The sequence below is a fragment of the Scandinavium tedordense genome (genome assembly GCF_024764965.1).
Classification (GTDB): Bacteria; Pseudomonadota; Gammaproteobacteria; order Enterobacterales; family Enterobacteriaceae; genus Scandinavium; species Scandinavium tedordense.
Genome location: NZ_JALIGG010000052.1, coordinates 1 through 230,028, shown reverse-complemented (window position 1 = coordinate 230,028; position 230,028 = coordinate 1). Strand labels below are relative to the sequence as shown.

Genomic DNA, 230,028 nt, shown 5'->3' with positions numbered 1-230,028 from the left:
TTATCAAACCGGGCAGCGGCAAAATCGTTATCAACCAACGTTCTCTGGAACAGTACTTCGGTCGTGAAACTGCCCGCATGGTAGTTCGTCAGCCGCTGGAACTGGTCGACATGGTTGAGAAACTGGATCTGTACATCACTGTTAAAGGTGGTGGTATCTCTGGTCAGGCTGGTGCGATCCGTCACGGTATCACCCGCGCTCTGATGGAGTACGACGAGTCCCTGCGTGGCGAACTGCGTAAAGCAGGCTTCGTTACTCGTGATGCTCGTAAAGTTGAACGTAAGAAAGTCGGCCTGCGTAAAGCACGTCGTCGTCCTCAGTTCTCCAAGCGTTAATTGTTTTTCTGCTTCGCGCAGAACAATTGGCGAAAAAACCCGCTTCGGCGGGTTTTTTTATGGATAAAATGGGCGTTATCCACAATCCCTGTCTCTCTTTTCAGCCTTTTTCAGCATTTCCAGAATCGCCTCACCACAAGGTCTGCAAAATCTGGTAAACTATCATCCAATTTTCTGCCCAAATGCGGGCGATTGTTCATTTTTTGTTTGTTTCGTTTGTGAACAGGAATGTCGTTCGACGCTTACGGGGCTTTACCACTGGCCGGTCACATGTCGTGGCAGGTAGCAGTAAAAAAATTCTGAATATACCTGGAGGTTTTCATGGCTGTCGCTGCCAACAAACGTTCGGTAATGACGCTGTTTTCTGGTCCTACTGACATCTATAGCCATCAGGTCCGCATTGTGCTGGCTGAAAAGGGTGTCAGTTTTGAAATTGAGCTCGTGGAAAAGGACAATCCACCTCAGGATCTGATTGACCTCAACCCGAATCAAAGCGTTCCGACACTGGTAGATCGCGAGCTGACCCTTTGGGAATCTCGCATCATTATGGAATATCTGGATGAGCGTTTCCCTCATCCGCCGCTGATGCCGGTTTACCCGGTTGCTCGCGGTGAAAGCCGTCTGTACATGCAACGCATCGAGAAAGACTGGTATACGCTTCTGCATACCGTCCAAAACGGTTCGGCAGCACAGGCTGATGCCGCGCGTAAGCAGCTGCGTGAAGAACTGCTGGCAATCGCGCCAGTATTCACTCAGAAGCCATATTTCCTGAGCGATGAGTTCAGCCTGGTCGATTGCTATCTGGCTCCGCTGCTCTGGCGTTTGCCAGTCATGGGTATCGAGCTGGTTGGTGCAGGTTCTAAAGAGATGAAAGCGTACATGACTCGCGTATTCGAACGTGATTCATTCCTCGCTTCCTTAACTGAACCCGAGCGTGAAATGCGTCTCGGTCGAGGCTAATTGAATGGAAGTGTCACAGCTGACTCCACGTCGTCCTTATCTGCTGCGGGCATTCTATGAATGGCTGCTGGATAACCAGCTGACGCCACATCTGGTGGTGGACGTGACGTTACCGGGAGTGCGTGTTCCAATGGAATACGCACGCGACGGGCAAATCGTTTTGAATATTGCCCCGCGAGCGGTGGGTAATCTGGAGCTTTCAAACGACGACGTGAGCTTTAATGCGCGCTTCGGCGGTGTGCCGCGTCAGGTTGAAGTGCCACTGGCAGCAGTGCTGGCTATCTACGCGCGTGAAAACGGCGCAGGTACCATGTTCGAACCGGAAGCGGCGTACGACGAAGACGTGACTCACGTCAACGACGACGCAGGCATCGGCGCGGAAAACGAAACGGTGATGTCGGTTATCGACGGTGACAAGCCAGACAGCGATGACGACAACGATCCAGACGATACGCCGCCTCCGCGCGGTGGCCGTCCGGCGCTTCGCGTTGTGAAGTAAATCCATAATCCAACAGGTCCTTCGGGGCCTGTTTTGTTATCTGTCCCACTTTCGCCAGCCTGAAAATCCTGTGTTACTCTATGGACTCGATGTCACATACTGTCACCTGGCCCCGATAACCGCTATGAACGCATTTGATCCTCAGGAAGAAGAGACTTCAGAAACCATTGGTCGCAGCCTGGGCCGTCGTCCGCTGGCGCGTAAAAAGCTGTCGGAAATGGTGGAAGAAGAGCTGGAACAGATGATCCGCCGTCGCGAGTTTGCTGAAGGCGAGCAGCTGCCCTCTGAGCGTGAGCTGATGACCTTCTTCAACGTTGGCCGTCCTTCGGTGCGCGAGGCATTAGCGGCGCTCAAGCGTAAAGGGCTGGTGCAAATCAACAACGGCGAACGCGCCCGAGTGTCACGCCCTTCTGCGGATACCATCATCAGCGAGCTTTCCGGCATGGCGAAAGATTTCCTCGCCCATCCTGGCGGCATCGCTCATTTCGAACAACTTCGCCTGTTTTTTGAATCAAGCCTGGTGCGCTACGCGGCTGAAAACGCCAGCGATGAGCAGGTTGAACGGTTGGCAAAAGCGCTGGAAATTAACAGCCAGTCGCTCGACGACAACACGCTGTTCATTCGCTCTGATGTGGATTTTCACCGCGTGCTGGCCGAAATTCCCGGCAACCCGATTTTCATGGCGATCCACGTTGCATTGCTGGACTGGCTGATTGCCGCCCGTCCGAAAGTGGCAGACAGCGAGCTGCATCACCACAACAATGTCAGCTACCAGGAACACATTGCGATCGTGGATGCGATTCGACGCCGCGATCCCGAAGATGCCGATCGCGCACTTCAGACCCATCTGAACAGCGTTTCCTCCACCTGGCACGCCTTAGGGCAGAGCAAAACGAAAAAATAACCCTCCGATCCTGACGATCGTTTAGTGAAGCAGATCGCAAGATAAGCTTTCCGTATTAGGTTGACGCATAAATGAGCTGGTATAACAGGTATAAAGGTATATCGTTAATGTTACATCACTTATCTGAGAGGTTTGTATGTCAGCCAATTTACGTGGAGTCATGGCCGCGTTGTTAACCCCGTTTACTCGCCAGCAGCAGTTGGATGAGCAAAGCCTGCGCCGTCTGGTGCGCTTTAACATTCAACAGGGGATCGATGGGCTCTATGTGGGCGGATCCACAGGAGAAGCGTTTGTGCAATCCGGGGCCGAACGTCAGCAGGTGCTGGAGATTGTGGCAGACGAAGCGAAAGGTCAGATCAAACTGATTGCTCACGTAGGTTGCGTCAGTACTGTAGAAAGTCAGCAGCTGGCACAGGCGGCGAAGCGCTCTGGTTATGATGCCGTCTCTGCGGTCACGCCGTTTTACTATCCGTTCAGCTTCGAAGAGCACTGCGATCATTACCGCGCCATCATTGATTCAGCGGACGGCCTGCCGATGGTGGTTTACAACATTCCTGCGTTGAGCGGCGTGAAGTTAAGCCTCGAACAGATAAATACGCTAGTGACCCTGCCGGGCGTAGGTGCGCTGAAACAAACTTCTGGCGATCTGTTTCAAATGGAGCAGATCCGCCGCGCGCACCCGAGTCTGGTGCTCTACAACGGCTACGATGAGATCTTCGCCTCCGGCCTGTTAGCCGGTGCCGATGGTGGAATTGGCAGCACGTACAATATCATGGGCTGGCGCTACCAGAATATCGTCAGCGCGCTGAAATCGGGTGACATGGCGCGGGCACAGCAGCTGCAAAGTGAATGCAACAAGGTTATCGATCTGCTTATTCAGACCGGCGTTTTCCGTGGCCTGAAGACGGTACTGCACTACATGGATGTGGTGGATGTTCCGCTGTGCCGCAAGCCGTTTGCCCCGGTGGATGAGACATTCCTGCCTGCGCTGAAGGCGCTGGCCAGCCAGCTGCAGCAGGAGATGGCTCAGCAGCGCTGACAGGTTGCCCGGCTCGCCGGGGAAAACCCCAATGAATACAGCGTGGGCGAAGCCCAACGCGGGAGAGTGACATGAGTATGACTACCCAAAACATCCCGTGGTACCGCCATCTCGACAGGGCGCAGTGGCGGGCGTTTACCGCCGCCTGGCTCGGTTATCTGCTCGATGGCTTCGATTTTGTACTGATGGCGCTAGTGCTCACTGAAGTGCAAAGCGAATTTGGCCTGACGACCGTTCAGGCTGCGAGCCTGATCTCTGCTGCGTTCATTTCGCGCTGGTTTGGCGGTCTGATGCTTGGCGCAATGGGCGATCGCTACGGGCGTCGTCTGGCGATGGTTACCAGTATCGTCCTGTTCTCGGTCGGGACGCTGGCCTGTGGTTTAGCCCCAGGTTTCACCACACTGTTTATCGCCCGCCTGGTTATCGGCATGGGCATGGCGGGAGAATACGGTTCAAGCGCCACCTACGTGATTGAGAGCTGGCCAAAGCATATGCGTAACAAGGCCAGCGGCTTTTTGATCTCCGGCTTCTCGGTGGGCGCAGTGGTTGCCGCGCAGGTCTACAGTCTGGTGGTTCCGGTGTGGGGCTGGCGTGCGCTGTTTTTGCTCGGTATTTTCCCGATTGTGTTCGCGCTATGGCTACGCAAAAACATTCCTGAAGCGGAAGACTGGAAGCAGAAACACGCCGGAAAAGCGCCGGTGCGCACCATGGTCGATATTCTGTATCGCGGCGATCACCGCTACATCAACTATTTTCTCACCGCCGTGGCGGCCACTTCGCTGTGGTTCTGTTTTTCCGGTGAATTGCGAAACGCGGGCATGATCCTGCTGCTGGGCTTAATCAGCGCCATCATTTTTATCAGCTTTATGGTTCAGAGCAGCGGTAAGCGTTGGCCTACCGGTGTGACGCTCATGGTGGTGGTGCTGTTCGCATTTCTGTATTCCTGGCCGATTCAGGCGTTGTTGCCAACTTACCTGAAAACCGAATTGGCTTACGATCATTCCACCGTGGCCCGCGTCCTGTTCTTTAGCGGATTTGGCGCGGCGGTTGGCTGCTGCGTCGGCGGTTTTCTCGGTGACTGGCTTGGGACCCGTAAAGCCTATGTTTGTAGTCTGCTGGCCTCACAAGTGCTGATAATTCCCGTGTTTGCGATCGGCGGCACCAACGTGTGGGTGCTCGGCCTGTTACTCTTTTTCCAGCAGATGCTGGGCCAGGGGATCTCGGGGATCTTGCCGAAACTGATCGGCGGCTACTTCGATACCGATCAACGTGCAGCCGGATTGGGCTTTACCTACAACGTCGGTGCGATGGGTGGGGCCATAGCCCCGGTGATCGGCGCTCTGATCGCGCAGAAGCTGGATCTTGGTACCGCGCTGGGATCGTTATCGTTTGGCCTGACCTTCGTCGTCATTTTGTTGATTGGCCTGGATATGCCGACGCGCGTACAGCGCTGGATCCGTCCGGAAGCGCTACGCACTCATGATGCCATCGATGGCAAGCCTTTTAGCGGCGCAGTGCTTTTGCGCGGCGGTAAAAGCAGTTTGATTAAACACCATGGAGATTAGGATGTCGTTACTTGCACAAATTGAGTCCACGATCGGTAACAACGGCGGGCTGATTGTCTCTTGCCAGCCGGTGCCGGGAAGCCCAATGGATAAGCCAGAGATTGTCGCTGCCATGGCGCTGGCGGCAGAACAGGCGGGTGCCGTGGCACTGCGTATCGAAGGCGTCGACAACCTGCGCGCCACGCATTCGCGAGTGACAATCCCAATCATAGGTATCATTAAACGCGACCTTTCTGATTCGCCGGTGCGGATCACGCCATTTATTGAGGATGTCGACGCGCTGGCTGAGGCTGGGGCCAGCATCATTGCTTTCGACGGAACGGATCGCGTCCGGCCCGTGGAGGTTAGCGCGATCCTGGCGAGGATCCACCATCACAATTTACTGGCAATGGCAGATTGTTCATCGCTGGAAGACGGGATGAAATGCCATCGTGAAGGTGCAGAGATTATCGGCTCGACGTTATCAGGCTACCTCGGTGGCCCGGTGCCGGATGAACCGGATCTGGCCCTGGTGAGTGCGCTCGCTAAAGCGGGCTGTCGGGTTATCGCTGAAGGACGCTATAACTCACCCGCGCTAGCCGCCCAAGCGATGCAGCACGGTGCGTGGGCCGTAACAGTAGGCTCAGCCATTACCCGGCTGGAGCACATCTGCCAGTGGTACCGTGATGCGTTAATAGAGGCGCAGTAATGATGCTGCTGGCGGTGGATATTGGCGGCACCAAACTGGCAGCGGCGCTCATCGATGACGACTTTCAGATAGTGGAACGTTACGAATGCCCCACGCCTGCCAGCAAAACGTCTCAGGCGCTTACCGCGAGCCTGGAAACGTTGCTTTCCTCATTGGCGCAGCGGGCGAAATGTGTGGCGGTCGCTTCCACGGGAATCATTCACCAGGGGATTTTAACGGCCATCAATCCGGCGAATCTCGGTGGACTGTTGCATTTTCCCTTACAGGAGACGGTTTCGCGTATCACCGGTTTACCTTGTCTGGTGCTGAATGATGCGCAGGCTGCGGCCTGGGCCGAATTTCAGGCACTGGATGAATCTATTGACGAGATGGCGTTTATCACCGTATCGACCGGCGTTGGCGGCGGGATCGTCAGCCGTGGAAAGCTATTGATGGGCAGCGGTGGTCTGGCCGGACATCTGGGTCACACGCTGGCGGATCCTAACGGACCGCGCTGTGGCTGCGGGCGTATCGGCTGCGTGGAGGCAATCGCCTCCGGGCGTGGAATTGCCGCCGCGGCGCAAGGCCATCTGGCCGGACTGGATGCAAAAGCGATATTTGCCAAAGCACGTGAAGGAGATGCACAAGCGCAGAGCCTGATGCACCGCTCCGCTCAGGTGCTGGCGAGGCTGATTGCCGATGTCAAAGCTGTGACCGATTGTCAGCGTGTCGTGATGGGCGGTAGCGTCGGCCTGGCGGACGGCTACTTAGCGCTGGTTGCTGACTACCTTTCACAAGAACCGTCGGTATATCAGGTAAAGCTGCAAGCCGCACATTACCGGCATGATGCCGGATTGCTGGGTGCAGCGATGCTAGCACAGTCATAAAAAAACCCGGAAGCTTGCGCTCTCCGGGCTTTTATTTCATCCGTCGTTACTCTGGCGGATTACACTTCCAGGTAGTTCAAGATGCCGTCAGCCGCTTTGCGACCTTCTGCAATGGCGGTAACCACCAGGTCAGAACCACGCACGATATCACCACCGGCGAAGATTTTCGGGTTGCTGGTCTGGAAGGCGTTTTCGTTGCCTTCTGGCGCGATCACGCGGCCCTGAGAATCCAGTTCGACGCTGTGTTTCGCCAACCATTCCATGCTGTGAGGACGGAAACCGAACGCCATCACCACCGCATCGGCAGGCACAACGTGCTCGGAACCGGCCACGATTTCTGCGCGACGACGGCCTTTGGCATCAGGCGCACCCATTTCGGTACGCGCCATTTTCACGCCGCTAACTTTACCGTTGGCATTCACTTCTACGCCCAACGGCTGCACGTTGAACTGGAATTCCACGCCTTCTTCACGCGCATTTTTCACTTCGCGGCGAGAGCCTGGCATGTTTTCTTCGTCACGACGGTAAGCACAGGTTACGTGCGTTGCACCCTGGCGAATGGAGGTGCGTACGCAATCCATCGCGGTATCACCGCCGCCCAGAACCACCACGCGTTTGCCTTCCATATTCACGTACGGCTCTTCTGCAGACTCACCGAAGCCCATCATCTGTTTGGTATTGGCAATCAGGAACGGCAGGGCGTCAAACACGCCATTCGCATCCTCATTCTCCAGTCCACCGCGCATTGACTGATAGGTGCCGACGCCGAGGAACACCGAATCGTAATCTTTCAGCAGATCGTCGATTTGTACATCACGGCCCACTTCGATATTGAGTTTGAACTCAATACCCATGTCGGTGAAGATTTCACGGCGACGGGTCATGACTTCTTTTTCCAGCTTGAAGGCCGGAATACCGAAAGTCAGCAGGCCGCCGATTTCTGGATGACGATCGAAGACCACGGCTTTCACCCCGTTACGGGTCAGCACGTCGGCACAGGCCAGGCCTGCCGGACCCGCGCCGATAATCGCCACGCGTTTGTCGGTTTGCTTTACGCCGGTCATGTCCGGGCGCCAGCCCATTTCGAACGCTTTATCATTGATATAGCGCTCGATGTTGCCGATGGTCACTGCGCCGAACTCGTCGTTCAGCGTACAGGAGCCTTCACACAGCCGGTCCTGCGGGCACACGCGGCCACACACTTCCGGCAGGGTGTTGGTCTGATGCGACAGTTCCGCCGCTTCAAAAATACGCCCTTCGTTGGCGAGCTTCAGCCAGTTCGGGATGTAGTTGTGGACCGGACATTTCCACTCACAGTAAGGGTTGCCGCAGGACAGGCAGCGGTCTGCCTGTGCTTTAGCCTGGCCTTCGGAGAACGTCTCGTAGATCTCAACAAATTCAATTTTACGGATCTTCAGCGGTTTCTTTGGCGGATCAACGCGCTGCAAGTCGATAAACTGATAAACATTCTGACTCATCGATTTTCCTTACTGCGCCTGCACACGCAATTCTGCGGCGCTACGACTACGGTGACCCAACAGTGCTTTGACATCGCTGGACTTCGGTTTAACCAGGGCGAATTTCGCGGAGAATGCAGGCCAGTTAGCCAGAATTTCTTCGCCGCGCTGGGAGCCGGTGAGCTGTACATGTTCGGTAATCAGCCCGCGCAGATGTTCTTCGTGAATGGCGAGAGAGTCTACGTCCAGCACTTCTACCAGTTCCGGGTTCACGCGTTTGCGGAAATCACCGTTTTCATCCAGCACGTAGGCGAAACCACCGGTCATGCCTGCGCCAAAGTTGACGCCGGTTTTGCCCAGTACGCAGACGATGCCACCGGTCATGTATTCACAACCGTTATCGCCGATGCCTTCAACCACGGTGATTGCCCCGGAGTTACGCACGGCGAAACGTTCACCCGCACGGCCCGCAGCATACAGACGACCACCGGTCGCACCGTACAGACAGGTATTGCCGATGATGCTGGCTTCGTGGCTGCGGAAGGCGGAACCGACCGGAGGACGAATGGCCAGCAGGCCGCCTGCCATGCCTTTGCCGACGTAGTCGTTGGCATCGCCGGTCAGGTACAGTTCAACGCCGCCTGCGTTCCACACGCCGAAGCTCTGGCCTGCGGTGCCGCTGAAGTGCGCTTTAATTGGATCGGAAGCCAGACCCTGGTCGCCGTGCGTCTGAGCGATATAGCCCGATAGCGTAGCGCCCACGGAACGGTCGGTGTTGCGAATATCAAACCAGAACGTTTTGCTCTGCTTGTCATCGACAAACGGCTTCGCCTGCTGCAACAACTGCGCGTTCAGCACGCCGTTATCAAACGGCGGGTTGTGCTTAGTGCAGTGCAGCGCTTTGCCCGGATGCGGCTCAGCGGTTTCCAGCAGTTTCGACAGGTCCAGCTTCTGCTGTTTGGCGGTGAAGCCTTCCAGCTCTTTGAGCAAGTCGGTGCGACCAATCAGGTCTACCAGACGCTTCACGCCCAGTTGTGCCATCAGCTCGCGGGTTTCTCGGGCGATGAATTCAAAGTAGTTAGTCACTTTGAACGGCAGGCCGTGATAGTGGTTCTTACGCAGTTTTTCGTCCTGAGTTGCCACGCCCGTTGCGCAGTTGTTCAGGTGACAAATACGCAGGTATTTACAGCCCAGCGCCACCATTGGGCCGGTGCCGAAGCCGAAGCTTTCTGCACCGAGAATAGCCGCTTTGATAATGTCGAGGCCGGTCTTCAGGCCGCCATCCACCTGCAAACGTATTTTATGACGCAGACCGTTAGCGACCAATGCCTGTTGAGTTTCCACCAGGCCCAGTTCCCACGGACAACCCGCGTATTTCACGGAGGAAAGCGGGCTGGCGCCAGTCCCACCGTCGTAACCAGCGATGGTAATCAGGTCGGCATAGGCTTTCGCCACACCGGTGGCGATGGTGCCCACGCCCGGTTCGGAAACCAGCTTCACGGAAATCATCGCTTTCGGGTTGACCTGTTTCAGGTCGAAAATCAGCTGCGCCAAATCCTCGATAGAGTAGATATCGTGGTGCGGCGGCGGGGAAATCAGGGTCACACCCGGCACGGAATAACGCAGTTTGGCGATGTACGGTGTGACTTTATCACCCGGTAACTGACCGCCTTCACCCGGTTTTGCACCCTGGGCGACTTTAATTTGAATCACATCAGCGTTCATCAGATACGCAGGTGTGACGCCGAAACGACCGGAAGCCACCTGCTTGATGCGAGATACTTTGTTGGTGCCATAGCGTGCAGGATCTTCGCCGCCTTCACCGGAGTTAGAGTTACCGCCGATGCTGTTCATGGCTTCCGCCAGTGCTTCGTGGGCCTCCGGGCTCAGGGCGCCGATGGACATTGCCGCGGTGTCGAAACGTTTGAACAGTTCGGTCGCAGGCTCAACGTCGTTGATGCTGACTGCGTCAGTCCCCGGATTGATTGCCAGAAGATCGCGCAGCGTCGCCGCCGGGCGTTCGTTAACCAGCTTAGAATACTGCTGATAATCGCTGTATTCACCGCTCTGTACTGCCTTTTGCAGGGTATTAACCACGTCCGGGTTGTAGGCGTGATATTCGCCGCCGTGGACGTATTTCAGCAAACCACCCTGTTCGAGCGGCTTACGTGCCAGCCAGGCACGTTTGGACAGGTTCAACAGATCCTGTTGGAAGTCATCAAAGCCTGCACCGCCGATACGGCTGACCACGCCCTGGAAGCAGAGGTCTGACACGTCATCGTGCAGGCCAACGGCTTCAAACAGCTTCGAGCAGCGGTAAGAGGCGATAGTCGAAATGCCCATTTTGGACATGATTTTGTACAGGCCTTTGTTGATGCCGTTACGGTAGTTAAGCATCACATGGCGGTAATCTTTTTCGATAGCTTTGCTGTCAACCAGCTTCGCCAGTGTTTCATAGGCGAGATACGGGTAAACCGCAGTCGCGCCAAAGCCTAACAGCACGGCAAAGTGGTGCGGATCGCGGGCGCTGGCGGTTTCAACGATGATGTTGGCATCGCAACGCAGGCTCTTATCAACCAGGCGAGTCTGAATCGCACCTACGGCCATCGGAGCCGGAACCGGCAGACGGTTTTTAGCGATGTTACGGTCAGACAGCACCAGCAGCACGGTACCGTTACGTACCATCTGCTCAGCTTTATCACACAGCGCGTTGACGGTTGCTTCCAGGTTCGTATCGGTCACGTCGTAGGTGATATCCAGCGTGTCGGCCCGGTAGTGATCTTCCGTCAGTGTGGTCAGCTGTTTGAAATCGGAGTACAGCAGAATCGGCGATTTGAAGCTCAGACGGTGTGCCTGGCCTTCCGCTTCGCAGAAGACGTTCATTTCACGGCCGATGCTGGTGGCGAGCGACATTACGTGCGCTTCACGCAGCGGATCGATTGGCGGGTTGGTCACCTGCGCAAACTGCTGGCGGAAGTAGTCGTAAATGATGCGCGGCTGGCTGGAGAGCACGGCAAACGGGGTATCGTCACCCATTGAGCCGACCGCTTCCTGACCGTTTTCACCCAGCACGCGAATAACCGAATCCAGCTCTTCCGCGCTGTAGTTAAACTGTTTCTGGTAGCTGGCGAGCATATCGTCGTCCAGCTCGCGGCTGCCTACGTCGGAGTCTGGCAAATCTTCAAACGGTACCAGGCGGCGGACGTTTTTCTCCATCCACTCTTTGTACGGATGACGAATTTTCAGGTCGTGATCGGTTTCCGCGGAGTGCAGAATGCGGCCCGCACGGGTGTCGATAACCATCAGCTCGCCAGGACCAACGCGACCTTTTTCCACCACTTCGTCCGGCTGGTAATCCCAGATCCCGACTTCAGAGGCGCAGGTGATGAGCTTGTCTTTGGTGATGACGTAGCGCGCCGGGCGCAGACCGTTACGGTCAAGGTTACAGGCTGCGTAACGACCATCGGACATGACGATGCCCGCCGGGCCGTCCCACGGCTCCATGTGCATGGAGTTGAAGTCGAAGAACGCTCGCAGATCCGGGTCCATGTCCGGGTTGTTCTGCCAGGCTGGCGGCACAAGCAGACGCATGGCGCGCACGATATCCATCCCACCGGCCAACAGCAGTTCGAGCATGTTGTCCATGGAGCTGGAGTCGGAGCCGGTTTCGTTCACGAACGGCGCGGCATCATGCAAATCCGGGATCAGCGGGGTCTGGAATTTGTAGGTACGGGCACGCGCCCACTGGCGGTTACCGGTAATGGTGTTGATTTCACCGTTGTGCGCCAGGTAGCGGAACGGCTGAGCCAGCGGCCAGCGCGGCACGGTGTTGGTAGAGAAGCGCTGGTGGAACAGGCAAATGGCCGATTCCAGACGCAGGTCCGCCAGGTCCAGGTAGAAGCGCGGCAAATCCGCCGGCATACACAGACCTTTATAGATATTGACCAGGTTTGACAGGCTACAGATGTAGAAGTCTTTGTCTTCCTGAATACGCTTTTCAATACGGCGACGGGCGATGAACAGACGGCGTTCCATATCACGCGGACGCCAGCCAGCCGGAGCGTTAACAAAAATTTGTTCGATACGAGGCAGCGAGGAGAGGGCGATTTCACCGAGCACCCCTTCGTTGGTTGGCACTTCGCGCCAGCCGACAATGGACAGGGTTTCACGCTGAAGTTCTTCTTCAACCACACGACGCGAAGCTGCAGCGAGCTCGGCGTCTTTATTAAGGAACAGCATGCCGACCGCGTAGTTTTTAGCTAAGCGCCAGCCACGATCTTCGGCCACGAGGCGGAAGAAACGATCAGGTTTTTGCAGCAGCAGGCCACAACCGTCACCGGTTTTACCATCGGCGAGGATCGCTCCACGGTGCTGCATACGGGCCAGTGCGTGAATGGCGGTACGCACTACCTTGTGGCTAGGTTCGCCTTCTATGTGGGCGATCAGGCCGAAACCACAGTTATCCCTCTCAAGGGATTTATCGTACAACATATCAGTGAACCTCCCCAGGCTCTACGAGACACACTCTGGACCGTTGCGCGCAGGCGTAGAAAGAGCAAGGCGGCGGGGCACAGGCCACGCATTCGCCCTCTCAAAATCCTTTCGCATCGGTAAACAAGTATTGCGGACTTGCTTCAGAGGGAATCTCAATTACTGCATAAATATGATGAGCAGGCTGCTCATCGAGAAAGCTTCCAGCGGATCCTCAAGTTATCGGGAATCCGCACACAGGTCAAATGGCAATCTTATTTATACAAAAATGTGCTACATGCATGTTAACCATATGATTACTATCAATATTAGTGATTTTTAACAATGTATTTACCCTCAGCGAACCGGCTGCTGAATGTGATCTCTCTCACTATATGAAAGCGCTATTATGGCGGATCTGTGCTGAGTGGCTTTTTTATCACAGAATAATATTCTGCCCAGGGGCGTGAATCCCCATGATGACACTGTTTTTCATCTGGCACGGTAATAGTGAAAAATCGAGGGGCAACATAAGGAAAAGTAATCACCGGAGTGGTGAATGAAATTGCAGTTATCTTGAGTTGTTATGCAATGGGTGTGACATGTCCGGAGCGTTTGATCCAGGTCAGCGCCGAAAGAGACTAAAAATGGCAGGCTTTGCACCTCTTCGAAAGGTGCGGTCTATCAGATTATGCAGTTACAGAAATTAGTCAATATGTTTGGTGGGGATCTTATGCGTCGCCATGGCGAAAAGGTGCATAAGCTGACCCTGCATGGCGGTTTTAGCTGCCCGAATCGCGATGGCACAATTGGCCGTGGCGGCTGCACCTTCTGTAATGTGGCGTCGTTTGCTGATGAGGCACAGCAGCACCGCTCCATTGCGGAACAACTGGTGCACCAGGCGCATTTGGTGAACCGCGCTAAACGTTATCTCGCGTATTTTCAGGCTTATACCAGCACCTTTGCGGAAGTGCAGGTGCTACGGTCGATGTATCAGCAAGCGGTCAGTCAGACGAATATTGTTGGGTTATGCGTGGGCACGCGCCCGGATTGCGTACCCGAGGCGGTGTTGGATTTACTCAGTGAATATAAAGATAAGGGCTACGAAGTGTGGCTCGAACTCGGTTTGCAGAGCGCACAGGATAAAACCCTACATCGCATCAATCGTGGGCATGATTTTACCTGTTACCAGGCCACCACGCGTCTGGCACGCGAACGCGGGCTGAAAGTGTGTACGCATCTGATTGTCGGGCTACCGGGTGAAGGGCAGTCGGAATGTATGCAGACACTCGAAAAAGTGGTTGAGACCGGTGTCGATGGCATTAAGCTGCATCCATTACACATCGTGACCGGCAGCATCATGGCGAAAGCCTGGCAAGCGGGCAGGCTGAAAGGCATTGAGCTGGATGAATACACCCTGACGGCGGGCGAAATGATCCGCCACACGCCGCCGGAAGTTGTCTATCACCGCATTTCCGCGAACGCACGTCGTCCGACGCTGCTTGCCCCGCTGTGGTGTGAGAACCGCTGGACTGGAATGCTGGAACTGGACCGCTATCTTAACGAGCATGGCGTGCAGGGCTCGGCGCTTGGTCAGCCTTTCATCCCTTTCACTGACGCATAACCCCTATTATCACCGCATTTTTCGCACAACCTTCAACGCGTTGCTCAGAATTGGGTATTATTGAGCGACGTTGTGGTGAAGGAAATCCCTATGAAGCAAATCCGAATGCTTGCGCAGTACTATGTCGACCTGATGATGAAGCTCGGCCTGGTACGCTTCTCGCTGCTGCTGGCGTTGGCGCTGGTGGTGTTAGCCATCGTGGTACAGATGGCGGTGACGATGGTGCTGCACGGCCAGGTCGAGAGTATTGATGTTATCCGCTCCATTTTCTTTGGGCTGTTGATCACGCCCTGGGCGGTTTATTTTCTCTCGGTGGTGGTCGAGCAACTGGAAGAATCTCGCCAGCGTCTTACGCGTTTGGTCGAAAAGCTGGAAGAGATGCGCGACCGTGACCTGAAGCTGAATGTGCAGTTGAAAGACAATATTGCGCAGCTTAATCAGGAAATCACCGATCGCGAAAAGGCGGAAGCCGAACGTCAGACCACGCTGGAACAGCTAAAAATCGAAATGAAAGAGCGCGAACAGACGCAAATACAGCTCGAGCAGCAGTCGTCTTTCCTGCGTTCGTTCCTTGATGCCTCGCCAGACCTGGTGTTTTACCGCAACGAAGACAAAGAGTTTTCCGGCTGTAACCGGGCGATGGAGCTGTTGACCGGTAAAAGCGAAAAACAACTGGTAAATCTCAAACCTCTTGACGTGTACTCTCCAGAAGCCGCAGCCAAAGTCATTGAAACCGATGAGAAAGTATTCCGCCACAATGTTTCGCTGACCTACGAACAGTGGCTGGATTATCCCGATGGGCGTAAAGCCTGCTTCGAAATTCGTAAAGTGCCGTATTACGACCGGGTCGGGAAGCGCCACGGTCTGATGGGCTTTGGGCGCGATATAACGGAACGTAAACGCTATCAGGACGCCCTTGAACGCGCCAGCCGCGATAAGACCACCTTTATTTCTACCATCAGCCACGAGCTGCGTACGCCGCTCAACGGCATCGTCGGCCTGAGCCGTATCCTGCTGGATACTGAATTGACGTCCGAGCAGGAGAAATACCTGAAAACCATCCATGTTTCGGCGGTCACGCTGGGTAATATCTTCAACGATATTATCGATATGGATAAGATGGAACGGCGTAAAGTTCAGTTGGATAACCAGCCTATTGATTTCACTGGTTTCCTGGCTGACCTGGAAAACCTCTCTGGCCTGCAGGCGCAGCAAAAAGGGCTGCGTTTCGTGATGGATCCAACGCTGCCATTGCCGCATAAAGTGATAACCGATGGCACCCGCCTGCGGCAGATCCTGTGGAATCTGATCAGCAACGCGGTCAAATTTACCCAGCAGGGTAACGTGTCGGTTCGCGTGCGGTACGATGGAGGTGACATGTTGCGCTTCGAAGTGGAAGACTCCGGGATTGGCATCCCGCAGGAAGAACAGGACAAAATTTTCGCGATGTATTACCAGGTGAAAGACAGCCAGGGTGGAAAGCCGGCGACGGGGACCGGGATTGGTCTGGCTGTTTCGCGTCGTCTGGCGAAGAGCATGGGCGGCGATATCACTGTTTCCAGCCAGCCAGGCAGTGGCTCAACCTTTACGCTAACCGTTCATGCGCCTGCCATCGCGGAAGAAGTGGAAGACACCCTTGCCGACGATGATATGCCGCTACCGGCCTTGCATGTGTTGCTGGTGGAAGACATTGAGCTGAACGTGATTGTGGCGCGTTCGGTGCTGGAAAAACTCGGTAACAGCGTAGACGTGGCGATGACCGGCAAAGAGGCGCTGGAGATGTTTTCGCCCTCTGATTACGATTTGGTACTGTTGGATATTCAGCTGCCGGACATGACCGGCCTGGATATTTCTCGTGAGCTGAAACAGCGTTATCACGCTGACGAGCTACCGCCGCTGGTGGCGCTGACGGCCAACGTGCTGAAGGACAAAAAAGAGTATCTGGATGCGGGAATGGATGACGTGTTGAGCAAGCCGCTGGCCGTTCCCGCATTGACCGCGATCATCCAAAAATTCTGGGATACCCCTGACGACGAGGAAAGCAGCGTGACCATGACCGATAGCAACAAATCAAGCAGCATTCTGGACACCGACATGCTCCAGCAGTACATCGACCTGGTGGGCCCACAGCTCATCACCGACGGTCTGGCGGTGTTCGAGAAGATGATGCCTGGATATCTGGCGGTGCTGGAATCAAATCTGACCGCGCGTGACCAGAAAGGCATTGTTGAAGAAGGGCATAAAATCAAAGGCGCCGCGGGCTCGATTGGTTTACGTCATATTCAGCAGCTTGGGCAACAGATTCAATCTCCGGATCTTCCGGCCTGGTGGGATAACGTGGGTGAATGGGTTGAAGAGATGAAAACGGAATGGCAGCAGGATGCCGCTACCCTGAAAGCGTGGGTCGCAAGCCGATAAAAAATGACCCCGGTCAAGCCGGGGTGCGCGAATACTGCGCCAACACCAGGGAAAACGTGGCTGCGCCTCGATAGTTTTAAGAGTGTTGAACAGACGCGGCCTGAGAATTTAGGCTGCACGTTCATTAAGATAGCAAAACTTAAATTATTTGTTACGTAAATCAGTTAAATGTGTGAAGCATGGCGGTTAAATCAAAATAACTGATGGGCTTCACGCGGTTGCAAAAAGGAACGCAGGATGAAAAAAATTGGCGTAGTGCTGAGCGGCTGTGGCGTATATGACGGTAGCGAAATTCATGAAGCGGTTATTACTCTGTTGGCTATTGCTCGAAACGGCGCACAGGCGGTCTGTTTTGCGCCAGATAAAAGCCAGTCTGATGTGATCAACCATTTAGCTGGTGAATCAATGGCGGGTGAACGCAACGTTCTTTTGGAAGCGGCGCGGATCACGCGCGGTGACATTCAGCCGTTGGCGAGTGCGCGTGCCGAGGAGCTTGATGCGCTGATTGTACCCGGCGGATTTGGCGCGGCTAAAAACCTGAGTAACTTTGCTTCCCAGGGCAGTGAGTGCGTGGTGGATGCGGATTTAAAAGCGCTGGCGCTAGCGCTGCATCAGGCGGGTAAGCCGCTCGGTTTTATGTGCATTGCCCCGGCGATGCTGCCGAAGATTTTTGATTTCCCTCTGCGCATTACCATCGGCACCGATATCGATACTGCCGAAGTGCTGGAAGCAATGGGTGCCGAACATGTGCTGTGCCCGGTAGACGATATCGTGGTGGATGAAGAGCACAAAGTCGTGACCACTCCGGCCTACATGCTGGCGCAGAATATTGCCGACGCGGCAACCGGCATTGAGAAGCTGGTGGCCCGCGTGATGGTGCTGTGCGAATGAGTCAGCGTCGTACACCGTTGGCCTGGATAAAGCGCATTCTGCTGCGGGTGGTAATAACACTCGCCGTTTTTTGGGGCGGGGGCATCGCAATTTTCAGCGTGCTGCTGGTGCCATTTTCAGCGGTGATGGTGGAGCGTCAGCTTGGAGAAATGTTTAGCGGTAACTTTCACTATCTGGCCCATTCTGACTGGGTCAGCATGGATGAAATGACGCCCTGGATGGGACTCGCCGTCATCGCTGCGGAAGACCAAAAATTCCCGGACCATTGGGGATTTGATGTGTCTGCCATTGAGAAAGCGCTGGCCCATAACGAGCAGAATGAAAATCGCATTCGTGGCGCATCCACGCTCTCACAGCAAACTGCGAAAAACCTGTTCCTGTGGGACGGCAGAAGCTGGCTGCGTAAAGGGCTGGAAGCGGGTTTGACGGTGGGCATCGAAACTGTCTGGAGCAAAAAACGCATCCTGACCGTTTACCTGAATATTGCCGAATTTGGTGATGGGGTATTTGGCGTCGAAGCGGCTGCGCAGCGCTATTTCCAAAAACCTGCCAGTAAATTGACGATGTCGGAAGCGGCGTTGCTTGCGGCGGTACTGCCAAACCCTATTCGTTTTCGCGCTGATGCGCCATCAGGGTATGTTCGCAGTCGTCAGGCGTGGATTTTACGCCAGATGCGTCAGCTCGGTGGGGAAGGGTTTATGCGGGAAAATAAACTGTATTAAAGGTTTTGCCCTCTCCTGCGGGAGAGGGCGTCAGACAGTCAGCGTAAACGAAGACTAATCTTCATCGAACCCGGCGTTAAACAGCGCGATCACCGCCGCCAGAGCTTCAGTTTCTTGCGGCCCGCTGGCTTCGATTTCAATCTGTCGGCCTTTGGCAGAATCCAGCATCAGTAACGCGATAACGCTGCTGGCTTCGGCTTCGGTGCCTTCGTCATTGCGCAGCCACACTTCGGCATCATAATTCTGTACCAGCTCAAACAGCTTCATCGCTGGGCGTGCGTGCATCCCCAGCTTATTAGTGATTTCAACCGTGTGCTTTACGCTCATGTTTTCCGTTTTTCCAGCGTCCGATGACGAGACTGAACGTTCTTCCCACGCGAGCGGAAGTAGTCAGCCAGCTGTTCGGCAATGTATACCGAACGATGTTTACCGCCGGTACAACCAACCGCGACCGTAAGATAGCTGCGGTTGTTGGTTTCCAGCATAGGTAACCATAGCTCAAGATAGCTGCGGGTCTGATAGATAAAATTGTGAACTTCTGTGTGGCGATCGAGGAACGCGGCAACCGGTTTATCGAGGCCAGTCATCGGACGCAGTTTCGGGTCCCAGTGCGGGTTTGGCAGGAAACGCACATCGAACACGTAATCGGCATCGATTGGGATCCCGTGCTTAAAGCCGAAAGATTCAAATACCATCGTTAGTTCGCGTTCACGCTTGCCAAGCAGGCGCGTACGCAGCATTTCAGCCAGTTCATGCACCGACATTTCGGAGGTGTCGACTATCAGGTCAGCACGGGAACGCAGCGGTTCCAGTAAATCGCTTTCCTGATCGATTGCGCTTTCCAGCGACAGATTTTTGCTGGAAAGAGGGTGCAGACGGCGGGTATCGCTGTAACGGCGGATCAGCGTGTTGCGATCGGCATCCAGGAACAACAGTTGCGGAGAGAATGTATCAGGCAAATTGTCCATTGCCTGTTCAAAAATCTCCGGAGATTCCGGCATGTTACGCACATCGATGCTGACCGCGGCAGAAATTTGTCGGTCAGCAAGGCTTTTCGCCAGTTCGGGCAACAGCACGACGGGCAGATTATCCACGCAGTAAAAGCCCATGTCTTCCAGCGCACGCAGGGCGACAGATTTACCTGAACCCGAGCGACCGCTGACAATCATCAGTACCATCAGTCGTTTCTCCTTAAGACAACCGAGTTACCGTTAGGCATTTTCATCACCGTTATCGTCGCTGGTGATAATCTCATACAGTTCCTGATCGCTCTGTGCGTTACGCAACCGGCGACAGATGGTTTTGTCTGCCAGACGCTTCGCCACCAGTGAAAGGGTGTGCAAATGCGTTTTGGTCTGATCGGCAGGCACCAGCAAGGCGAACAGCAGATCAACCGGCTGGTTATCAATGGCATCAAAGGCGATCGGTGTTTCGAGCTGCACGAAAACGCCGACGGCACGCAGAGTATCTTCTTCCAGCTTGCCGTGAGGAATGGCGATGCCGTTGCCGATACCGGTACTGCCCATCTTTTCACGGGTCAGAATAGCTTCGAATACCACCTGCGACGGTAAGCCAAGCTGTTTTGCGGCCAGTTCGCTGATGATTTCCAGCGCACGCTTTTTACTCTGGCAGTGAACTGCACTGCGGGTACATTCCTGGTTAAGGACATTGCTCAATTGCAGAGCGGAATCATTGTTCATCATAATTTCACCTGCGTGCCGCCCAACCCGAACAACCGGGTCAGGCGCACGCCCGGACAATTAGTGTTGTTTCAGTTTATCTTTATGTTTGGTCAGCTGTCTTGCCAGCTTATCGATAAGACCGTCTATTGCGGCATACATATCCTGCCCTTCCGCACTGGCATGAATTTCGCCCCCGTTAACATGCAGGGTGGCATCCGAGATATGAGTCACCTTTTCCACTTTTAACACAATATAGACTTGATTGATCCGTTCGAAAAACTGCTCGAGCTTCGCGAATTTGGTGTTCAAAAATTCACGCAGTGCGTCAGTGATTTCGACATTGTGTCCTGTGATATTGAGCTGCATAGGGTCTTCCTTATCGGTTGTGTCAGACCAGCTGTTTACGCTGGTTCGACGGCGGAATGGATAAAGACTCTCGGTACTTTGCAACGGTGCGGCGTGCCACCATGATACCCTGTTCGGACAGCATGGTAGTCAGCTTACTGTCACTCAGTGGTTTCGCGGGATTTTCCGCGGCAATTAATTTCCTCACCAGTGCGCGAATCGCCGTGGACGACGCTTCGCCGCCGCCTTCGGTATTCACATGGCTGGAGAAGAAATACTTAAGCTCAAAAATGCCCCGTGGGCTGTGCAGATACTTTTGCGTGGTGACGCGTGAAATCGTTGATTCATGCATTTCGACGGCTTGGGCAATATCAGCCAGGACCATCGGTTTCATGAACTCTTCGCCCTGATCAAAGAACGCCTGCTGCTGTTCGACGATGCAGCGGCTTACCCGCAGCAGCGTGTCATTGCGGCTTTCCAGGCTTTTAATCAGCCATTTGGCTTCCTGCAGATTACTGCGAATAAATTGGTTGTCGGCGTCGTTGCGCGTGGAGCTGCACATGCCGGCGTAATGCTGATTGATTTGCAGGCGCGGGATACTATCGGAATTGAGTTCAACTGCCCAACGGCCACTGATTTTACGCACCAGCACATCGGGGATGACGTACTCCGGTTCGCCGGTCTGAATGGACTGACCTGGGCGCGGATCCAGGGACTGAATCAGCGACACGGTTTCTTTCAGCACATCTTCTTTGAGGCGAGTGACGCGCATCAGGGAGCGGAAATCATGATTGGCCAGTAGATCGAGATGATCGCTGATAATCGTTTTGGCTTCCGTCAGCCACGGCGTCTCTTTGGTAAACTGGGAGAGCTGGATCAACAGGCAGTCGCGCAGATCTTTCGCGGCCACGCCGATCGGATCAAAACGCTGGATGCGTTTCAGCACCGCTTCGACCTCATCGAGATCGAGTTCTTCGTCGCCGATGCTTTCCAGGATCTCGTCCAGCGATGCGGTGAGGTAGCCGGTATCGTCAACCGCGTTCACGATCGACGTGGCTATCGCGCGGTCGGTATCGGAAAACGGCGTCAGCCCAACCTGCCACATCAGATAATCCTGGAGTGTCTGCGTCGTTTCGCCCTGGTAGACCGGCAGTTCGTCATCCTGATAATCGGTGCCGGTACCGGACGGCGTGCCTGCGGTATAGATTTCATCCCAGCTGGCATCGAGCGGAAGCTCATCGGGCATCTCTTTCTGCTCGAGGGCATCAACGGTATCAAATGTGTCGTTGTCGGTTTCTTCTTGTGAATCGACTTCCTCGTGAAGGTCGGTTTGCTCAAGCAGGGGATTACTCTCCAGCGCTTGCTGAAGTTCCTGTTGCAGCTCGAGCGTAGAAAGCTGCAACAGACGAATAGCCTGTTGCAGTTGCGGCGTCATGGCGAGCTGTTGGCTGAGCCTTAATTGCAAACCTTGCTTCATAATCAGGGCAAATTTCTCCGGCCAGAATGTCTGTATTCACTACCCTATCAGAGTCTGAAGTCTTCCCCAAGATACACGCGCTTAACATGCTCGTCCTGGAGGATTTGTTCCGGCGTACCGTGAGCAATCAGATGCCCCTGGCTCACGATGTAAGCGCGTTCACAGACTGCTAAGGTTTCGCGAACGTTATGGTCAGTAATCAGCACGCCGAGGCCGCTGTCGCGCAGGTGTTCGATAATACGCTTGATGTCGATAACCGAAATGGGGTCAACACCCGCAAAAGGTTCATCCAGCAGAATAAATTTAGGATTAGCTGCAAGCGCGCGGGCGATTTCTACACGACGGCGTTCACCGCCGGAGAGTGCCTGGCCGAGGTTGTCGCGTAGATGCTCAATGTGAAACTCTTCCATCAGCTCGTTTGCACGGTCAACGCGCTGCTCATTGCTCAAATCATCACGGATTTGCAGCACCGCCATCAGGTTATCAAACACACTCAGACGGCGGAAAATGGAGGCTTCCTGCGGCAGATAACCAATACCCCGACGGGCACGGGCATGCAGTGGCAGCATACTGATATCGTCATCATCAATGATGATGTTGCCCGCATCGCGGGACACAATGCCGACCACCATGTAGAACGTGGTGGTTTTACCCGCCCCGTTCGGGCCAAGCAGGCCGACGATTTCGCCGGAATTCACCGTCAGGCTAACGTCTTCAACGACCCGACGTCCCTTATAGGCTTTCGCAAGATTCTTTGCTGTTAAAGTTGCCATAACGTATTAGTTACTCTTTTTAGGCTGAGCCGGTTTGGTGTTGCTGCTCTTATCCTGCAGCTGCGATGGCACCAGAACTGTCGTCACGCGTTTACCTTTTTCGCTATACGCCTGCATTTTCTGCTCTTTCACCAGATAGGTAATCTTGTCGCCTTTAATGTTGCTGTCGACCTGCTCGAGATAGGCGTTGCCAGTCAGCACGACAAGGTCGTTAGCCACTTCGTAGTGCATTTTCGACGCATGGCCGTTAACCGGTTTACCGTTGTCCTGCATCTGGTAAAACGTAGCCGGGTTACCGTAGCCGTCCATCGTCTCTTTGCCTTTAACACCGGCCGGGCGAGTGACCACCACTTTGTCGGCATTAATTTTGATGGTGCCTTGGGTGACGATAACGTTGCCGGTGAACGTCGCTACGTTACCCTGCATGTCCAGAGACTGTTGATCGGATTCAATGTGGATCGGCTGATCGGTATCACCCGTTAAGGCCAGCGCTGGCAGGCTGGAAGCCAGCAACACGCTGGCAAGGGCAAGCTTAAAGCTGAATTTATTATTTCTGAATTTCATAGGAGGTTCTCACCTTTTCAATCAGCTCAGCGTTTTTGCTGCGTAAGTTGCCGCGCATTCTGAGGCCGCTGGAATTAAATGTTGTACCGTACAACGTCACCAAATCATCTGAATTCACATCCTGAGTAACCAGATTCACAATGGCGTTATCCGTCGTGACTTTGCGCAGTTGAGAGTCGTCCGTCAGGGCGTTTATCTCAACGTGACCGTACAGATACAGCATACGGTCATTGGTCAGTTTGGCCTTGTCAGCCTTAATAGACCAGGTCGGCACTTTATTCACATCAAAAGTGGTCAGAACCGGTCGGGTGAACCACGAAACAGCCTGATCGGAGAAATACTCGACATGTTCTGATATCAACCGGTAGGCCAACGCCCCTTCTGGGTTGTAGACCACGGAGTCAGTATGCTCACTTTTATACGTCGGGTCGTTATTGTTGACGGCCGCCGGGCCTGGATCGTCTTTGTCCACCAGATTGAAGCCGATAAGCACCAGCGCCAGCAGCGAAAGCAGAATGATAACCCAACGTCTGGTTTTACTCATATTGATTGCCCTTTGGCTTCATCCAGCTTGCCCTGAGCCAGCAGCAACACATCGCACACTTCACGGACGGCACCACGGCCTCCGGCGATACGCGTGACATAATCCGCGCGCGGTGGCAGCAGGGGGTGTGCGTCTGAAACCGCAACGCTCAGACCCACCTCGGCCATTACCGGCCAGTCGATGAGGTCATCACCGACGTAGGCGACTTCATCCGGACGCAGGGACAGGGTTTCCAGTAATTCATGATACGCAATCAGCTTATCGGACTGTCCTTGCCATAGGTGCGTAATTCCCAGCGTTTTGCAGCGGTCTTCTACTAGTTTAGCTTTTCGTCCGGTGATGATTGCAACTTCTATGCCTGACGTCAGCGCGCAGCGAATGCCGTAGCCGTCGCGCACGTTAAAGGCTTTTAGTTCTTCGCCGTTATTGCCCATGTATATCAGCCCATCAGACAGCACGCCGTCTACATCAAGGATCAGCAGACGAATTTTCTGCGCTTTCTCCATGACCGCTGAACTGACTGGTCCATAGCAGGTCGTTACCGACGCGCCAGCATTACTCATTGTTTTTTCCTTACTTACACTACGCCAGCGCGCAGGAGATCATGCATATGTATCACACCCAGCAGATGGTCGCCATCGGCAACCATGACGCAGGTGATATGACGAGACTGCATTAGATTCAGTGCATCAACGGCCAGAATCCCTGGACGGACACGAATGCCGCCGCGAGTCATCACATCCGCGATGCTCATGTCGCGAACGTCAACGCCCATATCAAACACCCGACGCAAGTCACCATCGGTGAAAATGCCCTCGATTTTCATCTGATCGTCGCAGATAACCGTCAGACCCAGATTTTTGCGTGTGATTTCCAGCAGCGCGTCACGCAGCGAGGCATCCGGGCTGACGTGCGGGATTTCATCGCCGGTGTGCATGATGTCATTCACGCGCAGCAGCAATTTACGACCCAGCGCGCCACCCGGATGTGAAAGGGCAAAATCTTCGGCAGTAAAGCCGCGCGCTTTGAGCAGCGCAACCGCCAATGCATCGCCCATTACCAACGCTGCCGTGGTGCTCGACGTTGGCGCGAGGCCCAGCGGACACGCTTCTTTCGGTACGCTAACGCACAAATGGATATCCGCAGCCTTGCCCATGCTACTTTCCGGGCGGCTGGTCATGCAGATGAGCGGCACATGCAGGCGCTTAAGCACCGGGATCAGTGCCAGAATTTCGTTGGATTCACCGGAGTTGGATAACGCGATGACCACATCTTGCGGCGAGACCATGCCGAGGTCGCCATGAGCAGCTTCACCAGGATGAACAAAGAACGACGGCGTGCCGGTGCTGGCAAACGTTGCCGCCAATTTACGACCAATATGCCCGGATTTACCCATGCCCATCACGACGACTTTACCGCCGCAGTACGCTATTTTTTCGCAGGCGAGGGCGAAATCCTGATTGATAAATTGATCGAGCTGCGCCAGACCTTCACGTTCAATCTCCAGCACGTCGAGGCCTGCCTGCTGAAAGTCAAAACCCGGCTGCAAATCTATTTGCGACATAATGTTATCCCGATTCACTCTGCGAAAAACGGCGTGCCCCACCAAAGGAACGCCAGCCAAACAAGAAAGCACCCGGTCAGTATTATCCCGGCACCTTTGCCAATTTGTGGTTTACGGCGCCAGCACAGTAGGGCAAAAATCATGCTGACCAGCACCATCACACCGTAATCACGACTAAACGCCAGCGGATTAAACGGCCCCGGCGCGACCAGCGCAGGTATACCCATCACGATGGCGACATTGAAAATGTTGGAGCCTATGATATTGCCAATGGCGATATCGTCCTCTCCTTTACGTGCCCCGGCGATGGCTGTGGCAAGCTCTGGCAGACTGGTACCAATGGCAATCACCGTCAGGCCGATGGTCAGTTCGCTCATCGCGAAGTAGTTCGCCAGCACGGTGGCGTTATCCACCACCATGCGCGTGGCCATTGGCATAATGATTAAGGCAACACCGAGCCATAAACAGGCGACGGGGAGCGTCCCTTCGCGGGGCAATTCTGCCAATTGTTCACGCGTCAGGCTGTCATTTCCCTGCCGTTCTGCCAGGCGGGCGATTTTAACAATATAAAACAGCCACAGCACAGCCAATGCGAACAGAAATAAGCCATCTATCCTTGTTAACTGCCCATCATACAGCACAAAGCCCGTTAACAGGCTTACGACTAACATTAGCGGCAATTCCCGACGCAGGATATCGGAATGGACGGTAAACGAATGCAGCAACGCGGCCAGGCCAAGGATCAGCAAAATATTAATGATGTTTGAGCCGATCGCAGTGCCAATAGCGAGATCAATTTGTCCGTGAAAAGATGCGGTTACGGATACGATTATCTCTGGAAGCGAGGTGCCCACGCTAACGACCGTCATGCCGATAATCAGCGGCGGGATGTTCATGCTGCGGCATAGAATCGAGGCGGCAAAAACGAGACGATCGGCACTGTAGACCACCAGGAGTAAACCAATTATTAACAGAGCCGTCGCTAAAAGCATCTAAAGTCCTTTCTTCAGGTATAATCGTCAGCCGCTTTGCACCACCTGCATGGCGCGGACGAATTCTTAATTTTGACTTTATGCGTTGAAAAAGTAAAACAAATGCCTGCTTTCGCTAACTCTGGCAGGTAAGATTCTGTAAAAATGATGGGTTAGGGGCGTCAAATCGCGCCATGCTTAACCCGAAGAGGTTTTTCCAGGGATAAACCTATGACCCAGACACTGGATAATTTAGTCGATGTTCGCGGCGTGAGCTTCACGCGTGGCTCCCGAAGTATCTTCGACAACATCTCGCTGTCGGTGCCTCGCGGTAAAATCACGGCCATCATGGGACCGTCAGGGATCGGTAAGACCACGTTGCTGCGTTTGATTGGCGGACAGATCCCGCCTGACAGCGGTGAGATTCTTTTCGATGGCGAAGATGTGCCAAAGATGTCTCGCTCACGACTGTATGCTGTGCGAAAACGCATGAGCATGTTGTTCCAGTCGGGTGCGCTTTTCACCGACATGAACGTTTTCGATAACGTTGCCTACCCGCTGCGTGAACACACGCGTTTGCCTACACCGCTGCTGCAAAGCACGGTGATGATGAAGCTTGAAGCCGTGGGGTTGCGCGGGGCTGCTAAACTGATGCCTTCGGAACTGTCCGGCGGGATGGCGCGGCGTGCGGCACTGGCGCGGGCAATCGCCCTCGAGCCGGATTTGATCATGTTTGATGAACCCTTCGTGGGCCAAGACCCGATCACCATGGGTGTACTGGTCAAGCTGATTTCTGAGCTCAACAGTTCGCTGGGTGTCACCTGCGTCGTTGTTTCCCACGACGTCCCGGAAGTGCTGAGTATCGCCGACTACGCCTATATCGTGGCAGACCGAAAAATTGTCGCTCACGGTAGCGCACAGTCACTACAGGAAAACAGCGATCCGCGCGTGCGCCAGTTCCTGGATGGCATTGCTGACGGCCCGGTGCCGTTCCGCTATCCGGCGGGCGATTATCATCACGATTTATTCGGAACAGGGAGTTAGTTGCTCATGCTGTTAAATGCACTGGCTGCGCTCGGACATCGGGGGATTAAGACAATCTCGACCTTCGGACGTGCCGGGTTAATGTTGTTCAATGCGGTGGTTGGCAAGCCTGAGTTCCGTAAACATGCGCCTTTATTAATACGCCAGCTTTATAGCGTGGGCGTGCTGTCGATGCTGATAATCATCGTCTCGGGTGTATTTATTGGGATGGTGCTGGGTTTACAAGGTTATCTGGTGCTGACTACCTACAGTGCAGAAACCAGTCTCGGTATGCTGGTGGCGTTATCGCTGCTGCGTGAACTGGGACCCGTTGTGGCTGCACTGCTCTTTGCCGGGCGCGCCGGTTCTGCGCTGACCGCCGAAATTGGCCTGATGCGCGCGACTGAGCAGCTTTCCAGTATGGAAATGATGGCGGTCGACCCACTGCGTCGCGTAATTGCTCCGCGCTTCTGGGCGGGCGTGATTTCGCTGCCGCTGCTGACGATTATTTTTGTTGCCGTCGGCATTTGGGGCGGATCGCTGGTCGGCGTTAGCTGGAAAGGGATTGATGCGGGCTTCTTCTGGTCGGCGATGCAAAACGCCGTTGACTGGCGTACGGACCTGGTGAACTGCGTGATGAAAAGCGTGGTATTTGCCATTACGGTGACGTGGATTGCATTGTTTAACGGTTACGATGCGATCCCCACATCCGCAGGGATCAGCCGTGCAACGACGCGTACCGTGGTGCATTCGTCGTTGGCGGTACTGGGGCTGGATTTTGTGCTGACTGCACTGATGTTTGGGAATTGAGTTCATGCAAACGAAAAAAAGTGAAATCTGGGTAGGTATTTTTATTCTGGTGGCTTTTCTGGCGGCGCTGTTCGTCTGCCTGAAAGCAGCGGATGTGACCTCTTTACGCACGGAACCGACCTATCAGGTTTATGCCACCTTCGATAATATCGGCGGCCTGAAAGCCCGCTCTCCGGTCCGTATCGGCGGGGTGGTGATTGGCCGGGTGGCTGATATTTCGCTGGACCCGAAGACCTATCTTCCACGTGTTACGCTGGATATCGAAGAACAGTACAACCAGATCCCGGATACCAGTTCGTTGGCTATCCGTACCTCTGGTCTGCTGGGGGAGCAGTATCTGGCGCTGAATGTCGGTTTTGATGACCCGGAAATGGGCACGGCGATGCTTAAAGAAGGCAGTACGATTCAGGATACGAAATCTGCGCTGGTGCTGGAGGACTTGATTGGTCAGTTCCTCTACAGCAACAAAGGCGGAGAAAATAAGAATTCAGACGAAGCGCAAAGCCCGGCGGAAGACCATACTGACGCTAAGGCGCCTGCTGTAACGACGCACTAATCTCAGGAGAATTAACCCATGTTTAAACGCTTACTTATGGTTGCCATGTTGGTCATTGCCCCACTGACGGCGGCTACGGCGGCGGATCAATCCAACCCGTATAGCCTGATGAATGAGGCGGCACAGAAAACCTTTACCCGCCTCAAAAATGAACAGTCACAGATTCGTTCCAATCCTGACTATTTGCGTCAGATTGTTGATCAGGAATTGCTGCCGTATGTGCAGGTGAAATACGCGGGTGCGCTGGTTTTAGGCCGCTACTACCGGGATGCAACCCCGGCACAGCGTGAAGCTTACTTTGCCGCGTTCCATGAATACCTGAAACAGGCTTATGGCCAGGCGCTGGCGATGTACCACGGTCAGACCTATCAGATTGCCCCTGAGAAACCGCTGGGCGATGCCACTATTCTGCCTATCCGCGTCACAATCGTTGACCCTAACGGTCGTCCACCGGTTCGCCTCGACTTCCAGTGGCGTAAAAACACCCAAACGGGTAACTGGCAGGCGTTTGACATGATTGCTGAAGGTATCAGCATGATTACCACCAAACAAAATGAGTGGAGCGATCTGCTGCGTACTAAAGGTATTGATGGTCTGACCTCGCAGCTGCAGGCGATTTCTAAACAGCCGATTACGCTGGAACAGAAAAAATAATGACCGACTCATTACGCTGGACGCGTGAAGGCGGACGACTGCTATTGCAGGGGGAATTAGATCAGGATTTTCTGGTTCCTCTCTGGGACGTGAAGAAAGAGGTGATGCAGGGCGTCGATACCATCGACCTGAGCGACATAACTCGCGTGGATACGGCCGGTGTGGCGATGCTGATGCATCTGGTCGCCCAGGCTCGCCAGCAGGGTTCGACGATCAGCATCGTTGGCAAAAGTGAAAAGATGAACACCCTTGTACAACTTTATAATCTGCCGCCCGATCTGATCCCCTAAATTATTCAATGTATTACTCTGAAAAGCCTCTACGTTTTGTGCGTCGGGGCTTTTTGCTTGTTTAAGACAGCGACACTTTCCTCTAAGATGTTGGGCTGTTTTCACTATCAGATGAAATTATCCCATGGAAAATCATGAAATTCAGACAGTGCTTATGAACGCACTCTCCCTTCAGGAAGTCCACGTCTCTGGCGATGGCAGTCACTTTCAGGTTATTGCCGTGGGCGAACTGTTTGCGGGAATGAGTCGGGTAAAAAAACAGCAGTCCGTCTATGCTCCGCTGATGGAATATATTGCTGATAACCGCATTCATGCCCTGTCGATCAAGGCGTATACCCCAGATGAGTGGGCACGCGATCGCAAACTTAACGGTTTTTAAGTAACGGGTAACCGCCCGTTACACAGGTGAATTTTAAAAGAGATTTGAACGAATGGATAAATTTCGTGTACAGGGGCCTTCACGTCTCCAGGGCGAAGTGAGCATCTCCGGCGCCAAAAATGCGGCACTGCCGATCCTTTTCGCAGCACTGCTGGCTGAAGAGCCGGTTGAGATTAAAAACGTACCGCAGCTGAAAGATATCGATACCACCATGAAGCTGCTGAGCCAGCTGGGAACCAAAGTTGAGCGTAACGGTTCCGTGTGGATTGATGCCAGCGACGTTAACGTGTTTTGCGCCCCTTACGAGCTGGTGAAAACCATGCGCGCGTCCATTTGGGCACTGGGTCCGCTGGTGGCACGTTTTGGTCAGGGTCAGGTTTCTTTGCCTGGTGGTTGTGCTATCGGTGCTCGTCCTGTTGACCTGCATATAACCGGCCTTGAGCAACTGGGTGCAGAGATCAAACTGGAAGAAGGTTATGTCAAAGCGTCTGTAAACGGTCGCCTGAAAGGCGCGCACATCGTGATGGACAAAGTGAGCGTAGGCGCCACTGTGACCATCATGAGCGCAGCAACGCTTGCTGAAGGCACCACTATCATCGAAAACGCCGCGCGTGAGCCGGAAATCGTTGATACCGCCAACTTCCTCAATGCTCTGGGTGCGAAAATCACCGGTCAGGGTAGCGATCGCATCACTATCGAAGGCGTTAAGCGTCTGGGCGGCGGCGTTTATAGCGTTCTGCCTGACCGTATCGAAACTGGCACTTTCCTCGTGGCTGCGGCTATTTCCGGCGGAAAAATTGTTTGTCGCAACGCGCAGCCGGATACGCTGGATGCGGTGCTGGCAAAACTGCGTGAAGCGGGTGCGGATATCGACGTTGGTGAAGACTGGATTAGCCTCGACATGCACGGTAAGCGTCCAAAGGCGGTGAACGTGCGTACTGCGCCGCACCCGGGCTTCCCGACTGACATGCAGGCCCAGTTCACCCTGCTGAACCTGGTCGCTGAAGGCACCGGTGTTGTAACCGAAACCATTTTCGAAAACCGCTTCATGCACCTGCCGGAATTGATCCGTATGGGCGCGCATGCTGAAATCGAAAGCAACACGGCGATTTGTCACGGTGTGGAGAAACTGTCCGGGGCGCAGGTCATGGCTACCGATCTGCGGGCGTCTGCAAGTCTGGTCCTGGCAGGTTGTATCGCGGAAGGCACCACCATCGTGGAGCGTATTTACCACATCGACCGTGGTTACGAGCACATCGAAGCCAAACTTCGTGCGCTGGGTGCGACTATCGAGCGTATCAAAGGCGAATAATTTCGCTTCCTGCTAAGGCATCCCCGCGTCAGCAAGACTCGGGGGTGCATATCGGTTTTACTTCTTCTTCGTCTGTCTTATCTGCTGCGTTCTGTCGATAAATTCATGCGTGATTCTATCGTGGTAGCGCGATGGCCATATAATCCATGGCTCGGTGCCTAACACTGCCGCAATGATTGCCTCCCCCTTTGGCCAGGGTCGGGTGAGGGCATTTGCCAGCGTCGACGAGCTAAGCCCATTTTTACGCGACTCTGCTGCCAGTGATGTTCCTTGTTTGCGCAATCCGGCAATGATATCTGCAGGATGCCAGTCGATAAATTTATCCATACTTTCTCCCTGTTGATAAACAAACCACCTTCGCCTGGTGGCGGGCGTACTATAACGCTGAAAGCGATGAAGTTCTAAAAAGTTCAAGTAAGAGGAAGCGATATTCGGATTAAATCAAGGTGGTGGGGCAGGAGAGGATTTTATTGGAACGTTCCCGCGCAGTGCGCGGGACGTGATCAGTGGTCGCGTTGAACAGCAATATGGGCGAGTGCGATGAGTGCTTCGCGCCATGGGGTATCAGGCAGGCATTGCAGAGACTGGATTGCTTTATCCGCTTCTTCTTCGGCGCGCTGACGCGTCCATTCCAGCGATCCACTGGCGGCCATCGCTTCGAGAACAGGCTCCAGTAAATGCCGACCGTTGCCATCCTCAATTGCCTGGCGAATCATCGCCGCTTGTTCCGGCGTACCGTTGCGCATGGCGTGCAGCAGAGGCAGTGTCGGCTTGCCTTCGTTCAGGTCATCGCCCACGTTTTTACCGAGCGTTTCACCGTCGGCGCTGTAGTCGAGGAGATCGTCAATCAACTGGAACGCGGTACCCAGGTAGCGTCCATAATCCTGAAGACCTTTTTCCTGCTCATCAGAACAGCCAGCCAGCAGGCCAGAGCACTGTGATGCCGCTTCGAACAGGCGCGCAGTTTTGCTGTAAATCACGCGCATATAGTTTTCTTCGGTGATGTTCGGGTCGTTGACGTTCATCAGCTGCAGGACTTCACCTTCCGCAATGACGTTCACCGCCGAAGACATCACTTCAAGGATTTTGAGCGACCCCAAACTGGTCATCATCTGGAATGCGCGAGTATAGATAAAGTCGCCTACCAGAACGCTGGCTGCGTTGCCAAATGCAGCGTTGGCCGTGGCTTTGCCTCGGCGCATGTCGGATTCATCCACCACGTCGTCGTGCAGCAACGTCGCTGTGTGAATAAACTCAATTAGCGCTGCGATGGTAACGTGAGCGTTCCCCTGATAGCCGACAGCGCGTGCTGCCAGTACCGCGATCATTGGACGAATGCGTTTTCCGCCTCCGCTGATGATGTAATACCCTAACTGATTGATCAGTTGGACGTCAGAGTCGAGCTGTTCAAGGATTGCCGCATTGACACCCGCCATATCTTGCGCGGTTAACTCATTGATTTTTTCTAAATTCATCGCAAAAGCCGGGCTTTATGTCCTATTTACCGCTTATCCATAAGGGATAACGAGGAGTCTGGGTTACAATTGTAGTCCTGATTGTACTGAAAAAACGACGCAGATAAACGTCACCGTGTGCGTTGTGTTTTTTTTCTGCATTGATTGATGATCCTACTTGTCAAAGGCTCACGTTTTGCGTAATATTCGCGCCCTATTGTGAATATTTATAGCGCACTCTGAATCACACGAAGATGTGCGCGGAAGCGGAGTTTTATATGTACGCGGTTTTCCAAAGTGGTGGTAAACAACACCGAGTAAGCGAAGGTCAGACCATTCGCCTGGAAAAGCTGGACATCGCAACCGGCGAAGCTGTTGAGTTCGCTGAAGTGCTGATGATCGCAAACGGTGAAGAAATCAAAATCGGCGTTCCTTTCGTTGATGGCGGTGTAATCAAAGCTGAAGTTGTTGCACACGGTCGTGGCGAGAAAATTAAGATTGTTAAGTTTCGTCGTCGTAAGCACTACCGTAAGCAGCAAGGCCATCGTCAGTGGTTCACTGATGTGAAAATTACTGGCATCAGCGCCTAAGACCTGAGGAGTAGATTAAATGGCACATAAAAAGGCTGGCGGCTCAACTCGAAATGGTCGCGATTCAGAAGCTAAACGTCTGGGCGTAAAACGCTTTGGCGGCGAAGCAGTTCTGGCAGGTAGCATCATCGTTCGTCAACGTGGTACTAAATTCCACGCTGGCAACAACGTTGGTTGTGGCCGTGACCACACTCTGTTTGCTAAAGCAGACGGTAAAGTGAAATTCGAAGTTAAAGGCCCGAACAACCGTAAATACATCAGCATCGTTGCTGAGTAAGTTTTTCGGTCCGGTAACGGATGAAAGCCCCGCAACGTGTTGCGGGGCTTTTTACATTAGAAGTCCGGTAAATTTCGTACAGGGATAAACGGGCATGAAACAGCAGGCGGGCATTGGTATTCTTTTGGCGCTCACCACCGCAATATGTTGGGGTGCGTTGCCAATTGCAATGAAGCAGGTGCTGGAGGTGATGGAGCCTCCGACTATCGTGTTCTACCGCTTTCTGATGGCCAGTATCGGCCTCGGCTCGATTCTCGCCATAAAAGGCAAGCTGCCACCGCTGCAGCTTTTCCGTAAGCCACGCTGGCTGGTGCTGCTCGCCATTGCCACCGGTGGGTTGTTCGGAAACTTTATTCTGTTCAGTTCGTCCCTGCAGTATTTAAGTCCTACCGCTTCACAGGTGATAGGACAGCTGTCGCCCGTAGGCATGATGGTTGCCAGCGTCGTTATCCTCAAAGAGAAGATGCGCGGGACACAGGTGGTTGGTGCGATAATGCTGCTCTGCGGTCTGGTGATGTTCTTTAACACCAGTCTGGTGGAAATATTTACGCGCATGACGGATTACACCTGGGGCGTCATCTTTGGCGTCGGGGCAGCAACGGTCTGGGTGAGTTATGGCGTCGCACAAAAGGTGTTATTGCGACGACTGGCCTCACAGCAGATCCTGTTTTTGCTGTACACTTTATGTACGATAGCATTGCTGCCGCTAGCGAGGCCGGGAGTGATTTCCCAGCTGAGCGACTGGCAGCTTGCCTGCCTGATTTTCTGTGGGCTAAACACCCTGGTGGGTTACGGTGCGCTGGCAGAAGCCATGGCGCGCTGGCAGGCGGCACAGGTGAGCGCGTTAATCACGTTGACTCCCCTGTTCACGCTGTTATTTTCAGATTTATTATCAATAGCCTGGCCCGATTTCTTCGCCAGACCGATGCTAAACCTTATAGGTTATCTCGGTGCGTTTGTCGTGGTTGCGGGCGCGATGTATTCCGCCATTGGTCATCGTCTATGGGGACGGTGGCGTAAGCGTGAAGCGGTTGTAGCGCTACCCCGCTCAGGCGAATGATTTACGGAGAGTAAAATGAAGTTTGTTGATGAAGCAACGATCCTGGTTGTGGCAGGGGATGGCGGCAACGGTTGCGTCAGCTTCCGCCGTGAAAAATATATTCCACGTGGTGGCCCAGACGGCGGCGACGGTGGAGACGGTGGTGATGTCTGGCTGGAAGCGGATGAGAACCTTAACACCCTGATCGACTATCGCTTTGAGAAAGCTTTCCGCGCCGAGCGTGGGCAGAATGGCCAGAGCCGTGACTGTACCGGTAAACGTGGTAAAGACGTCACTGTCAAAGTGCCGGTCGGTACGCGTGTTATCGATCAGGGCACAGGCGAAACAATGGGCGACATGACCACTCACGGTCAGCGTCTGATGGTCGGTAAAGGCGGCTGGCACGGCTTGGGTAATACCCGCTTTAAATCTTCCGTTAACCGTTCCCCACGTCAGAAGACAATGGGTACGCCGGGCGACAAACGCGACCTACAGCTGGAGCTGATGCTGCTGGCTGATGTCGGGATGCTGGGTATGCCGAATGCCGGTAAATCAACCTTCATCCGTGCTGTTTCTGCGGCGAAGCCGAAAGTGGCTGACTATCCGTTTACCACACTGGTACCAAGCCTCGGCGTGGTGCGTATGGATAACGAAAAAAGCTTCGTTGTTGCCGATATTCCGGGCCTGATTGAAGGTGCTGCGGAAGGTGCAGGTTTAGGGATTCGCTTCCTTAAACACCTTGAGCGCTGCCGCGTTCTGCTGCATCTCATCGACCTCGAACCGATTGATGGTTCTGACCCGGTCGAAAACGCGCGCATCATCGTGGGAGAGCTGGAAAAATACAGTGAGAAGCTGGCTGAAAAACCACGCTGGTTAGTATTCAACAAAATCGACCTGATGGATAAAGACGCTGCGGAAGAGAAAGCCAAAACGATCGCTGAAGCGCTGGGTTGGGAAGATAAGTTCTACCTGATTTCTGCTGCCAGCCAGCAGGGCGTGAAAGATCTTTGCTGGGACGTGATGACCTTCATCATTGAAAACCCGGTGGCGAAAGCCGAAGAAGAGAAGCAGCCTGAGAAAGTCGAGTTCATGTGGGATGATTATCATCGCCAGCAGCTCGAAGAGACAGAAGTCGAAGACGAAGACGATGAAGACTGGGACGACTGGGATGAAGACGATGAAGAAGGCGTAGAATTCATCTACAAGAAATAAGTCGCTACCCCGCCCGCTAAAGGCTCCCATTGGGAGCCTTTGTCGTTTTTAGTTGTTGTGATAAATGTCTTTGTAGAGTCGGCTTTCGAAGCGAACCAGCGGTATTCGACGGTTACGCTGATCGGCGGGTTCTACTGCATAACCCGACAGATACTGCACAAAGGCCATGCGTTGGCCGCTGGCGGTGGTAATGAAGCCTGCGAGGTTATACACGCCCTGCAATGAGCCCGTCTTCGCAGAGACTTTTCCGTCTACGCCGGCCTGATGCAGGCCCGCACGATACTGCAGAGAGCCGTCATAGCCCGCTAACGGTAGCATAGAGATGAAATTGAGTTCGGTATCGTGCTGCGCGATGTATTGCAGTACCTGCATCATAGTGGCTGGCGCAATCAGGTTATGACGCGACAGGCCGGATCCATCGGCAATAATGGTGTTACCTAAATCGATGCCCGCCTGCTGACGCAGGATCTGACGCACGGCATCAGAACCTGCACGCCACGTGCCCGGCACGCCGAAACGTGCATGGCCAATAGAACGGAAAACGGTGTCAGCAATCATGTTGTCGGATTTTTTCAGCATGATTTTCAGTAAATCGTGTAATGGGGCAGACTGTTTGCTGGCAATGACAGTACCCGGCTCATTGGTCAGCGTCTGGCGTAGCAACGTACCGGTATAGGTAATACCCGCCTGCTTAAGTTCGTTTTTGATAATCGCCCCTGCGTAGCTGGCGCCGTCCTGAATGGCAAAGGCCAGTGGTAGCGGATCCGCACGCTGCGGTAGACAGCCGGTAAGCGTAAAGCGGTTCAGGTCGCCCGGAACGACGTCCAGTTCACAATACTGCACTTCGCCTGAGCCACGCGGTAAGGTGCGTACCTGGCTGAACATGGTGACCGGATAGTAGGACGCGACACGAATGAATGCTAAATCGCCAGGCTTTTGCGCGCTATAAAGCGAAACCGAGAAGCAGTTGCGGTCGATAATGGCCGCAGCGGGTGGGGCGCTAAAACATTGCGTCAGATCGTTCCACGGCCAACCTGGCGCTTTGTCGTGGCTGGCGAAAATGGAGGTGTCGATTAACACATTGCCATCAATTTTCTGCACGCCTGATTTTTTCAGAACGGCGACCATATTACGAATATCCTGACGTTTTAGCGTCGGATCGCCGCCAAATCGAGCAACAAGGTCACCCTTCAAAATTCCGTTATCAACGCTACCCTTACTTTCCAGGGTAGTGTTAAAGCGAAAATCGGGGCCTAACTGTAGCAACGCTGCCAGGGCGGTGATCACTTTCTGGGTACTTGCCGGCAACGCCATCTGCTGGCTGTGATAGTCTATGTCAGGAGCCTTAGCACCGATTTTCTGAACCATAAGGGCCAGATTGGCACCTGCCGGGAGCTGGGTGACATACTCGTCCACGTTCGCGGCCTGGACGCTAAAGGCTAAACTGGTGGTCAATCCGATGATAAGTCTGGAAAATCGCATAATCTCGCGCTAACAACCTGGAATCAAAACGCCATACTACGGCGCAACGCCCTGTAAAGTAAACGATGACCCATAGTGAACTTCAGGGTAAAATACGCATCAAACTGAAAATTTGCCGCTGGCCTGGACGTTTTATTCCGGGTCAGTTTTCTTTTTGCTTAACTTCTGGCTCCCTGATGGGCTGCGGAAGGAAGTGCAGGGCTGCAGCGCTTGCTGTGCCCGAAAGAATGATGAAAGAGGTATAACTCATGCAAGCTATTCCGATGACCTTACGTGGTGCCGAAAAACTGCGCGAAGAACTGGAGTACCTGAAATCCGTTCGTCGCCCTGAAATCATTGCGGCGATTGCCGATGCTCGCGAGCATGGCGATCTGAAAGAGAACGCGGAATACCACGCCGCTCGTGAGCAGCAGGGCTTCTGTGAAGGTCGCATCAAAGATATTGAAGCGAAACTCTCGAACGCTCAGGTTATCGATATCAGCAAGATGCCGAAAACCGGCCGCGTCATTTTCGGTGCGACTGTGCAGGTGTTGAATCTGGATAGCGACGAAGAGACGAGCTGGCGGATTGTCGGTGATGACGAAGCTGATTTTAAGCAGAACCTCATCTCCGTAAACTCCCCAATCGCCCGTGGCCTGATTGGCAAAGAGCCAGACGATGTGGTGACAATCCAAACGCCTGGCGGCGAAGTGGAATACGAAATTATTAAAGTGGATTACCTGTAATCCCCTTAGTTGACACAATGTAAAGATAAGAAAAAGGCCGCATAGCGGCCTTTTATCAACGTTAAGAGCGTGGCATTTTGCTCACCTGCCCGCGGAAACCCCTCGTTTTACACATCAAATGTGTTCAATTAAGGTTACTCTTAACGTGGCAGCGAGATTTTACGCTCTGCTGTTGGGCGATACAGAACCAGCATTTTACCGATGACCTGTACATTACAGGCGCCGGTTTCGCGAACGATCGCTTCCACGATAAGGACTTTAGTCTCGCGATCTTCCGAGGCGATTTTTACCTTGATGAGTTCGTGGTGGCTCAATGCTTGTTCGATCTCGGCCAGTACCCCTTCGGTCAAACCATTATTGCCAAGCATAACTACCGGCTTGAGCGGATGTGCCAGACCTTTCAGGTGCTGTTTTTGTTTAGTACTCAGATTCATCGTATATTTTTGCTTACGTTGGGATTGAAAACGGTTCATTCTACCGCCATCTCTCAACTATCGCCAAATCGGCCGTTAAAATTTATGCAGCCGACTATGATGGTCTGCCCCGATGGGAATGTTAAATGACAGGTAAAAAGCGTTCTGCCAGCTCCAGTCGCTGGCTCCAGGAACACTTTAGCGATAAATATGTTCTTCAGGCACAGAAAAAGGGGTTACGTTCCCGTGCCTGGTTTAAACTTGATGAAATACAGCAAAGTGACAAACTTTTTAAGCCGGGAATGACAGTTGTCGATCTCGGTGCCGCGCCCGGCGGATGGTCACAGTATGCAGTGACACAGATCGGGGGTAGTGGCCGCATCATCGCTTGCGATCTTTTACCAATGGATCCAATCGTTGGTGTGGACTTCCTTCAAGGCGATTTTCGTGATGAATTAGTCATGAAAGCATTACTTGAACGTGTGGGTGACAGTAAAGTCCAGGTTGTCATGTCCGATATGGCTCCAAACATGTGCGGAACACCAGCGGTGGATATTCCCCGTGCCATGTATCTGGTAGAACTGGCGCTTGAGATGTGTCGTGATGTATTGGCACCAGGCGGTAGTTTTTTAGTGAAGGTGTTTCAGGGCGAAGGTTTCGAGGAGTACCTTAAGGAAATTCGCTCCCTGTTTACGAAAGTTAAAGTTCGTAAGCCGGACTCTTCGCGTGCACGTTCGCGTGAAGTGTACATTGTAGCGACCGGGCGAAAACCATAACCCGACCGTTTTAAACCTTTGCCGCTTCGGTGGCGGTTTGAATTGTGTCGGATGTATAGTAACCTGACGCTGTTATTAACACAGTTGTAATAAGAGGTTAATCCCTTGAGTGACATGGCGAAAAACCTAATACTCTGGCTGGTCATCGCAGTCGTGCTGATGTCAGTATTCCAGAGCTTTGGGCCCAGCGAGTCAAATGGCCGTAAGGTGGATTACTCTACCTTCCTGCAAGAGGTCAATCAGGACCAGGTTCGCGAAGCGCGTATCAACGGACGTGAGATCAACGTTACCAAGAAAGATAGTAACCGTTACACGACTTACCTTCCGGTTAACGATCCTAAACTGCTTGATAACCTGCTGACCAAGAACGTGAAAGTAGTGGGCGAACCGCCTGAAGAACCAAGCCTGCTGGCTTCAATCTTCATTTCCTGGTTCCCAATGCTTCTGTTGATTGGTGTCTGGATCTTCTTCATGCGACAGATGCAGGGCGGCGGTGGTAAAGGCGCCATGTCGTTTGGTAAAAGCAAAGCGCGCATGCTAACCGAAGATCAGATCAAGACCACTTTTGCTGACGTTGCAGGCTGTGACGAAGCTAAAGAGGAAGTGGCCGAGCTGGTTGAATACCTGCGTGAGCCAAGCCGTTTCCAGAAACTGGGCGGTAAAATTCCTAAAGGCGTTCTGATGGTGGGCCCGCCGGGTACCGGTAAAACTTTGCTGGCGAAAGCAATCGCCGGTGAAGCGAAAGTGCCTTTCTTCACAATTTCAGGTTCTGACTTCGTAGAAATGTTCGTGGGTGTCGGTGCATCTCGTGTGCGTGACATGTTCGAGCAGGCGAAAAAGGCAGCACCTTGCATCATCTTCATCGACGAAATCGACGCCGTAGGTCGCCAGCGTGGCGCAGGTCTGGGCGGTGGTCATGATGAACGTGAGCAAACGCTGAACCAGATGCTGGTTGAGATGGATGGCTTTGAAGGTAATGAAGGCATCATCGTTATCGCGGCAACTAACCGTCCAGACGTACTTGATCCAGCGCTGCTGCGTCCAGGCCGTTTCGACCGCCAGGTTGTTGTTGGTCTGCCTGACGTACGTGGTCGTGAGCAGATCCTTAAAGTGCATATGCGTCGCGTACCGCTGGCACCAGATATCGACGCGGCAATCATCGCGCGTGGTACACCTGGCTTCTCCGGTGCAGACCTTGCTAACCTCGTCAACGAAGCTGCTCTGTTTGCCGCTCGCGGTAACAAGCGCGTCGTATCGATGGTTGAGTTCGAGAAAGCGAAAGACAAGATCATGATGGGTGCGGAACGTCGCTCCATGGTGATGACTGAAGCGCAGAAAGAGTCGACGGCATACCACGAAGCCGGTCACGCTATTATCGGTCGCCTGGTACCGGAACACGATCCGGTCCATAAAGTGACGATTATTCCGCGTGGTCGTGCATTGGGCGTGACCTTCTTCCTGCCTGAAGGTGACGCAATCAGCGCCAGCCGTCAGAAGCTGGAGAGCCAAATCTCCACGCTGTATGGTGGTCGTCTGGCTGAAGAAATTATTTACGGTGCAGAACATGTGTCGACCGGTGCGTCCAACGATATTAAAGTTGCGACTTCCATCGCCCGTAACATGGTGACCCAATGGGGCTTCTCTGAAAAACTCGGTCCGCTGCTGTACGCGGAAGAAGAGGGTGAAGTGTTCCTGGGCCGCTCAGTGGCGAAAGCGAAACACATGTCCGATGAAACGGCTCGTATCATCGATCAGGAAGTGAAGCTGCTGATTGAGCGTAACTATGCTCGTGCTCGCCAGCTGCTGAATGAGAACATGGACATTTTGCACACCATGAAAGACGCGTTGATGAAGTATGAAACCATCGATGCGCCGCAGATTGATGACCTAATGTCACGCCGTGATGTTCGCCCACCTGCGGGTTGGGAAGACAGTAATGGTGGCAGCAACAATTCTGACAATAATGGCACCCCGCGTGCTCCGCGTCCGGTCGATGAACCGCGTACGCCGAACCCGGGTAACACCATGTCAGAGCAGCTGGACGACAAATAAGTTATCCGTTGTTGATGATGCTGCTTTAACTGAAAACCCTGGAGCGACTGCTCCGGGGTTTTTTTATTTTGCTAACACTCACAATACCAGGGATTCTTCATGAAACTCTTCGCCCAGGGCACCACACTCGACCTCGCTTATCCGCATGTGATGGGCATCCTGAACGTCACCCCAGACTCATTTTCTGATGGCGGGACGCATACCACCTTGGTCGAGGCGGTAAAACACGCCAACCTGATGATTAACGCCGGTGCGACGATTATCGATGTGGGCGGCGAATCAACACGCCCAGGTGCGGCAGAGGTGAGTGTCGACGAAGAGTTATCGCGGGTAATCCCAGTGATAGAAGCAATTGCTCAGCGTTTTGAGGTGTGGATTTCGGTTGATACCTCGAAGCCGGAAGTCATTCGGGAATCGGCCCGCGTCGGGGCGCATATCATCAATGATATTCGCTCGCTGACTGAGCCCGGTGCGCTCGAGGCTGCCGCCGAAGTGGGTTTGCCCGTCTGCTTGATGCACATGCAGGGTGAGCCTAAAACCATGCAGGAAGCGCCGAAGTATGACGACGTGTTTGCGGACGTGAATCGCTTCTTTATTGAGCATATCGCGCGCTGTGAAGTTGCTGGTATCACAAAAGACAAATTGTTGCTCGACCCGGGATTCGGTTTCGGTAAAAATCTCACCCACAATTACGCGCTGCTTGCTCGCTTATCAGAGCTTCATCATTATGGCCTGCCGCTGTTGGTGGGAATGTCTCGAAAAGTGATGATTGGCCAATTGCTGAATGTCGGACCGTCAGAGCGCCTGAGCGGCAGCCTGGCCTGTGCAGTGATTGCCGCGATGCAGGGGGCGCAAATTATTCGCGTTCACGATGTGAAAGAGACAGTTGAAGCGATGCGGGTGGTAGAAGCCACTCTGTCTGCAAGGGAAAAAAAATACTATGAGTAACCGTAAATATTTTGGTACCGACGGCATTCGCGGTCGTGTGGGCGATTCTCCGATCACCCCAGATTTCGTTCTGAAACTCGGTTTTGCTGCTGGTAAAGTGCTGGCTCGTCACGGTTCGCGTAAAGTCATCATTGGCAAAGATACCCGTATTTCAGGCTACATGCTGGAATCAGCGCTCGAAGCGGGTCTTGCCGCAGCGGGCCTTTCTGCGTCCTTTACCGGTCCAATGCCGACCCCTGCGGTGGCGTATCTGACCCGCACGTTCCGGGCTGAAGCAGGGATCGTTATTTCTGCGTCCCATAATCCGTACTACGACAATGGCATCAAATTTTTCACCATAGAAGGTACCAAGCTGCCGGATTCCGTAGAAGAAGCGATTGAAGCGGAACTGGAAAAAGAACTCACCTGTGTTGATTCCGCAGAGCTGGGTAAAGCCAGCCGAATCGTTGATGCTGCAGGACGTTACATTGAATTTTGTAAGGCAACCTTCCCGAATGAGTTGCGCCTTAACGAGCTGAAAATTGTTGTCGATTGTGCCAACGGTGCAACCTACCACATCGCACCGAACGTATTCCGTGAGCTCGGCGCACAGGTGATCACCATCGGCTGCGAACCGAACGGTTTGAACATCAATGAAGAAGTCGGCGCAACGGATGTCCGTGCGCTGCAGGCCCGCGTGCTGGCAGAAAAAGCCCATTTGGGTATCGCGTTTGACGGCGACGGTGACCGCGTGATTATGGTTGACCATGAAGGTAATAAAGTCGATGGCGATCAGATCCTCTACATCATCGCCCGCGAAGGGCTGCGTCAGGGCCAGCTGCGCGGTGGTGCGGTTGGGACGCTGATGAGCAATATGGGTCTGGAAGTGGCACTTAAACAGCTAGGCATTCCGTTTACCCGCGCGAAAGTGGGCGACCGCTATGTGCTGGAAAAAATGCAGGAAAAAGGCTGGCGCATCGGGGCGGAAAACTCTGGCCACGTTATCCTGCTGGACAAAACCACCACCGGAGACGGTATCGTAGCCGCGTTGCAGGTTGTGGCGGCGATTGCGCGGAATCATCTGACTCTGCAAGATTTGTGCAGTGGCATGAAGATGTTCCCGCAGGTACTGGTCAACGTCCGCTACATCGATGGCGGCGTAAACCCACTGGAGCATGACAGCGTGAAAAGCGTAACGGCAGACGTGGAAGCCGCGTTGGGCAGCCGTGGTCGTGTCCTGTTGCGTAAATCGGGCACTGAACCGTTGATTCGCGTCATGGTTGAAGGTGAAGACGAGGCGCAGGTGAATGCATTTGCCAATCGCATTGCCGATGCAGTTAAAGCTGTTTAATTCGCGTTAACTGTCTAAAAAGGCGGCTGTTGTCGCCTTTTTGTTGAACTGTAGATCGGTTTTTGCTGTTTTTTTCTGCACTTGATACAATGCATCAAAATTGCCCTTGCGAAGCCGATTCGCTTTGGTTAGTATTCACACCCGCTTCAGTGGGAAACATTAAAACGTCCCGCTTTTGGTTGAAGCAATTGGTATGCGGTAGTACCGCAAGGAACAGGTTGATTATGTACGAAGCTCTTCTGGTCATTTTCCTTATTGTTGCGATTGGCCTTGTTGGTCTGATCATGCTGCAGCAGGGTAAAGGCGCTGATATGGGAGCCTCCTTCGGAGCAGGCGCATCCGCTACACTGTTTGGCTCAAGTGGTTCTGGTAATTTCATGACCCGCATGACCGGAGTTCTGGCGACGCTGTTCTTCATCATCAGTCTGGTACTGGGTAACCTCAATACCAATAAGACCAACAAAGGAAGCGAGTGGGATAACCTGACTGCACCTAAATCGGAGCAGACTCAGCCAGCAGCACCGGCACAGCCGAGCAGCGATATCCCGCACTAAGTATTTCAGTACCGAGGTGGTGGAATTGGTAGACACGCTACCTTGAGGTGGTAGTGCCCTAACGGGCTTGTGGGTTCGAGTCCCATCCTCGGTACCAATATTCCAGAAAAGAGACGTCGAAAGACGTCTTTTTTTTTGTCTTTTTAAATTCCATAGTTTTTTTATAAACAAATCTCTCCTGTTGGGTTCTTCCAATAATAGCTAAAGTCGGCTTCGTCTATTTTTACATCAAATGCAGGAACGAAGACGTCGTGAATATATCCAGAATCGTGACCCTGACGGGAATATTAATGCTGACCGCGTGCAGCAATTCGTCCTCTTTAACGTCTGTGAAAGAAATACAGGACATGCCGGTGCCTGTCGTCCATGCACAAAATAGTACGCTAGCGGATAACGCTACGTTGATGGATTGTTATAAAGACAACGCAACACGTCTCAGTGAGCTGCAATATTCGTTGAAAACAAATATGGGTGATGATGTCAGTCCATCCGAAATTTTGGATACTCACAGTGATGCTCACCGAGTATTTGCGGCGTTATCTAAATTGGAGCAAATTTCCGCGATGAATGAAACCTATCGTAAAGAAGGGAATGTCGTGGGATTGAAAGCAATCAATGAGATGTTAAAACCGCTGAGCGCTACTGCCTGAGAAAGGCGAACGAAATGGAGATTGCCGGTCGTCGGCAATCTCTGAAATCATTTAGAAGCTGAAGTTAACACCGGCATAGGCGCCGTCAGCTAATTTGTTGTCACGGTGTCCGTTCTTACCCGCCATATCGATATAGCGATATCCGCCCTCTATACTCACCGATTTAATGACGCGCACACGCACGCCCGCGTTCGCTTCGGCATAGTCATCCACGCCGCTGGAGAGTGAATCTGGAGAGTAGTAGTAGTCGCCAAACACGGTGATGAAGTCACCCAGAGGAACCTGTGCACCGCCGCCAACTGCGACCGCATAACCTTCGTCACCGTCCTTCGGGTTCAGGTACAGTGCTTTACCGCCTACGGTAAACAACACAGGGCCTAACGGCAGGTTGAAACCCATACCCAGGCCGGCAGCATCCCCATCGTCATCGCTGTGGGCCCAGTTGCCATTGAAGGTCAGGCCAGGATCGGTCGCACCGAAACTGGCGGACAGATTAGTAAATTCAGCTCCGGCTTCACCGTGGAGATTGATAGATGCATTGGCAGCTGCAGTGGTGCCGAGTGCGGCAACCAGCAACGCCGCTTTTAGCTTAAACATACGCATGGGTGATCCTTCAGATATAAAAAAGCCCGATACGTATGATCGGGCAAATAAATCAAGTGTTTGCTATCGCGAGTAAATCTTACTGACCGGAGATCTGTACCACTACACGGCGATCTGGGGACAGGCAGTTGATCAGCGCATTGCCGGACTGGTTGTCACAAGAATTACCGGTTACAGAATCGCTGGCGCCACGGCCTTCGGTCTGGATGTTTGCAGCAGGCATGCCATCGGCTACCAGCTGGTCAGCAACGGCCTGTGCACGACGTGCAGAGAGCTGCTGGTTGTATTCAGCCTGACCCGTACGGTCGCTGTAGCCGATTACGGTGGTGTTGTTATCTTTTGCAGCTTGCATTTCTGGAGAGTTATACAGCTGGTCGATTGCAGCTTTACCTTCGTCAGTCAGCGCGGCGGAATCGTAACCGAACATCACGTCAGACTTCAGATTGAAGGTTTTAACTTCTGGAGCTGGTGCTGGAGCAACGACTGGTGCTACGTCATCGTTCTGGCCGAAGCGATATACGATGCCAGCAGTCACGGAGTGAACGTCTGAGCTCAGACCGATCTGGTTAGAGTTGCCAACGTTGCTAACCCACTGGTATTCCAGACGGCCAGCCCAGTTTTTGGTGAAGGCATATTCGGTACCAGCAGCAACCACTGGACGCACGCCAGTTTCGAATTTGTTGTGACCGGCAACGTCGGTCTCAGCACGGTAACCCATCGCACCGAAACGACCATACAGATCCCAGTCATCGGTCAGCGCGTAGCTGGTTTTCAGAGACATCTGCAGACCCTGGCTCTTCATTTTAGCGCCGTTTACGCCGTTGTTACCGTTGTACTGCATGTTGCCAAGATAGTCGTAACCACCTTCAACTGCCAGCCAGTTAGTGATCTGGTAACCACCAAATACACCGCCGCCAACGTTGTCGTGATCAACGTTGAAATCGTTAGAAGCCGCCAGGCTGTTGTTGAAATCTTTGTTGCCGCTGACGTCAGCGTAATGAGACCAACCGAATTTAGCACCGGCGTACCAGGTATTTGCGTTACCAGCTGCGAATGCGGAAGAAACTGCGCACGCGTTTAAAACAATCAGAGCGACAAGCGTCTTTTTCATTTTGAACCTTAATCCTATTTTGAAGTCAAAAACTTAAAAGTTGATGAATAGCGTAGGTCGCTAAGATATAGATGATTTTTATTTTCTGTTAATTTAAAGAAGTTTAAATTTAAATCTAGGATGGATTTTAGACGATTTATTTTCTAGAGATTTGCGGATGTTTTGAAATGTAAAAAACCCTCGGCTGTTATTTATCTGGCCGAAGGTTTCTGAGCAATTAGAATTTCTCTGGCAGAGATTCGATATGCTGCAAAAATCCACCGCGAATAAATTGAATGTATTTCCCTTTCTTCAGGGCTGATAACACGTTCAAGATACTGCTGCGCGAGAGATGTGTCCTGTCTTGTATATAATCGAGAATCGAAATCCTCATTCGCATATCTTCAGGAAGGAGAATCATTTCCATCAAATGATTGCGAATAACGGCATAGGTTCGCTGCTGTAAAACCAGAGCATCGCGGTAAGCAAGATACGCAGTGTGGTATGCCAGCAGAGATGTGACATCTTCCCACAGGTTTTGTTCCCGGAAAATGCGAAGTGCTTCTTCGGCATCAATACGCGAAAGCGAACATTCGGTCTCTGCGCGCAGAACATGACCCCGCATTGGCTGCAAAATTTCTGCCACGCCAAAAATGTGTCCTTCATAGACCGTAATCATCAGCAGCCCATCGGACATGCGGAGGATTGAGATTTCCCCGTCCTTGCAAAGCCAGAGCTGCTGTTTGCCTTTGTAATGCCAGTTCAATTTTTTTCTTGGAACCGCATTAACAGCCGTTGCGAAGGGTTCAAGTGCCTCAAGGAGTCGATTTATTGCCTCTTGGGGGCGGATAGGTGATGTAATGTGCATAGAGATCCTCATGAATAATGACGATTTCTTCCGTCAGAAATTATAGAAGACATGGTAATGCACTCGCAGGGATACCGACAGGTAAAATAAACTCAAACACGCTTTATGGATGAAAAAAGACCGGACTTGGCAATCTTTTTTCGGTACAAAAATAATTAAGGCCGGATAACCGGCCTTAATGATGGTCTTATTTCTTCGTCTGGTTATCCAGATTCTCTACCTGTGGAAGCCCATTATCGGAAGAGGCGGACAGCAGGCCGGTCTTCGCGTAACCCAGAAGCTTCTCGCGAGTATCGGTAATATCCAGATTACGCATGGTCAGCTGACCAATACGATCGTCTGGCGAGAATACGGAGTCACCTTTTTCCATCGTCAGACGTTCTGCTTTATAGGTCAGATTGTCAGAAACGGTATTCAGGATGGAATAATCGTTACCACGACGCAGTTCCAGCGTGACTTCACCGGTAATGGCGCTGGCAACCCAACGCTGGAGTGCATCGCGCAACATCAGCGCCTGGGAATCGAACCAGCGGCCCTGGTACAGCAGACGACCTAACTGACGACCATGAGCGTGATATTGTTCAATAGTATCTTCGTTATGAATACCGGTCAGCAGACGTTCATAGGCAATGTGCAGCAGAGCCATGCCCGGAGCTTCATAGATCCCACGGCTCTTGGCTTCAATGATGCGGTTTTCAATTTGATCGCTCATGCCCAGACCGTGACGGCCACCAATGCGGTTGGCTTCCAGCATCATTTCAACGTCATCGTTGAAGGTTTTGCCGTTCAGCGCCACCGGATGACCCTGCTCGAAGCGGATAGTGACTTCTTCTGCCGGGATCTTAACGTTCTCGTCCCAGAACTTAACGCCCATAATCGGGGTCACGATTTTGACGCTGGAGTTCAGGAATTCCAGGTCTTTGGCTTCGTGAGTCGCGCCCAGTATGTTGGAATCGGTGGAGTAGGCTTTTTCGACCGACATTTTGTAGTCGAAACCGCAGGCAATCATAAACTCGGACATTTCCAGACGGCCGCCGAGCTCGTCGATGAAATCGGTATCAAGCCACGGTTTGTAAATTTTCAACTCGGCATTGGTCAGCAGGCCGTAACGATAGAAACGTTCAATATCGTTGCCTTTATAGGTACTGCCATCGCCCCAGATATTGACGCCATCTTCTTTCATTGCAGAGACCAGCATGGTGCCGGTCACCGCACGTCCGAGAGGTGTGGTGTTGAAATAGGTCAATCCGCCAGTGGTGTTATGGAATGCACCACACTGGATAGCGGCAATGCCTTCGGCCACGAGCTGCTTACGGCAATCGACAAGGCGTGCGTTTTCAGCGCCGTATTCCATCGCGCGACGTGGGATAGCATCGTAGTCTTCTTCATCGGGCTGACCGAGGTTGGCGGTGTAAGCATACGGGACCGCCCCTTTTTTTCGCATCCACAGCAGTGCGGCACTGGTGTCCAGACCACCGGAGAAAGCGATACCAATACGTTGACCAGATGGAAGATGCTTGAGAATCGTCGTCATAAAGTAAAACCCTGCTTGCCAGACTGTGAGGAGGTAAGTGTTTACGCTACTGCATGTTTATGCAAAATAAGTGAGTTTTCATTTAATCATCTTTTTTCGGGAACAGGAAGTGATTCATGCGTGTTAGCGGAAAAAATCCCTGCAATCGCCGATAACATTATGCATAACAGCAGGTTTTTTATGCTTCATCAAATGTCAATATGAATGAGTTGACATAACCAATGAAAATTCAATATACTACAGGCCGGTTTTACGTCCCGTCCTCGGTACCAAATCCCAGCAGTATTTGCATTTTTTGCTCCGAATGAGTAAAATATGCCACGTTTCAGGCGCGGGGTGGAGCAGCCTGGTAGCTCGTCGGGCTCATAACCCGAAGGTCGTCGGTTCAAATCCGGCCCCCGCAACCACTTTCCCTTTGAGTTTTTTCAAATATACTCTTCGTATTCGTCGCTGGATTTGAAAGAATTCTCACGGAAAGTACTCCAGACCGCATTTGCGGTTGTAGGGTTCAGTTATCTAAAGCCCCGATTTATCGGGGTTTTTTGTTATCTGACTAAAGAATAACTGGGCTTTATGCCCTTTTTTTACGTCTTGGGGGTGGGCTTGTCCACATTAGAACAGAAATTAACAGAGATGCTTAAAGCGCCGGTTGAGGCTCTGGGCTTCGAGCTGGTCGGCATCGAATTCATTCGCGGTCGCACATCTACGCTGCGCATCTATATTGATAGTGAAGATGGCATCAATGTTGATGATTGTGCTGATGTGAGCCACCAGGTCAGTGCCGTCATGGATGTCGAAGACCCCGTTACCGTCGCTTACAACCTGGAAGTCTCCTCACCAGGGCTCGACCGTCCTATGTTCATCGCTGAACATTACACGCGTTTCCTCGGTGAAGAGGTCACGCTGGTCCTGCGCATGGCGGTTCAGAACCGTCGTAAATGGCAGGGCATTATCAAAGCGGTAGACGGTGAGATGATCACTGTTACAGTCGAAGGCAAAGATGAAGTGTTCGCGCTGAGTAACATCCAGAAGGCGAACCTGGTTCCCCACTTTTAACAGTCTGGATTGAGGTGAAAGGCCCCGATGAACAAAGAAATTTTGGCTGTTGTTGAAGCCGTTTCCAATGAAAAATCGCTGCCGCGCGAGAAGATTTTCGAAGCGCTGGAAAGCGCCCTGGCAACGGCTACAAAGAAAAAATACGAACAAGAAATTGAGGTTCGCGTTAGCATCGATCGTAAGAGCGGTGACTTTGACACTTTCCGTCGTTGGGTAGTGGTCGAAGAAGTTACGCTGCCAACCCGTGAAATCACGCTGGAAGCTGCTCGCTACGAAGATGAAAGCATGAACGTGGGCGATTACGTTGAAGACCAGATTGAATCTGTGACCTTCGACCGTATCACCACTCAAACCGCGAAGCAGGTTATCGTGCAGAAAGTCCGCGAAGCGGAACGCGCGATGGTTGTTGATCAGTTCCGTGAACACGAAGGTGAAATCATCACCGGCGTGGTGAAGAAAGTGAACCGCGATAACATCTCTCTGGATCTTGGCAGCAATGCTGAAGCAGTGATCCTGCGTGAAGATATGCTGCCGCGCGAAAACTTCCGCCCAGGCGACCGTATTCGCGGTGTACTGTACTCCGTACGTCCAGAAGCGCGTGGCGCTCAGCTGTTCGTCACCCGTTCTAAGCCGGAAATGCTGATCGAACTGTTCCGCATTGAAGTGCCAGAAATTGGTGAAGAAGTTATCGAGATCAAAGCGGCAGCGCGCGATCCGGGTTCCCGTGCGAAAATCGCGGTGAAGACCAACGATAAGCGTATCGATCCAGTGGGTGCTTGCGTAGGTATGCGTGGTGCACGTGTTCAGGCAGTTTCGACTGAACTGGCCGGCGAGCGTATCGATATCGTGCTGTGGGACGATAACCCAGCGCAGTTCGTGATTAACGCGATGGCTCCGGCCGACGTGGCGTCTATCGTTGTTGACGAAGACAAACACACCATGGATATCGCGGTAGAAGCGGGCAACCTGGCGCAGGCAATTGGTCGTAACGGCCAGAACGTGCGTTTGGCGTCTCAGCTGAGCGGTTGGGATCTCAACGTAATGACCGTTGACGATCTGAATGCGAAGCATCAGGCGGAAGCACACGCGGCTATCGATACCTTCACCAAATATCTCGAAATTGATGAAGACTTCGCTACCGTGCTGGTAGAAGAAGGTTTCTCCAGCCTGGAAGAACTGGCCTATGTGCCAATGAAAGAACTGCTGGAAATTGACGGACTGGATGAACAGACCGTTGAGGCACTTCGTGAACGTGCGAAAAACGCACTGACTACGCTGGCGCTGGCTCAGGAAGAAAGCCTCGGTGATAATAAACCGGCTGACGATCTGCTGAACCTTGAAGGTCTCGATCGTGCAATGGCATTTAAGCTGGCTGCCCGCGGTGTTTGTACGCTGGAAGATCTCGCCGATCAGGGCATTGACGACCTGGCTGATATTGAAGATTTAACCGACGAGAAAGCCGGTGAGCTCATCATGGCCGCACGTAATATTTGCTGGTTCGGCGACGAAGCGTAATAAACTGTAGCAGGAAGGAACAGCATGACAGATGTAACCGTAAAAACGCTGGCCGCAGAGATTCAGACTTCCGTGGACCGCCTGGTACAGCAATTCGCTGATGCAGGCATCCCAAAGCAAGCTGACGACTCTGTGACCGCACAAGAAAAACAGACCTTGTTGGCACACCTGAACCGTGAACACGGTTCGGCGCCTGACAAGCTGACGCTGCAGCGTAAAACTCGCAGTACCCTGAGCGTTCCGGGTACTGGTGGTAAGAGCAAATCGGTGCAGATTGAAGTCCGCAAAACGCGTACCTTTGTAAAACGTGACCCGCAGGAAGCCGACCGTCTGGCTGAAGAAGAAGCGAAGCGTGAAGCGGAAGAACAAGCCCGCCGTGAGGCTGAAGAAGCAGCCAAGCGTGAGGCACAGGCAAAAGCTGAACGTGAGGCCGCAGAACAAGCTAAACGTGAATCCGCTGATAAAGCGAAACGTGAAGTTGCGGAAAAAGACAAAGTGAGCAATCAACAGACCGACGATATGACAAAAACCGCCCAGGCTGAAAAAGCCCGCCGTGAAGCAGAATCTGCAGAGCTGAAGCGTAAATCGGAAGAAGAAGCGCGCCGTAAGCTTGAAGAAGAAGCGCGTCGCGTTGCGGATGAAGCCCGCCGCATGGCCGCTGAAAACGAGAAAAACGGTGTTAATACAGTCGCAGAGCCGACTGAAGACAGCAGCGATTATCACGTGACCACTTCTCAGCATGCGCGCCAGGCTGAAGATGAAAACGACCGTGAAAGCGAAGGTGGCCGTAGCCGTACCCGTACTGCTAAAGCGCCACGTCCTAAGAAAGCCAACAAACACGCTGAATCCAAAGCTGATCGCGAAGAAGCTCGTGCTTCTGTTCGTGGTGGTAAAGGCGGCAAGCGTAAAGGTTCCGCGCTGCAGCAGGGCTTCCAGAAGCCAGCTCAGGCCGTTAACCGTGACGTTATCATCGGCGAAACCATCACCGTTGGCGACCTGGCAAACAAAATGGCCGTTAAAGGTTCTCAGGTCATCAAAGCAATGATGAAGCTGGGCGCAATGGCGACCATCAACCAGGTCATCGACCAGGAAACCGCACAGCTGGTTGCCGAAGAGATGGGCCACAAAGTTATCCTGCGTCGTGAAAACGAGCTGGAAGAAGCAGTAATGAGCGACCGTGACACTGGCGCAGCGGCTGAACCGCGTGCACCTGTTGTGACCATCATGGGTCACGTTGACCACGGTAAAACGTCTCTGCTCGACTACATTCGTTCTACTAAAGTAGCCTCCGGCGAAGCGGGTGGTATTACCCAACATATCGGTGCTTACCACGTAGAAACTGACAACGGCATGATCACCTTCCTGGATACCCCGGGCCACGCCGCGTTTACCTCCATGCGTGCTCGTGGTGCGCAGGCGACGGATATCGTGGTTCTGGTTGTTGCCGCAGACGATGGCGTGATGCCACAGACTATCGAAGCAATCCAGCACGCGAAAGCGGCGCAGGTGCCGGTAGTTGTTGCGGTGAACAAAATCGATAAGCTGGAAGCCGATCCGGATCGCGTTAAGCAGGAACTGTCCCAGTACGGCATCATGCCGGAAGAGTGGGGCGGCGAGAGCCAGTTCATACATGTGTCTGCGAAAGCAGGTACTGGTATCGACGATCTGCTCAACGCTATCCTGCTGCAAGCTGAAGTTCTCGAACTGAAAGCGGTTCGTAACGGTATGGCAAGCGGTGCAGTCATCGAATCCTTCCTCGATAAAGGTCGTGGTCCGGTTGCTACCGTTCTGGTTCGTGAAGGTACTCTGAACAAAGGTGACATCGTTCTTTGTGGCTTCGAATACGGTCGTGTTCGTGCGATGCGTAACGAACTGGGTCAGGAAGTCGTGGAAGCAGGTCCGTCCATTCCGGTTGAGATCCTCGGCCTGTCTGGTGTACCGGCTGCCGGTGACGAAGTAACGGTTGTTCGTGACGAGAAGAAAGCGCGTGAAGTTGCGTTGTATCGTCAGGGCAAATTCCGTGAAGTTAAACTGGCTCGTCAGCAGAAATCCAAGCTGGAAAACATGTTTGCCAACATGACCGAAGGCGAAGTTCACGAAGTGAACGTCGTTCTGAAGGCCGACGTACAGGGTTCTGTAGAAGCAATCTCCGATTCTCTGCTGAAACTCTCTACCGACGAAGTGAAGGTGAGAATCATCGGTTCTGGCGTAGGTGGTATCACCGAAACCGACGCAACCCTGGCTGCTGCATCCAACGCAATTCTGGTTGGCTTCAACGTACGTGCTGACGCTTCTGCGCGCCGTGTTATTGAATCCGAAAGCCTGGATCTGCGTTACTACTCCGTCATCTATCATCTGATCGACGAAGTGAAAGCGGCAATGAGCGGTAAGCTGTCTCCAGAACTGAAACAGCAGATCCTCGGCCTGGCTGAAGTTCGCGACGTGTTCAAATCACCGAAATTTGGTGCCATCGCAGGTTGTATGGTTACCGAAGGTGTGGTCAAACGTCACAACCCAATCCGCGTCCTGCGTGACAACGTGGTTATCTATGAAGGTGAGCTGGAATCCCTGCGCCGCTTTAAAGATGATGCCAACGAAGTCCGTAACGGCATGGAATGTGGTATCGGCGTTAAGAACTACAACGACGTACGCGTCGGCGATGTAATCGAAGTGTTCGAGATCATCGAGATTCAGCGCAGCATCGACTAATCCACGTCGCCTTTTGGGTCGCGACTTTGTCGTAACCCAAAATTCTTAGTGGATTTGGAGATCTTGCAGGCCGGGTTAGCGAAGCGCCACCCGGCAATAATTCTAAAAAGGGGCTTTGGCCCCTTTTTTGTCTTTTATCTGGAGAATTTATTATGGCGAAAGAATTTGGTCGCCCGCAGCGCGTATCCCAGGAGATGCAGAAAGAAATTGCTATCATCCTGCAGCGCGAAATTAAAGATCCACGTCTGGGCCAGATGACCACCGTATCCGGTGTTGAAGTCTCCCGTGACCTGGCGTATGCCAAAGTATTCGTAACCTTCCTGAACGACAAAGATGAAGCCGCTGTGAAAGCGGGCATCCGTGCGTTACAGGACGCTTCTGGTTTCATCCGTACGCTGCTGGGTAAAGCCATGCGCCTGCGTATCGTGCCGGAACTGACCTTCTTCTACGACAACTCGCTGGTCGAAGGTATGCGTATGTCCAACCTCGTGACCAACGTGGTTAAGCACGACGAAGAACGTCGTGTGAACCCGGATGACACCAAGGAGGACTGATGAGTCGTCCTCGTCGTCGTGGTCGCGACATTCATGGCGTGCTGCTGCTGGATAAACCGGAAGGCGCATCCAGCAATGATGTTCTGCAAAAGGTGAAGCGACTTTATAACGCCAACCGCGCAGGGCACACAGGCGCTCTGGATCCGCTGGCGACCGGTATGCTGCCGGTATGTCTTGGTGAAGCCACCAAGTTTTCTCAGTACCTGCTCGACTCCGATAAACGCTACCGCGTTATCGCGAAGCTGGGGCAGCGTACTGATACGTCAGATGCCGATGGCCTGGTTGTGGAAGAGCGTCCGATGACGTTCAGCGCCACCGAACTTGCCAGCGCACTGGACAGTTTCCGTGGCGACACGATGCAGGTACCGTCGATGTACTCTGCATTAAAATACCAGGGCAAAAAGCTGTACGAATACGCTCGCCAGGGTATTGAAGTCCCGCGTGAAGCGCGCCCGATAACCGTGTATGAACTGCTGTTTATTCGCCACGAAGGGGATGAACTGGAGCTGGAAATCCACTGTTCGAAAGGCACCTATATCCGCACCATCATTGATGACCTGGGCGAAAAGCTCGGCTGCGGGGCGCACGTTACGATGCTGCGTCGCCTGGCCGTGAGCCGTTACCCGGTCGACAGAATGGTGACGCTGGAACATTTGCAGGCACTGGTTGCACAGGCTGAAGAACAGGATATTCCTGCGGCGCAGCTGCTGGATCCGTTGTTGATGCCAATGGACAGCCCGGCAGAAGATTTCCCGGTTGTGAATTTGCCCCTGACGTCCTCGGTGTACTTCAAAAATGGCAATCCGGTTCGTACTGCCGACGTGCAGGTACACGGTCTGGTGCGCGTGACGGAAGGCGAAGAAGGCAAATTCATCGGTATGGGCGAGATTGATGATGAAGGCCGTGTCGCGCCGCGTCGTCTGGTCGTCGAGTACCCGCAATAATCGCCTGTCTTGCGATAACATGTCGCTACGGGTAGAATATTGCCGCTTAACGTCTGAATTTAGGTTCGCCTGCATGACGACGTTAATCCTGGGGTCGCTGAATTAGAGATCGGCACCCTTTTTACTTTTTAAATCTGGAGTTTAAAATGTCTCTAAGCGTTGAAGCTAAAGCAAAAATCGTTTCCGAGTTTGGTCGTGGTTCTAACGACAGCGGCTGCACCGAAGTTCAGGTTGCTCTGCTGACTGCACAGATCAACCACCTGCAGGGTCACTTCTCTGAGCACAAAAAAGATCACCACAGCCGTCGTGGTCTGCTGCGTATGGTTTCTCAGCGTCGTAAACTGCTTGACTACCTGAAACGTAAAGATGTAGCACGCTACACCGCGCTGATTGAGCGTCTGGGTCTGCGTCGCTAGTTCTGGCGAGTTTCAGAAAGAGGGGCCTTTATGGCCCCTTTTTTCAACCAGATGGCAGCAATTAACATGAAACTCATGTATTGTTTGTATTGCTGAAACAAATGATCTTCGTTGCAGCGTTTCGCGCGGCTAATGAGAGACTTAACCGTTGGTTAGGATTGTCATTAGTCGCGAGGATGCAAGAGGATCGGGTCTTTAAACGGCACATCCAATGGTGTCCCGTTACTCATCTTGAAAGGATAAAATTTTGCTGAATCCGATCGTTCGTAAATTCCAGTATGGCCAGCACACGGTCACACTGGAAACTGGCATGATGGCGCGTCAGGCGACTGCTGCCGTTATGGTTAGCATGGATGACACCGCGGTATTCGTTACCGTTGTGGGTCAGAAAAAAACTAAACCAGGCCAGGACTTCTTCCCGCTGACTGTTAACTATCAGGAGCGTACTTACGCTGCGGGTAAAATTCCTGGTGGCTTCTTCCGTCGTGAAGGCCGTCCAAGCGAAGGCGAAACCCTGATTGCGCGTCTGATTGACCGCCCGGTTCGCCCGCTGTTCCCAGAAGGCTTCATCAACGAAGTCCAGGTTATCGCGACCGTTGTGTCCGTAAACCCACAGGTTAACCCAGATATCGTGGCAATGATTGGTGCTTCCGCAGCACTGTCCCTGTCCGGTCTTCCGTTCAACGGCCCAATCGGCTCTGCGCGCGTGGGTTATATCAACGACCAGTACGTGCTGAACCCAACCCAGGATGAGCTGAAAACCAGCAAACTGGACCTGGTTGTTGCCGGTACTGAAGCCGCTGTACTGATGGTTGAATCTGAAGCTGAACTGCTGAGCGAAGACCAGATGCTGGGCGCCGTGGTGTTCGGCCACGAACAGCAGCAGATCGTTATCCAGAACATCAACGACCTGGTGAAAGAAGCCGGTAAAGCACGTTGGGATTGGCAGCCAGAAGTTATCGACGAAGCGCTGCATGCGCGCGTTGCGGGTCTGGCACAGTCTCGTCTGAGCGATGCTTACCGCGTCACCGACAAACAGGAACGTTACACTCAGATTGATGCTATCAAATCTGAAGTGATTGCGACCCTGGTTGCTGAAGACGAAACGCTGGATTCTAACGAGCTGGGCGACATCCTGCACGGTATCGAGAAAACGGCTGTACGTAGCCGCGTACTGGCTGGCGAACCGCGTATCGATGGTCGTGAAAAAGACATGATCCGTGGTCTGGATGTGCGTACTGGCGTACTGCCACGTACTCACGGTTCTGCCCTGTTCACCCGTGGTGAAACTCAGGCGCTGGTTACTGCCACACTGGGTACCGCACGTGACGCACAGAACATCGACGAACTGATGGGCGATCGTACTGACAGCTTCCTGTTCCACTATAACTTCCCTCCGTACTCCGTGGGCGAAACCGGTATGGTTGGCTCACCGAAGCGTCGTGAAATTGGTCACGGCCGTCTGGCGAAGCGTGGCGTGCTGGCAGTTATGCCTACCAGTGACGAATTCCCGTACACCGTTCGTGTGGTTTCTGAAATCACCGAATCTAACGGTTCTTCTTCCATGGCTTCCGTGTGTGGTGCTTCTCTGGCCCTGATGGATGCAGGCGTACCGATTAAATCTGCAGTAGCCGGTATCGCGATGGGTCTGGTGAAAGAAGGCGAGAACTTCGTGGTTCTGTCTGACATCCTCGGCGACGAAGATCACCTGGGCGATATGGACTTCAAAGTTGCGGGTTCCCGCGAAGGTATCTCTGCTCTGCAGATGGATATCAAAATTGAAGGTATCACCAAAGAAATCATGCAGGTTGCTCTGAATCAGGCCAAAGGTGCGCGTCTGCACATCCTGGGCGTGATGGAACAGGCAATCAACGCACCGCGTGGCGACATCTCTGAATTCGCACCGCGTATTCACACCATCAAGATCAGCCCGGACAAGATCAAAGACGTTATCGGTAAAGGCGGCTCTGTTATCCGTGCGCTGACTGAAGAAACCGGTACTACCATCGAAATCGAAGATGACGGTACTGTGAAGATCGCAGCGACCGACGGTGACAAAGCACAGTACGCTATTCGCCGTATCGAAGAGATCACCGCTGAAATCGAAGTGGGCCGCATCTACAACGGTAAAGTCACCCGTATCGTAGACTTCGGTGCATTCGTTGCTATCGGTGGCGGTAAAGAAGGCCTGGTACACATTTCTCAGATCGCTGACAAGCGTGTAGAGAAAGTGACTGACTATCTGCAGATGGGTCAGGAAGTACCGGTTAAGGTTCTGGAAGTTGATCGCCAGGGCCGTGTCCGTCTGAGCATTAAAGAAGCGACCGAGCAGACTCAGCCTGCCGCCGCGCCGGAAGCTCCGGCAGCGGAACAGGGCGAGTAAGGTTGCCTATTAGCCCTCCGCCTTTGCGGAGGGCGCATTCCGGGCAGGACGCTTGTTAGCAGCCGGGGAACAGGACGTTCATCCAATTGTTGTCTTCGGGAGTGGGAAATGAAGCCTTTTTTGCGCTGGTGTTTCGTTGCGACAGCACTCACGCTAGCAGGATGCAGCAACTCCTCTACCTGGCGTAAGAGCGAAGTCCTGGCGGTGCCATTGCAAGCGACATTGCAGCAAGAAGTGATTCTGGCACGTATGGAACAAATTCTTGCCAGTCGGGCTTTATCCGATGATGAACGCGCACAGCTTTTATATGAGCGCGGAGTGTTGTATGATAGTCTTGGTTTGAGGGCATTAGCGCGTAACGATTTCTCGCAAGCGCTGGCAATCAGACCCGATATGCCTGAAGTATTCAATTACTTAGGCATTTATTTAACGCAGGCAGGCAATTTTGATGCTGCCTATGAAGCGTTTGATTCTGTACTTGAGCTTGATCCAACTTACAATTACGCATATCTGAACCGCGGCATCGCGCTTTATTACGGTGGTCGTGCTAAGTTAGCGCAAGATGATCTGCTGGCGTTTTATCAAGACGATCCCAATGATCCTTTCCGTAGTCTGTGGCTATACATCGTTGAGCGGAAGCTCGATGAGAAGCAGGCTGTCGTAGCACTTAAACAGCGCTATGAAAAATCGGACAAAGAGCAATGGGGATGGAACATTGTCGAGTTCTATCTCGGTGACATTAGCGAAGCAACGCTGATGGATCGCCTGAAGACGGACGCAACGGATAACACCTCGCTCGCTGAACATCTCAGTGAAACAAACTTCTATTTAGGTAAGTACTACCTAAGTCTGGGGGACAAGGACAGCGCCACGGCACTGTTCAAACTGGCGGTTGCTAACAACGTTCATAACTTTGTTGAGCACCGATACGCATTGTTGGAATTAGCGCTCTTGGGCCAGGAGCAAGATGACCTGGCAGAATCGGACCAGCAATAGCTGACGAACATACAAATCAGACCATATTCTTTTTTGATTGCCATCATCTTCACGGGTGAGGGCTTTATTGTTCGTTAATTACCCAAATTTGAGCCGGTTCACACTTTTCAATGAAAATTGCAGGTCAATTTCACGATGAGTTATGTAGACTGGCCGCCATCTACGAGGCACGTGTACTACATGACTGATATCATCGAGACTACTACTATCGAAACTACTTTTACCGACCTGGGTCTTAACGACTCCATCCTCAAAGCCCTGAACGATCTGGGTTACGAAAAACCATCTCCAATCCAGGCAGAGTGTATTCCACAACTGCTGGCTGGTCGTGATGTACTGGGTATGGCCCAGACAGGTAGCGGCAAAACTGCAGCGTTCTCTTTACCGCTGCTGCACAACCTTGATCCAGAGCTGAAAGCACCACAAATTCTGGTGCTGGCACCGACCCGCGAACTGGCGGTTCAGGTTGCTGAAGCCATGACGGATTTCTCTAAACATATGCACGGCGTAAACGTTGTGGCCCTTTACGGTGGCCAGCGTTATGACGTACAGCTGCGCGCCCTGCGTCAGGGACCACAAATTGTTGTCGGTACCCCGGGCCGCCTGCTCGATCACTTAAAACGTGGCACGCTGAACCTGTCCAGCCTGAAAGGTCTGGTCCTGGATGAAGCTGATGAAATGCTGCGTATGGGCTTCATCGAAGACGTTGAAACCATTATGGCTCAGATCCCAGAAGGTCATCAGACCGCTCTGTTCTCTGCAACCATGCCAGAAGCGATTCGTCGTATTACCCGTCGCTTCATGAAAGAACCGCAGGAAGTCCGCATTCAGTCTAGCGTGACTACCCGTCCTGACATCAGCCAGAGCTACTGGACTGTATGGGGCATGCGTAAAAACGAAGCGCTGGTGCGTTTCCTGGAAGCAGAAGATTTTGATGCGGCGATTATCTTCGTACGTACCAAAAATGCGACCCTGGAAGTGGCTGAAGCGCTGGAACAGAGTGGCTATAACAGCGCCGCGCTGAACGGTGATATGAACCAGTCCCTGCGTGAGCAGACTCTGGATCGTCTGAAAGATGGTCGTCTGGACATCCTGATTGCGACCGACGTTGCGGCCCGTGGCCTGGACGTTGAGCGTATCAGCCTGGTTGTTAACTACGACATCCCAATGGACTCCGAGTCTTACGTTCACCGTATCGGCCGTACCGGTCGTGCAGGTCGTGCTGGCCGTGCGCTGCTGTTCGTTGAGAACCGCGAGCGTCGTCTGCTGCGTAACATCGAACGCACCATGAAGCTGACTATTCCAGAAGTTGAACTGCCGACCCGTGAACTACTGAGCGAGCGTCGTCTGGCTAAGTTCTCCGCTAAAATTCAGCAGCAGCTGGAAAGCAGCGATCTGGATGTTTACCGCGGTCTGCTGGCAAAAATTAAGCCTTCTGCTGAAGAAGAGTTGGATATGGAAACTCTGGCCGCAGCACTGCTGAAAATGGCTCAGGGCGAACGTCCTCTGATCCTGCCACCAGATGCACCGATGCGTCCTAAGCGTGAGTTCCGCGATCGTGACGAGCGTTTCGACCGTAATGACCGTGCTCCGCGCGGTGATCGTAACGACCGTGGCCCACGTGGCGACCGTCCAGAACGTAGCGGTGAAGACCGTCCACGTCGCGAACGTCGTGACGTTGGTGATATGCAGCTGTACCGCATTGAAGTGGGTCGCGATGATGGCGTTGAAGTTCGTCACATTGTTGGCGCTATCGCTAACGAAGGTGATATCAGCAGCCGTTACATCGGTAACATCAAGCTGTTCGGTACCCACTCGACTATCGAGCTGCCGAAAGGTATGCCGGGCGAAGTACTGCAGCACTTTACTCGCACCCGCATCCTGAACAAACCGATGAACATGCAGCTGGTCGGTGATGCCGTGCCGCACACCGGTGGCGGTGAGCGTCGTGGTGGTCCTGCTGGTGGTCGTGGCGGTTTCGGCGAGCGTCGTGAAGGCGGTCGTGGTGGTGAAGGTCGTCGCTTCAGCGGTGAACGTCGTGAAGGTGGTGGTGCAGGCCGCTTCAGCGGTGAGCGTCGCGAAGGTGGCCGTGCGCCACGTCGTGATGATGCGCCAGTGCGTCGTCGTCCTACCGAAGCGTAATTGCCAGATAAAAAACTGCGTTTACTGACGTAAAGTAAACGATACAGCCCCGGTATTTATTATCGGGGCTTTTTTTATTTCAATCGTACTCGTGTACTGGTACAGTGCTGCGCATAAAACCTATTTAGATTACTTTTTTCTGGAGAGCAGGCGCTATGGCGACATTGACCACCACAGCAACCCGGCCGTCATTGATTGGCGGGGTGGTGATTATCGGCGGAACGATTATTGGCGCAGGGATGTTCTCGCTACCGGTGGTCATGTCCGGAGCGTGGTTCTTCTGGTCACTGGCGGCATTGGTGTTCACCTGGTTCTGCATGCTGCATTCCGGGCTGATGATCCTTGAGGCAAACCTCAACTATCGAATTGGCTCGAGCTTTGACACCATCACCAAAGACTTGCTTGGCAAGCGCTGGAACATCATCAACGGGCTGTCGATCGCCTTCGTGCTCTACATTCTGACCTATGCCTACATCTCGGCGAGCGGCTCGATTCTGCACCACACGTTTAGTGAAATGTCGTTGAATGTACCGCCGCGCCTGGCCGGATTGGGCTTCGCGCTTCTGGTGGCGTTTGTGGTGTGGCTCAGTACCAAAGCGGTCAGCCGAATGACGGCGATTGTCCTCGGCGCGAAAGTGATCACCTTCTTCCTGACCTTCGGCAGTCTGCTAGGACACGTAGAAGCCCCAACGCTGTTTAACGTGGCGGAACAACACGCGACCTATCTGCCGTATCTGTTGATGACGTTACCGTTCTGTCTGGCGTCGTTTGGCTATCACGGCAATGTGCCAAGCCTGATGAAGTATTACGGCAAAGATCCTAAGACCATCGTGAAGTGTCTGGTTTACGGTACGCTGCTGGCACTGGGCCTGTATGTGGTGTGGCTGCTGGGGACGATGGGGAATATCCCGCGTCCGGAATTTATCGGCATTGCGCAGAAGGGCGGTAACATTGATGTGCTGGTGCAGGCGCTGAGCGGCGTGCTGAACAGCCGAAGTCTGGATCTGCTGCTGGTCGTGTTCTCTAACTTCGCTGTGGCGAGTTCTTTCCTCGGCGTCACGCTCGGTCTGTTCGATTATCTGGCGGATTTGTTCAAGTTTGACGATGCGCCACTCGGGCGTTTCAAAACCGCGCTGCTGACCTTCGTTCCACCGGTAATTGGTGGCCTGCTGTGGCCGAACGGTTTCCTGTATGCGATTGGATATGCCGGTCTGGCGGCGACCATCTGGGCGGCGATTGTGCCCGCGCTGCTGGCGCGTAAATCCCGTAAGCGCTTTGGTAGTCCGCAGTTCCGCGTATGGGGTGGTAAGCCGATGATTGCGCTGATCTTGCTGTTCGGGGTCGGGAATGTAGTGGTACATTTCCTGTCGAGCTTCAATGTGTTGCCGGTGTATCAGTAATCGTTAGTGCCCGGCGGCGTAATTGCTTGCCGGGCCTACGTGGAAATAAACCTGTAGGCCTGGCAAACGAAGTGCCGCCGGGCAACAAACAAAAATTATCCCAACAACGCCTCTTTCACCTGCATCGCCAAATCGAACGAATGCAAACGCGCCTGGTGATCGAAAATTTGTCCGTTAACCATGATTTCGTCGGCCTGCGTTTCACGCAACACCGATTCCAGCCCATGACGCACTTTCGTTTTATCCCCCACCAAAGACATGCCAAGCGCCTGATCGACGCCGTACTTCTCGCCCGGGGTCCAGACGTTATCCATGTTCTGAATCGGCGGCGGCAGTTGCCCTGTTTCGCCCCTACGCAGTTTCACAAACGCCTGCTGCATGGTCGTGAACAGGAATTCCGCATCCCGGTTGCTGTCGGCCGCAATGATATTGATGCAGACCATCGCGTACGGTTTTTCCAGGCGCGCAGACGGTTTGAACTGTGTGCGGTAGAGCTGCAATGCCTGGAACAGCATATCGGGCGCGAAGTGCGAGGCGAAGGCGAACGGCAGCCCCAGCTGAGCGGCAAGCTGTGCGCTGTACAGGCTTGAGCCCAGCAGCCACACCGGAATTTTTTCACCGTAGCCCGGGACCGGACGCACCTGCGGATGGGGGTCACGCGCGTCAAACCAGTCAACCAGTTCGGCAACATCGCGCGGGAAGTTATCAATATCACCGCCCATATGACGGCGCAGGGCGCGCATCGTCGGCTGATCGCTACCGGGCGCACGCCCCAACCCCAAATCGATACGGCCGGGATAGAGCGTGTTAAGGGTGCCGAACTGCTCGGCAATGACTAATGGAGAGTGGTTGGGCAACATAACCCCGCCAGACCCGAGATGAAGCGTCGAGGTGTTAGCGGCCAGATAGCCAATCAGCACCGAGGTCGCGGCGCTGGCGATCCCACTCATGTTGTGGTGTTCTGCCAGCCAGTAACGGTGATAACCGCGCTTTTCCGCGAGGCGGGCGAGGTCGAGCGAATGGGAAAAGGCGTCTTTCGCAGAAGATCCCTGAGGGATCGGTGCCAGATCCAGCACCGAGAATGCACAATTTTTGTCAGTCATAACGGCTCACTTTGCTACAGCATTGTCATCAGATTGAAGGTCTTCTTCCAGCCTGGCGCAGGAAAACCGCGCCGGCCAGAAAAGCTGCATCTTTAATACTGCATTACAAACCGATAACCGTCGTTAACAAAGTGAGCTTTTTTATGCCTGCAGTTCGAGTCCAGCCAGACGTTTCCAGTAACCGTTACAGTCGCTGTGCGCTTCGAGCGCGAGCGGAGCGGCACCGTTTTCATTGGCGCGGAAGGCATCAATCATGGCGAGGGTATCGGTGTCCATCGGCGACAAGCGAACCATATCCACCAGGCCGTCCATTGATTTCAGTTCATTACCGAGGTTGTAAACATAGCCGCTCATGGTCTGAATGCCGTTCAGTACAAATACCTGCTGGTTTTCCTGTGACAGCATATCGCGCCCGTTAGGGTATTTGATGCAGCAGGTTTCGCACTCGTCCTTCGGCTTGTCTTCCGAGCGGGCGGTAAAGCAGCGGGCGGAATACGCCAGCGGAAGGTGGCCGTAGCTCAGAACTTCCACTTCAAACTTATCGCGAATGCCCAGTTCTTCACACTGTTTGAGCATGTTAACCAGCCAGTCACGGGAAAGCTCGACTGGCATACACCAGCGCATCATCCCCTGTTTTTGCAACAGGCGCAGGGTCACGGCGTTATAGCAGTTCAGGGCGTGCCCAGCGACGAACGGCAGATTACGATCGGCGCACAGGTTCACCACGCCAAGGTCGCTGGCCTCAATCAGGAAATCCCCGTTATCAACATAGCGTTTCAGCTCATTGAGTTCGGAAGAGGCCTGAACCAGTGCCAGCGTCGACAGTACGACCTGTTTGCCGCTGCCCGCCAGACTTTTCGCCATATCCAGCCAGTCACCCACTTTGGTGGCGCGACGTTTGCTGCACACTGCTTCTCCGAGATAAATGGTATCGGCACTGCTGTGGGCCGCCTGCTGGTAAAAGCCTTCCAGCGTCTCTTTTGACCAGTAATAGAGCACTGGCCCTAATGAATATTTCATCACGTTCCTTACTGCCATTTACGGTGATACGCACCAAGCGTGGTCTGGGTGCCTTCGGACATCGCACCGAGCGTTTCCATCCAGGCGGATTGCGGTACAAAGTTTTGCGGGTCGGCCATGCAGCGGTCGATGGCCTGACGCCATACTTTCGCCACCTGGCTGACATACGCCGGGCTGCGCTGGCGGCCTTCGATTTTCACCGATGCAATGTTTGCCGCGAGCAGTTCCGGCAGTAATTCAAGCGTATTGAGGCTGGTCGGTTCTTCGAGCACGTGAAAACGCTGTCCGTCGACCATGTAACGACCTTTGCACAGCGTCGGATAACCGGCATTTTCACCATCCTGATAACGGTCAATCAGCACGTCGTTGAGTCGAGACTCCAGCCCCTGCGGCGTTTGCTGCCAGCGCACGTACTTCGCCGGAGAACACGCGCCCACCGTATTCGGTGACTCCCCCGTTAACCAGGAGGAGAGAAAACAACGGCCTTCAGCCATAATACACAGGCTGCCAAAGGCAAAAACTTCCAGCGGAACTGGCGTGGTGCGCGCCAGTTGCTTAACCTGATGAATAGAAAGTACGCGTGGGAGCACTACTCGGGCGACGTCAAAGTTACGATGATAGAAGCGGATAGCCTCTTCATTGGTCGCAGAAGCCTGCACGGAAACGTGGCGCTCAATGTGTGGATAGCGCTCAGCGGCGTACTCCAGCATTGCGATATCCGCGAGGATCAGTGCATCGGCACCGAGCTGAGCGGCCATATCCACCGCGCGCTGCCAGCGAACATAACCGTCTGGATGCGCAAAAGTATTGATGGCGATATGTAGCTTCCGGCGGTGCTGATGTACAAAGCTGACCGCTTCCTGCAGTTTTTTTTCGGTGAAGTTAAGGCCGGCAAAATGACGGGCGTTGGTGTCATCTTTCAGTCCGATGTATACCGCGTCGGCACCGTTTTCGATGGCCGCCTTAAGCGCCGGGAGGTTTCCGGCAGGGCAGAGCAGCTCCATAATATTTCCTGAGGCAGCGACCCGCAGGGCCGCGATTGTTAACGAACTGGGATTTTAGTTAACCCATCGTCGACTATTTTTGATTTGAGGCAGTTAAAAGCGGATTGATGGTGCCAATAATGCGGCATAGCCTCTTACAGAATTGTTGATTTACGCCGCTATGTTGTTTCGCGGTTGTGGCAGAATAACCGGACTATTGCATTGAGGGAGTAAAGCTCGTGTTGGATAAACTGCGTTCACGCCTGGTACAGATGGGTCCGACTCTGATGAGCGTCCCGGTGAAAGTCACCCCGTTCGCCTTAAAACGTCAGGTTCTGCAACAGGTGCTAAGCTGGCAGTTCCGCCAGGCGTTAGCGGAAGGCGAACTGGAATTTCTGGAAGGCCGTTGGTTAAGCATTGATGTGCGCGACATTGGCCTGCGCTGGTTCACCTCCGTAGAAAATGACCGCCTGATTGTCAGCGATTCCGCAGATGCCGATGTGAGCTTCAGCGCAGACGCCAGCGATTTGCTGATGATTGCGGCACGCAAGCAGGATCCGGATACGCTCTTTTTCCAGCGCCGCTTAGTGATTGAGGGTGACACGGAATTAGGGCTGTACGTCAAAAACCTGATGGACGCCATTGAGCTTGAGCAGATGCCAAAGGCGCTGCGTATCATGCTGCAGCAACTGGCGGACTTTGTTGAGGCGGGGCAGCAGAACCCGCCACAAACCAGACATACATCGGTAGGTGAGCCATGCTGATTCGAGTGGAAATTGGGATAGACGCACCGGGCATTGATGCCCTGCTGCGCCGTTCGTTTGAGCGCGACGGTGAAGCTGAATTGGTGCAATCCCTGCGGGAAGATGGCCTGATTACATTGGGTCTGGTCGCCACGGATGACGAAGGACAGGTCGTCGGCTACGTTGCCTTCAGTCCGGTAAGCATCGAAGGCGAAGAGTTGCAGTGGGTCGGACTGGCGCCGCTGGCCGTTGATAAAGCGTATCAAGGGCAGGGGATTGGCCGCCAGTTGGTCTACGAAGGGCTCGATTCACTGAACGAGTTCGGCTATGCCGCCGTTGTCACGCTTGGTGACCCTGCGCTGTACGGTAAACTGGGCTTTGAACCGGCGGCCCGCTATGACTTGCGCTGCCGTTGGCCGGGCACTGAAGCTGCATTCCAGCTGCGCCCACTGGCGGATGACGCGCTGAATGGCGTGCACGGCCAGGTAGAATACTGCGACCACTTTAATCGTCTCTGAGACGCTCTAGCAACGCTTCAAACGAGGCATTTCCGGCGACGAGGCGCTCTTTGTGGCGCTTCGTCAGCTGTTTAATTTGATATTCCACGCGCAAGGCAAGTGAGTGGTCACCAACGTCTCTGGAGAAGGCCAGCGCCAGTTCTCCCTTTCCCCGTAATGCTTTCGCACCCTTACCGCTCTGATGCTGCGCCAGACGGCGTTCAACGTCGGTTGTAATGCCCGTATAGAGACGGTTATCAGGGCTTCGAATCAAATAGACAAACCAGCACACGTTCCGGCTCCTGTGTTAAGGTGAGCGCACCATAGCACGCGGGAGAGCAAAAATGGAGTCACTGGCCGCTATCAGTCGATGGCTGGAAAAACAGCATGTTGTCAGCTGGAGCGTAGCGAAGGACGGCGAGTTGTGGGCTGCTTGTGCATTTTATCTCTACGACCGTGAAAAGGTCGCGTTTTACCTTCTCAGCGAAGAAACGACCCGACATGCCCAAATGAGCGGCCATTGCGCACCCGTCGCAGGTACCGTCAATGGCCAACCGAAAACGGTAGCGTTAATTCGTGGCGTGCAGTTTCGGGGTGAGATCCGACTGCTTTCCGGAGAGGAAAGCGTAAATGCCCGTCAGCGCTACAACCGCCGTTTTCCCGTCGCCAAGATGATGCCCGCCCCGGTATGGGAAATTCGTCTTGATGAACTGAAATTCACGGACAACACCCTGGGATTTGGTAAGAAACTGAACTGGTTACGCGGTTCAGACGCCGAGCAGGCGTAACGCTTCGCGGTTAAACGCCGGAAGGTCATCCGGTGTCCGACTGGTCACCAGCTGGTCTTTATCCACAACCACTTCCTGATCGTAAAAATCACCGCCCGCGTTTTTAACGTCCACCACAATCGGTTTCACGGCGGTCAACTTGCGTCCACGAATGACATCCGCGCTGATTAAAAGCTGTGGGCCATGGCAGATGGCAAAGACCGGCTTTCCGCTATTAATAAAGTCACGGGTGAAGGTGACAAAACGCTCGTCACCGCGCAGTTGGTCAGGCGAGTAGCCGCCGGGAAGCAGCAGGGCATCGAAGTCAGCGGGACGCGCCTCATCAATGGATTTATCAATCGTGACGCTGGTTTCGCCTTTCTTACCTTTGACCGTTTTACCGGCCTGTTTTTCGATGGTGATAATCTGATGGCCCGCTTTTTTGAACTCTGCGGCAGGCGAGGCAAACTCTGAATCTTCAAACTCGTCGGTAATCAGGACTGCAATTTTCTTGCTCATGTTTCCTCCGTTGTTCTGGTTTCAGAGACGTAAATTCTCCAGTAATGGTCGATAATGACTGAGAATATTAAGTCTGGTTCATACACCGACATTCACCATACGGATAAATCTGCAAAGGAGATCCTATGAGTCACGTATTGATTACGGGGGCGACCGGTTTGGTTGGTGGGCACTTACTGCGGATGATGACGCTGGAGCCGCGCATCACACAAATTACCGCCGCCACCCGACGCCCGTTGCAACAGGTGCCCGACGGCGTGATTAACCCTCACGATCCGCAACTCACAGATGCGCTGGCAACGGTCACTTCTCCGGTAGATATTGTGTTTTGCTGCCTTGGTACCACCAGGCGTGAAGCTGGCAGCAAAGAGGCCTTTGTGCACGCTGATTATACGCTGGTGGTGGATACCGCACTCACCGGCCAGCGGCTTGGTGCGCGCCACATGCTGGTGGTCAGCGCAATCGGCGCTAACGGCCGGTCGCCGTTTTTCTACAATCGCGTGAAGGGCGAAATGGAAGAGGCGTTGATTGCGCAGAACTGGCCGCATCTCACCATTGCACGTCCATCGATGCTGCTGGGTGACAGGGAAAATCGGCGTCTGAACGAATCGCTGATGGCGCCGCTGTTTGCATTTCTGCCCGGAAACTGGAAATCCATCGACGCACGCGACGTCGCAAAGGCCATGCTGATAGATGCGCTTTCTCCCGCAAAACAGGGTGTGAATATCATCACCTCAGCAAAATTACGTGAAATGGCGGCGGGCCAGGCGTAACATCCTGCGTCACATCGTTTTTCGTTCCTGGAGCATGGTATGGCTGGTCAGTCTTCCTCACAGGCATCTTCCCCACTGGCGTGGTGGAAACCTGCACTCTTTTTCCTCGTCGTTTTCGTCGGTCTCTGGTACGTGAAATGGCAGCCGTATTACGGCAAAGCGTTCACCGCCGCGGAGACGCACAACATCGGTAAATCGATTCTGGCGCAGGCAGCGGATAGCCCGTGGCAGGCCGCGCTGGATTACGCGATGGTTTATTTTCTGGCAGTCTGGAAAGCCGCGGTGCTGGGCGTATTGCTCGGCTCGCTGATTCAGGTGCTGATCCCGCGCGACTGGCTGTTGCGTACCCTCGGACAACCGCGTTTTCGCGGTACGCTGCTCGGCACGCTCTTTTCTCTGCCCGGCATGATGTGTACGTGTTGCGCCGCACCGGTGGCGGCGGGAATGCGCCGTCAGCAGGTATCGATGGGCGGTGCGCTGGCTTTCTGGCTAGGAAACCCATTGCTGAACCCGGCGACGCTGGTATTCATGGGCTTTGTGCTCGGCTGGCAGTTCACGCTGATTCGGCTGGTGGCCGGTTTCACGACGGTGCTGGTGGTCGCAACGCTGGTGCAAAAATGGGTGAAAGAGCCGGCCAGCGCCGAGCCTGTTGCGGTTGATATGCCGACGGAGGCCGACTCCGCACCGTTCTTATCTCGCTGGGTAAAAGCGCTGTGGACGCTGTTCTGGAACACCATCCCGGTGTACATCATTGCGGTGCTTATTCTCGGTGCGGCCCGGGTCTGGCTGTTCCCTCATGCGGATGGCATCGTCGGCAACACGCTGTTTTGGGTGATTGCGATGGCGGTGGCCGGCTGTTTGTTTGTCATTCCGACGGCGGCGGAAATCCCGATTGTTCAGACCATGATGCTCGCCGGAATGGGCATAGCTCCAGGGCTGGCGTTGCTGATTACGCTGCCTGCACTCAGTCTTCCGTCACTGGTCATGCTGCGCAAAGCGTTCCCGGCGAAAGCCTTGTGGCTGTCGGGTGGGCTGGTAGTGCTGAGTGGGGTGATAACCGGCGGGATAGCGTTGATATAAAAAAACCCGGCAGGTGCCGGGCTTCGTCTTTACTGGATGAAGGTAAAGGCGGTAGTGACGTGTTTCACCCCGCTGACGCGGCTGGCGATATCCGCCGCGGCTTTGCCTTCACGGTCGGTCAATGTCCCCATCAGAAACACTTCACCGTTTTCGGTTGTGACTTTCACGGCAGAGGATTTCACCTGGTCGCTGCCCAACATCTGTGAACGGACTTTGGTGGTAATCCAGGTATCTGAAGACGCGGTGCCCAGCCCAATCGGCTGGCCCTGACGGATTTCGTTAAACACTTCCGTCGTGCCGTCAACACCCATTGCTATCTGCTTGGCCTGCGATGCCAAATCAGTAGACGGTGCCTGGCCGGTCAGCAGGACTTTACCTTGCCAGGCCATGACGTTCACACGCGCTTCTTTCTTCAGTTGTTCATCTTTGTTCAGGGCGCTATTAACGCGCAATTCCAGCGTGCTGTCATCGACCTGCGTGCCCACTGTGCGTGGATCCGTGGCGGCCTTAGTGCCGACCGCAGCCGTACCGACCACTGCCGCAGCAACACATCCCTGAAGCAGCAGTGCGGAAATAAGGACCGCGAGGGGCGAAAATGCCTTCATGAGTACTCCTTAAACGTCCTGGTGTGGGAAAAGGGTGTTATCAATCAGATCGCATAAACAGTTAACCGTCAGCATGTGCATCTCTTGAATGCGCGCGCCTCGGTGCGAGGGGATGCGGATTTCCACATCCTGCGGGCCCAGCAGGCCAGCCAGCTCTCCCCCGTCATAGCCCGTCAATGCCACGATAGTCATATCGCGTGTCACGGCGGCTTCTACCGCTTTCACGATATCGCGGCTGTTTCCCCGCGTGGATATCGCCAGCAGCACATCACCCGCATGACCCAGCGCACGTACCTGTTTTGCATACACTTCATCGTGAAGACGATCGTTTGCAATCGCCGTTAAGACCACATTATCGGTATTAAGTGCAATGGCAGGTAAACCAGGGCGTTCTGTTTCAAAACGGTTAATCATGCAGGCAGCAAAATGCTGTGCGTTGGCGGCTGATGTGCCGTTGCCACAACAGAGGATTTTGTTGCCATTAAGTAAGGACTGCACCAGCGTCATGGCGGCCCGGGAAATAGCGTCCGGAAGCGCTTCTGCTGCTGCAATTTGGGTCTGAATGCTTTCCGTAAAGCAGGCTTTAATTCTGTCGAGCACGATGTCCCTTAAATTCTTGAGTGACGCTATTCGCCAAAGGCGTTTGTTAACCATTCGATCTGACTACCGGTGAAGGCTATCACATCGAACCGACAATCCGTAGTCTCAAAACTCCCGTTGTGGCGGGCAAGCCACAAGCGCGCCGTCTGTAATAATTTTGTTTGTTTGCTGCGTGTCACACTGGCGGTTGCGCCGCCATACTGCGCGCTGCTGCGATAACGAACTTCAACAAACACCGTTACCGCACCATCTTTCATTATCAGGTCGATTTCGCCGCCGCGCGAGCGCACATTGGCGGCGATAAAGCGCAGTCCTTTGCGTTCCAGCCAGCGACGCGCTTCCTGTTCCCACGCGTCACCGGTCTGCTTCCGACTTAGTTTGCCGGCACCATCTGTCCCTGCTGGTATTTGAGCCATGACAACTTCCTGTTGATCACACAATCCTGAGTGGCGGTCAGATCGCCCGTGTTACCGTTCAGCTCGAAGCCTGGCACCTGACGCATCTGTGAGAAGTGATTCGCCAGCGTCCAGGCATCAGCGCCCATTGCGTACAGGCGAGCCAGTGAGTAATCGTTACGTACTGCGCCAAGCGCCTGCTGCATCAACGCCGGGTTGCTGCCCGCCAGCATTGGGATTTCGCTGAACTGTAAGCCATCCATTTCCAGACGGAAGTCCGGACCTGCGGTACCCTGCGCGCTGCGCGAGCTGGCGTATAATGTGGCGCCGTTCTGGCTGCCGTTACGCATGGCGATCATCGGCTTGATGTAGGCGATTTCGTCCGGCGTGGCGACAATATACGCCGCATCCACTTTACCGCCGCTGGAGATCTGCGCGTCGCTCGGTGGCGCCGGAATCGTCAGGCCGCCGATAGTCACCGCTTGCTGCTGCGGTAGGCTGGCATTGATTGGACTACCGGTCAGGGCGATACCACCGCCGCCGTTCACATTGCCGCGCAGTTCATTCACCGAACCAAATTTCTGCTCCAGCACCACACCACCGCCGATCTTTTGCCATTCCTGCGCAAAGGCGTTAGCCACGCGATCGCCGAAGGCGCTGCGTGGGATCAACACCAGCGGAGCCTGTTTACCCTGATCGTGAATATGATGCGCCGCATCACGCGCTTCATCTTCCGGGGAGAGGGCGAAGTAGCAAATGTTCGCGCGATTCTGCACGCTTTCAGGTTCATTGAGCGCCAGCACGTTCAGGCTGGTGTTGCTCTTGGTCAGCGACTCCACTTCATTTTTCAGCAGCGGGCCGACAACCAGCGTTGCGCCATCCTGCTGAGCCTGATTAAGCAGCTGATCCAGTGGAGCGGTGGTGGTGTCGTAAACCTTAATGTTCGCTGACGGATTCGCCGGAACAGAGGCAACAGCAGGTTGTGCAGTTGGCTGAGGAGCCGTTGGCTCATCTGGGCTGACAGGTGCCGTTTCTGCTGGCGCTGGAGCTGGCGTGCTGACAGGCTGCTGAGTGGCAGGAGCCTGGACGTCAGGTTGAGCCGGAGCCGCGGCAGGTGCTGCGTCCTGTCCGGTGCCTGGCGCCTGCACCGGTCTTGCCTGCGAGCCGATTGTTGGCTGAGTCTGCACGTCCGCCGTCGGTTGGCTGGCGGTTAAATCACTCACTTCCGCCTGGGAAGGGCTCACCACGGCGTTATTATCCTGAACGGATGCCGCCTGCGCCGTTTGTTCCGGCACTGCACTGCCGCTGATTGCACCAGCGCTGCCATTTTTAGCGGCTTCAAAGCCCTGCTGAATAGTACGACCATACACCGCCGCCTGACCGTTTAACGGTAAAAACAGGGCGATTTTCGCGGTAGACGCGGGTTTAAAGTTCTGCACGTTGACCAGTTGAGTCGGCAGCATTTTCGCGCCTGGGTTTTGCGGGTAACGGGTTTTCCAGTCCTGGATCCCGGCCTTCATCATGTCCGGATCGTTACGATTATCAAACCACACGCGCTGGAGATCCAGCCAACCCTGCAACACGTTTTCGTCAGCGTTAATCACCAGCGCTGCGGCCTGCTCTTTGGTCATGGACGAGAGCGCTTGCCAGGTGGCATCAATATTTTTCTGCTTATCCTGCGCTGAAGTTAGCAGCGGCTCCTGTGCAATCAGGGCTCGTAGCAGCGTCAGCGATGGCTGGCCCTGCTGGGCGACAATCACATCCTGCCAGTAACGGGCCTGCTGATTATTCTCGAGGCTGGTGGCGTCAATCTTGGCGAGCAGCGCCTGCGCACCGGCAAAATCTTTCTGCGAGAGCTTGATTTCAGGTGCCAGCAGCGACTGTTCCTGACGTTGAGAGGCGTTCAGGTCCTGCGGCAGCTGACCATACAGTTCCAGCGCCTGCTGGTTCTTGCCTTCTTTCAGCAGTGCACGAATGGCGAGTAATTGCCAGGTGGTCTTGCTATCATCTGAACTTTGCTGCATCTGCTGCAGGTAGTAACCGGAATCGGCCTGCGCGCTCCCTTCGAGGTGAGCGGTGCTCTGATCGGCGCTATGCTGGGTGCCACAGCCGGCGAAAAGTAACGCTGCCAGCACAACAGGCAGACAGCGCGCGGCTTTAGAACGAAGAAATGTTGACGGTACCATACGTATCCAGTGATATTTTTTTAGCTCAATGCTCAATATTAAATCGGCAATACGGACTAAACAATGAAACAACGCGAATCAGCGGACAATTCTCAGGGTCAGCTCTATATTGTACCCACGCCAATCGGTAATCTTGGCGACATCACCCAACGTGCGCTGGAAATACTGCAAGCTGTTGATCTCATTGCTGCGGAAGATACTCGTCATACCGGTTTACTGCTGCAACATTTTGCCATTAACGCCCGTTTATTTGCCCTTCATGACCACAATGAACAGCAAAAGGCTGAAACACTTCTGGCGAAGCTGAAAGAAGGGCAGAACATCGCGTTGGTTTCCGACGCCGGAACGCCGCTGATTAACGATCCGGGTTATCACCTGGTGCGCACCTGCCGTGAGGCGGGCATTCGTGTGGTGCCGCTGCCAGGCCCATGTGCGGCCATCGCGGCGCTGAGCGCGGCGGGCCTGCCATCCGATAAATTCTGCTACGAAGGTTTCCTGCCGGCCAAGTCAAAAGGCCGTCGCGATGCGCTGCGTGCATTGGAAAACGAACCTCGCACGCTGATTTTCTACGAATCCACTCACCGACTGCTGGAAAGCCTGGAAGATATCTGCACGGTGCTGGGCGAAAGCCGTTACGTGGTGCTGGCCCGCGAGCTGACGAAGACTTGGGAAACCATCACCGGTGCGCCGATTGGCGAATTGCTGGCGTGGGTGAAAGAAGACGAAAACCGCCGCAAAGGCGAAATGGTTCTGATTATTGAAGGTTTCAAAGTGCAGAGCGACGACGCGCTGCCTGCTGAAGCGCTGCGCACCCTGGCGCTGCTACAGGCTGAACTGCCGCTGAAGAAAGCCGCTGCCATTGCCGCTGAAATCCACGGCGTAAAGAAAAACGCGCTGTATAAGCATGCGCTGGAACAGCAGGGCGAGTGACACGATGAGCCGCTACCAGCCTCCTTTCACCATCACATCTGCGATGCTCAATAAGATTGTTGAGGTCGGTGAATTGCTGGGACACTGGGCGGCTCAGTCTGGGCGTTCCTCGCCACTGCTACGTAAAGAAAACCGCATTCGCACCATACAGGCCTCGCTGGCTATTGAGCATAACTCGCTGAGCACCGATCAGGTGACGGCTATCATGGATGGCAAGCGCGTGCTGGCGCCTGAAAAAGAGATTCAGGAAGTCCGCAATGCCATCCTGGCTTATGAAAAAATGTCGGGCTGGAAGGCATGGCATCTGAATGATTTACTGAGAGCCCACCATCTGCTGATGGCAGGCCTGGTTGATAGGCCTGGCCAGATAAGACAAGGGGATGTGGGTGTTTATCGTGGGAAAAAATTGGTGCATATGGCACCGCCAGCCTCACAACTCCCCCGACTGCTCGACGACCTTCTCCTTTGGCTTAAAACCTCTGAAATTCACCCGCTGATTGCGAGTTCAGTTTTTCATTATGAATTCGAGTTTATCCATCCGTTTGCTGATGGCAATGGGCGTATGGGGCGATTGTGGCAAACGCTGATTCTGAGTCAGTGGCGAAGTGAACTCGCCTGGCTACCGGTTGAAACGCTGATTCACTACCAGCAGTCACGTTATTACCAGATCCTCGGCCAATGTGACAAAGCCAGCGATTGCACCTTGTTCATTGAGTTCATGCTTAAAAATATGCTGGAAGCATTGCGCGAGGGGCTAGCTCATCCGTCAGCTGTGGCGGAAGAAATGGCGGAAGAAATGGCGGAAGAAATGGTGGAGGAAAATCGGGTAGCGCTGTCGAATAGAGAACGTGCGTTATGGCTACTTTTGAAGACGAATCCGACATTGACTACGGCCGAACTGGCACTGAAACTGGCTGTTTCGCCAAGAACGGTAGATCGGGATATTCAGTCCCTGCAACAGAAAGAAAGATTGCGCCGGGTAGGTCCCAAGAAAGGTGGTTGTTGGCAAGCTGAATAAAAAATGGCCCGGGGATGCCCGGGCCATATTGTTTAGTTAACCGGTGTGGCTTCAAACACCAAGGTTTCCAAAGGTTGTAGCGTCACCACAACCGCATCTTTGTAGTCTGATGGGATGGTGGTATTGCTGCCATACACCGCTTTCATCGTGAAGTGCGTGGTTTCGCCCTGCGGGATCTCAAAATCTTTCGCCAGATTCAGATAATAGGTCTGCGGTTTATCGGACGGGTTACGCAGGCCAAGAATGGCCTTATCTTTGCTCCATGATGCCCAGCCGTACGTTTCAAGTGATGTTGGATCGCCGCCGACCCAATGCGTATCAACCAGCACCTGTGCGTTATCCCGTGACCATTTGGCGGCCTGCGCCAGAGTGTCCCACTTTGGTTTGTTCAGCATGGAAGGTGTGATGTACAGCTCCTGCAGTTGGGTACCAGTGGCGAAATAGCTCCAAACCTGATCGGCAAAATCACTGTCCGTCTGCACTTTCTCCAGCCCGTAATAGGCATGTTCCGCACTGACAATTCCGTGGTACATCAGAGAATTGAGTGGGAATAGCGGGCCTTTTCGTACAATCGAGCGGAAGGTTTCCGCGTCGCGATAGGTCATCCACTGTTGTACCGGCGTGCCAGGGCCGTACAAGTTGATGTCATCGCCCTGACGCCAGATAGAATCGGCGTACAGCAGCCAGGAAGGGCTGGCATCGGTGCCGGTGGTCAGGTTGATAAACAGGTTTTTATTGGCTTCTCGCATGTTGTGCAGTAGGGCGATGGACGCGTCGAAATCAGAGGCAAATTTACTGCCTTTAATGTGCGAGTTAGCGTTACCCATCCCGTCCAGCTTGAAGGAAGTGATGTGCTCATTCTTGATAAGCTTGATGATTTGTTCGTTGAAGTTGTCGAAATAATGAGGGCCGGAGAGCGCGAGTTTTCCGTCAACGGTTTCGAAGCCATACTCTTTCGCGTGCGATACGCGGATGTCGCGTGGTTTGTTATAGCCACCCCACGGCGAAAGCCATAATCCTACCGAGCTGTGCAGGCTATCTGCATTTTCACGCACGTTGCTAAACCCGTGACTAAACGCAGGTCCAAACAGCCATCGGCCGGTACGATCATCCCAGCCGTCATCCAGCAAGAACGCATCCAGCGGCACACCGCGTCCAGTTATGAATTCTTTATTCCACTGATCCATGCGGCCTAACACATCCTGCTCGGTATAGGTGGTGAAGAAGCCAATATCCATCCAGCTGTTGTAGTGTAAATAAGGCTTATAAGGGCGCGGACGAACGGCTTCAATGAACTGATTCACGCTCCGACGAAGCTGATTCATCTCAGGAAACGTACCGAAAAAGGTGGTGTAACTGACCGGCGTATCAGCCTGAATCGGCGTTTTCAGCTCGACGTTGAGATTGGTGGTGGCTTCATAGGCGTATGTGTTGACGATAGGTTTGCCCGGCAGAATGAAAAACGAATCGGCGATAATTGGCGAACTGTTAATCGCGCCATCAACGTAAGGTGCCTGGGCCTGTTTTTTGGTCGGGAAAAAGGTGATTTTCGCCACTTCGCGCGGTTGGCCAACGGCAGCGAGGGTGTAATCAATGCTGGCGTATTTCCCTTTCACCATGTGGATGGTCACGGTGATGTTAAAATCAGGGTGCGTATAGTCGATGACAATCGCATCCTTCTGTTTCTCAACGTGTTTCACCTTAAAATCTGCGGTATGGATAACTGATTCATCCGGCAGCGTCAGGAAGAACAACTCCTGCGGCGATAGCTGGTGGCTGGAGTGGGTATCTTTAATCACCAACGCGGAATTGGCATCGTCAAACGAGACGCTGAGGTTGTCATTTTTCAGGGCGTAGTTTGCGGCACAGGCAGCGTTGGAAACCAACAATGTGAGTAACGAAACGGTAAGCACTTTTTTCATCAGGGTGAGTTCCTTATTGTGTTTAAGGTAAGGCCAATAGGTTCTTCTTTTAGTTACAGAATGCCCAGCGCTGACCCGGCTATAGCCAGGACGAAGGTCACGCCAATTAACAGCACCGGATGCGCTTTTTTCGCGCGTAGCAGGTAATACATCAACAGGGTGTAAGCCTTGGCAGAATATTGGGGAAGACCTTATCAAAGAAATCTTGTTGCAGCGCGACCTTATGGGTGGCGTCAATCGCGAAGGTTGTCACCACATTAATATGGACATACGAAGCAATCAGGCCACCAATAACCGTTATCCCGAGAATGGTTGCGGAGCGGGCAATCATCTGTGAATTTTCTCGGACTTTATCTATCGCTTTCACCCCAACGGAATAACCAATATGTGTCCAGCCAACACGTAAAAAGAATATGGCGAGATAAACCGCAAAGAATAAAATAGGGCCGAGCAAATTCCCTTGACTGGCAAATGAAGAGCAAATACCCGCCATTATCGGCAATAAGGTGAACCAGAATATAGCGTCGCCGATGCCCGCAATAGGGCCAAACAGTGCCACCTTCAGCCCTTTAATGGTGCTGCGGTCTTCGCCTTTCTCCTCCATGGAGATTAACAAGCCCATCAGGAATCCCACCAAATTTGGATGGGTATTAATAAACTCCAGATTATCTTTCATTGCGGCGCTCAGGCCGGGCTTATCATTCTTATAGATTTTCTTGAGTAACGGCAGCATCGCCCAGGTAAAACCGCCCGCCTGCATACGTTCATAGTTAAAACTGGCCTGCAGGAGCGATGAACGAAACCCCAGACGGGTGATGTCTTTTTTACTGATTTCAGATCCCATTGCTGTAATCCTCTTCATCATTTTTGTGCGTGTCGGCCTGCGGTTGCGCTGCGGCTTTTGCTTTCGCGTTGAAAAACTCGTAGACGGCAAAGCCTGCGCCAAGCACGGCGACGGGCAGGAGGTTATTGACCTGGATATAACAAACAAACAGGAACCCGGCGATCAGGTACGGAATGTACTGAGCCTTGAACATCACCCGCAGCAATAAGCCAAAACCGACCGCTGGCAGGATCCCACCCGCGACTTCAAATCCGTGTGTCAGCCAGGCCGGCATGGATTTTACCAGCGCCTGCATTGCGCCTTGCGCGAGGTAGGTACAGAGGAAAGCAATGACCGCATACGAACAGGCGACAATTAGCGTGGTCGTCCAGTTCAGGCGAGCAAAAGCGGCGGTATTCGTTTCTTTTGCGTATTTATCCGCTTTGCTCATGAACAGTGAAAATGCAGAATAGAAAAACAGAATGACGTACTGCATCAGCAAACTGAACGGTAGACCAAGGCCAATTGCCGTTTTGGCATCAACTCCCGTCGACCAGGCAATAACGGTCGTCATCACCCCCGCCATAATTGGGTTCGGCGGTTGCACACCTCCGGCGGGCGTGAGCCCGGCAAAGGCGAGTTCAGTTAATCCGCCTGTAATTAACCCAATATGAATATCCCCCAAAATTGCCCCAGTCAGGGTACAAACAATAATGGGACGAAATAAAAACAGAGCTTCCAGCCAAAAATCAATTCCCAATACAAAGACAAGGGCGGCAAGTGACAGCCCTTGAATGAGCGTGATTTCATGCATTTTATCGCCTCGTGATTTTTATGTTTATTGCTTTAATACAGAGACAGTCCGTTAGTCGTTAATATTTTCTTTGGTATCTCCCGGCACATCCTGAATAAAAATATTGATACCCTGATGTTTAATAAAGCGAAGATCGGCCAGATCCTTTTCGTCGACATAGACTTTGCTGCTGATCTGTTTTTTCCCTTCCGAGAAATGCATGTTGCCGACGTTGACGTCTTTCAGCGGTACGCCGCCTTCCAGCAGTTTTCGTACCGTGTCGGGCGTGCGGCAAATGAGGAAGATCTTCTGATGCGGGGCCGCTTTACTGATGATATCGATGGTTTTGGCTATCGAGAAAAAGCGGATCCCAAAACCGTAGGTCTCGGCGGTGATCCCCATCAGTTTCTGCTGTAACTCGTCTTTAGCGACATCATCATCAACCACGATCAGCAAATTAGCGCCGATCGTTGAAGTCCAGGTCACGCCCACCTGACCATGCACCAGGCGATTATCTATTCGGGTCAGTAAAATATTGGGTGTACTCATTTTTACTCTCTCCTTTAATTACGATATGAAGCGCACATTTTTTCGATGGCCTGCTCCAGCCAGTAACGCTGGGTACCGAAGTTAATACGCATGTAGTTCTGCCCGTCCTGGACGTAATGGCTGCCGTCTTCAATTACCACGCCTGCATGTTGCGCAAAATGGGCGGTTAATTCGGTGGCGCTGCGCGCGTCGGCGCTGACGTCAATCCACGCCAGATACGACGATTCCGGATTCATCATTTTCCAGTGCGGGAAGTGGGTGGATATCGCATCTGCCAGATAGCGCGCGTTGCCACGCAGATAACCGTTCAGTTCATCCAGCCACGGTAGCCCTTGCTGGTAGGCGAGAATGATTCCCCAAACACCGAACATATTCGGTGAAGTGATGGAGTTCTTCTCCAGCTGCTGACGGAACCGCTGGCGCAGCGTAGCGTCAGGGATAATGGAGTAAGAGGTTTTCAGGCCGCCGAGATTGAAGGCTTTGTTCGGCGAGGTCAGAAGGATCAGGTTATCCTGCGCGGCACAGCCCGGCGACAGACAGCTAACAAACGTGCCGTCCAGAATGTGCTCGGCGTGAACTTCATCGACCACCAGAATCACGCCGTAGCACTGGCATAAATCAGAGACCTGACGAATGTCCTCTGCGCGCCAGATGCGCCCGGACGGATTATGCGGTGAGCAGAAGAACCACAGCTTAGGCCGATGGGTTTTCAGCTGATGTTCAACCAGATCAAAATCAAGGTGATAGCGATTGTCCTGAACACGTAGCGGATTCGCGAGAACGCGAACGCCCTGCCGCTCAGTCGCCATGGCAAACGGATCGTAGACCGGCGTGTTCATCATCACGCTGTCACCCGGCTGGCAGAAAGCCTGCACCGTGTAATGCAGCGTGGAGACGGTGCCGTAGGTCAGTGTTATCCACGATGCATCGACCTTGACCTGGTGCCTTTCACGCTGAAAGCCAATGACCGCCTCGTAAAACTCGTCGAAGCACCAGGTGTAGCCGAACGTACCGTGCGAAACGATGCGCTGAAATCCTTCAATCACCACCGGGGGCGAGGTGAAATCCATATCAGCAATCCACAGCGGGACGAACTCCTCGGGCACGCCGGGGAAACGCGAGCAAACGAAGGCGTGATCCCACTTGCGGCATTTATCGCTTTTACGTTCAATAATTTTGTCAAAATCAAACACGCTAATCCCCTGTTAAATTAAGGCTTCAATGCCCGTTTTTACGCCCTGAACCTGCGGCCCGATAATCACCTGTACGCTGTGCGCATCCAGTACCACAACCGATAACGCTCCGGCGTTCTTCAGCGTTTGCTGGTCAACTTTGCTCATGTCTTTCACCACCAGACGCAGGCGGGTAATACAGTTATCGAGTGAGTCGATATTCTCTTTTCCGCCGAGTGCGTCGAGGATCAGCCCATGATCGTATTTGGATTTGCCACGCGCCCGGGTATTGGCTTTCACGGCAAGCGCCGCGCCTTCTGTGTCTTCTTCACGCCCAGGCGTTTTGATATCGTGCTTGAGGATGTACCAGCGGAAGACGAAGAAGTAGATGGCGAACCACGCGATCCCGACCGGGAACAACAGATACCACTTGGTGGACGTCCCTTGCATTACGCCGAAAATCAGCAAGTCAAGAATGCCGCCGTCGGTGTTGCCGATGGTGACGCCGAGCAGCGCCATGACCATCAGCGCCAGGCCAGACATCACGATATGGAACGCATACAGCACAGGGGCGATAAACAGGAACAGGAATTCGATCGGTTCAGAAATCCCGGTGACCACCGAAACCAGCACTCCGGAAAGCAGAAGTCCTTTAATCACCGGCCGGTTTTCCGGGCGCGCGGTGCGGTAAATAGCGTACGCCACCGCAGGCAAGCCGAAGATAAAGGTCGGCATAAAGCCTTGCGACAGGAACGCCGTAACGTGCGGGCTAAACGGCAGGCCCGCTTTCAGCTCGGCGTAGAAAATATTCAGCGCGCCTGCAACTTCCTGCCCGTTGACCATTTCCATTCCCCCGGCTGGGGTAAAACGCACCATCGCCAGCAGAATATGGTGCAGGCCAAACGGTTTAAGCAGCAGCACGCCCACGCCGTACAGGAACGGCCCAAAGACGCTGGTGCTCTGAATGATGTGCCCGATACCGGCAATTCCCAGCGCCACGTATTCCCATAACAACGGGATAAAAAGACCGACCAGCGACATCGTCAGCGCGGTAATGATTGGCACAAAGCGGATACCGCCAAAGAAGGCGAAAGCGTCGTGCAGGACGGTGTCCTGAAAGCGTTCATGCAGGAAATACGTAATCACGCCGACAACGATGCCGCCGAGCACACCCATCTCCAGCGTTTGAATACCTAATACGATCGACTGACCGACCTGTTTCATGGTGGCGGCGTCGGCAAGCTGGTGGGTGACCGTCAGATAATAATTGATGCTCATGTTCATCAGCATGTAGCCGACAAAACCAGCAAATGCGCCCACCGCTTTGTTACGCGTGGCGAGGCCCATCGGAATCGCCATCGCGAACATCAGCGGCAAATAGGAGAACGCAAACCCGCCGACCATGGCGATAAAACCAAAGGTTAACTGGGTCAGTTCCCCGCCCAAAAAGGGAAAGCTTTTGATCGTTGACGGACTGGTAACCGAGCTACCGATACCCAGTAACAGGCCCATAAAGGCCAGCAGTGAGACCGGGAACATGAAGGTCTTTCCCAGGCTTTGAAAGAACTCCCACGCTTTAGATTTGAACGACTTTTCCTGTGTCATGTAGGGGACTCCTCGGAATTGCTCATTTTAATGGAAGGAGCGCCCTGGATTAAGGACGCTCCTTCATAGTTGCGAGGCTTATTGTTTTTTTAGATGAGTCGAACAGCGAATAACGGTAATCAGGCTTCTACGGGAAGCAAAAGGCGGTTGGCCGAACCGCAAACGGCGATTTTATTTCTGACGATTTCTTTCATCGCATCCATGCCGACCCGCATGTAGTAACGCGGATCGTTGCCTTCTGGGTTTTCGGCGAACCACTCTTTGACGGCAGCCGCAAACGCGATTTTCAGCTCGGTTGCGACGTTCACTTTGCACACGCCAAGTTCGATGGTGCGACGGACATATTCATCAGGCACATCACTCGCGCCGTGCAGCACCAACGGGATATCCACCACTTCGCGAATTTCTGCTAATCGCTTGAAGTCGATTTTAGGGCGATGGGTATAAAGTCCGTGCGCGGTACCGATGGCGACCGCCAGGCTGTCGACGCCGGTCAGCTCCACGAAACGCTTCGCTTCCTGCGGGTCAGTCAAAAACGCGCTTTCGGCGTCGACACTCATGTCGTCTTCCATACCGCCGAGGCGACCCAGCTCGGCTTCTACGCTGCAATCATTCTGATGGCAGAAATCGACTACGGATTTCACCAGTTTGACGTTCTGCTCAAACGGGAAATGGCTGCCATCGATCATCGCGCTACGCACGCCCGCGTTCACTTTGCGACGGATGTCATCGAGTGATTCATGGTGATCGAGGTGCAACGCCAGCGGCATGTCGTAGCTGGTGGAGTAGGCGTTGCACAGCGCGAAGATCTCTTCCAGTGCGATATGTTTAAACGTGCCTGGCGTGCCGGCGAGGATCACCGGCGATCGCAGTTCACTGCATACGTCGAGGATCGCCTGAATAGTTTCGGCGTTATGAATATTGAACGCCGGAACCGCGTAGCCTTTGGCCTGTGCATCCTGCAGGAGATATTTGGTTGAGATAATGCTCATGCTGCGATCCTCTTAAGCAATCCATGGATGAATGACGACGCCCTGTACCACGCGATTGACCGTGCCGTTGGCAGACGGGGTATCCGGGGTATTGCCGACGCTGATGGACTGCGTGAGGGCAAACACCTGCGCGTACATCAGGAAGCAGAACACCAGCTCCATGTCGATGAAGTGACGAGAAGGAGGAAGAAGAATGTGTGGGCCTGCTTCGATAACCGGATCCATTTGCGCGGTAATGGCCACGACTCGGTTGGCCTGACGATCGCGGCGCAGCTCGTTGAGCAAATCGAGATCGTACTGGCGGGTATATGGGTGGCTGGAGATAAACACCACCACCAGTGTTTCGCCATCGACCAGCGATTTTGGACCGTGACGAAAACCGGTTGGCGAGTCATAAAAAGCCACCATTTTTCCGGCGGTCAGCTCCAGCACTTTCAGGGCGGATTCACGCGCGGCACCCTGCAAGCCACCGCTACCGAGATACACAATGCGTTTCCAGGTTTCCTGACCAAACACGCCGTGATTGAAATCGCCGAGCGAGCTGATAATGGCCTCGCAGCGTTGTGCCACATCGCGGAACGTCTCGCTATTGATGGTTTCCGGGGCGAACACCGCCAGACAGCTGGCCATCATGGTGGTGATGCTACTGGTCATCGCGAAGCCGCGATCGTGGGTTTCGGCAGGCATCAGTAGCGCGAAGGCGTTATCGCTGTCGAGTGCGTTCTGATACAGGCTTCCGGCTTCGTTACAGGTAATCGAAAGGTGATAGCACTCCGGCACAAACTGGTTCGCCAGTTCGACGGCGGCCACGCTTTCCGGGCTGTTGCCGGAACGGGCAAAAGAAACCAGCAGCAGCGGGTTGGCCGCGCTCAGGTAGTCCATTGGGTTAGAGACCAGGTCAGTGGTCGGAACCGCGCTGATGTTTTGCCCGGTGTGGCGTGACAGCCATGGCGCGATGATGTCGCCGATAAACGCCGAGGTGCCGGCACCGGTCAGGACTATCCGCAGATCTTTTTTACGCAGTAGCGGAGCGAGGAAGTTGTCGAGCTGAGATCGGATCTTGTCGATATGCGTGAGGGAGCGGATCCAACTGGCAGGCTGCTGACGGATCTCTGATTCTGTCCAGGTGCCTGTGGCAGTCGCGGGAGAGGTGTAGGTTTCTGGCATAACTCATTCCTTAGTCATGTGAATTCCACATCGGAAGCGGGCGATTTGCCGTTATCTTTCGTTTCGTTTCACTTGCTCACATAAGCCGTTAAATAAAATCTATAGAAAAGAAATTGAAACTTCAATGAAAGAAAGTGAAATAAAACGAAAACTGTGATCGAAAACGATATGGGATGGGTAACATATTGAAATTGAATGTATATATTTGTGGATGTCAAAAAGGGGAAAAAACGAAGGAAAGGAAAAGAAAGGCCCGGGCGAGGAGCGCACGCGGGCCAAAGGGACACACAGTGTAAGGTCTATAGGGGGAGAGCCAGACCCTGAATCCAGATTTGTTGCACATGAAGCCCGGCATTGAGCGCAATAACATTGGCCCGTTTGCCTGGCTTTAGCGAGCCAAGCTGGTGGTCAATTCCCAGCAGGCGTGCGGGATGGAGCGATGCCATATGGATTGCATCCTCCGGCGCAACACCGGCCCGTTCAACCATGTTTCGCACGGCGGCATCCAGTGAAAGTGTACTACCTGCCAGACCGCCCGACGCGGTTCGCACAATTCCGTCGTGCATTTCCACGTCTTCACCACACAGCGAATAGCGTCCGTCCGGCATCCCGGCGGCCTGCATGGCATCGGTAATCAGCACCACCCGATCGCGAGCGCAACAGCTGCACAGCCGCAGCGCCGCCGGATGTACGTGATGCCCATCGGCGATGAGCTCCAGCCACGCACGGGGATCGGTTAATCCGGCTCCCACCATGCCGGGCTCCCGATGATGCAGACCCGTCATACCGTTAAAGCAATGCACCAGCCCATCAGCACCTGCGTCAAATGCCGCACGGGTCTGGCCATACGTGGCTGCGCTATGGCCTAACATGACTTTGACGCCGTGTTGTTTCAGGTGGCGGATGGCTAACAGCGCATCCGGTTTTTCTGGAGCCAGCGCTACCACGCGAAGCGTGTGCCGTGAGACGGCAATCAGCCCATCGAGTTCCGTTAGCGTCAATTCGCGGAACAGTTCAGGCGGATGTGCGCCTTTATTCTGCGGCGTGAAATAGGGCTCCTCGAGATAGCTGCCGAGCACCTGCGCGCCCCGGCCGCCTGATTCATAACGCTGTGCTATTCGCTCAAGCGCACCGTGAATCGTCTTTACAGGCGCCGTCACGGTCGTCGGTAAAAAGCCGCCTACGCCTTCACGCGCTTTATACATCGCCAGCCGGTCGAGGGTGTCCGGCGCGTCGTCCATCACATCAACTCCTGCGCCGCCGTGAACGTGGGTATCGATATAGGCCGGGCACAGCAGTTCTGCATCACGCGCCATCACGCCTGCAGGAATAGGCTCGATGGCGGTGATGATGCCGTTTTCAAGCAGAAGCTGATGATCGTCCAGCCAGCCCCACTCGCTCAGAAGGCGTCTGGCGCGCAGTATCTGCGTCATATTCCTTCCTCAACGGGCTTTTCCTCGCGACAGCGCCCCAGCTCATCAACAAGACTGGTCAGCCCGCGGTGCCCGCACTCCAGCGCCTGCACGCGGAACGTCTCGCTGTCTAAGCCTTCTCGCTCCAGCACCATTTCCAGCAGCAGCTGCAAATTGGTGCCAGTAATCACCTCGCGGCCAGGCTTTTGCATCGCCAGCGTTGAGGCGACTCGAAACGGCGTCCCGCCCAGCAGGTCCGTCAGAAACACTATCTCCTGCTGGCTGTCCAGCGTGTTCACCGCCAGCTCAAGCTGTGACGTGAGCAGGGCGGTGGAGGACGTCTCCGGAAAATCGATGGCAATAAACTGTGACTGCTCGCCAAGGATTTGCGTCATCGCTTTTTCCATTCCGCTGGCAAAACCGCCGTGGCCCGTCAAAATAATACCCAGCATCGCAATACCTCTTTACCGTTACAGGAAGTGACAGAATTTACCGACGACGCCAAGCACGACGGTGATACCAATCAGACGCAGCGGACTCCAGCCACGACGCACCAGCCAGAACATGCACAGGGTGTAAACCAGCGGCAGAAACGCAGGCATCAGCTTATCGATAACGTCAGTTTGCAGCTTTACCACCGCATCACCGGCGGTGATTTCCAGGGTTGTATTCAGACGAACGTAGGTGGCCACTAGCGCGCCAATCACCGTCATCCCGACAATCGATGCCGCGTGCCCCACTTTTTTGGTATTGGCCTTAATCAGCGGAATCGCCGCCACGCCCATCCGGTAGGCATAATGCGCCAGACCAAAACGCAGGCCGAGATGCACCACGTTAAACAGCACCAGGAATACCACTGCGCCGAGAATCGATCCTTGCAGGGCGAGACTTGCCCCGATGCCACCGCAAATCGGCAGCAGCGTCAGCCAGAACATCGCATCACCAATGCCACCGAGCGGTGCGCCAACGGCAATTTTGGTGCTCTGAATGCTGTTTACATCCTGCTTAGAGCGTTCCATCGCCAGGATGATGCCGATAACAAACGTCACCAGGAAAGGATGGGTATTGAAGAATCCCATATGACCTTTCATGGCTCGCGCCAGGTCACGCGGGTTAGTGTGGATTTTTTTCAGAGCAGGCAGCAGACCGTACAGCCAACCGGAAGCCTGCATACGCTCGTAGTTAAACGAGGCCTGCAGCAGCATCGAACGCCAGGCTACGCGGTTGATGTCTTTTTTGGTCAGCTCCACGCCGAGTTTCTGATCTTCATAGATATTTTCATTCACGCCCGTGAGCAGCGTCTCTTCGGTTTCGACGACGCCCGGCAGTGTGGTTTGATTAGATGTCATCTTCGAATTCCTCTTTCTGTGCTGCCGGGGCAGCCGGTTCAGGAGATTTACGCAGCAGATCGATAAGCGCCATCGCCAGCGCCGCAGCGGCAATCGCCAGCACCGGTAATTTCAGCCAGGCCGCCGCCACAAAGCCGATGATGAAATATGGGATGTAGACGTTCTTCATCATGATTTTTAGCAGCACGGCGAAACCAATCGCGGGCATGATGCCGCCTGCAACGCCGAGGCCATCAATCAGGCGGGTCGGCAGCACGTCAATGGCGGTTTTGGCGTGCTCGGCCCCGAAGTAAATCGGCAGGAACGCGCAGAGAAAATAGAAGATACCGAGCGCCAGCAGCGCCAGATAGTTAATCCGCTCAATACCCTGGGTATCGGCGTTGGCCGCCATGCGATCGCACCGAGACATGACGCCGGACATTACCGAGAACAGGAACGTTATCCCCATTTGCACGGCAACCGCAAACGGCACGGCGACGCCCACGGCAACCTCAGGTTTCACGCCGGTCGAAATGGCAAACGCGGTACCGACGATGGTCCCGATAATCACGTTTGGCGGCTGAGCACCGGCCAGCGGGGCGAGGCCCATCCACACCAGTTCCAGCGTACCGCCGGTCAAAATACCGGTGTGTAAATCGCCCAGAATCAAACCGACCAGCGGCCCAAGCACCACCGGGCGGTGCATGTGCGTTAACCCGTTGAACATATCCAGGCCTGCGATAAAGGCCAGAATGCCCAACGCAAAAGCCTGTAGAAGACTGATTTCCATTGTGAATCCCTCAGAGCAGTTTAAAGAGATCCAAAGCGGGTTCAGTCGGCACGCCCTGTACAAAACACGCTACTCCAGCAGCTTTCAGGCCGCTGAAGGCGGTGATGTCGTTGGCGTCGACGGAGACCGTTTTGGCAATTTGCTGTTTGCCATTGGCGTAGTGCATGTTTCCTACGTTGATACGCGTCACCGGGACGCCGCCTTCGATCAGCTTCAGAAAATCGGCAGGTGACTTGCAGACCAGCAAAATCTTCTGACGGTCTGCGGCGCGGTGAATGTTGTCGATGACTTTTTGCAGCGACCAGAAGCGAACGGAGATACCTTCCGCCAGGACCATCTCCATCAGGTTTTGCTGAACCGGATCCTCAGCCACCTCATCGTTCGCCACCAGCACCAGATTTGCCCCCGCAAATCCGACCCACTGAACGCCGACCTGTCCGTGAATCAGGCGCTCGTCGATACGACTCAACACAATGTTTGGCATAGTGTTTTCCTCTTTTTTGTTATGCGTTCTGGGCGTTTCCGCCCTGACAGGCCGCGTGGTACTGCTGCAGTATGTCCTGGATATGGTCAATGATGAGTTCGCGTGGGGTCGCACTGAGACCGGCTTCGCGGACTTTTACATACTGCAAAGGCAGGTACTGGCTGATGAGCGGCAGCGGAATGGGCTCGTCGGCCAGATTGCGCACCAGCCGTGCAAACGCGTCATCAATCTGACTGTCCGGCCAGTAGTAGCGCACCCGGTCTGAATAACTGTAACCGCGCGCCAGCCGACGGGTGTTGCCGTCGCCGTGATAGTGGTTTTGCCAGTATTCTGGATGGTCGAGCATGACGTTTTCCAGCACGTGACGCAGGTCCGAGCAGGCTTTTGCAGGCAGCAGTTCTTCTTCAATCGCGGCCAGTGAGAATAGGGCTTCCCGCAGGGCAAAGGTCAGCGCCGGGCCGACTTTCAGGATAGCGAAGTGATCTTTCACTAACTGGCGCAGCGCGTGTGGGGTCTGGTAATCGGTGGAGTGCGCTTCAAACACCAGCGTGTCGAACGCTTCAACCATGTGGCTCAGCGCCACGGCTTTTTGTGGCTGATAATCGATGATATGCGTGTGATCGAATTCGACGCCGGGCTGCACGACGAGCGCGATAATGCGTGGCCAGATGGCATTCAAACCCTGTTTTTCAAAAGCGTGGCGATGGGCTTCGAGCGTGGCCCGTGCCGCATCGGGCGTGGTAACTGCCAGCTCGGTCAGGGCTTCGTGCGCACCACCGGGAACCGGCACTTCGGTGCCGATTACGTACACCAGATCAGATTCACCAAACTGTTCGCGGCAGGTTTCCTCGGCAATTTTTGCCAGGCGCGCAGCGCGCTCGGCCACAATATCATCGGTTAACGGCAGCGGATCGCCTTCGCAGGACATACTGCAATCGAGGTGGATCTTTTTAAAGCCCGCCGCAACGTAGCTTTTGATCAGCGCGTCGGCGTTGTGCATTGCCTCTGCGGCCGGGAGATTTTGCCAACGGTTTGGGCCCAGATGATCGCCGCCGAGGATCAGCTGCGACTGCGGGAAATCGAGCTTGTCGGCGAGTTGACACACAAAGCCGCGAAAATCCGCCGGCGTCATACCGGTGTAGCCGCCAAACTGATCAACCTGGTTTGAAGTGGCCTCAATCAACAGTGACGTCTGCTGCGTGCGGGCGTAACGGATTGCGGCTTCAAGTACCAGCGGATGTGCGGAACAGACGGCATAAATTCCGTTGCTGTTTCCTTGCTTATGCTGTTCCACCATTTCTGTCAGATGTTTCACTTTCCTCTCCATTTCGGATGGTGATGGTATTCATCTTTCGTTTTGTTTCACTTAATCCTGCATCATGCTGCTATAAAAATAAAACGAAAGATAATAGTTTTCCGATCTGTTTCACAAAAGAAACATAATGAAAGGTTTCAGCGTCAGGACGGTAACGGTCTGCACGGCTTACAGGGCTTGCATTCCGGAAAAAGAAAGGCGTTAATAGTTAAAACGAAATGAAACGAAAGTTTTTCTTAAAGGAGTTCTTATGAGCAGCAGCGATTTGTCCGCGGAAAAGCGCATTAGCGGAACCAGCGAAAGGCGTGAGCAGATTATCCAGCGGTTGCGACAGCAAGGAAGTGTGCAGGTGAACTCCCTATCCGCCGCATATGGTGTCTCGACGGTGACGATTCGTAACGATCTGGCTTTTCTCGAAAAGCAGGGCATCGCGGTGCGCGCCTACGGTGGGGCACTGATTTGCGAAGGGAATGGGGCGGCGCATGAGCCGTCGGTGGAAGATAAAAGCGCGCTCAATACCGGCGTGAAGCGCAGTATCGCCCAGGCGGCGGTTGAGCTGATAAAACCAGGCCATCGCATTATTCTCGACTCCGGTACCACCACCTATGAAATCGCGCGCATGCTGCGTCAGCACGCGGAGGTGATTGTCATGACCAACGGGATGAACGTTGCCAATGCGCTACTGGAAGCCGAAGGGGTGGAACTCTTAATGACCGGCGGGCATCTGCGTCGTCAGTCACAGTCATTTTATGGCGACCAGGCCGAGCAGTCATTACAGAATTACCATTTCGACATGCTGTTCCTCGGCGTGGATGCCATCGATACCGATCGTGGCGTCAGCACCCATAATGAAGATGAAGCCCGCCTCAACCGCAGTATGTGCGAAGTCGCTGAGCGGATAATCGTGGTGACCGACTCCACTAAGTTTAATCGCTCCAGCCTGCATAAAATCATTGATATGCCACGGATTGATATGGTTATTACCGATGAAGGCGTACCGGCTGAAAGTCTCAAAGAACTGCAGCGGGCTGGTATCGAAGTGGTGCTGGTAAAGGCGTAAACCTTACGCACTCTGATTCACCAGCCAGCGGGCGAAATCATCCATCGCCGGGGTCTGTGGTCGGGACTGCAATCGCGTGAGGGAATAACTGCCGAGATTAATCTCGCATTCAAACGGTTGCACGATACGCTCGCTGTTGAGTAAATGAGTAAACATATTCACCGGCGCGATGGCGATGCCCATTCCGGCCTGGGCGGCTTCGAGCATCGTGACCGATGAATCAAAGACCATCACCCGATGAGTGGGCGAAGGCGATTGTTCACCTGCCGCCTCGAACCAGGAATTCCATTCATCGCGTCGATATGAGCGCAGCAGCGTGAATTGCAGAATATCGCCCGGTGTGCGCAGCGCCGCAGCCAGTTCGGGGCTGCACAGCGGCGCCAGCGGGGCCGAACATAAAAACGTGGCGTCGGTGCCGTGCCAGGCGCCGTTGCCGTAGCGAATGGTGTAATCCAGCCCTTCAGCGGCCGGGTCGACCCGGTTATTGTGCGTAGATAACTGCAAATCGATATACGGATAACAGCGCCGGAAATCCTCTAGCCGGGGAAGTAGAAACCCGGTGGCAAACGTACCCACCACGCCGACCTTCAGTTTTTCTCGCTCATGGGAAACGGCGAACCTGTCCAGCATCCCCGCGATGCGATCGAACGAATCATTTAGCACCGGCAGCAGGCTTTCGCCTTCCGTCGTCAGCCGTAATCCACGCGAAACGCGAACAAACAGCGGGCAGTTCAAATGTTCTTCCAGCGCTTTGACTTGCTGGCTGATGGCCGAATGGGTGACGTTGAGCTCGATGGCAGCGTGAGTAAAGCTAAGGTGTCGCGCCGCGGCTTCGAACGCACGTAACGAATTTAGCGGGATGTAGCTACGTGTCATGGGTTTTCCGTTAGAAAATCTTAAGGCTACTGCTAAATTTAATCGTTTGTTCGTCACAGTCAAATCCCGCAGACTGAGTGCGTCTGATATGCCGGACCCTCTGTCATGTTACTTATGGAAGAATTTCAATGATGAAAAAAACACTCTGCTATGCGCTGGTTCTGAGCGCCTCCTTTTCTGCCTTTGCCACGCAAAAAACATTGAGTGACAAACAGTTAGAAGAGGTTGTGAATCAAACGCTTAAACCGATGATCAACGTGCAGGCCATTCCCGGCATGGCTGTAGCGGTGATTTATCAGGGCAAACCGCATTTCTTTACCTACGGCGTGGCCGACATCGCGAAAAAGGTGCCGGTGACGACGCAGACGATTTTTGAGCTGGGCTCCGTGAGTAAAACTTTCACCGGAGTACTGGGCGGCGATATCGTGGCGCGCGGGGAAGCGAAGCTGAGTGATCCGGCCAGCAAATACTGGCCAGAATTGACGGGTAAGCAGTGGAAAGGCATCACTTTGCTGGATCTGGCGACCTACACCGCCGGCGGCTTGCCGTTGCAGGTGCCGGATGAGGTTGATAATCAGGTCGCGCTGCTGAAGTTTTACCAGAACTGGCAGCCGGACTGGGCGCCGGGAACGCGTCGTCAGTACGCCAACTCGAGCATTGGCCTGTTTGGTGCGCTGGCGGTGAAACCCTCCGGGATGACGTTTAACGATGCGATGCGCCAGCGCGTTCTGCACCCATTGAATCTCAAACATACCTGGCTCACCGTGCCGGCCAGTGAAGAAGGCCATTACGCCTGGGGCTATCGTGACGGCAAAGCCATGCATGTCGGGCCGGGGATGTTGGATGCCGAAGCCTACGGCGTGAAATCCACCGTCGAAGACATGGCGAGCTGGGTGCAATACAACATGAATCCGCATCAGGTAAAACAGCCAACTCTGCAAAAAGGGCTGGAGCTTGCACAGTCGCGCTATTGGCGCAGCGGCAGTATGTATCAGGGTTTAGGCTGGGAAATGCTGAACTGGCCGGTTGCGGCGGCGACCGTCATTAACGGCAGCGATAACAAAGTGGCACTGGCGGCTTCACCTGTGGCGGCGATGGATCCGCCGGTTGCGCCGGTGAAAGCCTCTCTGGTGCATAAAACCGGGTCGACCAACGGCTTTGGCGCGTACGTGGCGTTCATTCCTGAAAAACAAATCGGCATCGTGATGCTGGCCAACAAAATGTACCCGAATACCGAGCGGGTGAAAGCGGCAAATGCCATCCTCAACACGCTGCAATAAGCAGATAAAAAAGCCCGGCGGTGTGTTCACTGCCGGGCTATTTTTTGGGTATCAGGTCACGGGGGCGGGGTTAAACACCGCCAGTTGATTGTGCAGTCCCCACTGGTCGGAAAACGTTTTTTTACGCCCGCTGGCGACGTCCAGAATGAAGTGGAACAGTTTCCAGCCCACATCCTCAATGCTCTCTTCGCCTGTCGCAATCGTTCCAGCATTGATATCCATTAAGTCATACCAGCGGTTCGCCAGCTCGGTGCGCGTAGCCATCTTGATAACCGGTACCGCCACCAGACCGTACGGCGTGCCGCGCCCGGTGGTAAACACCTGCACGGTGATCCCGGACGCCACCTGCTGCGTGCCGCAGACAAAATCGCTGGCAGGCGTGGCGGCGTAAATCAGGCCGCGTTTGGTCGGGCGTTGCCCCGGAGAAAGCACTTCGACAATCGCGCTCTGGCCGGATTTTGCAATCGAGCCGAGGGCTTTTTCCACCACGTTTGCCAGACCGCCTTTTTTATTGCCAGGCGATGGGTTAGCGCTGCGGTCTGTTTTGCCCATATTGAGATAGTTATCGTACCAGGCCATCTCTTCCAGCAGGCGTTTGCCGACCTCTTCGTTGATAACGCGCGGCGTGAGCAGATGAATGGCATCGCGCACTTCGGTCACTTCTGAGAACATTACCGTGGCGCCGCAGCGCACCAGCAGGTCAGAGGCGTAGCCCACCGCCGGGTTGGCGGTCACGCCTGAAAACGCATCGCTGCCGCCGCACTGCATCCCGACCACCAGTTCAGAAGCCGGGCAGGTTTCGCGCTGGCGCTGGTTGAGCTTCACCAGATGGCGTTCGGCGACCTGCAAAATATCGTCGACCATTGAGCGGAATCCGACGTGATGTTCGTCCTGCAAACGCACGATGCTCGCGCTATCGACCGGAATGGCCTGCACATCTTCCGTGCCTTGCAGCAAACGTTCGGGCTGGAGTTTTTCACAACCTAATCCAACCACCATCACTTCGCCGCCAAAGTTGGGGTTCAGCGCGAGGTTGTGAATAGTGCGAATCGGCACCACCGCTGCTGGCGCATTGATCGCCACGCCGCAGCCGTAAAGGTGGTTGAGGCCAACAACGCCGTCGACGTTCGGGTATTTCGGCAGCAGATCGCGTTCGATGATTTTCACCACGTAATCCACTACGCCCGCCACGCAGTGCACGCTGGTGGTGATGCCGAGCAGGTTTTTGGTGCCGACGCTGCCGTCGGCGTTGCGATAGCCTTCGAAGGTGTGGCCTTCCAGCGGCGGTAACGGTTCCGGCACGCGGGTCGCCAACGGCAGGGTTTCCAGCGGCGGCGCTTTTGGCAGTTCGACGGTGGATTCATCAATCCAGCTGCCTTGCACAATATCGCGTACCGCATAGCCAATCACTTCACCGTAGCGCACGATTTCGCCGTGATGAGGAATATCCACCAGTGCGACTTTGTGCCCCTGTGGAATATGTTCAATCAGCGTCAGACCATCCGCAAAACGTGTTCCGGCTTTTAATCCGTTATCGTTCACAATAATGGCGACATTATCGGTGTCGTGCACTTTTATATAAAACGCCTGCGGCGGTGATTGTCGGATTTCGATCTCTGCCATTGTCCAGTATTCTCCAGCAAAAAATGTTGAAGCGAAATAAAGCGAAAAAGGTCACTGGAATAAAGAATGTCAGGAGTATGACATTGATAATGTGACGCAGATCACCTCTTATCGTCAGGCTATGCGCAGGAAGGCGAGGGAACATAGGAACTGTGTGGCAGCGCCCATCCTCCTGTGCATATGCCTGAAAGCCATTGGTGTCATCTTGTTGATATTGGAAGATTGCACAATGTGTATTCCACGGGGCTTACTTATACTGAATGGCAATTTCATTGTGTCTGCCGCGTTTAATAAAACAAAAGCAGAATTAAAACATCTTACAAAATAAGAATGATAATGCCCTGTACCCGAGGATAATAACATGATGCTGGACAGTGCTGTTGAATCTAAAAGAGGAATGAATACCCGCCATTTAATTCTGCTGATTATCTTTATTGTTACCGCGGTGAATTACGCTGACCGTGCCACGCTGTCGATAGCGGGCACCGAAGTGGCGAAGGAGCTTCAGCTCAGTGCGGTGTCGATGGGTTACATCTTCTCTGCATTTGGCTGGGCTTACCTGCTGATGCAGATCCCCGGCGGCTGGCTGCTCGATAAGTTTGGCTCGAAAAAAGTGTACAGTTATAGCCTTTTTTTCTGGTCACTGTTCACCTTTATGCAAGGATTGGTCGATATCTTCCCAATTGCCTGGGCCGGTATTTCGATGTTCTTTATGCGCTTTATGCTCGGCTTTTCGGAAGCGCCGTCATTCCCGGCCAACGCCCGTATTGTCGCGGCCTGGTTCCCGACCAAAGAACGCGGCACCGCGTCGGCGATTTTTAACTCGGCGCAGTATTTTTCCCTCGCCATTTTCTCTCCACTGCTGGGTTGGCTAACCTTTTCCTGGGGCTGGGAGCACGTCTTTACGGTGATGGGCATGATCGGATTTGTGCTGACCGCGCTGTGGGTCAAGTTGATTCATAACCCGACTGACCACCCTCGCATGAGCGAACAGGAGCTGAAATATATCTCCGAAGGCGGCGCCGTGGTGGATATGGACCACAAAAAACCGGGTGCCGCATCGACCGGCCCGAAAATGCATTACATCAAACAGCTGCTGACCAACCGCATGATGCTCGGCGTGTTCTTTGGGCAATACTTTATCAACACCATTACGTGGTTTTTCCTCACCTGGTTCCCCATTTATCTGGTGCAGGACAAAGGCATGTCGATTCTGAAGGTGGGGCTGGTGGCGTCCATTCCGGCTCTGTGCGGCTTTGCCGGTGGCGTGCTGGGCGGCGTGTTTTCTGATGCGTTGATCAAACGCGGGCACTCGATCACCTTCGCTCGGAAGGTCCCGATTGTGCTGGGAATGCTGCTCGCGTCGACGATTATTCTGTGTAACTACACCGATAATACCGCGCTGGTGGTGACCCTGATGGCGCTGGCCTTTTTCGGCAAAGGGTTCGGTGCGCTGGGCTGGCCGGTCATTTCTGATACCGCGCCAAAAGAGATTGTCGGCCTGTGCGGCGGCGTATTTAACGTATTCGGTAATGTCGCCTCGATTGTCACGCCGTTGGTGATTGGCTATCTGGTCAGCGAGCTGCACTCGTTCAACGCCGCACTGGTGTTTGTCGGCTGCTCAGCCTTGATGGCAATGGTCTGCTACCTGTTTGTGGTGGGCGACATTAAACGTATGGAACTGCAGAACTAAGCAAAGGGTGAAACGATGACTAACGAATACTTCCCGAACAAATTCAAGGCCGCGCTGGCTGACCATCAGATTCAGATTGGCTGTTGGTCAGCGCTGGCGAACCCTATCAGCACCGAAGTGCTGGGGCTGGCCGGTTTCGACTGGCTGGTACTGGACGGCGAACATGCGCCGAATGATATTTCCACATTTATTCCGCAGCTGATGGCGCTGAAAGGCAGCCCGAGCGCGTCAGTGGTGCGCGTGCCGACCAACGATCCGGTGATTATTAAGCGCCTGCTGGATATCGGTTTCTATAACTTCCTGATCCCGTTTGTTGAAACGCAAGAGGAAGCAGTGCGTGCGGTGGCTTCGACCCGCTATCCGCCGGAAGGCATTCGCGGTGTGTCGGTGTCCCACCGCGCCAATATGTTCGGCACCGTGCCGGACTACTTCGCTCAGTCGAACAAAAACATCTCCATTCTGGTGCAGATTGAAAGCCAGACCGGCGTCGATAACGTTGATGCCATCGCGGCCACCGACGGTGTGGACGGCATTTTTGTCGGACCGAGTGACCTCGCCGCCGCGCTCGGCCATTTGGGCAATGCTTCTCATCCTGATGTGCAGAAATGCATTCAGCACATCTTTGCCCGCGCCAAAGCGCACGGTAAACCGAGCGGCATTCTGGCACCGGTTGAAGCGGATGCCCGTCGCTATCTGGAATGGGGCGCGACGTTCGTTGCCGTCGGCAGCGACCTCGGCGTGTTCCGCTCCACCACGCAAAAACTGGCTGACGCCTTTAAAAAATAATCACCACCGTAATTGATAAGGAAAAAATGATGACGATGAAAGTGGGCTTTATTGGCCTGGGCATTATGGGCAAACCGATGAGCAAAAACCTGCTGAAAGCGGGCTACTCGCTGGTGGTGTCAGATCACAATCCTCAGGCGGTCGCGGAAGTGATTGCCGCAGGTGCAGAAGCGGCCAGCTCGGCCAAAGATATCGCCGAGCAGTGTGACGTTATCATCACCATGCTGCCGAACTCGCCGCATGTAAAAGAGGTCGCGCTGGGCGAAAACGGCATCATCGATGGCGCTAAACCGGGTACGGTGCTGATTGATATGAGTTCTATCGCCCCGTTGGCGAGCCGTGAAATCAGTGAAGCGTTGCAGGCTAAAGGTGTGGTGATGCTGGATGCGCCGGTCAGCGGCGGTGAACCGAAGGCTATCGACGGCACGCTGTCGGTGATGGTCGGCGGCGATAAAGCGATTTTCGACAGGCACTACGATTTGCTGAAAGCGATGGCGGGTTCGGTGGTGCACACCGGAGATATCGGCGCGGGTAACGTGACTAAGCTTGCCAACCAGGTGATTGTGGCTTTGAACATCGCCGCGATGTCCGAAGCGCTGACGCTGGCAACCAAAGCAGGCGTGAACCCTGACCTGGTGTATCAGGCGATTCGTGGTGGCCTGGCGGGCAGTACCGTGTTAGACGCCAAAGCCCCGATGGTTATGGACCGTAACTTCAAGCCCGGATTCCGTATCGATCTGCATATTAAGGATCTGGCGAACGCGCTGGATACTTCCCACGGCGTTGGCGCACAACTGCCGCTGACGGCGGCAGTAATGGAAATGATGCAAGCTCTGCGGGCCGATGGCCACGGCAACGACGACCATAGCGCCATCGCGTGCTATTACGAAAAACTGGCGAAAGTGGAAGTCACTCGCTAAAGGACGGGGCGCGGGAACGCGCCCGGTAATTCTGCCTCGCGCGGTAACAGGCAACGCACTATGAAAATCGTCATCGCTCCAGATTCTTATAAAGAAAGCCTCCCGGCCTGCGAGGTGGCTCAGGCCATCGAATCAGGATTTCGGGAAATTTTCCCCGATGCGCAGTATGTCAAAGTCCCGGTCGCCGACGGCGGCGAAGGCACCGTTGACGCGATGATTGCCGCCACTCACGGAACGGTAAAAACCTCGCGCGTCACCGGCCCGTTGGGCGAACCGGTGGATGCGATGTGGGGCATTTCCGGCGACGGCCTAACAGCATTTATTGAAATGGCAGCAGCCAGCGGTCTGGCACTGGTGCCTGTGGCGCAGCGTAACCCACTGTTAACCACCTCGCGTGGCACAGGCGAGCTGATTTTGCACGCACTGGAACAGGGCGCGAAAAGCATCATTATCGGCATCGGCGGCAGCGCGACCAACGACGGCGGCGCGGGCATGGTGCAGGCGTTGGGCGCGCGTTTATCCGATGCCAGCGGCAAAGAGATAACCGCGGGCGGCGGGAGCCTGATTAGCCTCAACAGCATTGATATATCAGACTTAGACCCGCGTCTGGCGGTGTGTTCGCTGCGTGTCGCCTGTGATGTCACCAATCCGCTAACCGGCGACCTGGGCGCATCTCGGGTGTTCGGCCCCCAGAAAGGAGCCACTGAAGGGATGATCGTGGAACTCGACGCCAGCCTGGCGCACTACGCTGAGGTCATCAAAAAATCGCTGCATATCGACGTGCTGAGCGTGCCTGGGTCGGGCGCAGCAGGCGGAATGGGCGCGGCGCTGATGGCTTTTCTGGGCGCAGAGTTGGGGCGCGGGATTGAGATTGTGACTCAGGCGTTAAACCTTGAAGAACATATTCACGACTGCTCGCTGGTGCTGACCGGTGAAGGGCGCATTGATAGCCAGAGCGTTCACGGTAAAGTGCCGGTTGGGGTCGCGAGCGTCGCCAAAAAATACCATAAGCCAGTGATTGGCATTGCCGGGTGTCTGACGACGGACGTGGGCGTTGTGCATCAGCATGGCATTGATGCGGTGTTCAGCGTGCTGACGCAAATCGGCACGCTCGATGAGGCGTTTCGGGGCGCATTCGATAATATCCAGCGCGCCTCGCGCAACGTGGCCGCGACGCTGCAAATAGGGATGCGGCTCGAAGGGTGACATTGCCGCGCAAACCCTCTATACTTCGCGCCGAAGCTGACCAGACAGTCGCCGCTTCGTCGTCGTCCTCTTTCGGGGGGAGACGGGCGAAGGGGAGGAAAGTCCGGGCTCCATAGGGCAGGGTGCCAGGTAACGCCTGGGGGGAAACCCACGACCAGTGCAACAGAGAGCAAACCGCCGATGGCCCGTGCAAGCGGGATCAGGTAAGGGTGAAAGGGTGCGGTAAGAGCGCACCGCGCGACTGGCAACAGTTCGTGGCACGGTAAACTCCACCCGGAGCAAGGCCAAATAGGGGTTCACAAGGTACGGCCCGTACTGAACCCGGGTAGGCTGCTTGAGCCAGTGAGCGATTGCTGGCCTAGATGAATGACTGTCCACGACAGAACCCGGCTTATCGGTCAGCTTCAACTTCTTAGAAAACCCTGCCTCGGCAGGGTTTTTGCTTATGGGGTGAGCGTGATGAATGACTGTCCACGACGCTATACCCGAAAGAAAGCGGCTTATCGGCCAGCTTCAACTTCTTAGAAAACCCTGCTTCGGCAGGGTTTTTGCTTATGGGGTGAGCGTGATGAACGACTGTCCACGACGCTATACCCGAAAGAAAGCGGCTTATCGGCCAGCTTCAACGTCTTAGAAAACCCTGCCTCGGCAGGGTTTTTGCTTTGTGTGATGCGGAAACGTGATTGAATTTGTAGGCCCGGTGAGCGTCAGCGCCACCGGAGAAAAAATGCACGGATTGCCGCTTATATATAATAAATATATCCGCCAAAATTTAATTTAATACTTTTATCCATAAAGCGATAACTCACGTTTATTATTAAATAACTTACTAATGGTGCGTTTTTTTTGTACATGGTACTCTTTTTGATAAAATACCATCAGGTTGTGTTGTGTACATTATGTCTCTTTCCTGTTGGTAACCTAATTATCTATTAATCATCTGCATCCTCCGACAGCTCCCCATGGTCCCCTATGATTTTACGTTATTTTAAAACATCATCATTTTCTCTGACCGGAGCTGTCAGAACTTTATTCATTGCATTTTATTGCATGGTGTTTGCTATTGTTTCAACGGTGGTTTATCTCGACCGTCAGAGCCTGCTGGACACCATCAGCCACAACCTGTTTGTCTCCAAGAGCAGCCTGCTTAAAACGGCGGTTGAAGACTACATTAATATTCCGCGCCAGGCTGATTCGGTACTGAGAGACACGTTCAAACATTATCAGACTGATAATATCGCTGTCGGCGATGTTTATGACGATATCATGAACGTGATGAATGATGTCTTCCAGAGTAATGTCGACCTGAATGTATTGCAGTTTGGCAATATTAAAGGTGATTACATCGGCATCAGCCACCGACACGACGGCGGAAAAGAAGAGTATTTGACCTTAAAAGATACCTCGACGCACGACGTCTTGGTCTCGTACGCCGGGTCGACAACGCGTTCGACGGTGGTCATGCAGAACCCGAATTACTCGATGCATAACCGGCCATGGTATCAGCCGGTGAATGAGTATAAGAAGCCGCTGTGGACGCCGGTGTATCGTGACCTCAGTAACGAAAAAGAGGTGGGTATTGCCTACAGCGTGCCCGCATTTAATAGCAAGGGGCAGTATATTGGCGTGATTTCCAGTGAATTGCACTTGCAAAATTTGAGCAAAATGCTGCGCCGCCAGCGTCCTTACCCGGAGAGCAATCTCCTTATTCTGGATGAGCGCGATCAGATTGTGGCCTCATCCTCGCGCCACGCCGCACCACCCGTTAATTCAGAAATGGTACTGCCAACTCTGACCAAAAATAACTCGCCGATGATTGAGAAAATCGGAACGTCGCTTCTGGCTGCTAGCCCGAATGAGGTGATTAATCTTAAGCTGGATGGTGATCATTATTACGCCACGCGTTTTCCTGTTAACGATGCGTCCGGCGAATTGAAATGGCAGGCGGTGGTCATCATCCCGGCGTCGGCAATTATAGCGACCATAAAGCTGCATGATAAGTTCATGATTGTGGCATTGCTCCTGACCTTCTTGCTCAGCGCGGCGCTGGTCCACGTGGTGCTTAGCCGCATAACCTCGCCGTTACGTCAGATTGCCCAGCGCACCAAAGAGCTGGAGTCCGGGCAGTGGTCAGAAGGCAGCGATCGCCACCAGTTCCAGGAGATCGCCGAGCTCGAATCAGGTTTTAAGCATTTGTCGCAGCAATTGACTGACAGCTTCGAACAGATGCGTAAGAAAATAGAATTTGACCCGTCCTCCGGTCTTTACACCCGCAGTGGTTTATTAAATGATGAACGGATTTATCATCATCATAATTTAGTCGCGCTGGTCCACGTGACCAACATGAAGTCGATCATGAACACGCTGGGTAATAAATATGCAGATTCGTTTATTTCTGAGTTTATGCGGCAGGCGGAAACCGTTCTGCCAACTAATATTATTGTGGCGCGCGATAATATTGATAAATTCATTATTGTTTTCCCAGGGGTAAACCAGAAAAGCGATTGCATTAAATACCAGAGTATTATTAACTCGCTATTCTCGTTACATAATAAATCAGGCAGCAACGGAAAGGGGAATGTTCTGTTTGCCGGTAACGCGGGTATGGTGTTGCAGGACATTACGCCAGAGACGATAACCGATATCTTAATGCATGCCTGGATAGCTCTGCGTCACGCTGAAAAATCGGGTAATGCACAAACGCGGTTATATCTGCCTGAAATGCTGGAAACGGAGCTGACCAATATCCGCCTGCATGATTCTCTCGGCAGCGCGATGGCCAGTAATGAGCTGTTCCTGGTGATTCAGCCGATTGCCGGACCGGATGACAGCGCAACGTGCATCGCCGGTGAGTGTCTAGTGCGCTGGCACTCTGAAAAACTGGGGGAAATTCCGCCAGAAGATTTCATTCCCGTCGCCGAAGAAAGCGGGCTGATCATTCCGCTGGGTCGCTGGATTATTGAAGAAGCGTGCCGCGAACTGTCCTCGATGATTAAGCGTGGGGCACCGAAGGATTTCCGCCTGCACATCAATATTTCGGCAATTCAGCTGATGCAAAACGGTTTTGCCTGGCATCTGATGGATACCATCCAGCTGCATGGCCTTAAAAATGAAAATATCTGCATCGAGATTACGGAAGGCGGGCTGGATCGCGATATGGCTCAGGCTTCCCAGGTGCTGAACTATCTTCGACGCCACCATATCAGCATCTGCCTGGATGACTTCGGCGCAGGTTTCTCCAGCATGTCTTATTTGCATTCGATTCCGTTCGACAGCATCAAAATTTCAAAGCATTTAATTTCGAATCGACTGAATAATGAGAAAAGCATTTGTGTCTTTAATTCATTGTTAACGTTGGCGAAAGGTTTCCAGGTGCCGCTGATTGCTATCGGTATTGAGGATGAAGATACCCGGAAGCATTTCTTCGACCTCGGCTGCGATCAGGTGCAGGGCTACTTTCTTGCCCATCCGGCTCCGTTTTCCTCTTTGTTTTATGGTTCTGAACAGGTCGCCAGTGATAAGGATGCAACAGCGCTGACCGCTCAACATGACAACACCGGTCAGGAGACTCTCTGATGTTCCGCATGCTTAATAAACGCTCGATATCCTTCGCGAGCACGCTCATCCTAAGCCTGATAGTTTGCACGGTCATCATGATGTTGCTGTTTTTCTTCCTCCAGCGCCGGGATATCAGCAACTGGTATACGGAAATGACGCAAAAAACGCTGACCCAAAAAAGCCAATATCTCAGCCACCGAATCAATATGTATCTGAACGAGCCTCAGCGCGCGGCCGAGTTGATGTCTGATTTGGTAAATGCGTCTTCGGGCATTGATACTCCTGCTGTTGAACAGCAGCTGAAGCATGTGCTGGGCCATGATTTCGTCTCTTCTGATACGATTTCACGGATCGGTCTGGCGACGGCGGACGGGAAGTACATCGCGTACGAAAGAGATAAAGCCACGGGGGCTATTTTCCCGATCAAAACCTCGTCTACCGTTCGAGACAGATTAGATATCTATCGCACGGCGTCGAAGGATTCGGACATCGTCGGCCACGTTGAGCACTACAACATTTTCTCGCGTCACTGGTTTGTCAAAGCGATGACGCAAACTCGGCCGTTCTGGACCAAAAATTATTATCACATGTCGACCAGCAATGGCCAGGCGATGAGTTGGCGCATGCCTTTATACGGCGAGAGCCGGGCCTTCAAGGGCGTTGTTTTTGCCGATATTAACCCTACGGTTATCAGTAAGTTCCTTACAAAATCGGCCCCGATGCCGGGCAGCACGCTGCTGCTGCTTGACGATCAGCAGCAAATTATTTCGTCTTCTCGCCCTCAATATCTCGTGTCGGACGACGGAAATCAGAAAGGACAGCACGTCAAACTACGGAGCATTTACGCTTTCCCGATGCTTAAAGCCCTGTTGCAGGGTGAAAACGAACAGTCCGCGTCATCGCGAATCATTACCCACAAAGGTGAAGGCTACTTTGTGATAATGCATCCGATTCGCGACCTGTCGGGCCAGTTTAACGGTTCGCTGGTGCTGATTGCGCCGAATATCCATCCTTACACCCTGTACAAAACCTCTCATTTCATGACCCTCATAATGCTGTCGACGCTGGCACTGTTCTTTATGCTGGTGATGATTATGTTGGTGAGAAACTTTTTCTATCCGTTGCAGCGATTGGTTCAGAAAACCCGCTGGCTCGGCAAACAGTCGTGGGAAAAGGCAGAGCAGGGGACGTTATTCACGGAAATAGCTGTACTCGAAGAGGAACTCAGTAAGGCGTCTGGCCTGATAGCCGGCATGCTGAATGAGCAGAAACAGCGAATTGAAAAAGATAAAGATACTGGCGTTCTGACTCGCGAGGGCTTTATGAACGAGTCGTCACTGTATGATGGTCGCAATTTATTAGTGATGATCCGCGTGACTAACTTCCGTGATATGCGCAGTACGCTGGGCCACGTATATGCCAGGAAATTTATTCGTTTCTTTGCTGAAAGCCTTGTTCAGCTGGCGCCCGCAGAGAGTATTTTCTGCCGCTACTCTGAGGATCTGTTCATTGTGACCTTCCCTGGCCACAACGAGCAAAAAGATCTTGATACCTATTGGGGACTGATCTCGTCATTGTTCCATGACACGCCAGCCCGACAAATCCAAAACGATCCAGAAGACGCGTCACACGTTTTCACCGGTCAGGGCGGGGCTGTGCTGGAGACAATCACCCCGGGTAATCTGGTCGATTGCATGATGAATGCAGGCCTGGCGTTGCAGCAAATCCGCACGGGCTCGAACCGCGAATATGTCCTGTTCACTTCGGAGATGCGGGAAAGCGAACTCAACAATATCCGCATGTTCAAGGCACTGCGAGAAGATCTGCTGAATGATGGATTCCATCTGGTACTTCAACCGATCGTCGACCTGGATAATTCCGACACGTTCACGGAAGGTGAATGTCTTATTCGCTGGCAATCTGCCGAACTCGGTTTTGTGCCGCCGGATGTGTTTATCGGTCTGGCAGAGCGTACCGGCACCATTATCCGTCTGGGTCGCTGGATTATCGAAGAAGCCTGTCGTGAACTGGCGGCGTTTATCGCCCGCGGCGCGCCGAACGACTTTAAGCTACATATCAATATATCGGCGGTGCAGCTCCAGCAGACCGATTTCTCTTCGCATCTGTTGACCTGTATTCAACATAACGGGCTTATCAACAGCAATATTTGTCTGGAAATTACCGAAAGCGTACTGCTGCAAAACAGCCAAAAGGTCATTGAAACGCTCAATTATCTTCGCCGTCTGGGGTTGTCTGTCGCTATTGATGATTTTGGCAGTGGTTACTCAAGCCTGTCCTATCTGCATTTACTGCCTTTCGATTGTCTGAAGATCGACCGCGATTTTGTGAAAGGTGTGCTGGATGATCGTAAGAGTGAGGCCATCATTTCGTCGGTGATTATGCTGTCGCAATCCTTCGGCGTACCGCTGGTTGCAGAAGGGATAGAGACCGTGGAAATGGGCGAAAAACTCGAGTCGATGGGATGTGTGAAAGCGCAGGGGTATTACTACTCGCGGCCACAGCGTTTCTCGGCTTGGGTACCGCAGGATGGGGTGATCATGGTGAAGGCTAACGGGTAAATGCTATGAAAAATTCGCATCAGCTTAAATCAGAAAAGAAGCTTTTTTTGATCGTGCTTTCGGTGATGGTAGTCATCGTGAATGCGTTCACTTTTTATATTTCGTTTTCTAACGCCAGAACCAATGTTGAGTTGGTCACGTCGCGTGTGATGCGCCTGATTATAAAAGATACGCAAAATAATAGAAGCATGGCGTCTGATCTGAGTTCAATGCTGCAACTGCCAGACAGTATGCTGAACCAAAGCATGGGCATCGACAGCAAAAAATTCGCGGGCACAGTGAATGAACGACTGAGCGACAGCGAGCTTCCCGCATGGAAAGCAGATATTGATGATGCTCATCGTAAGAAATTCACCATTTTGCGCTCGTTCTGGCGTAATTTTAGCGATGCAAATAAGTCCCAATTTACGACCTACTATACCGACGGTGATACTGGCTACTATTACGTGTTCAACACTGAAAAAGCCATTGAAATTCAGGGTGCTAATCCACACTTTCGTCTTTCTAACTACATAATAACCACCTCTTCGCTGCTGAGAACCAATCGTGGGTATGTCGTGCCGGAACTGTTTTATAGCAATGTTTACCAGGATGCCATTTCGAAATTACCGACTATCACTATCGGTAGCCCGGTAGTGATTAAGGACTTCATCGGTCAGGGAAGTCGAATGTCTGGGATTATCGCTATCGATTACACCCGAGAAGATCTGGCCTCTCTGTTCCGTGATGCTTTTAATGAGCTGAATATCTCCAATTCTGGGTATGACATTCGTATTCATAGCATGAAAGGTAATGACATCGAGATGAATATCTTCCCCGACCACGGTTCGTGGCTCGAGTTTAATCTCGGGGACATCAAGCTGGTAAATGGCTTCTGCCTGAGCACTCGCGTGAGCTTTACTGAACTGCTGCGCATTAAGCTTGCAGGTTTTATGTTTGCTAACATCATCATGCTGTTTTTCTTTATGGTCTTCACGCGCTCCCACAGAAGAATTGAGCTGATGATGGATAAACTCACTACCGATTCGCTGACTGAAGCATTGTCGCGTGAAGGCGGAAAAATCGTGACAGAAAATATTCCTAATAGCCGCAATAGTATTCTGGTTGCCATGGATTTGAATGATTTCAAAACCATTAACGATACCTGGGGCCACCATGCCGGAGATGTGGCACTTATCTTCTTCGCTCAATATTTACTGGAATCCGTTCGTCAGGGCGATCATCTGATCCGAATGGGTGGTGATGAGTTTGTTCTATTATTACAAAACATGACAATCGTACAGGCGCATCAGATGATGGCGAAGCGGGTTGCGGAGCTTTCTTGTTTCCCATTTGAAAATACAACGCTTCCATTATCGTTCTCTTACGGCATCAGTGAACTGACGCATGGCTTTACTGATAGCTATAAAAGAGCGGATGAAGAACTGTATGAAATGAAAAAGCAGCGCAAAAGCCAAATGGAAGCGCTACAGCCTGCCGTTTAACGTTCGAGACGTCGAGAGGCCCTTTTAGTAAAATAAACGGCGGCAGAGATGCCGCCGTTTCGCTTGTATTTTGCCAGCTGTTTCTCCCGCCACAACCCGACATGCTTTCTCCACAATCCTGTCACAATGATTAACTGACTTTGCACTTGTCCTATATCGCCTGACGGAGCGGGCGACATACTTATTGATGTAAACGATTCTACATCCATTCCGAGAGGGTTAAAAAATGAAAACAACTTCTCTGCTGACAGGTGCTGTCTTTATGTTACTTTCCGCTACCGCTCTGGCTGCGGGTCCTAAACAGGTTGATTCCGATCAGGCAAGCACGCTGCAACAGATGGGCACCGTACAAGTTTCTGGCCTTGCAGGCTCCTCTGACGATGCCATTCATGCCCTGAAAGCCAAAGCGGCACAGGAAAATGCCGGCCACTATCAAATTGTCGGACTCGGTAATTCTGGCGATTCCAGTCTGTGGGGCGGCACCGCCATTCTCTATAAATAAGCGATGTTCCTGCATAAAGGCCGCCTGTGATACGGCCTTTTTTCATTTACATTCAAATATATATTAATGAAGTGTCATACTTCTTTACTGTCCATCGCGAAATAATGTCCATGTCTACTTAAAGGATATTAACGATGAACAAAATGACCCGCATTGCGCTGCTGACTGCTTCCCTGATTGGTTTCACTGGTGTTGCCCAGGCTGCAAACACCGAGGTTGCTCCGGCGCCTGCTCAGGATCCAATCGTTCAGCATCTGAAGCTGTCCAACGATCAGGTTGCAAAAATCCAAAGCCTGCACGACGAAATGGAAAAAAGCGTTGAACAGGTGTCCATGAAAGACGTGAAAGATGGCGCGCTGATTGACGTTATCCACTCTGGAAAATGGGATGAGCAGGCGGTGAAAACCCAGCTCGAAGCGTTCAGCAAAGTTGAGCAGCAGACCCGCTACTACCGTGTGAAGTACTACTTCGACCTGAACCAGGTTCTGACGCCAGCACAGCGTAAGCAGATCCAGGACGATTTGATTCAGTCCATTAATAATTAAAAAATGGCCCCGATTAGCCATAATCGGGGCTTTTTTTGCCTCAAATTTCATCTGTGATCTGCCTCCCACATACACCAATGGTAGAATAGTTTTCTACTCCATTCGGTTTTGCTGAAAAGTTTCCTCTTTCGTTCCGATATTCATTCTTTAATGGCGATTTTTTTCTCCGATCCCGCGAGTATGATTTCTCCATTCAAAAAAACTTGCCTGCGAACACAATGCATATCGCCCAGATGCAGCGTGAAAAAATAATAAAACCTCTACCTACAAGCGAGAATGTTTATGGAAACGGCTACAAATAACCATGTCGTTATTAATATCGATCCGCCTGAGCGGGATGGCATGACAGAAAGCGAATGGCAGGCTGCAATTAAATTCGACAGTACCGATACCGGATGGGTGATTATGAGTATCGGGATGGCTATCGGCGCGGGAATTGTTTTTTTACCGGTTCAGGTAGGATTAATGGGCTTGTGGGTTTTCCTGCTATCCTCCTTGATTGGCTACCCGGCCATGTATTTATTTCAAAGGCTGTTTATCAATACCCTTGCAGAATCACCGGAATGCAAAGATTACCCGAGCGTCATCAGTGGTTACCTGGGTAAAAACTGGGGGGTGCTATTAGGTGCGCTCTATTTTGTGATGCTGGTTATCTGGATGTTTGTCTATTCCACCGCCATTACCAACGACAGTGCCTCTTATTTGCATACCTTCGGTGTGACTGACGGCCTGCTCTCGGACAACCCCTTTTACGGTCTGGGCCTCATCTGCATTCTGGTGGCGATTTCGTCAAGGGGAGAGAAGTTACTGTTTAAGGTTTGAAGTTTGATGGTCTTGACCAAACTGCTGGTCGTCGCCGCGCTGGGCATTTCGATGATAGGCCTTTGGCATCTCTATAATGCGGGGACGCTGCCTCCCGTCGGCCTGCTGATTAAAAATGCCATTATTACCTTACCTTTCACGCTAACCTCTATTCTGTTTATTCAGACGCTCAGCCCTATGGTGATTTCCTACCGTTCCCGAGAAAAATCGCGTGAAGTGGCGCGATATAAAGCACTTCGGGCGATGAATATTGCCTTTGGGATCTTATTCGTTACCGTCTTTTTCTACGCAGTATCATTCACCCTTGCAATGGGTCATGACGAAGCGGTGAAAGCCTACCAGCAAAATATTTCTGCACTGGCTATTGCGGCGCAGTTTATCAGTGGTGACGGCGCCGGCTGGGTAAAAATAGTCAGCGTTATCTTAAATATCTTCGCCGTCATGACTGCCTTCTTTGGCGTATATCTTGGTTTTCGCGAAGCCACGCAGGGAATTGTGATGAACCTGCTGCGGCGTAAATATGCAGCTGAACGCATTAATGAAAAATACGTGCAAGGCGGGATTATGGTCTTTGCCATTTTGCTCTCCTGGAGCGCTATCGTGCTTAATGCGCCGGTCCTGAGCTTTACCTCTATTTGCAGCCCAATTTTTGGCATGGTGGGATGTCTGATCCCTGCCTGGCTGGTCTATAAAGTGCCTGCACTGCATAAATATAAAGGCCTTGCGCTGAAGGTCATCATCATCACCGGTTTGCTGCTATGCGTATCGCCGTTTCTTGCATTTTCCTGATCCGGTCCAGTGTGTTTCGTGAGTAACAGTTAAGGTCGAAAGTATGTTGAACACTGAATATCCTGCACTTTGGAATAAATTTATCCACGCCGTACGTGCGGAAGTAAAGCCTGCGCTGGGGTGTACCGAGCCGGTATCGCTGGCGCTGGCCGGAGCCATCGCGTCAGCTCACCTGGAAGGTGAGATTGAACGCATTGAAGCCTGGGTTTCTCCCAATTTGATGAAAAATGGAATGGGTGTCACCGTGCCGGGAACCGGCATGGTGGGACTGCCCATTGCGGTAGCGCTGGGCGCACTGGCGGGCGACCCGCATGCCGGACTGGAGGTGCTGAAGCAAGCTCGGCAGGAGGATATCGGGCGAGCAAAACAACTGCTCGCCGAGGGTAAGGTGTGTCTCAGGCTACAGGAACCCTGTACCGAATTGCTCTACGCTCGTGCCAAAGTGTGGAGCAAAGCATACTGGGCCAGTGTCACGATTGAAGGTGGTCATACCCGCGTTGTGAGGATTGAAAAACAGGGCGAAACGCTACTTTCTCAACGGCCTGGTGGCGTTGAACCGACGGCAGAAGACCCGCTGGAGGTTATGTCACAGACGTCGTTGGCCGACATTCTCAATTTTATTGAGCATGTTCCGTTCGAGGCTATTGCGTTTATTCTTGAAGCCGCAGCGCTCAACGGTGCACTTTCTTTCGAGGGATTGCAGGGCAAATGGGGTTTACACATCGGTGCGACGCTGGAAAAACAGCGCGGACGGGGGTTGATAGGCCACAGTCTGGCATCGGAGATTGTGATTCGGACGGCTGCCGCGTCGGATGCACGAATGGGTGGCGCGTCGCTTCCGGCGATGAGCAATTCTGGCTCAGGTAATCAGGGGATCGCGGCGACTCTTCCTGTCATGGTGGTGGCAGAGCATCTCCTCGCCAGTGAAGAGAGTCTGGCCAGAGCGCTGATGTTGTCTCATCTTAGTGCCATCTACATCCACGCTCAGCTACCGCGTTTGTCCGCACTCTGTGCTGCTACCACAGCGTCGATGGGCGCCGCAGCGGGAATGAGTTGGTTAATGGGTGGCACGTACGAAACGCTGGCGAAAGCCATCAACAGCATGATCGGTGACGTGAGTGGAATGATCTGCGATGGCGCATCGAACAGTTGTGCGATGAAAGTCTCTACCAGCGCGTCATCGGCGTGGAAAGCGGTGCTGATGGCGCTGGATGACACGGCAGTGACGGGAAACGAAGGCATTGTGGCACACGATGTTGAGGACTCTCTGGCGAACCTCTGCGCGCTGGCCTGCCAGGCAATGCAGCAGACTGACCGTCAGGTTCTCGACATTATGTCGCGCAAATCCCGCTAATCGGGCAGGGCAACGGAAAGGATGACTTATCCCAGGCTGGCTTACTGCGCCAGCCTGACTTCAGCGTTTACACCGGTAAATCTATCAGCAAAGCACGCAGAGGCGTATCGGCCACCAGCGTAATGTTAGCCTCGTCACGAATAAATGCGCCATCACCGCAGGTTAATCCTTTCTGCTCTTCCTGCGGTGTTACCGCATGAACGGTGCCGTGAATGGATTGCAGATACGCGCGCGGGCCATGCAGCTGGAAGCTCAGCTGTTCGCCTTTATTCAGCTGAATGTGGTGAACCCACACTTGCTGGCGAAGCTGCACGCTATTCTGGCTGCCGTCGGGGGAAGCGATAAGCTGCTGCGCGGTGTCGCTGAGTTCGAGCTTATGTACCGATGGATTTTCTCGCTGCGTGCAGGCGTCAAGCCAGAGCTGCATTCGCGTCAGCGACTTCTCTTTGCTGAGGTTGTGCTCGCTGTAGCTGGTGCCCGGCTGCGTGGCAATCAGCAGCGCTTCGCCCGCTTTAGCCTGAACGTGATTCCCTTCGCTGTCACGATATTCGGCTTCCCCTTCCAGAATAATATTCAGGATATCGACCTTCGGATACGTGCGCGGCTGCAACGACGCGCCTGGCCCGAGTACTTCCTGGTTCAGCACGCGCAGGGAGGCATATCCCAGCAGCTTCGGGTCGAAGTAGTGTCCGAAGGAGAAGGTGTATCGCGCCTGCAGCCAGCCGAAATCGGCTTGTCCGCACTGTTTGGCTGTTCGGGTTGTAATCATATTCTTGACCTCTCTTTACACTAAACAATGGTAAAGCTATGGACGCTGCATTGTTAGCCAGATATTCTGCCGGGTATGTTCAAATTTCCTGAATGAGAACGCCATGGCTAAAGAGAGAGCATTGACGCTGGAAGCGTTAAGAGTAATGGACGCTATTGACCGGCGTGGCAGCTTTGCCGCCGCCGCCGATGAGCTAGGGCGCGTCCCGTCTGCGCTGAGCTACACCATGCAGAAGCTGGAAGAAGAGCTCGACGTGGTGCTGTTTGACCGCTCAGGTCATCGCACAAAATTCACCAATGTGGGCCGAATGCTGCTGGAACGCGGCCGTGTGCTGCTGGAAGCTGCCGATAAACTGACCACCGACGCCGAAGCGTTGGCGCGTGGCTGGGAAACGCATCTGACGCTGGTCGCCGAAGCGCTGGTGCCGACTCCGGAGCTGTTCCCGCTGATTGAAAAGCTGGGGCTGAAAGCTAACACGCAGTTGTCGATCATCACCGAAGTATTGGCTGGCGCCTGGGAACGTCTGGAACAGGGGCGGGCGGATATCGTTATCGCACCGGATATGCATTTTCGTTCATCGTCCGAGATAAACTCCCGCAAGCTGTATTCGATCCTGAACGTTTATGTTGCCGCGCCGGATCACCCGATTCATCAGGAGCCGGAGCCTTTATCAGAAGTGACGCGCGTGAAATATCGCGGCGTGGCGGTGGCGGATACCGCCCGTGAACGCCCGGTTCTCACCGTACAGCTGCTGGATAAGCAGCCGCGTTTGACGGTCAGTACCATCGAAGATAAGCGTCAGGCGTTGTTAGCGGGGCTTGGTGTGGCGACAATGCCGTATCCGCTGGTCGAGCAGGATATTGCCGAAGGAAGATTGCGGGTGGTGAGCCCGGAATACACGAATGAAGTCGATATTATTATGGCGTGGCGACGCGACAGCATGGGTGAAGCAAAAGCCTGGTGCCTGCGTGAAATTCCAAAGCTGTTTGCCCGAAAATAGGGTTTGCCTGGGTGCCCGGCGGCGTAAACTTACCGGGCCTACGGCTACATAATGTAGGCCCGGTAAGCGCAGCGCCACCGGGCGCTTTTTACGTTAAGGGACTTGCTTAGGATCCGGTCCGAAGCGGTTTTCACCTGGCGTGCCGTTCTGGCAGTTAAAGACCAGGATCACCACCCAACCAATGATTGGGATCAGTAACAGCAACAGCCACCACGCTGAACGATCGGTATCATGCAGACGACGGAACTGCACTGCCCATGTCGGGATAAGTACCAGCAGACCATAAATGCTCGCCAGTACGCCTTCACCGCTGACGCGTTCCAGACCGAGTATTTTATCAATAATACTCAGCACTCCGGCCAGTACGAAACTCACCAGTACGAACATCCAAAATTCTTTCCGGCGCGCCCGGCCACCAAACCCGATGTAATTCTTGAGTACTTTTAGATACCAGTCCATTTTCCTTGCCTCTGTAATCAGTCAATCACTTGTTTTCTAAGGGATCGAGGTAAGGATAGATGCAAACTATAAATTAAAAAAGGACATCCATTGATGTCCTTAATAATTAGCGGAAACGCACGTCGCGACCGTGAGGCTCATCAAGATCCTGCCACGGACCAATAGAGATGATCCCTGTCGGGTTAATGGTTTTATGGCTGCGATAATAGTGATTGCGAATGTGGTCGACATTCACCGTCTCCGCCACGCCTGGCAGCTGATAGATATCGCGCAGGAAACCATACAGATTCAGGTAATCGCTGATGCGGTGCTTATCGCATTTGAAATGGGTGACATACACGGGATCGAAGCGTACCAGCGTGGTCCACAGGCGAATATCCGCCTCGGTTAACTGGTTGCCGGTCAGATAACGGTGCTGGCCGAGGATTTGCTCTACGCGAGCCAGCGCGTCGAAGACTTTCGTCACCGCTTCGTCGTAGGCATCCTGGCTGGTGGCAAACCCGGCTTTGTAGACACCGTTGTTGATGCTGTCGTAAATCCAGTCGTTCAGCTCGTCAATCTGTTGACGCAGCGCTTCAGGGTAATAATCACCCGCACGTGCGCCAAGACCGTCAAACGCGGTGTTCAGCATACGGATGATTTCCGCGGATTCATTACTGACGATAGTGTGGTTCTTTTTGTCCCACAGCACCGGCACCGTGACGCGCCCGGTATATTGCGGGTCAGCATGTAGATACAGCTGATAGAGAAATTCGTTCTGATACAGCGTGTCGCCGGTCGATCCGGGGAAGCTGTCGTCAAAGGTCCAGCCGTTTTCGTACATCAGCGGGTTTACCACCGACACATCAATAAACGATTCCAGGCCTTTTAACGCGCGCATGATAAGCGTGCGGTGCGCCCACGGACAAGCGAGGGAAACGTATAAATGGTACCGATCTTTTTCAGCCGCAAAACCGCCTTCTCCGGAGGGGCCTGGCGCGCCGTCGGCAGTCAGCCAGTTGCGATACGCCGAAACAGAACGTTTGAATCGTCCCCCGGTAGATTTGGTGTCATACCAGGTGTCATGCCAGACGCCGTCAATGAGTTGTCCCATGGTTCTCTCTCCTTCAAAATGACAAAAGCGAGGGATTTCCCTCGCTTTACGCTTCAGTCAGTATAGCGGGCTTACCACTTTTTGTTCAGCACGCGGTCAATACTGAACGCGCCCGGGCCGGTGATAGCCAGCAGCAGGAAACCGCCAGCGATGGTCATGTTTTTCATGAACATCAGTGAGTTAACACCTTCAGCAAAGTTGCTGTGGAAGATAAACGCGGTCAGCAGAGTAAAACCTGCGGTGAACAGCGCGGTGGTGCGGGTCAGGAGGCCGAACAGAATCGCCAGACCGCCGCCGAATTCGAGCAGAATAGTCAGTGGCAGCAGTGCTCCCGGAACGCCCATCGCTTCCATGTACTGCTGAGTGCCCGCATAACCGGTGATTTTGCCCCAGCCTGCGGTGATAAACAGGATTGGCATCAAGATACGAGCGACCAGAATACCAACATCTTCTAATTTTTTCATTTTACTCTCCATCAAACCACGCAGGCGGTTTTATTCATTTATTGTGCAAATTCGCAGGGATACCGCGGGCTTGCTGTCGATGGAAAGGAGTGTAATCGTGCCGGTGGGGGATTGTTAGCAAGGAAAACTGTCGATCTTCTTCAAAGATATTGAGTATTAATTCGGGGAAGGGAAATGGGCAATATTGCCCGGCAGACAGGGAGTCGCCGGGCAGAGTGATCTCAGTGGCGTAAATGCTGCTGGCGCATCGTACTTTTCACCAGCCGCCATGCGCTCCAGACGCCGAAACCGCGACGGCTCCAGCGCACCAGGAAGCGTGGATGGCGTACTGACCAGATAGCCATGACGCTACTGCCGACCAGCGCCCAGGCGCGCAGGCTCAGCAGCGTGTTCCATCCGCGATCGTAGACATCAGTGGTTTCTATCCAGTCACGACGGCTAGCGGACAGGTCCAGCCGTTGCTGTTGGATTTTGCTTAGCAGATACGCTTTTCGTTTCTGCAGTTCCACTTTGCTACTCACGTTCGTCATCCTCAAGCAGCGCCCGATCGTTCGCCAGTTCGTTGCGGGTATGGCGCAGCAGTGTTGAGCGCCGCGCTTTTCGCAGCGTCCAGATGGCGCCGATAAGTGCCAACAGGAGCAGGACGGCGGTGGTCGCAATCATAGCGTTCAGCCGGTATTGCGGGTCGATGGCCCAGATAATCAGCACCATCAAACTCATCAGGCCAAAAGCTGCGAACAGCATGGTCAGGCCGAGCATCAGCAGCATCTGGAAAAGGTTCGCTTTCTCCTCTTCCAGCTCAACGACTGCCAGCCGCAGGCGTGTTTCCACCATGTCGACCATGATAGTGACAATTCGCTGGCCGATGCCGAAAACGCTTTTTCCCGGCCCGTTTGAGTGATGTGAGTCAGCCATAATTAACGACGCGACAGCAGCACACCCAGCACCAGCCCAACGGCCGCGCCGATACCTACGCCGGTCCATGGGTTATCACGCACGTATTCGTCAGCGCGCGCAGCGGCTACACGGGTTTGTTGGGCGATGGCATCGCTAGTTTCACCCAGACGGTAGCGGCTGTCTTTCAGCGCGCGTTCTGCTTTACTGCGCAGTTTGCCGAGTTCTTCTTTCGATTTGTCTGAGGAGGAGTTCAGCACCTCTTCCAGGGTATCCGCCAGGGATTTCAGTTCGTCACGCAGATGTTCTGAGGTGTTATCTTTCGCCATGATCTTGTTCTCCAGTGTACTTTGTTAGACTTCCATTGAATCAATAGTCACGAGACTCCAGCGCTTTCAGTTGTTGCTGCGCTTCAGTGAGCTTGTGCTCACGCTTACTGATTTTCTCCGCATCGCCCTTGGTTTTGGCTTCATCAAGATCGTGGCGACGCTCGGTGATTTCTTCTTTCTGTTCAGCAATTTTCTTTTGGTGATCGGCCCGAAGTTTACTGTCGCTGCAATTGTCTTTTACTTCCCGCAGCGCTTTGTTCAGACCGTCAATACGGCTTTGGTTGTGGTGCTTTTCGGCGTAGTGGATTTCTCGCTGAATGTCCTGTTCCTTTTCCTGACACGGCGTTGAGGCAAACGCGCCAGCGCTCATTGTCACCAGGCCCAAAGCCAGAAAAATGCGGTATTTCATAGGTGAAACCTTCCCTTGTGTTATGGGCTATTTATGGCATTGCCCCACCCAATCGACGAGATGATGCGGGTGACTTCCGCTTACTCAATGATAGTAAGTAAACGCGAAATCACCAAAGCCTGTGAAAAGATTCAGAATCCTGGAAGGATTTAACCGAGCCGGTGCGGATTGTCGCGAAGGCGGGAGAGCCACTGTGGGGCCAGCGAGTCTTCATCATCAAGCTGAGCGATGATGTAACCGTGGGGCAGGGTTCTGTCCAGTACCTCTTTGGCGGCGGCGCTCTGGTCGCTGGATTCAAACTTAATCACTAAAGCATCATTTTGTGGGGTTATGCTTTTAAAGCGGATGCCGTTAGCATCCAGATGATGCCAGATGGAGAAGCCGTCTGGCATGCTGATATTGGCGCTGACCGGACGAATGGCCAGTGACGACTCGCGTTGTTGAATCGCTGCCCAGAACCAAAGCAGGGCGCACAGCATAAGCAATGCACCGAGACTGAAACTGAACCGGCGAAGGGTAACATTCCGCAATCCCATGCCTAGCTCCGATTACCGTATTTTTTCTTCACCAGTACGATAAGCGACCCGACCAGACCAATCACCAACAGCACGACCGGCAGCAGCATCAGGCAGGACATCAGCGCATCTTCGTATTTCAGAAATACCGGGGTTTTCCCCAGCAGATAACCGAGCGACGTCAGGATAAGCACCCACAGCAGGCCGCTCATCCAGTTGAAGAACTGGAAACGGGTGCTGCTAAGACCGGACAGACCGGCGATGGTTGGCAGCAGCGTGCGCACAAAGGCGATAAAGCGTCCGACCAACAGGGCGGATAAACCGTGCTTATGGAACAGGTGATGTGCACGCTGGTGGTAATGGGCGGGCAGGTGCGAAAGCCAGTTCTGCACAATGCGCGTATTCCCGAGCCAGCGGCCCTGAATATAACTCAGCCAGCAGCCGAGGCTGGCCGCGGTGGTCAGCAGTAGCAGCGTTAGCGGGAAGCCCATCGCACCTTTGGCAATCAGCACGCCGACCAGTACCAGCAGGCTGTCGCCCGGTAAAAAGGCGGCAGGTAATAATCCGTTCTCTAAGAACAGGATCATAAACAACACGAAGTAGAGCATGCCTATCATGGAGGGGTTGGCAAGGGTTTCGAAATCCTGGCTCCACAAGGCATTGAGTAATTGGGTTAACAGTTCCATTCACGATTCCTGGTACATCGATTAATGTCACGCCTGAACGCGTTTTTCTGCCGGACGTCAGTTGTTATTGATTGATTATGGACGCTGGCAACACGCTCTGAACTTATCCATGTTTTACGCGAATCAGAGATGCCTGACTCGCCAACGACAAAATGCATCTAAGTGTAACAAAGGCTCTGGTTTCACGTCACAGAAATTGCAGTTTGTTGCGATTGATTTTGCTGTCTGAAGGGGGGAGAGGCGAGAGATTTTACACAGGCTGACACTATAGTGGATTAACTGACCCTTCAGCCGTGGCCGGAGGGTCAGGAAAATTTTATTTTGCGCCGTTGGCGGCGGTATCGAGATGAACCACCGGATTATCTGCAAACAGGTAACGGTCGGCATTAAATTCGAAATCATCGCTGGTTTCGTTAAACAGCATCAATTTGGTGTTTTCCAGATGCTGCCACATCGCCAATTTTGCAGCGTGTGGGTCTTTGCGGATCAGCGCTTTCAGAATTTGGTCATGATCGTCACACCAGTTATCCACCGTGCGCAGATCAATATGGTCGTGAAGTTTTTTCCAGTACGGGTTATGCACGCGCTGAGTCCACATTTTTTCGACAATTGCCGCAAGCGCGGTGTTTTGCGTCGCCAGGGCAACCTGGACGTGGAACTGGAGATCCCATTCGGAGTCGCGGAAGCACTTCTCTTTGCGCGCATTCTCCTGGATTTCCATCAGCTTCATGATGTCCTGTTTTGTCACCTGCGTGGCGGCGAACTCAGCAATATTACTTTCTATAAGCTGGCGGGCCTGTAGCAGCTCGAACGGACCATAATTGGCAAACTCAAGGGATTCGTCCGGCGCGTGGTAATGCTTCGCGGTGCTGGAAATGACATGAATACCGGAGCCTTTGCGTACTTCAACGTAGCCTTCGACTTCCAGCATGATAATGGCTTCACGAACCACCGTGCGGCTGACGTTCTTCTCGTCGGCAATAAAACGCTCCGCAGGCAGTTTGTCGCCCACAAGATAAACGCCTTGCTCGATGCGATTTTTCAGATCAGCGGCAAGCTGTTGATATAAACGGCGTGATTCCGTGATTTCCATATTCGCTCCAGGCAGGGTACGGCATGAGGATTTGTTATACCACTTTTACGCAAAACTCACCACCTTCTTAACGGCAAAAAGCCGCCTGGAAGGCGGCTTTAAAGCAGGTATAGCAAGGGTTAGCTCTGCGTAGCTGTCCCGCCAACTGCGTGATTGGTTTCGGCTGCCGGTTTGTTCTGCAGCACGGTCCAGATAACAACGGCACCAATCAGGTCGAACACCGCCAGGACTGCGAACAGTGGGCTGAAGCCCAGAGTATCGGCCAGCGCACCGACAACCAGCGCAAACAGTGTACTTGCTGTCCATGCCGCCATGCCGGTCAGACCGTTCGCCGTCGCCACTTCATTACGACCAAAGACGTCAGAAGAGAGGGTAATCAGCGCACCGGACAGTGACTGGTGAGCAAAGCCACCCACGCACAGCAGCGCAATCGCAACGTATGGGCTGGTGAACAGGCCAATCAGGCCAGGACCAATCATCAGGACTGCACCCATGGTGACGACCAGTTTACGGGAAACAATCAGGTTCACGCCGAACTTACGCTGGAACAGCGGTGGCAGATAGCCGCCGACGATACACCCGAGGTCAGCAAACAGCATTGGCATCCATGCAAACATCGCAATGTGTTTCAGGTCAAAGCCATAGACTTTAAACATGAACAGCGGGATCCAGGCATTGAAAGTACCCCAGGCCGGTTCCGCCAGGAAACGTGGCAGCGCGATACCCCAGAACTGGCGGTTACGGATAATCTGCCAGGCCGACATTTTTTTGCCGTTATCGGCCTGATGCTGTGCTTCCTGACCCCCGATGATGTACTCACGTTCTTCTTCGGTCAGTTTTTTCTGGTCACGTGGGTGTTTGTAGAAAATCAGCCAGGCCATTGCCCATGCGAAGCTCAGAACACCGGAGATAATGAATGCCATCTGCCAGCTGTGCATGACGATAGCCCACACCACTAATGGAGGCGCAATCATCCCGCCGATGGAGGAACCGACGTTGAAGTAGCCGACGGCAACCGAACGTTCTTTCGCCGGGAACCACTCGGAGCTGGCTTTCAGACCCGCCGGGATCATTGCCGCTTCTGCTGCACCGACAGCACCACGCGCCACGGCCAGACCGCCCCAGCTGCCTGCCAGCGCAGTCGCGCCGCAGAAACATGCCCACAGAACGGCGAACATCGCGTAGCCAACCTTCGTACCTAACAGGTCAAGCACGTAGCCTGCAACCGGCTGCATAATGGTGTAAGCAGCGGAATAGGCGGCGATGATGTAAGAGTATTGCTGTGTGGAAATATGCAGTTCCTGCATAAAGGTCGGCGCAGCGGCCGCCACGGTGTTACGAGTGAGGTAACCGAGCACGGTGCCCAACGTCACCAGTGCAATCATGTACCAACGTAACCCTTTAATCTTACGCATGTAAAACCTCGTCATTTTGTTTTATCCGCGGCTGCGCGGTCATCTTCCTGGGTGAGGAGGATGTTTAAGTAACGGGGGGCGTAACAGATTTCCTGTAACGGCCCGAACCTTGCCATTAATAATCCTGCGAATTCGGTATCCGTACCGGTCAATTCCGATGATGGAGTCATCGGTAATGCATTCCTTCGGCTTATAGGTTGCGACGGGGCAAACGATAACTTGTCATACAACTTTAAAAGGTGAGAACCGTCACAAATGCTGTAATAGCCGTGTGGTCTTTATTTGCGCTGCGCAGAGCCAGTGCTGGCGCGGCCTGGCGATGGGTTTACTTCTTTTTGGGTACTTTTTTTGTCGGCTTTTATTGATCTGACTCACGAAAAAATCTTCAGGGACTGGAAATTGGTGTGATAACTTTGCAGCATTGCAGTTAAGCATCTGACGCACTCTTTTAGAGGAAGACGATAATGACTCCGTTTATGACCGAAGATTTCCTGCTCGACACCGAATTTGCCCGCCGTCTGTACCATGACTACGCCAAAGACCAGCCGATTTTCGACTACCACTGCCACCTTCCTCCGCAGCAGGTTGCCGAAAATTACCGTTTCAAAAACTTGTATGACATCTGGCTGAAAGGCGATCACTACAAATGGCGCGCGATGCGCACCAACGGCGTGGCTGAACGTCTGTGTACCGGTGACGCCTCTGATCGTGAAAAATTTGATGCATGGGCCGCCACCGTGCCGCACACCATCGGTAATCCGCTGTATCACTGGACGCACCTCGAGCTGCGTCGTCCGTTCGGTATTACTGGCAAACTGCTGTCGCCAAACACCGCCGATGAGATCTGGAACCAGTGCAACGATCTGCTGGCACAGGATCAGTTCTCTGCCCGTGGGATCATGAAACAGATGAATGTGAAGATGGTCGGCACTACCGACGATCCGATTGATTCGCTGGAACATCACGCCACCGTGGCGAAAGACACCTCTTTCGACGTCAAAGTGCTGCCGAGCTGGCGCCCGGATAAAGCCTTCAACATCGAACAGGCGACGTTCAACGATTACATGGCGAAGCTGGGTGAAGTGTCTGACACCGACATCCGTCGCTTCAGCGATCTGCAAACGGCGCTGAGCCGTCGTCTGGATCACTTTGCCGCTCACGGCTGTAAAGTGTCGGATCACGCGCTGGACGTCGTGCTGTTTGCTGACGCCACCGACGCTGAGCTCGACGCTATTCTGGCGCGTCGCCTGTCCGGTGAAACGCTGAGCGAACACGAAGTTGCACAGTTCAAAACCGCAGTGCTGGTCTGGCTTGGTGGCGAATATGCGCGTCGCAGCTGGGTGCAGCAGTACCACATTGGTGCGCTGCGCAATAATAACCAGCGTCAGTTCAAACTGCTGGGCGCGGATGTGGGCTTCGACTCCATCAACGACCGTCCGCTGGCGGAAGAACTGTCAAAATTGCTGAGCAAGCAGAACGAAGAAAACCTGCTGCCAAAAACCATTCTCTATTGCCTGAACCCACGCGATAACGAAGTGCTCGGCACCATGATCGGTAACTTCCAGGGCGAAGGGATGCCGGGCAAAATGCAGTTCGGTTCCGGCTGGTGGTTCAACGATCAGAAAGACGGCATGGAACGTCAAATGACCCAATTGGCACAGCTCGGCCTGCTGAGCCGCTTTGTCGGCATGCTGACCGACAGCCGCAGCTTCCTGTCTTATACCCGCCATGAATACTTCCGTCGCATCCTGTGCCAGATGATGGGTCGTTGGGTGGCTGCGGGCGAAGCACCGGCGGATATTCAGCTGCTGGGCGAGATGGTGAGAAATATCTGCTTTAACAATGCGCGTGATTACTTCGCCATTGAACTGAACTAATGCCCGAGGTTGGTTGATATGCAATACATCAAAATCCATTCGCTGGACAATGTAGTCGTCGCGCTGGCTGATATGGCCGCGGGGCAGGAAGTGACCGTGGAAGGTCAGACGGTACTTCTGCAGTCAGACATTTTGCGCGGGCATAAGTTTGCTCTGTTCGCGATTGCGAAGGGTGAAAACGTCGTCAAATATGGATTGCCGATTGGTCATGCGCTTACGGACATTGCGCCAGGGGAATACATTCATTCCCACAATACGCGGACCAATCTCAGTGATTTGGACGAGTACAGCTATCAACCAGACCTTCAGGCGGAACTGAGCCAGGCAGGCGATCGCGACGTGCAGGTTTATCGTCGTGCGAATGGTGAAGTTGGCGTTCGCAACGAGCTGTGGATCCTGCCGACCGTGGGCTGCGTCAACGGTATCGCGCGTCAAATTCAGAATCGTTTTCTGAAAGAGACTAACGATGCCGAAGGCACCGACGGTGTGTTCCTGTTCAGCCACACCTACGGTTGTTCGCAGCTGGGCGACGATCACATCAACACCCGCACCATGCTGCAAAACATGGTACGTCATCCGAATGCCGGGGCGGTGCTGGTGATTGGTCTCGGTTGTGAGAACAACCAGGTCGATGCGTTCCGTGAAACGCTGGGTGAATTTGACGCCGACCGCGTGCACTTCATGATCTGCCAGAAGCAGGACGACGAAGTGGAAGCGGGCCTTGAAGAACTGCATCAGCTTTACGACGTCATGCGTCACGACAAACGTGAACCGGGCAAACTGAGTGAGCTGAAGTTTGGACTTGAATGCGGCGGTTCTGATGGCCTTTCTGGTATTACCGCCAACCCAATGCTGGGGCGTTTCTCTGATTATGTGATTGGCAACGGCGGCACCACCGTTTTGACCGAAGTGCCGGAAATGTTCGGCGCCGAACAGATCCTGATGAGCCACTGCCGCGATGAAGCCACGTTTGAAAAGACCGTCACCATGGTCAACGATTTCAAACAGTACTTCATCGCGCACAACCAGCCCATTTACGAAAACCCATCGCCAGGCAACAAAGCGGGCGGGATAACGACGCTGGAAGAAAAATCGCTGGGCTGCACGCAGAAAGCCGGTTCCAGCCAGGTGGTTGACGTGCTGCGTTACGGTGAGCGCCTGAAAACCCACGGTCTGAATCTGCTGAGTGCCCCAGGTAACGATGCGGTCGCGACCAGTGCATTAGCCGGGTCAGGCTGTCACATGGTGCTGTTCAGCACCGGGCGCGGAACGCCGTACGGTGGTTTTGTGCCGACGGTGAAAATCGCCACCAACAGCGAGCTGGCGGCGAAGAAAAAGCACTGGATCGACTTCGATGCCGGACAGCTAATCCACGGCAAAGCGATGCCGGACGTGCTGACTGAGTTTGTCGATACCATCGTGGAATTCGCCAACGGCAAGCAGACCTGTAATGAAAAGAATGATTTCCGTGAACTGGCTATCTTTAAGTCTGGCGTCACGCTCTAATCCTCGCTAAAATAAAACGGCGTTTCATAAATGAAGCGCCGTTTCTTTTTCTGTATCATCCAAAGGATTTACCATGACCGCGTATTGGCTAGCCCAGGGCGTTGGAGTCATCGCCTTTCTGGTAGGTATCACGACGTTTATTAACCGCGATGAACGCCGATTCAAAAAGCAGTTGTCCGTCTACAGCGCCATTATCGGTGTGCATTTCTTCTTGATGGGCGCGTTTCCGGCGGGCTCCAGCGCCATGCTTAACGCCATCCGAACGCTTATCACCCTGCGCACCCGCAGCCTGTGGGTCATGACGCTGTTCATCGTGCTGACCGCCGGGATTGGTCTGGCTAAATTTCATCATCCAATGGAACTGCTGCCCGTCGCCGGTACGCTGGTCAGTACTTGGGCGCTGTTTCGCTGTCAGGGCCTGGCGATGCGCTGCATCATCTGGTGTTCAACGGCCTGCTGGGTGGCGCATAACTTCTGGCTCGGTTCGATCGGCGGCACGTTGATTGAGGGGAGTTTTCTGGTTATGAACGGCCTGAACATCGTCCGCTTCTGGCGAATGCAGAAACGCGGAATTGACCCGTTTAAAGTGGAAACTAAATTACAAAATGAAGTGCAGGAAGAAAGCCCTTCTACTCGTTAGCATAAGGGCTGGCATAGCAGAGGGTTAACCGCGCAGGGCGTCTTTCGCCAGACGTTCGTCATCGGCCATGCAGGCCGCGGCGGTGAACAGCACGTCGGTGGAAGAGTTCAGCGCAGTTTCGCAGGAATCCTGCAGCACACCGATGATAAAGCCGACGGCAACAACCTGCATCGCCACATCGTTCGGGATGCCGAACATGTTGCACGCCAATGGGATCAACAGCAGAGAACCCCCCGCCACACCCGACGCGCCACAGGCACACAGGGCCGCAACCACACTCAGCAGAAACGCCGTTGGCAGGTCAACCGGAATCCCCAGCGTATTTACCGCCGCCAGCGTCAGCACGGTGATGGTGATCGCCGCGCCTGCCATGTTGATGGTCGCACCCAGCGGAATCGACACTGAATACGTATCGCGATCCAGGTTCAGCTTTTCAGCCAGCGCCATGTTCACCGGAATGTTAGCGGCGGAGCTGCGGGTAAAGAAGGCATAAACACCGCTTTCACGCAGACACATCAGTACCAACGGATATGGGTTACGGCGAATCTTCCAGAACACCAACAGCGGGTTAATCACCAACGCCACCAGCAACATACAGCCAATCAGCACGGCCAGCAGATGGGCGTAGCCCCACAGCGTTTCGAAGCCAGTGCTTGCCAGCGTAGACGCGACCAGACCGAAAATCCCGATCGGCGCAAAGCGAATCACCACTTTCACCATAAAGGTGACCGCATTGGATACATCGTTAACAAGGTTTTTAGTGGTCTCATTACCGTGACGCAGCGCGAAGCCCAGGCCCACGGCCCACACCAGAATACCGATGTAGTTGGCGTTCAACAGCGCGTCAATCGGGTTGGCCACCATGCTTATCAGCAGGCCACGAAGCACTTCAACAATGCCAGACGGCGGTGTGATATCGGCCGCTCCGGTGCTCAGGTGCAGGGTGGACTGGAACACGAAGCTGAACAGCACTGCGGTCAGCGCGGCGGCAAAAGTACCCAGCAGATACAGGAACAGGATTGGGCGAATACTGGTTTTCTGACCGTGCTGGTGGTTGGCGATAGACGCCATAACCAGCATCAGAACCAGCACCGGGGCCACGGCTTTCAGAGCGCCGACGAATAGCGTCCCGAACAGGCCAACGGCTTCCGCAGCAGGCTTTGAAATCCAGGCCAGCAGAATACCCAGAACCAGACCCACCAGAATTTGTTTTACGAGGCTGCCTTCAGCGAGACGCTGAAGCAAGCCAGAGCGGCGTTGCGTAGTCATTTAACTTTTCCTTCGGTCGTAATGTGGTTCCATCCCGGCGACTCTTTGGTCGCATTTAGCAGGATGTAACAAATGTTTGCATGGATGAGTATAAGGATGTTCTGGCTTCGTGGAAGGGGAACCTGCTGAATATTTCGAGTGGATCTTATTTTTTAACTGTTGCTTAACATTAAATTGACATAAACCACAAAAAAACGACCCGAATAAATCGGGCCGTCTGACATATTCAGGGCTTATTTTGCGATGCTTTTTTTGTCGTGCTGGTGGTTGACCCACATGTTAATCAGCAGCGTTAACACCAGAATACCGAAGACCACGCCCAGCGAAATCGCGATTGGGATGTGGTAGAGGTCGATGAGCAGCATCTTGATGCCGATAAACACCAGGATAATCGACAGGCCGTACTTCAGCATCGAGAAGCGCTCCGCCACGCCTGCCAGCAGGAAGTACATCGCACGCAGGCCAAGGATTGCGAACAGGTTCGACGTCAGCACAATGAACGGGTCAGTGGTCACCGCGAAGATAGCCGGAATGCTGTCTACCGCGAAAATCACATCACTCAGTTCGACGAGGATCAGCACCAGCAGCAGCGGCGTAGCGTAAAGCAGGCCATTTTTGCGCACGAAGAAGTGTTCGTTCTCGATGTTATCGGTCATGCGCAGATGGCTGCGGATCCAGCGAACCAACGGCTTGTCGCCAATGCCTGCGTCGTCTTCCTTCGCCAGCGCCATTTTCACACCGGTGAACAACAAGAACGCGCCGAACACGTACAGCAGCCATTCGAACTGGGAAATCAGCCAGCTGCCGGTGAAGATCATGATCGTACGCAGCACAATCGCGCCCAATACACCGTAAATCAGCACTCTACGCTGCAATGCCGCCGGAACCGCAAAGTAGCTAAACAGCATCAGCCAGACGAAGACGTTATCGACCGCCAGCGCTTTCTCAATCAAATAACCGGTAAGGAAAGCCATCGCCTGCGGATCAGCAACCGCACGCCCTTGGGTTTGAGCGAGGTACCACCAGAAAGCGAGGTTAAACAGAAGCGACAGGGTGACCCACACCAGCGACCAGGTGGCCGCCTGTTTCATGGTCATGGTTTGCACGCCGCGCCGTCCTTGTAACAGCAGATCAATCGCCAACATAATGACGACCACAACAGCAAATCCGCCCCACAACAGAGGTGTGCCGACAGTATTCATAATCTTTCCTTTAAGCAAAAAAAAACGGCTAACGTCCAAAAGACGATAGCCGTTGCAGGATTTTTTGCTCGGACCTCGCCTTTCGGCAAGGTCTCACTTACAACAGAAAAGAAATCTACAGCAAATTTCTTTTCTGTTGCCCGGCAACCGGATGCTTTCGCATCGTCATGACGATCCACCGGCAAACAAGTTACTCCCCTTTGCGTGTGACAAAATATTACAGGCCATTGATGGCGTCAATGGCCCATAGCCTCTGTTTTACACAGCTTTACGCGGGAAGCGTTTCGTTCACTCCGTCTGCCGGGAACACGACGCCAGTCTGGCGACGAATTTCGGTGGCGAGCTTTGAGGTGGTGCGGCTCACCGTCAGCCCCGGATGATTCACTTCATTCTCTTCGACCAGACGCGCAAACAGCTCTGCTTCGTACAGCATGGTGTTGATATGCTGCGGTTGAGTCAGATCCTGCGCCTTGCCGCCGCGCGGCACAAAGGCGACTTTCTGGCACTCGGAAATTTTCTCGATAACCAGCGAACCTTCTTCGCCCTGGATTTCACTCGGCAGTACCGAATCGCTCACTTTGGAGTGTTGCAGGGTCACGCTGAAATCACCGTAATCCAGCACTACCACGCCGTGCGCATCGACGCCGCTGTCCAGCAATGTGGCGGTAGCGTGAACGCCGTGCGGTTCGCCCCACAGGGCAACGGCCGACGCGAGGCAGTAGAAACCAATATCCATAATCGAGCCGTTCGAGAACGCCGGATTAAAGGTATTCGGGTTTTCACCGTCGAGATAGCGCTGATAGCGCGAGGAGTACTGGCAGTAGTTGATCAGGGCTTTACGGACTTTGCCCACTTTGCTCAGAGACTGCTGCAGTTGCAGGAAATTCGGCAGGCTGGCGGTCTTGAACGCTTCGAACAGCACCACCTGGTTTTCACGCGCAAGGGCGATAGCCGCTTCCACTTCCGCAATATTCGACGCCAGCGGTTTCTCGCAAATCACATGCTTTTTGTGGCTGAGAAACAGTTGGGTTTGCGCGAAGTGCAGGGAGTTGGGGCTGGCGATATACACCGCATCAATGGCATTGCTTTGCGCCATCTCATCGAGAGAGGTAAAGAGATGTTCAACCATGTAATCGCTGGCGAAGCCCTGGGCCTGCTCGAGACTGCGGGAATAAACGGCGGTGAGTTTATATTTGCCGGTTTCATGGGCGGCATCGACAAACTGACGGGTGATCCAGTTCGTGCCAATGACTGCGAAACGTATCATGAGAATTGACGTACTCCGAAAAAGGGGCCTTTTGCCACTTTAGCACGCCATGATGACAAAACCAGTGCGCGCTTACGCAGAACCCGGTAGCGAAAGTTGAGTCAGCCACAGGCGGGTATCAAACTCCAGTTGGTGGTACTGCGGCTCCATATGACAGCAGAGCTGATAGAACGCTTTGTTGTGATCTTTTTCTTTCAGATGCGCGAGTTCATGGACCACGATCATCCGCAAAAAGGCTTCCGGCGACTGGCGGAAAACGGTGGCGACGCGAATTTCCGCTTTGGCTTTGAGCTTGCCGCCCTGAATGCGGGAAATCGCGGTGTGCAGCCCAAGGGCGTTATTCAGTACATGAATTTTGTTGTCGAACGCCACTTTATTGATCGGCGGTGCGCTGCGCATATAGCGGTTTTTCAGGCTTTGCGTGAATTCCCACAACGCCTTATCGTTAGTGATGTCGTGCTTGCCGGGATAGCGCTTTTCCAGTACGTCGCCGAGACGTTGTTCGGCAATAAGGGTGCGAACCTGGCTAAGAAGATGCTCGGGATAACCGCTTAAATACGTCAGTTCGCTCATGCTTGTCTCGAATTGTAGAAAAAAGGGGTATACTCACGCCCCCAAATCGGGGATATCACCGAATTTTACCATCCAGGAGGGCCGATGAGCCAATCAGACAACGGTTTTCGTTCACTGACACTAAAACGTTTCCCGGAAACGGACGACGTTAGCCCGCTGCAAGCGTGGGAAGCGGCAGATGAATACCTGCTGCAACAGTTGGACGGCACCGACATCAGCGGCCCGGTTCTCGTCTTTAACGATACCTTTGGCGCGCTAGCCTGTGCGCTGGCGGCGCACCAGCCGTACAGCATCGGCGACTCGTACTTAAGCGAGCTCGCGACCCGTGAAAACCTGCGCCACAACGACATCGCTGAAAACAGCGTCACGTTCCGCGACAGCACGGGTGAATACCCGCCGGCTCCGGCCGTCGTGCTGATTAAAATCCCAAAAACGCTGGCCCTGCTGGAACAACAGCTGCGTGCGCTGCGTGAGGTTGTGACACCGGAAACCCGCATTATCGGCGGCGCGAAGGTGCGTGACGTACACAACTCCACGCTGGAGCTGTTCGAAAAAATCCTCGGCCCGACCACCACCACGCTGGCGTGGAAAAAAGCGCGTCTGATTAACTGCACCTTCAGCGCGCCAGCGCTGGCGGACGTCCCGCAGGTACTTAGCTGGCCGCTGGAAGGCACCAACTGGACCATTCATAACCACGCGAACGTCTTCGCCCGTACTGGGCTGGACATCGGTGCGCGCTTCTTTATGGAGCATTTGCCGAAAGATCTGGAAGGCGAAATCGTTGACCTCGGCTGCGGTAACGGCGTTATTGGCCTGAGTCTGCTGGAGCGTAATCCGCTGGCAAACGTCGTGTTTGTCGATGAATCGCCAATGGCGGTGTCTTCAAGCCGTTTGAACGTCGAAAGCAACATGCCGGAAGCGTTGGATCGCTGCGAGTTCATGATCAACAACGCGCTGTCGGGCGTCGAGCCGTTCCGCTTCAATGCGATACTGTGCAATCCGCCGTTCCACCAGCAGCACGCGCTGACCGATAACATCGCCTGGGAAATGTTCCACCACGCACGTCGTTGTCTGAAGATCAACGGCGAGCTGGTGATTGTGGCTAACCGCCACCTCGACTATTTCCATAAACTGAAGAAGATTTTTGGCAACTGCACCACCGTCGCCACCAATCAGAAATTTGTGATCCTCAAAGCGGTGAAATTAGGGCGTAATCGCTAGACGCGACACACCCATAGCCCGATAGCCGCATGGCTGTCGGGTTTTTCTTCGCTTATATCTCCAGCGCCAGCCTGGTGCCCTGGGCGATAGCCCGGCGCGCATCCAGTTCCATCGCGACGTCGCAACCACCAATCAGATGTACCGGTTTTCCAGCGGCGCGTAATGGATCCGCCAGATCCTGACGCGGATCTTGCCCGGCGCAAAGAATCACATGATCCACCGCCAGCAGCTGCGGTTCACCGCCGATCGTCACATGTAATCCGTTATCGTCGATCTTTTCATAACTCACCGCCGGGAACATTTTCACGCCGCGGGCGAGCAGGGTGGTGCGATGGATCCAGCCGGTGGTTTTGCCAAGCCCTTCGCCAGGCTTACTGGCTTTACGTTGCAGCATCACAATTTGTCGCGGGCTTTTATGCAGCTGCGGCCCTTCCGGGCGTAAACCGCCGTTCATCTGCAGGCTGGTGTCGATCCCCCATTCCACGCAGAACTCGGCGATATTCTGGCTGGTGGCTTCGCCGGGCTGGCTTAAATACATCGCAGTATCAAAGCCGATGCCGCCGCAGCCAATAATCGCCACGCGCTTCCCTACGGGAGTTTTGTCCCGTAGCACGTCGAGATAGTTCAGCACTTTAGGATGATCAACGCCTGCGATCGCGGGCATACGCGGTTCTATGCCGGTCGCGAGAATGGTTTCGTCGAAGTCAGCGAGATCTGCTGCGCCGACAAAGCGGTTGAGTTCCAGCTTCACGCCGTGCAACTCGATCATCCGACGGTAATAGCGCAGCGTTTCAAAAAACTCCTCTTTGCCGGGGATCTGTTTCGCAATGTTGAACTGGCCGCCGATTTCCCCCGCGGCGTCAAATAATGTAACGCTATGCCCGCGTGCGGCGGCGTTAACGGCGAACGCCAGGCCAGCTGGCCCGGCCCCGACGACGGCCAGATTCTTTTTCGCCACTGTCTCGACGATCGGCATCTGCGTTTCATGGCAGGCGCGTGGATTCACGAGGCAGGAGGTCACTTTGCCGACAAAAATCTGATCGAGGCAGGCCTGATTGCAGCCGATACAGGTGTTGATCTCATCCGCCCGGCCACTTTGCGCTTTCGAAAGCAGTTCGGCATCGGCAAGGAATGGCCGAGCCATCGACACCATATCGGCATCTCCACGGTTCAGAATGTCTTCTGCGACCTGCGGATCGTTAATGCGGTTGGTGGTGATAAGTGGGATCGACACCTTGTCTTTCAGTTTGCGTGTCACCCAGCTGAATGCCCCACGTGGAACCGGTGTGGCAATGGTCGGGATCCGCGCTTCGTGCCAGCCGATCCCGGTGTTGATGATCGTCGCGCCAGCCGCTTCGATGGCCTGCGCCAGCTCGACGGTTTCGTCAAAATTACCGCCGCCTTCTACTAAATCGAGCATCGACAGGCGATAGATAATGATGAATTCATCGCCCACGCGTTCGCGCACGGCACGCACCACTTCCACAGCAAAGCGCATGCGTCGGGTCCAGTCTCCGCCCCACTGGTCGTCGCGCTGGTTGGTGCGGGCGGCAAGAAATTCATTAATTAAGTAGCCTTCCGAACCCATCACTTCCACGCCGTCATAACCGGCTTCCCGCGCCAACAGCGCACATTGCGCGAAGTCGTCAATCAGCACCAGGATTTCGTCATGCGTCAGCGCGTGAGGTTTGAAGCGGTTAATCGGCGCCTGAAGGGCTGATGGTGCCACCGGGCGCGGCTGATAGCTGTAGCGACCGGTATGCAAAATTTGCAGCGCGATTTTGCCGCCTTCTCTGTGTACCGCATCGGTAACAGGGCGATGATGTGCTAGCTGGTTTGCATCGTTTAGCACCGCGCCGCCTTCCATGCCCACACCGGAAAGTGCAGGGGCCACACCGCCGGTAACAATCAGCGCCACGCCATGACGGGCGCGCTCGGCATAAAAGGCCGCCAACCGTTCAGTTCCGTCCGGACGTTCTTCCAGCCCTGTGTGCATCGAGCCCATCAGGACGCGGTTTTTCAGCGTGGTAAAGCCCAGATCGAGCGGGGCGAATAACGATGGGTAGTGGCTCATAATCGCGCGTCCAGATGTAAAATTATTGTTATGTGGTCGGATGAGTTACTAATCTAGCGCTGACAGCGGAAAAGGGAAAAGGCGCGTGCGGTGATTGTGATGGGAGTCAAATTCTCGGCTATCTCTCTGTCAGAGGCAGAGCAATGCAGACCCTCAAGCCTCCCGCCGGACGATTTTCCAGGGTCAGCCTTCCTTCTAATTGCACAACCAGTTGTGCGGCAATCGCCAGCCCTAGCCCGGTGCCGCCAGTGGTGCGGTTACGCGAGTTTTCAATCCGATAAAAAGGCTGCAACACCGCATTCAGCTCGGCTTCGGGAATGCCTTGCCCGTTATCGCACACGGCAATTTGCACGCCATGAGGTGCGGACTGTGTGAGGGAGACCTCTGCACTGCTGCCATATTTCAGCGCATTGTCGATTAAATTGGTCATTACCCGACGCAGGGCCTGCGGGCGGGTGGACAATATCAACGAAAGCACGGGGCTTTGAAACGTCACAGGATGGCCGACATCGGTGTAATCGCACACCAGACTGTCGAGAAAAGCGGGGAGCGCAATACGCTGGAGAGGTTCTTCGAGCCTGTCTGAAGAGCGGGCGTAGGCAATACCTTCGCGCACCAGTTGCGTCATGGTATTGAGATCCTGCATCAGTTTTTCACTCAATGCGGCATCATCGGCCATTTCCACCCGCAGCTTCATGCGGGTAATCGGCGTTTGCAAATCATGGGAAATGGCCGCGAGGATCTGCGCGCGTTCTTTTAAATGCCCCTGGATTCTGTCCTGCATCGCGTTAAAGGCCCGCGCGGCCTGCTGCACTTCTGTCGGGCCTTGCTCAGGTAACATGTGCGCCTGACCAGCAGCGGGTTGCAGGGTATCTACCGCGCGGGTGAAACGTGTAAACGGCTGAATAACCGTCCGTACCGCCAGCCAGGCGCAAAGCAGCATCAGCATCAGCTGGATAATCAACACAACGGGCAGCCAGCGGGCCACGGGCGGCATATGCGGGATGAGATCCAGCGTTAACGGCGCACCGTCGTGCAGCGTAATGTGCGCCTGAATATGCGAAATTGGGCCGGGAACGGCGGTGAAAGAGAGCGGATATTGCCCTGCCAGCGTGGCGGTAAGCGAACGTATCGCGTCCCGCGAGCGTTTATCCGTGGGGACAACTCCCGGTTCGCCAGCGCCGAGCAGATAACGGTAGTTACCCCGTGCCAGCTTGGGCAGCCACGCCGCGCGTTCCTGCGCAGGGAGGCGGTCAAGAATGGCCACACTGGTGGCGACATCATATTCCAGATTACCCAGCATCACATTGCGCACGCTGTTGGTCCGTTCGAGCATCACCAGTGAAAGACTTAAGCCGTTCGCAAGAAGCAATCCCGCCAGCACCACCAGGCTCAGCCGGGCTCGTAAGGACTGGGGCCACAGTTTCACTCGTGCGGCTCTTTAATCGTGACAGGCATTGCCAGCACATAGCCTTCACTGCGCACGGTTTTGATGTACGCGGGCGTGCGGGCATCATCGTTGAGACGCTGACGTACCCGGCTGATGAGTAAATCGATTGAACGTTCAAACAGTTCAGCATCGCGACCCTGCGTCAAATTCAACAGTTGATCACGTGTCAGCACCTTTTGAGGGTGATCGACAAATACCCTCAGAAGTCGATATTCCGCGCCGCTCAGCGCCACGATAGTGCCATCATTGTCGATCAGCTGACGGGTGACGGTATCCAGTTCCCAGTCGCCAAAGGCAATCAGCCGCCCGGCGTCGGTCACTTGTAAATTGGGAGGAAGGGTACGAAAGCGGCGCAGAATCGCCTTAATACGCGCCAGCAGTTCGCGGGCGACGAACGGTTTGACAACGTAATCATCGGCGCCCATTTCCAGGCCAAGTATGCGGTCGGTATCGTCATTACGGGCCGTCAGCATCAGAATCGGTAAATCCTTAAATTCGCTACTCCGAAGCTGGCGGCACAGGGTCAGGCCGTCGTCTCCGGGCATCATCACATCCAGCACCACCAGGTCGATAGGCTGTTTATCCAGCACGGCGCGCATCTCTTTCCCATTCGCAGCTCCGCTGGCGCGATAGCCGGATTTCAGAAGGTAGTCGACAACCAGTTCGCGAATATCGCGGTCATCGTCGACCACCAGAATAGTGTCAATGTGATCCACCCGAAGCTCCTGACAGTGAAAAGAAGTCCCGGAAAAAGCATAGCTGCTTTTAACGAGCCAGCGCATCGGCGTTGACCACGGCGTTGGCAAATTCCTGCGGGGCTTCCTGCGGCGGGTTATGGCCGATGTTGCCCGTGAAGGTCAGATGTTGATACTTGCCGGTGAATTTTGCTGCGTAGGCTTTGGGGTCGGGATGCGGCGCGCCATTTTCATCACCTTCGATGGTGATGGCCGGGACGCTGATTACGGGTAGTTTCGTCAGTTTTTGCTCATAGACGTCATATTTGGCCTCGCCTTTTTCCAGGCCCTGACGCCAACGGTAATTGCTAAGCGTGACCGCAACGTGGTCGGGGTTATCCAGCGATTTAGCACTCACGTTAAAGGTGGCATCGCTGAATTTCCAGCCTGGTGAAGCCTGCTGCCAGATGAGTTTTGCGAAGTCGTGGGTGTTTTGCGCATAGCCCGCCGCACCGCGAGGGGTCGCAAAGTAGAACTGATACCACCACTGTTGTTCCGCTTTCGGCGGCAGGGGTTTTTCACCCAACTGCTGGCTACTTATCAGATAGCCACTGACGGATACCAGCGCTTTTACCCGCTGCGGCCACAGTGCGGCGACGATATCCGCCGTGCGTGCGCCCCAGTCATAGCCTGCGAATACCGCCTGTTTGATATTCAACGCATCCATCAAATCAATGACATCTTTCGCCAATGCTGAAGGTTGTCCGTTACGCGGCGTCTGGGCTGAGATAAACCGGGTGGAGCCAAAACCGCGAAGATCCGGCACGATAACCCGGTAACCCTTGCGTGCCAGTTCAGGGGCCACGTTGGCAAAGCTGTGCGCGTCATAGGGCCAGCCGTGAAGCAGAATAACCGGCTGACCGTTTTTAGGGCCGATATCGACATACCCGACGTTCAGTACGCCCGCGTCGATGTGTTGTTGATGATTAAAATCGAAAGGGGCGGCTTCAGCCTGGCAGGCCGCAACGGTGGAGAGTGAAAGGACAGCAACCAGTGATGACAGTGTGAATGTGTTAAACATGATTGTAGCTCCGCAGGTGTTTAGGTTGACGGAGCTATCTCATCATAAGGATGTATAGGGCTTGTGTTCAAAACCGCGAATTTTGCATGCGTGTGTATACCGCCAGAGGGGAGATACATTGCGATACAAAGAGACGGCTTTTCTCTGCGGCTGCATTTCCCCTCGGTGTGAAAGAAGAGGGGAGGTGCGCCTGGGCATCAGGCTGACGGCGCGCGCTTCCCAAGCCCAGGCGCCTGCCACATTGAGGTGGTCAATCCACTGTCGACAAGGCCAAGTTGGTCGGCATACACCGCCTGCCATTTTTCTTTCATGCCATCGTACAGCTCGCGATGGGCGCGGTTCGGGGTAAAGACCCGGCTCCAGCTGACCAGCTTTTCGCCCGCGCTCGCCATGTCGGGGTACAATCCCGCACCGGTTCCGGCGGCAATCGCGCAGCCCAGCGCGGTGGCTTCTTTGACCTCCGGCACACGCACTGGCAGTCCGGTAACATCGCTTAAAATCTGGCTCCACAACGCGCCTTTCGAGCCGCCGCCCGCGAATACCAGACTGTCGAAAGTGACGCCGGAAAATTGCGAAATCTGCGCCAGGTTGCAGGCCGAGACTATCGCCGCATTTTCTTCTAATGCCCTGAACAGAGTGGCTTTATTGCATTTTTCTGGATCGATGGAGAGGTTAATAAACGACGGGGCGGCGTGATACCACTGTTTGAAATGCATCGCATCGGAGAAGATCGGCATCACGCCGTGGGAGCCTGCCGGTACGCGGTTTGCCATCTCTTCCAGCAGGGTGTAGGTGTCGGTGCCGAGTCGTTCAGCAATCAGCTTTTCTTCGGCGCAAAACGCGTCGCGGAACCAGCGCATCGTCAGCCCAGTGAAGAAGCTAATCGACTCGGCCTGCACCATGCCGGGGATCACGTGTGGATTAACGCGAATATTCATCTCCGGGTCGGTGCGCACCTCCGGCAGATTGACCACCTGCTGCCAGAACGTACCGCCGAGTATCGCGGTTTGGCCGGGGCGTACCACGCCTAATCCTAAACAGCCCAGCTGCACGTCGCCGCCGCCCATGACCACCGGCGTACCGATGCGCAGGCCGCATTGCTGCGCTGCCTGTTGGGTGACGGCCCCCAGCACGCTACCGGTTTCTTTCACCGGGGAGAGAATGTCGGCCCGTAGCCCGGCCATGTCCAGCAGCGCCGGTCGCCAGTCACGGCTGAATAAATCGAGCATCCCGGTGGTGCCTGCGTTAGATGGATCGACCGCTAGCTCGCCGGAAAGCTTCGCCGCTAGCCAATCGCTGATCATGGTGATGGTGGCGGCATTGCGATAAATATCCGGGCGATGATGGGCGAGCCACAACAGGCGCGGCATCGCGGAAAGCGCCAGCGTCTGGCCGGAGACGTCATACACTTCGGATTCAAAACGGTAATCGTGGATTTCTTTCAGCTCAGAGACTTCGCGGCTGGCGCGCGCGTCGACGTTGGCGCAGGCCCAAATGGCGTCACCATTGCGGTCGTACAGCACGATCCCTTCGCGCATGGAACAGCAGGCGACGGACTGAATATCGGCGGCGCTCAGATGGGCATTTTCCAGTGCCTGACGGATGCACTGACAGGCGAGCTGCCAGTTGGTGTTGAGGTCAAACTCCATCGAGCCGGGGACGTTTTCCACGCTCAGGTGTTTCCATTCTGCCTGACCGACGGCAATCTGACGGCCAGCCAGGTCGAAAATCACCGCCCGGATGCTGCCGGTCCCTGCGTCCAACGCTAAAAGGTAACTCATGACGTGCGCCTCGCTGTTATCGCGCGGCGCGCGGCGGTTATCCCGCCAGCGACAGCACCGCGCGTGCTGTTGTCTCTTCCGTTACCAGGCCATTAATCCGCTTACCGATGAGGGCCGCGTAAATGGCCTGCGCTTTTTCTTCTCCCCCGGCGACACCGACGATGGTCGGCAACTGCGCCAGTTCATCGAGGGTCACGCCAAGCAGTTCGCGGTGGATTTCCAGTCCTTCCACCCGTTCGCCATCCGCTTGCAGGAAATAGCCCAGAATGTCGCCGACCGCGCCTTTGCGCGCGTACATCAGCTGTTCGCCCTCGCTGATGTAGCCGGAGCGTAGGATCGTCGCATCCCGTCGCTGATCGATAGCGCCGATACCGACCACGGCAGCATCGGCAGCACTCGCCGCGAGGATCACATCGCGCACGCTGGACTCACGACGCAGGATCTCCGCCACTTCTGGCGAGGAAACGCGTAGCGGTGCCGGGATCATGCTCACGCTGCACGCCGCATCCAGCTGGCCGATGCCGGTCATATACGGCCCGACGCCGCCGGACAGCGTCACCAGACGGATTTGCTGCGAGCCTATAAACCCGCTCAGATGCTGAATGCAGCTCATGGTCGCTTCACCAAACCCCACCGCCAGCAGTTGGCCGGGTTCGAGTACGCCCATCAGCGACTGGGCTGCGCCAATGCCCAGCCGCACGTTCATCGGCGAGGTATTCAGTGCGGGCAGAACCCGGGTCATTTTCAGGCTAAAGCGTTTTTGAAGCTCAGTTTCCAGCGCCAGACAGCCTTCGTAGCGGGAGTTGATCTGCACGCGGATAACCCCTGACTGGCGGCCTTTTTCCAACAGCCGTGAAATCTTCAGTCGCGGCAGCCCGAGCCGCTCGCCAATATCGTTCTGGGTCAGGCCGTCGTGGTAATAACACCAGGCCACTCGCGCCACCAGTTCTTCTTCCGCCAGCGCCAGACCAGCGTAACGGCTCTCTTCCGTAATGCGTTTTTCGCTCATAAATTGAACTCTTATAAAAATCTAGATCATATGTTCGCAGTTGCGCGGACTGAAAATGTGAAGCCACTGGCAAAACCGATCTTTCTTTACTTACAGCCTGTGCTAAGCGATCCAAAGGCCAAAACTGTGATCCTTGCACGGTTGTAAATATAGTTCACGGTCTACGCTTTTGAACATTATTAATTTAAAAAATCATTTGTTCAACCGAGGCGTAATGATGAAGCCACTGATTGAAGCCCGCAACATACGCAAGCAGTTTTCCGGCGTCGCCGTGCTAAAGGGCATTGATTTCACGCTCTTTTCCGGCCAGGTGCATGCGCTGATGGGCGGCAACGGGGCTGGGAAATCGACGCTGATGAAGATAGTTGCCGGGGTGGAAACGCCAGATGACGGTGAACTTCGGATAAACGGCAAACCTTTTGCACGCCTGAAACCGGGCCAGGCGCACCAGCTTGGCATTTACCTGGTGCCGCAGGAGCCGATGCTGTTTCCCAACTTAACGGTGCAGGAAAACATCCTTTTTCGCCTGCCGCGCAAACCGGATACCGAAACCCGGCTAACGGAAAAATTGCAGCAGCTGAACTGCCAGATAAACCTGCAGGCGGCGGCCAGCACTCTGGAAGTGGCGGATCAACAAATGGTGGAGATCTTACGGGGACTGATGCGTGACGCGCAGATCCTGATCCTCGACGAACCCACCGCTTCACTAACGCCTGGCGAAACGGAACGATTATTCCGTCAGGTGCGATCTTTGCAGGCGCTCGACGTCGGGATCGTCTTTATCTCTCATAAGTTGCCGGAGATCCGCGCGCTAGCCAGCCACGTCTCGGTGATGCGCGACGGTGCCATCGTGTTGAGTGGTGACACCGCGGATCACACCGACGGCGAGCTGATCGCCGCAATGACGCCCGCCAGTCGGGATAACGCCCTGAGCGATACGCAAAAGCTGTGGCTGGCGCTACCGGGCAATCGCCGTACCCAGCCTCAGGATTTTCCGGTGCTTCGCGTTGAGGATCTGACCGGCGAAGGGTTTATCGATCTGAGTCTTGAGATCCGCGCCGGGGAGATCTTAGGTCTTGCGGGGCTGGTGGGGTCCGGACGTACCGAATTTGCCGAAACGCTGTACGGTCTGCGCCCCGTCAGGGCCGGGCGCGTGTGGCTGGAAAATCGCGAAATCAGCAAGGACAGCACCGGTGCGCGGCTGGCGAGCGGGCTGGTGTATCTGCCGGAAGACCGGCAGGTGTCCGGGCTGTTTCTTGATGCGCCGGTGCGCTGGAACACGGTGATGTTCAATCAGCCCTCGCTGTGGCAGGAGAGAAAACGGGAGGCGGCAGTGGTGGAGCGCTATCACCGGGCGCTGGGGATCAAACTCAACCACGCGGATCAGCCGGTGCGCACGCTTTCTGGCGGTAATCAGCAAAAGGTCTTGCTGGCGCGCTGTCTGGAAGCTAACCCTCTGCTGCTGATTGTCGATGAGCCAACGCGTGGCGTGGACGTTTCCGCCAGGGCCGACATCTACCAATTGCTGAAAAGCGTGGCGGCACAAAACGTCGCGGTGCTGATGATCTCCAGCGATCTGGATGAATTCCCGGGCCTTGCCGACAGGGTGCTGGTGATGCATCAAGGGCGAATGAGCGGGGAACTGAACAAACAGGCGGTCAGCGTCGATCGAATGATGACCTTAGCGTTCGGAGGGCAGGTATGAAAACGTTGCTGAAAAACCGCGAGCTGAGCGCGTTCCTCGCCATTCTGGCGCTGTTTGCGGTGCTGGTGGTGCTCAATCCGTCCTACTTTAGCCTGCAGACTCTGGCGATGATCTTTTCCAGTGCGCAGATCCTATGCCTGTTGGCGATCGGTGCGGCGCTGGTGATGCTCACACGTAACATTGATGTCTCCGTGGGATCGACCGTCGGGCTGAGCGCGATTGCGGTCGGCGTGGCGCTCAATAGCGGCTACGGTTTGCCGGTCGCGATTGCGTTCGCACTGGCGATTGGCGCGCTGGCCGGGGCGTTCAACGGTTTGCTGGTGGTCGGGTTGCGTATTCCAGCGATCGTCGCGACGCTCGGCACGCTCGGGCTGTATCGCGGCATTATGCTGCTGTGGACCGGCGGGAAGTGGATTGAAGGGCTACCGGACAGCCTGAAATCCCTCTCTGAACCGACGTTCGTTGGTGTGTCGCCGCTCGGCTGGCTGGTGCTGGTGATATTGCTGGCGGGCGCATGGCTGCTGGCGCGCACGACATTCGGGCGTGATTTCTACGCGGTGGGCGATAACCTCGCCGCCGCACGCCAGCTCGGGGTTGGCGTCAACCGCACCCGAATGCTGGCCTTCACCTTCAACGGGATGCTTGCCGCCTGCGGCGGGATTATTTTTGCCGCGCAGATTGGCTTCGTGCCGAACCAGACCGGCAGTGGACTGGAGATGAAAGCCATCGCCGCCTGTGTGCTGGGCGGGGTGTCGCTGCTGGGCGGTACCGGCACGCTGCTCGGCGCATTCCTCGGTGCCTTTTTTCTGACTCAAATCGATACCGTGCTGGTGCTGTTCAGGCTCCCGGCCTGGTGGAACGACTTCATCGCCGGAATGGTGCTGTTGGGGGTGCTAGTGCTCGATGGACGTCTTCGTCAGGCGCTGACTCGCCATCAGCGCGCGCTCAAATACAGCCGTTTCCAGCCGGGCAACAAAGGAGGAAAGAACGTCGCCTCCTTTCCGAAACGTAAAAACAAAGAGGTGGCGTAAATGAAGCTCAACTGGGAAAGCGCGCTGCTGATTTTGCTGGTGCTGGAGATAGGCCTGTTCGGATTGCTGAACCCGCGAATGCTCGATGTGAATATGCTGCTGTTCAGCACCAGCGATTTCATCTGCATCGGCATTGTGGCGCTGCCGCTGACGTTGGTGATCATCAGCGGCGGGATTGATATTTCACTCGGCTCGACCATCGGCCTGTGCGCCATCGCGCTGGGCGTGATGATGCAGGCGGGTTGGCCAATGAGCGTCGCCATTCCACTGACGTTGCTGCTCGGTGTGCTGTGTGGCCTGGTGAATGCGGCGCTGATTCATTACACCGGCATTAGCCCGTTGGTTATCACGCTCGGCACCCTGTATCTCTACGGCGGTGCGGCGCTGCTGCTTTCCGGCATGGCAGGTGCGACGGGCTATGAAGGCATCGGTGGCTTCCCGGATAGCTTCACCGCTTTCGCTAACCTGACGCTGTTTGGCCTGCCCATCCCGCTGGTGCTGTTTATCGTCATCACCTTTTTCTTCTGGCTGCTCGCCCATCGCGGGCGCTTCGGGCGTCATCTCTTTTTACTCGGGCAGAACCCGCGCGCGGCACGCTATGCGGCGCTCTCAGTCAACGGGATGCCGTACGTGTTGTACGGTCTGGTCGGGCTGGCGTCAGCCATTGCGGCGCTGGTACTGGTGTCTTATTTCGGCTCGGCCCGTTCGGATTTGGGCCGCGATTTACTGATGCCGGCGCTGACGGCAGCGGTGCTCGGCGGGGCCAATATTTATGGCGGCTCCGGTTCGGTTATCGGTACAGCCCTGGCGGCGCTGCTGGTGGGGTATCTGCAACAAGGTTTACAGATGGTCGGTATTCCCAACCAGGTGTCGAGCGCGCTCTCGGGGGCGCTGCTGGTTGTCGTAGTCATGGGACGTTCGCTGAGTCTGCATCGTGAAGGGGTGCGCACGGTGTGGCGTCGGCTTGTTTCGCGCAAATCAATCGGAGCATGAGATGAAAGCAAAACGGTGTGTGCAGGTGAGCGCCCTGGCGCTGGCAATGAGCGTGGCTGTCGTACAGGCAGCGGACAGAATTGCGTTTATCCCGAAACTGGTGGGCGTCGGTTTCTTCACCAGCGGCGGTAATGGCGCAAAAGAGGCGGGCAAACAGCTCGGCGTAGACGTCACCTACGATGGCCCAACGGAGCCGAGCGTCTCTGGCCAGGTGCAGCTTATCAATAACTTCGTTAACCAGGGCTACAACGCGATTATCGTTTCCGCAGTCTCGCCGGACGGTTTATGCCCGGCGCTGAAACGTGCGATGCAGCGCGGCGTCAAAGTGCTGACCTGGGATTCCGACACCAAGCCGGAATGCCGCAGCATTTACATCAACCAGGGCACGCCGGAACAGCTCGGCGGCCTGCTGGTGGATATGGCTGGAAAACAAGTCACCAAACCGAATGCCAAAGTGGCGTTCTTCTATTCCAGCCCAACCGTCACCGATCAGAACCAGTGGGTGAAAGAGGCGAAGGCCAAAATCGCCAAAGACCATCCGCAATGGCAAGTGGTTACGACCCAGTTTGGTTATAACGATGCCACCAAATCACTGCAAACCGCCGAAGGTATTCTGAAGGCGTATCCGGATCTGGATGCGATCATTGCCCCGGACGCTAATGCGCTGCCGGCTGCGGCCCAGGCGGCGGAAAACCTCAAGCGTCAGGGCGTGGCGATTGTCGGCTTCAGCACCCCGAACGTGATGCGGCCGTACGTCGAGCGCGGCACGGTGAAAGCCTTTGGCCTGTGGGATGTGGTTGAACAGGGCAATATTGCGGTTAACGTCGCCAATCATCTGCTGAAAAAAGGCGATTTGAACGTGGGCGACAGCGTGGCGGTAAAAGGCATTGGCGACCTGAAAGTCGAGCCGAACAGCGTGCAGGGATACCAGTATGAGGCGAAGGGTAACGGTATCGTGCTGCTGCCAGAGCGCGTGGTGTTCACCAAAGAGAACATTGGCAAATACGATTTCTGAGGGAGGGACAAATGGCTGATTTAGACGATATCAAAGACGGGAAAGATTTCGGGCTCGACCGTCCGCAGAAGAATACGGTTTATGCCCTGAAAGGCTGCGGTTCGCTGGATTGGGGTATGCAGTCGCGGCTGGCGCGGATATTTAATCCGCACAGCAACCGCACGGTGATGCTGGCGTTTGACCATGGCTATTTTCAGGGGCCGACCACCGGACTGGAGCGGATAGATTTGTCGATTGCGCCGCTGTTTGGTGAAACCGATGTGCTGATGTGCACCCGGGGCATTTTACGCAGTCAGGTGCCAGCGGCGACCAACAAACCGGTGGTGCTGCGAGCGTCTGGCGGTAACTCTATCTTAAGCGAACTGTCGAACGAGTGCGTGGCGGTGGCGATGGAAGATGCGCTGCGGCTTAACGTCGCGGCCGTGGCGGCACAGGTGTATATCGGCAGCGAATACGAGCATCAGTCGATCAGCAACATCATCAAGCTGGTGGACGCGGGTAACCGTTACGGGATGCCGGTGCTGGCCGTCACCGGCGTCGGGAAAGAGATGACCCGCGACGCGCGTTACTTCTCGCTTGCCAGCCGAATTGCGGCAGAAATGGGCGCGACCTTCGTCAAAACGTACTTCGTGGAAGAGGGCTTTGAAAAAGTCACCGCCAGTTGCCCGGTGCCGATTGTGATTGCGGGCGGCAAAAAACTGCCCGAAGACGACGCGCTGGATATGTGCTGGCGGGCGATTGACCAGGGCGCATCTGGCGTGGATATGGGGCGCAATATCTTCCAGTCCAGCGCGCCGCTGGCGATGCTCAAAGCGGTGAAAAAAGTGGTGCATGAGAACATGAACGCCCGTGAGGCGTATCAGTACTGGCAGGAAGAGAAACAAGGAGAGCAGCCATGAATGTGACGCTGGTGGAGATCAACATCAAACCGGAAAAGGTGGATGCGTTTCTCGACGTGTTTCGCGCCAACCACGAAGGGGCGCTGACCGAACCGGGAAATCTGCGCTTTGATGTGTTGCAGGACCCGGACGTCGCCACGCGGTTTTATATCTACGAAGCGTATAAGGACGACGCGGCGGTGCTGGCACACAAGAAGACCCCGCACTATCTGGCGTGTGTGGAAAAGCTTGACGAGATGATGTCGGAGCCGCGCAAAAAACGCATTTTTGTCGGGTTGCTGCCGGAGGTATGACGCCCGGCAGCGCGTTGCTTGCCGGGCCTGGAACAGAGTGCGTTGTAGGTCTGGTAAGCGCAGCACCACCGTGCGACAAGGGTGATTGTTCACGTTATACAACATCGACAAATACGCTGCGCTCCACGAGAAAATACGTGTGGGGACTGCGGCAAATGGAGTAAATCGAATAACCCCCTTCATTCCATGCCACAGAATTATCGGCAAACAGGGAAAATGACCGGTTATGTCAGTGGTGTTGCATGTAAAGAATGGCTTATTGGGCGTAAAGGGAAACAGCGGGAAAGAAATGATGCCAGCGGATGGTTATGGGAATGATGCTGTTCCGCTCAAAGCCGATGTTTTGCCCCTTTAGAATGTCTGCTGTGTGTCAGGAGGGGACGTTGTTCACCTATAAGTATCCCAGCAAAACGAAACACTCATCTTTGCAACCTTTTTATGTTTATATAAAGTACCTCAATCAGCTCTTCCGAATTTTGGCTGTAATGCAATGCCCGATGGCAATTTGGGCATAGTGCAACACAATTGCTTATGGTGTCAGAACCAGATAAAGAAAGCGGTATCACATGATGCACTTCGAGGTATGGGGTATCGCCATTTATTAAGAACGGTGCATTTTCACCACATCTTTCACAAACGCCCTTACTCTTTTGCAATACCCAAGCTTTAACAGCAGGATCCCGAATATAAACCTTCTGAACTCTTTCTAATGTTCCAGGTGTTTTATATCCCTCGGGCTCGTTCAAAGGAATCTTTATTAGCCTACTGACCCTTTTACTTAGAACACTCTCATCATCAGTAGGCTCGAAAAGCACTGATGTGTCTCCATATATGATAGGTTTCCAAAATTCAGCACTGTTGACACCAGGAACATTTATCATTACTCGCTTGGTTCTGTTCCCTGATGGTGAATCTTTTTTACCAGTATTGCTGAAATGAGTCTGATACCTACACATTTCTTGGCGAATATCGGAAGGGTGGTTTCCCACTAAAGAAAAATACTCATCAGGATGTATTTTTCTTTCAGCTATAGATGGTATATGTCTTCTGATTGGTGATGAGGCCAAATACACAACGACTTTGTCTACCCCGGAATCAATAAGTCGTTCAATGATATAATCGAGGGCAACATTATAATCTTTGTTTCTATGTGCCGGTCCCCAGGACTCAAGTATCAGGCCATATACCCCATCTTCTTCACCTACCAGGCACTCGGCGTTCAGTTCCATACCATTTTTATCAAAAACTTGCATTGGTTTGATCTTTTGTGAGTATTTTCTACAAAATATCCTTCATCTATATGAATATGCAACATTTTAAAAAAATCATGTTCACCTCTTCACTATGAGCCTGCCTAGAAATCCTGACTCAGCCATGTTGTCTCTATTCCAAACATAACGACCGCTTCTCGCTCAAAGCTGCCCCTCGCTCTCCACTACGGCAACTGTGTGTCAGAAGCGGACATTGGTAGCACCACTGTGTATTAAATATTTAGGAGCAGGTCATTAGCACAGTCATTATCGCTGTAAATAAAAACATGTTTTAAAAAACAGTATTGACCTCAACTCTCAAATGAGTAGATTGGTACTTAGCAGCACAATGAAGTGGTTAGTAAGTTAGTGAGTAGAAAGAAGTTCTGGGGAAGCCATTTTGCATTACAGGCCACGAAGTTTGTTGTTTGGGGTGTAGTTTGCTATCAGGCCTTGTAGTTATTGTGCTGGTTCGCAAAATGGTAGTGTTAGCGCGACGATGTAAGGCTTTGTTTTTTTAGTTGATGCTGACGGTTTCGTTTGTTTATGGTAACCGTATCAGCAACGGGCAACGCATCAAATAGTATATGTCGCGATGGGGAATGTACTTGTTTAAGTTGCCACGCTTAGTTTTTTAAGCGCAGGCAGGTGTATAACGAGATAAATAGAGGGAGGGTTTTTAGTATTGATGCCTAATATTATCTGTAGTAAACGGGTACATTTGAAAGCAGTATAAATAGCAGTATCATTTATTAAGTCGATTAATGTTAAATCTGAAGTCTGTAGTACCTTAAAAGTCCTGGCTATAAGGGTCAGGACTTTTAAGATTACTCCCCTCTTTTAATTGTAAGTTCTCCCAACAAATCATTAATAAAACAAACCTTGATAATTTCCCCAAATGCGCCCCCGGTGCCTTATCGGTTTGGCTGCGCTTAATCAAGGTACGCACGCTGTGACCTCCTCCCCATTGATCATGTTTCCTCAATTCATGCAGTTACAGTTGCTAGCAGAACAGCCAACGTCTTTTCCTCGCTCACAGCGGACGATGCCCACGTATGTACACTGCCTCTTCTAATCTTAAAAACACGCTCATCCCGATATCAATTATTTCTGAAACCCTTCCGTCGTCCCAGGTAATACATCAGACATATAAAAACGTGCAATGCATTGATTTAAATGATGTAACTAGCCAAAAGCAATTTCACTCGATAATGAGAGGTTACTTCAAGCAATACCCCTTGTCGCCGTCAGGCTATCGACGTATTCTTCTCCGGCACCTGCAAAATCAGGTGACGGGATTGACCTCCTGAAAACACACACTGGCGACACAATTGCGCGTCCGCGCTTTTTTGTGTCGTGCGCACGGCTACGCTACAATGGCGGACCGGGCGGGGGCGTCGCAAGACGCGCCGATGTCAGTGTGGTCGGTAAGGTCAACCCCGTCCGGTTCCGCCACCCGTGAGATTGACCTCTCCGTTGGCGGTATTCAAATACCACACACTGGAGGCTGCCCTTATGGCGACAATCCTCAATTCCGACTGCGATTTACTGACACTTCCCTTTAGCGCCGCAACAGACTTTCTCGATCTGGCTGATATCTGCGATCGCTTTGCGGAAACCCTGATTGAATGCGACGACGATGACATCTATAAAATGGCGCTATTAGGCCGACTCAGCGCCTGTCTGGCATTACTTGCCCCGACGTTGAATGGCCCGATTCCTCCACACCTGATTGACAGTTTGACCGTCGAGACGCTGCCTGAGCCACAACAATTTTTCGAACCAGACCCTGAATTACTGTGTGAATACAGCCAGACGCTGACCCAGGTGCTTTGTCAGCAAACGCTGCTGCCCGAAACGGAAAAATCATTGCGAGGATTATTGTGCGAACTGGTGTGGATGTTCGCGGCAGATATGAAAGCGCCACGTTGGGAAGTCGAAAAGGTCGCGCGCTAAAAACGAGACGCCCGCTGGCGCGAACGCTTACCGGCCTACAACAGAGCGCGTCGTAGGCCCGGTGGAGCAGCGCCGCCGGGCGATAAAGATTACTGTTTTCTGAAGAAATCGTTATACAACATATACAAATGCGCGGCGCTCCACGAGAAATTTGGCGCGCCCTGTTGCGCCCCGGTCAACGGGTTGTAGTTCTCCTGAATCGGCCCGTCGCTGGTCAGCCCTTTGGCGTGCTGGAAGAAGGTGTCTGCCAGTTTCAGCGCCGCGTCGCGATGGCCATATCGCTCCATGCCTTTGAGACCAAACCAAAACTGATCGACCCACACGCGCCCGCGCCAGTAAATATCTGCGCCAAACGCCGGGCTGGTTAACGCCGCTGTACCCAACGGCACAAAGGTGTTGAACGCTTTCGGGTCGAGCATGACCGCCACCACCGCATCGGCGTGGTCCTGCGTTGCGGCACCGTTAAACAACGGTGACCAGCCTTCCGGGCCTTTGCCGCGCTCGACGATCGGTTTGCCCGCGCAGCTGTTGGCTAACGGCTTGTCTTCAATGCGAATGTCGTAATAGAAACCTGTTTTGGCATCGAACATGCAGGTATTGATATAGGTCGCGAGCTTATCCGCCAGTTGGCTGTAATGGGCTGCCGCCTCATTTTTGCCGAGGAGGGTCGCCATTTCGGCCAGATAATGGTTGTCGCTGTACATGTAGCTCGCCTGATCGACCGACTCCTGGAGTAGCGAATAGCCCAGCAGCGTGCCATCTGTAGCCCGGTTTTCAGCGAAGTTGACTGTCCAGTCACTGCGCTTGCCGCCATTTTTGATGTATTTGTCGAGTTGGTCTTTATCGATAAAGCCAAACACCGCCGCATCATCACGCCCGGATTCCCACGACGCCGCCACCTGCGCCGGAATTTCCAGGCTGTCGTATTGGCCTTTGCTGACGGTGCTGGCGTAATTCTTCAGCCCGGAAAGGGTCTGTTCTTTATCGCCCGTTTTCACCGTAAACAGCATCTCGCCGCCTTCGGTGTTATGCGCCTTATCACGCGTCGCGCCGTACTCTGGCACGCCATTGTGGTTATGGTCGCGGTTACGCAGCCACCAGTCGTGATAGGCCACCAGTTTCGGGTACATCTCCTCCAACCAGGCCTTGTCTTTGGTGACCTTATACACTTCCATCACCGACCATGCTGCCAGGCTTGGCTTGGTGTTGCGTTCATTCCAGTTGCCGCCATCGCCTCCGCGATCCGGGCTCAGGTTCCAGGCAATCAGGTCAGGCACAAACCCCGCATCCTGCGGGCGCACTTTATCGTCGGCTTTCACCTGCCAGGAGAACACCGCGCGGATGTTCTCTTTGGCGATATCCGGGTTGAAATGCGCCATCGCAAAGGCTTGTTTCCAGGTATCCCACGGCCAGGTCTGGTTACCGGAGAACCAGCGCCCGGTGACGGATGGCGTCACCGTATTGTATTTCACCGCGCCGCCCGGCGAGCGCCAGTTACCGTTCAGCGTCTCGATGGCTTTAACGGCCACGCGCGTTTGCTGTGCAGTTGCATCCGGGTTGGTCAGTCCGCGTTGTAAGTAGCCTTCCCAGCGCAGTTCTGAGGCCTGCATATAATGCGACGGGCGAGCGAGAATATCGCGGATTTGCATCTTTTCATGGCTGACATCGTTGGCGGTCAACAGGTGGGACCAGGTGGTCCACAGCGTGGTCGAACCGTTCACCCGTGCGGTGCTGGTAAAGCGGTGACCATCAACAATGGTTTCGACGGGAATCGATTTATGCACCTGATACTGCGAGTCGCCAGAGGTCAGTAAATCCCAGGTGGAACGGACTTTACCGAACGTCACGTTGACGCCATTACGGGTGGCGACCAGCTTGCGTTGATAGTCAGGGAACGTGCCATCGATGGTTTTCGCGGAAACCGGCTGCCCCTCTTTGGCTTCCAGTTTTTCCAGCAGTTCGCCATCCCATTGCAACACCAGCGGCGCATCGCTGGTAATTTTCGTTTCCAGCAGCGACGTCCGTGGGCTGGCGAAGCGCAGCGTCATCGTAATTTTCACGCCGGGTGCGGTCAGCGTCTGCATTAATGCCCCAGGAATGCTCCAGGCCTGCAGGGTGAAATCGACTTTTTTGCCGCCGCGATACACCGTCAGACGGTCAAAATTGGTCGCCATAAAGTTAATGTACTCTTCGGTCAGCAGCGCCGGGCCGGGAAACCCGCCCATTGTCGCCGGGCCGTCGGGCAGCAGATGCCCGTGCCATGCGCCCAGGTCGAAGAACGGGTTAAAGCGCTGATGATCGTCGCTGTCGAAATCGTGCATGTACTGCGGAGCGCCGACGCGGTTAATCACGTTTTTGTAGTTATCGGCGGTGGCCGCGTGCGCCGACAGGCTCAACAACAACGCGCAGGCCAGCGGGGCGAGAGAGGTGGTCAGTTTCATGGTATGTCTGTCCCTTGTTACCAGTAAAAGTATTGCATCAGGAAAACCTGGTCGCTCGGATCGCCGGAGGCTGTTTTCATGTACCAGCGGCTGTCGGCGGCGGTGGCAAAGCGCCCACCGCCGTATTCGTACCAGATGCCAAACTGCATAAATGAGGTGGTTTCATCCGCAGCGTTGTCCGGGCGATGTTTAGCGTAGCTCCAGGCGGTGGAGAAATAGAGGCCTTTCAACGCTTCAACCATTGCGCTGGCCATAAAGCCGGTTTCGGTTCCCGGCACATCCTGACCCATTGCCCGTCCGGTGTGGTGCCAGGCACGGGCCGCCAGATTTGGCGACAACAGCCCGGTTAAGAACAACTGCCCGGTGCCGTCGGTCACTTCCAGGCCGTTCATCCACGTCACGCCGTCGATGAATTCATATTGCAGGTAGCCGTTCATCATCGCCGGATAAGTGTATTTATCGTCATAGCGATCGTATTTGCCAAAATGCAGCCACGCTTTACTCTCATCGTGATGCCCGGCGGGCGTGGCGGTCACGCTGTAGCGCAGTTTGCCGGTCAGGTTTTGTACCTTCAGGGCGTACATAATGTCGCGGGTGTTAGGGATGACGTAACCGAGGTCAGGTGTGAAATCGCCCCACCATTGCAGGTCGTCGAGTGACGAGTCCTGACGCAGGCTGAGCATGATTTCGGTGTTATCTTCGGTGCGATAACCGCCGTAAAAACGGTTCAGACCGCCTTCAAAACCGCCCCAGCTATGGTCGGGAACCCAGGCATTACCCTGATGATCTGCTTGCACGGTCCAGCCTTCGCCATAAATCAGGCCGAACCATGGGCCGTGTTTGATTTCCAGGCCGCCTTCAATATAGGTGCCATCGCTGTATTTATGCTTATCCGGGCCTTCGAGATCCATATACCCGCCGACGCCCAGCTCACCATAAAACCGATATGAGGTGCCGGAAAGCTCTGGCGTTCGGGTGTCGTCATGTTCCGCCGGACGAACGTCTTCTGCTGCCATCGCCGGGTTGCAAAAAGACAGGGCCGCAAGAGCCCCGTAAAAAGTCGGTATTATTTTCATTATCAGATTCTGGCTTTATCAGGAGGATGTTGTTGAAGCCGGTGTAGCTTCAATTTGTTGTTGTTCTTTGGTTAATCCCTTGACGTATTTGCTGTATTTCCACCAGGCAAATCCGAGGAAAATAACGATGCCGCCGACGTTATAGAAAATGATCGTCAGAATATTGCCGTCGGTCGGGAAGGTCGAGGCAATAAAGCCAATAGTGAAAATCACAATCAGCATCGACACCACCACCGTGCCTGTAGTGCGGGAACCCATTTTAAAATCGCGCGGCAGATGGTCGAGCTTACGACGCAGATTGAGGTAGGCCAGCATAATAAACAGCGGTGGCAGCATGGACGCGGCGGCGGTCATGTTGATTACCGTGTTCATTAAATCCTGGGCGGTATTGGAGCCCATGGTCGGAATAATCATCAGCGGAATGACGATTAAATACTGGATCCACGCCGCACGGGCCGGCACGCCATTTTCATTCAGCGCCACGGTCTTTTTCCCAAAGATGCCGGACGGAATTTCAGAGAAGAAAATTTTCACCGGCGTAGCGGTCCACATCAGCAGCGAGCCGAACATCGCGGTGAAGGACACCAGGCCGACGAAGCGGTTCATCAGCACTTCCGGCAGGCCAAACCAGACCGCCAGGCCGTGAAATACCTGTACCGAGCCGCCGGTGTATTTCAGCTCTTTGCTGCTGATAAAGATGTTGATCAGCACCGACGTGACCGAATAAAGCACGCCAATCACGATCCCGGCGAGGATGATCACTTTAACGAAAGACTTCGATCCACCTTTCACATCGTTGACGTACACCGCCACCGATTCCGCACCGCCGGCGGCCATGAAGATCCACGTGGTGATACCGAGGAACGCCCAGTTAAAGTTGGGGATCATCGCCTCGACGGTAATCGGATCCGCCGGTTGCACGCCACCGACTAATGCTGCGCCGGCCAGCAGAATATAGGACATTGTCAGCAACAGCATCAGCGTGGAGGTGACGGAGGTTATCGGTCCCAACATTTTCGCGCCGTTGGTGGAGACCCACGTCGAGAAGGCAAACAGAATCAGGCTCAGCACCACGGTGGTAAATGGCGTAAGGATGTACTCATAGCCGAGAAATGCGTATGACGCGTAGGCAATAACGCGCGGTAATAATGAGGTGAAGAAAAACAGATTCACAAACCAGTAGGTGTAGGCGGTAATAAACGCCCAGCGTCCGCCGAGCGAACTTTTTACCCAGGCATAAACACCGGCCTCGGAGTTTTTATTCAGCGAAACGAATTCCGCGATGATTAAGCAGAACGGAATAAAGTAAAACAGCGTCGCAAGGAAAAACATGGGCGCGGACGCCAAACCCAGCTCGATATTATTGTTGATGACGTTATTAAAACTAAACACGGCGGCAAAGGTCAGCGACAGCAGACCGAACTTGCCGATGGTATTACGCTTGGACTCTGACATAACGTTTCTCCGGGTACAGGGAGGATTTATACGTTCCCCTCCGGCTGCCTCTGCGTTGGCTGCAGCCTGAAAGGGTGTATAACGATTTTTAGTTTTTATTTGTTATGGAAATAACCATCTTCAACGGTGACGCGCAGTACGACTTTTTTAATCGGTCCATCGCTGATAAAACGGTAGGCTTCGTCGATATCGCAAATAATCATTTGGCCTTCTTGCACCTGCACGGTTTCACCGCAGCCTTTGAGAAACTCACGGTCGGTTTCATCGCGGTAGCACTCCACTACCTGGAGTTGCTCTTTCGGCGCGAACTCAATTCGTTGCGCGCCTTGCAGGTAGTAATGCACGTCGAAATAACGCCGATGGCCGAGGAATAATGCGTCGGTGGTGGTCCCGGTCAGAAGGCGATAGCTGAGTGAATCACCGATGGAATGCGCCACGCCGGGACGAATGTTGTCGACGTTACGGATGGCTTCCACGCAGCGCTGCCATTTTCGACCGCCGTGATAGCGTTGGGTGAACTGTTCCAGGTTGTTAATAATTTCCATTATTTGGCCTCGCTTTCGGCGATAGAAGGCGTCAGCTGAAACGCCTGGGTCGGTACGTTGCCTTGAGCCGGCAGCAGGGTGAAACCGTAGCGGAATGCCTGGAAGCGAACGCGCCAGCTGTCCAGCACTTCGCTGCCCCAGGAGTTCGATCCGAGCCCCAGCAGCTGGTGGTCAAGGTTCAGCGTGATGTGACCGCTGGGCTTCAGCTCATTGCAGTGGCGAGCGGCGTGGATAGCTTCAGCGCTGAACGGCCAGGCGCTGAAGTGAAGAGGCTGTTGCGGCACCACCAGTAGGCCGTGGCCGCTGCTGTCGGTAAATGAGGTCCAACGGACATGCTGGCGATTACCGTTGTTTTGCGGGAACGGATAAGGCTCAAACATCGCCTCCACATTGCTGTGCCAGACGTCAATCAGGTTGGCCTGCTGGCTGTCCGGGTAGTTTTCTCCCGGTCCACGCCCGTAATACGTTACCTGGTCGAGACGGCTGTTGATGCCGATGCTAAAACCGATGCACGGGATAATGTGCGGGTAATCGCCGTAGGGAACCCCCGCCAGTTCGATACTCAGCGCACCCGCCGGACTGATGCGCCAGCGATAGGTACAGCGCATACCGAAATCAAATACTGGTGGGGCGATGATGCTATCGCTGACGACACACACCTCATCGCCGTCGCGCTCTACGCTAAAGGTGCGCAGATGTTCCTGCATGATGTGCAGATGATTGGGATGCCAAAGCCCGTCGTACTCCTGTTTGTGGTTATCAATCATCGGCTTGAAGAAGTTAATTTTGCCTTCTTCGGCGATAAGCTCCTCGCCGTTCACCTGCCAGCTCGTGAGCTTGCCGCTCATGCGCGAGAACACCATGCGGAAGTTGTGTCCGCTGACGGTGCAGCTCAGGCGTTCGTCGTTGATGACAAGCGCGGTGGCGATATCGGAAACCCACGTCACTGGCATCAACGTGCGCGGCGTCAGGGCAAACTGGTATTGCGCAATCGGGTGGTGAGCATCGCTGTAAGAGGTGGCAGAGTCTTTGCTGACGTATACGTTCACCCAGCTTTCGCGGCCATCCGCTTCAGGTACGTTGATCTGCAACAGTCGGTAGCTGTTGGCTGCCAGTCCGGGGATTTTCAACGCCTGGCTACTGATGAGTTCACCTTCAGCTTTTATTTCTACCCGCAGGGTGTAATCGTCCAGCGAGCTGAACCACAGCCTGTTCTCTACCCGCAGTTCGCCCTGCGCGAGGTCAACCGCGTGGACTTTCACCGGGGCGATGACCTGCTTGTACTCTTTCAGTCCTGGGCCTGGCGTTTGATCGGAATAAATCAGGCCATCGAGGCAGAAGTTGGCGTTGTTTGGATAGTCACCAAAATCGCCGCCGTACTGGTAAAATACGTTGCCGTCGGCGTCCTGCGCCTGGATCCCGTGATCGCACCATTCCCAGAGGTAATGCCCTTGCAGGCAGTCGTGGCGATAAAACACATTCTGGTATTCGCTCAGGCCGCCGGGGCCGTTACCCATCGCGTGGGCGTATTCACAAATGATGCGCGGCTTCGGGTGTGGGTATTCGCCGAACTCATTCATCAGCGGCACGCGGGTGTACATGGTCGAGATGATATCGACCACTTCCGCGTCCCGGTCTTCTTCGTAATGCACCAATCGGGTAGGGTCCAGCGTTTTGCAGGCCTGCGCCATGGCGCGGATATTGCAGCCGTAGCCGGACTCGTTGCCGAGCGACCAGATGACTATCGACGGGTGGTTTTTCTGCGCCTCGACGTGGCGCACAATGCGCTCGACGTAGACGGACTCCCAGTGCGGATCGTCGGTGATGCGACTGAGATCGCCGACGTTGGCGAAGCCGTGCGATTCGACATCGGTTTCTGCCATCACAAACAGGCCGTAGATGTCGCACAGCTCGTAAAAGCGCGGATCGTTCGGATAGTGGGCGGTGCGCACCGAGTTGATGTTGTGCTGTTTCATCAGGACAAGATCCTTTTCGACCCTGTCCATGCTCACCGCGCGGCCTTTGCGGTGATCGTTATCGTGGCGGTTAACGCCGTGCAGCATCACATACTGATTGTTGATGTACATCAGACCGTCACGCACCTGAATGTCGCGGAAACCGACGCGTTGCGGCACCACTTCCAGCACTTCCCCCGCGCTGTTCTTCAACGTCAGTATGAGGTGATACAGGTAAGGGGTTTCGGCGGACCACTGCCTCGGTTGCTTCACGTCAAGGCTGAAGTCGAGCGTCTGTCGTTGTGTCACGCAGCCGATGGTTTCGCCCTGATACAGGCGCTGCTCGCCTTCGAAAAGCTGATATTCGAGGGTGACGGTTTCTGCCTGAGCGGTCAGGTTTGCAAGCTCGATACGGCATGACAGCGTGGCGTCACAGTAGTCAGCGTTGAACGCGGTGGTCACGGTGAAATCATCAATGTGCGTCAGCGTCCGGCCGGTCAGGTAAACATCACGGAAGATCCCCGCGGTCCACCACATGTCCTGGTCTTCAACATAAGTCGAATCCGCCCATTGCAGCACTTTGACGCACAGCAGGTTCTCGCCGGAGTGAACGTACGCTGAAATATCGAACTCAGCGCTCAGGCGGCTGCCTTTGCTGAAACCGACGTAGTGGCCGTTAACGTAGACCTCGAAATAGGTTTCCACCCCGTCGAATTTGAGCAACGTTTGGCGTGCATCCCAGCTGTCGCCGAGGGTGAACAGGCGCTGGTAAGCCCCGGTCGGGTTAGCGCTCGGCACGTACGGCACGTTAATCGGGAAGGGGAACCCTTCGTCGGTGTACTGCAATTTGCCGTGGCCTTCCAGCTGCCACATCGACGGGACGCCAATCTGGCCCCAGTCGCTCATCAGCTGATGAGGGAATTCTTCAGGCACTTCAAGGGGATGGTCAAAATAGCGGAACGTCCACTGACCGCTCAGCAACAGAAAATGGTTGCTGGTCTCGCGAGCAAAGCGGCGAGCCTGGTTAACATCGTGGTAAGCAAAAAAGTACGCACGCGGCGGAAGCCGGTTTTCGTGCGTAAGCTGAACATTCTCCCAGCGGTTCATCTCATCTCCCTGCGGGTTAAAACATCATTGCCGGGGAGTTTAGTAAATATTTTACTAAATAAAATCAGTAAAACCGAAATGGGTTAAGTTGATCACGAAAATAAGCGGATTCGACGGTGGGGAAAAACGCCCGGCGGCACGTTGTTTGCCGGGCCTGCCGATCCCGCGTAGGTCCGGTCAGCGCAGCGCAGCGCCATCGGGCAGGGAACAACAGGGATTGGGCAGGCCCGGTAAGCGTTGCACCACCGGGTAAGGTGACAGGTTTAACGCGTGGTGCCACGCAGCTTCAGGCGGCTGGGAACAAATACCTGCAACGGTAATGCCCGTCCATCGCGCGCTTTTTCCAGCAACAGGTTAACCCCCTGGCTGCCCATCATTTCGGAATGGATACGCACAGTGGTCAGTGGCGGGAAAGTAAAGCGGGCAGTGGGGATATCATTCACGCTTATCAGGCTGATGTCTTGCGGGATCGACAGACCTTTCTCGTGAATAGCCCGCAGCACGCCGATGGCAATGGAATCTGAGGCCACAAACAGCGCTTCTGGAAAGTCGTCCTGCGCCAGCATTTTCGTTGCCAGTTCATAACCGGATGAGCTGGAGAAGCCTCCGCGCCAGATATCCGCTTCAGATACCACGCCCTTCAGATGGCCGTATTCGACAAACGCTTTTTCACGGATGTCCGCTTTACCGGGTTCATCTTCACCGCCAATAAAGCCAATCCGCTGCACGCCGTGAGCCACGAAGAAGTCTATGACCTCTTTACTGATACGCACCAGGTCGATATCCACCGAGTCAAAACTGGAGCCGGATTCGTGAAAATCGATAAAGCAGATGTTGTCGCTACGTGCTTCTGCCGCCTGGCGCATTTGCGGCGCTGGCTTGCCAACAATCAGGACCCCACTCACTTTATTCACATCAGGAAGTCCTTGATTTTCATAGCAGTTCGTCAGGCCGATATTCAGCTTTTCACACTGCATTTCTATCCCGTGACGGATGGCGAGATAGTAAGGATCGTTAATTTCCAGCTCCTGACGGTAGCTGTACAGCGCCAGTACATGATGACAGGCATCATGGTGCACCAGGCTTTTACGCGCACTGCTGCCGCGATATTCCAGCTTTTCAGCGATCTCCAGGATCCGGTGGCGCGTCTCTTCTTTGACGTTGAGCGTCGGGTCATCGTTGAGAATGCGTGACACGGTGGCCTGCGACACGCCCGCTTCCTTTGCGATATCTTTCAGTGTTGCCATAGATCCCCTCAGCGCGGGAGTTAAAGTTTGTTCTGCCGCCATTGTAATGAATCCCACGTATTTAGTAAAAATCCGTTGATCAGAATCGGGGCTTATGCTGTGATTGTTTTACTAAATGTTTATCTGGAGTGAAGTATGGACACCGTAGCGTATGGTGATTTTGCCCGTCTGGAGATCCGCACCGGCAAGATTACAGAGGTTAAACGTCACGCAAACGCTGACAAACTGTACATCGTGCAGATTGATATTGGCGAACGCACGCTGCAAACCGTCACCAGCCTGGTGCCGTATTACACGGAGGATGCGTTGCTGGGTAAGCAGGTGGTGGTGCTGTGCAATCTGGAGAAGGCGAAAATGCGTGGGGAAGTGTCAGAATGCATGCTGCTGTGCGCGGAAACGGAGGATGGCAGTGAAAGTGTGTTATTGACCGCCGAACGTGCCATGCCTGCGGGTGTGCGGGTGGTGTAAACATGCCCGGTGACGCTGCGCTTACCTGGCCTACAAACACTGAGTCGTAGGCCCGTACAAACGAAGTGCCGCCGGGCAATGATTTACGCAATTATCTTCAGGCTTGCTCCACGGAAACCCGCAGCGCGGCCAGCGCAATACCGGTGGCTTTGATCACCTGTTCACACTGTTCGATAGTCAGTGTCAACGGCGGCTCAATGCGAATGGTCTTGGCATTGTTGAGCGTACCGGCCACCAGGATCCGTTGGCGGAACATTTCACTCGCAAAGTTATAGCCGATTTCGTTATCCACAAACTCGATCGCAATCAGCATCCCTTTCCCACGCGCTTCCTGCACCAGGTCCGGGTATTCACGCGCCAGCAGACGGAAGCCGTCCAGCAGCATGTCGCCTTTCTGTTCCGCTTGCGCGGGCAGGTTTTGCGTCAACAGCACGTTGATGGTCGCCAGCGCGGCCGCACAGGCCAGCGGGTTACCGCCAAAGGTGGTGGTATGCAGGAACGGGTTGTCGAACAGCACCGAGAACACTTCCTCCGTTGCGACCGTCGCCCCGATCGGCATCACGCCGCCGCCCAACGCTTTAGCCAGACACAGAATGTCGGGCTGTACGTTTTCGTGCTCACAGGCGAACATTTTTCCCGTGCGCCCCATGCCGGTCTGCACTTCGTCGAAGATCAGCAGTGCGCCAAACTCATCGCACAGCTTACGCACGGCGGGCAGATAGCCCTGCGGTGGCAGAATCACCCCCCCTTCGCCCTGAATAGGCTCGAGAATCACTGCCGCCACATCGTCACCGGTCTTCTTGCATTCGCTCAACACGGAACGCATGGCGCTGATATCGCCAAACGGCACGTGACGGAAGCCCGGCAGCAGCGGCATAAACGGTTTGCGGAATGTCGATTTCGCCGTCGCCGACAGTGCACCCAACGATTTGCCGTGGAAGGCGCCGCTGGTGGCAATAAAGGTAAATTTGCCCCGCGGTGACTGGTACGCCTTGGCAAGCTTAATCGCTGCCTCGACGGACTCGGTGCCACTGTTGCTGAAGAAGCTGTACTTCAGTTTACCCGGCGTCAGCGCGGCAAGCGTTTTCGCCAGCATCGCACGAAGCGGATCGAGCAGCTCCTGGCTGTGAAGCGGCTGTTTTGCGAGTTGATTCTGTACGGCGGAAACCACTGTTGGATTACGGTGCCCCACGTTGAAAATACCAAAGCCACCCAGACAATCGAGAAACTCCTGTCCCTGGGTGTCGACAAGCGTATTCAGACTGCCCGCTTGCCATTCTACGGCTCCGTAATCCCCGCCTGCAGTTACAGACTTGCGATACTCTAAAAACCCCGGATTCACATGTTCTTTGAAGTACTCCCGGACCTCCTGGTTGAGTGCTCTCATCTCCTCATGATCAAGCGTGCGCTTCTCAATGAGATTCAATGCGTGTGCGCTGCAGGCCAAAGCCGAGGCGCTGGAAGGTAGCCTGTTCAAAATATGCTCCTGGACGTCGCGTATCACATGATACTGATTTAAGTATTGCAGGGATTACGCCAGCCAGGAGGGGAACGCAAAAATCAGGATAAATGCCTGTGCGGAGCCTCTGGTTACAAAATTTAATCATTCCCATAACATTTCGGCGGTTTTTACTCCTGAGCTTTCAGGACCAGAACGTTCATTTTATTGAACGGGTGGATCATGCTGGTGCAGTCGTTGCACCAGCATGAGGCCCGACCAAAACAGGGAGGAAACACAACTATCGGCGAAACCACATTACTCGCGGCAATATACTGTTTGTGATGGTCAGCGGCTGTCACCCCTACGTGGGCGACGAAAGGCATTAATCCAGTTGAGTGATATCCAGGGCCGCGCGGTCGATGATCCCGATGATCTTTTTCAGCTGCGCGTCACTGATTTCCTGCTGGTTCACTTTTAAATCCAGCGCGGCTTTAAAGTTCTCGATGGCGCGTTTCATCTGCGGATCTTTGCGCAGAGCATACCCGACACTACGTTGTTTCAGTCGAGCCAGCACGTGGTCGAGTTGTGTCCGGTTCTCATTTAACCACTGGCTACCTTCAACGGTAATGGCGATTTTTTTACGTCCGCCGTCGGCTACATCAACGGTGATAAGCCCCTGATCCTGAAGTAAATCCAGTGTCGGATAAATCACGCCTGGGCTGGGGATATAGCCGCCGTGGGTCAGTGTCTCTATCGCTTTAATCAGCTCATAACCGTGGCTAGCGTGGCGGGTCAGGATATCGAGCACCACCAGGCGCAATTCGCCGTGGCCGAAAAAGCGTTGACGTCGCCCGTTGCTGCCGCCAAAGCCGTGTTCGTCGTCGTGACGATGTTGATAGGGATGATGATGTTGCATAGGGCCACCTCAAAAAAGATATATCTAAACTGTATCATAAAGCGCTTGCATTCCCCCCAGTTAACAATCATTATCATTTGCATTGAGTTTAGATATATCTGTTTATCATTAATGAAGGTTTCCAATGACCCTATCTACCCCAAAAAAATACCCGCAGCGCGTGCGCAATGAGCTGCGTTTTCGCGAGTTGACCGTCCTGCGCGTGGAGCGCATCAGTCAGGCGTTCCAGCGTATCGTGCTGGGAGGTGAGGCGCTGGAGGGTTTCACCTCTGCCGGTTTTGACGACCACACCAAGCTGTTTTTCCCGGAGCCGGGCAGCCATTTTTCACCGCCGACAATCACCGAGGAAGGCATTGTCTGGGGCGAAGGTGTACGCCCGCAGTCACGCGACTACACGCCGCTGTACAACGCCGAACGCCACGAGCTGGTGTACGATTTCTTCATTCACGACGGCGGTCTTGCCAGCCAGTGGGCGATGAAAGCGAAGGTCGGCGACACGCTGACGATCGGCGGCCCGCGCGGATCGCTGGTGGTGCCGGAAGATTACGCCTGGCAGCTGTATGTGTGCGATGAATCGGGTATGCCTGCGTTGCTGCGTCGTTTAACCGCGTTGCGTGAACTGCCGGAACGTCCGCAGGTGAAAGCCATTGTGACCGTCGCCAATGCGGCGTATCAGGATTATCTGGCTGATTGCGGGTTTGAAATCGACTGGGTCGTTGGTCACAGCGAGCAGGCGGTGGCGGAGAAGCTCGCGGCGTTGAATGTGCCGCAGGAAGATTATTTCCTCTGGCTGACTGGCGAAGGCGTGGGAGTAAAATCATGGCTGGATGGCTTTGTGACCGACGCGATTGACCCGCAACTCCTGCGCTCGCAGGCGTATTGGCATAAGAAGTAGGTTATTTTTTCCCCCTCGCCCCTATGGGGAGAGGGTTAGGGTGAGGGGAAAAGGTGACACTCACGCCACCTCATCAAAACCCACATCCACAATCTGTTTTTCCAGCGTACGAACGGTATTGCTCATCGCTTTTTCCTGCTGTTGAAAATACCCTTCCTGGTCGCGAAGCGTCGTCACCAGTTGCCATGCGCCCTCTTTCTCCAGCCCTGTTAGTTCCAGATTTAGCGTGCGAATTTGCAATCGAATCTCGACTATCTTCAGGCGTAAAGGCTCAAGATCGTTCAAACGACTGCTGGCCATCATTGGCTGCTGACCCTGCATCAGACGGGTAAGAATACTGCGCACCGTGGCGAGTTCCCCGCGCTGACGGGCCTGATTGAGCCGCACCATCAGTGTGTTGGCCTCCGCTTTCAGCGAATCATCCACCAGGTCGGGATGGCACAGTTTACTGGCCTGTCGCCAAAGACGTTTCAGCTCATGACGCTCCGATTCTGCCAGCCGCTGCTGAGCGGCCTGGTGACGCTGGGCTTCCTGATGGCGTTGGCGATACGACTCATAATCCTGGCTGGCGGCATCGGCCTGACGCGCGGATTCCTCGGCCACCGGTTCGCTGCGGTTGCCCTCGCGCAGCTGTCGGCGCAGCATTTTCTCGGCCAGCACTTTCCGTAAACGCAGGATCTCGGTCATCAGCGGACCGAGACGGGTCATGTACAACTCGTTGAATTCATCCAGCCGCTGAATGCGTGCGGTACGCCGATCGAGCAATTCCTGCAATTCGGCTTCCAGAGTTTTCAATTCGAGCTTACTGGCAGAAATGCGCGGGTCTTGCCAGGTGGCCAGCGCCCGCTGGTTCTGCAACCAGACGGTAATGGCAGCGATAGCATCCGCATAGCGTCGGGCCTCAAGCGCCTGCACGATGGCCTCCAGCCCCTCATCCAGCCGCTCTTTTTTTAGCTGCGCAAGCTGGCCGTGGACAATCTCATCGTCCTCCAGCTCAATCGCATTTTTAATGATTTCCAGCCGTTTAATGGGTTTGTTCATGGCGCGTTTGCTCAGCTTCCAGGCCTGCGGAGTGGCAGGCAGAGTACCATTGCGGCCTGGCGACTGTCAGCGGTTAAGCGTGATTATAAGTCTCGTTATTTCATGATGTTAACGATTCAAAGCAATCTAAAAACTTAACCGCAACTACCAGCGATAAATCGCAAATAGGGGCGTTATCGCATTGCGGCATAACCATATGAGAATTTTGTTGTTGAGTTATCAGTACCAGTGATGCTAACGTCTAGACGTCCATAGCTCTATACATCTAAATATAATGATTGTACTAAACCAGATCCGAAAAATTTTTGATAACGGTAAAGCGCCCATCGCCGCCGTCGACGACGTTAGCCTGACGGTCGAGCAGGGGCAGATTTACGGCATTATCGGTTACAGCGGCGCAGGGAAAAGTACCCTGATTCGTTTGCTGAACGGACTCGAAAAACCGACTTCCGGCAACGTGCTGATTAACGGTCAGGATATCTCGGCCGCGAAGGGTGAAACCCTGCGTCGTGCACGGTTGAAAATCAGCATGGTGTTTCAGCATTTCAATCTGCTGTGGTCGCGCACCGTCAGCGAGAACATTGCTTTTTCGATGCAAATTGCTGGCGCGCCGAAAGCACAGATCAAAAATCGAGTGGCGGAGCTGATTGATTTGGTGGGGTTGCAGGGGCGCGAAAACGCGTATCCGTCGCAGCTTTCTGGCGGCCAGAAACAACGCGTCGGCATTGCACGTGCGCTGGCGAACAGTCCGGACGTTCTGCTGTGCGATGAGGCCACCTCGGCGCTTGACCCGCAAACCACCGACCAGATACTGGATTTGCTGCTCGACATTAACCGTCGCTTCGGCCTGACCATCGTGCTCATCACGCATGAGATGCACGTGGTGCGCAAGATTTGCGACCGGGTGGCGGTGATGGAAAACGGTCGCGTGGTGGAAGAAGGCGAGGTGATCCGCGTCTTCACCCATCCGCAGAAGCCGATTACCCAGCAGTTTGTGCGTCAGGTTAGCCAGTATGCCGAAGACGAGGCGTTCAACCCGGAACTGGCGAACGATTTACAGGGCAGCGTTATTAAGTTGACGTTTACCGGGCACAGCACCCATCAGCCGATTGTCGGCGAACTGACGCTGCGCTACGGCCTGCCATTCAACATTTTGCACGGCAAGATGACGCAAACGGCGCACGGCGTATTTGGCCAACTTTGGCTGCACGTGGTGGCCACAGAAGAACAGCTGAACAACATCCTCGCGGATTTGCAACGCAGCGACATCGACAGCGAGGTGATTAAACATGGCTGAACTCAATCTGACTGCACAATGGTTCCCGCATCTGGACCTGGATTCACTGTGGGCTGCGACGCAGGAAACGCTGTACATGACCGCGCTGTCCGGCGTGGCGACGTTTGTACTCGGCATTGTGCTCGGTCTGGCGCTGTTTTTGACCGCCAAAGGTGGCTTGTTCCATAACCGCGCGGTGTACAGCGTGATTTCAGTGCTGGTGAACGTCTTTCGTTCGATCCCGTTCATCATCCTGATTGTGCTGCTGATCCCGTTCACCAAGACGATTGTCGGCACGATCCTCGGCGCGGATGCGGCACTGCCCGCCCTGATTGTTGGCGCGGCTCCGTTTTATGCACGACTGGTGGAAATGGCCCTGCGTGAGGTGGACAAAGGGGTCATTGAGGCCACGCGTTCGATGGGCGCGCGCCTGTCGACGCTGATTTTTCGCGTCCTGCTGCCGGAGTCTTCTCCGGCGCTGGTCTCGGGCATTACCGTCACCCTGATTGCGCTGGTGAGCTACAGCGCGATGGCGGGCGTGATTGGCGCAGGTGGCTTAGGCAATCTGGCGTATCTGGAAGGATTCCAGCGTAACCATAACGACGTCACGCTGGTGGCGACGGTGACCATTTTGATCATCGTCTTCATCATTCAGTTCTGCGGCGACGTGGTGACTTCACTTTTAGATAAACGATAATTCTTTGGGACCACACATCATGAATAAAACACTGACACTGATTGCCGCCGCAACCCTGAGCGCCCTGAGCTTTGCTTCCTGGGCCGACACCCTGACCGTGGGCGCATCTAACGTGCCGCACGCTGAAATTCTGGAGCAGGCTAAACCGATCCTGGCGAAAGAAGGCATCGATCTGGAAATCAAACGTTTCCAGGACTACATCCTGCCGAACACCGCGCTGGCTGGGCGTGAAATCGACGCTAACTATTTCCAGCACATTCCGTATCTGAACAGCGTGCTGAAAGACCATGCGGGCGACAAAGACTATGATTTCGTCAGCGCAGGTGCGATTCACATCGAGCCAATTGGTGTTTACTCCAAAAAATACAAGTCGCTGAAAGACCTGCCGGAAGGCGGCAAAATCATCATGCGTGATGCGGTGTCTGAAGAAGGCCGTATCCTCTCAATCTTTGAGAAAGAAGGTGTGATTAAGCTGAAGCCTGGGATTGATAAAGTGACCGCGCGCATCAGTGATATCGTCGAGAACCCGAAAAAACTGAAGTTCCTGCCAAACGTTGAAGCGTCTCTGCTGCCGCAGATGTACAACAACGACGAAGGCGCGGCGGTGGTGATCAACGCGAATTACGCGATCGACGCGGGCCTCGACCCGGTACATGACCCGATTGCAATCGAGAGCGGCGAGAACAACCCGTACGCCAACATCATTACCGTCCATCGCGGCGACGAAAAGAAAAAGGATATCGTGGCGCTGGTGAACGTGCTGCATTCCAAAGCGATTCAGGATTGGATCCATACCAAATATAAAGGTGCGGTGATCCCGGTTAATAATTAATTGCTCGGGCGCTTGCGCCAGCCACGTGGCCCCGCAACAGAAATCGGTGCTTCGCACTGCCGGTCTTTCAGCCATCTGCCTGCGGCCCGGCGATTTCAAGCGGGGACACAACCGGAGCTCGCGCTTTTCTCCCTCTCCCAGAGGGAGAGGGTTGGGGTGAGGGGGAAATGACGGCTTGCCCCCTTCAAGACACTTCTTTACAGCACTCCGCGTATTCTGCCGTTAAGATAAGCCTCGAATTTCATTGAGGCGTTTATGATCTCACGTCAGCGTAAAGCTTTCCTTCTTGTCGCTCTGGCATGTCTGGTGGTGCTTATCTGCACCGCGCAGCGCATGGCGGGGCTGCACGCGCTGATGATCAACGCCTCTCCGGTTGCCCAGCAATCCGTTCAACAACAGCAGGACAGCGACGCGCCGGTGACGCCGTGCGAGCTAAGCGCGAAATCCCTGTTTGCGACGCCGCCAGTGATGTTTGAATGCGTGATATTTGCCATCACGTTGCTGATGGCCGTGCTGGCCGCCGTACCACAACGCCCGGAGCGCCGATGGCCGCCACGGGTCATTTCTCCTCCCCGGCTACGGGTGCATCTGAGATTATGCGTCTTCCGTGAGTGATTGATTGCCTTTTTTTTACAGGTTAATCAATTGCTTATGGAGAAAATTTATGCGAATTATTTTCAGGCAGCTTATGCTCTGCCTGTTTTGGCTATGGCTGCCCGTTAGCCATGCCGCCGATACGGGCTGGCTACACGCCGCCGATAACGATCATGCCAGCGTCAGGCTGCGGGCCGAGGCTCAGCAGAGCGGTGACACCCAGGTGTTGCTGGATGTAGGCCTCGAAAAAGGCTGGAAAACCTACTGGCGCTCGCCAGGAGAAGGCGGGATTGCACCGGCGATAAAATGGCAGACTCCGCTGGAGATCGACTGGCGCTGGCCGGTACCTCAGCGTTTTGAGGTGGCCGGAATTTCCACTCAGGGCTATCACGGTAACGTCACGTTCCCGATAACGCTGCACGGAAAGCTGCCTGAAAAATTGTCAGGCGTGCTGACCCTGTCGACCTGCAGCAACGTCTGCATTCTGACCGACTACCCGTTTACGCTGGATTTGACCACGCCAGCCGGGGCGAACTTCAGCTACGATTTCACCCGTGCAATGGGCACGCTTCCGCTCAAAGATGGCCTGACGTCGCAGCTGGATGCCGGTTATCGCGCCGAAAAACTGACCGTCACCGCCATTCGCGATGCAGGCTGGCAGAAGCCGGAACTGTTCATCGACACCCTGGCCGACACCGATTTCGGTAAACCAACCTATAAAATTGACGGGCAAACGCTCACCGCCACGCTGCCGGTCAGTGACGGTTGGGGCGAAACCGCGCCGGATATACGTGGGAAAGCGATTTCGCTAGTGCTGGCCGACAGCGGTCAGGCGCAGGAAAGTCGCGTCACCGTAGGCGAGTCTCCCGCCAGTGAATCGACGCTTTCTTTGGGATGGGTGCTGCTGATGGCGCTGGCGGGCGGGCTGATTCTCAACGTGATGCCGTGCGTGCTGCCGGTGCTGGCGATGAAGCTCGGGACGCTGGTTCAAACGCAATCCACCGACCGACGTCGTGTGCGCCAGCAGTTTATGGCCTCGGTGCTTGGGATTGTGACCTCGTTCCTTGCCCTGGCGCTGATGATGACCGTGCTGCGCCTTAGCAATCAGGCGCTGGGTTGGGGCATTCAGTTCCAGAACCCGTGGTTTATTGCGACGATGGCATGGGTGATGGTGCTGTTCAGCGCCAGCCTGCTTGGCCTGTTTGAAATCAGGCTCTCCTCCGGTTTATCAACCTTCCTTGCGACGCGCGGTGGCAACGGCCTGGCCGGTCATTTCTGGCAGGGCGCGTTTGCCACGCTGCTGGCGACGCCGTGTACTGCGCCGTTTCTCGGCACTGCGGTGTCGGTGGCGTTGGTCGCGCCGCTGCCGTTGTTATGGGGCTTGTTCCTGGCGATGGGCATCGGCATGAGCCTGCCGTGGCTGCTGATTGCCGCCTGGCCGGGTCTGGCACAGCACATGCCGCGTCCGGGCCGCTGGATGAACGTGGTCAGAACCCTTCTCGGGTTGATGATGCTCGGCTCGTCGCTGTGGCTTGCCAGCCTGCTGACGGTGCATATCGGGCAGACGCTGACGCTCGCGTTGTTTGCCGGACTCGCCTGCATTCTGCTGCTCGCGACGGGGTGGCGCTGGGGATGGCGCGTGGCGGGCATCCGCACGCTGGCGACGACGCTGGTTATCGCCATTGCGTTCCCGCTGTGGCATGCCGGTGACAAGGGCATTGTCGCGGACAGAATCGACTGGCAGCCGCTGAGTGAACAGGCGATCGCCGCCGCGCGGGCAGACAACAAACGCGTGTTTGTCGATGTTACCGCCGACTGGTGCGTGACCTGCAAAGCCAATAAATACAACGTACTGCTGCGGGATGATATCCAGGACGCGCTCACTGCACCGGATGTGGTGGCGCTGCGCGGCGACTGGAGCCGCCCGTCGGACACCATCAGCCAGTTTCTTCGCACTCGCCACAGCGTGGCCGTGCCTTTCAATCAGATTTATGGACCCGGACTGGAGCAGGGGCGCGTGATGTCGCCGCTACTGAGCCGTGATGACGTGCTGCAAACCCTGTCCGAGGCTAAAGGAAAATAACCATGCGCATTTTGACTTTTATCCTGTTGTTTTGTTTCTCGACTCTCAGCTTTGCCGCTGAACCCGATCTGGAAAACGTGCTCTGGAACGACCCGAATACGCCATCAATGGGCGCGGAAAAACCGCGTCTGACGCTGGTGTCATTCACTGATTACAACTGCCCGTACTGCAAACAGTTCGACCCGGAGCTGGAGAAAATCGTCCATAAATATCCGGATGTGAAGTTGGTGGTAAAACTGCTGCCGTTTCGCAGTGAAAGCTCAGCTAATTCCGCCCGCATCGCGCTCACCGCGTGGCGTCAGCAGCCGCAGCAGTTCTGGGCGCTGCATCAGCGGTTGATGTCGAAGAAAGGCTATCACGATGAGGCATCTATTCTGGCGGCGCAGCAAAAAACCGGGACCGCGAACATCAACGCTGACGGACAAAGCGGCGAGACGCTGCAAATGAACTTGATCCTCTCGCAGGTGCTGGGCGTGCAGGGCACGCCGGCGACGCTGGTGGGGAAAACGATGGTAGCGGGTGCCATTCCTTACGACGAACTGGAGGCGCTGGTGAAACAAGAACTGGCGAAAGCCGATGCGAGCTAAGCTCAAACGCTGGCTGCGTGAAGGTGTGGTACTGCTGCTGATTGCGGCGGCGGTGATGCTGGTGATGGATCAGTTTCGCCAGCCCACGCTGCCCTCGACGTTTGTCAGCACGCCGTTGCAGACCCTGAACGGCAAGCCCGTTTCTCTGGCTGAAATGAGCCAGGACCGCCCGCTGCTGGTGTACGTTTGGGCGACGTGGTGTGGCGTATGTCGCTACACCACGCCTTCGGTGGTTAATTTGGCCGAAGAGGGCGCCAACGTGATATCTGTCGCGCTGCGTTCTGGTGATGCTGCTACGCTTAGTCAGTGGTTGGCGCGAAAGCACTATGCATTACCGACCATCAATGATCCGGAGGGTAAACTGGCCCGCGACTGGCAAGTACAGGTGACGCCCACGCTGCTGTTTATCGAAAAAGGTGAGGTGAAAAGTATCACGACCGGATTGACCAGCAGTTGGGGAATGCGGCTGCGTTTATGGTGGGCTGGATGGTGAAGCACAGGTAAATAAAAAGACCTGCCTGAAAGCAGGTCTTCATTTCTGTTCTGTCATCTGCGTGACTGATTCATCATTAAACATAATTTACTTTTGGACAAAAAAAAAGCAGTAAAGCAGTTAGCAAGCTAATAGTCCTCAGTGTAATTATGATTTTGGATGATATAATCAGGGTATCCACTGCTTATATCTGATGCCGCGCTCTGGTCGGTCATCTTCCGCTTTTTACATTCAATGGTCATCTGCCATCATGAGAATAAGATTGCATACACTGCTGGTACTGCTGCCTGCAATACTTTCCCTGTCGGGATGTTCACTTTCTCCGTCATTGCCTTTTTTGGGGGCTGCTTTTCCTGATTGGCTTTATTGCATCGCTGGCGGCTCGATACTCACCGGGCTTATTTTTAGCCTGATGGGCGATAAGTTGCACGCGCGCTTCAAATTAAATATTGCTGGATGGTTATTAATTGCGGCAATTCTTTCAATGATTATTTGGTTATTTATTTTTAGTTAACCGACAGGCCATCAACATGTTTAAAAATAAGCAAAAAACAACGTTAATTGTGCTGACGGTTGCGGCACTGATTGTACTCGCTCTGGTGGTCTGGCGCATTGATGCGCGGCCCCGAACCGATGATGCCTATGCCTGGGCAGACACCATTACCGTGTCACCAGAAGTGAGCGGGCGGATCCTTGAACAACCGGTGCGTGATAACCAACTGGTGCAAAAAGATGCTCTCCTGTTCCGGATTGATCCCGCCACTTACGAAGCCGCGTTGAAGCAGGCACAGGCGAAACTCGCAGGACTGAATCGCCAGATTGAACTGACCCAGCGCTCAGTGAATGCCCAGAAATTCAGCGCTGGATCGGCAAAAGCCTCTATTGCTAGCGCACAGGCCGAGGCGAAAAAAGCCGCTGATACCTTACGCCGTCTTGCACCGCTGCTTTCTCAAGGCTTTGCTTCGGCAGAAGAAGTTGACCAGGCGCGTGCGGCGAATGCCAGCGCGCAATCCCGTCTGCAAAGTCTGCAATTACAGGCAAAACAGGCCGAAGCCGCAGTCAGTGGTGTCGATGCGCTGGTGGCGCAACGCGCAGAAATCGAAGCGCAGATTGATATCGCCAAACTGAATCTGGCACATACCGAAGTGCGTGCGCCATTTACCGGGCGCGTAGCATCCCTGAAAACCAGTATTGGTGAATTCGTCTCGGCAGGAAAACCGGTATTTACCCTGATTGACACCACGCACTGGTATGTCATCGCTAATTTCCGTGAAACCGAGCTGAAGAATATTCAGGAAGGCACACCGGCACGTGTCTGGTTGATGACCGACACCGGAAAAACCTTTGACGGCCAGGTGGATTCCATTAGCTACGGCGTGTTGCCAGACGATGGCGGCAGCATTATTGCAGGCTTACCGGCGGTGAAAAGGAACATTAACTGGGTGCATGTTTCACAACGCTTCCCGGTCAAAATTCGGGTCACCAATCCTGACTCGCACCTGTTCCGCGTCGGTGCCTCTGCGGTAGCAACGCTGCAACCTCGCTAAGCGGAGGCCGTATGGTTTCACAAACGATTACCGCGACCCCCAACAGGCTGCAACAGCTAGCCAGTTTGCTGCGACCTTATCCAGGGCGCGGCAACCTGATGCTCCGCTGCCTGATAACCTGTACCCTGGTCATGATTATCTCATTGACCCTACAGATCCCTTTTCTGGCGCTGTCTCTGATAGCCGTTTTTTATGTCACGCAAAAGAATATTGTGCTGTCAAAACTGACCGGTACCTTGTTTCTTCTCGGGACGACGCTGGCGGTAGGGCTGTCGATTCTGACCTTAAAGCTGACCTGGGAATATCCAATGCTGCGCCTGATGATGGCGGGCGGGCTATTTTTCGGTTGCGTCTATCTGATGCGGGCCACCAAATATGGCGTTATCTTCTTCCTGAGCGGTCTGGTTATTTTTTATACCCAAACATTTGCGGACCTGACCGATCAGGCAGACAGCGTGGTACGCCTGATTCTGTGGCTTTGGGTGGCTATCAATTACGCCATCATTCTGACGCTTGTTGTGAATCTGCTGTTTCTGCCTCAGGAACCGGTCGCTCAACTTCGTGGGGCACTGCGGGCGCAATTAGCTGATATTATCGAACGCACAGAGCGCTTCATTCGCGGAGAAACGTTGCCGGAACCTTTACCGGCGGCGGTTATCCAGGAAAAAACGCTGATGCTTCAGCACATGCTGGCCTTTTCGGTGATGCGAGATAAGCGCTATCGCCAGGATGAAGCCTGGCATCTGGCGCGAATCAGTACGGTGTCGGGATTATATCTGATGGTGCAACAACTGCCCCTTAACCCCGATGCGGCTGATATTGCGCTGGCGCAGAAACTGCTCGAAGCCTGCAAACGATTTTCTGCCGCCATTGCAGAAGACCAACCGTTTTCGCTCGATGAGACCGACCTCTTCCAGGGCGCGACGTCGGGAACGCTGGTGCGGATGATGGAATCGGTTACTGCATTTTCGCACTATCAACATGTCCCGGTTGAGTCTGAGGCAGAATCGAAAGAAAGAGTCCGTAGCAATGGGCTGGTAATGAACCAGACCTGGTGTACTTTCGCATTCAAAACCCTGCTTTCAACGTATGTCTGCTACCTCATCTATATCGCCGCAGACTGGCAGGGCATTCATACCATCATGCTGAGCTGCATTATTGTGGCGCAATCGAGCCTGGGATCGACCGCCCAGCGAGGATTGTTGCGTGTGATTGGCGCGGTGCTCGGCAGTCTGGCGGCGCTACTGATGGTGATTCTGGTCATGCCGCATATCGACAGTGTGGTGGGGCTGTTGGCCATGTCGCTACCGGTGATTGGCCTTGGCGCGTGGATCTATGCCGGTTCAGAGAAAATTAGTTATGCGGGTATTCAGATGATGTTTACCTTCTCACTGGCCTTGCTGGAAAGCTTTGGCCCGACCTTCGAACTGGTGGAAATACGCGACAGGATAATCGGGATTTTGCTCGGGGTGCTGATAGCAACCTGTTTCCATCTCTTCTTATGGCCTGAGCGTGAAGGCAAACTGTTCTGGAGTAGCGTTAGCGGCTTAATCAATGCCCTGGCCAAACGGGTGAACACGCACACTGAAAGCGCGGGGAGTGAAATTGCCCTGCGTCGTTCACTGGCAGGATGCCAGGGGATTGCCGCCAGGGTCGCGATGGAGCCGGGCTGGTCGTCAGACAACCGTCAGTCAGAAAGCGACATTCTGGCCGCTCAACACGTGCTGAGTCATCTTAGTGAGATAATCTATCAGTTTGAGCACCTCAGAGCGGAACACGGAGACGTGGACTTCACCGCAGAACGCCAACAGGCGGCAGAATTATTGCAAAACTGTGCAGCGCTGGCGGCGTCGGGCGAGCCGTCTGATGACGCAGTTCCGGCGATAAACGTCAATGAAGGGCGTTTACAGACCCTGTTTTACGAAATCGATCAGCTTAATCTCAGCCTGCGTACCCGGCAGGCTGCAACTGGAATGGCATAACCATGCGTTCTCTTAAAAGAGTCAATAAAGTTAAACCGCTGGCACTGCTGTGCTGTGCGTTGCTGGTGGCCTGTGCGCCGATGAAAGACGACACGTCAACCGTGAAGCCGATTTCGCAGCAGGAAATCATCCTGCCGAAAGATATCAAATTAACCTCTCAGCAGTGGCCTGACGCGACCTGGTGGAAACACTACAACGATCCGCAGCTTAACGCGCTGATCGACCGGGCCTTAAAACAGTCTCCGTCGATAGCCGTGGCGCATGCGCGCGTTGCTCAGGCTCGTTCTGACGTGGCGTTGATTGAGTCAGGGACTCAGCTGAAAGTGAATGCGATGGCGCAAATCAACGAGGCGCATGTTTCTTCGAATGGTTACCTCGGCCCGTTCGCGGAAGACAGGCCACGGCTGGGAACCACAGGCCCGTGGTACACCGAAGGGATTGTCGGTTTAGGCGCAACGCTCGACATCGACTTGTGGGGCGAACATCGCGATCGCCTCGATGCGGTGATGGGGGTGGAAAATGCGCACAAGCTTGAAGAGAAAGCGGTTGAGTTAGAGATCTCCGCTGACGTGGCCCAACTCTATTACGGCATTCAAACCACTGACCAGGTAATGCAGCGCCTGGAAGCGTTAAAACAGTCCGAAACGTTCGTGCTTAATTCCCACGAAGCGCGTGCGGCGCGAGGACTTGAATCACATTCGGATGCGGAAATGGCGAAAGCCATGCTGTTGACCATCGAACAACAGCTCTCGATGGCCAAACAGCAACGTGTGGCGTTCCGTGAATCTTTGCGTGCATTAATTGGCGGCGGTGAGCTGGCGGAAATCACGCCCATGCCGTTACCGGTAGCACAAACGCAATTACCGTCGTCGCTTAACTATCAGCTGTTGGCTCGTCGCCCGGACCTACAGGCGGCCCACTGGTACGTACAATCGTCGATGAAGCAAATAGACGCGGCAAAAGCGGCGTTCTATCCGAAGTTCGATATCAAAGCGTTCTTTGGTTTCGATGCGCTGCATCTGGATGATCTGTTTGATCACTCAAGCCAGCAGGCCAATATTGTTCCAGGCCTTTATTTGCCTATCTTCTCCGGCGGGCAGCTTGAAGCCAACCTCGATAAGACCCGTCATCAGCGTGATATGTTAATTTCGCAATACAACCAGGCGGTGTTGACGGCGGTGAAAGACGTGGTGGTGACGGGGTCAGCGCTTCAGTCTTTACAGGAAGAGCAAACGTTGCAAAATGATAAAGTCAGCTCTGCAGCGGCGGGTATGAACAATGCCAAAGCCCGCTATCAGCGAGGGCTTATCAGTGAAGCGATGGCCAGCGAAGCCCAGCGCCAGTGGCTAAGCGCGCAGATCCAGCAAATCGAAATGCAGGGACAACTGGTCAGCAAAGATATTGTGCTGAATAAAGCGCTCGGTGGCGGGAAAATATAGCCAGTGCTGGTGGGCGGTTGATGGGGATAACCGCTGTTTTTTTTGCCTAATAAGCAGGGTCTAAGCATCGGGTATCTGAGCGGGATCGGCATGTAGCCATTCAGTGCCCTATTTGAATTTCACGACGGGTGATGAACCGTTTAATTCTTGAATCAGGTGATCGCCTGAGCGATCACCGTTGTACGCTGCAATGACACGGAATGATTTGCAGGGTGGTAAGCCAATGGCTAATTCACACTAGCGCCTGCAATTGTTCCTGCATGTATACCGTAAAGTATTCCGGGTTTTTAATGACCACACGCTCACCGACGGCAATTCTCTCTGCCCAGTCAGCTAATTTTTTGGTGAATTCTGCATCCCATCCTTCCTGATGACCTCTGGCGGTCACATCAGCCGGGCTCACCGGTGCGCCTAACTCATTTAAATACTTAAACATTCCCTTGATCGTGCTTTCGTCCATGGAATGAGGTACCGATACAGATGTGTCCATACCACTAATGAAGTCTAATGCTTTATCAATTACTGTTGGCATATTCTTGTCCTTAAAATTAACCACCTAATAAATGAAAGTGTAGAATGCCTTGGGCTCTATGATTTAACCATATGATTTAAAGAGAAAAAAAGACCGCGTGATGATTTTTTTGAAAGTTGTGATGCCTGTCAAGGTGAGAGGCTTTGAGGATTCTGCATTTCATTGTGCCTGGAACTAAAACAGGTGTGCTTACACTACGTGTGGAGCAACAGTGCTCAACGTGGTACTGGCAGGCTTGGCGTTAAGGTTCAGCCTTCAGGCAGCAAAGTTTTTTATTTCCGTTATTACGTTGAGAAAGGGAAGAAAGAGAAGTTCATCCAGTTGGGCATCTGGCCTGAGATGAAACTGGTGACGGCCAATGAGTTGGCGAAAAAGTATGGTGCCTGGCTTATTGAAGGAAAAGAACCTCAGCAAGAGCTTGAGCAACAGCGCCTGGCCGAACAGCACATTATGCAGATCCATCGTTCTCAAGGATCGTTTGAAGAACTGGTACATGGCTACGTTAACAAAATGAAGCTCGACAACAAGCGTACTTGGGCTGATGTATTGAAGCGCATGGAGCGAGAGTGCTACTCGGTTATTCCTCGTGATACCAAAGCGAAGGACGTGACGCCTCTGCAGATCAAAACCATTCTCTCAGGCATTATCCAGCGTGATGCGGTGGTCCATGCGAATCGAATTCGTTCCTACCTGATGGCGGCATTTAACTACGGTCTGAAAGCCGATAACGATCTGATGAATACCAGTGTGAGTATTACGTTCGGCCTTGAGGTTAACCCGGTCTCGCCATACCGAAACAGTCGTCGCCGGAAAAAGTGGGTGATACATGGCTAACGCTGGAAGAGTTTCGTGTTGTCATGGGGCAGTTCGTAGAGGCCACCAATGTTGGGCCGCTGATGCAGCATTTAATCCGCTTCTGTGTTTATGCTGGTGGGCAGCGTCCGTTTGAAATGATTGCCAGCCAGTGGAGTGCTATTGATTGGCAACAAAAGACGTTGCTGGTAATAGCTGATGTATCGAAAAACAAGCGTGAGCATCTGATCCCGCTGACTGAATCGGCACTACAGGAATTAGCCTCAGTGAAAGAACTGACTAAGGAAAGTAACAGTCCCTATATCTTCCCGCTCTCGACCAACGGTGAACGACCGGTGCGTACCGATAGTCTGGCACGCTCCATCATGTATTTCCGGGCTTTTAATCCCGAGTTTAAAGTTTTTACAGCAAGAGATTTACGTCGCACCTGTAAAACGCTGATGGGGGAGGCGGGGATCAGTAGAGAGATCCGTGACCGTATTCAGAATCACGCTTTAAATGACGTCAGCTCGAAACACTATGACCGCTATGATTATCTGACTGAAAAGCGCAGGGCGCTTGAGATCTGGGAAGATAGGGTTAATAACTATCAACGGCAGCAGGAAAACAACGTTGTTAACTTGTTTGGGCGGAGGTAAGAGCTTGTCAAAATATGAGCTTAGTTCAGCGGAAGAGCGGTATCAGCCGGGCTCTGGAGACTTAGTGCTGGCTAATAAGCTGGGAATCATTGATGAACAGGAAATGGAGGCGCTGGAGTCTGGCTTGCTGCTGATGATGTATGAGCAGCTATTTATTGAGGGCCAGCCGCCTGAGGCGCTGGCTTTTGAGCACATCAGTAGGTGGCATCGCCAATGGCTGGGGAATGTGTACGACTGGGCAGGGAGGCTGCGTCACGCTAACCTCACTAAGGATGGCTTTCAGTTTGCGGCTGCCGACAGGATTCCGCTGCTGCTTGATGGCTTCGAGAAGCAGTTTCTTTCTCGGTCTGGTGAACTCAAATCCCTGGCTCGTCTGGAGCTGGTAAGTTATCTGGCTGAATGCCATGTGGAATTTATTTTGATCCACCCATTCAGAGAAGGTAACGGGCGTCTGTCGCGGCTACTTTGCGATGTGCTGTCGGTTATGGCGGGGAAGGGCTTATTGGATTACAGCTTATGGGATGAGCACAAGGCGTTTTACTTCAAGGCAATACAGGCAGGTGTGTCAGGCAACTACAGCCCTATGATGCAACTGGTGAGCGACATCTTGCCAGACTAGCGGGCGAGGCCGACGGCTTTCGCCTGTGCTTGATTTTGTTTGAGTTGCTGCTCAATTTTTTGCACAGATACACCGGTTTCTATCGCGGTTGAGCTGGCGACGGAACGGTAAATTTGAGTTTTAGTGATCTGGCTATGTACTGTTTTTGTAGTCATCGTGAAAGCCTCATTGTTTCAGTCATGATTCTAGTTCGGATAGGGGGGGGCCGCAAGGCTGTTATTCGTTGGTCGTTTACCAAGGGGAACTTGGGTTTCCTTAGGTGGATTAATCAGATGCCCGCGATTTCCAGTCCTGGCTAAAAGTACTGATGAATTATTAAGTTACGTGTAAATATGCACACTCACTACTCTGTTATGGATTTAGGGGAAAGATATGGTGCAAGATTTTTACACTCTGGAGGAAATGGCCCCCCGCTTTGGCGCAAAAAGTGTCTGGAACTAAAATGGGTGTACTTACAGGGAGGGTAGGGGGACAAAAAGGGGACAATGGTCGCAGAAATAAAAAAGCCACCTAGTGGTTAAGTGGCTTAATCATATGATTTTAAAGCTAAAATTTGGTGGCCCCTGCTGGACTTGAACCAGCGACCAAGCGATTATGAGTCGCCTGCTCTAACCACTGAGCTAAGGGGCCGTGGGCGGGAATTATAATGGAACTCCGGGTACCAATCCAGTAAATGCGCTACGAGTGCTGTTTTTATAAACAACGGCTAATCAATCTCTTATACTTCACGCATGATAAATTAGGCGAGTCATCTCATGGTTAGCGATATTCTTCAGCCGGGGCTGCGGGTTGTGTTCTGCGGTATCAATCCGGGCAAGTCCTCTGCACATCTGGGTATGCCCTTTGCGCATCCTGCCAATCGCTTCTGGAAGGTTCTTCATTTGGCTGGGTTTACCGACAGACAGCTCAAGCCTGAGGAAGCGCTGCAGATGCTTGATTACGGCTGTGGCGTGACCAAGCTCGTAGACCGGCCAACGGTTCAGGCGAGCGAGATAGGCTTGCACGAGCTGCGTGAGGGCGGGCGTGGGCTGATTACGAAAATGCAGGATTATCAGCCGAGGGTGTTGGCCATTTTGGGTAAGCAGGCTTTTGAACAGGCGTTCAGCCAGCGCGGTGCGGAATGGGGCAAGCAAGAGGTGACGGTAGGGGACACCGAAGTGTGGATTTTGCCGAACCCCAGCGGTCTAAGCCGAATTACGCTGGATAAGCTGGTTGAGGCGTATCGCGAGTTGGATCAAGCGCTGGTGGTGAGAGGACGGTAAGTCTTCTGCGCTATGACGCCCTCTCACAGGGAGAGAGCATCATACAAATTGCAGGCATAAAAAAGCTCCCCGTGTGGCTTCGCGTCGTATCAGGTTATACGCCAGCAGCATGCCCTATACCTCCTGCTCTCACCGTTTAACCTTACGGCTTCTCAGCACCCGCGCGTTATCCAACAGACTGCTTTTCAGGTTCCTGAACCCGAGCTCTATATTCCACCGGGCAGAAGGCGGCATAAGCGGATGGTCGCTGAAGTCGAGTAAATTCTTGATAAGTAGCATAGAAAAGCGGCTCCCTGGAGTGGAAGCCGTTATAGTGCCGCAGTTTAAGGAGGGGCCAACTGATCCTTAACTGATCGGCATTGACCCCGGTGCGGGCTTTTTTTGCTTTGCGGACAGGGGCTTTTAACAGCCCGTTGTTTTATTTACGGCCCAGCAAAAAGCCGAATACCACACCGACGGCAGCGGCTACCGCAAGTCCGGCAATCGGGTTAGTTGACACCTGGTCACGTACGTTATCGGTAGCGTCCCGCACAGCGTAACTGGCCTGCGAAGCATATTTGCGCGCAGCACCTTTGAGTTCATTGTCGGGGCTGTTGGTGTGTTTGCCATATAATTCACGTGCCGTACCTGCCGCTTCGTTCAGTTTATCTTCGGTTTTGTCAAACATACTGAGCTCCTGAAATGTCATTGAACTATTAAGTATAGCGCTGAGAAGCGGCTCCCTATTTTTCCAGGAGTAAACCTAAAGAGGCGTCTTTGCTGCACTCAGCACCCGTCACTGTTCGGGCACTGCACAGAGCCGCGCCAGTTCGTCTGGTTTTCACCTATTACAACGGGATAGAAGTGTTTGAATGCCAGATATCGTCTCCTGATTAACTGTCGCAGCTTAGCTGGCGGAGCTTGCGATAGTTTTGTGGTGACATGCCGACATATTTGTTAAAGGTGCTATAGAAACTACTGCTGGAGTGGAAACCTGCGGTCAGCGCGATATCAAGAATCGACTTGTCGGTATCACTTAACAGTGCCCGCACATGGTTTACCCGCATCGCCGTGATGTATTGCTTCATGGTGAGTTGCATCACGCGCTGAAATATACCCATCGCATAATTAGGATTAAGTTTGGCGTGTTCTGCCACCTTTTCGATGGTCAGTGCCTGGTCGTAATTCGCCCCAATAAATTCCAGCATCTGGCTGACATAAAACTGTGCATGGCGCGACACATTGTTGTTGCTGCGGCGAGTGCTGGCGGTTTTATTCACCAGAATCGGTTGCCAGCCGGACAGGCTAAAACGCTTGAGCATCAGGCAAATTTCATCAATGGTTAACTGGCGGATTTGCTCGTTTGGGCTGTTGATCTCTTGTTGCCAACGCCGGACTTCGAAGGGGCTGAGTTGCTGCGCGGTGAGCGACTTAAGCACTGTCCCGTGGGTGATGTGGTTGACAAGCTGCCGGTCCAGCGGCCATGAAAGAAAAAGGTGCATCGGCAGATTAAATATCGCCATATTCAGGCAGTCACCAGGGCGCGTCAGTTGATGTGGGGTGCAGGCCCAAAAAATCGTGATATGCCCTTGTTTAATCTGTACCTTTTCATTGTTAATTACATATTCTACGTCGCCATCAAACGGCACATTAACCTCTACCTGCCCATGCCAGTGGCAGGACTCCATGGGGCGTGGCCGGCGCAACTCAATATCCATACGTTGATATTCGGAGTAGAGCGACAACGGGCTGCGCGTTTTGCTGTCGGTGCTGCTGCACATATGCGGGTCGGGCGGCAGATGGTCTGGGATGATCGGCATCATTCTCTCCGGTTCCTGAATTATCAGAATTCTGGCACAAAGGCAGTAATGAGACTGTGAAATGGGTAAGACTTCAGCAAGCAGGTGACGAACTTGTTACCTCACAGGCCGCTATTCTCTTCTTTCCTGGCTAAAAACTCCGGAAAGCTCAGATTTACAGGCCCGATAGTCGCATTCTGAGTTTTCAGGAATGCTCTACAGGGAAGAGGGAGGAGAAGCGAAAAACGGCGTGCCACTCTGAATGGGTTCATTAATGCCACGGAGAGAGAAAATGTCAGCACCCAAAATAACCTTTATCGGCGCAGGTTCGACGATTTTTGTGAAAAACATCCTCGGCGATGTATTTCATCGTCCGGCGCTGAAATCCGCCCATATCGCGCTGATGGATATTGACGAAACCCGACTGGAAGAGTCGCACATTGTGGTGCGCAAGCTGATGGATTCGGCAGGCGCTTGCGGAAAAATCACCTGTCATACCGATCAGAAAACTGCGCTTCAGGGTGCGGATTTCGTGGTGGTGGCGTTTCAGATTGGTGGCTATGAACCTTGCACCGTGACTGACTTTGCAGTCTGCAAAAAGCACGGACTGGAACAGACTATTGCGGATACGTTAGGCCCTGGCGGCATTATGCGTGCACTGCGTACCATTCCGCATTTATGGCAGATATGTGAAGACATGACGCAAGTCTGCCCGGATGCCACGATGCTGAACTACGTTAACCCGATGGCAATGAATACCTGGGCGATGTATGCCCGCTACCCACAAATTAAGCAAGTCGGGTTGTGCCATTCGGTGCAAGGAACGGCGGAAGAGCTGGCGCGTGATTTGTCCATCGACCCGGCTTCCTTGCGTTATCGCAGTGCGGGTATCAACCACATGGCATTTTATCTCTCGCTGGAGAAAAAGAACGACCAGGGAGACTATGTCAGCATTTACCCGGACCTGCTGCGTGCTTATGAGAGCGGGCAAGCGCCGAAACCGAATCTGCATGGTAACGCGCGGTGTGAAAATATTGTCCGCTACGAGATGTTTAAAAAGCTGGGCTATTTCGTCACCGAATCGTCTGAGCATTTCGCGGAATACACGCCCTGGTTTATTAAGCCGGGTCGTGAAGACCTGATTGCGCGTTATAAAGTGCCCCTGGATGAATATCCGAAACGTTGTGTTGAACAACTGGCCACCTGGCGCAAAGAGCTGGAGGAGTATAAAACCGCCGATCGGATCGACATCAAGCCCTCGCGCGAATATGCCAGTACCATTATGAACGCGCTGTGGACCGGCGAGCCAAGCGTTATCTATGGCAACGTACGCAACGACAATCTCATTGATAACCTGCCGCAGGGATGTTGTGTAGAAGTGGCGTGTCTTGTGGATGCCAACGGTATTCAGCCGACGCGCGTCGGCACGTTACCGTCGCACCTCGCGGCACTGATGCAAACTAACGTGAATGTTCAGACGTTGCTAACCGAAGCAATTTTGACTGAAAATCGTGACCGTGTTTATCACGCCACACTGCTTGACCCCCATACGTCAGCCGTCCTCGGTATCGAAGAAATATATGCCCTGGTTGATGACCTGATAGCGGCACATGGTGATTGGTTGCCCGCGTGGCTTCATCGCGCTTGACCCCGTACGCCGGGCATTCAGCCCGGCACCTGGCGTATCAAATGACAGAAGGAGGGCACTGGTAACAGTGATCCTGTACCCTATATGAGCATATCAATTACAACAAAACTCAGTTATGGATTTGGGGCGTTTGGCAAAGACTTCGCTATCGGTATCGTCTACATGTACCTGATGTATTACTACACCGATGTGGTGGGGTTATCGGTAGGGGTGGTGGGCACACTGTTTTTGGTGGCGCGTATCTGGGATGCGATTAACGATCCGATCATGGGCTGGATAGTCAACAGTACCCGTTCGCGGTGGGGGAAGTTCAAACCGTGGATACTGGTGGGGACGTTTGCCAACTCGATAGTGCTGTTTTTGCTGTTCAGCGCGCATCTGTTTGAAGGGACGACGCAGGTGGTGTTCGTCTGCGTGACCTACATATTATGGGGAATGACGTACACCATTATGGATATTCCCTTCTGGTCAATGGTGCCGACCATCACCTTAGATAAGCGCGAGCGCGAACAACTGGTGCCGTATCCGCGCTTCTTTGCCAGTTTGTCGGGGTTTATTACCGCAGGCATTACCTTGCCGTTCGTGAAGTTCGTGGGCGGTGATGACCGTGGTTTCGGCTTTCAGATGTTTACGCTGGTGCTGATCGCCTTTTTTATCGCTTCAACCATCATCACGTTGCGTAATGTTAAAGAAGTTTACTCATCAGATAGTGACGCTACCCCTGACAGTAGCCGGCTGACGTTAAAAGCCATTGTGGCGTTGATCTATAAAAATGATCAGCTTTCCTGCCTGCTGGGCATGGCGCTGGCTTACAACATTGCTTCAAACATTATTTCCGGTTTTGCGATTTATTACTTCACCTATGTGCTCGGCGACGCCAGCCTGTTCCCGTATTACATGTCGTATGCCGGGGCGGCAAATTTGTTGACGTTGATTCTGTTTCCTCGGCTGGTTAAAGCGCTGTCCCGACGTATGCTGTGGGCAGGGGCTTCGGTGCTACCGATCATTGGCGGCGGGGTCCTGCTGTGGATTGCCTTGGCGGGGTATCACAATGTGTGGCTGATTTCGCTGGCCGGGATTTTGCTCAACGTCGGGACCGCATTATTCTGGGTGTTGCAGGTGATTATGGTGGCAGACACCGTAGATTATGGTGAGTACAAACTTAACGTCCGCTGTGAAAGTATTGCTTATTCGGTCCAGACGCTGGTGGTGAAAGGGGGCTCGGCCTTTGCGGCGTTCTTTATCGCTCTGGTGCTGGGGATTATTGGTTACGTGCCCAACGTGGCGCAATCCGCTAGCACTGTCACCGGCATGCAGTTCATCATGATTGCGTTGCCTGCGGTCTTCTTCCTGGTGACGCTGGTGTTCTACTTCCGCCTATACAAACTGAACGGCGATATGCTGAGAAAGGTACAGATTCACCTGCTGGATAAGTATCGCAAATCACCCCCCCCGATGGTGACCGAACCGGCTAGCATAAATCTGTCGAAAACCTCAGATGTGAAGGCGTAACCATGAAATAGGGATCCGTGGCACCATGGGAGGCGATACCCAGCGGCAAGTAGCGCTTTGACCCCTTCATATTGCCCTTGCTCATCGTCAGGAATATGGCTGGCCACTGGGTCATGCAGGCTTTTGCAGTTCGCCAGTACACAGGGAAGGGTGAGCAATTTGGGTGGGACAGGCACCTGGCGCAATCCCATGGTGGTATAGATAATGCCGTCGGGGCGAAGCGGCAAAAAAAAACGGCCCCAAAAAGGGCCGTTCGTATATCAAAAAACCTGTATCCCGTTCATTCAAAATATCTTAAGTGAACGGTGTTACCCCGTGGGGAGCTTTTTACGTTTACCTGGAATTAATCGTCCAGGAAGCTACGCAGCACTTCAGAGCGGCTTGGGTGGCGCAGTTTGCGCAGAGCCTTCGCTTCGATCTGACGGATACGTTCGCGGGTAACGTCGAACTGTTTGCCCACTTCTTCCAGCGTGTGGTCGGTATTCATGTCGATACCGAAACGCATACGCAGGACTTTCGCTTCACGCGCGGTGAGACCCGCCAGCACGTCGTGCGTTGCGGCACGCAGGCTTTCAGTGGTCGCAGAATCCAGCGGTAACTCGAGGGTGGTATCCTCGATGAAATCACCCAGATGCGAATCTTCATCGTCGCCGATTGGCGTTTCCATGGAGATGGGTTCTTTGGCAATTTTCAGCACTTTACGGATTTTGTCTTCCGGCATCAGCATCCGCTCAGCCAGTTCTTCCGGCGTCGGTTCACGACCCATTTCCTGCAGCATCTGGCGGGAGATACGGTTGAGTTTGTTGATAGTCTCAATCATATGCACCGGAATACGGATGGTGCGCGCCTGATCCGCGATGGAGCGGGTGATAGCCTGACGGATCCACCAGGTTGCGTAGGTGGAGAACTTGTAACCACGACGGTATTCGAACTTATCAACCGCTTTCATCAGGCCGATGTTGCCTTCCTGAATCAGGTCGAGGAACTGCAGACCACGGTTGGTGTATTTCTTCGCGATAGAAATAACCAGACGTAAGTTTGCTTCCACCATCTCTTTCTTCGCACGGCGGGCTTTCGCTTCACCGATGGACATGCGACGGTTGATGTCTTTTACCTGCTCGATGGTCAGGCCGGTTTCTTCTTCAATTTGTTGCAGTTTCTGCAGGCCGCGCTGAACGTCATCTTTAACATCGTTCAGTTTTTCAGACCACGGCTTGTTCATTGCTACCGCAGCGTTGAACCAGGTTTCGCTGGTTTCATTGCTGGTGAACAGTGTAATGAAGTTTTTCTTCGGCATTTTGCACTGCTCAACGCACAGCTTCATGATGATACGTTCTTGAGTACGAACGCGTTCCATCATGACACGCATGCTGTTGACCAGATAATCGAACTGTTTTGGCACCAGGCGGAACTGTTTGAAGACTTCAGACAGTTTCTTGATCTCTTCCTGAGATGCAGCGTGGGTGCGTCCCTTGGCCTTGATGGTGTCACGCGCCAGTTCGTACTGGGTGCGCAGTTCGCCGAATTTTTCACGCGCGAGTTCAGGGTCGATGCTGTTGTCATCGTCGCTGGAATCGTCGTCGTCTTCTTCGTCTTTCTCTTCGTCGTCGTCAATCTCTTCCTGAGAGAGTTCAGAACCGACGTTAGTAGCAGTAGGCGCCAGGTCTTCTTCAGCGTTTGGATCGACGAAGCCGGTGATCAGGTCAGACAGACGCGCTTCCTCGGCTTCAACGCGATCGTACTGCTCAAGCAGATAGGTGATGGCTTCCGGGTACTCCGCAACGGAGCACTGCACCTGGTTGATGCCGTCTTCAATACGCTTGGCGATGTCGATTTCGCCTTCACGGGTCAGCAGTTCAACGGTACCCATTTCACGCATATACATGCGCACCGGATCGGTAGTACGTCCGATTTCAGATTCTACGCTGGACAGCACCTGCGCGGCAGCTTCTTCCGCATCTTCATCGGTGTTGTTCGAGTTTTCAGCCAGCAGGAGATCATCGGCATCCGGTGCTTCTTCCATCACCTGAATGCCCATGTCATTGATCATTTGGATGATGTCTTCGATCTGGTCGGAGTCGACGATATCTTCCGGCAGATGGTCATTGACCTCGGCATAGGTCAGATAGCCTTGCTCCTTGCCCTTGGTAACAAGAAGTTTAAGCTGTGACTGCGGGTTTTGCTCCATAAGACGGTATCCACACTTAATTCATTGATTGGTGTCGGTCGGCGAAAACTAGTTACCGACTTTTAAAGCGAGGGCCTGCTTATATTATTGCCGCTGCGCCTCGATGCGGCCTTCGGGATCGTCCCGATTGATATTCGGCACTTAAGCCGTTAAATTCATTTTTTTGCCAGTTCCTGGTTCAACGTCCAGAGTTCCCGGCGTTCTTCACTGCTTAAACCGTGTGTGCGGTCGCGAGCTATCAACTCTTCTTGCCGCTGGACCAGCAGTGAATCAAACATATGGTTTAGTGAGTCGGTGAACGTATTCTCAGCGATTTCCTTATCTGCTATATCGTCCCACATCGACAGTTTTTCAAGGGTGGCGGCTTCATTTGTGCCGCGATACTGCTCAAGCAGTTGGCCGGTAGTCAGTCCTGGCTGTGACACACAAGTGTTGACCAGTTCAGAAAATAAGCCAAGTCCAGGCAGCTTTTTCGGATCAAGCCCGGTTAATGGCGGCACCAGGCCTGCCAGTTCCGGGTTTTGCACCAGTAATCCTATCAGTATACGCATGGTCGTGCGTTTTAGCTGGGGAGTGGGGCGGGTTGTGCCACTTTCTGCTTGTTTTGGCATTAAGCGCTCAAGCTGAGCGTCTTCGAGAATGCCCAGCTTTTTCCCCAACTCCTGGCGCAAATAAATGCGCAGCGTTTCGCCCGGAACCTGAGTGATCAGCGGGAGTGCCAGCGTACTCAACCGCGCGCGTCCATCCGGGGTACTCAAATCGACCTGCGGCATCAGGCTGTTAAACAGAAACGTGGAGAGCGGCTGAGCCTGCTCCATCCGCGCTTCAAACGCCGCTTTACCCTCTTTACGCACCAGCGTATCCGGGTCTTCGCCATCAGGCAGAAACATAAACCTTAGCTGACGGCCGTCGGTCATGTACGGTAGCGCTGTTTCCAGAGCACGCCAGGCGGCATCGCGTCCTGCGCGGTCGCCGTCGTAACAGCAGACGACGTTATTCGTCACCCTGAACAGCAGTTGGATATGGTCGGCGGTGGTCGCGGTGCCCAGCGAGGCAACGGCATAATTAATGTCGTATTGCGCCAGCGCGACCACGTCCATATAGCCTTCGACCACAAGCAGACGCTGCGGTTCAGCTTCAGTTTGCTGCGCTTCATAAAGGCCATACAGCTGGCGGCCTTTATGGAAAATATCGGTTTCCGGGGAGTTGAGGTATTTCGGCGTGCCATCGCCCAGCACACGACCACCAAAACCAATCACCCGGCCACGCTTGTCGCGGATCGGGAACATCACCCGTTCGCGGAAGCGATCGTAACTGCGCCCTTTATCATTGGTAATCAACATGCCCGCATCGGTCAGCGATTGCTGATTTTCTCGGTTGTTGCCAAAACGCTTTAAGACGTTGTCCCAACCTGGCGGCGCATAGCCAATCGCAAATCGGGCGATGACTTCGCTGCTTAAACCTCGCTGCGTCAGATACTGACTTGCAGGTTCGGCGGTAGGCTGATTCAGGGATTGCTGATAAAACGCGCTCAGACCTTCCATTAATTGATAGAGACTTTGCCGCTGATGGCGTTCTATCTGGGTCGGGCCGGAGCCAGCTTCGTACGGGACTTCAAGGTTGTGCATGGCCGCCAGTTCTTCGACGGTTTCCACAAACTCGAGTTTGTCGTAGTTCATCAGAAAATCGACGGCGTTTCCGTGCGCACCACAGCCGAAGCAGTGATAAAACTGTTTCTCACCGTTGACGGTGAACGAAGGCGTTTTTTCGTTATGGAAGGGACAACACGCGTGAAAATTTTTGCCCTGTTTTTTCAGCTTTACCCGCGCGTCGATGAGATCGACGATGTCGGTTCTTGCCAACAGGTCATTGATAAAGACACGTGGGATACGTCCAGCCATAAGCCTCGCATTTTCATACGCGTCATCCTTCAGCCTGGGTGCGACCTGAATGCTATAGCGTATGCTGATGTATAAACGAAAATAAGCCGCGCATTCCTTCCGGAAGCACGGCCTTTACAGCTTGAACTCAGTCTGGAATGAGAGCGTGCGCTCTCAACAGATTAGTACAGACGAGTGCGGCGTGCGTTTTCGCGAGCCAGTTTCTTCGCGTGACGTTTCACAGCAGAAGCTTTAGCGCGCTTACGTTCGGTAGTCGGTTTTTCATAGAACTCACGACGACGAACTTCCGCCAGAACACCCGCTTTTTCACAGGAACGCTTGAAGCGACGCAGTGCTACGTCGAACGGCTCGTTTTCACGTACTTTAATTACCGGCATGTAACTCTCACCTTTGATAAATTCGGTTTGCCGCTGGCATCAACGCCAGCTTATTTCAAAATGGTGCGGAATTTTACTGCAACTGATGCTGCTTTGTAAAGCACCAATGCCGTTTTTGAACGGGACTTTTGTAAGGGGTGTGAGTATACACGAACTCACCCCCCAGGGTATACATCGACCCGCATTCACCCTAAACTGCGCGGTATTGAAATGAGGTAAAACGAACCATGCGCGTACTGGGAATCGAAACATCCTGTGATGAAACCGGCATTGCCATTTATGACGATGTTCAGGGGCTGTTAGCCAACCAATTGTATAGTCAGGTGAAACTGCACGCTGACTACGGCGGCGTGGTGCCGGAGCTGGCCTCCCGCGACCACGTACGTAAAACCGTTCCGCTGATCCAGGCGGCGCTGAAAGAAGCGAATCTGACGGCAAAAGATATTGATGCAGTGGCTTACACCGCCGGTCCTGGACTGGTCGGTGCGCTGTTAGTGGGGGCAACCATCGGGCGTTCACTGGCGTTTGCCTGGAACGTGCCGGCCATTCCTGTGCACCATATGGAAGGCCATCTGCTGGCACCGATGCTGGAAGATAATCCGCCTGAATACCCGTTTGTAGCGCTGCTGGTCTCCGGCGGCCACACGCAGCTGATCAGCGTGACCGGTATTGGTGAGTATGCCTTGCTCGGCGAATCCATTGATGATGCCGCGGGTGAAGCGTTCGACAAAACCGCGAAACTGCTGGGTCTTGATTATCCAGGCGGCCCGATGCTGTCGAAAATGGCGGCGCAGGGCACCGAAGGGCGCTTTGTGTTCCCGCGTCCGATGACTGACCGTCCAGGGCTTGATTTCAGCTTCTCCGGCCTGAAGACCTTTGCGGCCAACACCATTCGTGCCAATGATAACGACGATCAGACCCGCGCTGACATCGCGCGTGCGTTTGAAGATGCGGTGGTGGATACGCTGATGATTAAATGCCGTCGTGCCCTGGATCAGACCGGTTTTAAGCGTCTGGTAATGGCGGGGGGCGTGAGCGCTAACCGCACGCTACGTACGAAGCTTGCGGAGATGATGCATAAGCGTAAGGGCGAAGTGTTTTATGCGCGTCCGGAGTTTTGTACCGACAACGGCGCGATGATCGCCTATGCCGGTATGGTGCGTCTGAACGTGGGGGCGAGCACTGATCTCGGCGTCACCGTCCGTCCGCGCTGGCCGCTGGCGGAGTTGCCTGCGGCATAATTACTGTGCCCGGTGGCGGCTACGCCTGACCGGGCCTACTTGATTCCGTGGCAGGTCCGGCAAGTGTAGCGCCGCCGGGCAATATGCCACACTCAATAACTACGTTTTCAACATTCCCTTATCTTCCAAAAACGCAATAATCGTCGCCAGACCCTCTCCGGCTTTCAGGTTGGTGAACGTCCACGGGCGCTCGCCGCGCATCCGGTTGGTATCACGCTCCATCACCTCCAGCGATGCCCCGACGTACGGCGCGAGATCGGTTTTATTGATCACCAGAAAATCGGACTTGGTGATCCCCGGCCCGCCTTTGCGCGGGATCTTTTCCCCTTCGGCGACGTCAATCACGTAAATCGTCAGGTCTGCCAGTTCCGGACTGAAGGTCGCGCTCAGGTTATCTCCGCCGCTTTCGACGAAAATCACGTCAAGATTGCCGAATTTCTCGCTTAATGCTTCCACCGCCGCGAGATTCATCGATGCGTCTTCGCGGATCGCCGTGTGTGGACATCCGCCGGTTTCGACGCCGACAATGCGGTCCGGCTCCAGTGCCCCCGCCTCGGTGAGAATGCGCTGGTCTTCTTTGGTGTAGATATCGTTAGTGACCACCGCCAGATGGTACGTGTCACGCATTGCTTTACACAGCGCTTCCAGCAGGGCGGTTTTACCGGAGCCGACCGGGCCGCCGACGCCAACGCGCAGCGGGTGTTTGTAACTTGCCATACCTTCTCCTCAGGAACGGAATATGCGGGAATATTGGGTTTCGTGACGCGCCGAGGCGATGGCCGACAGCGGCGTCGCAGAACCCATAAATTCGTCCGGGCAGTTCAGCCCGCGTTCTACGCCTGCGGCGTACTGCTCGCAGAGAGACATAATCAATTTTTGTGCGGCCTGCTGGCCGAAAGGCACCAGCTTGACGCCTGCCATCACCGCGCTTTCAATCCAACTGTAGCCGAGCGTCAGCGCCAGCTCTCTCAGTTCGATACCCCAACGCACGCCCAGCCATGCCATGCCGCACAGCTGGCTTTGGTTAAACAACCCACGCCATTCGGCAGGGCACTCCGGCTGCCAGTCGTACAGTAGGCGCGTAAACGCCTGGCCGCGATTACGTTCTTCTTCGCGCAGCTCACGCGTTTCCCGACACGCCAGCAGCCATACAGTCCAGCGCGTGGCGGTCTCAACGTCATTGTGTTCCCAGGCGTGATACAACCGGGCAAACAGCGGCAGGTCGACGTGAAAAAAACTCTGTTCCATCTGCTGCGTTTGCCAGTGAGCAAAGGCGGCGGTATCAGCAATCCAGCCCGCTTCCACCGCCCATTCCAGCCCTTGCGACCAGCTGTAGCCACCCACTGGCAGATTACTGCTCGCCAGTTGTAATAATCGCAGCCGCTGCGTGGTATCAGTCATCAGTGGCTGTGCGAATGTGCATGGGAATGGTGGTGATGCCCTTGCGCTTCGCTGGTATACGCCCCGGCTTCTGGTTCGAACGGCAAATGCGCAAAGGTCACGGTCAGGCCAAACTGGCGCAGCATGTCGTCGAGCACGTGGTCGTGATGAAAACGTAACTCGCCGGGCATGATTTGCAGCGGCACGTGACGGTTGCCGAGGTGATAGCAAGCTTTAGCGAGCTGGAAGGGATCATCGCAGCGCACCACTGACACGCCCTCATCGGCGGCAATCACTTCGATACATTCGCTGCCGTCTTCGCTGGCCAGGATATCGCCGCCGCGCAGCAACAGGCCACGAGGCAGTATCAGCCCGGCTTCACGTCCGTCGCTGAGCGTCACTTTGGCGCGGCTTTTGACCCGCACATCAATCGGCAGCGTAACGCTGGCCGTCAGTTGATGAGCGTGATCGACACGCTGAGTCAGATACAGCATCGTTACTCCTTAAAACAGAAAATAGCGTTGCGCCATCGGCAGCACGTCCGCTGGCTCGCTGGTGGTCAGTTTCCCGTCGATCCGTACTTCATAAGTCTGGGCATCGACGGTGATATTGGGCTGCAGGCTGTTGTGGATCATGTCGGCTTTCTTCACCGTTCGGCAGCCTTTCACCACTGCGGTCTGGCTTTTTAAGCCCAGTTGCTGGGGTACGTTGTTATCGAGTGCCGCCTGGGAAAGAAACGTCAGGCGACAGTGATGGCGAGCCGCGCCGAGCGAGCCAAACATCGGGCGGTAATGCACCGGCTGCGGCGTGGGAATTGAGGCGTTGATGTCGCCCATCGGGGCCATCGCAATCATCCCGCCTTTAACGATAGCGGCGGGTTTCACGCCGAAGAAGGCCGGTGACCACAGCACCAGATCCGCCATTTTTCCGGCTTCAATGGAGCCTACTTCATGCGCAATGCCGTGGGTCAGCGCAGGGTTGATGGTGTACTTGGCGATATAGCGCTTCACGCGGACGTTATCGTTATCGCCTTGTTCTTCTTCCAGCGCGCCGCGCTGCACCTTCATCCGGTGCGCCACCTGCCAGGTGCGTAAAATGACTTCGCCCACGCGGCCCATTGCCTGCGAGTCGGATGAGGTCAGGGAAAAGGCGCCGAGGTCGTGCAGCACGTCTTCGGCGGCGATGGTTTCACGGCGAATGCGCGATTCGGCAAAAGCTACATCTTCGGCGATATCTGGCGACAGGTGATGGCAAACCATCAGCATATCCAGATGCTCGTCGATGGTGTTAACGGTGTATGGCAGCGTCGGGTTGGTGGACGAGGGTAGAATGTTCGGATGCGCGCAGGCGGTGATAATGTCCGGCGCATGGCCGCCACCCGCGCCTTCGGTATGGAACGTGTGGATGGTGCGGTCGCCGATCGCCGCCAGGGTGTCTTCGACAAAACCGGATTCGTTCAGCGTATCGCTGTGCAGCGCCACCTGAATGTCCATCTCCTCGGCAACGGTCAGCGAACAGTCGATTGCGGCGGGCGTTGCGCCCCAGTCTTCGTGGATTTTCAGGCCGATAGCGCCCGCGGCAATCTGCTCACGCAGCGTTTCCGGGTTCGAGCCGTTACCTTTGCCCAGCAGGCCGATATTCACTGGCAGGCTGTCAATGGCTTGCAGCATCCGGCTGATATACCACGGCCCCGGCGTACAGGTGGTGGCGTTAGTACCCGCTGCCGGGCCAGTGCCGCCGCCGATCATGGTGGTCACGCCGGAGACTAGCGCTTCTTCTGCCTGCTGTGGGCAAATCCAGTGAATGTGGGTGTCGACGCCGCCTGCGGTGACGATTTTACCTTCGGCGGCGATCACTTCGGTGCCCACGCCAATTGGGATCGTCACATTGGGCTGAATATCCGGGTTGCCCGCTTTACCCACGGCAAAAATCCGCCCGTTTTTCACGCCGATATCCGCTTTCACGATCCCCCAGTGATCGACGATCAGCGCGTTGGTCAGCACCAGATCGACGCAATCTTCGCCGATCATTTGCCCCTGGCCCATGCCATCGCGAATGACTTTGCCTCCGCCGAATTTGACCTCTTCGCCGTAGGTGGTGAAGTCGTCTTCCACTTCAATCCACAGCTCGGTGTCGGCCAGCCGTACTTTGTCGCCAGTGGTGGGGCCAAACATGTCGGCGTAAGCCTGATGGGAAATTTCGGTCATGGTTTTGTCTCCAGTTCGCCCATCACCTCACCACGAAAGCCGAAGATGCGCTTATCGCCGGCGACAGCCACCAGTTCTACTTCGCGTTTTTGGCCCGGCTCAAAGCGTACGGCGGTGCCTGCCGCGATGTTCAGTCGAAAGCCTTTACACGCTTCCCGGTCGAATTTCAGCGCAGGGTTCACTTCGTAAAAGTGATAATGCGATCCCACCTGGATCGGGCGGTCGCCGTGGTTTTCGACGATTGTTTTACGCGTTTCACGGCCTACGTTCAGGGCAATGTTGCCGCTCTGGATCTTGTATTCACCGGGGATCATGGCGACGTCCTCAGAGTATCGGGTTATGTACGGTGACCAGTTTGGAGCCGTCGGGAAATGTGGCTTCTACCTGAATGTCCGGGATCATTTCCGGGACGCCTTCCATTACCTGAGCGCGGGTCAGCACGTGGCGACCGTCTTCCATTAGCGAGGCCACGGTTTTTCCATCGCGCGCGCCTTCCATAATGAAAGCGCTAATCAGCGCCACTGATTCGGGATAATTGAGCTTCACGCCACGGGCGAGGCGACGTTCCGCCACGAGGGCTGCGGTAAACAGCAGAAGCTTGTCTTTTTCTCTGGGCGTCAGTTCCATAGCGTTCTCTCAGGTCAGCCAGATTCGGGGGAGTAATGGGGATTTGTTCAGCAGCTGCGGGCGCAGCGCCTGCCAGATCTCACGCATCGCGCGCTGGCAAATCAGGTTATCATGCGATAAAAAGCGCACCGCCAGCAGGCCGTCGACAAGCGTGGCTCCGGCGAAAGTGTCGAGTGGCGTGAGCGTCTCACGCACCTCATCGAGCATGTTTTTATTGGCCGGATAAAACAGCAGGCTGCCAATCCACGGCTTTTCTGCCACGGCGCTCAGGTCACCATCAGCAAGATGCAGGCGCTCAATCAGCAGTGGCGAGCCGTTCTTCCATACTTCGAGTCGATTGGTTATCTCACCGTGGCTGAAGGTTTCGTCAATAACCGGCCGCCCCAGGCAATACAATTCCCAGGCCAGCAGCCGCGCGCCTTCCTGCAAATGAAACACGCTGTGCAGCGTGGCCTTCGCCCCGGGAAAAAAGAGGGTGTCCTGCGGCAGCCATTCCAGAATGGCGTTTTCTGCCAGCTCAAAATGCTGGCTCAGCCGCGCCTGTGGGCCGTGGCTGCGATAAAACTTGCTGGCGCCGGGCATGGTGATAAGCGTATGGGTATCGGGTTCGAGGGTCACGCTGATATCCAGCGTATCGCCGCCGACAATCCCAGCGGGCGGGTGCAGCAGATAAAGATGGCAGGTGGAGCCTTCGGGATAGAAAGGGCGTTGTACGGTCAGTGGACCGAAATGACGTGCGGAGGCCAGCACCGTTTTCTCCGGCGTGTGGCAAAACCGCAGGGCAAGCGTGGCGTGCCAGCCCGTTTTTTCATTCTCCCGTTCCGCGCCAGACACAGCGGCACTCCTGCAATTGCGTGATTAATCAGACGCTAATGAGTATGGATCAGTCGGAGAAGTTCGCGGTCATAGGAAACGCTTATGATGTTAATAAATTGTAATAACTGGTGTCGCCGCCAGAACGGCGGCGAGGGAAGGGCTAATCCTGAGGTTTATTCTTTCGCTTCAGGCGCGCCCAGATTTTAGTTTCCTGACGACGCCATAAACGCTGGATGTTGTCATGATGGCGGAGCAGGATCAGGCACGAGAGCATAGACACCGGGAAGGTGTACTGGGGCATAAACCACCACACGTAAAACGGAGCCACCAGGGCGCTAACGATGGCGCCCAGCGACGAATAGCCGCTCAGCAAAATAGTCAGCAGCCAGGTGCCCGCCATCACGCCGGTGAGATCCCAGCCGATGGGAGCAATCGCACCGAAAGCAGTGGCTACGCCTTTCCCGCCGCGGAATCCGAAGAAGATGGGCCAGATGTGGCCGAGGCATGCTGCAATGGCGACGAGGCCGAGCCAGAACGGGGTGAAACCCAACGCCCAAGCGCCCCACGTCGGCAACATGCCTTTGAGGATGTCGAAGATCAGTACTGCTACGGCTGCTCCCTTGCCGCCAATTCGTAAAACGTTGGTCGCTCCGGGATTACCGGAACCGCTTACGCGTGGGTCAGGCAGACCCGCGATGCGGCAGACCAGAATGGCGCTGGAAATTGAGCCGCAAAGATAGGCGAGGAAGACCATTCCAGGCTCGATTGCACTCATAACGCTGTTCCGTTTTGAAAATGTATCGGTATTCTCTTCATCTGTGGATAATACGCATATTTTGTCGGAAGTGGTATCCGGCACGGACAAAAAGCAGGCGGGGCGTGATGGATATTGTATTTATAGAGCAACTTTCGGTCATCACCACAATTGGTGTTTATGACTGGGAACAGACCATCGAACAGAAGCTGGTGTTCGATATCGAAATGGCGTGGGATAACCGTAAATCAGCTGCCAGTGATGACGTTAATGATTGTCTGAGCTACGCCGATATTAGCGAAGCGGTCATTGCGCACGTTGAAGGAGGACGTTTCGCGTTGGTGGAACGCGTAGCGGAGGAGGTCGCTGAAATCCTTCTGACGCGTTTTAACTCGCCGTGGGTGCGCATCAAGCTGAGCAAACCCGGAGCCGTGGCGCGCGCTGCCAACGTTGGGGTCATCATTGAGCGTGGCGCTAATCCGAAAGCGTAAGAATAGATTCATCCAGGTTAAACGAAACGCCGATACATATGTCTTAAAGCTGGTTCCAATTTTCAGCTTCTTTTTTTCTATTATTTAAGGGTTTATTAATGAGCGATATGCACTCGCTGCTGATAGCAGCCATCTTGGGTGTTGTCGAAGGACTGACGGAGTTTTTACCTGTTTCCAGTACTGGCCACATGATTATCGTCGGCCACTTGCTGGGCTTCGAAGGCGAAACGGCGAATACGTTTGAGGTGGTTATCCAGTTAGGATCGATCCTCGCCGTTGTGGTGATGTTCTGGCGTCGTCTGTTTGGCCTGATCGGCATTCATTTTGGGCGTCCGCCGGTCCATGAAGGCGAAGGATCCGGGCGTCTGTCGCTCATTCACGTGCTGCTGGCGATGTTCCCGGCGGTGGTGCTGGGCCTGGTGTTACACGATCTCATCAAGTCTTTGTTCAACCCGGTTAACGTGATGTATGCGCTGATTGTCGGCGGCGTGCTGCTGATAATGGCCGAAGTCTTTAAACCGAAAGAGCCGCGCACAGTGGGTCTGGATGACATGACCTATCTTCAGGCGTTTTTGGTGGGTTGTTTCCAGTGTCTGGCGCTGTGGCCGGGCTTCTCTCGCTCGGGTTCAACCATTGCGGGCGGGATGCTGCTGGGCATCAGCCGCTATGCGGCGGCGGAGTTTTCCTTCCTGCTGGCCGTGCCAATGATGATGGGGGCCACGGCGCTTGACCTGTACAAGAGCATCGGATTCCTGAGCAGCTCGGACATTCCGATGTTTGCCGTAGGCTTCGTGACGGCGTTTGTGGTCGCGCTGATCGCTATCAAAGCGTTCCTGCATATCATCAAACGCATCACTTTCATTCCATTCGCCATCTACCGCTTTATCGTCGCGGCCGCGGTTTACGCCGTGTTCATGTAACCTGCGGGCAGCGTTTTTCCTTCCACTGCGCGACGGCCTCTATCCGGCGTCGCGTCAGTTCTTCCCGCACTTCTGGCCCTTTAAATCCGGCATCAATCACCGGTTTGGTCGGCACCGCTTTTGCCACTTCCCACGCTTCATGCAGTAAACGCCCTTGCGAATAATCACAGGCTTCAAACCCGGTACGCCCGCGCACATCGGCTTCGCTGGTCAGCGCCAGCTGCGTCACGCGCTGCGGTTTTCGCCACGCATCGATGGAATCAAACAGCTTCACCAGCGTCGCCGGTTTGAGGATAGGCAAGGTATGAATCAGGTCGTGGAATTCCGCCACCAGTTTCGCGAGATCGCGCATGTCATTCGGCACGCGCAGACGCGCGCAGAGCTGCTCCACGAGTTTAACCCCCGCCGGACCGTGACCGTGGTGACGAGGCCAGAGTTCTTTCGGCGTTAATCCTTTGCCCAAATCATGGCACAGCGTGGCGAAACGCACGTCCAGTGCGGGCGTCAGCATCGCAGCCATCGTCAGCGTCATCAGGGTATGCACGCCAGTGTCGATTTCAGGATGCCATTTGGCTGGCGCGGGCACGCCGTACAAAGCATCGATTTCCGGGAACAGCACTTTCAACGCGCCGCAGTCGCGCAGGGTCTGGAAATAAACCTGCGGATTACGCGTCCCGAGTGCGTTTTCGGTTTCCTTCCACACGCGTTCCGGCGTGAGGTGTTCCAGCTCGCCAGCGGCGGTCATGTCGCGCATCAGCGCCATCGTTTCATCCGCAATGCGGAAGCTTAAATGCGCATAGCGGGCGGCAAAACGGGCGACGCGCAGGACGCGCAAAGGGTCTTCACTGAACGCCGGGGAAACGTGGCGCAGCAGGCGGTTTTGCAGATCTTGTTGGCCGTTATACGGGTCGACAATCTCGCCGTTGTCGTCCTGGGCAAGGGCGTTAACAGTCAGGTCACGGCGCAGTAAATCTTGTTCAAGGCTCACGTCTGGCGCGGCATAACAGGTAAAACCGGTGTAACCGGAACCTGATTTTCGCTCGGTGCGAGCCAGGGCGTATTCTTCGTGGGATTTCGGATGGAGAAAAACAGGAAAATCGCGACCTACCTGCTGGTAGCCCGCGTCGAGCATTTGCTGCGGTGTGGCGCCGACAACGACCCAATCTTTGTCTTTGACCGGTAGGCCTAACAACGCATCGCGAACTGCACCACCGACCAGATATGTCTTCACGCCAACCTTCTCCTCTCACTGTTTATCCGACGATAATACGTAAGTGTAGAGGAGATGGCTAATCGGGCCGCCGTGGGGCGTTAGTTCATCCAGCGATCTTTGCGTTTGCGGCTAGGCACCAGCATCGGCAGAACCAGTCCGAGGAGCAGACCCACGCCCAGCACGCCGCCGCCGTACATAAACCATTGCATAATGATGGTGCGCTGTTTGTCATCCAGCTGCAGATTGGCGGCACTCACCTTTTTCTGCGCCACGATAAGCTCATTTTTCAGCTTCTGATTTTGGTCTTTCAGCCCGTTAATCACGCCGTCGCTCTCAGCAACTTTCTTCTGCATATCCGCAGTGCGTTGATTCCAGGTGGTATCGATATTGGTCAGCTTATCGGTCAGCGTTTTGACCTGGCTTTCCAGGTCCGGCACGCGCGTTTTAAAGCTTGGCTCGCTGGTCAGCTCTTTTAACGGGATCCAAGCGGTACGCCCGTTGCTGTCGCGAACCTGGCCATATTGGGTGGCGTCGTTGGTTTGCAGCAGGGTGACGGCTTCACCTGCGGTAACGGTACCGGCAAGGCGATAGTTATCGCCAGGGCCACTGCGCACCCAAGTGTTCAGTTCGTCAGAGACGTAACGGGTTTCTTCAGCGTGAACCACGGCGGAAACGCTAAGTGCAAATAAAGTTAATCCAATCAGGCGTAATTTAGGCATCAGGTCATTCGTTATTGTCATAAAGTGAATCGATAGTAATGGCATCAGTCTGACGATGCCAGGCATTCTCCGGCAATCGGAATCCTCCAGGAGGACGTTGCATGGGAAAGTACCGCGAAATACACTCTACTGACAAAAAAGATGCGCGGAAGTTCGGCGTAATGTTCAATCCAGGCAATGCAACCATAAGAAATCAGTCATGGATCAGGAAATCGAATTGAAGTTCATCGTTGAGCAGGATGGCGTCGAGACGCTGCGCACCCAGCTCAACGCCCTCTCAGCGGAGCATGTTCCCGCCGCTCAACTCCTCAATATTTACTACGAAACCGCCGATAACTGGCTGCGCCGCCACGATATGGGGCTGCGGATCCGTGGCCATAACGGTCACTATGAAATGACGATGAAAATCGCCGGGAAGGTGGTGGGCGGTTTGCATTCGCGCCCGGAATACAACATTGACCTTGATAAAGCCGAACTGGCGCTGGAAAAGCTGCCCGCTGAAGTCTGGCCGGAAGGTACGCTCCCGCCAGAACTCGCTTCGCAGGTGAACCCGCTGTTCAGTACCGATTTTTATCGCGAAAAATGGCTGGTGAATTACAACCAGAGCCGCATCGAACTGGCGCTGGATTTAGGTGACGTTAAGGCCGGAGACCATCAGGAGCCAATTTGCGAGCTGGAACTGGAACTGCTGCACGGTAATGTAGAAGACATTCTGGAGATGGCAGAACAGTTGCTTTCCGCAGGCGTGCTGCGTCAGGGCAGTCTGAGCAAAGCGGCGCGTGGCTATCATCTGGCGGCGGGTAATGCCGAACGTGGCATGAAAAAGGCTGATTTCACTAACCCGGAAAACGCGGCACTCGAAGCGGCGCTGGCCCACTGGCAGTATCACGAAGAGCTATGGCTGCGTGGCAATGCGAAAGCCAAAACCGAAGTGTTGAAAGCAGTGGAATTTATTCGCACCAGCCTGCAACCCGAACACGAGATGGCTTCTGAACAAATGGCGCAAATTGGCGACGCGATTTCCGCAGCGACCAGCGCAAAGGATGCGGCATTTAAACCGCAAATTGCGCAAGCCAAATTGATGCTGACGGCTTTTCTGGTCACTGGACGATAGCGAAACGAGGTAGTCATGACGCCGTTTTCTTTGCAGTTACAGCAGCACTGGCAGACGGTGGTCGACCGACTGCCGACAGATTTTCCGTTCGACGCATTCAGCCCGCAGGCGCAGGCGGCGATGACCTTCAGCGATTTTATCAGCCAAAGCCTGGTCGCGTATCCAGCGTGGCTTAGCGAGCTGGAGAACACACCACCACAGGCCGATGAATGGCAGCATTACGCCGCCTGGTTGCAGGACGCGCTGGTGAACGTCAGCGATGAAAATAGCCTGATGCGCGAGCTGCGCCTGTTCCGCCGCCGCGTGATGGTGCGCATTGCCTGGGCGCAGGCGCTTTCTCTTATTTCCACTGAAAGCAGTTTGCAGCAGTTGAGTCATCTGGCGGAAACGCTGATCGTCGCCGCGCGCGACTGGCTGTACGATGCCTGCTGTCGGGAATGGGGCACGCCGTGCAACGCCGACGGCAAACCGCAGCCGCTGCTGATTTTAGGCATGGGCAAACTCGGCGGCGGCGAGCTGAACTTTTCTTCTGACATTGACCTGATTTTTGCCTGGCCGGAGCACGGCTCAACTCAGGGTGGGCGGCGTGAACTCGACAATGCACAGTTCTTTACCCGCATGGGGCAACGGCTGATTAAAGCGCTGGATCAGCCAACAATGGACGGTTTCGTCTATCGCGTGGATATGCGTCTACGCCCGTTTGGTGAAAGCGGGCCGCTGGTGCTGAGCTTCGCTGCGCTGGAAGATTATTACCAGGAGCAGGGCCGCGACTGGGAACGCTATGCGATGGTCAAAGCACGGATCATGGGCGACAGGGAAGGCGTATACGTCGACGAACTGCGTGCGACGCTGCGTCCGTTCGTGTTCCGCCGCTACATCGATTTCAGCGTGATCCAGTCGCTGCGTAATATGAAAGGCATGATCGCCCGCGAAGTGCGCCGTCGTGGCTTGAAAGACAATATTAAGCTCGGCGCGGGTGGCATTCGCGAAATCGAATTTATCGTGCAGGTGTTCCAGCTGATCCGCGGGGGGCGTGAGCCGTCACTGCAAGGGCGCGCCTTGCTGCCGACGCTGGGATCCATTGATGCGCTGCATCTTTTGCCGGAAGGTGAGGCGCAACTGCTGCATGACGCCTACCTGTTCTTACGCCGTCTGGAAAACCTGCTGCAAAGCATTAATGACGAACAGACGCAAACTCTACCGCAGGACGACCTGAACCGGGCGCGGCTGGCATGGGGTATGGGCTTCGCCGACTGGGATGCGCTGACGCAGGCCCTGGATGCGCACATGGCCAACGTGCGGCAGATTTTCAACGCGCTGATTGGCGATGACGAAGAGACCTCGGCTGATGAACAGCTGTCTGAGCACTGGCGCGAGTTGTGGCAGGATGCGTTGCAGGAAGACGATACCACGCCGGTGCTGACGCATCTCACCGACAGCGACCGCAATCAGGTGCTGGCGCTGATAGCCGATTTCCGCAAAGAACTCGACAAACGCACCATCGGTCCGCGCGGGCGTCAGGTGCTCGACTCACTGATGCCGCATTTGCTAAGTAACGTTTGCAGCCGGGAAGATGCTCCGGTGCCGCTGGCGCGCATCATGCCGCTGCTGACCGGGATCGTCACTCGCACCACCTATCTAGAACTGCTGAGTGAATTCCCGGGTGCGCTCAAGCATCTGATTCGCCTTTGCGCCGCATCGCCGATGGTGGCGAGCCAGCTGGCGCGCTATCCGCTGCTGCTGGATGAGCTACTCGACCCGAACACGCTGTACCAGCCAACAGCCACCGATGCCTATCGCGACGAACTGCGCCAGTATCTGCTGCGCGTGCCGGAAGAAGATGAAGAGCAGCAGCTCGAAGCGCTGCGCCAGTTTAAGCAGGCGCAGCTGCTGCGTGTTGCCGCGGCGGATATCGCCGGCACGTTGCCGGTCATGAAAGTGAGCGATCACTTAACCTGGCTGGCGGAAGCGATGATCGACGCGGTGGTTCAGCAGGCCTGGGTGCAAATGGTGGCCCGTTTTGGGCAACCGCGGCATCTTGCCGAGCGTCAGGGGCGTGGTTTTGCGGTCGTGGGCTACGGCAAACTCGGCGGTTGGGAACTGGGCTACAGTTCCGATCTCGATCTGGTGTTTTTACACGACTGCCCAGTGGAAGTGATGACCGATGGCGAACGTGAAATCGATGGGCGTCAGTTCTATCTTCGCCTGGCGCAGCGCATCATGCATCTGTTCAGCACCCGCACCTCCTCGGGCATCCTGTACGAAGTGGACGCTCGCTTACGTCCGTCCGGCGCGGCAGGTATGTTGGTCACGACTACCGAGGCCTTCGCCGATTATCAACATAAGGAAGCCTGGACCTGGGAACATCAGGCACTGGTTCGCGCTCGCGTGGTATACGGCGATCCGCAGCTGCAATCACAGTTTGATTCGATTCGCCGCGACGTGCTGACCGTTTCCCGTGAAGGCGAAACGTTGCAAACCGAAGTCCGTGAAATGCGCGAGAAAATGCGGTCGCATCTTGGGGGCAAACATCGCGATCGCTTTGATATTAAAGCCGATGAAGGCGGCATTACGGATATTGAGTTTATTACCCAGTATCTGGTGCTGCGTTTCGCTCACGATAAACCGAAGCTTACCCGCTGGTCGGATAATGTGCGCATTCTCGAGCTGCTCGCGCAAAACGACATAATGGACGAGCAGGAAGCGCTGGCCCTTAGCCTGGCATACACCACGCTGCGCGATGCGCTGCATCATCTGGCATTGCAGGAAGAGGCCGGGCACGTAGAGCCGGAGGCCTTTGCGGCGGAACGCGAGCTGGTACGCGCGAGCTGGCTAAAGTGGCTGGTGATGTCGTGAGATGTTATTATCGCGCGCAATTAACGAATCTTTCAGGAGTCTGGAATGAAAGTAACGCTGCCAGAGTTTGAGCGTGCAGGAGTGATGGTCGTCGGTGATGTGATGCTGGACCGCTACTGGTATGGCCCAACGAGCCGAATTTCCCCGGAAGCCCCGGTGCCGGTGGTGAAAGTGGATACCATCGAAGAACGTCCTGGCGGCGCGGCGAACGTGGCGATGAATATCGCGGCGTTGGGTGCCACTTCGCGTTTGGTTGGACTGACCGGCATTGACGATGCGGCGCGTGCGCTTAGCAAAGCGCTGGCGGACGTTAATGTGAAGTGCGATTTCGTTTCCGTACCGACCCATCCGACGATCACCAAGCTGCGCGTGCTGTCACGTAACCAGCAACTGATTCGTCTGGACTTCGAAGAAGGTTTTGCGGGTGTCGATCCCCAGCCGATGCACGAACGTATTCAGCAGGCGCTGGGCCACATCGGCGCGCTGGTGCTGTCTGACTACGCTAAAGGCGCGTTGGAAAGCGTTCAGGATATGATTCAGCTGGCTCGTAAAGCGGGTGTTCCGGTGCTGATCGACCCGAAAGGCAGCGAGTTTGAACGCTATCGCGGCGCAACGCTGCTGACGCCAAATCTCTCTGAGTTTGAAGCCGTCGCCGGGAAGTGTAAAAGCGAGGCGGAAATCGTTGAGCGCGGCATGAAAATCATCGCGGACTTCGAACTGTCGGCACTGTTGGTCACCCGTTCCGAACAGGGGATGACCCTGTTGCAGCCGGGTAAAGCACCGCTGCACATGCCAACGCAGGCGCAGGAAGTGTACGACGTGACCGGGGCCGGTGACACGGTGATTGGCGTGCTGGCGGCAACGCTGGCGGCGGGTAATTCGCTGGAAGAAGCGTGTTTCTTTGCCAACGCGGCAGCCGGTGTTGTGGTGGGCAAACTCGGGACTTCTACCGTTTCGCCTATCGAACTGGAAAACGCGGTGCGTGGTCGTACGGACACCGGTTTCGGCGTGATGAGCGAAGCCGAGTTGAAGCTGGCAGTCACGGCAGCACGTAAGCGCGGCGAGAAAGTCGTGATGACTAACGGTGTGTTCGACATTCTGCACGCGGGCCACGTGTCCTACCTCTCCAATGCGCGTAAGCTCGGCGATCGTTTGATTGTCGCGGTGAACAGCGATGCGTCGACCAAACGTCTGAAAGGCGAAACCCGTCCGGTGAATCCGCTCGATCAGCGTATGATCGTGCTCGGCGCGCTGGGATCTGTGGATTGGGTGGTCTCGTTTGAAGAAGATACGCCGCAGCGCCTGATTGCGGGCGTTCTGCCGGATCTGCTGGTGAAAGGCGGGGACTACAAGCCGGACGAAATCGCGGGTAGCGAAGAAGTCTGGGCGAACGGCGGCGAAGTGATGGTACTGAACTTTGAAGATGGCTGTTCAACCACCAACATCATCAAGCGCATTCAGAAAGACAGCGAAAAGTAAGCTTAGATGCCCGGTAAGCGCAAGCGCCACCGGGCAATTTCACATTACTCGTCTACTGGCGGAATTGCGGGTGCGGAGGCCGCGGCGGTGGTGCGGTTTTCCAGGTCGGAGATACGCTGTTCCAGCAGGGCCAGCTTCTCGCGAGTGCGCAGCAGAACCTGAGTCTGCACGTCGAACTCTTCGCGGCTGACCAGATCCAGACGCGTCAGCTGAGATTGCAGCACCTGACGGATTTTCTTCTCAACGTCATCACCAAAATCACGCAAACCTTGCGGCATGGACTCGTGAACCTGGCGGGCAATCTGTTCAATTTTTTTCGGATCAATCATTATGGTTTCCCTGATCTGGTCGGTTTTGCAGATTATTGTAGTGCCTTATGCCGGGGCTATAAACCAGAAATGTTTGAAGCTTATGCATTGCCGCCAATAATCATTAGCGTTATAGTTATCTCGCTTATTCTCAGGGCGGGGCGAAATTCCCCACCGGCGGTAAATCAACTCAGGTTGAAAGCCCGCGAGCGCTTTGGACGTCAGTCTGAAGGACAGCAGATCCGGTGTAATTCCGGGGCCGACGGTTAGAGTCCGGATGGGAGAGAGTAACGATCTACGGGCAAGGCCCGCGCACGTTATCTTTTTGCCGCTTCGTCGGCGCTCCTAAGACTGCCCTGATTCTGGTAACCATAATCTTAATGAGGTCTTTTACCATGAATCAGACGCTACTTTCCTCTTTTGGTACTGCATTTGAACGCGTAGAACACGCGTTGTCCGCACTGCGCGAAGGCCGCGGTGTGATGGTGCTTGATGACGAAAACCGCGAAAACGAAGGCGACATGATCTTTGCCGCCGAAACCATGACCGTTGAGCAGATGGCACTGACCATCCGTCACGGCAGCGGCATTGTTTGCCTGTGCATTAACGAAGAGCGCCGCAAACAGCTCGACCTGCCGATGATGGTGGAAACCAATACCAGCGCATTCGGTACCGGTTTTACCGTAACCATCGAAGCGGCGCACGGTGTGACCACCGGCGTTTCTGCTGCTGACCGCGTTACCACCGTTCGTGCGGCGATTGCCGACGGCGCTAAACCTTCCGATCTGCATCGTCCAGGCCACGTGTTTCCACTTCGTGCGCAGGCGGGTGGGGTATTGACTCGCGGCGGTCACACTGAAGCGACTATCGATCTGGTGACACTGGCGGGCTTCAAACCTGCGGGCGTGCTGTGTGAACTGACTAACGACGATGGCACCATGGCGCGCGCACCGGAGTGCATCAAGTTTGCTGCGGAACACAACATGCCAGTGGTGACCATTGAAGACCTGGTGGAATACCGCCAAAAGCATGAGCGTAAGGCCAGCTAAGATTCACTGAATAGCGAATCTGAAAAGACAACGCCGGGATAATCCCGGCGTTTTGCTATCTGGCTTTCAGAGTATCAGGCGAAATCCATCGACTGAAGCAGTACCAGACTGAGCCCCATCACCGACATGCCGCACAGCACGCCGTAGCTTGGGTTGTTGTGTGGGTCGATTTCTTTCGCCAGCGGCATCAGTTCATCTACCGACAGCGCCACCATAATACCGGCCACCGCAGCCATGATAGCAGCCATCACCACCGGCGAGACCAGTGAACCCAGAATCAACCACGCTAATACACCGCCGAGAATTTCGGCCATTCCGGACACGCCCGCCCAGAATACCGCCTTACGTTTCGATCCTGTCGCGGCATAAATGGGGCTAGCCACCGCCAGGCCTTCAGGAATATTGTGCAATGCGACTGCCAGTGCGATGCCAAATCCGAGCTCCAGATTACTGCTGGCGGTAACGTAGGTCGCCACGCCTTCCGGGAAGTTGTGCAGGCTGATGCCGAGCGTCAGCAGAATCGCGGTGCGGCGCAAATTGCGCGGCATCACGGCTTTATCGCCCTGCATTAAATCCTGCGCATGCGCATGGGGCAGCATTCGGTCGAGGGCAAAATACCCCAGCAGTCCCACCACGAACATGCCGTAGCCGAGCACCGGTGACATACCGGCGGTACCGAGTGCCGCCGGCAGCATTTCCATCAACGAGATCAGCAGCATAATGCCTGCGGCGAAGCCGAGGGAAAACGCGAGTACGCGGTTGGAGGGTTTCTGGCCGATAACGCCCAGGACAGCCCCGATGAAGGTGGCCCCACCAGCGAGCAAGGTCAGGATCAAAGGTACTGACATGAGAACTCCTTTATGATAATGATTATCATTTATATTAAAGTGCAATTGCCCTGAAAGCGAGAGGGGAGATCGCGCTTTTACGTGTCCTTACATTCAAATTTCCTGATGATCTTCATCACCGTTATCTGAGTTCATCCCTGCCCGAAAACGCGTAATGTAAACCCATCAAATCAACTGTTCCTGTAAGGATATCATCATGTCTTCTTCCCGTATGCCAGCACTGTTTTTGGGTCACGGTAGTCCGATGAACGTGCTGGAGGATAACGTGTACACCCGTTCCTGGCAGCATCTCGGCGAAACGCTGCCGCGCCCAAAAGCGATTGTGGCGATTTCCGCGCACTGGTTTACCCGCGGGACAGGCGTCACGGCGATGGAGACCCCGAAAACCATTCATGACTTCGGTGGTTTTCCGCAGGCACTGCACGACACACATTACCCGGCTCCAGGTTCGCCGGAACTGGCGCAGCGTCTGGTTGAGCTACTGGCCCCGGTGCCGGTAGCGCTGGATAAAGAAGCCTGGGGCTTTGACCACGGTTCATGGGGCGTTTTAATTAAAATGTACCCGGATGCTGATATCCCGATGGTTCAGCTCAGTATCGACAGCACCAAACCACCGGCCTGGCATATGGAAATGGGCCGCAAACTGGCCACATTGCGTGAAGAAGGTATCATGCTGGTGGCAAGCGGCAACGTGGTGCACAACCTGCGCACCGCACGCTGGCATGGCGAAAATACGCCCTATCCGTGGGCGACATCGTTCAATGAATTTGTGAAAGACAATCTCACCTGGCAAGGTCCGACGGAAGAGCACCCTTTGGTGAATTATCTCGACCATGAAGGTGGATCGCTTTCGAACCCGACTGCGGATCACTATCTGCCGTTGTTGTACTTACTGGGCGCATGGGATGGAAAAGAGCCGATGACGTTGCCGACCGATGGGATCGAGATGGGCAGTTTGAGTATGCTCTCGGTGCAGATTGGAAAGTAAAAGCAAAACGGCAACCTGAGTTGCCGTTTTTAATGTGTTCGCCCTCTCCCCGTGGGAGAGGAGCGGGGTGCGGGCATCAGACCGCGCCCGACAAAAATTACTCCACAAAAATATGCGGATAGAACCGGGACAGATCCTGAGTGATCAACGCCCGGTCTTCACGAATGCCGATCCCGGCAGGTTGATCGTTGATCAGCCAGCTGCCGATCAGCGTAAAGCTGTCGCCAAATTTCGGCAGTTCATAGAACTGCTGGACGATCATTCCTTCTTCGCCATACGGTCCTTCCACGGCTTCAACCACGTTGCCGTTTTCGACGATCGACACGTTGGCACCTTCGCGTGAGAAAATCGGCTTGATGACGTATTTATCCATCGGGGGATAGCTGTCTTCGGCAAAATACGCAGGTAGCAGATTCGGGTGATCCGGGAACATTTCCCACAGCATCGGCAGCAGCGCTTTGTTAGAGATAATGCTTTTCCAGGCCGGTTCCAGCCAGCGAACGCCAGCGTCCTCCAGCTTGGTGGAGAAAATCTCGCGCAGCATGTATTCCCACGGGTAGAGCTTGAACAGATTGCCAATAACCTGATCCTGCGTGTCGGTGAACTGACCTTTTTCACCAAGCCCGATATCTTCCATATACAGGAATTCGCTCGCAACGCCGCCCTCATTGGCGCAGTCCTGCAAATACTGCACCGTGCCCCGATCTTCGGTGGTATCGCGGCAGCAGGCAAAATGCAGCAGACCGAAACCGTGCTGTTCGCGCAGCTCTGCGAAACGCTCAATCAGCTTTTCCTGCAGGCTGTTGAACTGATCACTGCCTGCGGGCAGGTTGCCCGCATTCTGCTGATCTTCGAGCCAGATCCACTGGAAGAAAGCCGCTTCGTACAGTGACGTTGGGGTATCGGCGTTGTTTTCCAGCAGCTTAGGCTCGCCTTTGCCATCCCATGCCAGATCGAGGCGAGAATAAAGCGAAGGTTGCTGCGTTTGCCACGCCTGACGTACGAAGCTCCAGGTGTGTTTCGGAATGCGGAATTTGGTCAACAGCTGGTCGCTGGCGACCACACGTTCCACCACTTTCAGGCACATCTGGTGCAACTCGGCGGTCACGTCTTCCAGCTTTTCAACCTGCGCGAGCGTGAGTTTATAGTACGCATCTTCACACCAGTACGGCTCGCCATACATGGTGTGAAAATTGAAGCCATATTCGGTGGCTTTTTCGCGCCAGTCCGGGCGCTCGACAATGCTGACTCTTTCCATGGCGATTAGCCGCCCATAGAACGAGAAGATGTGCCGGAGGCACTGCGCTGCATGCTGGACTGTTTAGCAACGGACTCACCAAAGCCGCCGCGTGTCACCGTGTTGGTGGTGGCCGGTTTTGGCGCCATCGCCGTTTTAGGCACGTTCATGGAACGGCCTGACTGCGCTGCGCCGTAACCTTTACCGCTGGCATCGGTAAATTGACCGTAGGCCGGACTTTTTGGATTCTTCGAACTGAACAGCGGTTGCTGCTGGAAGCCTGAACCGCTCATCATACGGCCCATCATGTAGCCGGCCATTAACGGCATCCAGAAGCTGCCGCTACTTTGAGCCTGCGCTTGCTGCCCTTCAGGCGCCATACCTGCCTGAGCAGGGGCTTGCTGGCACTGGCCTTCACCGAATTCGGCGATACAGTCTTCACGGCTGGCGTATTTAGGCGCGGTGCGCTCGGCTTCTTTCAGCGCGTTGTTGTATGACGCGGTACATTCAGCGCTTTTGCCCGGGTTAGCACTCGAGCAGTCATCAGCATTCTGATACATCGACACCGTTTCGTCAGTTTTTTCACAGCCAGCGAGCATAAATACGGCGGTGATCGCCAACGCGACTGGCGTCAGATGGCGTGCGCCCCAGTTCTTGCGGAACGAAGCGTGATTAATTGTTTTTGTCCGTTTCATTATCTTTCATCCTGGACCCAGTGGTAGCGCTCAGGATAGTGGATGAGTGGTTGAAATTGAAGCGATGAGAGGCAGGAGGAGGGGATCTTTACGTTGCCTTACGTTTATTTTTGCGGGGGAGAGCGGAAAGTGATTTAACCCCGGCGAACGACGTCGCCGGGGTTGCCCGAATCAGTTTTTGAACGGGTTAGAACTGTTGCTGCTGGACGTGGATGTACGTTGTGCGGCCGGCTGTGCAGCTGGAGCCGCGCTCGCGCCATTGTAACCATCAGCGTTAGCGTCCTGCCGGGCATTCTCTGGGGCAACCGCTTCCGCGGAAGTGGAAACCGCTTTACCGAGAGTGCCATTCAGGGCCAACAGATCATTCTCGTTAAGCGTACCCAGAGCTGACTTGACGTTCAGCTGGTTAATCAGGTAGCTATAACGCGCGCTGGAGAGCTGCTGCTTCGCGTTATACAGCGTAGTGGTCGCGTCCAACACATCAACGATGGTACGGGTACCGACCTGGTAGCCCGCTTCCATTGCGTCTAAAGAGCTCTGCGCAGAAACAACGGCCTGTTTGTAGGCGTTGATGCTGCTGATGGACGCATTGATGTTGTTGAAGGACGAACGCACGGTCTGAACCACGTTACGGTGCGCGCTTTCGAGCTGCTCACTGGCACCGACGAAGTTGTACTGCGCCTGTTTCACCTGTGAAGTCACCGAGCCACCGCTGTACAGCGGCAGATTGAAGTTCAGGCCAATCTGATTCTGACCGATGTTACGGTCAGTATACTGGCTACTGGTGGCGTTGTTGCCATCATAGCTGGTGTCAGACACGCCGGTAGACGCGGTCAGGCCAACGGTCGGCATGTGACCGGTTTCCGCATAGCGAATTTGCTCACGGGCCAGGTCCTGGCTCAGACGAGCCTGCAACAACGCGAGGTTACGGCCTTCTGCTTCTTTCAGCAGCGAATTCACCGGTTGCGGCTTATCCATTTTTAAGTTGCTGACATTCAGAGAAGACAGCTCCGGATAGTAGTTACCGGTGACCTGACGCAGCTGTTCAACGGCGTTGTCGAGGTTATTACGGGCGGTCACTTCATTCGCCAGCACGGTGTCGTACTGTGAACGGGCGTTCTGCACGTCAGTGATAGCCACCAGGCCTACGTTAAAACGCTGGGTCGTTTGGTCTAACTGACGGTAAACCGCTTGTTTGTTCGCTTCGGTGAAGGAGAGCGAGTCGATCGCACTCAACACATTGAAGTAGGCCGTCGCGGTGTTCAGGATAAGCGTCTGCTGATCGGTCTGATAGGTGACGTCCTGGATACCGGCACTTTTTTCTTGCAACGTCAGGGCGCGCCATTTTGACATGTCAAAAATGGTCTGCGTTAACGTCAATGCTGCGCTGGTTTCGTTGGAGTTGATACCGTTGTTATCGTGAAAGCCATTGGTGTAGGTATAATCTGCCCCTAAACCGAGCTGCGGCAGTAATGGGCTGCGTGCTTCGTTAATTTTTTCGAATGCAGCATCACGATCGGCCGCGGACTTACGCAGGTCTGGGTTGCTCAAACGTGCCTGCTGATAAACCTGCAACAGGTTTTCCGCATGGCTCACTGCGCTGAAGCCCGTCAGGCTCAAGCCGATAAGGATGGGGAGCAATTTCTTCATTTGCATTCCTTGTTGTGAAGCATTTAGCGCTGATCTAATTCAAAAAGATTTATCGATTGTACCAGAGTCCGCCCGCGTAAAAAGTTGGCGTATCGTGCCATCTGGCGTTAATTTGCACCAATCTATCACAGCATAAGTAAAACAGTAGCCATAGAGACCTGAAATCCCCGATTTCGTCACCACTTTACAGCCCAGGATATTGACGATGACCAGAAAAAATCAATCTGTCGTAACTTACGCCAAAAACGATGTTGAAATTATTGCACGGGAAACACTTTATAGCGGTTTTTTTTCGTTAGACATGTACCGTTTTCGTCATCGTTTGTTTAACGGCGAAATGAGCGGTGAAGTGCGACGCGAAATTTTTGAGCGCGGTCACGCCGCAGTCTTGCTACCCTTTGACCCAGTGCGTGATGAAGTGGTGCTGGTGGAACAGATTCGTATCGCCGCATTTGATACCAGCGAAAGCCCGTGGCTGATGGAAATGGTTGCCGGGATGATTGAAGAAGGCGAAAGTCCAGAAGACGTGGCCCGTCGCGAAGCGGTGGAAGAAGCGGGTCTGGACGTCAAACGCGTCAAACATATGCTGAGCTACCTGGCGAGCCCCGGCGGCACCAGCGAGCGCTTAACCATCCTGGTGGGTGAAGTGGACGCCTCGACCGCGCAAGGTATTCACGGTCTGGCAGATGAACACGAAGATATTCGGGTGCATGTGGTAAGCAGGGAACAGGCATACCTGTGGGTTGAAGAGGGAAAAATCGATAACGCAGCCTCTGTCATCGCCCTGCAATGGCTGCAATTGCATTATCAGGCATTACGAAACGAGTGGACAAAATGAAGCGTTATACACCTGACTTCCCAGAAATGATGCGTCTGTGCGAAACCAACTTCGCACAGCTACGCCGCCTGCTGCCTCAAACGGACGCACCCGGCGAAACGGTGAGCTATCAGGTGGCCAATGCGCAATACCGATTAACGATCAGTGAATCGACCCGCTACACTACTCTGGTGGAAATAGAACAGACGGTGCCCGCAGTCAGTTATTGGAGCCTGCCGTCAATGACGGTGCGCCTTTACCATGATGCGATGGTGGCTGAAGTGTGTTCGAGTCAGCAGATTTTTCGCTTCAAAGCACGGTATGATTACCCGAATAAAAAGTTGCATCAACGCGACGAAAAGCATCAAATTAACCAGTTTTTAGCCGATTGGCTGAGGTACTGTTTAGCACATGGAGCGATGGCGATTCCGGTTTGTTAGCGTCGTGAAACCAAAGGACACCATTTGGAAAGCCTGTTAAATCTCTCACTGGCTGGTGAGGCCAGGGTCAGAGTCTTACAAATTACTGATACTCACCTGTTTGCTGAAAAGCATGAAACGTTGTTAGGGGTGAACACCTGGGATAGTTACCAGGCCGTTCTGGCGGCCATCCGCGCCTCGCAGCGTGAATGCGATCTCGTGGTCGCCACCGGAGATTTAGCACAGGATCACTCGTCTGCGGCTTATCAGCACTTTGCTGAAGGTATCGCGGGCTTCGACGCGCCCTGCGTCTGGTTACCCGGTAACCACGATTTTCAGCCTGCCATGTATAGCGCGTTGCAGGACGCCGGAATATCCCCGGTAAAACGCGTTTTCGCAGGCGAGCACTGGCAAGTCTTGATGCTCGACAGCCAGGTTTTCGGCGTCCCACACGGCGAATTAAGCGAGTTTCAGCTCGAATGGCTGGAACAGCGTCTCACCGAAACCCCCGAGCGTTTCACGCTATTGCTGCTGCATCATCATCCGCTTCCGGCCGGGTGCAGCTGGCTCGATCAGCACAGCCTGCGTAATGCTGGTGCGCTCGATCGTGTATTAATGCGTTTCCCTCGGGTGAAAAATTTACTCTGCGGCCATATCCACCAGGAAATGGACGTTGACTGGAACGGGCGTCGCATGATGGCCACGCCGTCCACCTGTGTACAGTTCAAACCGCACTGCGCGAACTTTACGCTGGATACCATTGCCCCAGGCTGGCGCTGGCTGGAATTGCATGCTGATGGCACGCTTACCACCGAAGTTTGCCGCCTGGATGGCGCGGAGTTCCGCCCGGACACCGCTTCAGAAGGATACTGATGTCTACGCTTCTTTATCTCCACGGGTTTAACAGCTCACCGCGTTCGGCGAAGGCAACGGCAATGAAGTCGTGGCTTGCCGAAAACCATCCGGACATTGAGATGGTCACCCCACAGCTGCCGGCATTTCCGGCAGAAGCCGCGGAACTATTGGAGAAACTTGTCCTGCAACACGGCGGTGAACCGCTGGGCATTGTGGGCTCGTCACTGGGTGGCTATTACGGCACCTGGCTGTCGCAATGTTTCATGCTGCCTGCTGTGGTCGTCAATCCGGCAGTGCGTCCGTTTGAGCTCCTCTCCGGCTATCTCGGTCACAATGAGAATCCCTACACCGGGGAACAATATGTGCTAGAGTCACGCCATATTTACGATCTGAAAGTGATGCAAATTGACCCGCTCGAAGCCCCGGATTTGCTCTGGTTGCTACAGCAGACGGGTGATGAAGTGCTCGATTATCGCCAGGCAGTTGATTACTACGCCTCCTGCCGTCAAACAGTCGAGGAGGGCGGGAATCATGCCTTTATCGGCTTTGAAGATCATTTCACACAGATTATCGATTTTCTGGGGCTGCGTTAATCGGCCCTAACTACTCGTGAAAAAACCATGACGCAATCTTCTTACAACGCTGATGCCATTGAGGTACTCACCGGGCTTGAGCCGGTTCGCCGCCGCCCAGGGATGTACACCGATACCACTCGTCCTAACCATTTGGGTCAGGAAGTTATTGATAACAGTGTGGATGAGGCACTGGCGGGCCATGCCAAGCGCGTGGAAGTTATTTTACATGCCGATCAGTCGCTGGAAGTTATCGACGACGGTCGCGGTATGCCGGTCGATATTCACCCGGAAGAGGGTGTTCCGGCGATAGAACTTATCTTCTGTCGTCTGCATGCCGGCGGTAAATTTTCCAATAAAAACTACCAGTTCTCTGGCGGCCTGCACGGCGTAGGGATTTCGGTGGTTAACGCCCTGTCAAAACGCGTGGAAGTGAACGTTCGTCGTGACGGACAGATTTACACCATGGCCTTTGAAAACGGCGAAAAAGTGGAAGACCTGCACGTTACCGGCACGGTCGGTAAACGTAACACCGGCACCAGCGTCCATTTCTGGCCGGATGAAAGCTTCTTCGACAGCCCACGTTTCTCCGTATCCCGTCTGTCGCATCTGCTGAAAGCAAAAGCGGTTCTGTGCCCCGGCGTAGAAATCGTCTTCAAAGACAAAGTGAACAACAGTGAGCAGACGTGGTGCTATGCCGACGGTCTGAATGACTATCTGTGCGAAGCCGTCAACGGCCTGCCGCTGCTGCCAGAAAAGCCGTTCGTGGGCAGCTTTGCCGGTGACACCGAAGTGGTGGACTGGGCGCTGCTGTGGCTGCCGGAAGGCGGTGAGCTGCTGACTGAAAGCTACGTCAACCTGATCCCAACCATGCAGGGCGGCACGCACGTCAACGGTCTGCGTCAGGGATTGCTCGACGCCATGCGCGAGTTCTGTGAATACCGCAACATTCTGCCGCGCGGCGTGAAGCTTTCGGCGGAAGATATCTGGGATCGCTGCGCTTACGTGCTGTCGGTGAAAATGCAGGATCCGCAGTTTGCCGGGCAGACCAAAGAGCGTCTCTCTTCTCGTCAGTGTGCGGCATTCGTGTCAGGCGTAGTGAAAGATGCTTTCAGTCTGTGGCTGAACCAGAACGTCCAGGCGGCAGAAATGCTCGCCGAAATGGCCGTTTCCAGCGCACAGCGCCGTCTGCGTGCCGCTAAAAAAGTGGTGCGTAAGAAACTGACCAGCGGCCCTGCGCTGCCGGGCAAACTGGCCGACTGTACCGCGCAGGATCTCAACCGCACCGAGCTGTTCCTTGTAGAAGGGGACTCGGCGGGCGGTTCTGCCAAACAGGCGCGCGACCGCGAATATCAGGCGATCATGCCGCTGAAGGGTAAGATCCTCAACACCTGGGAAGTGTCGTCCGATGAAGTGCTGGCCTCGCAGGAAGTGCACGACATTTCCGTGGCGATCGGCATCGATCCGGACAGCGATGATCTTAGCCAGTTGCGTTACGGCAAGATCTGTATCCTCGCGGATGCGGACTCCGATGGTCTGCACATCGCCACGCTGCTGTGTGCGCTGTTCGTGAAACACTTCCGTCACGTTGTTAAAGCCGGACATGTCTACGTCGCCATGCCGCCGCTGTATCGTATCGACCTCGGCAAAGAGGTCTTTTACGCACTCGACGAGCAGGAAAAAGAAGGCGTTCTGGACCAGCTGAAACGCAAAAAAGGCAAACCGAACGTCCAGCGCTTTAAAGGTCTGGGTGAAATGAACCCACTCCAGCTGCGTGAAACGACGCTCGATCCAAACACACGCCGTTTGGTGCAGCTGTATATCGACGATGAATCAGAGCAAAAGACTGACGCGATGATGGACATGCTGCTCGCCAAAAAACGTTCCGAAGACCGCCGTAACTGGCTGCAGGAAAAAGGCGACATGGCGGATCTGGAAGCCTGAGTCTGATTGGCGGCATAAAAAAACCGGCGAATGCGCCGGTTTTTTTTATGCCTGTTGCAGGCCCGGTAAGCCTTTGCGCCACCGGGCTTTTTGCTGAAAATGGTTGGGCTAGCCAATAATCGCGACCCCAAGCCTCTCCATTATCAGTGACACCTGATAGCTATCCAGTTTGACGCCTTGTAAATCAACGCCTCGCACGTCTAAATCACCCAATTCTGAGTTGGTCAGATCGCAATGTGTCACGTTAGCAGCACGCCAATCAAACGAGGAAAACTCCCCTCCGGAGAGGTCTGAACCACTGAACGTTGCGCCAAGCGTCTGCGTTCCAACCCAACGGTTTTCCCACAGTTCACACTTCTCCAGCACGGCCTTCGATAAATTGGCGTAGCTAAGGTTGGTGTTAGTGATATAGGCGCTACAAAACCAGGTGCGTGTGGTGATCATATTCATAAAACTCGTGCCGCGAAAATCTGAACCTTGCGCGCGACAGCCACGAATTTCGATACCCAGCGCGCTGGCGTTCCTGAAATCCGCCATAGATAAATCACAGTCTTTGAACATCGCATCTTTCAAAATAGCGCGGCTGAAATTACATCCTTTTTGACTTTCGCGTTCATAAAACTGACAGCCGATAAACTCAGTGCTGGTAAGGTCTGCCCCGGAGAAATCACAGTTATGAAACGTGCTGTTTTCAACTTTCAGCCCAGTGAAGCGGTTTCTTTCAATTTTTTCGGCGGTCAACGTGAGCGTCATAGGAATAAACCTGTTTTTTTATACAGTGAATAGCGCCATGGTAAACGAATTTAACGTCGCGGGCCACCCCATCTCGGGGTTTTCAAACCCACCGCAAACATCTACCCCAGGTCACACTTGAATAAAGGTTGAGGGCCGGGGAGGGGCTCGACGTAGATTCAGGAGGACAAGTCGGCACCTGATTTTGCAGGTGCGGAATGTAAGTGCTTTTAGATAGTTACATCATGTAAATCAATTGATTGTGGCTTTCTATTCGCCTGATGTATTGCCTGTGGTGGCGGGGAGGGCTACATTGATGGTTGAGAGCGAGATGAGAGTGTTGTTTAATTTGTAGTGGTATTTTTGGTACTTGAAAATTGTCCGTTATGAGCAAGAAGTGGACGTTAAACATGAAAAAACTTTGCCAGACAGCCGTCCATAAAAACGTAGGCTAACATCTGAACTATAATTTTAATCAAAGGTTAAAAAATGGGAAAAACAATCCTGGAATATACACCTGTTGACTTATCTCGTTGGGCAAGGAAGGAGCATTTTGAGGTATTCCAGTCATTTGCTCAAAGTACATTTAACCAAACTGTCCTGGTCGATATTACCGCGCTGCTAAAATATATAAGGGAAGTTGGCTGGAAATTTTACCCTACTATTATTTTCCTCCTTTCTAAAGTCGTAAACAGCCATGCGGAGTTCCGTATGGCCATGAAAAACGATGAGCTTGTTATATGGAAGGATATTCATCCAAGCTATACCATTTTCCATAATGAAACGGAGACCTTTTCATCATTATGGAGTCACTACGATGGCAATATTCATCACTTCCAGGGCGTTTATTCAGAAGACGTTGCACGCTATGGTAATAACCTTTCTTATTGGCCTAAGGGGGAGTCTCCGGAAAATATATTTTTCGTATCGGCTATTCCTTGGGTAAGTTTTACCAGTTTTAATGTCAACGTTGCTAACATGCAGAACTTTTTTGCCCCGATGTTCACGCTTGGAAAATACTACCTACAAGATGGAAAAATATTGTTGCCACTCGCCGTCCAGGTACATCATTCCGTGTGCGATGGTTTCCATGTGGCAAGACTGATCAATGAGTTACAAGAGTTGAGTGATGGCATACTGCACCTTTCAGAGGAACGCAATGCGTGATGCGCCAGACGTCTTGTAGAGCTTCTTTTAGCCGTTTCTGATTTTCGCATCTATATAAGGCTGAGGTTTACCAAACAGATAGCCTTGTATGAAATCACAGCCCAGCAACTGAAGGCTTTCTAACTGTTCCTGTGTTTCAACACCTTCTGCAATGGCCTTCATATTGAGGGATTTTGCCATGCCGGTGATGAGCCTGATGATATTAAGGGCGTCTTCCTGTGTCGATATCGACTGCACAAAGGACTTGTCTATTTTTATTTTATCGAAGGCAAGCCTGCTGAGGCGCGAAAGAGAAGAATAACCGGTACCAAAATCATCGATGGATATTTTCACCCCGAGAGCCCGCATCCTGTTAAGCGTATTCATCGGCGTTGTGCTCTCAGTAAACAGTGAGGATTCAGTCACTTCCAGTTCAAGACGCTCTGCGGGAAGTCCCGTTTCATTCAGAATGGACTGCACTATTCCGGCAAAGGCTTTGCTGCTTAACTGGACAGGAGAGACATTGACTGAAATTTTAGCCGGAATCACCCAGGAAGCGGCTTCCCGGCAGGCCATTTCAAGCACCGATTTCCCCATCTCGTTAATCATCCCTGTTTTTTCAGCCACAGGAATAAAGCTGTCCGGCGACAGGAGGCCCTTCAGAGGATGTATCCAACGAATAAGGGCTTCATAGCTGTAAATTTCCTGACTGAAAGAATCGACAATAGGTTGATAGTAAACAACGAATTCCTTATTCACTAACGCCAGTGCCATATCATGCTCAAGGGTTCTGCTTTCTTGCAGCTTTTCTAACATCCATTGCCGGAAGACTTTTATCTTACCCGTGCCCTCTTTTTTGGCTTCATAAAGGGCCAGATCGGCAAATTTATAGAGATAGTCGGAGCGGCGTTCAGTGTCTGAGATGACAATGCCGACACTGGTGGTGATATTAATAATCGTATTATAAATAGTATAAGGTTGGTTGATCGCATCGCATATATTTTGGGCTCGTGAAACGGCACTGCTTTCCGTCAGGCCACTCGAGAGAAACGCAAACTCATCCCCGCCTAAACGATAAAGCGTATCGGAAGTCAGGCCCATCGAAATAAGACGGTGTGATATCTGGCGTAATAACATATCACCGACATCATGACCATACGTATCATTGACCTCTTTGAATCGATCTAAATCAAACAACATCACATTCACAGAATCATTGCTTTTTACGGCGTTCTCGATGGTTTCATTTAAATTCCCCCAAAAAAACTGACGGTTATTCATCTCTGTCAGAGAGTCATGGTAGACGTCATACTCTAACCTGGCATTCTGGATTTGCAGTTTTTCTTTAGATTCCTGCAGAGCTTCAGCCAGACTCTGTACCTGAAGATGAGCCTTCAGAATATTTCTGTTTTGATAAAATATCAGTACGCCAAGTATCGCACTCATTATTATCAGCAATACAGATGTCGCTGAGTAAATATAGTACAGGGTTTTAATTTTGAGGTTGGCGTCATTTATCGAGTTGATATCCTTGTCTAAAGCGCCGGACGACAGTCGCCCCAGTTGTGCATCAAGCGTCTGCATTTTTTTCAGGTATGCCTGGAGTTCTGAGCGGTTCATTTTCTCAAGATGAATATCCAGATACTCCAGTGTCTTTTCAAGCTGTAGAGCCAGTGCATGATGGGCTTTATTACTTTCTATGTAATTCCTCAGGTCACCTTCTTTCATTAAATCACTCTGGCTGAGCATAATGTCGAGACGCATACGCACATCATCCAGCGTCATCGTCTCATCGATAGTGTAAAGACCAAGCAACGATTCGAACCGGTAATATTCTGATACCATCTGCGCAGCAGACCACGACGCGGCGTAGTGAGTCAGTTTCTGTAACTCTTGTTGCCTTTCATGCACAAGGAAAGAGATATACGCGGTAGATATAAAAAGGAAAAAAATGATGCCAGCCAGAATTCTGTTCATGTTGGTCTTTTGACCCCTTACTCAATATTCATTCTGCTGACCTGCCAGGCTGACCTTGAATAATAAATCTGATTATTCAGCTCAGGCATGCTGTCATAGGGGTAAACAACAAACAACGGGCCTTTATCACGGATACGCATATATTCCCCGTTGATTTTTAACGCAAGGATAACGTTGTATTTTTTAAAATCATTGAGGGGGATTTCGGTGGTGTAGTCATTGAGCGCAGTGACCTTAACGACAGACCCTTTCGCCCCGACATAATCCATGAGCTTTTGCAGTGGAATACCCGTAAAGGTCGTGCGGCCATCATACCAGGGAGAAGCGGTCTGAAAGCTGACCATACCCAGTTTCTCAAGGCTGGCGAGATCAAAAACGGCTTTTCCACCTTCATTGGTATTTTCGATATGACCAGACAGCGTTAAAAGGACTTTACCGGTAGGTTTCGCAAGTTCACCTGCCCAGACCTGTGTGGCGAGCGCAAAGCTTAACAGCATGACAATTAACCGCATTTTGACCTCGTATATCAACCGGATGTTTAAGAATTATAATTTAGTTACTGTGCTATTTATATATGCTCCAGGGCTCTTATTGATGCAATCATTTCACCAGTTTTTTAATTCATTAAAATCAACTGGTTAAAAAATACTTTCTTTTTATATTGATTAAGCAAGGTCGATGCCGTTATTTGGTATACACAAAACAGCGTTGCATTTGTGCAAAAAAAAGCCACTTGTTTACTCAGTGCAAATAAACACGCACTAATATAAAGGTTTATTTTTTGTGAATCGGCAAGAATTTCACGCAGGCAATATCCGTTCCTGTTACTAATCCGCCCCCTCATTTCACATGTCATACAATCAACCTACACCATGCTTACTCTCGACCCAAAACCCACGAACAAAAAAGCCGGACAACGTTAATAAGGCGTTATCCGGCTTTTAGATTTTATTCGGGAAGAAATTACAGCGCGGGTTCCAGAATGCGGATGTGGCTTTCCAGCACGTCGCCTTTGACGGCTTCGCTCCACGCTTTCATGTGCGGAGTTTGCAGATGCGCTTCGAGATGCGCCACGGTTTCCCACAGCTCAACCATGGTGATGGAATCCGGTGCAGTCGCCTGGAAGCTCACGCCTGCGGCATTGTCTACCATTGGCGCGTAGCCGTGGCAGCCTTCTTCTTTCAGCACGGTTGGGATAATTTTCGCGAACTGATCCAGTACGGCCTGACGGTGATGCTGGCCAGGACGGGTACGGATCTCAGCAATTACAGTTAACATGATAGTCGTACTCCTTTTTATGCAGACCGTCAGTTAACCAAAAATCTCGGCAAGATGCTTGCGATATTCTGCGACATAACGCGGAACGTCAGGCATTTTGATTACGTCATTGGCGATAAAGGTCGGCAACGCGTCCATCCCCAGAAACTGGTTGGCTTTGTGGAACGGCAAGTAAGCCCCGTCCACGCCGACGCCATGGAAGAACTGATCTTTCTCAGTGAACGCTTCCATTGGTGCGTTCCAGGTCAGGGAAAGCATGTAGGTTTTGCCCTGAATCAGGCCACCGGAGCCGTATTTTTTGCTGGCGTCAGAACGGGTACGACCGTCACTGGCGTACAGTGAGCCGTGGCCTTCGGTGAACACGTCGTCGATGTATTTTTTCACGGTCCACGGCGCACCCATCCACCAGCCTGGCATCTGCCAGATAATGGTGTCGGCCCACAGGAAGTTTTGCACTTCTGCTTTCACGTCGTAATCGCTGTCGGCGCGAACAACACGGACTTCATGCCCGGCGTCGCGCAGGAACCCATCCGCGACCTCGGTCATGGTGTCGTTCAGCTGGCCGTTGGAATGACCGAATTTTTTACCGCCGTTGATAATCAGGATCTTGCTCATCGTAATGCCTTTGAAAGGAAGTTTGCCGATAGTGTAACGCCGGCAACGAGACGATGAAATTAGCAAAATGTGCAAAGTCTTTTGCGATTATAGCAATAATGGTATTACCAGTTTACGCGGGCGACGAACCCACTTTCCGGGGCATTGCTGAAAACAATGGTCATCTGATGCAGGGCGGCGATGCGCTGCACGATGGATAACCCGAGGCCGCTGCCGGGTTCATCCTGCCCTGGGGGGCGATAAAAACGCTCGCCAATGCGGGCGAGGGCGTCGGCGCTAATTCCTGGCCCGTTATCACGTACGGTAAAGTTATGGGTGTCGAGCGTTACATCTACCGTGCTGCCGCGCGGACTGTACCGCACGGCGTTATCCAACAGGTTGCGTACCAGCAGACTTAACAGCAGCGCCTGGCCTTTGCGCGTCACGTCAGGCGCATTCACATGCAAGCGCAGCTCAATGCCCGCCTGGTGCGCCGGGTGATAAATATCCATCACCGCCGATTGCAGCAGATCAGCCAGCGAAATCTGCTCGACATCATCCAGCCCGGCGAGGGAATCCAGGCGCGACAGCGTGAGCAATTGTTCCACCAGACGCGTGGCCCGGTCGATACCAAAATGCAGCTGCGACAGTGCTTTCTCCCGGCTTTGCGGATCGTCCATCGACATCTGCGCCACCTCCGTTTGCACCTTCAAGGCGGTGAGAGGGCTGCGCAGTTCGTGGGCGGCATCGGAAGTGAAACGTCGCTCGCGGATAATCATCTCATGCGAGCGGATAAACAACTGGTTCAAGGCATCAACCAGCGGACGGACTTCGCCCGGCACGCCGGTGGTATCGAGCTGTTCATCTGAACCGGGCGTGCGGCTGCGCAGGGTACGGGTCAGTTTTTTCAGCGGCGCGAGTTCTCGGCTAAGCAGCAGTATAAGCAGCAGCACCATCAGCGGTAGCGCCACCAGCCACGGTGCGAGCTGCGAGGTGATGATATCCAGCGCCATTTCCTGACGGTAATCCCACTCCTGGCCGACTACGATCCGGTATTTTTCATCGGCGGTGGTTATCCACAATAAACGCCATTCGTCGTCGTCATTATTAATGCGCCCGTCGTCGAAACCTTCGCGGCGATAGATGTAGGGAATGTCCTGCCCGTTATCGCCGTCGTTCAGCACCATCCGTCCGTCGATGGTAAAAATGGCGAACGCCAGCGCGTCGTCGTCGAGATGCCCGTGCTTAATCTTCTTTTTGGTGCGCAGTTGTGGCGATGTGACGTGCAGTTCGTTGAAATCCATCGCGCTCAGACGCTTGGCGAACAGCATTTGCTGGGTATCAAACAGCTTATCGAGCTTATGGGTGGTTTGCTGCCAGGCGATAAAGCTGGCGCAACTCCAGGCCACCAGCGTCAGCACGATAAACAGCAGTGTCAGGCGAAGATGCAGGCTCATGTGACGCAGAAATCTCATTTATTGTTCGCCCAGAGTGTAGCCGATACCGTGTACCGTACGGATAAACGGGGTGCCGAGCTTGCGGCGCAAATGGTGGACGTGAACTTCCACGGCGTTGCTGGAGACGTCGTCGTCCCAGTTATACAGTTTCTCTTCGATAAGTTTTCGCGGCAGAACGCGTCCAGCGTTGCGCATCAGCAGTTCGAGCAGCGCGAACTCTTTCGGTTTGAGCGTCAGTGGATCGTCGTTCAGAAAGGCAGTCAGGCTGTCGGGATTGAGCGTCACCGCACCGTGGCACAGCGCGTTGCTGGCCTGGCCGTGTACGCGACGAATCAGCGCCTCAAGCCGGGCGGCGACTTCAATCAGGGCGAACGGCTTGCACAGGTAATCGTCGGCACCCGAGCGCAGGCCTTCTACACGCTGGGCGAGCGCGTCGCGGGCGGTGAGGATCAGCACCGGCTCTTTGCGTCCGTCGGCGCGCCATTCACGCAGGATTTCCAGTCCGTCGATGCCCGGCAGCGTCAAATCCAGGATCACCGCGTCATAGGGCGCGGTAAACAGCGCCGCTTTGCCTTCTTCGCCACGCGTAAACCAGTCGAGCGTAAAGCCCATTTTAACCAGCCCGGCCTTCAGACCGTCGCCAATCAGCTTATCGTCTTCTACCAGTAAAATTCGCATCCTTTTGCCCCGTTTTACCCGACATTAAACGCCAGTAAACCCGCGCGAGGCGGTGCTGTACAGCAAAAAATAATCTTTTTGCACCTTAAGAAGTCGTTAAGTTTTGTGCTGTTTAATGGGTCTCAGAGTCCACTCAAAAGGAGAGATTGTGATGAAAAAGACATTAGCGATGGCGGCCATTGTGGCCATGATGTCAGCCCCGGTGTTTGCGGCGAATACTCAGGGCGGTTTTTCGGGTCCAGGTGCGGCCCCGACAGCGGCCCAGACCAGCCAGAACGGCGGGTTTATCGGGCCAAACGGTAGTGTCACCACCGTCGAAAAGGCCAAATCTATGCGCGATGACGCATGGGTCACGCTGCGTGGGAATATCGTAGAGCGTATTTCCGATGACCTCTATACCTTCAAAGATTCCACCGGCACGGTGAACGTGGATATCGACCACAAACGCTGGAACGGTGTGACCGTCACTCCGCAGGACGTGGTAGAGATTCAGGGTGAAGTCGATAAAGACTGGAACTCAGTAGAAATCGACGTGAAGCAAATCAACAAAGTCAGCAAATAACCCCTCGTACCGCTGCTTCTGCGGCGGTGCTGCTTATCCCCTGTGACTCAGCGCGCCAGATAAGGTACTATCTGCGGCAATATTGCCCCCTTTATGGCCGGGTGAAATCGTTGAGGAATCACAGTTAATGAGCGATATGGCAGAGCGCCTTGCGCTACATGAGTTTACGGAAAAAGCGTACCTTGACTACTCCATGTACGTCATCATGGACCGCGCATTACCGTTTATCGGCGACGGCCTGAAACCGGTTCAGCGCCGCATTGTTTATGCAATGTCTGAGCTGGGGCTGAGCGCCAGCGCCAAATTCAAGAAATCCGCCCGTACGGTCGGTGACGTGCTGGGTAAATATCACCCGCACGGCGACAGCGCCTGTTATGAAGCGATGGTGCTGATGGCACAGCCGTTCTCCTATCGTTACCCGCTGGTCGACGGCCAAGGGAACTGGGGGGCGCCGGACGATCCGAAGTCCTTCGCCGCCATGCGTTATACCGAATCCCGCCTCTCGAAGTATGCCGAATTGCTGCTGGGCGAGCTGGGGCAGGGCACCGTTGACTGGCTGCCAAACTTCGATGGCACGCTGCAAGAGCCGCGCATGTTACCTGCGCGTCTGCCAAATATTCTGCTGAACGGCACCACCGGGATTGCGGTGGGGATGGCGACGGATATTCCGCCGCATAACGTTCGTGAAGTTGCGAAAGCGGCGATTACGCTGATTGAACAGCCGAAAACGACCCTCGACCAACTGCTCGATATCGTGCAGGGCCCGGATTATCCGACTGAAGCCGAAATCATCACGCCTCGCGCCGATATCCGTAAAATTTACCAGACCGGTCGCGGTTCCGTGCGTATGCGTGCGGTGTGGAAGAAAGAAGACGGCGCGGTGGTCATTACCGCGCTGCCGCATCAGGTATCCGGCGCACGCGTGCTGGAGCAAATCGCCAGCCAGATGCGCAATAAAAAGCTGCCGATGGTCGACGATCTGCGCGACGAATCCGATCACGAAAACCCAACCCGTCTGGTTATTGTGCCGCGCTCCAACCGTGTGGATATGGAACAGGTGATGAACCATCTGTTTGCCACCACCGATCTGGAAAAAAGCTACCGCATTAACATGAACATGATCGGTCTGGATAACCGTCCACAGGTGAAAAACCTGCTGGAGATCCTCACCGAATGGCTGGCCTTCCGTCGCGATACCGTCAGCCGTCGCCTGAACTACCGTCTGGAGAAAGTGCTCAAGCGCCTGCATATCCTTGAAGGTTTGCTGGTGGCGTTCCTCAATATTGACGAAGTCATCGAAATCATTCGTCATGAAGATGAGCCGAAACCGGCGCTGATGTCGCGCTTTGGCATCAGCGAAACCCAGGCTGAAGCGATCCTCGAACTGAAATTACGCCACCTCGCCAAGCTGGAAGAGGTAAAAATTCGCGGTGAGCAAAACGACCTCGAAAAAGAGCGCGATCACATTCAATCGATCCTTGCGTCCGAGCGTAAGATGAGCAACCTGCTGAAGAAAGAGTTGCAGGCTGATGCCGAAGCGTTTGGCGACGATCGCCGTTCTCCGCTGCGCGAGCGCGAAGAAGCGAAGGCCATGAACGAACACGACATGCTGCCGTCTGAGCCGGTCACGATTGTGCTGTCGCAGAGCGGCTGGGTGCGTAGCGCCAAAGGCCACGACATCGATGCGAAGGGACTGAGCTACAAAGCGGGCGACAGCTGGAAAGCGTCGGCGAAGGGCAAGAGCAACCAGCCGGTGGTGTTTATTGATACCACCGGACGCAGCTATGCCGTCGATCCTATTTCGATGCCGTCTGCGCGCGGACAGGGCGAGCCACTGACCGGTAAGCTGACGCTGCCGCCGGGTGCGATCGTCAATCATATGCTGATGGAAAACGACGATCAAAAACTGCTGATGGCGTCCGACGCCGGTTACGGTTTCGTCTGTACCTTCAATGATTTAGTGGCGCGTAACCGCGCAGGTAAAGCACTCATCACGCTGCCAGAAAATGCGCAGGTAATGCCGCCGCTGGTAATTGAGGACGCGTCAGACATGCTTCTTGCGATTACCCAGGCGGGCCGCATGCTGATGTTCCCACTGAGTGATTTGCCGCAGTTGTCGAAAGGTAAGGGCAATAAGATCATCGGCATTCCGTCCGCAGACGCCGCGAAGGGCGCTGATGGCCTGGCGCATCTCTACATCCTGCCACCGCAGAGTACGCTGACTATTCACGTGGGTAAGCGGAAAATCAAACTGCGTCCGGAAGAACTGCAGAAAGTCACTGGCGAACGCGGTCGTCGCGGCACGCTGATGCGCGGCCTGCAAAAAATCGATCGGATCGACATTGATTCTCCACTGCGTGCCAGTCCTGGCGCGGGCAACAGCGAAGAGTAATCCCGTTGCCCCTTCTCTCCGGAAGGGGCTGTAAAATTTGCGGCAAACCGTTGTTAATTCGTGCGTTGCGATTAACAATACCTTAATAAGGGTTCTGCAAGTCACATCCCCTGACCGGTATATAATTCTAAGCGGTCAGGATTTCAGAGGTAGCTATGCTATTGATTTTTCGCGCAATCATCGTCGTCATTTATTGCATTCTGGTATGCATTCTTGGCTGTGTTTATTGTCTGTTTAGCCCACGTAATCCGAAGCACGTTGCGACGTTTGGCCATTTGTTTGGCCGGATGGCCCCGGTTTTGGGCCTGAAAGTCGAAAAACGTCTGCCGGAAGGGTATGAAAACTTTGGCAATGCCATTTATATCGGCAACCATCAAAATAACTACGACATGGTGACGGCGGCGACTATCGTCGTCCCGCCGACGGTTACTGTCGGAAAGAAAAGCCTGTTATGGGTTCCTTTTTTCGGCCTGCTGTACTGGCTGACTGGCAACCTGCTGATCGACCGTAACAACCGCTCAAAAGCACACGGCACCATTGCCGAAGTGGTCAATGCGTTCAAAGAGCGTAAGATTTCATTCTGGATGTTCCCGGAAGGAACTCGCAGTCGTGGTCGTGGCCTGTTGCCGTTTAAAACCGGTGCGTTTCATGCGGCGATTGCCGCCGGAGTGCCGATTATCCCGGTGTGCGTGTCCAATACCTCGAATAAAATTAACCTGAATCGTCTGAATAATGGCCTGGTGATCGTCGAAATGCTGCAACCTATTGATACCAGCAACTGGGGTAAAGATCAGGTACGTGAACTTGCCACGCATTGCCGTGAAGTCATGAAAGCGAAAATCGCCGAGCTTGACCTGGAAGTTGCCGAACGCGAAGCGGCGAAAAAGAAAAAATAAGCGTCACTGCGAGCCGCTATGCCGTTTACGCCATGGCGCCGTCGCAAGTGAGCACTGTTTGGGAACGGTTTCCCTCTGTTTTATAGTCAGTTTCATGGAGTTAATATGTCACTCAGTCGGCGTCAATTTATTCAGGCATCAGGAGTAGCGCTTTGTGCTGGCGCAGCGCCGCTGAGGGCAAATGCGGCAGGCCAGCAGCCAGCGTTGCCAGTTCCTCCACTGCTTGAATCCCGTCGTGGACAGCCTCTGTTTTTAACCCTACAACGTGCGCACTGGTCTTTTACCCAGGGCACGCGTGCACCGGTCTGGGGCATAAATGGGCGCTATCTCGGGCCGACTATTCGCGTGTGGAATGGCGATGACGTCAAACTGATTTACAGTAACCGTCTGACGGAAAACGTGGCGATGACCATCCGTGGTCTGCAGGTGCCTGGCCCGCTGATTGGCGGCGCAGCGCGCATGATGTCGCCGAATGCGGATTGGGCTCCGGTGCTGCCTATTCGTCAGAACGCCGCCACCTTGTGGTATCAGGCCAATACGCCGAACCATACGGCAGAGCAGGTCTATAACGGCCTTGCGGGCATGTGGCTGATTGAAGATGATGTGAGTAAATCCTTACCTATTCCGAACCACTACGGCGTGGACGATTTCCCGGTCATTATTCAGGACAAGCGTCTCGATAATTTCGGTGCGGCGGAGTACAGCGAACCGGGCAGCGGAGGATTTGTCGGCGATACGCTGATGGTTAACGGTGCGCAAAGCCCGTATGTCGAAGTGTCTCGCGGTTGGGTGCGATTGCGTTTGCTGAACGCGTCAAATTCTCGCCGTTACTTGCTGCAAATGAGCGACGGTCGCGCGCTGCACGTGATTTCCGGCGATCAGGGCTTCCTGCCTGCACCCGTTTCAGTGAAGCAGCTGTCGCTGGCGCCGGGCGAGCGCCGTGAAATTCTGGTCGACATGACCAACGGGGACGAAGTGTCGATCACCTGCGGTGAAGCGGCTGGCATTGTGGACCGCATTCGCGGCTTCTTCGAGCCGTCGAGCATTCTGGTGTCGGCCCTTGTGCTGACACTGCGCCCGACCGGCCTGTTGCCGCTGGTCACCGACAGTCTACCGATGCGCCTGCTACCGGAAGAAATCATGACCGGCACGCCGATCCGCACCCGTGACTTTACTCTCGGCGACGATCCGGGCATCAACGGTCAGCTGTGGGATCCACAGCGTATTGACGTCACGGCACAGCAGGGATCGTGGGAGCGCTGGACGCTTCGCGCCGATAGCCCGCAATCGTTCCATATTGAAGGCGTGATGTTCCAGATCCGCAACGTGAACGGCGCGATGCCATTCCCGGAAGATCGCGGCTGGAAAGATACGGTATGGGTAGACGGTCAGGTTGAGCTGTTGGTGTATTACGGCCAGCCGTCGTGGGCTCATTTCCCGTTCCAGTTTGCCAGCCAGACGCTGGAACTTGCCGACCGCGGATCGATTGGCCAGATGCTGGTGAATCCTGTGCCGTAAGGCTCAACCCTCATCCCGACCCTCTCCTAAAAGGGAGAGGGAGAAATCGAAGCATTTGCCCTTATACCCCTCGCCCCTTTTGGGAGAGGGTGAGGGGAAAGGATTAACCAGCCGTGCCTCTCGTCGAAGTTCCCCTTCATTTTCTGACACTATTCAGCGTATAATCCCCGCCTTTTGCACCCTTTTTAACCACCCGGAAGCACTATGAGCGCAATTTCCCTGATCCAACCGGATCGCTCCCTCTTCTCCTGGCCGCAGTATTGGGCGGCCTGTTTTGGCCCCGCGCCATTTTTACCGATGTCTCGGGAAGAGATGGATCAACTTGGCTGGGATAGCTGCGACATCATCATGGTGACGGGCGATGCGTACGTCGATCACCCGAGCTTCGGGATGGCCATCTGCGGACGCATGCTGGAAGCGCAGGGCTTCCGCGTAGGGATAATCGCCCAGCCAGACTGGAACAGTAAAGACGACTTCATGCGTCTGGGCAAACCGAATCTGTTCTTTGGCGTCACCGCGGGCAACATGGATTCCATGATTAACCGCTATACCGCCGACCGTAAACTGCGTCACGACGATGCGTATACGCCAGATAACGTCGCGGGCAAACGCCCGGATCGTGCCACCCTGGTTTACACCCAACGCTGTAAAGAAGCCTGGAAAGACGTGCCGGTTATCCTTGGCGGGATCGAAGCGAGCCTGCGTCGCTCCGCGCATTACGATTACTGGTCTGACACCGTGCGTCGTTCGGTGCTGGTGGATTCCAAAGCCGACATGCTGATTTTTGGCAATGGTGAACGACCGCTGGTGGAGGTTGCGCATCGCCTCTCAATGGGCGAGCAGGTGTCTGATATTCGCGACGTGCGTAACACCGCGATCATGGTGAAAGAGGCTCTGCCAGGCTGGAGCGGCGTTGATTCCACCCGCCTCGATATGCCGGGCAAAATCGACCCGATCCCGCATCCTTACGGTGAAGATTTACCGTGCGCCGACAACAAACCTGTTGTGCCGAAAAAGGCAGAAGCCAAAGCTATTACCGTGCAGCCGCCGAAGCCAAAGCCGTGGGAAAAAACCTACGTGCTGCTACCTTCTTACGAGAAAGTGAAGGGCGACAAAGTGCTGTATGCGCACGCCTCACGTATTCTGCATCATGAAACCAACCCGGGCTGTGCCCGCGCGCTGATGCAAAAACATGGCGATCGCTACATCTGGCTGAACCCACCGGCTATCCCACTTTCTACTGAAGAGATGGACAGCGTATTTGCGCTGCCTTACCAGCGTATCCCGCATCCGGCGTACGGTGACAGCCGCATCCCGGCTTACGATATGATCCGCTTCTCGATCAACATCATGCGCGGCTGCTTTGGTGGTTGTTCCTTCTGTTCAATAACCGAGCATGAAGGGCGCATTATTCAGAGCCGTTCCGAAGATTCGATCATCAACGAGATCGAAGCCATTCGCGACACCGTGCCTGGGTTTACCGGCATTATTTCCGATCTTGGTGGCCCGACCGCCAACATGTACATGCTGCGCTGCAAATCACCGCGTGCCGAGCAGACCTGTCGCCGCCTTTCCTGTGTTTACCCGGATATCTGTAAGCACATGGACACCAACCACGAGCCGACGATCAATCTGTATCGCCGCGCCCGCGAGCTGGACGGTGTTAAAAAGATCCTCATCGCTTCCGGCGTGCGCTATGACATCGCGGTAGAAGATCCGCGCTACATCAAAGAGCTGGCAACGCATCACGTCGGCGGTTATCTGAAGATTGCCCCAGAGCATACTGAAGAAGGCCCGCTGTCGAAGATGATGAAGCCGGGAATGGGAAGTTATGACCGCTTTAAAGAGCTGTTTGACACCTATTCGAAACAGGCCGGGAAAGAGCAGTATCTGATCCCTTATTTCATTTCTGCGCACCCGGGTACCACTGATGAAGATATGGTTAACCTGGCGCTGTGGCTGAAGAAGAACCGCTTCCGTCTCGATCAGGTGCAGAACTTCTATCCATCGCCGCTCGCCAATTCGACCACCATGTATTACACCGGCAAAAACCCGTTGAGTAAGATTGGTTATAAGAGTGAAGATATCGTGGTGCCGAAGGGCGACAAACAGCGTCGTCTGCACAAAGCGCTGCTGCGCTATCACGATCCGGCGAACTGGCCGATGATTCGTCTGGCGCTGGAAGCTATGGGTAAAAAGCATTTGATCGGCGGACGCCGTGAATGTCTGGTGCCATCACCGACACTCGAAGAAATGCGAGAAGCGCGTCGGCAGAACCGACATACGCGTCCGGCACTGACCAAGCACACGCCAGTGGCGCATCAGCGTCAGACCCCGGCGGCAAATAAAAAACGCGGAAAAGTCGCGGGGCGTTAAACCTGGTGCCCGGTGGTGTTATTACTTACCGGGCATCCCAGAATTTGCTTTCATAGAGGTTGGTTGATGGTCTGAGTGGCTTTGTTGAATAAATCAGATTTGAGGCGAGTTTCCCCTGTAACAGCTCCGGCTCTCAGCCGATACGTACACTTTCTGGCATACCTGCCTTCGTCATTTTGTTCAGCGCACGCACCATGGCCAAAG

General features: G+C 54.0%; 213 protein-coding genes, 3 tRNA genes, 1 other RNA gene, 5 pseudogenes and 1 riboswitch (1 of these 223 only partly in view). Of the genes and pseudogenes, 113 read left to right on the top strand and 109 right to left on the bottom strand.

Annotated elements, in window-relative coordinates; genetic code table 11:
* The 8 genes from rpsI to nanK form a co-directional block, all read left to right on the top strand.
* Positions 1–335, top strand: the 3' portion of a protein-coding gene (gene rpsI / locus MUU46_RS07475) for a 30S ribosomal protein S9 (protein WP_110510651.1). It extends 58 nt beyond the left edge of the window; the window shows 335 of its 393 coding nt (coding positions 59–393); its start codon lies off the left edge, out of view; the stop codon is at positions 333–335.
* Positions 336–656: 321 nt separating this feature from the next.
* The gene (sspA, locus tag MUU46_RS07470; RefSeq protein WP_125352499.1) at positions 657–1,295 is read left to right on the top strand and encodes a stringent starvation protein SspA; all 639 of its coding nucleotides are present in this window, start codon (positions 657–659) and stop codon (positions 1,293–1,295) included.
* 4 nt (positions 1,296–1,299) lie between these two features.
* Complete coding sequence (gene sspB / locus MUU46_RS07465; RefSeq protein WP_258965221.1) at positions 1,300–1,794, top strand: ClpXP protease specificity-enhancing factor; 495 nt, start codon at positions 1,300–1,302, stop codon at positions 1,792–1,794.
* Positions 1,795–1,909: 115 nt separating this feature from the next.
* Positions 1,910–2,698: a transcriptional regulator NanR gene (nanR, locus tag MUU46_RS07460; protein WP_159760377.1), complete on the top strand. Its 789-nt coding sequence runs from the start codon at positions 1,910–1,912 to the stop codon at positions 2,696–2,698.
* Positions 2,699–2,834: 136 nt separating this feature from the next.
* Entirely contained in the window at positions 2,835–3,737 is a 903-nt protein-coding gene (gene nanA, locus MUU46_RS07455; protein ID WP_159760295.1) for an N-acetylneuraminate lyase, read from the top strand.
* 71 nt (positions 3,738–3,808) lie between these two features.
* Positions 3,809–5,302 (top strand): MFS transporter, encoded by a 1,494-nt coding sequence (locus tag MUU46_RS07450; RefSeq protein WP_258965220.1) that lies wholly within the window; start codon positions 3,809–3,811, stop codon positions 5,300–5,302.
* A gap of 1 nt (position 5,303) precedes the next feature.
* The gene (locus MUU46_RS07445; RefSeq protein ID WP_258965219.1) at positions 5,304–5,990 is read left to right on the top strand and encodes an N-acetylmannosamine-6-phosphate 2-epimerase; all 687 of its coding nucleotides are present in this window, start codon (positions 5,304–5,306) and stop codon (positions 5,988–5,990) included.
* On the top strand, positions 5,990–6,856 hold the full coding sequence (gene nanK, locus MUU46_RS07440; RefSeq protein WP_258965218.1) for an N-acetylmannosamine kinase: 867 nt from the start codon (positions 5,990–5,992) through the stop codon (positions 6,854–6,856). Before MUU46_RS07445 ends, nanK begins: the two co-directional genes overlap by 1 nt.
* Before the next feature lie 59 nt (positions 6,857–6,915).
* Here nanK and MUU46_RS07435 read toward each other — a convergent pair whose 3' ends face one another.
* Both MUU46_RS07435 and gltB read right to left on the bottom strand, forming a co-directional pair.
* Entirely contained in the window at positions 6,916–8,334 is a 1,419-nt protein-coding gene (locus MUU46_RS07435; protein WP_159760287.1) for a glutamate synthase small subunit, read from the bottom strand.
* A 9-nt stretch (positions 8,335–8,343) separates the two neighbouring features.
* On the bottom strand, positions 8,344–12,804 hold the full coding sequence (gene gltB, locus MUU46_RS07430) for a glutamate synthase large subunit (protein ID WP_258965217.1): 4,461 nt from the start codon (positions 12,802–12,804) through the stop codon (positions 8,344–8,346).
* A 670-nt stretch (positions 12,805–13,474) separates the two neighbouring features.
* Here gltB and mnmL point away from each other — a divergent pair.
* From mnmL to mtgA, 4 genes are all read left to right on the top strand, one after another.
* A complete protein-coding gene (gene mnmL, locus MUU46_RS07425; protein ID WP_258965216.1) occupies positions 13,475–14,407 on the top strand; it encodes a tRNA modification radical SAM protein MnmL/YtqA in 933 nt (310 codons plus the stop codon).
* A gap of 90 nt (positions 14,408–14,497) precedes the next feature.
* Entirely contained in the window at positions 14,498–16,825 is a 2,328-nt protein-coding gene (arcB, locus tag MUU46_RS07420) for an aerobic respiration two-component sensor histidine kinase ArcB (RefSeq protein ID WP_159760281.1), read from the top strand.
* Between the two features lie 237 nt (positions 16,826–17,062).
* Complete coding sequence (gene elbB / locus MUU46_RS07415) at positions 17,063–17,716, top strand: isoprenoid biosynthesis glyoxalase ElbB (RefSeq protein ID WP_159760279.1); 654 nt, start codon at positions 17,063–17,065, stop codon at positions 17,714–17,716.
* Positions 17,713–18,438 (top strand): monofunctional biosynthetic peptidoglycan transglycosylase, encoded by a 726-nt coding sequence (gene mtgA, locus MUU46_RS07410; RefSeq protein ID WP_258965215.1) that lies wholly within the window; start codon positions 17,713–17,715, stop codon positions 18,436–18,438. Before elbB ends, mtgA begins: the two co-directional genes overlap by 4 nt.
* A gap of 54 nt (positions 18,439–18,492) precedes the next feature.
* Here the strand turns inward: mtgA and npr are convergent, their stop codons facing one another.
* Genes npr through MUU46_RS07355 form a run of 11 tightly spaced genes read right to left on the bottom strand, consistent with a single transcriptional unit; the run spans position 18,493 to position 26,379 of the window.
* Positions 18,493–18,765 (bottom strand): PTS phosphocarrier protein NPr, encoded by a 273-nt coding sequence (gene npr, locus MUU46_RS07405; RefSeq protein ID WP_110510588.1) that lies wholly within the window; start codon positions 18,763–18,765, stop codon positions 18,493–18,495.
* Positions 18,762–19,616 carry an RNase adapter RapZ gene (gene rapZ, locus MUU46_RS07400; RefSeq protein WP_159760275.1) on the bottom strand — a complete coding sequence of 285 codons (855 nt, stop codon included), beginning with the start codon at positions 19,614–19,616 and terminating at the stop codon, positions 18,762–18,764. Before rapZ ends, npr begins: the two co-directional genes overlap by 4 nt.
* Positions 19,617–19,649: 33 nt before the next feature.
* The gene (gene ptsN / locus MUU46_RS07395) at positions 19,650–20,141 is read right to left on the bottom strand and encodes a PTS IIA-like nitrogen regulatory protein PtsN (RefSeq protein ID WP_159760273.1); all 492 of its coding nucleotides are present in this window, start codon (positions 20,139–20,141) and stop codon (positions 19,650–19,652) included.
* Between the two features lie 57 nt (positions 20,142–20,198).
* Complete coding sequence (gene hpf, locus MUU46_RS07390) at positions 20,199–20,486, bottom strand: ribosome hibernation promoting factor (protein WP_159760271.1); 288 nt, start codon at positions 20,484–20,486, stop codon at positions 20,199–20,201.
* Between the two features lie 22 nt (positions 20,487–20,508).
* Positions 20,509–21,942 (bottom strand): RNA polymerase factor sigma-54, encoded by a 1,434-nt coding sequence (gene rpoN, locus MUU46_RS07385; protein ID WP_159760269.1) that lies wholly within the window; start codon positions 21,940–21,942, stop codon positions 20,509–20,511.
* Between the two features lie 47 nt (positions 21,943–21,989).
* On the bottom strand, positions 21,990–22,715 hold the full coding sequence (gene lptB, locus MUU46_RS07380) for an LPS export ABC transporter ATP-binding protein (RefSeq protein ID WP_110510583.1): 726 nt from the start codon (positions 22,713–22,715) through the stop codon (positions 21,990–21,992).
* Positions 22,716–22,721: 6 nt separating this feature from the next.
* On the bottom strand, positions 22,722–23,279 hold the full coding sequence (lptA, locus tag MUU46_RS07375; RefSeq protein WP_159760265.1) for a lipopolysaccharide ABC transporter substrate-binding protein LptA: 558 nt from the start codon (positions 23,277–23,279) through the stop codon (positions 22,722–22,724).
* A complete protein-coding gene (gene lptC, locus MUU46_RS07370) occupies positions 23,263–23,823 on the bottom strand; it encodes an LPS export ABC transporter periplasmic protein LptC (RefSeq protein ID WP_258965214.1) in 561 nt (186 codons plus the stop codon). The genes lptA and lptC overlap by 17 nt, the downstream gene beginning before the upstream one ends.
* Positions 23,820–24,386, bottom strand: coding sequence for a 3-deoxy-manno-octulosonate-8-phosphatase KdsC (kdsC, locus tag MUU46_RS07365; protein WP_159760261.1), 567 nt, complete (start codon positions 24,384–24,386; stop codon positions 23,820–23,822). The genes lptC and kdsC overlap by 4 nt, the downstream gene beginning before the upstream one ends.
* A gap of 14 nt (positions 24,387–24,400) precedes the next feature.
* The gene (kdsD, locus tag MUU46_RS07360) at positions 24,401–25,387 is read right to left on the bottom strand and encodes an arabinose-5-phosphate isomerase KdsD (RefSeq protein ID WP_159760259.1); all 987 of its coding nucleotides are present in this window, start codon (positions 25,385–25,387) and stop codon (positions 24,401–24,403) included.
* Positions 25,388–25,401: 14 nt separating this feature from the next.
* Positions 25,402–26,379 carry a calcium/sodium antiporter gene (locus tag MUU46_RS07355; protein WP_159760257.1) on the bottom strand — a complete coding sequence of 326 codons (978 nt, stop codon included), beginning with the start codon at positions 26,377–26,379 and terminating at the stop codon, positions 25,402–25,404.
* A 210-nt stretch (positions 26,380–26,589) separates the two neighbouring features.
* Here MUU46_RS07355 and mlaF point away from each other — a divergent pair, with 210 nt between their 5' ends.
* The 7 genes from mlaF (at position 26,590) to murA (ending at position 31,382) form a co-directional block, all read left to right on the top strand.
* Positions 26,590–27,402, top strand: coding sequence for a phospholipid ABC transporter ATP-binding protein MlaF (gene mlaF, locus MUU46_RS07350; RefSeq protein ID WP_258965213.1), 813 nt, complete (start codon positions 26,590–26,592; stop codon positions 27,400–27,402).
* A 6-nt stretch (positions 27,403–27,408) separates the two neighbouring features.
* Entirely contained in the window at positions 27,409–28,191 is a 783-nt protein-coding gene (mlaE, locus tag MUU46_RS07345) for a lipid asymmetry maintenance ABC transporter permease subunit MlaE (protein ID WP_258965212.1), read from the top strand.
* A 4-nt stretch (positions 28,192–28,195) separates the two neighbouring features.
* The gene (mlaD, locus tag MUU46_RS07340) at positions 28,196–28,747 is read left to right on the top strand and encodes an outer membrane lipid asymmetry maintenance protein MlaD (RefSeq protein ID WP_258965211.1); all 552 of its coding nucleotides are present in this window, start codon (positions 28,196–28,198) and stop codon (positions 28,745–28,747) included.
* Positions 28,748–28,765: 18 nt separating this feature from the next.
* Positions 28,766–29,401, top strand: coding sequence for a phospholipid-binding protein MlaC (gene mlaC, locus MUU46_RS07335; protein WP_159760249.1), 636 nt, complete (start codon positions 28,766–28,768; stop codon positions 29,399–29,401).
* Positions 29,401–29,691, top strand: coding sequence for a lipid asymmetry maintenance protein MlaB (gene mlaB, locus MUU46_RS07330; protein ID WP_258965210.1), 291 nt, complete (start codon positions 29,401–29,403; stop codon positions 29,689–29,691). The genes mlaC and mlaB overlap by 1 nt, the downstream gene beginning before the upstream one ends.
* 124 nt (positions 29,692–29,815) lie before the next feature.
* On the top strand, positions 29,816–30,070 hold the full coding sequence (gene ibaG / locus MUU46_RS07325) for a BolA family iron metabolism protein IbaG (protein WP_159760245.1): 255 nt from the start codon (positions 29,816–29,818) through the stop codon (positions 30,068–30,070).
* Positions 30,071–30,122: 52 nt separating this feature from the next.
* Positions 30,123–31,382 carry a UDP-N-acetylglucosamine 1-carboxyvinyltransferase gene (gene murA / locus MUU46_RS07320; RefSeq protein ID WP_159760243.1) on the top strand — a complete coding sequence of 420 codons (1,260 nt, stop codon included), beginning with the start codon at positions 30,123–30,125 and terminating at the stop codon, positions 31,380–31,382.
* 57 nt (positions 31,383–31,439) lie between these two features.
* Here murA and sfsB read toward each other — a convergent pair whose 3' ends face one another.
* On the bottom strand, positions 31,440–31,709 hold the full coding sequence (gene sfsB / locus MUU46_RS07315; RefSeq protein WP_159760241.1) for a DNA-binding transcriptional regulator SfsB: 270 nt from the start codon (positions 31,707–31,709) through the stop codon (positions 31,440–31,442).
* A gap of 176 nt (positions 31,710–31,885) precedes the next feature.
* Positions 31,886–32,857, bottom strand: a complete 972-nt coding sequence (gene ispB / locus MUU46_RS07310; protein ID WP_159760239.1) for an octaprenyl diphosphate synthase — start codon at positions 32,855–32,857, stop codon at positions 31,886–31,888.
* 257 nt (positions 32,858–33,114) lie between these two features.
* Between ispB and rplU the strand changes: the two genes are divergently transcribed.
* The 4 genes from rplU to cgtA all read left to right on the top strand — a co-directional run bounded on the left by rplU (position 33,115) and on the right by cgtA (position 35,954).
* Complete coding sequence (gene rplU / locus MUU46_RS07305; RefSeq protein WP_034459723.1) at positions 33,115–33,426, top strand: 50S ribosomal protein L21; 312 nt, start codon at positions 33,115–33,117, stop codon at positions 33,424–33,426.
* Between the two features lie 19 nt (positions 33,427–33,445).
* On the top strand, positions 33,446–33,703 hold the full coding sequence (gene rpmA, locus MUU46_RS07300; protein ID WP_110510570.1) for a 50S ribosomal protein L27: 258 nt from the start codon (positions 33,446–33,448) through the stop codon (positions 33,701–33,703).
* A 94-nt stretch (positions 33,704–33,797) separates the two neighbouring features.
* Positions 33,798–34,763, top strand: coding sequence for a DMT family transporter (locus MUU46_RS07295; protein WP_159760237.1), 966 nt, complete (start codon positions 33,798–33,800; stop codon positions 34,761–34,763).
* 15 nt (positions 34,764–34,778) lie between these two features.
* Positions 34,779–35,954 (top strand): Obg family GTPase CgtA, encoded by a 1,176-nt coding sequence (gene cgtA, locus MUU46_RS07290; protein ID WP_258965209.1) that lies wholly within the window; start codon positions 34,779–34,781, stop codon positions 35,952–35,954.
* Between the two features lie 48 nt (positions 35,955–36,002).
* Here the strand turns inward: cgtA and dacB are convergent, their stop codons facing one another.
* A complete protein-coding gene (gene dacB / locus MUU46_RS07285) occupies positions 36,003–37,436 on the bottom strand; it encodes a serine-type D-Ala-D-Ala carboxypeptidase (protein WP_258965208.1) in 1,434 nt (477 codons plus the stop codon).
* Positions 37,437–37,684: 248 nt separating this feature from the next.
* On the opposite strand from dacB, the gene greA reads away from it, so the two are divergent.
* Entirely contained in the window at positions 37,685–38,161 is a 477-nt protein-coding gene (greA, locus tag MUU46_RS07280) for a transcription elongation factor GreA (protein WP_159760231.1), read from the top strand.
* Between the two features lie 140 nt (positions 38,162–38,301).
* Here the strand turns inward: greA and yhbY are convergent, their stop codons facing one another.
* A complete protein-coding gene (yhbY, locus tag MUU46_RS07275; protein WP_258965207.1) occupies positions 38,302–38,595 on the bottom strand; it encodes a ribosome assembly RNA-binding protein YhbY in 294 nt (97 codons plus the stop codon).
* A gap of 125 nt (positions 38,596–38,720) precedes the next feature.
* Between yhbY and rlmE the strand changes: the two genes are divergently transcribed.
* The 7 genes from rlmE to MUU46_RS07240 all read left to right on the top strand — a co-directional run bounded on the left by rlmE (position 38,721) and on the right by MUU46_RS07240 (position 44,884).
* On the top strand, positions 38,721–39,350 hold the full coding sequence (rlmE, locus tag MUU46_RS07270) for a 23S rRNA (uridine(2552)-2'-O)-methyltransferase RlmE (RefSeq protein ID WP_110510564.1): 630 nt from the start codon (positions 38,721–38,723) through the stop codon (positions 39,348–39,350).
* A 114-nt stretch (positions 39,351–39,464) separates the two neighbouring features.
* Entirely contained in the window at positions 39,465–41,402 is a 1,938-nt protein-coding gene (ftsH, locus tag MUU46_RS07265; RefSeq protein WP_159760229.1) for an ATP-dependent zinc metalloprotease FtsH, read from the top strand.
* A 99-nt stretch (positions 41,403–41,501) separates the two neighbouring features.
* Positions 41,502–42,350 carry a dihydropteroate synthase gene (folP, locus tag MUU46_RS07260; RefSeq protein ID WP_258965206.1) on the top strand — a complete coding sequence of 283 codons (849 nt, stop codon included), beginning with the start codon at positions 41,502–41,504 and terminating at the stop codon, positions 42,348–42,350.
* Positions 42,343–43,680: a phosphoglucosamine mutase gene (gene glmM / locus MUU46_RS07255; protein WP_159760225.1), complete on the top strand. Its 1,338-nt coding sequence runs from the start codon at positions 42,343–42,345 to the stop codon at positions 43,678–43,680. Before folP ends, glmM begins: the two co-directional genes overlap by 8 nt.
* A gap of 224 nt (positions 43,681–43,904) precedes the next feature.
* Entirely contained in the window at positions 43,905–44,234 is a 330-nt protein-coding gene (gene secG / locus MUU46_RS07250; protein ID WP_159760223.1) for a preprotein translocase subunit SecG, read from the top strand.
* 10 nt (positions 44,235–44,244) lie between these two features.
* Positions 44,245–44,331 (top strand) — tRNA-Leu (locus tag MUU46_RS07245).
* 154 nt (positions 44,332–44,485) lie between these two features.
* Complete coding sequence (locus MUU46_RS07240; protein WP_159760221.1) at positions 44,486–44,884, top strand: KPN_03583 family lipoprotein; 399 nt, start codon at positions 44,486–44,488, stop codon at positions 44,882–44,884.
* Positions 44,885–44,935: 51 nt separating this feature from the next.
* On the opposite strand, the gene MUU46_RS07235 is transcribed toward MUU46_RS07240, so the two are convergent.
* The 4 genes from MUU46_RS07235 to argG all read right to left on the bottom strand — a co-directional run bounded on the left by MUU46_RS07235 (position 44,936) and on the right by argG (position 48,979).
* A complete protein-coding gene (locus MUU46_RS07235; RefSeq protein ID WP_258965205.1) occupies positions 44,936–45,487 on the bottom strand; it encodes a YfaZ family outer membrane protein in 552 nt (183 codons plus the stop codon).
* 79 nt (positions 45,488–45,566) lie between these two features.
* Positions 45,567–46,598 (bottom strand): porin OmpA, encoded by a 1,032-nt coding sequence (gene ompA / locus MUU46_RS07230; RefSeq protein WP_159760217.1) that lies wholly within the window; start codon positions 46,596–46,598, stop codon positions 45,567–45,569.
* 217 nt (positions 46,599–46,815) lie between these two features.
* Positions 46,816–47,445 (bottom strand): winged helix-turn-helix transcriptional regulator, encoded by a 630-nt coding sequence (locus tag MUU46_RS07225; RefSeq protein ID WP_258965204.1) that lies wholly within the window; start codon positions 47,443–47,445, stop codon positions 46,816–46,818.
* A 187-nt stretch (positions 47,446–47,632) separates the two neighbouring features.
* Complete coding sequence (argG, locus tag MUU46_RS07220) at positions 47,633–48,979, bottom strand: argininosuccinate synthase (protein WP_258965203.1); 1,347 nt, start codon at positions 48,977–48,979, stop codon at positions 47,633–47,635.
* Positions 48,980–49,309: 330 nt separating this feature from the next.
* Between argG and MUU46_RS07215 the strand changes: the two genes are divergently transcribed.
* The 12 genes from MUU46_RS07215 (at position 49,310) to mtr (ending at position 63,094) form a co-directional block, all read left to right on the top strand.
* Positions 49,310–49,386 (top strand) — tRNA-Met (locus MUU46_RS07215).
* 196 nt (positions 49,387–49,582) lie between these two features.
* Complete coding sequence (gene rimP, locus MUU46_RS07210; RefSeq protein ID WP_159760211.1) at positions 49,583–50,035, top strand: ribosome maturation factor RimP; 453 nt, start codon at positions 49,583–49,585, stop codon at positions 50,033–50,035.
* Positions 50,036–50,062: 27 nt separating this feature from the next.
* A complete protein-coding gene (nusA, locus tag MUU46_RS07205; protein WP_258965202.1) occupies positions 50,063–51,550 on the top strand; it encodes a transcription termination factor NusA in 1,488 nt (495 codons plus the stop codon).
* A gap of 24 nt (positions 51,551–51,574) precedes the next feature.
* Positions 51,575–54,259: a translation initiation factor IF-2 gene (gene infB / locus MUU46_RS07200; protein ID WP_159760207.1), complete on the top strand. Its 2,685-nt coding sequence runs from the start codon at positions 51,575–51,577 to the stop codon at positions 54,257–54,259.
* A 152-nt stretch (positions 54,260–54,411) separates the two neighbouring features.
* Entirely contained in the window at positions 54,412–54,813 is a 402-nt protein-coding gene (rbfA, locus tag MUU46_RS07195; RefSeq protein ID WP_159760206.1) for a 30S ribosome-binding factor RbfA, read from the top strand.
* Entirely contained in the window at positions 54,813–55,757 is a 945-nt protein-coding gene (gene truB, locus MUU46_RS07190) for a tRNA pseudouridine(55) synthase TruB (RefSeq protein ID WP_159760204.1), read from the top strand. The genes rbfA and truB overlap by 1 nt, the downstream gene beginning before the upstream one ends.
* Before the next feature lie 146 nt (positions 55,758–55,903).
* Entirely contained in the window at positions 55,904–56,173 is a 270-nt protein-coding gene (rpsO, locus tag MUU46_RS07185; RefSeq protein WP_097164217.1) for a 30S ribosomal protein S15, read from the top strand.
* Positions 56,174–56,420: 247 nt separating this feature from the next.
* Positions 56,421–58,556 carry a polyribonucleotide nucleotidyltransferase gene (gene pnp / locus MUU46_RS07180; RefSeq protein ID WP_159760202.1) on the top strand — a complete coding sequence of 712 codons (2,136 nt, stop codon included), beginning with the start codon at positions 56,421–56,423 and terminating at the stop codon, positions 58,554–58,556.
* 108 nt (positions 58,557–58,664) lie between these two features.
* A complete protein-coding gene (nlpI, locus tag MUU46_RS07175) occupies positions 58,665–59,552 on the top strand; it encodes a lipoprotein NlpI (RefSeq protein WP_159760200.1) in 888 nt (295 codons plus the stop codon).
* 110 nt (positions 59,553–59,662) lie between these two features.
* A complete protein-coding gene (gene yrbN / locus MUU46_RS07170) occupies positions 59,663–59,740 on the top strand; it encodes a protein YrbN (RefSeq protein WP_110510645.1) in 78 nt (25 codons plus the stop codon).
* Positions 59,733–61,694 (top strand): DEAD/DEAH family ATP-dependent RNA helicase, encoded by a 1,962-nt coding sequence (locus MUU46_RS07165; protein ID WP_159760198.1) that lies wholly within the window; start codon positions 59,733–59,735, stop codon positions 61,692–61,694. Before yrbN ends, MUU46_RS07165 begins: the two co-directional genes overlap by 8 nt.
* A gap of 155 nt (positions 61,695–61,849) precedes the next feature.
* A complete protein-coding gene (gene mtr / locus MUU46_RS07160; RefSeq protein ID WP_159760196.1) occupies positions 61,850–63,094 on the top strand; it encodes a tryptophan permease in 1,245 nt (414 codons plus the stop codon).
* A gap of 95 nt (positions 63,095–63,189) precedes the next feature.
* Here mtr and MUU46_RS07155 read toward each other — a convergent pair whose 3' ends face one another.
* From MUU46_RS07155 to ubiU, 3 genes are all read right to left on the bottom strand, one after another.
* On the bottom strand, positions 63,190–64,197 hold the full coding sequence (locus MUU46_RS07155) for a luciferase-like monooxygenase (RefSeq protein ID WP_258965201.1): 1,008 nt from the start codon (positions 64,195–64,197) through the stop codon (positions 63,190–63,192).
* Between the two features lie 141 nt (positions 64,198–64,338).
* Entirely contained in the window at positions 64,339–65,217 is an 879-nt protein-coding gene (locus MUU46_RS07150; RefSeq protein WP_445326598.1) for a U32 family peptidase, read from the bottom strand.
* Between the two features lie 8 nt (positions 65,218–65,225).
* Positions 65,226–66,221 (bottom strand): ubiquinone anaerobic biosynthesis protein UbiU, encoded by a 996-nt coding sequence (gene ubiU, locus MUU46_RS07145; RefSeq protein ID WP_159760190.1) that lies wholly within the window; start codon positions 66,219–66,221, stop codon positions 65,226–65,228.
* A 218-nt stretch (positions 66,222–66,439) separates the two neighbouring features.
* Between ubiU and ubiT the strand changes: the two genes are divergently transcribed.
* Complete coding sequence (gene ubiT / locus MUU46_RS07140) at positions 66,440–66,964, top strand: ubiquinone anaerobic biosynthesis accessory factor UbiT (RefSeq protein ID WP_159760188.1); 525 nt, start codon at positions 66,440–66,442, stop codon at positions 66,962–66,964.
* On the top strand, positions 66,958–67,461 hold the full coding sequence (locus MUU46_RS07135; RefSeq protein ID WP_258965199.1) for a GNAT family N-acetyltransferase: 504 nt from the start codon (positions 66,958–66,960) through the stop codon (positions 67,459–67,461). The genes ubiT and MUU46_RS07135 overlap by 7 nt, the downstream gene beginning before the upstream one ends.
* Here MUU46_RS07135 and MUU46_RS07130 read toward each other — a convergent pair.
* Entirely contained in the window at positions 67,448–67,732 is a 285-nt protein-coding gene (locus MUU46_RS07130; protein ID WP_258965198.1) for a GIY-YIG nuclease family protein, read from the bottom strand. The two genes, MUU46_RS07135 and MUU46_RS07130, sit on opposite strands and share 14 nt — an antisense overlap.
* A gap of 52 nt (positions 67,733–67,784) precedes the next feature.
* Between MUU46_RS07130 and MUU46_RS07125 the strand changes: the two genes are divergently transcribed.
* Positions 67,785–68,228: a YhbP family protein gene (locus MUU46_RS07125; RefSeq protein WP_258965197.1), complete on the top strand. Its 444-nt coding sequence runs from the start codon at positions 67,785–67,787 to the stop codon at positions 68,226–68,228.
* On the opposite strand, the gene MUU46_RS07120 is transcribed toward MUU46_RS07125, so the two are convergent.
* Positions 68,208–68,726 carry a type 1 glutamine amidotransferase domain-containing protein gene (locus MUU46_RS07120; RefSeq protein WP_258965196.1) on the bottom strand — a complete coding sequence of 173 codons (519 nt, stop codon included), beginning with the start codon at positions 68,724–68,726 and terminating at the stop codon, positions 68,208–68,210. The two genes, MUU46_RS07125 and MUU46_RS07120, sit on opposite strands and share 21 nt — an antisense overlap.
* 125 nt (positions 68,727–68,851) lie before the next feature.
* On the opposite strand from MUU46_RS07120, the gene MUU46_RS07115 reads away from it, so the two are divergent.
* Both MUU46_RS07115 and MUU46_RS07110 read left to right on the top strand, forming a co-directional pair.
* On the top strand, positions 68,852–69,499 hold the full coding sequence (locus MUU46_RS07115) for an NAD(P)H-binding protein (protein WP_258965195.1): 648 nt from the start codon (positions 68,852–68,854) through the stop codon (positions 69,497–69,499).
* 39 nt (positions 69,500–69,538) lie between these two features.
* Positions 69,539–70,579: a permease gene (locus tag MUU46_RS07110; RefSeq protein ID WP_258965194.1), complete on the top strand. Its 1,041-nt coding sequence runs from the start codon at positions 69,539–69,541 to the stop codon at positions 70,577–70,579.
* Between the two features lie 29 nt (positions 70,580–70,608).
* On the opposite strand, the gene dolP is transcribed toward MUU46_RS07110, so the two are convergent.
* From dolP to MUU46_RS07090, 4 genes are read right to left on the bottom strand one after another with little or no spacing between them, the layout of a single operon-like run.
* Positions 70,609–71,184 (bottom strand): division/outer membrane stress-associated lipid-binding lipoprotein, encoded by a 576-nt coding sequence (gene dolP / locus MUU46_RS07105; RefSeq protein ID WP_159760174.1) that lies wholly within the window; start codon positions 71,182–71,184, stop codon positions 70,609–70,611.
* Between the two features lie 9 nt (positions 71,185–71,193).
* Positions 71,194–71,838 (bottom strand): DnaA initiator-associating protein DiaA, encoded by a 645-nt coding sequence (gene diaA / locus MUU46_RS07100; protein ID WP_374684993.1) that lies wholly within the window; start codon positions 71,836–71,838, stop codon positions 71,194–71,196.
* On the bottom strand, positions 71,811–72,200 hold the full coding sequence (locus MUU46_RS07095; RefSeq protein ID WP_159465019.1) for a YraN family protein: 390 nt from the start codon (positions 72,198–72,200) through the stop codon (positions 71,811–71,813). The genes diaA and MUU46_RS07095 overlap by 28 nt, the downstream gene beginning before the upstream one ends.
* The gene (locus MUU46_RS07090; RefSeq protein ID WP_258965193.1) at positions 72,158–74,365 is read right to left on the bottom strand and encodes a penicillin-binding protein activator; all 2,208 of its coding nucleotides are present in this window, start codon (positions 74,363–74,365) and stop codon (positions 72,158–72,160) included. The genes MUU46_RS07095 and MUU46_RS07090 overlap by 43 nt, the downstream gene beginning before the upstream one ends.
* Positions 74,366–74,428: 63 nt before the next feature.
* Between MUU46_RS07090 and rsmI the strand changes: the two genes are divergently transcribed.
* A complete protein-coding gene (gene rsmI, locus MUU46_RS07085) occupies positions 74,429–75,295 on the top strand; it encodes a 16S rRNA (cytidine(1402)-2'-O)-methyltransferase (protein WP_110510532.1) in 867 nt (288 codons plus the stop codon).
* A 4-nt stretch (positions 75,296–75,299) separates the two neighbouring features.
* Positions 75,300–76,313 carry a Fic family protein gene (locus tag MUU46_RS07080; protein WP_258965192.1) on the top strand — a complete coding sequence of 338 codons (1,014 nt, stop codon included), beginning with the start codon at positions 75,300–75,302 and terminating at the stop codon, positions 76,311–76,313.
* A 32-nt stretch (positions 76,314–76,345) separates the two neighbouring features.
* Here MUU46_RS07080 and MUU46_RS07075 read toward each other — a convergent pair whose 3' ends face one another.
* The 14 genes and pseudogenes from MUU46_RS07075 to kbaZ form a co-directional block, all read right to left on the bottom strand.
* Positions 76,346–78,235: an alpha-galactosidase gene (locus tag MUU46_RS07075; RefSeq protein ID WP_258965191.1), complete on the bottom strand. Its 1,890-nt coding sequence runs from the start codon at positions 78,233–78,235 to the stop codon at positions 76,346–76,348.
* A 53-nt stretch (positions 78,236–78,288) separates the two neighbouring features.
* Positions 78,289–79,079: pseudogene (agaD, locus tag MUU46_RS07070) on the bottom strand (PTS galactosamine transporter subunit IID).
* A complete protein-coding gene (agaC, locus tag MUU46_RS07065; protein WP_258965190.1) occupies positions 79,069–79,872 on the bottom strand; it encodes a PTS galactosamine transporter subunit IIC in 804 nt (267 codons plus the stop codon). Before agaC ends, agaD begins: the two are co-directional and overlap by 11 nt.
* A gap of 51 nt (positions 79,873–79,923) precedes the next feature.
* The gene (gene agaB / locus MUU46_RS07060; protein ID WP_258965189.1) at positions 79,924–80,400 is read right to left on the bottom strand and encodes a PTS galactosamine transporter subunit IIB; all 477 of its coding nucleotides are present in this window, start codon (positions 80,398–80,400) and stop codon (positions 79,924–79,926) included.
* A gap of 14 nt (positions 80,401–80,414) precedes the next feature.
* Positions 80,415–81,593: a MalY/PatB family protein gene (locus MUU46_RS07055; protein ID WP_258965188.1), complete on the bottom strand. Its 1,179-nt coding sequence runs from the start codon at positions 81,591–81,593 to the stop codon at positions 80,415–80,417.
* A gap of 12 nt (positions 81,594–81,605) precedes the next feature.
* On the bottom strand, positions 81,606–83,177 hold the full coding sequence (gene malX / locus MUU46_RS07050; protein ID WP_258965187.1) for a maltose/glucose-specific PTS transporter subunit IIBC: 1,572 nt from the start codon (positions 83,175–83,177) through the stop codon (positions 81,606–81,608).
* 119 nt (positions 83,178–83,296) lie between these two features.
* The gene (gene kbaY / locus MUU46_RS07045) at positions 83,297–84,169 is read right to left on the bottom strand and encodes a tagatose-bisphosphate aldolase subunit KbaY (RefSeq protein WP_258965186.1); all 873 of its coding nucleotides are present in this window, start codon (positions 84,167–84,169) and stop codon (positions 83,297–83,299) included.
* Between the two features lie 12 nt (positions 84,170–84,181).
* Positions 84,182–85,336: an SIS domain-containing protein gene (locus MUU46_RS07040; RefSeq protein ID WP_258965185.1), complete on the bottom strand. Its 1,155-nt coding sequence runs from the start codon at positions 85,334–85,336 to the stop codon at positions 84,182–84,184.
* A 299-nt stretch (positions 85,337–85,635) separates the two neighbouring features.
* Entirely contained in the window at positions 85,636–86,769 is a 1,134-nt protein-coding gene (gene nagA / locus MUU46_RS07035) for an N-acetylglucosamine-6-phosphate deacetylase (RefSeq protein WP_258965184.1), read from the bottom strand.
* Complete coding sequence (agaF, locus tag MUU46_RS07030) at positions 86,766–87,200, bottom strand: PTS galactosamine/N-acetylgalactosamine transporter subunit IIA (protein ID WP_258965183.1); 435 nt, start codon at positions 87,198–87,200, stop codon at positions 86,766–86,768. Before agaF ends, nagA begins: the two co-directional genes overlap by 4 nt.
* A gap of 18 nt (positions 87,201–87,218) precedes the next feature.
* Positions 87,219–88,097 (bottom strand): PTS N-acetylgalactosamine transporter subunit IID, encoded by an 879-nt coding sequence (gene agaE, locus MUU46_RS07025; RefSeq protein ID WP_258965182.1) that lies wholly within the window; start codon positions 88,095–88,097, stop codon positions 87,219–87,221.
* Positions 88,087–88,866 carry a PTS N-acetylgalactosamine transporter subunit IIC gene (agaW, locus tag MUU46_RS07020; RefSeq protein WP_258965181.1) on the bottom strand — a complete coding sequence of 260 codons (780 nt, stop codon included), beginning with the start codon at positions 88,864–88,866 and terminating at the stop codon, positions 88,087–88,089. The genes agaE and agaW overlap by 11 nt, the downstream gene beginning before the upstream one ends.
* 10 nt (positions 88,867–88,876) lie before the next feature.
* Complete coding sequence (gene agaV / locus MUU46_RS07015) at positions 88,877–89,350, bottom strand: PTS N-acetylgalactosamine transporter subunit IIB (protein WP_258965180.1); 474 nt, start codon at positions 89,348–89,350, stop codon at positions 88,877–88,879.
* A 19-nt stretch (positions 89,351–89,369) separates the two neighbouring features.
* Positions 89,370–90,677: a tagatose-bisphosphate aldolase subunit KbaZ gene (kbaZ, locus tag MUU46_RS07010; protein WP_258965179.1), complete on the bottom strand. Its 1,308-nt coding sequence runs from the start codon at positions 90,675–90,677 to the stop codon at positions 89,370–89,372.
* Positions 90,678–90,915: 238 nt separating this feature from the next.
* On the opposite strand from kbaZ, the gene MUU46_RS07005 reads away from it, so the two are divergent.
* Positions 90,916–91,725, top strand: coding sequence for a DeoR family transcriptional regulator (locus MUU46_RS07005; protein WP_258965178.1), 810 nt, complete (start codon positions 90,916–90,918; stop codon positions 91,723–91,725).
* A 3-nt stretch (positions 91,726–91,728) separates the two neighbouring features.
* On the opposite strand, the gene ampR is transcribed toward MUU46_RS07005, so the two are convergent.
* On the bottom strand, positions 91,729–92,601 hold the full coding sequence (gene ampR / locus MUU46_RS07000) for a LysR family transcriptional regulator AmpR (RefSeq protein ID WP_258965177.1): 873 nt from the start codon (positions 92,599–92,601) through the stop codon (positions 91,729–91,731).
* A gap of 128 nt (positions 92,602–92,729) precedes the next feature.
* Here ampR and blaBUT point away from each other — a divergent pair, with 128 nt between their 5' ends.
* Positions 92,730–93,881 carry a BUT family class C beta-lactamase gene (blaBUT, locus tag MUU46_RS06995; protein WP_258965176.1) on the top strand — a complete coding sequence of 384 codons (1,152 nt, stop codon included), beginning with the start codon at positions 92,730–92,732 and terminating at the stop codon, positions 93,879–93,881.
* Between the two features lie 51 nt (positions 93,882–93,932).
* On the opposite strand, the gene garD is transcribed toward blaBUT, so the two are convergent.
* On the bottom strand, positions 93,933–95,504 hold the full coding sequence (gene garD / locus MUU46_RS06990) for a galactarate dehydratase (RefSeq protein WP_258965175.1): 1,572 nt from the start codon (positions 95,502–95,504) through the stop codon (positions 93,933–93,935).
* A gap of 361 nt (positions 95,505–95,865) precedes the next feature.
* Between garD and MUU46_RS06985 the strand changes: the two genes are divergently transcribed.
* The 12 genes and pseudogenes from MUU46_RS06985 to MUU46_RS06930 all read left to right on the top strand — a co-directional run bounded on the left by MUU46_RS06985 (position 95,866) and on the right by MUU46_RS06930 (position 111,742).
* Positions 95,866–97,197, top strand: a complete 1,332-nt coding sequence (locus tag MUU46_RS06985; protein WP_258965174.1) for an MFS transporter — start codon at positions 95,866–95,868, stop codon at positions 97,195–97,197.
* Between the two features lie 15 nt (positions 97,198–97,212).
* Complete coding sequence (gene garL, locus MUU46_RS06980; RefSeq protein WP_258965173.1) at positions 97,213–97,983, top strand: 2-dehydro-3-deoxyglucarate aldolase; 771 nt, start codon at positions 97,213–97,215, stop codon at positions 97,981–97,983.
* 29 nt (positions 97,984–98,012) lie between these two features.
* The gene (garR, locus tag MUU46_RS06975) at positions 98,013–98,903 is read left to right on the top strand and encodes a 2-hydroxy-3-oxopropionate reductase (protein WP_159760375.1); all 891 of its coding nucleotides are present in this window, start codon (positions 98,013–98,015) and stop codon (positions 98,901–98,903) included.
* Between the two features lie 60 nt (positions 98,904–98,963).
* Complete coding sequence (garK, locus tag MUU46_RS06970) at positions 98,964–100,109, top strand: glycerate 2-kinase (protein WP_258965172.1); 1,146 nt, start codon at positions 98,964–98,966, stop codon at positions 100,107–100,109.
* Positions 100,110–100,141: 32 nt separating this feature from the next.
* Positions 100,142–100,519: RNase P RNA component class A (gene rnpB, locus MUU46_RS06965), an RNA gene on the top strand.
* Positions 100,520–101,159: 640 nt separating this feature from the next.
* The gene (locus MUU46_RS06960; RefSeq protein WP_258965171.1) at positions 101,160–103,685 is read left to right on the top strand and encodes an EAL domain-containing protein; all 2,526 of its coding nucleotides are present in this window, start codon (positions 101,160–101,162) and stop codon (positions 103,683–103,685) included.
* Entirely contained in the window at positions 103,685–106,246 is a 2,562-nt protein-coding gene (locus tag MUU46_RS06955) for an EAL domain-containing protein (RefSeq protein WP_258965170.1), read from the top strand. Before MUU46_RS06960 ends, MUU46_RS06955 begins: the two co-directional genes overlap by 1 nt.
* A 5-nt stretch (positions 106,247–106,251) precedes the next feature.
* Complete coding sequence (locus tag MUU46_RS06950) at positions 106,252–107,730, top strand: GGDEF domain-containing protein (RefSeq protein WP_258965169.1); 1,479 nt, start codon at positions 106,252–106,254, stop codon at positions 107,728–107,730.
* A 226-nt stretch (positions 107,731–107,956) separates the two neighbouring features.
* On the top strand, positions 107,957–108,232 hold the full coding sequence (locus tag MUU46_RS06945) for a YdgH/BhsA/McbA-like domain containing protein (RefSeq protein ID WP_159760138.1): 276 nt from the start codon (positions 107,957–107,959) through the stop codon (positions 108,230–108,232).
* Positions 108,233–108,366: 134 nt separating this feature from the next.
* A complete protein-coding gene (locus tag MUU46_RS06940; RefSeq protein WP_159760136.1) occupies positions 108,367–108,777 on the top strand; it encodes a Spy/CpxP family protein refolding chaperone in 411 nt (136 codons plus the stop codon).
* A gap of 282 nt (positions 108,778–109,059) precedes the next feature.
* Positions 109,060–110,388, top strand: a pseudogene (locus tag MUU46_RS06935) (SLC5/6 family protein).
* Positions 110,389–110,431: 43 nt separating this feature from the next.
* Positions 110,432–111,742 carry an L-cysteine desulfidase family protein gene (locus MUU46_RS06930; protein WP_258965168.1) on the top strand — a complete coding sequence of 437 codons (1,311 nt, stop codon included), beginning with the start codon at positions 110,432–110,434 and terminating at the stop codon, positions 111,740–111,742.
* A gap of 67 nt (positions 111,743–111,809) precedes the next feature.
* Here MUU46_RS06930 and MUU46_RS06925 read toward each other — a convergent pair whose 3' ends face one another.
* The gene (locus tag MUU46_RS06925) at positions 111,810–112,511 is read right to left on the bottom strand and encodes a pirin family protein (RefSeq protein WP_159760130.1); all 702 of its coding nucleotides are present in this window, start codon (positions 112,509–112,511) and stop codon (positions 111,810–111,812) included.
* 103 nt (positions 112,512–112,614) lie between these two features.
* On the opposite strand from MUU46_RS06925, the gene MUU46_RS06920 reads away from it, so the two are divergent.
* Complete coding sequence (locus MUU46_RS06920) at positions 112,615–113,511, top strand: LysR family transcriptional regulator (protein ID WP_159760128.1); 897 nt, start codon at positions 112,615–112,617, stop codon at positions 113,509–113,511.
* A 93-nt stretch (positions 113,512–113,604) separates the two neighbouring features.
* On the opposite strand, the gene MUU46_RS06915 is transcribed toward MUU46_RS06920, so the two are convergent.
* The 11 genes from MUU46_RS06915 to MUU46_RS06865 all read right to left on the bottom strand — a co-directional run bounded on the left by MUU46_RS06915 (position 113,605) and on the right by MUU46_RS06865 (position 120,868).
* Positions 113,605–113,970 (bottom strand): DUF805 domain-containing protein, encoded by a 366-nt coding sequence (locus MUU46_RS06915; protein ID WP_159760126.1) that lies wholly within the window; start codon positions 113,968–113,970, stop codon positions 113,605–113,607.
* 106 nt (positions 113,971–114,076) lie between these two features.
* On the bottom strand, positions 114,077–115,063 hold the full coding sequence (locus tag MUU46_RS06910) for a glutathione S-transferase family protein (protein WP_258965167.1): 987 nt from the start codon (positions 115,061–115,063) through the stop codon (positions 114,077–114,079).
* 71 nt (positions 115,064–115,134) lie between these two features.
* Positions 115,135–115,527 carry a DoxX family protein gene (locus MUU46_RS06905; protein ID WP_159760122.1) on the bottom strand — a complete coding sequence of 131 codons (393 nt, stop codon included), beginning with the start codon at positions 115,525–115,527 and terminating at the stop codon, positions 115,135–115,137.
* A 221-nt stretch (positions 115,528–115,748) separates the two neighbouring features.
* Positions 115,749–116,048, bottom strand: coding sequence for a YqjK-like family protein (locus MUU46_RS06900; RefSeq protein WP_159760120.1), 300 nt, complete (start codon positions 116,046–116,048; stop codon positions 115,749–115,751).
* On the bottom strand, positions 116,041–116,442 hold the full coding sequence (locus MUU46_RS06895; protein ID WP_159760118.1) for a phage holin family protein: 402 nt from the start codon (positions 116,440–116,442) through the stop codon (positions 116,041–116,043). Before MUU46_RS06895 ends, MUU46_RS06900 begins: the two co-directional genes overlap by 8 nt.
* Positions 116,443–116,444: 2 nt before the next feature.
* Positions 116,445–116,750, bottom strand: coding sequence for an ElaB/YgaM/YqjD family protein (locus tag MUU46_RS06890; protein ID WP_258965166.1), 306 nt, complete (start codon positions 116,748–116,750; stop codon positions 116,445–116,447).
* A 40-nt stretch (positions 116,751–116,790) separates the two neighbouring features.
* Positions 116,791–117,159, bottom strand: coding sequence for a DUF1090 domain-containing protein (locus tag MUU46_RS06885; RefSeq protein WP_159760114.1), 369 nt, complete (start codon positions 117,157–117,159; stop codon positions 116,791–116,793).
* 149 nt (positions 117,160–117,308) lie between these two features.
* Complete coding sequence (gene mzrA, locus MUU46_RS06880; RefSeq protein WP_159760112.1) at positions 117,309–117,695, bottom strand: EnvZ/OmpR regulon moderator MzrA; 387 nt, start codon at positions 117,693–117,695, stop codon at positions 117,309–117,311.
* A 2-nt stretch (positions 117,696–117,697) separates the two neighbouring features.
* Positions 117,698–118,360, bottom strand: coding sequence for a DedA family general envelope maintenance protein YqjA (gene yqjA, locus MUU46_RS06875; protein ID WP_159760110.1), 663 nt, complete (start codon positions 118,358–118,360; stop codon positions 117,698–117,700).
* Positions 118,361–118,676: 316 nt separating this feature from the next.
* Positions 118,677–119,453, bottom strand: a complete 777-nt coding sequence (exuR, locus tag MUU46_RS06870) for a transcriptional regulator ExuR (RefSeq protein ID WP_159760108.1) — start codon at positions 119,451–119,453, stop codon at positions 118,677–118,679.
* Between the two features lie 119 nt (positions 119,454–119,572).
* On the bottom strand, positions 119,573–120,868 hold the full coding sequence (locus MUU46_RS06865) for an MFS transporter (protein WP_258965165.1): 1,296 nt from the start codon (positions 120,866–120,868) through the stop codon (positions 119,573–119,575).
* Between the two features lie 464 nt (positions 120,869–121,332).
* Here MUU46_RS06865 and uxaC point away from each other — a divergent pair, with 464 nt between their 5' ends.
* From uxaC to MUU46_RS06850, 3 genes are all read left to right on the top strand, one after another.
* Positions 121,333–122,745 carry a glucuronate isomerase gene (uxaC, locus tag MUU46_RS06860; protein ID WP_258965164.1) on the top strand — a complete coding sequence of 471 codons (1,413 nt, stop codon included), beginning with the start codon at positions 121,333–121,335 and terminating at the stop codon, positions 122,743–122,745.
* 18 nt (positions 122,746–122,763) lie between these two features.
* Positions 122,764–124,251, top strand: coding sequence for a UxaA family hydrolase (locus MUU46_RS06855; RefSeq protein ID WP_159760102.1), 1,488 nt, complete (start codon positions 122,764–122,766; stop codon positions 124,249–124,251).
* Positions 124,252–124,324: 73 nt separating this feature from the next.
* Complete coding sequence (locus tag MUU46_RS06850) at positions 124,325–124,891, top strand: YgjV family protein (RefSeq protein WP_159760100.1); 567 nt, start codon at positions 124,325–124,327, stop codon at positions 124,889–124,891.
* A gap of 24 nt (positions 124,892–124,915) precedes the next feature.
* On the opposite strand, the gene sstT is transcribed toward MUU46_RS06850, so the two are convergent.
* From sstT to MUU46_RS06830, 4 genes are all read right to left on the bottom strand, one after another.
* A complete protein-coding gene (sstT, locus tag MUU46_RS06845; protein ID WP_258965163.1) occupies positions 124,916–126,160 on the bottom strand; it encodes a serine/threonine transporter SstT in 1,245 nt (414 codons plus the stop codon).
* A gap of 233 nt (positions 126,161–126,393) precedes the next feature.
* Positions 126,394–127,362, bottom strand: coding sequence for a TerC family protein (locus MUU46_RS06840; protein WP_258965162.1), 969 nt, complete (start codon positions 127,360–127,362; stop codon positions 126,394–126,396).
* Positions 127,363–127,630: 268 nt separating this feature from the next.
* The gene (locus MUU46_RS06835; protein ID WP_258965161.1) at positions 127,631–128,629 is read right to left on the bottom strand and encodes a Gfo/Idh/MocA family protein; all 999 of its coding nucleotides are present in this window, start codon (positions 128,627–128,629) and stop codon (positions 127,631–127,633) included.
* Positions 128,630–128,701: 72 nt separating this feature from the next.
* Positions 128,702–129,202, bottom strand: coding sequence for a M48 metallopeptidase family protein (locus tag MUU46_RS06830; RefSeq protein ID WP_159760092.1), 501 nt, complete (start codon positions 129,200–129,202; stop codon positions 128,702–128,704).
* An 84-nt stretch (positions 129,203–129,286) separates the two neighbouring features.
* Here MUU46_RS06830 and rlmG point away from each other — a divergent pair, with 84 nt between their 5' ends.
* Positions 129,287–130,423 (top strand): 23S rRNA (guanine(1835)-N(2))-methyltransferase RlmG, encoded by a 1,137-nt coding sequence (gene rlmG / locus MUU46_RS06825; protein ID WP_159760090.1) that lies wholly within the window; start codon positions 129,287–129,289, stop codon positions 130,421–130,423.
* A gap of 52 nt (positions 130,424–130,475) precedes the next feature.
* On the opposite strand, the gene MUU46_RS06820 is transcribed toward rlmG, so the two are convergent.
* The 6 genes from MUU46_RS06820 to lsrR all read right to left on the bottom strand — a co-directional run bounded on the left by MUU46_RS06820 (position 130,476) and on the right by lsrR (position 138,492).
* A complete protein-coding gene (locus MUU46_RS06820) occupies positions 130,476–132,497 on the bottom strand; it encodes an NADPH-dependent 2,4-dienoyl-CoA reductase (protein ID WP_258965160.1) in 2,022 nt (673 codons plus the stop codon).
* A 118-nt stretch (positions 132,498–132,615) separates the two neighbouring features.
* A complete protein-coding gene (locus MUU46_RS06815; protein ID WP_258965159.1) occupies positions 132,616–133,926 on the bottom strand; it encodes an ATP-binding protein in 1,311 nt (436 codons plus the stop codon).
* The gene (locus MUU46_RS06810) at positions 133,923–134,663 is read right to left on the bottom strand and encodes a response regulator (RefSeq protein ID WP_258965158.1); all 741 of its coding nucleotides are present in this window, start codon (positions 134,661–134,663) and stop codon (positions 133,923–133,925) included. Before MUU46_RS06810 ends, MUU46_RS06815 begins: the two co-directional genes overlap by 4 nt.
* A 49-nt stretch (positions 134,664–134,712) precedes the next feature.
* Positions 134,713–135,702, bottom strand: a complete 990-nt coding sequence (locus tag MUU46_RS06805) for an alpha/beta fold hydrolase (RefSeq protein ID WP_258965157.1) — start codon at positions 135,700–135,702, stop codon at positions 134,713–134,715.
* Positions 135,703–135,899: 197 nt separating this feature from the next.
* A complete protein-coding gene (gene lsrK / locus MUU46_RS06800; RefSeq protein ID WP_258965156.1) occupies positions 135,900–137,483 on the bottom strand; it encodes an autoinducer-2 kinase in 1,584 nt (527 codons plus the stop codon).
* Positions 137,484–137,520: 37 nt separating this feature from the next.
* Entirely contained in the window at positions 137,521–138,492 is a 972-nt protein-coding gene (lsrR, locus tag MUU46_RS06795; RefSeq protein WP_258965155.1) for a transcriptional regulator LsrR, read from the bottom strand.
* Between the two features lie 217 nt (positions 138,493–138,709).
* Between lsrR and lsrA the strand changes: the two genes are divergently transcribed.
* The 6 genes from lsrA to lsrG are packed head-to-tail and all read left to right on the top strand — an operon-like array spanning position 138,710 to position 144,428.
* Positions 138,710–140,197, top strand: coding sequence for an autoinducer 2 ABC transporter ATP-binding protein LsrA (lsrA, locus tag MUU46_RS06790; protein WP_258965237.1), 1,488 nt, complete (start codon positions 138,710–138,712; stop codon positions 140,195–140,197).
* The gene (gene lsrC, locus MUU46_RS06785; protein ID WP_258965154.1) at positions 140,194–141,228 is read left to right on the top strand and encodes an autoinducer 2 ABC transporter permease LsrC; all 1,035 of its coding nucleotides are present in this window, start codon (positions 140,194–140,196) and stop codon (positions 141,226–141,228) included. Before lsrA ends, lsrC begins: the two co-directional genes overlap by 4 nt.
* Positions 141,229–142,221 carry an autoinducer 2 ABC transporter permease LsrD gene (lsrD, locus tag MUU46_RS06780; protein ID WP_159760058.1) on the top strand — a complete coding sequence of 331 codons (993 nt, stop codon included), beginning with the start codon at positions 141,229–141,231 and terminating at the stop codon, positions 142,219–142,221. It abuts the gene before it with no gap.
* 1 nt (position 142,222) lies between these two features.
* On the top strand, positions 142,223–143,236 hold the full coding sequence (gene lsrB / locus MUU46_RS06775; protein WP_159760056.1) for an autoinducer 2 ABC transporter substrate-binding protein LsrB: 1,014 nt from the start codon (positions 142,223–142,225) through the stop codon (positions 143,234–143,236).
* A gap of 11 nt (positions 143,237–143,247) precedes the next feature.
* Positions 143,248–144,135: a 3-hydroxy-5-phosphonooxypentane-2,4-dione thiolase gene (gene lsrF / locus MUU46_RS06770; RefSeq protein WP_159760054.1), complete on the top strand. Its 888-nt coding sequence runs from the start codon at positions 143,248–143,250 to the stop codon at positions 144,133–144,135.
* Positions 144,132–144,428 (top strand): (4S)-4-hydroxy-5-phosphonooxypentane-2,3-dione isomerase, encoded by a 297-nt coding sequence (gene lsrG, locus MUU46_RS06765; RefSeq protein WP_258965153.1) that lies wholly within the window; start codon positions 144,132–144,134, stop codon positions 144,426–144,428. Before lsrF ends, lsrG begins: the two co-directional genes overlap by 4 nt.
* A 419-nt stretch (positions 144,429–144,847) precedes the next feature.
* Here the strand turns inward: lsrG and MUU46_RS06755 are convergent, their stop codons facing one another.
* Positions 144,848–145,681, bottom strand: coding sequence for an HNH endonuclease (locus MUU46_RS06755; RefSeq protein ID WP_258965152.1), 834 nt, complete (start codon positions 145,679–145,681; stop codon positions 144,848–144,850).
* A gap of 1,512 nt (positions 145,682–147,193) precedes the next feature.
* On the opposite strand from MUU46_RS06755, the gene MUU46_RS06750 reads away from it, so the two are divergent.
* Positions 147,194–147,634: a hypothetical protein gene (locus MUU46_RS06750; protein WP_258965151.1), complete on the top strand. Its 441-nt coding sequence runs from the start codon at positions 147,194–147,196 to the stop codon at positions 147,632–147,634.
* 89 nt (positions 147,635–147,723) lie between these two features.
* On the opposite strand, the gene ygjK is transcribed toward MUU46_RS06750, so the two are convergent.
* The 6 genes from ygjK to ebgR form a co-directional block, all read right to left on the bottom strand.
* Positions 147,724–150,075, bottom strand: a complete 2,352-nt coding sequence (gene ygjK, locus MUU46_RS06745; RefSeq protein ID WP_258965150.1) for an alpha-glucosidase — start codon at positions 150,073–150,075, stop codon at positions 147,724–147,726.
* Positions 150,076–150,092: 17 nt separating this feature from the next.
* A complete protein-coding gene (ygjJ, locus tag MUU46_RS06740; RefSeq protein ID WP_159760038.1) occupies positions 150,093–151,151 on the bottom strand; it encodes a protein YgjJ in 1,059 nt (352 codons plus the stop codon).
* Between the two features lie 18 nt (positions 151,152–151,169).
* The gene (locus tag MUU46_RS06735) at positions 151,170–152,606 is read right to left on the bottom strand and encodes an amino acid permease (protein WP_159760036.1); all 1,437 of its coding nucleotides are present in this window, start codon (positions 152,604–152,606) and stop codon (positions 151,170–151,172) included.
* Between the two features lie 95 nt (positions 152,607–152,701).
* Entirely contained in the window at positions 152,702–153,151 is a 450-nt protein-coding gene (locus MUU46_RS06730) for a beta-galactosidase subunit beta (protein WP_258965149.1), read from the bottom strand.
* Positions 153,151–156,213, bottom strand: coding sequence for a beta-galactosidase subunit alpha (ebgA, locus tag MUU46_RS06725; RefSeq protein WP_258965148.1), 3,063 nt, complete (start codon positions 156,211–156,213; stop codon positions 153,151–153,153). The genes MUU46_RS06730 and ebgA overlap by 1 nt, the downstream gene beginning before the upstream one ends.
* 263 nt (positions 156,214–156,476) lie before the next feature.
* A complete protein-coding gene (gene ebgR / locus MUU46_RS06720) occupies positions 156,477–157,460 on the bottom strand; it encodes a transcriptional regulator EbgR (RefSeq protein WP_159760030.1) in 984 nt (327 codons plus the stop codon).
* 135 nt (positions 157,461–157,595) lie between these two features.
* Between ebgR and MUU46_RS06715 the strand changes: the two genes are divergently transcribed.
* Positions 157,596–157,928 (top strand): tRNA-binding protein, encoded by a 333-nt coding sequence (locus tag MUU46_RS06715; RefSeq protein WP_258965147.1) that lies wholly within the window; start codon positions 157,596–157,598, stop codon positions 157,926–157,928.
* Positions 157,929–158,025: 97 nt separating this feature from the next.
* Here the strand turns inward: MUU46_RS06715 and ygjG are convergent, their stop codons facing one another.
* Both ygjG and MUU46_RS06705 read right to left on the bottom strand, forming a co-directional pair.
* A complete protein-coding gene (gene ygjG, locus MUU46_RS06710; RefSeq protein ID WP_185153774.1) occupies positions 158,026–159,405 on the bottom strand; it encodes a putrescine aminotransferase in 1,380 nt (459 codons plus the stop codon).
* Positions 159,406–159,751: 346 nt separating this feature from the next.
* Positions 159,752–160,285 carry a PadR family transcriptional regulator gene (locus MUU46_RS06705; RefSeq protein WP_258965146.1) on the bottom strand — a complete coding sequence of 178 codons (534 nt, stop codon included), beginning with the start codon at positions 160,283–160,285 and terminating at the stop codon, positions 159,752–159,754.
* Positions 160,286–160,409: 124 nt separating this feature from the next.
* On the opposite strand from MUU46_RS06705, the gene MUU46_RS06700 reads away from it, so the two are divergent.
* Entirely contained in the window at positions 160,410–161,180 is a 771-nt protein-coding gene (locus MUU46_RS06700) for a siderophore-interacting protein (RefSeq protein WP_258965145.1), read from the top strand.
* Positions 161,181–161,240: 60 nt separating this feature from the next.
* Here the strand turns inward: MUU46_RS06700 and MUU46_RS06695 are convergent, their stop codons facing one another.
* Positions 161,241–162,221 carry a DNA repair protein gene (locus MUU46_RS06695; RefSeq protein WP_258965144.1) on the bottom strand — a complete coding sequence of 327 codons (981 nt, stop codon included), beginning with the start codon at positions 162,219–162,221 and terminating at the stop codon, positions 161,241–161,243.
* Positions 162,222–162,495: 274 nt separating this feature from the next.
* Between MUU46_RS06695 and MUU46_RS06690 the strand changes: the two genes are divergently transcribed.
* The 11 genes from MUU46_RS06690 to MUU46_RS06640 all read left to right on the top strand — a co-directional run bounded on the left by MUU46_RS06690 (position 162,496) and on the right by MUU46_RS06640 (position 173,751).
* Positions 162,496–163,518 (top strand): methionine ABC transporter ATP-binding protein, encoded by a 1,023-nt coding sequence (locus MUU46_RS06690; protein ID WP_258965143.1) that lies wholly within the window; start codon positions 162,496–162,498, stop codon positions 163,516–163,518.
* Positions 163,511–164,194, top strand: a complete 684-nt coding sequence (locus MUU46_RS06685) for a methionine ABC transporter permease (RefSeq protein ID WP_374684482.1) — start codon at positions 163,511–163,513, stop codon at positions 164,192–164,194. The genes MUU46_RS06690 and MUU46_RS06685 overlap by 8 nt, the downstream gene beginning before the upstream one ends.
* Before the next feature lie 19 nt (positions 164,195–164,213).
* A complete protein-coding gene (locus MUU46_RS06680) occupies positions 164,214–165,026 on the top strand; it encodes a MetQ/NlpA family ABC transporter substrate-binding protein (protein ID WP_258965142.1) in 813 nt (270 codons plus the stop codon).
* Between the two features lie 255 nt (positions 165,027–165,281).
* The gene (locus MUU46_RS06675) at positions 165,282–165,641 is read left to right on the top strand and encodes a copper resistance protein (RefSeq protein ID WP_159760016.1); all 360 of its coding nucleotides are present in this window, start codon (positions 165,282–165,284) and stop codon (positions 165,639–165,641) included.
* A gap of 49 nt (positions 165,642–165,690) precedes the next feature.
* Positions 165,691–167,703, top strand: coding sequence for a protein-disulfide reductase DsbD family protein (locus tag MUU46_RS06670; protein WP_258965141.1), 2,013 nt, complete (start codon positions 165,691–165,693; stop codon positions 167,701–167,703).
* 2 nt (positions 167,704–167,705) lie between these two features.
* A complete protein-coding gene (locus MUU46_RS06665) occupies positions 167,706–168,290 on the top strand; it encodes a DsbA family protein (protein ID WP_258965140.1) in 585 nt (194 codons plus the stop codon).
* On the top strand, positions 168,280–168,783 hold the full coding sequence (locus MUU46_RS06660) for a protein disulfide oxidoreductase (RefSeq protein ID WP_159760010.1): 504 nt from the start codon (positions 168,280–168,282) through the stop codon (positions 168,781–168,783). Before MUU46_RS06665 ends, MUU46_RS06660 begins: the two co-directional genes overlap by 11 nt.
* A gap of 262 nt (positions 168,784–169,045) precedes the next feature.
* The gene (locus tag MUU46_RS06655) at positions 169,046–169,297 is read left to right on the top strand and encodes a YtcA family lipoprotein (RefSeq protein WP_185153773.1); all 252 of its coding nucleotides are present in this window, start codon (positions 169,046–169,048) and stop codon (positions 169,295–169,297) included.
* A 16-nt stretch (positions 169,298–169,313) separates the two neighbouring features.
* Entirely contained in the window at positions 169,314–170,330 is a 1,017-nt protein-coding gene (gene mdtN / locus MUU46_RS06650; RefSeq protein ID WP_258965139.1) for a multidrug transporter subunit MdtN, read from the top strand.
* 11 nt (positions 170,331–170,341) lie between these two features.
* Positions 170,342–172,312, top strand: a complete 1,971-nt coding sequence (locus MUU46_RS06645; RefSeq protein ID WP_258965138.1) for an FUSC family protein — start codon at positions 170,342–170,344, stop codon at positions 172,310–172,312.
* Between the two features lie 2 nt (positions 172,313–172,314).
* Complete coding sequence (locus MUU46_RS06640; protein ID WP_258965137.1) at positions 172,315–173,751, top strand: efflux transporter outer membrane subunit; 1,437 nt, start codon at positions 172,315–172,317, stop codon at positions 173,749–173,751.
* A 232-nt stretch (positions 173,752–173,983) separates the two neighbouring features.
* Here MUU46_RS06640 and MUU46_RS06635 read toward each other — a convergent pair whose 3' ends face one another.
* Complete coding sequence (locus MUU46_RS06635) at positions 173,984–174,283, bottom strand: DUF1889 family protein (RefSeq protein ID WP_258965136.1); 300 nt, start codon at positions 174,281–174,283, stop codon at positions 173,984–173,986.
* 156 nt (positions 174,284–174,439) lie between these two features.
* On the opposite strand from MUU46_RS06635, the pseudogene MUU46_RS06630 reads away from it, so the two are divergent.
* Both MUU46_RS06630 and MUU46_RS06625 read left to right on the top strand, forming a co-directional pair.
* A pseudogene (locus MUU46_RS06630) lies at positions 174,440–175,734 on the top strand (tyrosine-type recombinase/integrase).
* A 4-nt stretch (positions 175,735–175,738) separates the two neighbouring features.
* The gene (locus MUU46_RS06625; protein WP_258965135.1) at positions 175,739–176,353 is read left to right on the top strand and encodes a Fic/DOC family protein; all 615 of its coding nucleotides are present in this window, start codon (positions 175,739–175,741) and stop codon (positions 176,351–176,353) included.
* Here MUU46_RS06625 and MUU46_RS06620 read toward each other — a convergent pair.
* Positions 176,350–176,508, bottom strand: coding sequence for a hypothetical protein (locus tag MUU46_RS06620; RefSeq protein WP_198642432.1), 159 nt, complete (start codon positions 176,506–176,508; stop codon positions 176,350–176,352). The genes MUU46_RS06625 and MUU46_RS06620 overlap by 4 nt on opposite strands.
* 399 nt (positions 176,509–176,907) lie before the next feature.
* Positions 176,908–176,983, bottom strand: a tRNA-Ile gene (locus MUU46_RS06615).
* A gap of 125 nt (positions 176,984–177,108) precedes the next feature.
* Here MUU46_RS06615 and mug point away from each other — a divergent pair.
* Positions 177,109–177,615, top strand: a complete 507-nt coding sequence (gene mug / locus MUU46_RS06610; RefSeq protein ID WP_258965134.1) for a G/U mismatch-specific DNA glycosylase — start codon at positions 177,109–177,111, stop codon at positions 177,613–177,615.
* A 418-nt stretch (positions 177,616–178,033) separates the two neighbouring features.
* Here mug and MUU46_RS06605 read toward each other — a convergent pair whose 3' ends face one another.
* Complete coding sequence (locus MUU46_RS06605) at positions 178,034–178,282, bottom strand: DUF883 family protein (protein WP_159759996.1); 249 nt, start codon at positions 178,280–178,282, stop codon at positions 178,034–178,036.
* Positions 178,283–178,487: 205 nt separating this feature from the next.
* Positions 178,488–179,417 carry a transcriptional regulator MelR gene (gene melR / locus MUU46_RS06600; protein ID WP_258965133.1) on the bottom strand — a complete coding sequence of 310 codons (930 nt, stop codon included), beginning with the start codon at positions 179,415–179,417 and terminating at the stop codon, positions 178,488–178,490.
* Positions 179,418–179,685: 268 nt separating this feature from the next.
* Between melR and MUU46_RS06595 the strand changes: the two genes are divergently transcribed.
* Positions 179,686–181,041: an alpha-glucosidase/alpha-galactosidase gene (locus MUU46_RS06595; RefSeq protein ID WP_159759992.1), complete on the top strand. Its 1,356-nt coding sequence runs from the start codon at positions 179,686–179,688 to the stop codon at positions 181,039–181,041.
* A gap of 84 nt (positions 181,042–181,125) precedes the next feature.
* The gene (gene melB, locus MUU46_RS06590; RefSeq protein WP_258965132.1) at positions 181,126–182,553 is read left to right on the top strand and encodes a melibiose:sodium transporter MelB; all 1,428 of its coding nucleotides are present in this window, start codon (positions 181,126–181,128) and stop codon (positions 182,551–182,553) included.
* A gap of 20 nt (positions 182,554–182,573) precedes the next feature.
* Here the strand turns inward: melB and MUU46_RS06585 are convergent.
* The 4 genes and pseudogenes from MUU46_RS06585 to rpsU all read right to left on the bottom strand — a co-directional run.
* Positions 182,574–182,771, bottom strand: a pseudogene (locus MUU46_RS06585) (LacI family DNA-binding transcriptional regulator); the annotation flags it as partial.
* Between the two features lie 125 nt (positions 182,772–182,896).
* Complete coding sequence (gene rpoD / locus MUU46_RS06580) at positions 182,897–184,741, bottom strand: RNA polymerase sigma factor RpoD (RefSeq protein ID WP_159759988.1); 1,845 nt, start codon at positions 184,739–184,741, stop codon at positions 182,897–182,899.
* A gap of 155 nt (positions 184,742–184,896) precedes the next feature.
* Entirely contained in the window at positions 184,897–186,642 is a 1,746-nt protein-coding gene (gene dnaG, locus MUU46_RS06575; protein ID WP_258965131.1) for a DNA primase, read from the bottom strand.
* A 161-nt stretch (positions 186,643–186,803) separates the two neighbouring features.
* Positions 186,804–187,019: a 30S ribosomal protein S21 gene (gene rpsU, locus MUU46_RS06570; protein ID WP_001144069.1), complete on the bottom strand. Its 216-nt coding sequence runs from the start codon at positions 187,017–187,019 to the stop codon at positions 186,804–186,806.
* A gap of 227 nt (positions 187,020–187,246) precedes the next feature.
* Here rpsU and tsaD point away from each other — a divergent pair, with 227 nt between their 5' ends.
* Complete coding sequence (tsaD, locus tag MUU46_RS06565; RefSeq protein ID WP_159759984.1) at positions 187,247–188,260, top strand: tRNA (adenosine(37)-N6)-threonylcarbamoyltransferase complex transferase subunit TsaD; 1,014 nt, start codon at positions 187,247–187,249, stop codon at positions 188,258–188,260.
* 99 nt (positions 188,261–188,359) lie between these two features.
* On the opposite strand, the gene ureG is transcribed toward tsaD, so the two are convergent.
* The 8 genes from ureG to plsY form a co-directional block, all read right to left on the bottom strand.
* Positions 188,360–188,977, bottom strand: coding sequence for an urease accessory protein UreG (gene ureG, locus MUU46_RS06560; RefSeq protein WP_159759982.1), 618 nt, complete (start codon positions 188,975–188,977; stop codon positions 188,360–188,362).
* Positions 188,978–188,986: 9 nt separating this feature from the next.
* Positions 188,987–189,661, bottom strand: coding sequence for an urease accessory protein UreF (locus tag MUU46_RS06555; protein ID WP_159759980.1), 675 nt, complete (start codon positions 189,659–189,661; stop codon positions 188,987–188,989).
* Positions 189,661–190,134 (bottom strand): urease accessory protein UreE, encoded by a 474-nt coding sequence (gene ureE, locus MUU46_RS06550; protein ID WP_159759978.1) that lies wholly within the window; start codon positions 190,132–190,134, stop codon positions 189,661–189,663. The genes MUU46_RS06555 and ureE overlap by 1 nt, the downstream gene beginning before the upstream one ends.
* 9 nt (positions 190,135–190,143) lie before the next feature.
* Entirely contained in the window at positions 190,144–191,847 is a 1,704-nt protein-coding gene (gene ureC / locus MUU46_RS06545) for an urease subunit alpha (protein WP_258965130.1), read from the bottom strand.
* Positions 191,844–192,161, bottom strand: a complete 318-nt coding sequence (locus MUU46_RS06540; protein ID WP_133462542.1) for an urease subunit beta — start codon at positions 192,159–192,161, stop codon at positions 191,844–191,846. The genes ureC and MUU46_RS06540 overlap by 4 nt, the downstream gene beginning before the upstream one ends.
* Positions 192,162–192,171: 10 nt before the next feature.
* Entirely contained in the window at positions 192,172–192,474 is a 303-nt protein-coding gene (locus tag MUU46_RS06535) for an urease subunit gamma (RefSeq protein WP_159759974.1), read from the bottom strand.
* Positions 192,475–192,483: 9 nt separating this feature from the next.
* Positions 192,484–193,308: an urease accessory protein UreD gene (locus MUU46_RS06530; RefSeq protein WP_258965129.1), complete on the bottom strand. Its 825-nt coding sequence runs from the start codon at positions 193,306–193,308 to the stop codon at positions 192,484–192,486.
* Between the two features lie 142 nt (positions 193,309–193,450).
* Positions 193,451–194,065, bottom strand: a complete 615-nt coding sequence (gene plsY, locus MUU46_RS06525) for a glycerol-3-phosphate 1-O-acyltransferase PlsY (protein ID WP_159759970.1) — start codon at positions 194,063–194,065, stop codon at positions 193,451–193,453.
* A gap of 107 nt (positions 194,066–194,172) precedes the next feature.
* Between plsY and folB the strand changes: the two genes are divergently transcribed.
* Together folB and bacA are read left to right on the top strand one after the other, a co-directional pair.
* The gene (gene folB, locus MUU46_RS06520) at positions 194,173–194,535 is read left to right on the top strand and encodes a bifunctional dihydroneopterin aldolase/7,8-dihydroneopterin epimerase (protein WP_110510440.1); all 363 of its coding nucleotides are present in this window, start codon (positions 194,173–194,175) and stop codon (positions 194,533–194,535) included.
* Positions 194,536–194,633: 98 nt separating this feature from the next.
* Complete coding sequence (gene bacA / locus MUU46_RS06515) at positions 194,634–195,455, top strand: undecaprenyl-diphosphate phosphatase (RefSeq protein ID WP_159759968.1); 822 nt, start codon at positions 194,634–194,636, stop codon at positions 195,453–195,455.
* Here the strand turns inward: bacA and MUU46_RS06510 are convergent.
* Positions 195,448–196,686 carry a multifunctional CCA addition/repair protein gene (locus MUU46_RS06510; RefSeq protein ID WP_159759966.1) on the bottom strand — a complete coding sequence of 413 codons (1,239 nt, stop codon included), beginning with the start codon at positions 196,684–196,686 and terminating at the stop codon, positions 195,448–195,450. The two genes, bacA and MUU46_RS06510, sit on opposite strands and share 8 nt — an antisense overlap.
* A gap of 80 nt (positions 196,687–196,766) precedes the next feature.
* Entirely contained in the window at positions 196,767–197,387 is a 621-nt protein-coding gene (locus tag MUU46_RS06505; protein WP_159759964.1) for a TIGR04211 family SH3 domain-containing protein, read from the bottom strand.
* A 199-nt stretch (positions 197,388–197,586) separates the two neighbouring features.
* On the opposite strand from MUU46_RS06505, the pseudogene MUU46_RS06500 reads away from it, so the two are divergent.
* The 3 genes and pseudogenes from MUU46_RS06500 to hldE form a co-directional block, all read left to right on the top strand.
* A pseudogene (locus MUU46_RS06500) lies at positions 197,587–198,489 on the top strand (CYTH domain-containing protein); the annotation flags it as partial.
* Positions 198,490–198,516: 27 nt separating this feature from the next.
* The gene (gene glnE / locus MUU46_RS06495) at positions 198,517–201,357 is read left to right on the top strand and encodes a bifunctional [glutamate--ammonia ligase]-adenylyl-L-tyrosine phosphorylase/[glutamate--ammonia-ligase] adenylyltransferase (RefSeq protein WP_258965128.1); all 2,841 of its coding nucleotides are present in this window, start codon (positions 198,517–198,519) and stop codon (positions 201,355–201,357) included.
* Positions 201,358–201,402: 45 nt separating this feature from the next.
* Positions 201,403–202,836 (top strand): bifunctional D-glycero-beta-D-manno-heptose-7-phosphate kinase/D-glycero-beta-D-manno-heptose 1-phosphate adenylyltransferase HldE, encoded by a 1,434-nt coding sequence (gene hldE, locus MUU46_RS06490; RefSeq protein ID WP_159759958.1) that lies wholly within the window; start codon positions 201,403–201,405, stop codon positions 202,834–202,836.
* A 44-nt stretch (positions 202,837–202,880) separates the two neighbouring features.
* Here hldE and ubiK read toward each other — a convergent pair whose 3' ends face one another.
* Complete coding sequence (gene ubiK / locus MUU46_RS06485) at positions 202,881–203,165, bottom strand: ubiquinone biosynthesis accessory factor UbiK (protein ID WP_159759956.1); 285 nt, start codon at positions 203,163–203,165, stop codon at positions 202,881–202,883.
* 122 nt (positions 203,166–203,287) lie between these two features.
* Positions 203,288–203,437, top strand: a riboswitch (FMN riboswitch).
* 102 nt (positions 203,438–203,539) lie between these two features.
* On the opposite strand from ubiK, the gene ribB reads away from it, so the two are divergent.
* The gene (gene ribB, locus MUU46_RS06480; RefSeq protein ID WP_159759954.1) at positions 203,540–204,193 is read left to right on the top strand and encodes a 3,4-dihydroxy-2-butanone-4-phosphate synthase; all 654 of its coding nucleotides are present in this window, start codon (positions 203,540–203,542) and stop codon (positions 204,191–204,193) included.
* 74 nt (positions 204,194–204,267) lie between these two features.
* Here the strand turns inward: ribB and zupT are convergent, their stop codons facing one another.
* Positions 204,268–205,041: a zinc transporter ZupT gene (gene zupT / locus MUU46_RS06475; RefSeq protein ID WP_258965127.1), complete on the bottom strand. Its 774-nt coding sequence runs from the start codon at positions 205,039–205,041 to the stop codon at positions 204,268–204,270.
* 196 nt (positions 205,042–205,237) lie between these two features.
* On the opposite strand from zupT, the gene ygiD reads away from it, so the two are divergent.
* Positions 205,238–206,029: a 4,5-DOPA-extradiol-dioxygenase gene (ygiD, locus tag MUU46_RS06470; RefSeq protein WP_159759950.1), complete on the top strand. Its 792-nt coding sequence runs from the start codon at positions 205,238–205,240 to the stop codon at positions 206,027–206,029.
* A gap of 97 nt (positions 206,030–206,126) precedes the next feature.
* On the opposite strand, the gene MUU46_RS06465 is transcribed toward ygiD, so the two are convergent.
* From MUU46_RS06465 to tolC, 3 genes are all read right to left on the bottom strand, one after another.
* Positions 206,127–207,287 (bottom strand): glutathionylspermidine synthase family protein, encoded by a 1,161-nt coding sequence (locus MUU46_RS06465; protein WP_159759948.1) that lies wholly within the window; start codon positions 207,285–207,287, stop codon positions 206,127–206,129.
* A 5-nt stretch (positions 207,288–207,292) separates the two neighbouring features.
* On the bottom strand, positions 207,293–207,961 hold the full coding sequence (locus MUU46_RS06460) for a DUF1190 family protein (RefSeq protein WP_159759946.1): 669 nt from the start codon (positions 207,959–207,961) through the stop codon (positions 207,293–207,295).
* Between the two features lie 171 nt (positions 207,962–208,132).
* Positions 208,133–209,611, bottom strand: a complete 1,479-nt coding sequence (tolC, locus tag MUU46_RS06455) for an outer membrane channel protein TolC (RefSeq protein ID WP_258965126.1) — start codon at positions 209,609–209,611, stop codon at positions 208,133–208,135.
* Between the two features lie 205 nt (positions 209,612–209,816).
* On the opposite strand from tolC, the gene nudF reads away from it, so the two are divergent.
* From nudF to parE, 5 genes are read left to right on the top strand one after another with little or no spacing between them, the layout of a single operon-like run.
* Entirely contained in the window at positions 209,817–210,449 is a 633-nt protein-coding gene (gene nudF / locus MUU46_RS06450; RefSeq protein ID WP_258965125.1) for an ADP-ribose diphosphatase, read from the top strand.
* The gene (locus tag MUU46_RS06445) at positions 210,446–210,868 is read left to right on the top strand and encodes a DUF1249 family protein (RefSeq protein ID WP_097162172.1); all 423 of its coding nucleotides are present in this window, start codon (positions 210,446–210,448) and stop codon (positions 210,866–210,868) included. The genes nudF and MUU46_RS06445 overlap by 4 nt, the downstream gene beginning before the upstream one ends.
* Before the next feature lie 24 nt (positions 210,869–210,892).
* Complete coding sequence (cpdA, locus tag MUU46_RS06440; protein WP_258965124.1) at positions 210,893–211,720, top strand: 3',5'-cyclic-AMP phosphodiesterase; 828 nt, start codon at positions 210,893–210,895, stop codon at positions 211,718–211,720.
* Positions 211,720–212,295: an esterase YqiA gene (gene yqiA, locus MUU46_RS06435; RefSeq protein WP_159759940.1), complete on the top strand. Its 576-nt coding sequence runs from the start codon at positions 211,720–211,722 to the stop codon at positions 212,293–212,295. The genes cpdA and yqiA overlap by 1 nt, the downstream gene beginning before the upstream one ends.
* 27 nt (positions 212,296–212,322) lie before the next feature.
* Positions 212,323–214,218, top strand: coding sequence for a DNA topoisomerase IV subunit B (gene parE / locus MUU46_RS06430; protein ID WP_159759938.1), 1,896 nt, complete (start codon positions 212,323–212,325; stop codon positions 214,216–214,218).
* A 108-nt stretch (positions 214,219–214,326) separates the two neighbouring features.
* On the opposite strand, the gene MUU46_RS06425 is transcribed toward parE, so the two are convergent.
* Complete coding sequence (locus MUU46_RS06425; protein ID WP_159759936.1) at positions 214,327–214,971, bottom strand: Qnr family pentapeptide repeat protein; 645 nt, start codon at positions 214,969–214,971, stop codon at positions 214,327–214,329.
* Between the two features lie 468 nt (positions 214,972–215,439).
* Between MUU46_RS06425 and catA the strand changes: the two genes are divergently transcribed.
* The gene (catA, locus tag MUU46_RS06420) at positions 215,440–216,117 is read left to right on the top strand and encodes a type A chloramphenicol O-acetyltransferase (protein ID WP_258965123.1); all 678 of its coding nucleotides are present in this window, start codon (positions 215,440–215,442) and stop codon (positions 216,115–216,117) included.
* A 27-nt stretch (positions 216,118–216,144) separates the two neighbouring features.
* Here the strand turns inward: catA and MUU46_RS06415 are convergent, their stop codons facing one another.
* The 6 genes from MUU46_RS06415 to qseB all read right to left on the bottom strand — a co-directional run bounded on the left by MUU46_RS06415 (position 216,145) and on the right by qseB (position 222,080).
* Positions 216,145–218,073 carry a putative bifunctional diguanylate cyclase/phosphodiesterase gene (locus MUU46_RS06415; protein WP_258965122.1) on the bottom strand — a complete coding sequence of 643 codons (1,929 nt, stop codon included), beginning with the start codon at positions 218,071–218,073 and terminating at the stop codon, positions 216,145–216,147.
* A 17-nt stretch (positions 218,074–218,090) separates the two neighbouring features.
* A complete protein-coding gene (locus tag MUU46_RS06410) occupies positions 218,091–218,585 on the bottom strand; it encodes a putative pterin-binding protein (protein ID WP_159759930.1) in 495 nt (164 codons plus the stop codon).
* Positions 218,586–219,036: 451 nt separating this feature from the next.
* A complete protein-coding gene (locus MUU46_RS06405) occupies positions 219,037–219,351 on the bottom strand; it encodes a putative quinol monooxygenase (protein WP_159759928.1) in 315 nt (104 codons plus the stop codon).
* A gap of 33 nt (positions 219,352–219,384) precedes the next feature.
* Positions 219,385–219,966 carry an NAD(P)H-dependent oxidoreductase gene (locus MUU46_RS06400; RefSeq protein WP_258965121.1) on the bottom strand — a complete coding sequence of 194 codons (582 nt, stop codon included), beginning with the start codon at positions 219,964–219,966 and terminating at the stop codon, positions 219,385–219,387.
* Positions 219,967–220,070: 104 nt separating this feature from the next.
* Complete coding sequence (gene qseC, locus MUU46_RS06395; RefSeq protein WP_258965120.1) at positions 220,071–221,420, bottom strand: quorum sensing histidine kinase QseC; 1,350 nt, start codon at positions 221,418–221,420, stop codon at positions 220,071–220,073.
* Positions 221,421–222,080 (bottom strand): quorum sensing response regulator transcription factor QseB, encoded by a 660-nt coding sequence (gene qseB / locus MUU46_RS06390; RefSeq protein WP_258965119.1) that lies wholly within the window; start codon positions 222,078–222,080, stop codon positions 221,421–221,423. It abuts the gene before it with no gap.
* A 151-nt stretch (positions 222,081–222,231) separates the two neighbouring features.
* Between qseB and MUU46_RS06385 the strand changes: the two genes are divergently transcribed.
* From MUU46_RS06385 to MUU46_RS06365, 5 genes are all read left to right on the top strand, one after another.
* Positions 222,232–222,642 (top strand): YgiW/YdeI family stress tolerance OB fold protein, encoded by a 411-nt coding sequence (locus MUU46_RS06385; protein ID WP_159759920.1) that lies wholly within the window; start codon positions 222,232–222,234, stop codon positions 222,640–222,642.
* Between the two features lie 127 nt (positions 222,643–222,769).
* A complete protein-coding gene (gene parC, locus MUU46_RS06380) occupies positions 222,770–225,034 on the top strand; it encodes a DNA topoisomerase IV subunit A (RefSeq protein WP_159759918.1) in 2,265 nt (754 codons plus the stop codon).
* 155 nt (positions 225,035–225,189) lie between these two features.
* Complete coding sequence (locus MUU46_RS06375) at positions 225,190–225,930, top strand: 1-acylglycerol-3-phosphate O-acyltransferase (protein ID WP_159759916.1); 741 nt, start codon at positions 225,190–225,192, stop codon at positions 225,928–225,930.
* A gap of 105 nt (positions 225,931–226,035) precedes the next feature.
* Positions 226,036–227,448, top strand: coding sequence for a cell division protein FtsP (ftsP, locus tag MUU46_RS06370; protein WP_159759914.1), 1,413 nt, complete (start codon positions 226,036–226,038; stop codon positions 227,446–227,448).
* Between the two features lie 204 nt (positions 227,449–227,652).
* On the top strand, positions 227,653–229,824 hold the full coding sequence (locus MUU46_RS06365) for a YgiQ family radical SAM protein (protein ID WP_258965118.1): 2,172 nt from the start codon (positions 227,653–227,655) through the stop codon (positions 229,822–229,824).
* Positions 229,825–230,028: the final 204 nt, after the last annotated feature.

Excerpts from the sequence above, each read along its gene's own strand:
- ptsN (WP_159760273.1), bottom strand. The coding sequence starts at position 20,141 with ATGATGAACAATGATTCCGCTCTGCAATTGAGCAATGTCCTTAACCAG.
- rpoN (WP_159760269.1), bottom strand. The coding sequence starts at position 21,942 with ATGAAGCAAGGTTTGCAATTAAGGCTCAGCCAACAGCTCGCCATGACG.
- folB (WP_110510440.1), top strand. The coding sequence starts at position 194,173 with ATGGATATTGTATTTATAGAGCAACTTTCGGTCATCACCACAATTGGT.
- MUU46_RS06675 (WP_159760016.1), top strand. The coding sequence starts at position 165,282 with ATGATCTCACGTCAGCGTAAAGCTTTCCTTCTTGTCGCTCTGGCATGT.
- MUU46_RS06425 (WP_159759936.1), bottom strand. The coding sequence starts at position 214,971 with ATGACGCTCACGTTGACCGCCGAAAAAATTGAAAGAAACCGCTTCACT.
- ftsH (WP_159760229.1), top strand. The coding sequence starts at position 39,465 with ATGGCGAAAAACCTAATACTCTGGCTGGTCATCGCAGTCGTGCTGATG.
- kdsD (WP_159760259.1), bottom strand. The coding sequence starts at position 25,387 with ATGTCGCAAATAGATTTGCAGCCGGGTTTTGACTTTCAGCAGGCAGGC.
- rpmA (WP_110510570.1), top strand. The coding sequence starts at position 33,446 with ATGGCACATAAAAAGGCTGGCGGCTCAACTCGAAATGGTCGCGATTCA.
- MUU46_RS06415 (WP_258965122.1), bottom strand. The coding sequence starts at position 218,073 with ATGAACAGAATTCTGGCTGGCATCATTTTTTTCCTTTTTATATCTACC.
- mtgA (WP_258965215.1), top strand. The coding sequence starts at position 17,713 with ATGAGTCAGCGTCGTACACCGTTGGCCTGGATAAAGCGCATTCTGCTG.
- ygiD (WP_159759950.1), top strand. The coding sequence starts at position 205,238 with ATGTCTTCTTCCCGTATGCCAGCACTGTTTTTGGGTCACGGTAGTCCG.
- ebgA (WP_258965148.1), bottom strand. The coding sequence starts at position 156,213 with ATGAACCGCTGGGAGAATGTTCAGCTTACGCACGAAAACCGGCTTCCG.
- nudF (WP_258965125.1), top strand. The coding sequence starts at position 209,817 with ATGACCAGAAAAAATCAATCTGTCGTAACTTACGCCAAAAACGATGTT.
- melR (WP_258965133.1), bottom strand. The coding sequence starts at position 179,417 with ATGATGCCGATCATCCCAGACCATCTGCCGCCCGACCCGCATATGTGC.
- tolC (WP_258965126.1), bottom strand. The coding sequence starts at position 209,611 with ATGAAGAAATTGCTCCCCATCCTTATCGGCTTGAGCCTGACGGGCTTC.
- dolP (WP_159760174.1), bottom strand. The coding sequence starts at position 71,184 with ATGAAGGCATTTTCGCCCCTCGCGGTCCTTATTTCCGCACTGCTGCTT.
- kbaY (WP_258965186.1), bottom strand. The coding sequence starts at position 84,169 with ATGAGCATTATCTCAACCAAATATCTCCTGCAGGATGCACAGGCCAAA.
- MUU46_RS07150 (WP_445326598.1), bottom strand. The coding sequence starts at position 65,217 with ATGAAATATTCATTAGGGCCAGTGCTCTATTACTGGTCAAAAGAGACG.
- MUU46_RS06705 (WP_258965146.1), bottom strand. The coding sequence starts at position 160,285 with ATGCAACATCATCATCCCTATCAACATCGTCACGACGACGAACACGGC.
- argG (WP_258965203.1), bottom strand. The coding sequence starts at position 48,979 with ATGACGACGATTCTCAAGCATCTTCCATCTGGTCAACGTATTGGTATC.
- agaV (WP_258965180.1), bottom strand. The coding sequence starts at position 89,350 with ATGCCAAACATTGTGTTGAGTCGTATCGACGAGCGCCTGATTCACGGA.
- ygjJ (WP_159760038.1), bottom strand. The coding sequence starts at position 151,151 with ATGAAAATAATACCGACTTTTTACGGGGCTCTTGCGGCCCTGTCTTTT.
- garD (WP_258965175.1), bottom strand. The coding sequence starts at position 95,504 with ATGGCAGAGATCGAAATCCGACAATCACCGCCGCAGGCGTTTTATATA.
- MUU46_RS06885 (WP_159760114.1), bottom strand. The coding sequence starts at position 117,159 with ATGAAATACCGCATTTTTCTGGCTTTGGGCCTGGTGACAATGAGCGCT.
- ompA (WP_159760217.1), bottom strand. The coding sequence starts at position 46,598 with ATGAAAAAGACGCTTGTCGCTCTGATTGTTTTAAACGCGTGCGCAGTT.
- mtr (WP_159760196.1), top strand. The coding sequence starts at position 61,850 with ATGGCGACATTGACCACCACAGCAACCCGGCCGTCATTGATTGGCGGG.
- garL (WP_258965173.1), top strand. The coding sequence starts at position 97,213 with ATGACTAACGAATACTTCCCGAACAAATTCAAGGCCGCGCTGGCTGAC.
- ureE (WP_159759978.1), bottom strand. The coding sequence starts at position 190,134 with ATGCTGTATCTGACTCAGCGTGTCGATCACGCTCATCAACTGACGGCC.
- diaA (WP_374684993.1), bottom strand. The coding sequence starts at position 71,838 with ATGGTTAACAAACGCCTTTGGCGAATAGCGTCACTCAAGAATTTAAGG.
- MUU46_RS07125 (WP_258965197.1), top strand. The coding sequence starts at position 67,785 with ATGGAGTCACTGGCCGCTATCAGTCGATGGCTGGAAAAACAGCATGTT.
- MUU46_RS06635 (WP_258965136.1), bottom strand. The coding sequence starts at position 174,283 with ATGCCAACAGTAATTGATAAAGCATTAGACTTCATTAGTGGTATGGAC.
- ygjK (WP_258965150.1), bottom strand. The coding sequence starts at position 150,075 with ATGAAACTGACCACCTCTCTCGCCCCGCTGGCCTGCGCGTTGTTGTTG.
- murA (WP_159760243.1), top strand. The coding sequence starts at position 30,123 with ATGGATAAATTTCGTGTACAGGGGCCTTCACGTCTCCAGGGCGAAGTG.
- MUU46_RS06620 (WP_198642432.1), bottom strand. The coding sequence starts at position 176,508 with ATGACTACAAAAACAGTACATAGCCAGATCACTAAAACTCAAATTTAC.
- MUU46_RS07295 (WP_159760237.1), top strand. The coding sequence starts at position 33,798 with ATGAAACAGCAGGCGGGCATTGGTATTCTTTTGGCGCTCACCACCGCA.
- qseC (WP_258965120.1), bottom strand. The coding sequence starts at position 221,420 with ATGAGATTTCTGCGTCACATGAGCCTGCATCTTCGCCTGACACTGCTG.
- nanK (WP_258965218.1), top strand. The coding sequence starts at position 5,990 with ATGATGCTGCTGGCGGTGGATATTGGCGGCACCAAACTGGCAGCGGCG.
- MUU46_RS07450 (WP_258965220.1), top strand. The coding sequence starts at position 3,809 with ATGAGTATGACTACCCAAAACATCCCGTGGTACCGCCATCTCGACAGG.
- MUU46_RS06905 (WP_159760122.1), bottom strand. The coding sequence starts at position 115,527 with ATGAAAAAATTAGAAGATGTTGGTATTCTGGTCGCTCGTATCTTGATG.
- ispB (WP_159760239.1), bottom strand. The coding sequence starts at position 32,857 with ATGAATTTAGAAAAAATCAATGAGTTAACCGCGCAAGATATGGCGGGT.
- agaF (WP_258965183.1), bottom strand. The coding sequence starts at position 87,200 with ATGCTGGGTATTATTTTGACGGGCCACGGCGGTTTTGCCAGCGGAATG.
- MUU46_RS07355 (WP_159760257.1), bottom strand. The coding sequence starts at position 26,379 with ATGCTTTTAGCGACGGCTCTGTTAATAATTGGTTTACTCCTGGTGGTC.
- hpf (WP_159760271.1), bottom strand. The coding sequence starts at position 20,486 with ATGCAGCTCAATATCACAGGACACAATGTCGAAATCACTGACGCACTG.
- MUU46_RS06685 (WP_374684482.1), top strand. The coding sequence starts at position 163,511 with ATGGCTGAACTCAATCTGACTGCACAATGGTTCCCGCATCTGGACCTG.
- MUU46_RS06535 (WP_159759974.1), bottom strand. The coding sequence starts at position 192,474 with ATGGAACTGACGCCCAGAGAAAAAGACAAGCTTCTGCTGTTTACCGCA.
- lsrF (WP_159760054.1), top strand. The coding sequence starts at position 143,248 with ATGGCTGATTTAGACGATATCAAAGACGGGAAAGATTTCGGGCTCGAC.
- zupT (WP_258965127.1), bottom strand. The coding sequence starts at position 205,041 with ATGTCAGTACCTTTGATCCTGACCTTGCTCGCTGGTGGGGCCACCTTC.
- MUU46_RS07165 (WP_159760198.1), top strand. The coding sequence starts at position 59,733 with ATGACTGATATCATCGAGACTACTACTATCGAAACTACTTTTACCGAC.
- lsrA (WP_258965237.1), top strand. The coding sequence starts at position 138,710 with ATGAAGCCACTGATTGAAGCCCGCAACATACGCAAGCAGTTTTCCGGC.
- MUU46_RS06715 (WP_258965147.1), top strand. The coding sequence starts at position 157,596 with ATGGACACCGTAGCGTATGGTGATTTTGCCCGTCTGGAGATCCGCACC.
- agaW (WP_258965181.1), bottom strand. The coding sequence starts at position 88,866 with ATGGAAATCAGTCTTCTACAGGCTTTTGCGTTGGGCATTCTGGCCTTT.
- MUU46_RS06670 (WP_258965141.1), top strand. The coding sequence starts at position 165,691 with ATGCGAATTATTTTCAGGCAGCTTATGCTCTGCCTGTTTTGGCTATGG.
- MUU46_RS06955 (WP_258965170.1), top strand. The coding sequence starts at position 103,685 with ATGTTCCGCATGCTTAATAAACGCTCGATATCCTTCGCGAGCACGCTC.
- MUU46_RS06690 (WP_258965143.1), top strand. The coding sequence starts at position 162,496 with ATGATTGTACTAAACCAGATCCGAAAAATTTTTGATAACGGTAAAGCG.
- ribB (WP_159759954.1), top strand. The coding sequence starts at position 203,540 with ATGAATCAGACGCTACTTTCCTCTTTTGGTACTGCATTTGAACGCGTA.
- yhbY (WP_258965207.1), bottom strand. The coding sequence starts at position 38,595 with ATGAATCTGAGTACTAAACAAAAACAGCACCTGAAAGGTCTGGCACAT.
- truB (WP_159760204.1), top strand. The coding sequence starts at position 54,813 with ATGAGTCGTCCTCGTCGTCGTGGTCGCGACATTCATGGCGTGCTGCTG.
- nagA (WP_258965184.1), bottom strand. The coding sequence starts at position 86,769 with ATGACGCAGATACTGCGCGCCAGACGCCTTCTGAGCGAGTGGGGCTGG.
- MUU46_RS06985 (WP_258965174.1), top strand. The coding sequence starts at position 95,866 with ATGATGCTGGACAGTGCTGTTGAATCTAAAAGAGGAATGAATACCCGC.
- rplU (WP_034459723.1), top strand. The coding sequence starts at position 33,115 with ATGTACGCGGTTTTCCAAAGTGGTGGTAAACAACACCGAGTAAGCGAA.
- MUU46_RS07090 (WP_258965193.1), bottom strand. The coding sequence starts at position 74,365 with ATGGTACCGTCAACATTTCTTCGTTCTAAAGCCGCGCGCTGTCTGCCT.
- MUU46_RS06595 (WP_159759992.1), top strand. The coding sequence starts at position 179,686 with ATGTCAGCACCCAAAATAACCTTTATCGGCGCAGGTTCGACGATTTTT.
- folP (WP_258965206.1), top strand. The coding sequence starts at position 41,502 with ATGAAACTCTTCGCCCAGGGCACCACACTCGACCTCGCTTATCCGCAT.
- MUU46_RS06695 (WP_258965144.1), bottom strand. The coding sequence starts at position 162,221 with ATGAACAAACCCATTAAACGGCTGGAAATCATTAAAAATGCGATTGAG.
- MUU46_RS06750 (WP_258965151.1), top strand. The coding sequence starts at position 147,194 with ATGGCGACAATCCTCAATTCCGACTGCGATTTACTGACACTTCCCTTT.
- ubiK (WP_159759956.1), bottom strand. The coding sequence starts at position 203,165 with ATGATTGATCCGAAAAAAATTGAACAGATTGCCCGCCAGGTTCACGAG.
- ampR (WP_258965177.1), bottom strand. The coding sequence starts at position 92,601 with ATGACACGTAGCTACATCCCGCTAAATTCGTTACGTGCGTTCGAAGCC.
- sstT (WP_258965163.1), bottom strand. The coding sequence starts at position 126,160 with ATGACTACGCAACGCCGCTCTGGCTTGCTTCAGCGTCTCGCTGAAGGC.
- MUU46_RS06855 (WP_159760102.1), top strand. The coding sequence starts at position 122,764 with ATGCAATACATCAAAATCCATTCGCTGGACAATGTAGTCGTCGCGCTG.
- sspA (WP_125352499.1), top strand. The coding sequence starts at position 657 with ATGGCTGTCGCTGCCAACAAACGTTCGGTAATGACGCTGTTTTCTGGT.
- mzrA (WP_159760112.1), bottom strand. The coding sequence starts at position 117,695 with ATGGGATTGCGGAATGTTACCCTTCGCCGGTTCAGTTTCAGTCTCGGT.
- MUU46_RS06805 (WP_258965157.1), bottom strand. The coding sequence starts at position 135,702 with ATGTTTAACACATTCACACTGTCATCACTGGTTGCTGTCCTTTCACTC.
- MUU46_RS07155 (WP_258965201.1), bottom strand. The coding sequence starts at position 64,197 with ATGACTGACAAAAATTGTGCATTCTCGGTGCTGGATCTGGCACCGATC.
- melB (WP_258965132.1), top strand. The coding sequence starts at position 181,126 with ATGAGCATATCAATTACAACAAAACTCAGTTATGGATTTGGGGCGTTT.
- kdsC (WP_159760261.1), bottom strand. The coding sequence starts at position 24,386 with ATGAGTAATGCTGGCGCGTCGGTAACGACCTGCTATGGACCAGTCAGT.
- mnmL (WP_258965216.1), top strand. The coding sequence starts at position 13,475 with ATGCAGTTACAGAAATTAGTCAATATGTTTGGTGGGGATCTTATGCGT.
- lptC (WP_258965214.1), bottom strand. The coding sequence starts at position 23,823 with ATGAGTAAAACCAGACGTTGGGTTATCATTCTGCTTTCGCTGCTGGCG.
- MUU46_RS06835 (WP_258965161.1), bottom strand. The coding sequence starts at position 128,629 with ATGATACGTTTCGCAGTCATTGGCACGAACTGGATCACCCGTCAGTTT.
- blaBUT (WP_258965176.1), top strand. The coding sequence starts at position 92,730 with ATGATGAAAAAAACACTCTGCTATGCGCTGGTTCTGAGCGCCTCCTTT.
- MUU46_RS07120 (WP_258965196.1), bottom strand. The coding sequence starts at position 68,726 with ATGAGCAAGAAAATTGCAGTCCTGATTACCGACGAGTTTGAAGATTCA.
- MUU46_RS06895 (WP_159760118.1), bottom strand. The coding sequence starts at position 116,442 with ATGGCTGACTCACATCACTCAAACGGGCCGGGAAAAAGCGTTTTCGGC.
- lsrG (WP_258965153.1), top strand. The coding sequence starts at position 144,132 with ATGAATGTGACGCTGGTGGAGATCAACATCAAACCGGAAAAGGTGGAT.
- rbfA (WP_159760206.1), top strand. The coding sequence starts at position 54,412 with ATGGCGAAAGAATTTGGTCGCCCGCAGCGCGTATCCCAGGAGATGCAG.
- rsmI (WP_110510532.1), top strand. The coding sequence starts at position 74,429 with ATGAAACAACGCGAATCAGCGGACAATTCTCAGGGTCAGCTCTATATT.
- MUU46_RS06940 (WP_159760136.1), top strand. The coding sequence starts at position 108,367 with ATGAACAAAATGACCCGCATTGCGCTGCTGACTGCTTCCCTGATTGGT.
- agaB (WP_258965189.1), bottom strand. The coding sequence starts at position 80,400 with ATGAGTACACCCAATATTTTACTGACCCGAATAGATAATCGCCTGGTG.
- MUU46_RS06850 (WP_159760100.1), top strand. The coding sequence starts at position 124,325 with ATGACCGCGTATTGGCTAGCCCAGGGCGTTGGAGTCATCGCCTTTCTG.
- dnaG (WP_258965131.1), bottom strand. The coding sequence starts at position 186,642 with ATGGCTGGACGTATCCCACGTGTCTTTATCAATGACCTGTTGGCAAGA.
- sfsB (WP_159760241.1), bottom strand. The coding sequence starts at position 31,709 with ATGGATAAATTTATCGACTGGCATCCTGCAGATATCATTGCCGGATTG.
- MUU46_RS07435 (WP_159760287.1), bottom strand. The coding sequence starts at position 8,334 with ATGAGTCAGAATGTTTATCAGTTTATCGACTTGCAGCGCGTTGATCCG.
- MUU46_RS06605 (WP_159759996.1), bottom strand. The coding sequence starts at position 178,282 with ATGTTTGACAAAACCGAAGATAAACTGAACGAAGCGGCAGGTACGGCA.
- MUU46_RS06945 (WP_159760138.1), top strand. The coding sequence starts at position 107,957 with ATGAAAACAACTTCTCTGCTGACAGGTGCTGTCTTTATGTTACTTTCC.
- MUU46_RS07005 (WP_258965178.1), top strand. The coding sequence starts at position 90,916 with ATGAGCAGCAGCGATTTGTCCGCGGAAAAGCGCATTAGCGGAACCAGC.
- lsrC (WP_258965154.1), top strand. The coding sequence starts at position 140,194 with ATGAAAACGTTGCTGAAAAACCGCGAGCTGAGCGCGTTCCTCGCCATT.
- arcB (WP_159760281.1), top strand. The coding sequence starts at position 14,498 with ATGAAGCAAATCCGAATGCTTGCGCAGTACTATGTCGACCTGATGATG.
- lsrB (WP_159760056.1), top strand. The coding sequence starts at position 142,223 with ATGAAAGCAAAACGGTGTGTGCAGGTGAGCGCCCTGGCGCTGGCAATG.
- MUU46_RS07235 (WP_258965205.1), bottom strand. The coding sequence starts at position 45,487 with ATGCGTATGTTTAAGCTAAAAGCGGCGTTGCTGGTTGCCGCACTCGGC.
- rlmG (WP_159760090.1), top strand. The coding sequence starts at position 129,287 with ATGAGCCAATCAGACAACGGTTTTCGTTCACTGACACTAAAACGTTTC.
- npr (WP_110510588.1), bottom strand. The coding sequence starts at position 18,765 with ATGAGCGTAAAGCACACGGTTGAAATCACTAATAAGCTGGGGATGCAC.
- ebgR (WP_159760030.1), bottom strand. The coding sequence starts at position 157,460 with ATGGCAACACTGAAAGATATCGCAAAGGAAGCGGGCGTGTCGCAGGCC.
- tsaD (WP_159759984.1), top strand. The coding sequence starts at position 187,247 with ATGCGCGTACTGGGAATCGAAACATCCTGTGATGAAACCGGCATTGCC.
- MUU46_RS06665 (WP_258965140.1), top strand. The coding sequence starts at position 167,706 with ATGCGCATTTTGACTTTTATCCTGTTGTTTTGTTTCTCGACTCTCAGC.
- MUU46_RS07040 (WP_258965185.1), bottom strand. The coding sequence starts at position 85,336 with ATGCCAGAAACCTACACCTCTCCCGCGACTGCCACAGGCACCTGGACA.
- nlpI (WP_159760200.1), top strand. The coding sequence starts at position 58,665 with ATGAAGCCTTTTTTGCGCTGGTGTTTCGTTGCGACAGCACTCACGCTA.
- secG (WP_159760223.1), top strand. The coding sequence starts at position 43,905 with ATGTACGAAGCTCTTCTGGTCATTTTCCTTATTGTTGCGATTGGCCTT.
- bacA (WP_159759968.1), top strand. The coding sequence starts at position 194,634 with ATGAGCGATATGCACTCGCTGCTGATAGCAGCCATCTTGGGTGTTGTC.
- MUU46_RS06730 (WP_258965149.1), bottom strand. The coding sequence starts at position 153,151 with ATGGAAATTATTAACAACCTGGAACAGTTCACCCAACGCTATCACGGC.
- mdtN (WP_258965139.1), top strand. The coding sequence starts at position 169,314 with ATGTTTAAAAATAAGCAAAAAACAACGTTAATTGTGCTGACGGTTGCG.
- ibaG (WP_159760245.1), top strand. The coding sequence starts at position 29,816 with ATGGAAAATCATGAAATTCAGACAGTGCTTATGAACGCACTCTCCCTT.
- yqjA (WP_159760110.1), bottom strand. The coding sequence starts at position 118,360 with ATGGAACTGTTAACCCAATTACTCAATGCCTTGTGGAGCCAGGATTTC.
- yqiA (WP_159759940.1), top strand. The coding sequence starts at position 211,720 with ATGTCTACGCTTCTTTATCTCCACGGGTTTAACAGCTCACCGCGTTCG.
- rpoD (WP_159759988.1), bottom strand. The coding sequence starts at position 184,741 with ATGGAGCAAAACCCGCAGTCACAGCTTAAACTTCTTGTTACCAAGGGC.
- MUU46_RS06460 (WP_159759946.1), bottom strand. The coding sequence starts at position 207,961 with ATGAAACGGACAAAAACAATTAATCACGCTTCGTTCCGCAAGAACTGG.
- ureG (WP_159759982.1), bottom strand. The coding sequence starts at position 188,977 with ATGGCAAGTTACAAACACCCGCTGCGCGTTGGCGTCGGCGGCCCGGTC.
- MUU46_RS06920 (WP_159760128.1), top strand. The coding sequence starts at position 112,615 with ATGGCTAAAGAGAGAGCATTGACGCTGGAAGCGTTAAGAGTAATGGAC.
- MUU46_RS06375 (WP_159759916.1), top strand. The coding sequence starts at position 225,190 with ATGCTATTGATTTTTCGCGCAATCATCGTCGTCATTTATTGCATTCTG.
- MUU46_RS07115 (WP_258965195.1), top strand. The coding sequence starts at position 68,852 with ATGAGTCACGTATTGATTACGGGGGCGACCGGTTTGGTTGGTGGGCAC.
- MUU46_RS06840 (WP_258965162.1), bottom strand. The coding sequence starts at position 127,362 with ATGAATACTGTCGGCACACCTCTGTTGTGGGGCGGATTTGCTGTTGTG.
- agaE (WP_258965182.1), bottom strand. The coding sequence starts at position 88,097 with ATGACATCTAATCAAACCACACTGCCGGGCGTCGTCGAAACCGAAGAG.
- lsrR (WP_258965155.1), bottom strand. The coding sequence starts at position 138,492 with ATGAGCGAAAAACGCATTACGGAAGAGAGCCGTTACGCTGGTCTGGCG.
- elbB (WP_159760279.1), top strand. The coding sequence starts at position 17,063 with ATGAAAAAAATTGGCGTAGTGCTGAGCGGCTGTGGCGTATATGACGGT.
- glmM (WP_159760225.1), top strand. The coding sequence starts at position 42,343 with ATGAGTAACCGTAAATATTTTGGTACCGACGGCATTCGCGGTCGTGTG.
- MUU46_RS07110 (WP_258965194.1), top strand. The coding sequence starts at position 69,539 with ATGGCTGGTCAGTCTTCCTCACAGGCATCTTCCCCACTGGCGTGGTGG.
- MUU46_RS06680 (WP_258965142.1), top strand. The coding sequence starts at position 164,214 with ATGAATAAAACACTGACACTGATTGCCGCCGCAACCCTGAGCGCCCTG.
- plsY (WP_159759970.1), bottom strand. The coding sequence starts at position 194,065 with ATGAGTGCAATCGAGCCTGGAATGGTCTTCCTCGCCTATCTTTGCGGC.
- dacB (WP_258965208.1), bottom strand. The coding sequence starts at position 37,436 with ATGCGATTTTCCAGACTTATCATCGGATTGACCACCAGTTTAGCCTTT.
- malX (WP_258965187.1), bottom strand. The coding sequence starts at position 83,177 with ATGACACAGGAAAAGTCGTTCAAATCTAAAGCGTGGGAGTTCTTTCAA.
- MUU46_RS06915 (WP_159760126.1), bottom strand. The coding sequence starts at position 113,970 with ATGGACTGGTATCTAAAAGTACTCAAGAATTACATCGGGTTTGGTGGC.
- MUU46_RS06830 (WP_159760092.1), bottom strand. The coding sequence starts at position 129,202 with ATGAGCGAACTGACGTATTTAAGCGGTTATCCCGAGCATCTTCTTAGC.
- catA (WP_258965123.1), top strand. The coding sequence starts at position 215,440 with ATGGGAAAAACAATCCTGGAATATACACCTGTTGACTTATCTCGTTGG.
- rpsU (WP_001144069.1), bottom strand. The coding sequence starts at position 187,019 with ATGCCGGTAATTAAAGTACGTGAAAACGAGCCGTTCGACGTAGCACTG.
- MUU46_RS06660 (WP_159760010.1), top strand. The coding sequence starts at position 168,280 with ATGCGAGCTAAGCTCAAACGCTGGCTGCGTGAAGGTGTGGTACTGCTG.
- lsrD (WP_159760058.1), top strand. The coding sequence starts at position 141,229 with ATGAAGCTCAACTGGGAAAGCGCGCTGCTGATTTTGCTGGTGCTGGAG.
- parE (WP_159759938.1), top strand. The coding sequence starts at position 212,323 with ATGACGCAATCTTCTTACAACGCTGATGCCATTGAGGTACTCACCGGG.
- MUU46_RS06410 (WP_159759930.1), bottom strand. The coding sequence starts at position 218,585 with ATGCGGTTAATTGTCATGCTGTTAAGCTTTGCGCTCGCCACACAGGTC.
- MUU46_RS07225 (WP_258965204.1), bottom strand. The coding sequence starts at position 47,445 with ATGCACATTACATCACCTATCCGCCCCCAAGAGGCAATAAATCGACTC.
- MUU46_RS06755 (WP_258965152.1), bottom strand. The coding sequence starts at position 145,681 with ATGCAAGTTTTTGATAAAAATGGTATGGAACTGAACGCCGAGTGCCTG.
- MUU46_RS06385 (WP_159759920.1), top strand. The coding sequence starts at position 222,232 with ATGAAAAAGACATTAGCGATGGCGGCCATTGTGGCCATGATGTCAGCC.
- lptA (WP_159760265.1), bottom strand. The coding sequence starts at position 23,279 with ATGAAATTCAGAAATAATAAATTCAGCTTTAAGCTTGCCCTTGCCAGC.
- MUU46_RS06540 (WP_133462542.1), bottom strand. The coding sequence starts at position 192,161 with ATGATCCCCGGTGAATACAAGATCCAGAGCGGCAACATTGCCCTGAAC.
- hldE (WP_159759958.1), top strand. The coding sequence starts at position 201,403 with ATGAAAGTAACGCTGCCAGAGTTTGAGCGTGCAGGAGTGATGGTCGTC.
- mlaB (WP_258965210.1), top strand. The coding sequence starts at position 29,401 with ATGACCGACTCATTACGCTGGACGCGTGAAGGCGGACGACTGCTATTG.
- MUU46_RS06950 (WP_258965169.1), top strand. The coding sequence starts at position 106,252 with ATGAAAAATTCGCATCAGCTTAAATCAGAAAAGAAGCTTTTTTTGATC.
- MUU46_RS07080 (WP_258965192.1), top strand. The coding sequence starts at position 75,300 with ATGAGCCGCTACCAGCCTCCTTTCACCATCACATCTGCGATGCTCAAT.
- MUU46_RS06555 (WP_159759980.1), bottom strand. The coding sequence starts at position 189,661 with ATGACTGATACCACGCAGCGGCTGCGATTATTACAACTGGCGAGCAGT.
- mlaD (WP_258965211.1), top strand. The coding sequence starts at position 28,196 with ATGCAAACGAAAAAAAGTGAAATCTGGGTAGGTATTTTTATTCTGGTG.
- parC (WP_159759918.1), top strand. The coding sequence starts at position 222,770 with ATGAGCGATATGGCAGAGCGCCTTGCGCTACATGAGTTTACGGAAAAA.
- MUU46_RS06365 (WP_258965118.1), top strand. The coding sequence starts at position 227,653 with ATGAGCGCAATTTCCCTGATCCAACCGGATCGCTCCCTCTTCTCCTGG.
- mug (WP_258965134.1), top strand. The coding sequence starts at position 177,109 with ATGGTTAGCGATATTCTTCAGCCGGGGCTGCGGGTTGTGTTCTGCGGT.
- uxaC (WP_258965164.1), top strand. The coding sequence starts at position 121,333 with ATGACTCCGTTTATGACCGAAGATTTCCTGCTCGACACCGAATTTGCC.
- exuR (WP_159760108.1), bottom strand. The coding sequence starts at position 119,453 with ATGGAAATCACGGAATCACGCCGTTTATATCAACAGCTTGCCGCTGAT.
- MUU46_RS06700 (WP_258965145.1), top strand. The coding sequence starts at position 160,410 with ATGACCCTATCTACCCCAAAAAAATACCCGCAGCGCGTGCGCAATGAG.
- rapZ (WP_159760275.1), bottom strand. The coding sequence starts at position 19,616 with ATGGTACTGATGATTGTCAGCGGTCGCTCGGGTTCAGGTAAATCTGTC.
- MUU46_RS06865 (WP_258965165.1), bottom strand. The coding sequence starts at position 120,868 with ATGCGTAAGATTAAAGGGTTACGTTGGTACATGATTGCACTGGTGACG.
- garK (WP_258965172.1), top strand. The coding sequence starts at position 98,964 with ATGAAAATCGTCATCGCTCCAGATTCTTATAAAGAAAGCCTCCCGGCC.
- MUU46_RS06445 (WP_097162172.1), top strand. The coding sequence starts at position 210,446 with ATGAAGCGTTATACACCTGACTTCCCAGAAATGATGCGTCTGTGCGAA.
- MUU46_RS06820 (WP_258965160.1), bottom strand. The coding sequence starts at position 132,497 with ATGAGCCACTACCCATCGTTATTCGCCCCGCTCGATCTGGGCTTTACC.
- MUU46_RS06465 (WP_159759948.1), bottom strand. The coding sequence starts at position 207,287 with ATGGAAAGAGTCAGCATTGTCGAGCGCCCGGACTGGCGCGAAAAAGCC.
- MUU46_RS06735 (WP_159760036.1), bottom strand. The coding sequence starts at position 152,606 with ATGTCAGAGTCCAAGCGTAATACCATCGGCAAGTTCGGTCTGCTGTCG.
- agaC (WP_258965190.1), bottom strand. The coding sequence starts at position 79,872 with ATGCATGAAATCACGCTCATTCAAGGGCTGTCACTTGCCGCCCTTGTC.
- ureC (WP_258965130.1), bottom strand. The coding sequence starts at position 191,847 with ATGACCGAAATTTCCCATCAGGCTTACGCCGACATGTTTGGCCCCACC.
- qseB (WP_258965119.1), bottom strand. The coding sequence starts at position 222,080 with ATGCGAATTTTACTGGTAGAAGACGATAAGCTGATTGGCGACGGTCTG.
- MUU46_RS06930 (WP_258965168.1), top strand. The coding sequence starts at position 110,432 with ATGTTGAACACTGAATATCCTGCACTTTGGAATAAATTTATCCACGCC.
- ubiU (WP_159760190.1), bottom strand. The coding sequence starts at position 66,221 with ATGGAGCTGCTCTGCCCTGCCGGAAACCTCCCGGCGCTTAAGGCGGCC.
- rlmE (WP_110510564.1), top strand. The coding sequence starts at position 38,721 with ATGACAGGTAAAAAGCGTTCTGCCAGCTCCAGTCGCTGGCTCCAGGAA.
- mlaF (WP_258965213.1), top strand. The coding sequence starts at position 26,590 with ATGACCCAGACACTGGATAATTTAGTCGATGTTCGCGGCGTGAGCTTC.
- glnE (WP_258965128.1), top strand. The coding sequence starts at position 198,517 with ATGACGCCGTTTTCTTTGCAGTTACAGCAGCACTGGCAGACGGTGGTC.
- MUU46_RS06890 (WP_258965166.1), bottom strand. The coding sequence starts at position 116,750 with ATGGCGAAAGATAACACCTCAGAACATCTGCGTGACGAACTGAAATCC.
- lptB (WP_110510583.1), bottom strand. The coding sequence starts at position 22,715 with ATGGCAACTTTAACAGCAAAGAATCTTGCGAAAGCCTATAAGGGACGT.
- MUU46_RS06645 (WP_258965138.1), top strand. The coding sequence starts at position 170,342 with ATGGTTTCACAAACGATTACCGCGACCCCCAACAGGCTGCAACAGCTA.
- MUU46_RS06505 (WP_159759964.1), bottom strand. The coding sequence starts at position 197,387 with ATGCCTAAATTACGCCTGATTGGATTAACTTTATTTGCACTTAGCGTT.
- MUU46_RS06925 (WP_159760130.1), bottom strand. The coding sequence starts at position 112,511 with ATGATTACAACCCGAACAGCCAAACAGTGCGGACAAGCCGATTTCGGC.
- mlaE (WP_258965212.1), top strand. The coding sequence starts at position 27,409 with ATGCTGTTAAATGCACTGGCTGCGCTCGGACATCGGGGGATTAAGACA.
- yrbN (WP_110510645.1), top strand. The coding sequence starts at position 59,663 with ATGAAAATTGCAGGTCAATTTCACGATGAGTTATGTAGACTGGCCGCC.
- MUU46_RS07445 (WP_258965219.1), top strand. The coding sequence starts at position 5,304 with ATGTCGTTACTTGCACAAATTGAGTCCACGATCGGTAACAACGGCGGG.
- kbaZ (WP_258965179.1), bottom strand. The coding sequence starts at position 90,677 with ATGGAGAGGAAAGTGAAACATCTGACAGAAATGGTGGAACAGCATAAG.
- rpsO (WP_097164217.1), top strand. The coding sequence starts at position 55,904 with ATGTCTCTAAGCGTTGAAGCTAAAGCAAAAATCGTTTCCGAGTTTGGT.
- infB (WP_159760207.1), top strand. The coding sequence starts at position 51,575 with ATGACAGATGTAACCGTAAAAACGCTGGCCGCAGAGATTCAGACTTCC.
- MUU46_RS07095 (WP_159465019.1), bottom strand. The coding sequence starts at position 72,200 with ATGGCTCAAATACCAGCAGGGACAGATGGTGCCGGCAAACTAAGTCGG.
- MUU46_RS06910 (WP_258965167.1), bottom strand. The coding sequence starts at position 115,063 with ATGGGACAACTCATTGACGGCGTCTGGCATGACACCTGGTATGACACC.
- sspB (WP_258965221.1), top strand. The coding sequence starts at position 1,300 with ATGGAAGTGTCACAGCTGACTCCACGTCGTCCTTATCTGCTGCGGGCA.
- mlaC (WP_159760249.1), top strand. The coding sequence starts at position 28,766 with ATGTTTAAACGCTTACTTATGGTTGCCATGTTGGTCATTGCCCCACTG.
- ftsP (WP_159759914.1), top strand. The coding sequence starts at position 226,036 with ATGTCACTCAGTCGGCGTCAATTTATTCAGGCATCAGGAGTAGCGCTT.
- greA (WP_159760231.1), top strand. The coding sequence starts at position 37,685 with ATGCAAGCTATTCCGATGACCTTACGTGGTGCCGAAAAACTGCGCGAA.
- cgtA (WP_258965209.1), top strand. The coding sequence starts at position 34,779 with ATGAAGTTTGTTGATGAAGCAACGATCCTGGTTGTGGCAGGGGATGGC.
- nanA (WP_159760295.1), top strand. The coding sequence starts at position 2,835 with ATGTCAGCCAATTTACGTGGAGTCATGGCCGCGTTGTTAACCCCGTTT.
- MUU46_RS06640 (WP_258965137.1), top strand. The coding sequence starts at position 172,315 with ATGCGTTCTCTTAAAAGAGTCAATAAAGTTAAACCGCTGGCACTGCTG.
- gltB (WP_258965217.1), bottom strand. The coding sequence starts at position 12,804 with ATGTTGTACGATAAATCCCTTGAGAGGGATAACTGTGGTTTCGGCCTG.
- MUU46_RS07135 (WP_258965199.1), top strand. The coding sequence starts at position 66,958 with ATGCTGATTCGAGTGGAAATTGGGATAGACGCACCGGGCATTGATGCC.
- MUU46_RS06400 (WP_258965121.1), bottom strand. The coding sequence starts at position 219,966 with ATGAGCAAGATCCTGATTATCAACGGCGGTAAAAAATTCGGTCATTCC.
- lsrK (WP_258965156.1), bottom strand. The coding sequence starts at position 137,483 with ATGAGTTACCTTTTAGCGTTGGACGCAGGGACCGGCAGCATCCGGGCG.
- garR (WP_159760375.1), top strand. The coding sequence starts at position 98,013 with ATGACGATGAAAGTGGGCTTTATTGGCCTGGGCATTATGGGCAAACCG.
- MUU46_RS07075 (WP_258965191.1), bottom strand. The coding sequence starts at position 78,235 with ATGAAAAAAGTGCTTACCGTTTCGTTACTCACATTGTTGGTTTCCAAC.
- MUU46_RS06405 (WP_159759928.1), bottom strand. The coding sequence starts at position 219,351 with ATGTTAACTGTAATTGCTGAGATCCGTACCCGTCCTGGCCAGCATCAC.
- nusA (WP_258965202.1), top strand. The coding sequence starts at position 50,063 with ATGAACAAAGAAATTTTGGCTGTTGTTGAAGCCGTTTCCAATGAAAAA.
- MUU46_RS06960 (WP_258965171.1), top strand. The coding sequence starts at position 101,160 with ATGGTGTTTGCTATTGTTTCAACGGTGGTTTATCTCGACCGTCAGAGC.